At 61.7% G+C, this 230,686-nt stretch carries 211 protein-coding genes (2 of these 211 only partly in view); 110 read left to right on the plus strand and 101 right to left on the minus strand.

What is annotated here, in order from left to right:
• The 8 genes from ACYG97_RS13830 to ACYG97_RS13865 form a co-directional block, all read right to left on the minus strand.
• A protein-coding gene (locus ACYG97_RS13830) for an ABC transporter ATP-binding protein (protein WP_023733147.1) crosses the window boundary here: on the minus strand, window positions 1-930 show its 5' portion. The gene continues 138 nt to the left of window position 1, outside the view; the window shows 930 of its 1,068 coding nt (coding positions 1-930); the start codon lies at window positions 928-930; its stop codon lies off the left edge, out of view.
• Complete coding sequence (locus ACYG97_RS13835; protein ID WP_023733148.1) at window positions 930-1,718, minus strand: ABC transporter permease; 789 nt, start codon at window positions 1,716-1,718, stop codon at window positions 930-932. Before ACYG97_RS13835 ends, ACYG97_RS13830 begins: the two co-directional genes overlap by 1 nt.
• Window positions 1,718-2,587: an ABC transporter permease gene (locus tag ACYG97_RS13840; protein ID WP_023690767.1), complete on the minus strand. Its 870-nt coding sequence runs from the start codon at window positions 2,585-2,587 to the stop codon at window positions 1,718-1,720. Before ACYG97_RS13840 ends, ACYG97_RS13835 begins: the two co-directional genes overlap by 1 nt.
• A 65-nt stretch (window positions 2,588-2,652) precedes the next feature.
• Complete coding sequence (locus tag ACYG97_RS13845; protein ID WP_023733149.1) at window positions 2,653-3,714, minus strand: ABC transporter substrate-binding protein; 1,062 nt, start codon at window positions 3,712-3,714, stop codon at window positions 2,653-2,655.
• A gap of 33 nt (window positions 3,715-3,747) precedes the next feature.
• On the minus strand, window positions 3,748-4,722 hold the full coding sequence (locus tag ACYG97_RS13850) for a PfkB family carbohydrate kinase (RefSeq protein WP_023733150.1): 975 nt from the start codon (window positions 4,720-4,722) through the stop codon (window positions 3,748-3,750).
• The gene (locus tag ACYG97_RS13855) at window positions 4,719-5,753 is read right to left on the minus strand and encodes an ADP-ribosylglycohydrolase family protein (RefSeq protein WP_023733151.1); all 1,035 of its coding nucleotides are present in this window, start codon (window positions 5,751-5,753) and stop codon (window positions 4,719-4,721) included. The genes ACYG97_RS13850 and ACYG97_RS13855 overlap by 4 nt, the downstream gene beginning before the upstream one ends.
• A gap of 3 nt (window positions 5,754-5,756) precedes the next feature.
• Window positions 5,757-6,482: a GntR family transcriptional regulator gene (locus ACYG97_RS13860; protein WP_006202773.1), complete on the minus strand. Its 726-nt coding sequence runs from the start codon at window positions 6,480-6,482 to the stop codon at window positions 5,757-5,759.
• Between the two features lie 206 nt (window positions 6,483-6,688).
• Window positions 6,689-7,459 carry an IclR family transcriptional regulator domain-containing protein gene (locus ACYG97_RS13865; RefSeq protein ID WP_023733152.1) on the minus strand — a complete coding sequence of 257 codons (771 nt, stop codon included), beginning with the start codon at window positions 7,457-7,459 and terminating at the stop codon, window positions 6,689-6,691.
• 116 nt (window positions 7,460-7,575) lie between these two features.
• Between ACYG97_RS13865 and ACYG97_RS13870 the strand changes: the two genes are divergently transcribed.
• Genes ACYG97_RS13870 through pcaF form a run of 3 tightly spaced genes read left to right on the plus strand, consistent with a single transcriptional unit; the run spans window position 7,576 to window position 10,425 of the window.
• Window positions 7,576-8,433 carry a CoA transferase subunit A gene (locus ACYG97_RS13870; RefSeq protein WP_023733153.1) on the plus strand — a complete coding sequence of 286 codons (858 nt, stop codon included), beginning with the start codon at window positions 7,576-7,578 and terminating at the stop codon, window positions 8,431-8,433.
• On the plus strand, window positions 8,430-9,218 hold the full coding sequence (locus tag ACYG97_RS13875; protein WP_023733154.1) for a CoA-transferase subunit beta: 789 nt from the start codon (window positions 8,430-8,432) through the stop codon (window positions 9,216-9,218). The genes ACYG97_RS13870 and ACYG97_RS13875 overlap by 4 nt, the downstream gene beginning before the upstream one ends.
• Window position 9,219: 1 nt before the next feature.
• Window positions 9,220-10,425, plus strand: a complete 1,206-nt coding sequence (gene pcaF, locus ACYG97_RS13880; protein WP_023733155.1) for a 3-oxoadipyl-CoA thiolase — start codon at window positions 9,220-9,222, stop codon at window positions 10,423-10,425.
• 13 nt (window positions 10,426-10,438) lie between these two features.
• Here the strand turns inward: pcaF and pobA are convergent, their stop codons facing one another.
• The 6 genes from pobA to pcaD are packed head-to-tail and all read right to left on the minus strand — an operon-like array spanning window position 10,439 to window position 15,254.
• Complete coding sequence (pobA, locus tag ACYG97_RS13885) at window positions 10,439-11,611, minus strand: 4-hydroxybenzoate 3-monooxygenase (protein ID WP_023733156.1); 1,173 nt, start codon at window positions 11,609-11,611, stop codon at window positions 10,439-10,441.
• On the minus strand, window positions 11,611-12,663 hold the full coding sequence (locus ACYG97_RS13890; RefSeq protein WP_023733157.1) for a 3-carboxy-cis,cis-muconate cycloisomerase: 1,053 nt from the start codon (window positions 12,661-12,663) through the stop codon (window positions 11,611-11,613). The genes pobA and ACYG97_RS13890 overlap by 1 nt, the downstream gene beginning before the upstream one ends.
• 16 nt (window positions 12,664-12,679) lie before the next feature.
• Window positions 12,680-13,294 (minus strand): protocatechuate 3,4-dioxygenase subunit alpha, encoded by a 615-nt coding sequence (gene pcaG, locus ACYG97_RS13895; protein WP_023668155.1) that lies wholly within the window; start codon window positions 13,292-13,294, stop codon window positions 12,680-12,682.
• The gene (gene pcaH / locus ACYG97_RS13900) at window positions 13,294-14,049 is read right to left on the minus strand and encodes a protocatechuate 3,4-dioxygenase subunit beta (RefSeq protein ID WP_023733158.1); all 756 of its coding nucleotides are present in this window, start codon (window positions 14,047-14,049) and stop codon (window positions 13,294-13,296) included. The genes pcaG and pcaH overlap by 1 nt, the downstream gene beginning before the upstream one ends.
• Entirely contained in the window at window positions 14,039-14,452 is a 414-nt protein-coding gene (pcaC, locus tag ACYG97_RS13905; RefSeq protein WP_023733159.1) for a 4-carboxymuconolactone decarboxylase, read from the minus strand. Before pcaC ends, pcaH begins: the two co-directional genes overlap by 11 nt.
• The gene (gene pcaD / locus ACYG97_RS13910) at window positions 14,445-15,254 is read right to left on the minus strand and encodes a 3-oxoadipate enol-lactonase (protein ID WP_023733160.1); all 810 of its coding nucleotides are present in this window, start codon (window positions 15,252-15,254) and stop codon (window positions 14,445-14,447) included. The genes pcaC and pcaD overlap by 8 nt, the downstream gene beginning before the upstream one ends.
• A gap of 92 nt (window positions 15,255-15,346) precedes the next feature.
• Between pcaD and pcaQ the strand changes: the two genes are divergently transcribed.
• The 9 genes from pcaQ to ACYG97_RS13955 all read left to right on the plus strand — a co-directional run bounded on the left by pcaQ (window position 15,347) and on the right by ACYG97_RS13955 (window position 24,895).
• Window positions 15,347-16,264 carry a pca operon transcription factor PcaQ gene (gene pcaQ / locus ACYG97_RS13915; RefSeq protein ID WP_023685275.1) on the plus strand — a complete coding sequence of 306 codons (918 nt, stop codon included), beginning with the start codon at window positions 15,347-15,349 and terminating at the stop codon, window positions 16,262-16,264.
• A gap of 277 nt (window positions 16,265-16,541) precedes the next feature.
• The gene (locus tag ACYG97_RS13920) at window positions 16,542-17,840 is read left to right on the plus strand and encodes an ABC transporter substrate-binding protein (RefSeq protein WP_023733161.1); all 1,299 of its coding nucleotides are present in this window, start codon (window positions 16,542-16,544) and stop codon (window positions 17,838-17,840) included.
• An 88-nt stretch (window positions 17,841-17,928) separates the two neighbouring features.
• Complete coding sequence (locus ACYG97_RS13925; protein ID WP_460221627.1) at window positions 17,929-18,603, plus strand: ABC transporter ATP-binding protein; 675 nt, start codon at window positions 17,929-17,931, stop codon at window positions 18,601-18,603.
• A complete protein-coding gene (locus ACYG97_RS13930; protein WP_023733163.1) occupies window positions 18,600-19,328 on the plus strand; it encodes an ABC transporter ATP-binding protein in 729 nt (242 codons plus the stop codon). Before ACYG97_RS13925 ends, ACYG97_RS13930 begins: the two co-directional genes overlap by 4 nt.
• The gene (locus tag ACYG97_RS13935) at window positions 19,325-20,221 is read left to right on the plus strand and encodes a branched-chain amino acid ABC transporter permease (protein WP_023733164.1); all 897 of its coding nucleotides are present in this window, start codon (window positions 19,325-19,327) and stop codon (window positions 20,219-20,221) included. The genes ACYG97_RS13930 and ACYG97_RS13935 overlap by 4 nt, the downstream gene beginning before the upstream one ends.
• Window positions 20,218-21,282 carry a branched-chain amino acid ABC transporter permease gene (locus ACYG97_RS13940; protein WP_023733165.1) on the plus strand — a complete coding sequence of 355 codons (1,065 nt, stop codon included), beginning with the start codon at window positions 20,218-20,220 and terminating at the stop codon, window positions 21,280-21,282. Before ACYG97_RS13935 ends, ACYG97_RS13940 begins: the two co-directional genes overlap by 4 nt.
• Before the next feature lie 2 nt (window positions 21,283-21,284).
• Complete coding sequence (locus ACYG97_RS13945) at window positions 21,285-22,070, plus strand: coniferyl-alcohol dehydrogenase (protein WP_023714837.1); 786 nt, start codon at window positions 21,285-21,287, stop codon at window positions 22,068-22,070.
• A 94-nt stretch (window positions 22,071-22,164) separates the two neighbouring features.
• On the plus strand, window positions 22,165-23,610 hold the full coding sequence (locus ACYG97_RS13950) for an aldehyde dehydrogenase (protein WP_023704670.1): 1,446 nt from the start codon (window positions 22,165-22,167) through the stop codon (window positions 23,608-23,610).
• 253 nt (window positions 23,611-23,863) lie between these two features.
• Entirely contained in the window at window positions 23,864-24,895 is a 1,032-nt protein-coding gene (locus tag ACYG97_RS13955; protein ID WP_023733166.1) for a hydroxyacid dehydrogenase, read from the plus strand.
• Window positions 24,896-25,055: 160 nt separating this feature from the next.
• Here the strand turns inward: ACYG97_RS13955 and msuE are convergent, their stop codons facing one another.
• Together msuE and ACYG97_RS13965 are read right to left on the minus strand one after the other, a co-directional pair.
• Window positions 25,056-25,616: an FMN reductase gene (gene msuE, locus ACYG97_RS13960; protein ID WP_023704668.1), complete on the minus strand. Its 561-nt coding sequence runs from the start codon at window positions 25,614-25,616 to the stop codon at window positions 25,056-25,058.
• Between the two features lie 132 nt (window positions 25,617-25,748).
• Window positions 25,749-26,405: a glutathione S-transferase family protein gene (locus ACYG97_RS13965; RefSeq protein WP_023704667.1), complete on the minus strand. Its 657-nt coding sequence runs from the start codon at window positions 26,403-26,405 to the stop codon at window positions 25,749-25,751.
• 127 nt (window positions 26,406-26,532) lie between these two features.
• On the opposite strand from ACYG97_RS13965, the gene ACYG97_RS13970 reads away from it, so the two are divergent.
• Both ACYG97_RS13970 and ACYG97_RS13975 read left to right on the plus strand, forming a co-directional pair.
• On the plus strand, window positions 26,533-27,441 hold the full coding sequence (locus ACYG97_RS13970; protein ID WP_196813859.1) for an AraC family transcriptional regulator: 909 nt from the start codon (window positions 26,533-26,535) through the stop codon (window positions 27,439-27,441).
• 107 nt (window positions 27,442-27,548) lie between these two features.
• On the plus strand, window positions 27,549-29,195 hold the full coding sequence (locus ACYG97_RS13975) for an acetolactate synthase large subunit (RefSeq protein ID WP_023704665.1): 1,647 nt from the start codon (window positions 27,549-27,551) through the stop codon (window positions 29,193-29,195).
• Between the two features lie 29 nt (window positions 29,196-29,224).
• On the opposite strand, the gene melA (ACYG97_RS13980) is transcribed toward ACYG97_RS13975, so the two are convergent.
• The 6 genes from melA (ACYG97_RS13980) to melA (ACYG97_RS14005) form a co-directional block, all read right to left on the minus strand.
• Window positions 29,225-30,595, minus strand: coding sequence for an alpha-glucosidase/alpha-galactosidase (melA, locus tag ACYG97_RS13980; RefSeq protein ID WP_023704664.1), 1,371 nt, complete (start codon window positions 30,593-30,595; stop codon window positions 29,225-29,227).
• Between the two features lie 21 nt (window positions 30,596-30,616).
• A complete protein-coding gene (locus ACYG97_RS13985; protein WP_023704663.1) occupies window positions 30,617-32,284 on the minus strand; it encodes an ABC transporter ATP-binding protein in 1,668 nt (555 codons plus the stop codon).
• 10 nt (window positions 32,285-32,294) lie between these two features.
• Window positions 32,295-33,431 carry an ABC transporter permease gene (locus tag ACYG97_RS13990; protein ID WP_023687914.1) on the minus strand — a complete coding sequence of 379 codons (1,137 nt, stop codon included), beginning with the start codon at window positions 33,429-33,431 and terminating at the stop codon, window positions 32,295-32,297.
• Window positions 33,432-34,439 (minus strand): ABC transporter permease, encoded by a 1,008-nt coding sequence (locus tag ACYG97_RS13995; RefSeq protein ID WP_023668135.1) that lies wholly within the window; start codon window positions 34,437-34,439, stop codon window positions 33,432-33,434. It abuts the gene before it with no gap.
• Window positions 34,440-34,538: 99 nt separating this feature from the next.
• Window positions 34,539-36,674, minus strand: a complete 2,136-nt coding sequence (locus tag ACYG97_RS14000; RefSeq protein WP_050587669.1) for an ABC transporter substrate-binding protein — start codon at window positions 36,672-36,674, stop codon at window positions 34,539-34,541.
• A 97-nt stretch (window positions 36,675-36,771) separates the two neighbouring features.
• Window positions 36,772-38,238 (minus strand): alpha-glucosidase/alpha-galactosidase, encoded by a 1,467-nt coding sequence (gene melA / locus ACYG97_RS14005; RefSeq protein ID WP_023687911.1) that lies wholly within the window; start codon window positions 38,236-38,238, stop codon window positions 36,772-36,774.
• A gap of 247 nt (window positions 38,239-38,485) precedes the next feature.
• Here melA (ACYG97_RS14005) and ACYG97_RS14010 point away from each other — a divergent pair, with 247 nt between their 5' ends.
• Entirely contained in the window at window positions 38,486-39,328 is an 843-nt protein-coding gene (locus ACYG97_RS14010) for an AraC family ligand binding domain-containing protein (RefSeq protein WP_081725414.1), read from the plus strand.
• Window positions 39,329-39,330: 2 nt separating this feature from the next.
• Here the strand turns inward: ACYG97_RS14010 and ACYG97_RS14015 are convergent, their stop codons facing one another.
• The 7 genes from ACYG97_RS14015 to ACYG97_RS14045 all read right to left on the minus strand — a co-directional run bounded on the left by ACYG97_RS14015 (window position 39,331) and on the right by ACYG97_RS14045 (window position 46,500).
• Entirely contained in the window at window positions 39,331-40,398 is a 1,068-nt protein-coding gene (locus ACYG97_RS14015; protein ID WP_023733167.1) for an ABC transporter ATP-binding protein, read from the minus strand.
• 3 nt (window positions 40,399-40,401) lie between these two features.
• Window positions 40,402-41,250 carry a carbohydrate ABC transporter permease gene (locus tag ACYG97_RS14020; RefSeq protein WP_023691354.1) on the minus strand — a complete coding sequence of 283 codons (849 nt, stop codon included), beginning with the start codon at window positions 41,248-41,250 and terminating at the stop codon, window positions 40,402-40,404.
• Complete coding sequence (locus ACYG97_RS14025) at window positions 41,250-42,173, minus strand: carbohydrate ABC transporter permease (RefSeq protein ID WP_023685296.1); 924 nt, start codon at window positions 42,171-42,173, stop codon at window positions 41,250-41,252. Before ACYG97_RS14025 ends, ACYG97_RS14020 begins: the two co-directional genes overlap by 1 nt.
• 266 nt (window positions 42,174-42,439) lie before the next feature.
• Complete coding sequence (locus ACYG97_RS14030; protein WP_023733168.1) at window positions 42,440-43,717, minus strand: ABC transporter substrate-binding protein; 1,278 nt, start codon at window positions 43,715-43,717, stop codon at window positions 42,440-42,442.
• 26 nt (window positions 43,718-43,743) lie between these two features.
• Window positions 43,744-44,940 (minus strand): PLP-dependent transferase, encoded by a 1,197-nt coding sequence (locus tag ACYG97_RS14035; RefSeq protein ID WP_023733169.1) that lies wholly within the window; start codon window positions 44,938-44,940, stop codon window positions 43,744-43,746.
• Window positions 44,937-45,671 (minus strand): FadR/GntR family transcriptional regulator, encoded by a 735-nt coding sequence (locus ACYG97_RS14040; protein WP_023668124.1) that lies wholly within the window; start codon window positions 45,669-45,671, stop codon window positions 44,937-44,939. Before ACYG97_RS14040 ends, ACYG97_RS14035 begins: the two co-directional genes overlap by 4 nt.
• 121 nt (window positions 45,672-45,792) lie before the next feature.
• Window positions 45,793-46,500, minus strand: coding sequence for a DJ-1/PfpI family protein (locus ACYG97_RS14045; RefSeq protein ID WP_023733170.1), 708 nt, complete (start codon window positions 46,498-46,500; stop codon window positions 45,793-45,795).
• An 88-nt stretch (window positions 46,501-46,588) separates the two neighbouring features.
• Here ACYG97_RS14045 and ACYG97_RS14050 point away from each other — a divergent pair, with 88 nt between their 5' ends.
• A complete protein-coding gene (locus ACYG97_RS14050) occupies window positions 46,589-47,536 on the plus strand; it encodes a GlxA family transcriptional regulator (RefSeq protein ID WP_023687903.1) in 948 nt (315 codons plus the stop codon).
• Window positions 47,537-47,598: 62 nt separating this feature from the next.
• Here the strand turns inward: ACYG97_RS14050 and ACYG97_RS14055 are convergent, their stop codons facing one another.
• From ACYG97_RS14055 to ACYG97_RS14070, 4 genes are all read right to left on the minus strand, one after another.
• Window positions 47,599-48,378: an SDR family oxidoreductase gene (locus ACYG97_RS14055; RefSeq protein WP_023687902.1), complete on the minus strand. Its 780-nt coding sequence runs from the start codon at window positions 48,376-48,378 to the stop codon at window positions 47,599-47,601.
• Window positions 48,379-48,402: 24 nt separating this feature from the next.
• The gene (gene araH / locus ACYG97_RS14060; protein ID WP_023687901.1) at window positions 48,403-49,353 is read right to left on the minus strand and encodes an L-arabinose ABC transporter permease AraH; all 951 of its coding nucleotides are present in this window, start codon (window positions 49,351-49,353) and stop codon (window positions 48,403-48,405) included.
• 11 nt (window positions 49,354-49,364) lie between these two features.
• Window positions 49,365-50,876 (minus strand): L-arabinose ABC transporter ATP-binding protein AraG, encoded by a 1,512-nt coding sequence (gene araG / locus ACYG97_RS14065; RefSeq protein ID WP_023733171.1) that lies wholly within the window; start codon window positions 50,874-50,876, stop codon window positions 49,365-49,367.
• Between the two features lie 70 nt (window positions 50,877-50,946).
• Complete coding sequence (locus ACYG97_RS14070) at window positions 50,947-51,936, minus strand: arabinose ABC transporter substrate-binding protein (RefSeq protein ID WP_023668118.1); 990 nt, start codon at window positions 51,934-51,936, stop codon at window positions 50,947-50,949.
• A gap of 245 nt (window positions 51,937-52,181) precedes the next feature.
• Between ACYG97_RS14070 and ACYG97_RS14075 the strand changes: the two genes are divergently transcribed.
• Window positions 52,182-52,871 carry a FadR/GntR family transcriptional regulator gene (locus tag ACYG97_RS14075; protein ID WP_245259915.1) on the plus strand — a complete coding sequence of 230 codons (690 nt, stop codon included), beginning with the start codon at window positions 52,182-52,184 and terminating at the stop codon, window positions 52,869-52,871.
• Between the two features lie 7 nt (window positions 52,872-52,878).
• Window positions 52,879-54,027 (plus strand): galactonate dehydratase, encoded by a 1,149-nt coding sequence (gene dgoD / locus ACYG97_RS14080; protein ID WP_023714596.1) that lies wholly within the window; start codon window positions 52,879-52,881, stop codon window positions 54,025-54,027.
• Window positions 54,028-54,264: 237 nt separating this feature from the next.
• Here dgoD and ACYG97_RS14085 read toward each other — a convergent pair whose 3' ends face one another.
• From ACYG97_RS14085 to uxuA, 5 genes are all read right to left on the minus strand, one after another.
• Window positions 54,265-55,917: an FAD-binding dehydrogenase gene (locus ACYG97_RS14085; protein WP_023733172.1), complete on the minus strand. Its 1,653-nt coding sequence runs from the start codon at window positions 55,915-55,917 to the stop codon at window positions 54,265-54,267.
• A gap of 49 nt (window positions 55,918-55,966) precedes the next feature.
• Window positions 55,967-57,679, minus strand: coding sequence for an aldehyde dehydrogenase family protein (locus ACYG97_RS14090; protein ID WP_023733173.1), 1,713 nt, complete (start codon window positions 57,677-57,679; stop codon window positions 55,967-55,969).
• 79 nt (window positions 57,680-57,758) lie between these two features.
• Entirely contained in the window at window positions 57,759-58,931 is a 1,173-nt protein-coding gene (locus ACYG97_RS14095) for an alanine racemase (RefSeq protein WP_031262054.1), read from the minus strand.
• The gene (locus ACYG97_RS14100; RefSeq protein ID WP_023668112.1) at window positions 58,928-60,217 is read right to left on the minus strand and encodes a D-arabinono-1,4-lactone oxidase; all 1,290 of its coding nucleotides are present in this window, start codon (window positions 60,215-60,217) and stop codon (window positions 58,928-58,930) included. Before ACYG97_RS14100 ends, ACYG97_RS14095 begins: the two co-directional genes overlap by 4 nt.
• Window positions 60,218-60,417: 200 nt before the next feature.
• On the minus strand, window positions 60,418-61,602 hold the full coding sequence (gene uxuA / locus ACYG97_RS14105; protein ID WP_023668111.1) for a mannonate dehydratase: 1,185 nt from the start codon (window positions 61,600-61,602) through the stop codon (window positions 60,418-60,420).
• 83 nt (window positions 61,603-61,685) lie between these two features.
• On the opposite strand from uxuA, the gene ACYG97_RS14110 reads away from it, so the two are divergent.
• Entirely contained in the window at window positions 61,686-62,471 is a 786-nt protein-coding gene (locus ACYG97_RS14110) for an SDR family NAD(P)-dependent oxidoreductase (protein ID WP_023668110.1), read from the plus strand.
• Between the two features lie 49 nt (window positions 62,472-62,520).
• On the opposite strand, the gene ACYG97_RS14115 is transcribed toward ACYG97_RS14110, so the two are convergent.
• Together ACYG97_RS14115 and ACYG97_RS14120 are read right to left on the minus strand one after the other, a co-directional pair.
• On the minus strand, window positions 62,521-63,357 hold the full coding sequence (locus ACYG97_RS14115) for an amidohydrolase family protein (RefSeq protein ID WP_023668109.1): 837 nt from the start codon (window positions 63,355-63,357) through the stop codon (window positions 62,521-62,523).
• A 67-nt stretch (window positions 63,358-63,424) separates the two neighbouring features.
• Window positions 63,425-64,954 carry an MDR family MFS transporter gene (locus ACYG97_RS14120; protein ID WP_023668108.1) on the minus strand — a complete coding sequence of 510 codons (1,530 nt, stop codon included), beginning with the start codon at window positions 64,952-64,954 and terminating at the stop codon, window positions 63,425-63,427.
• A 117-nt stretch (window positions 64,955-65,071) separates the two neighbouring features.
• On the opposite strand from ACYG97_RS14120, the gene ACYG97_RS14125 reads away from it, so the two are divergent.
• The gene (locus ACYG97_RS14125) at window positions 65,072-65,710 is read left to right on the plus strand and encodes a MarR family winged helix-turn-helix transcriptional regulator (protein WP_023733176.1); all 639 of its coding nucleotides are present in this window, start codon (window positions 65,072-65,074) and stop codon (window positions 65,708-65,710) included.
• 74 nt (window positions 65,711-65,784) lie between these two features.
• On the opposite strand, the gene ACYG97_RS14130 is transcribed toward ACYG97_RS14125, so the two are convergent.
• Genes ACYG97_RS14130 through ACYG97_RS14150 form a run of 5 tightly spaced genes read right to left on the minus strand, consistent with a single transcriptional unit; the run spans window position 65,785 to window position 70,717 of the window.
• A complete protein-coding gene (locus ACYG97_RS14130) occupies window positions 65,785-66,987 on the minus strand; it encodes a mandelate racemase/muconate lactonizing enzyme family protein (protein WP_023681197.1) in 1,203 nt (400 codons plus the stop codon).
• Window positions 66,988-66,995: 8 nt separating this feature from the next.
• On the minus strand, window positions 66,996-67,322 hold the full coding sequence (locus ACYG97_RS14135; protein WP_023702115.1) for an NIPSNAP family protein: 327 nt from the start codon (window positions 67,320-67,322) through the stop codon (window positions 66,996-66,998).
• Window positions 67,323-67,367: 45 nt separating this feature from the next.
• Window positions 67,368-68,729, minus strand: a complete 1,362-nt coding sequence (locus tag ACYG97_RS14140) for a mandelate racemase/muconate lactonizing enzyme family protein (protein ID WP_352914021.1) — start codon at window positions 68,727-68,729, stop codon at window positions 67,368-67,370.
• Window positions 68,730-68,785: 56 nt separating this feature from the next.
• Complete coding sequence (locus ACYG97_RS14145) at window positions 68,786-69,952, minus strand: mandelate racemase/muconate lactonizing enzyme family protein (protein WP_023729476.1); 1,167 nt, start codon at window positions 69,950-69,952, stop codon at window positions 68,786-68,788.
• Window positions 69,953-70,006: 54 nt separating this feature from the next.
• Window positions 70,007-70,717 carry a GntR family transcriptional regulator gene (locus ACYG97_RS14150; protein ID WP_023681193.1) on the minus strand — a complete coding sequence of 237 codons (711 nt, stop codon included), beginning with the start codon at window positions 70,715-70,717 and terminating at the stop codon, window positions 70,007-70,009.
• Between the two features lie 204 nt (window positions 70,718-70,921).
• Here ACYG97_RS14150 and ACYG97_RS14155 point away from each other — a divergent pair, with 204 nt between their 5' ends.
• From ACYG97_RS14155 to ACYG97_RS14180, 6 genes are all read left to right on the plus strand, one after another.
• Window positions 70,922-72,400 carry an ABC transporter substrate-binding protein gene (locus tag ACYG97_RS14155; protein ID WP_023668101.1) on the plus strand — a complete coding sequence of 493 codons (1,479 nt, stop codon included), beginning with the start codon at window positions 70,922-70,924 and terminating at the stop codon, window positions 72,398-72,400.
• 81 nt (window positions 72,401-72,481) lie between these two features.
• Complete coding sequence (locus ACYG97_RS14160) at window positions 72,482-73,441, plus strand: carbohydrate ABC transporter permease (RefSeq protein WP_023733177.1); 960 nt, start codon at window positions 72,482-72,484, stop codon at window positions 73,439-73,441.
• Window positions 73,438-74,328 carry a carbohydrate ABC transporter permease gene (locus ACYG97_RS14165; protein ID WP_023714612.1) on the plus strand — a complete coding sequence of 297 codons (891 nt, stop codon included), beginning with the start codon at window positions 73,438-73,440 and terminating at the stop codon, window positions 74,326-74,328. The genes ACYG97_RS14160 and ACYG97_RS14165 overlap by 4 nt, the downstream gene beginning before the upstream one ends.
• Window positions 74,329-74,452: 124 nt before the next feature.
• Window positions 74,453-75,550, plus strand: a complete 1,098-nt coding sequence (locus ACYG97_RS14170; protein ID WP_023733178.1) for an ABC transporter ATP-binding protein — start codon at window positions 74,453-74,455, stop codon at window positions 75,548-75,550.
• Between the two features lie 31 nt (window positions 75,551-75,581).
• Window positions 75,582-76,745 carry a mandelate racemase/muconate lactonizing enzyme family protein gene (locus ACYG97_RS14175; protein WP_023687861.1) on the plus strand — a complete coding sequence of 388 codons (1,164 nt, stop codon included), beginning with the start codon at window positions 75,582-75,584 and terminating at the stop codon, window positions 76,743-76,745.
• A 23-nt stretch (window positions 76,746-76,768) separates the two neighbouring features.
• Complete coding sequence (locus tag ACYG97_RS14180; RefSeq protein WP_023733179.1) at window positions 76,769-77,512, plus strand: ribonuclease activity regulator RraA; 744 nt, start codon at window positions 76,769-76,771, stop codon at window positions 77,510-77,512.
• A gap of 73 nt (window positions 77,513-77,585) precedes the next feature.
• On the opposite strand, the gene ACYG97_RS14185 is transcribed toward ACYG97_RS14180, so the two are convergent.
• Entirely contained in the window at window positions 77,586-78,683 is a 1,098-nt protein-coding gene (locus ACYG97_RS14185) for a DUF930 domain-containing protein (RefSeq protein ID WP_023733180.1), read from the minus strand.
• A 141-nt stretch (window positions 78,684-78,824) separates the two neighbouring features.
• Window positions 78,825-78,980, minus strand: a complete 156-nt coding sequence (locus tag ACYG97_RS14190) for a DUF1127 domain-containing protein (protein WP_023681184.1) — start codon at window positions 78,978-78,980, stop codon at window positions 78,825-78,827.
• Window positions 78,981-79,215: 235 nt separating this feature from the next.
• Between ACYG97_RS14190 and ACYG97_RS14195 the strand changes: the two genes are divergently transcribed.
• The 7 genes from ACYG97_RS14195 to ACYG97_RS14225 all read left to right on the plus strand — a co-directional run bounded on the left by ACYG97_RS14195 (window position 79,216) and on the right by ACYG97_RS14225 (window position 84,847).
• Window positions 79,216-80,085 carry a LysR family transcriptional regulator gene (locus ACYG97_RS14195; RefSeq protein WP_023714617.1) on the plus strand — a complete coding sequence of 290 codons (870 nt, stop codon included), beginning with the start codon at window positions 79,216-79,218 and terminating at the stop codon, window positions 80,083-80,085.
• Between the two features lie 318 nt (window positions 80,086-80,403).
• A complete protein-coding gene (gene ftsZ / locus ACYG97_RS14200; protein WP_023696303.1) occupies window positions 80,404-81,384 on the plus strand; it encodes a cell division protein FtsZ in 981 nt (326 codons plus the stop codon).
• A 455-nt stretch (window positions 81,385-81,839) separates the two neighbouring features.
• On the plus strand, window positions 81,840-82,481 hold the full coding sequence (locus ACYG97_RS14205; protein WP_023691383.1) for a hypothetical protein: 642 nt from the start codon (window positions 81,840-81,842) through the stop codon (window positions 82,479-82,481).
• Window positions 82,482-82,664: 183 nt separating this feature from the next.
• A complete protein-coding gene (locus ACYG97_RS14210) occupies window positions 82,665-83,636 on the plus strand; it encodes an SDR family oxidoreductase (protein WP_023687856.1) in 972 nt (323 codons plus the stop codon).
• Window positions 83,637-83,905: 269 nt separating this feature from the next.
• On the plus strand, window positions 83,906-84,223 hold the full coding sequence (locus tag ACYG97_RS14215) for a hypothetical protein (RefSeq protein ID WP_023733181.1): 318 nt from the start codon (window positions 83,906-83,908) through the stop codon (window positions 84,221-84,223).
• Window positions 84,224-84,249: 26 nt separating this feature from the next.
• Window positions 84,250-84,426 (plus strand): PPC domain-containing DNA-binding protein, encoded by a 177-nt coding sequence (locus ACYG97_RS14220; protein ID WP_023704643.1) that lies wholly within the window; start codon window positions 84,250-84,252, stop codon window positions 84,424-84,426.
• Window positions 84,419-84,847, plus strand: coding sequence for a GFA family protein (locus ACYG97_RS14225; RefSeq protein WP_081839719.1), 429 nt, complete (start codon window positions 84,419-84,421; stop codon window positions 84,845-84,847). The genes ACYG97_RS14220 and ACYG97_RS14225 overlap by 8 nt, the downstream gene beginning before the upstream one ends.
• A gap of 84 nt (window positions 84,848-84,931) precedes the next feature.
• Here ACYG97_RS14225 and ACYG97_RS14230 read toward each other — a convergent pair whose 3' ends face one another.
• The 7 genes from ACYG97_RS14230 to ACYG97_RS14260 form a co-directional block, all read right to left on the minus strand.
• On the minus strand, window positions 84,932-86,968 hold the full coding sequence (locus ACYG97_RS14230) for a response regulator (RefSeq protein WP_245260761.1): 2,037 nt from the start codon (window positions 86,966-86,968) through the stop codon (window positions 84,932-84,934).
• Window positions 86,969-87,017: 49 nt separating this feature from the next.
• Window positions 87,018-92,729: a HAMP domain-containing protein gene (locus tag ACYG97_RS14235; protein ID WP_031246159.1), complete on the minus strand. Its 5,712-nt coding sequence runs from the start codon at window positions 92,727-92,729 to the stop codon at window positions 87,018-87,020.
• A 446-nt stretch (window positions 92,730-93,175) separates the two neighbouring features.
• Window positions 93,176-93,451 carry a hypothetical protein gene (locus ACYG97_RS14240; RefSeq protein ID WP_023725485.1) on the minus strand — a complete coding sequence of 92 codons (276 nt, stop codon included), beginning with the start codon at window positions 93,449-93,451 and terminating at the stop codon, window positions 93,176-93,178.
• A gap of 296 nt (window positions 93,452-93,747) precedes the next feature.
• Window positions 93,748-94,368: a cysteine hydrolase family protein gene (locus tag ACYG97_RS14245; RefSeq protein WP_023687850.1), complete on the minus strand. Its 621-nt coding sequence runs from the start codon at window positions 94,366-94,368 to the stop codon at window positions 93,748-93,750.
• Between the two features lie 23 nt (window positions 94,369-94,391).
• Window positions 94,392-94,934 (minus strand): DUF6894 family protein, encoded by a 543-nt coding sequence (locus ACYG97_RS14250; RefSeq protein ID WP_156937169.1) that lies wholly within the window; start codon window positions 94,932-94,934, stop codon window positions 94,392-94,394.
• Between the two features lie 44 nt (window positions 94,935-94,978).
• On the minus strand, window positions 94,979-95,587 hold the full coding sequence (locus ACYG97_RS14255; RefSeq protein ID WP_245260762.1) for a LysE family translocator: 609 nt from the start codon (window positions 95,585-95,587) through the stop codon (window positions 94,979-94,981).
• A 5-nt stretch (window positions 95,588-95,592) separates the two neighbouring features.
• Window positions 95,593-96,027 carry a DUF768 domain-containing protein gene (locus ACYG97_RS14260; protein WP_198029688.1) on the minus strand — a complete coding sequence of 145 codons (435 nt, stop codon included), beginning with the start codon at window positions 96,025-96,027 and terminating at the stop codon, window positions 95,593-95,595.
• A gap of 53 nt (window positions 96,028-96,080) precedes the next feature.
• Between ACYG97_RS14260 and ku the strand changes: the two genes are divergently transcribed.
• Window positions 96,081-97,046 carry a non-homologous end joining protein Ku gene (ku, locus tag ACYG97_RS14265; protein ID WP_460221590.1) on the plus strand — a complete coding sequence of 322 codons (966 nt, stop codon included), beginning with the start codon at window positions 96,081-96,083 and terminating at the stop codon, window positions 97,044-97,046.
• 653 nt (window positions 97,047-97,699) lie between these two features.
• On the opposite strand, the gene ACYG97_RS14270 is transcribed toward ku, so the two are convergent.
• The 5 genes from ACYG97_RS14270 to ACYG97_RS14290 all read right to left on the minus strand — a co-directional run bounded on the left by ACYG97_RS14270 (window position 97,700) and on the right by ACYG97_RS14290 (window position 101,538).
• Complete coding sequence (locus tag ACYG97_RS14270; RefSeq protein WP_050588795.1) at window positions 97,700-98,746, minus strand: ATP-dependent DNA ligase; 1,047 nt, start codon at window positions 98,744-98,746, stop codon at window positions 97,700-97,702.
• Window positions 98,747-98,874: 128 nt separating this feature from the next.
• Complete coding sequence (locus tag ACYG97_RS14275; RefSeq protein ID WP_023668075.1) at window positions 98,875-99,381, minus strand: YciE/YciF ferroxidase family protein; 507 nt, start codon at window positions 99,379-99,381, stop codon at window positions 98,875-98,877.
• Between the two features lie 330 nt (window positions 99,382-99,711).
• On the minus strand, window positions 99,712-100,131 hold the full coding sequence (locus ACYG97_RS14280) for an HD domain-containing protein (RefSeq protein WP_023733187.1): 420 nt from the start codon (window positions 100,129-100,131) through the stop codon (window positions 99,712-99,714).
• Window positions 100,132-100,171: 40 nt separating this feature from the next.
• The gene (locus ACYG97_RS14285) at window positions 100,172-100,582 is read right to left on the minus strand and encodes a DUF427 domain-containing protein (protein ID WP_023733188.1); all 411 of its coding nucleotides are present in this window, start codon (window positions 100,580-100,582) and stop codon (window positions 100,172-100,174) included.
• Window positions 100,583-101,217: 635 nt separating this feature from the next.
• On the minus strand, window positions 101,218-101,538 hold the full coding sequence (locus ACYG97_RS14290) for a hypothetical protein (protein WP_031195797.1): 321 nt from the start codon (window positions 101,536-101,538) through the stop codon (window positions 101,218-101,220).
• A 202-nt stretch (window positions 101,539-101,740) separates the two neighbouring features.
• Here ACYG97_RS14290 and ACYG97_RS14295 point away from each other — a divergent pair, with 202 nt between their 5' ends.
• Window positions 101,741-102,316 (plus strand): GNAT family N-acetyltransferase, encoded by a 576-nt coding sequence (locus ACYG97_RS14295; protein WP_023748078.1) that lies wholly within the window; start codon window positions 101,741-101,743, stop codon window positions 102,314-102,316.
• 79 nt (window positions 102,317-102,395) lie between these two features.
• Here ACYG97_RS14295 and ACYG97_RS14300 read toward each other — a convergent pair whose 3' ends face one another.
• The 4 genes from ACYG97_RS14300 to ACYG97_RS14315 are packed head-to-tail and all read right to left on the minus strand — an operon-like array spanning window position 102,396 to window position 104,768.
• Complete coding sequence (locus ACYG97_RS14300; RefSeq protein ID WP_023681169.1) at window positions 102,396-102,728, minus strand: hypothetical protein; 333 nt, start codon at window positions 102,726-102,728, stop codon at window positions 102,396-102,398.
• A 2-nt stretch (window positions 102,729-102,730) separates the two neighbouring features.
• On the minus strand, window positions 102,731-103,093 hold the full coding sequence (locus ACYG97_RS14305; RefSeq protein WP_245260609.1) for a hypothetical protein: 363 nt from the start codon (window positions 103,091-103,093) through the stop codon (window positions 102,731-102,733).
• Entirely contained in the window at window positions 103,090-104,310 is a 1,221-nt protein-coding gene (locus ACYG97_RS14310; protein ID WP_023681168.1) for an NRAMP family divalent metal transporter, read from the minus strand. Before ACYG97_RS14310 ends, ACYG97_RS14305 begins: the two co-directional genes overlap by 4 nt.
• Complete coding sequence (locus ACYG97_RS14315) at window positions 104,307-104,768, minus strand: hypothetical protein (protein ID WP_050586847.1); 462 nt, start codon at window positions 104,766-104,768, stop codon at window positions 104,307-104,309. Before ACYG97_RS14315 ends, ACYG97_RS14310 begins: the two co-directional genes overlap by 4 nt.
• Before the next feature lie 532 nt (window positions 104,769-105,300).
• Here ACYG97_RS14315 and ACYG97_RS14320 point away from each other — a divergent pair.
• The 3 genes from ACYG97_RS14320 (at window position 105,301) to ACYG97_RS14330 (ending at window position 107,437) form a co-directional block, all read left to right on the plus strand.
• A complete protein-coding gene (locus tag ACYG97_RS14320; protein ID WP_023704634.1) occupies window positions 105,301-106,089 on the plus strand; it encodes an SDR family NAD(P)-dependent oxidoreductase in 789 nt (262 codons plus the stop codon).
• Window positions 106,090-106,339: 250 nt separating this feature from the next.
• Window positions 106,340-107,023, plus strand: coding sequence for a hypothetical protein (locus ACYG97_RS14325; RefSeq protein ID WP_280804108.1), 684 nt, complete (start codon window positions 106,340-106,342; stop codon window positions 107,021-107,023).
• Window positions 107,024-107,191: 168 nt separating this feature from the next.
• Window positions 107,192-107,437 (plus strand): hypothetical protein, encoded by a 246-nt coding sequence (locus tag ACYG97_RS14330; RefSeq protein ID WP_023687844.1) that lies wholly within the window; start codon window positions 107,192-107,194, stop codon window positions 107,435-107,437.
• Window positions 107,438-107,617: 180 nt separating this feature from the next.
• On the opposite strand, the gene ACYG97_RS14335 is transcribed toward ACYG97_RS14330, so the two are convergent.
• Window positions 107,618-108,034, minus strand: a complete 417-nt coding sequence (locus ACYG97_RS14335) for a response regulator (protein WP_023668061.1) — start codon at window positions 108,032-108,034, stop codon at window positions 107,618-107,620.
• Entirely contained in the window at window positions 108,031-111,144 is a 3,114-nt protein-coding gene (locus ACYG97_RS14340; protein WP_023733189.1) for a CheR family methyltransferase, read from the minus strand. The genes ACYG97_RS14335 and ACYG97_RS14340 overlap by 4 nt, the downstream gene beginning before the upstream one ends.
• 158 nt (window positions 111,145-111,302) lie before the next feature.
• Between ACYG97_RS14340 and ACYG97_RS14345 the strand changes: the two genes are divergently transcribed.
• Both ACYG97_RS14345 and ACYG97_RS14350 read left to right on the plus strand, forming a co-directional pair.
• A complete protein-coding gene (locus ACYG97_RS14345; RefSeq protein ID WP_050588792.1) occupies window positions 111,303-111,857 on the plus strand; it encodes a response regulator in 555 nt (184 codons plus the stop codon).
• A gap of 2 nt (window positions 111,858-111,859) precedes the next feature.
• Window positions 111,860-112,150 carry a hypothetical protein gene (locus tag ACYG97_RS14350; protein ID WP_031262058.1) on the plus strand — a complete coding sequence of 97 codons (291 nt, stop codon included), beginning with the start codon at window positions 111,860-111,862 and terminating at the stop codon, window positions 112,148-112,150.
• A gap of 225 nt (window positions 112,151-112,375) precedes the next feature.
• On the opposite strand, the gene ACYG97_RS14355 is transcribed toward ACYG97_RS14350, so the two are convergent.
• The 3 genes from ACYG97_RS14355 to ACYG97_RS14365 form a co-directional block, all read right to left on the minus strand.
• Window positions 112,376-112,639: a hypothetical protein gene (locus ACYG97_RS14355; RefSeq protein WP_023681159.1), complete on the minus strand. Its 264-nt coding sequence runs from the start codon at window positions 112,637-112,639 to the stop codon at window positions 112,376-112,378.
• A gap of 751 nt (window positions 112,640-113,390) precedes the next feature.
• The gene (locus ACYG97_RS14360) at window positions 113,391-114,884 is read right to left on the minus strand and encodes an alpha,alpha-trehalose-phosphate synthase (UDP-forming) (protein ID WP_023729496.1); all 1,494 of its coding nucleotides are present in this window, start codon (window positions 114,882-114,884) and stop codon (window positions 113,391-113,393) included.
• Between the two features lie 284 nt (window positions 114,885-115,168).
• A complete protein-coding gene (locus ACYG97_RS14365; protein WP_023668054.1) occupies window positions 115,169-115,393 on the minus strand; it encodes a hypothetical protein in 225 nt (74 codons plus the stop codon).
• A 192-nt stretch (window positions 115,394-115,585) separates the two neighbouring features.
• On the opposite strand from ACYG97_RS14365, the gene ACYG97_RS14370 reads away from it, so the two are divergent.
• Both ACYG97_RS14370 and ACYG97_RS14375 read left to right on the plus strand, forming a co-directional pair.
• Entirely contained in the window at window positions 115,586-116,056 is a 471-nt protein-coding gene (locus ACYG97_RS14370) for a GFA family protein (protein ID WP_023729497.1), read from the plus strand.
• Between the two features lie 181 nt (window positions 116,057-116,237).
• Entirely contained in the window at window positions 116,238-117,122 is an 885-nt protein-coding gene (locus ACYG97_RS14375; RefSeq protein WP_023733190.1) for an alpha/beta fold hydrolase, read from the plus strand.
• Here ACYG97_RS14375 and ligD read toward each other — a convergent pair.
• Together ligD and ACYG97_RS14385 are read right to left on the minus strand one after the other, a co-directional pair.
• A complete protein-coding gene (ligD, locus tag ACYG97_RS14380; protein WP_023733191.1) occupies window positions 117,102-119,747 on the minus strand; it encodes a DNA ligase D in 2,646 nt (881 codons plus the stop codon). The two genes, ACYG97_RS14375 and ligD, sit on opposite strands and share 21 nt — an antisense overlap.
• Before the next feature lie 164 nt (window positions 119,748-119,911).
• On the minus strand, window positions 119,912-120,205 hold the full coding sequence (locus tag ACYG97_RS14385) for a hypothetical protein (RefSeq protein WP_023681153.1): 294 nt from the start codon (window positions 120,203-120,205) through the stop codon (window positions 119,912-119,914).
• 415 nt (window positions 120,206-120,620) lie between these two features.
• Here ACYG97_RS14385 and ACYG97_RS14390 point away from each other — a divergent pair, with 415 nt between their 5' ends.
• Complete coding sequence (locus tag ACYG97_RS14390) at window positions 120,621-121,613, plus strand: YihY/virulence factor BrkB family protein (protein ID WP_023681152.1); 993 nt, start codon at window positions 120,621-120,623, stop codon at window positions 121,611-121,613.
• 73 nt (window positions 121,614-121,686) lie between these two features.
• A complete protein-coding gene (locus tag ACYG97_RS14395; protein ID WP_023668045.1) occupies window positions 121,687-121,983 on the plus strand; it encodes a hypothetical protein in 297 nt (98 codons plus the stop codon).
• A 91-nt stretch (window positions 121,984-122,074) separates the two neighbouring features.
• On the opposite strand, the gene ACYG97_RS14400 is transcribed toward ACYG97_RS14395, so the two are convergent.
• Window positions 122,075-123,475 carry a phospholipase D family protein gene (locus ACYG97_RS14400; protein WP_023733192.1) on the minus strand — a complete coding sequence of 467 codons (1,401 nt, stop codon included), beginning with the start codon at window positions 123,473-123,475 and terminating at the stop codon, window positions 122,075-122,077.
• 422 nt (window positions 123,476-123,897) lie between these two features.
• Between ACYG97_RS14400 and ACYG97_RS14405 the strand changes: the two genes are divergently transcribed.
• The 5 genes from ACYG97_RS14405 (at window position 123,898) to ACYG97_RS14425 (ending at window position 126,692) form a co-directional block, all read left to right on the plus strand.
• A complete protein-coding gene (locus ACYG97_RS14405) occupies window positions 123,898-124,425 on the plus strand; it encodes a YciE/YciF ferroxidase family protein (protein ID WP_023681150.1) in 528 nt (175 codons plus the stop codon).
• A gap of 215 nt (window positions 124,426-124,640) precedes the next feature.
• Window positions 124,641-124,853 carry a hypothetical protein gene (locus ACYG97_RS14410; protein WP_245259911.1) on the plus strand — a complete coding sequence of 71 codons (213 nt, stop codon included), beginning with the start codon at window positions 124,641-124,643 and terminating at the stop codon, window positions 124,851-124,853.
• 68 nt (window positions 124,854-124,921) lie between these two features.
• The gene (gene xth, locus ACYG97_RS14415; RefSeq protein ID WP_023681148.1) at window positions 124,922-125,698 is read left to right on the plus strand and encodes an exodeoxyribonuclease III; all 777 of its coding nucleotides are present in this window, start codon (window positions 124,922-124,924) and stop codon (window positions 125,696-125,698) included.
• A gap of 116 nt (window positions 125,699-125,814) precedes the next feature.
• Window positions 125,815-126,381 carry a hypothetical protein gene (locus ACYG97_RS14420; RefSeq protein WP_023681147.1) on the plus strand — a complete coding sequence of 189 codons (567 nt, stop codon included), beginning with the start codon at window positions 125,815-125,817 and terminating at the stop codon, window positions 126,379-126,381.
• A gap of 14 nt (window positions 126,382-126,395) precedes the next feature.
• Window positions 126,396-126,692, plus strand: coding sequence for a SemiSWEET family sugar transporter (locus ACYG97_RS14425; RefSeq protein ID WP_023712197.1), 297 nt, complete (start codon window positions 126,396-126,398; stop codon window positions 126,690-126,692).
• A 1-nt stretch (window position 126,693) separates the two neighbouring features.
• On the opposite strand, the gene ACYG97_RS14430 is transcribed toward ACYG97_RS14425, so the two are convergent.
• Together ACYG97_RS14430 and ACYG97_RS14435 are read right to left on the minus strand one after the other, a co-directional pair.
• Window positions 126,694-127,293 (minus strand): cupin domain-containing protein, encoded by a 600-nt coding sequence (locus ACYG97_RS14430; RefSeq protein WP_023733193.1) that lies wholly within the window; start codon window positions 127,291-127,293, stop codon window positions 126,694-126,696.
• 40 nt (window positions 127,294-127,333) lie between these two features.
• Entirely contained in the window at window positions 127,334-127,840 is a 507-nt protein-coding gene (locus tag ACYG97_RS14435; RefSeq protein ID WP_023733194.1) for a pyridoxamine 5'-phosphate oxidase family protein, read from the minus strand.
• 140 nt (window positions 127,841-127,980) lie between these two features.
• On the opposite strand from ACYG97_RS14435, the gene ACYG97_RS14440 reads away from it, so the two are divergent.
• Window positions 127,981-128,157 carry a hypothetical protein gene (locus ACYG97_RS14440; RefSeq protein WP_155922451.1) on the plus strand — a complete coding sequence of 59 codons (177 nt, stop codon included), beginning with the start codon at window positions 127,981-127,983 and terminating at the stop codon, window positions 128,155-128,157.
• Between the two features lie 183 nt (window positions 128,158-128,340).
• Here the strand turns inward: ACYG97_RS14440 and ACYG97_RS14445 are convergent, their stop codons facing one another.
• Window positions 128,341-129,258, minus strand: coding sequence for a glycoside hydrolase family protein (locus ACYG97_RS14445; RefSeq protein WP_023700021.1), 918 nt, complete (start codon window positions 129,256-129,258; stop codon window positions 128,341-128,343).
• 353 nt (window positions 129,259-129,611) lie between these two features.
• On the opposite strand from ACYG97_RS14445, the gene ACYG97_RS14450 reads away from it, so the two are divergent.
• The 3 genes from ACYG97_RS14450 to ACYG97_RS14460 are packed head-to-tail and all read left to right on the plus strand — an operon-like array spanning window position 129,612 to window position 132,498.
• The gene (locus ACYG97_RS14450; protein ID WP_023729506.1) at window positions 129,612-130,784 is read left to right on the plus strand and encodes a glycosyltransferase family protein; all 1,173 of its coding nucleotides are present in this window, start codon (window positions 129,612-129,614) and stop codon (window positions 130,782-130,784) included.
• A 2-nt stretch (window positions 130,785-130,786) separates the two neighbouring features.
• On the plus strand, window positions 130,787-131,929 hold the full coding sequence (glf, locus tag ACYG97_RS14455; protein ID WP_023733195.1) for a UDP-galactopyranose mutase: 1,143 nt from the start codon (window positions 130,787-130,789) through the stop codon (window positions 131,927-131,929).
• Between the two features lie 47 nt (window positions 131,930-131,976).
• On the plus strand, window positions 131,977-132,498 hold the full coding sequence (locus ACYG97_RS14460) for a ferritin-like domain-containing protein (protein ID WP_023733196.1): 522 nt from the start codon (window positions 131,977-131,979) through the stop codon (window positions 132,496-132,498).
• A 69-nt stretch (window positions 132,499-132,567) separates the two neighbouring features.
• On the opposite strand, the gene ACYG97_RS14465 is transcribed toward ACYG97_RS14460, so the two are convergent.
• A complete protein-coding gene (locus tag ACYG97_RS14465) occupies window positions 132,568-133,725 on the minus strand; it encodes a hypothetical protein (RefSeq protein ID WP_023733197.1) in 1,158 nt (385 codons plus the stop codon).
• A gap of 300 nt (window positions 133,726-134,025) precedes the next feature.
• Between ACYG97_RS14465 and ACYG97_RS14470 the strand changes: the two genes are divergently transcribed.
• From ACYG97_RS14470 to cyoD, 5 genes are all read left to right on the plus strand, one after another.
• Window positions 134,026-134,916, plus strand: a complete 891-nt coding sequence (locus ACYG97_RS14470; protein WP_023733198.1) for an MBL fold metallo-hydrolase — start codon at window positions 134,026-134,028, stop codon at window positions 134,914-134,916.
• 197 nt (window positions 134,917-135,113) lie between these two features.
• Window positions 135,114-136,079 (plus strand): ubiquinol oxidase subunit II, encoded by a 966-nt coding sequence (gene cyoA, locus ACYG97_RS14475; protein ID WP_084023709.1) that lies wholly within the window; start codon window positions 135,114-135,116, stop codon window positions 136,077-136,079.
• Between the two features lie 2 nt (window positions 136,080-136,081).
• Entirely contained in the window at window positions 136,082-138,082 is a 2,001-nt protein-coding gene (gene cyoB, locus ACYG97_RS14480) for a cytochrome o ubiquinol oxidase subunit I (RefSeq protein WP_023733200.1), read from the plus strand.
• Window positions 138,079-138,756: a cytochrome (ubi)quinol oxidase subunit III gene (locus tag ACYG97_RS14485; RefSeq protein ID WP_023733201.1), complete on the plus strand. Its 678-nt coding sequence runs from the start codon at window positions 138,079-138,081 to the stop codon at window positions 138,754-138,756. The genes cyoB and ACYG97_RS14485 overlap by 4 nt, the downstream gene beginning before the upstream one ends.
• Window positions 138,753-139,163: a cytochrome o ubiquinol oxidase subunit IV gene (gene cyoD, locus ACYG97_RS14490; RefSeq protein WP_023681133.1), complete on the plus strand. Its 411-nt coding sequence runs from the start codon at window positions 138,753-138,755 to the stop codon at window positions 139,161-139,163. The genes ACYG97_RS14485 and cyoD overlap by 4 nt, the downstream gene beginning before the upstream one ends.
• A 70-nt stretch (window positions 139,164-139,233) precedes the next feature.
• Here cyoD and ACYG97_RS14495 read toward each other — a convergent pair whose 3' ends face one another.
• Complete coding sequence (locus ACYG97_RS14495) at window positions 139,234-142,563, minus strand: DEAD/DEAH box helicase (protein ID WP_023733202.1); 3,330 nt, start codon at window positions 142,561-142,563, stop codon at window positions 139,234-139,236.
• Between the two features lie 305 nt (window positions 142,564-142,868).
• Between ACYG97_RS14495 and ACYG97_RS14500 the strand changes: the two genes are divergently transcribed.
• The 3 genes from ACYG97_RS14500 (at window position 142,869) to ACYG97_RS14510 (ending at window position 144,332) form a co-directional block, all read left to right on the plus strand.
• Complete coding sequence (locus ACYG97_RS14500; RefSeq protein WP_245260764.1) at window positions 142,869-143,708, plus strand: Crp/Fnr family transcriptional regulator; 840 nt, start codon at window positions 142,869-142,871, stop codon at window positions 143,706-143,708.
• Window positions 143,709-143,727: 19 nt separating this feature from the next.
• Window positions 143,728-143,964 (plus strand): DUF6894 family protein, encoded by a 237-nt coding sequence (locus ACYG97_RS14505; protein ID WP_023668023.1) that lies wholly within the window; start codon window positions 143,728-143,730, stop codon window positions 143,962-143,964.
• A 191-nt stretch (window positions 143,965-144,155) separates the two neighbouring features.
• Window positions 144,156-144,332, plus strand: coding sequence for a hypothetical protein (locus ACYG97_RS14510; RefSeq protein WP_023733203.1), 177 nt, complete (start codon window positions 144,156-144,158; stop codon window positions 144,330-144,332).
• Window positions 144,333-144,518: 186 nt separating this feature from the next.
• Here ACYG97_RS14510 and ACYG97_RS14515 read toward each other — a convergent pair whose 3' ends face one another.
• The 4 genes from ACYG97_RS14515 to ACYG97_RS14530 form a co-directional block, all read right to left on the minus strand.
• Entirely contained in the window at window positions 144,519-144,911 is a 393-nt protein-coding gene (locus tag ACYG97_RS14515; protein WP_023687818.1) for a response regulator, read from the minus strand.
• Window positions 144,912-145,154: 243 nt separating this feature from the next.
• Window positions 145,155-145,685 (minus strand): DUF1003 domain-containing protein, encoded by a 531-nt coding sequence (locus tag ACYG97_RS14520; RefSeq protein WP_023687817.1) that lies wholly within the window; start codon window positions 145,683-145,685, stop codon window positions 145,155-145,157.
• Window positions 145,686-145,705: 20 nt separating this feature from the next.
• Window positions 145,706-146,764: an alpha/beta fold hydrolase gene (locus ACYG97_RS14525; protein ID WP_023733204.1), complete on the minus strand. Its 1,059-nt coding sequence runs from the start codon at window positions 146,762-146,764 to the stop codon at window positions 145,706-145,708.
• A 128-nt stretch (window positions 146,765-146,892) separates the two neighbouring features.
• Window positions 146,893-147,147, minus strand: a complete 255-nt coding sequence (locus ACYG97_RS14530; RefSeq protein WP_023668018.1) for a hypothetical protein — start codon at window positions 147,145-147,147, stop codon at window positions 146,893-146,895.
• A 220-nt stretch (window positions 147,148-147,367) separates the two neighbouring features.
• On the opposite strand from ACYG97_RS14530, the gene ACYG97_RS14535 reads away from it, so the two are divergent.
• From ACYG97_RS14535 to ACYG97_RS14595, 13 genes are all read left to right on the plus strand, one after another.
• On the plus strand, window positions 147,368-150,520 hold the full coding sequence (locus ACYG97_RS14535; RefSeq protein ID WP_023733205.1) for a GAF domain-containing protein: 3,153 nt from the start codon (window positions 147,368-147,370) through the stop codon (window positions 150,518-150,520).
• A 367-nt stretch (window positions 150,521-150,887) separates the two neighbouring features.
• Window positions 150,888-151,856 (plus strand): manganese catalase family protein, encoded by a 969-nt coding sequence (locus ACYG97_RS14540; RefSeq protein WP_023681124.1) that lies wholly within the window; start codon window positions 150,888-150,890, stop codon window positions 151,854-151,856.
• A gap of 141 nt (window positions 151,857-151,997) precedes the next feature.
• On the plus strand, window positions 151,998-153,047 hold the full coding sequence (locus ACYG97_RS14545; protein ID WP_023681123.1) for a chemotaxis protein CheB: 1,050 nt from the start codon (window positions 151,998-152,000) through the stop codon (window positions 153,045-153,047).
• A gap of 272 nt (window positions 153,048-153,319) precedes the next feature.
• A complete protein-coding gene (locus tag ACYG97_RS14550) occupies window positions 153,320-154,102 on the plus strand; it encodes a heme-binding protein (RefSeq protein ID WP_023712209.1) in 783 nt (260 codons plus the stop codon).
• A complete protein-coding gene (locus tag ACYG97_RS14555) occupies window positions 154,099-155,976 on the plus strand; it encodes a methanol/ethanol family PQQ-dependent dehydrogenase (RefSeq protein ID WP_023733206.1) in 1,878 nt (625 codons plus the stop codon). Before ACYG97_RS14550 ends, ACYG97_RS14555 begins: the two co-directional genes overlap by 4 nt.
• Entirely contained in the window at window positions 155,957-156,826 is an 870-nt protein-coding gene (locus tag ACYG97_RS14560) for a substrate-binding domain-containing protein (RefSeq protein WP_023733207.1), read from the plus strand. Before ACYG97_RS14555 ends, ACYG97_RS14560 begins: the two co-directional genes overlap by 20 nt.
• Window positions 156,823-157,356 (plus strand): c-type cytochrome, encoded by a 534-nt coding sequence (locus ACYG97_RS14565; protein WP_023668011.1) that lies wholly within the window; start codon window positions 156,823-156,825, stop codon window positions 157,354-157,356. The genes ACYG97_RS14560 and ACYG97_RS14565 overlap by 4 nt, the downstream gene beginning before the upstream one ends.
• Window positions 157,353-158,366, plus strand: a complete 1,014-nt coding sequence (gene coxB, locus ACYG97_RS14570) for a cytochrome c oxidase subunit II (protein WP_023729516.1) — start codon at window positions 157,353-157,355, stop codon at window positions 158,364-158,366. The genes ACYG97_RS14565 and coxB overlap by 4 nt, the downstream gene beginning before the upstream one ends.
• Window positions 158,363-160,339: a cytochrome c oxidase subunit I gene (gene ctaD, locus ACYG97_RS14575; RefSeq protein ID WP_023733208.1), complete on the plus strand. Its 1,977-nt coding sequence runs from the start codon at window positions 158,363-158,365 to the stop codon at window positions 160,337-160,339. Before coxB ends, ctaD begins: the two co-directional genes overlap by 4 nt.
• Complete coding sequence (locus tag ACYG97_RS14580; RefSeq protein ID WP_023733209.1) at window positions 160,336-160,941, plus strand: cytochrome c oxidase subunit 3; 606 nt, start codon at window positions 160,336-160,338, stop codon at window positions 160,939-160,941. The genes ctaD and ACYG97_RS14580 overlap by 4 nt, the downstream gene beginning before the upstream one ends.
• Entirely contained in the window at window positions 160,941-161,282 is a 342-nt protein-coding gene (locus ACYG97_RS14585) for a hypothetical protein (protein WP_023681115.1), read from the plus strand. Before ACYG97_RS14580 ends, ACYG97_RS14585 begins: the two co-directional genes overlap by 1 nt.
• A complete protein-coding gene (locus ACYG97_RS14590) occupies window positions 161,279-162,157 on the plus strand; it encodes a cytochrome c oxidase assembly protein (RefSeq protein WP_023733210.1) in 879 nt (292 codons plus the stop codon). The genes ACYG97_RS14585 and ACYG97_RS14590 overlap by 4 nt, the downstream gene beginning before the upstream one ends.
• The gene (locus tag ACYG97_RS14595) at window positions 162,138-162,554 is read left to right on the plus strand and encodes a c-type cytochrome (RefSeq protein WP_023681113.1); all 417 of its coding nucleotides are present in this window, start codon (window positions 162,138-162,140) and stop codon (window positions 162,552-162,554) included. The genes ACYG97_RS14590 and ACYG97_RS14595 overlap by 20 nt, the downstream gene beginning before the upstream one ends.
• Window position 162,555: 1 nt before the next feature.
• Here the strand turns inward: ACYG97_RS14595 and ACYG97_RS14600 are convergent, their stop codons facing one another.
• The 8 genes from ACYG97_RS14600 to ACYG97_RS14635 all read right to left on the minus strand — a co-directional run bounded on the left by ACYG97_RS14600 (window position 162,556) and on the right by ACYG97_RS14635 (window position 169,184).
• Window positions 162,556-163,362: an ABC transporter permease gene (locus tag ACYG97_RS14600; RefSeq protein ID WP_023713344.1), complete on the minus strand. Its 807-nt coding sequence runs from the start codon at window positions 163,360-163,362 to the stop codon at window positions 162,556-162,558.
• Window positions 163,359-164,084, minus strand: a complete 726-nt coding sequence (locus ACYG97_RS14605) for an ABC transporter ATP-binding protein (protein WP_023733211.1) — start codon at window positions 164,082-164,084, stop codon at window positions 163,359-163,361. The genes ACYG97_RS14600 and ACYG97_RS14605 overlap by 4 nt, the downstream gene beginning before the upstream one ends.
• Window positions 164,081-165,043 (minus strand): PQQ-dependent catabolism-associated beta-propeller protein, encoded by a 963-nt coding sequence (locus ACYG97_RS14610; RefSeq protein ID WP_023729523.1) that lies wholly within the window; start codon window positions 165,041-165,043, stop codon window positions 164,081-164,083. The genes ACYG97_RS14605 and ACYG97_RS14610 overlap by 4 nt, the downstream gene beginning before the upstream one ends.
• Window positions 165,031-166,206, minus strand: a complete 1,176-nt coding sequence (locus ACYG97_RS14615; protein ID WP_023704602.1) for a type 1 periplasmic-binding domain-containing protein — start codon at window positions 166,204-166,206, stop codon at window positions 165,031-165,033. The genes ACYG97_RS14610 and ACYG97_RS14615 overlap by 13 nt, the downstream gene beginning before the upstream one ends.
• Window positions 166,203-166,874 carry an ABC transporter ATP-binding protein gene (locus ACYG97_RS14620; RefSeq protein WP_050588790.1) on the minus strand — a complete coding sequence of 224 codons (672 nt, stop codon included), beginning with the start codon at window positions 166,872-166,874 and terminating at the stop codon, window positions 166,203-166,205. The genes ACYG97_RS14615 and ACYG97_RS14620 overlap by 4 nt, the downstream gene beginning before the upstream one ends.
• Window positions 166,874-167,641 carry an ABC transporter permease gene (locus tag ACYG97_RS14625; protein ID WP_023704600.1) on the minus strand — a complete coding sequence of 256 codons (768 nt, stop codon included), beginning with the start codon at window positions 167,639-167,641 and terminating at the stop codon, window positions 166,874-166,876. The genes ACYG97_RS14620 and ACYG97_RS14625 overlap by 1 nt, the downstream gene beginning before the upstream one ends.
• 10 nt (window positions 167,642-167,651) lie before the next feature.
• On the minus strand, window positions 167,652-168,686 hold the full coding sequence (locus ACYG97_RS14630; protein ID WP_031243152.1) for an ABC transporter substrate-binding protein: 1,035 nt from the start codon (window positions 168,684-168,686) through the stop codon (window positions 167,652-167,654).
• Between the two features lie 156 nt (window positions 168,687-168,842).
• Window positions 168,843-169,184 (minus strand): DUF768 domain-containing protein, encoded by a 342-nt coding sequence (locus tag ACYG97_RS14635; RefSeq protein WP_023667997.1) that lies wholly within the window; start codon window positions 169,182-169,184, stop codon window positions 168,843-168,845.
• Between the two features lie 187 nt (window positions 169,185-169,371).
• Here ACYG97_RS14635 and ACYG97_RS14640 point away from each other — a divergent pair, with 187 nt between their 5' ends.
• From ACYG97_RS14640 to ACYG97_RS14655, 4 genes are all read left to right on the plus strand, one after another.
• On the plus strand, window positions 169,372-170,328 hold the full coding sequence (locus tag ACYG97_RS14640) for an NAD(P)/FAD-dependent oxidoreductase (protein ID WP_031200197.1): 957 nt from the start codon (window positions 169,372-169,374) through the stop codon (window positions 170,326-170,328).
• 165 nt (window positions 170,329-170,493) lie between these two features.
• Window positions 170,494-171,780: an SDR family oxidoreductase gene (locus tag ACYG97_RS14645; RefSeq protein WP_023733214.1), complete on the plus strand. Its 1,287-nt coding sequence runs from the start codon at window positions 170,494-170,496 to the stop codon at window positions 171,778-171,780.
• On the plus strand, window positions 171,780-172,262 hold the full coding sequence (locus ACYG97_RS14650) for a DUF2269 family protein (protein WP_023733215.1): 483 nt from the start codon (window positions 171,780-171,782) through the stop codon (window positions 172,260-172,262). The genes ACYG97_RS14645 and ACYG97_RS14650 overlap by 1 nt, the downstream gene beginning before the upstream one ends.
• Before the next feature lie 110 nt (window positions 172,263-172,372).
• Complete coding sequence (locus tag ACYG97_RS14655; protein WP_023681103.1) at window positions 172,373-172,699, plus strand: low affinity iron permease family protein; 327 nt, start codon at window positions 172,373-172,375, stop codon at window positions 172,697-172,699.
• Window positions 172,700-172,914: 215 nt separating this feature from the next.
• Here the strand turns inward: ACYG97_RS14655 and ACYG97_RS14660 are convergent, their stop codons facing one another.
• Window positions 172,915-173,190, minus strand: a complete 276-nt coding sequence (locus ACYG97_RS14660) for a hypothetical protein (RefSeq protein ID WP_023667991.1) — start codon at window positions 173,188-173,190, stop codon at window positions 172,915-172,917.
• Between the two features lie 217 nt (window positions 173,191-173,407).
• Between ACYG97_RS14660 and ACYG97_RS14665 the strand changes: the two genes are divergently transcribed.
• The 9 genes from ACYG97_RS14665 (at window position 173,408) to ACYG97_RS14705 (ending at window position 182,626) form a co-directional block, all read left to right on the plus strand.
• Window positions 173,408-174,514, plus strand: coding sequence for an NAD-dependent epimerase/dehydratase family protein (locus ACYG97_RS14665; RefSeq protein WP_023733216.1), 1,107 nt, complete (start codon window positions 173,408-173,410; stop codon window positions 174,512-174,514).
• On the plus strand, window positions 174,511-175,584 hold the full coding sequence (locus ACYG97_RS14670) for a GDP-mannose 4,6-dehydratase (protein ID WP_023691444.1): 1,074 nt from the start codon (window positions 174,511-174,513) through the stop codon (window positions 175,582-175,584). Before ACYG97_RS14665 ends, ACYG97_RS14670 begins: the two co-directional genes overlap by 4 nt.
• Entirely contained in the window at window positions 175,581-176,873 is a 1,293-nt protein-coding gene (locus tag ACYG97_RS14675; protein ID WP_023712229.1) for a TIGR04295 family B12-binding domain-containing radical SAM protein, read from the plus strand. Before ACYG97_RS14670 ends, ACYG97_RS14675 begins: the two co-directional genes overlap by 4 nt.
• A complete protein-coding gene (locus tag ACYG97_RS14680; protein ID WP_023733217.1) occupies window positions 176,858-177,958 on the plus strand; it encodes a glycosyltransferase family 4 protein in 1,101 nt (366 codons plus the stop codon). The genes ACYG97_RS14675 and ACYG97_RS14680 overlap by 16 nt, the downstream gene beginning before the upstream one ends.
• Before the next feature lie 2 nt (window positions 177,959-177,960).
• Window positions 177,961-179,091 (plus strand): CgeB family protein, encoded by a 1,131-nt coding sequence (locus ACYG97_RS14685; protein WP_023733218.1) that lies wholly within the window; start codon window positions 177,961-177,963, stop codon window positions 179,089-179,091.
• A complete protein-coding gene (locus ACYG97_RS14690; protein WP_023667985.1) occupies window positions 179,088-180,182 on the plus strand; it encodes a CgeB family protein in 1,095 nt (364 codons plus the stop codon). The genes ACYG97_RS14685 and ACYG97_RS14690 overlap by 4 nt, the downstream gene beginning before the upstream one ends.
• Window positions 180,179-181,282: a CgeB family protein gene (locus ACYG97_RS14695; RefSeq protein ID WP_023733219.1), complete on the plus strand. Its 1,104-nt coding sequence runs from the start codon at window positions 180,179-180,181 to the stop codon at window positions 181,280-181,282. The genes ACYG97_RS14690 and ACYG97_RS14695 overlap by 4 nt, the downstream gene beginning before the upstream one ends.
• Window positions 181,283-181,305: 23 nt before the next feature.
• On the plus strand, window positions 181,306-182,346 hold the full coding sequence (locus tag ACYG97_RS14700) for a UDP-glucuronic acid decarboxylase family protein (protein WP_023681096.1): 1,041 nt from the start codon (window positions 181,306-181,308) through the stop codon (window positions 182,344-182,346).
• Between the two features lie 94 nt (window positions 182,347-182,440).
• The gene (locus ACYG97_RS14705) at window positions 182,441-182,626 is read left to right on the plus strand and encodes a hypothetical protein (protein ID WP_023667982.1); all 186 of its coding nucleotides are present in this window, start codon (window positions 182,441-182,443) and stop codon (window positions 182,624-182,626) included.
• 8 nt (window positions 182,627-182,634) lie between these two features.
• Here ACYG97_RS14705 and ACYG97_RS14710 read toward each other — a convergent pair whose 3' ends face one another.
• On the minus strand, window positions 182,635-184,464 hold the full coding sequence (locus ACYG97_RS14710) for a hypothetical protein (protein WP_460221591.1): 1,830 nt from the start codon (window positions 184,462-184,464) through the stop codon (window positions 182,635-182,637).
• Window positions 184,465-184,549: 85 nt separating this feature from the next.
• On the opposite strand from ACYG97_RS14710, the gene ACYG97_RS14715 reads away from it, so the two are divergent.
• The 11 genes from ACYG97_RS14715 to ACYG97_RS14765 all read left to right on the plus strand — a co-directional run bounded on the left by ACYG97_RS14715 (window position 184,550) and on the right by ACYG97_RS14765 (window position 193,521).
• Entirely contained in the window at window positions 184,550-185,653 is a 1,104-nt protein-coding gene (locus tag ACYG97_RS14715) for an inositol-3-phosphate synthase (RefSeq protein WP_023681094.1), read from the plus strand.
• Complete coding sequence (locus ACYG97_RS14720; protein ID WP_023667978.1) at window positions 185,650-186,246, plus strand: histidine phosphatase family protein; 597 nt, start codon at window positions 185,650-185,652, stop codon at window positions 186,244-186,246. The genes ACYG97_RS14715 and ACYG97_RS14720 overlap by 4 nt, the downstream gene beginning before the upstream one ends.
• 14 nt (window positions 186,247-186,260) lie before the next feature.
• Complete coding sequence (locus ACYG97_RS14725; RefSeq protein WP_023699986.1) at window positions 186,261-187,361, plus strand: CgeB family protein; 1,101 nt, start codon at window positions 186,261-186,263, stop codon at window positions 187,359-187,361.
• Window positions 187,361-188,164, plus strand: a complete 804-nt coding sequence (locus ACYG97_RS14730) for a sugar phosphate nucleotidyltransferase (protein WP_023667976.1) — start codon at window positions 187,361-187,363, stop codon at window positions 188,162-188,164. The genes ACYG97_RS14725 and ACYG97_RS14730 overlap by 1 nt, the downstream gene beginning before the upstream one ends.
• A gap of 3 nt (window positions 188,165-188,167) precedes the next feature.
• Window positions 188,168-188,929, plus strand: a complete 762-nt coding sequence (locus ACYG97_RS14735; RefSeq protein ID WP_023733222.1) for a TIGR04290 family methyltransferase — start codon at window positions 188,168-188,170, stop codon at window positions 188,927-188,929.
• Entirely contained in the window at window positions 188,922-189,854 is a 933-nt protein-coding gene (locus ACYG97_RS14740; RefSeq protein ID WP_023699985.1) for a glycoside hydrolase 5 family protein, read from the plus strand. Before ACYG97_RS14735 ends, ACYG97_RS14740 begins: the two co-directional genes overlap by 8 nt.
• Before the next feature lie 36 nt (window positions 189,855-189,890).
• Complete coding sequence (locus ACYG97_RS14745) at window positions 189,891-191,018, plus strand: glycosyltransferase family 4 protein (protein WP_245260767.1); 1,128 nt, start codon at window positions 189,891-189,893, stop codon at window positions 191,016-191,018.
• Between the two features lie 8 nt (window positions 191,019-191,026).
• Complete coding sequence (locus tag ACYG97_RS14750) at window positions 191,027-192,004, plus strand: GNAT family N-acetyltransferase (RefSeq protein ID WP_245260259.1); 978 nt, start codon at window positions 191,027-191,029, stop codon at window positions 192,002-192,004.
• The gene (locus ACYG97_RS14755) at window positions 191,904-192,911 is read left to right on the plus strand and encodes a class I SAM-dependent methyltransferase (RefSeq protein ID WP_460221592.1); all 1,008 of its coding nucleotides are present in this window, start codon (window positions 191,904-191,906) and stop codon (window positions 192,909-192,911) included. The genes ACYG97_RS14750 and ACYG97_RS14755 overlap by 101 nt, the downstream gene beginning before the upstream one ends.
• 73 nt (window positions 192,912-192,984) lie before the next feature.
• The gene (locus tag ACYG97_RS14760; protein WP_023691451.1) at window positions 192,985-193,203 is read left to right on the plus strand and encodes a hypothetical protein; all 219 of its coding nucleotides are present in this window, start codon (window positions 192,985-192,987) and stop codon (window positions 193,201-193,203) included.
• A 141-nt stretch (window positions 193,204-193,344) separates the two neighbouring features.
• A complete protein-coding gene (locus ACYG97_RS14765; protein WP_023667969.1) occupies window positions 193,345-193,521 on the plus strand; it encodes a hypothetical protein in 177 nt (58 codons plus the stop codon).
• Here ACYG97_RS14765 and ACYG97_RS14770 read toward each other — a convergent pair whose 3' ends face one another.
• The 5 genes from ACYG97_RS14770 to ACYG97_RS14790 form a co-directional block, all read right to left on the minus strand.
• On the minus strand, window positions 193,522-194,085 hold the full coding sequence (locus ACYG97_RS14770; RefSeq protein WP_023667968.1) for a sigma-70 family RNA polymerase sigma factor: 564 nt from the start codon (window positions 194,083-194,085) through the stop codon (window positions 193,522-193,524).
• A gap of 625 nt (window positions 194,086-194,710) precedes the next feature.
• Window positions 194,711-195,682, minus strand: a complete 972-nt coding sequence (locus ACYG97_RS14775; RefSeq protein ID WP_023687785.1) for an amino acid ABC transporter permease — start codon at window positions 195,680-195,682, stop codon at window positions 194,711-194,713.
• Between the two features lie 19 nt (window positions 195,683-195,701).
• Entirely contained in the window at window positions 195,702-196,982 is a 1,281-nt protein-coding gene (locus tag ACYG97_RS14780; RefSeq protein ID WP_023687784.1) for an NAD(P)/FAD-dependent oxidoreductase, read from the minus strand.
• 144 nt (window positions 196,983-197,126) lie between these two features.
• Window positions 197,127-197,954: a transporter substrate-binding domain-containing protein gene (locus tag ACYG97_RS14785; RefSeq protein WP_023691453.1), complete on the minus strand. Its 828-nt coding sequence runs from the start codon at window positions 197,952-197,954 to the stop codon at window positions 197,127-197,129.
• Window positions 197,955-198,252: 298 nt separating this feature from the next.
• Window positions 198,253-199,455, minus strand: a complete 1,203-nt coding sequence (locus ACYG97_RS14790; protein ID WP_023714681.1) for an MFS transporter — start codon at window positions 199,453-199,455, stop codon at window positions 198,253-198,255.
• A 176-nt stretch (window positions 199,456-199,631) separates the two neighbouring features.
• Here ACYG97_RS14790 and ACYG97_RS14795 point away from each other — a divergent pair, with 176 nt between their 5' ends.
• The 4 genes from ACYG97_RS14795 to ACYG97_RS14810 all read left to right on the plus strand — a co-directional run bounded on the left by ACYG97_RS14795 (window position 199,632) and on the right by ACYG97_RS14810 (window position 202,804).
• On the plus strand, window positions 199,632-200,543 hold the full coding sequence (locus tag ACYG97_RS14795) for a LysR family transcriptional regulator (RefSeq protein WP_023691455.1): 912 nt from the start codon (window positions 199,632-199,634) through the stop codon (window positions 200,541-200,543).
• Between the two features lie 290 nt (window positions 200,544-200,833).
• Complete coding sequence (locus ACYG97_RS14800) at window positions 200,834-201,037, plus strand: hypothetical protein (protein ID WP_023667962.1); 204 nt, start codon at window positions 200,834-200,836, stop codon at window positions 201,035-201,037.
• Between the two features lie 224 nt (window positions 201,038-201,261).
• Window positions 201,262-201,516 carry a hypothetical protein gene (locus ACYG97_RS14805; RefSeq protein WP_023699977.1) on the plus strand — a complete coding sequence of 85 codons (255 nt, stop codon included), beginning with the start codon at window positions 201,262-201,264 and terminating at the stop codon, window positions 201,514-201,516.
• 313 nt (window positions 201,517-201,829) lie between these two features.
• Window positions 201,830-202,804 (plus strand): L,D-transpeptidase family protein, encoded by a 975-nt coding sequence (locus ACYG97_RS14810; RefSeq protein ID WP_023681079.1) that lies wholly within the window; start codon window positions 201,830-201,832, stop codon window positions 202,802-202,804.
• Between the two features lie 88 nt (window positions 202,805-202,892).
• Here the strand turns inward: ACYG97_RS14810 and ACYG97_RS14815 are convergent, their stop codons facing one another.
• The 5 genes from ACYG97_RS14815 to ACYG97_RS14835 form a co-directional block, all read right to left on the minus strand.
• The gene (locus tag ACYG97_RS14815) at window positions 202,893-204,863 is read right to left on the minus strand and encodes a CHASE2 domain-containing protein (RefSeq protein ID WP_198029690.1); all 1,971 of its coding nucleotides are present in this window, start codon (window positions 204,861-204,863) and stop codon (window positions 202,893-202,895) included.
• 90 nt (window positions 204,864-204,953) lie between these two features.
• Window positions 204,954-205,778 (minus strand): FecR family protein, encoded by an 825-nt coding sequence (locus ACYG97_RS14820; RefSeq protein ID WP_023691460.1) that lies wholly within the window; start codon window positions 205,776-205,778, stop codon window positions 204,954-204,956.
• Entirely contained in the window at window positions 205,775-207,067 is a 1,293-nt protein-coding gene (locus ACYG97_RS14825; protein ID WP_156937170.1) for a tetratricopeptide repeat protein, read from the minus strand. The genes ACYG97_RS14820 and ACYG97_RS14825 overlap by 4 nt, the downstream gene beginning before the upstream one ends.
• A 462-nt stretch (window positions 207,068-207,529) precedes the next feature.
• Window positions 207,530-208,717 (minus strand): magnesium transporter, encoded by a 1,188-nt coding sequence (locus tag ACYG97_RS14830; RefSeq protein WP_023733226.1) that lies wholly within the window; start codon window positions 208,715-208,717, stop codon window positions 207,530-207,532.
• 499 nt (window positions 208,718-209,216) lie between these two features.
• Window positions 209,217-209,933, minus strand: a complete 717-nt coding sequence (locus ACYG97_RS14835; protein WP_023681073.1) for a pentapeptide repeat-containing protein — start codon at window positions 209,931-209,933, stop codon at window positions 209,217-209,219.
• A 1,083-nt stretch (window positions 209,934-211,016) separates the two neighbouring features.
• Between ACYG97_RS14835 and ACYG97_RS14840 the strand changes: the two genes are divergently transcribed.
• Genes ACYG97_RS14840 through ACYG97_RS14855 form a run of 4 tightly spaced genes read left to right on the plus strand, consistent with a single transcriptional unit; the run spans window position 211,017 to window position 216,599 of the window.
• Window positions 211,017-212,465: a TolC family protein gene (locus ACYG97_RS14840; protein WP_023681072.1), complete on the plus strand. Its 1,449-nt coding sequence runs from the start codon at window positions 211,017-211,019 to the stop codon at window positions 212,463-212,465.
• A gap of 37 nt (window positions 212,466-212,502) precedes the next feature.
• Window positions 212,503-214,635 carry a type I secretion system permease/ATPase gene (locus ACYG97_RS14845; RefSeq protein WP_023733227.1) on the plus strand — a complete coding sequence of 711 codons (2,133 nt, stop codon included), beginning with the start codon at window positions 212,503-212,505 and terminating at the stop codon, window positions 214,633-214,635.
• Window positions 214,636-214,678: 43 nt separating this feature from the next.
• Window positions 214,679-215,968 carry an HlyD family type I secretion periplasmic adaptor subunit gene (locus ACYG97_RS14850; RefSeq protein WP_023691466.1) on the plus strand — a complete coding sequence of 430 codons (1,290 nt, stop codon included), beginning with the start codon at window positions 214,679-214,681 and terminating at the stop codon, window positions 215,966-215,968.
• The gene (locus ACYG97_RS14855) at window positions 215,958-216,599 is read left to right on the plus strand and encodes a ribbon-helix-helix domain-containing protein (protein WP_023681069.1); all 642 of its coding nucleotides are present in this window, start codon (window positions 215,958-215,960) and stop codon (window positions 216,597-216,599) included. The genes ACYG97_RS14850 and ACYG97_RS14855 overlap by 11 nt, the downstream gene beginning before the upstream one ends.
• 84 nt (window positions 216,600-216,683) lie before the next feature.
• Here ACYG97_RS14855 and ACYG97_RS14860 read toward each other — a convergent pair whose 3' ends face one another.
• Entirely contained in the window at window positions 216,684-217,628 is a 945-nt protein-coding gene (locus ACYG97_RS14860) for a transglutaminase-like cysteine peptidase (protein WP_023733228.1), read from the minus strand.
• Window positions 217,629-217,950: 322 nt separating this feature from the next.
• On the opposite strand from ACYG97_RS14860, the gene ACYG97_RS14865 reads away from it, so the two are divergent.
• The 4 genes from ACYG97_RS14865 to ACYG97_RS14880 all read left to right on the plus strand — a co-directional run.
• A complete protein-coding gene (locus tag ACYG97_RS14865) occupies window positions 217,951-228,447 on the plus strand; it encodes an Ig-like domain-containing protein (RefSeq protein ID WP_460221593.1) in 10,497 nt (3,498 codons plus the stop codon).
• Between the two features lie 72 nt (window positions 228,448-228,519).
• Window positions 228,520-228,888, plus strand: a complete 369-nt coding sequence (locus tag ACYG97_RS14870) for a hypothetical protein (protein WP_023733230.1) — start codon at window positions 228,520-228,522, stop codon at window positions 228,886-228,888.
• 81 nt (window positions 228,889-228,969) lie between these two features.
• Window positions 228,970-229,680, plus strand: a complete 711-nt coding sequence (locus ACYG97_RS14875) for a lytic transglycosylase domain-containing protein (RefSeq protein WP_245260768.1) — start codon at window positions 228,970-228,972, stop codon at window positions 229,678-229,680.
• Window positions 229,681-229,777: 97 nt separating this feature from the next.
• A protein-coding gene (locus ACYG97_RS14880) for an ABC transporter substrate-binding protein (protein WP_023733232.1) crosses the window boundary here: on the plus strand, window positions 229,778-230,686 show its 5' portion. Its footprint extends 291 nt past the window's final position; the window shows 909 of its 1,200 coding nt (coding positions 1-909); the start codon lies at window positions 229,778-229,780; the stop codon falls past the right edge of the window.

The raw sequence follows: 230,686 nt of genomic DNA on the forward strand, positions 1-230,686 counted from the left end.
GTTGTTGCCGGCGAAGATGCGCTGGGAGACCTGGCCCTTCAGCGCGTTGGCATTGGCCGCATCCGCAACCCCGGCAGCGGTGGCGATACGAATGCGTTCGGGTCGCACCGCGCAGCTCGCCTTCGCGCCGGCGGCAAGCCTGTCGCCTACGCCGGCAACGATCGCCGTGCCGTCAGGCAGGCGGATACCGTCGCCGGTCGCATCGCCACGAAAAATGTTTGCGTCGCCAAGGAAGGTGGCGGCGAACTCGCTCTTCGGTCGGTCATAGATCTCCTCCGGCGGCCCCTCCTGCACGAGCCTGCCATCGCGCAGGATGCCGATGCGGTCGCTCATCGTCAGCGCCTCTTCCTGGTCGTGGGTGACGAAGATGGTGGTGATGCCGATCTCGCGCTGGATGCGCTTCAGCTCGATCTGCATGTCGACACGCAGCGCCTTGTCGAGCGCGCCGAGCGGCTCGTCGAGCAAAAGCACGCGCGGCTTGGTGACGATGGCGCGCGCCAGCGCCACGCGCTGGCGCTGGCCGCCCGAGAGCTGGTGCGGCCGGCGCTCGCCGAGCTTGCCGAGTTGCACAAGGTCGAGTGCGCGCTGCACTTCGGTGGCGATCGTCGCTTTCGCCTCACCGCGCACCGACAGGCCGAAGGCGACATTGTCGGCGACGCTCATATTGGGAAACAGCGCATAGTTCTGGAACACCATGCCGATGCGCCTTTTCTCGACCGGCACGCGCTCCACGCTTTCACCGCCGATGGTGATGCGCCCGCTATCCGGAAAATCGAAACCGGCGATTTGCCTCAGCAGCGTGGTCTTGCCGCTGCCCGATGGGCCGAGCAGTGCATAAAACCCGCCATCGGCGAAATCGATGGAGACATCGTCCAGCGCCTTGTGCGCGCCAAAGCTGCGCGAGGCGTTCGATACCTGCACGCCGGCCATTATTTCTCTCCGCCGAATTTGAAGAAGCGCGCCGTGAGCAGCATGAGCGCCATCGACACGACAATGATGATGGTCGAGACCGCGTTGATCTCTGGCGTGAAACCCTTGCGGATCGCGGCGTAGATTTCGACCGGCAGCGTCGTCTGTCCCGGCGTCGCCAGGAAGTAGGAGACGACGAACTGGTCGAACGACACGGCAAATGCGAACAAGCCGCCGGCAATGACGCCGGGCATGATCCACGGCAGCGTCACACGCCTCGTCACTTGCCACTGGTTGGCGCCGAGCGAGCGCGCCGCCTCTTCCAGCTCCGGTGCAAAAGTCTGCAGCCGGGCCGAGACGACGACGATGACATAGGGCAGCGCCAGCGCCACATGGCCGAGCAGGATGGCGAACAGGCCGCGGCCAATGCCGACGCCGAAGAAGAAGATCAGCATCGCCGTGCCGGTGATCAGCCACGGAATGGCGATTGGCGGAAACAGCAGCGCCTGCAGCACTTTCTTGCCGCGGAAATCATAGCGGAACAGCGCTAGCGAAGCGGCCGAGCCAAGCACCACTGAGATGAGCGTGGTGATGACCGCGATCTCGAGGCTGTTCCAGGTCGCCGCGATCAGCTGGTCATTCTGCCAGAGCGAGGCGTACCATTCCGTCGTCCATTCGAACGGCAATTGGTAGAACGGCGAGACGTTGAACGACATCAGCGCCATGATGATGATCGGCAGATAGAGGAAAGCGAGCAGCAGGAAGATGTAAAACCGGCCCAGCCCGTGGAGGATGCGGGTGGTCTTCATCAAGCAGCCCTCCGCAGCACCGGCGAGGCAACCGCCAGGATCACCAGCACCACCGCCAGCAGGATGAAGGAAAGCGCCGCGCCCAGCGGCCAGTTGAAGACGGCGACGAACTGGTCCTCGATCACCGTGCCGTAGAACGTGCCGGTGCGGCCGCCGAGAATGCGCGGCTCCATGAACGAGCCGACGACGGGCACGAAGATGAGCGCAGCCCCTGCCACCAGACCCGGCATCGACAGCGGGATGATCACTCGCTTCAACACCTGCAACCGCGAGGCGCCGAGCGAACGCCCGGCCTCGATCAGCGAGTCGTCGATCGCCTGCAGCGTGAGGTAGCAGGTCAGCACCATATAGGGCACGTAGGAGTGCACCAGGCCGATGATGACCGCGGGGTAGGAATACATCAGGTCGATGTTGATCTTGAACGGCAGCACGGCATTGAGCGCCGTGTCGAGGATGCCGCCCTCGCGCAGCACCATCGCCCAGGAGAAGATGCGCACCAGGCCGTTCGACCAGAACGGCAGAATGACCAGCAGGAAGATCGCCTCGCGGCTGCGGCCCTTCAGCACCTTGGCCAGCACATAGGCGGCGGGATAGCCGATGACGACGCACCACAGCGTCACTTCGAGGCCAAGCCGCAGCGAAGCGAGCAGCAGCGTCAGATAGAGGCTTTGCGAGAAGAAGGCGGCATAGTTGCCAAGCGTGAACGCCCACGGCTTTCCCGACAGCGGCAGGTCGGTCATGAAAGAGAAAAATACCATGGCCGAGAGCGGCAGGAAGATCGCCACCGTCAGCCAGAGATAGGCCGGCGCCAGCAGCGGCAGAGCCGATCTCAGCCCGCTGCGCGACGCAACCGCGCCCTGTACTGCCATGATACCCTCCTCCCCAGGATTGAAGGGCCAACCGGCGCGAACCGCCGGCTGGCCCGGACGCGAATCTACTTCACGTCGACCTTGAGCTGCTGCCACAGCGCCAGATAGGCCTCGCGCTGCGCGTCGGTGATCGGCGCCTGGAACTGGATGCGCTTGGCGACCTCGGGATCGCCCATCACCTTGCGGTTGAAAGAGTCTTCAGGCAGCGCTTCCACCGCCTTGGTGTTGGCCGACACCGGAGCGCCGACCTTGGTGACCCATTCGACGTAGAATTTCGGATCGATCATCCAGTTGATGAAAGCCTGTGCGCCTTCAACGTTCTTCGAGCCCACCGGGATCGAGAAGGCATCGAGCCAGGCGACGGCGCCTTCCTGCGGAACGACCAGCGAGACCGGCAGCTTGAAATGCGTCTTGGCGCGGTCGGCCGAGCCGCTCCAATAGGTGCCGATGTCGATCTGGTTGGAGGCGACCATCTGGTTCCAGTCGTTCTCCGAGCTCCAGAAGGTCTTGATCTGCGGCATCAGCGAGGTCAGCTTGGTCTTGACCGCGTCCATATCCTTGATGTCGTTGATGTTCTGGCCGGTGGCGATGGCGCCGAACTGCACCGCTTCGACAGCGTCGTCGCGAATGACGACCCGGCCCTTATGCGCTGGGTCCCACATTTCGGCGATCGAGGTCGGTGGCTTGTCGAAGGACTTTTCGTTGATAGCCAGCGCCGTCAGGCCCCACACCCACGGCACGCCATAGACCTTGCCGTCATGGTCGAGCATCGGCGATTGCGCCTTGTCCTTGCTGATGTCGGCATAGTTCGGCAGCTTGGAGGTATCGATCGGCTGGATCAGCTTTTCCGCCATCGCCTGATCGTTGAAGGCGGCGTTGATCATGACCACGTCATAGAGGCCCGGATTGGTGCGGATCTTGGTCAGCATTTCCTGTTCGGAATTGAAGAAGTCGTTGACGACCTTGTTGCCGGTCGCCTTTTCGAAGGCTTCGATCGCCCACGGCTCGTCGGCGCCGTAGCCCTTCCAGTTGAGCACATGCACTTCGGCGGCACTGGCGGCCAGCGTGAGCGCGGAGGTGATGACGGCGGTCGCCGTCAGCAGGGCAGTCAGTCTTGGCATGCGCATGTTCGTTCCTCTCTTGTTTGCCCGCTTGGCGGGTCAGGCTGTCTGATGGGCCTTCTGGTTCTGGCCCGGCTCGCCCGTGGCGGCCTGGCTCAGGAAAGTCTGGATCTCGCTGTCGGTCGGCGCCGATGAGCCGCCATGGCGGGTGACGGAAAGTGCTGCCGCCGCATTGGCATAGCGCGCCGCCTCGAAGGGATGCACGCCGCGCGAGAGTGCACTGACGAAACCGCCGATATGGGTGTCGCCGGCGCCATTGGTGTCGATGGCATCGACCTTGAAGCCGGCAATGGTCTGCGTCTCGCCATTGACCAACCTCACGAAACAGCCCTTGGCGCCGGCGCGGATAACGACGCCTTCGGCCTTTGGGCAGTGGTCGGCGAGCAGCCGGGCGGCGAGTGCCTCGACATCGCCTTGCCCAGCGATCTCGACCGCTTCCGTCATGTTGCAGCTCAGCCATGTCGTACGGGCAAGCACCCGCGACAGGATGGGACGTGGGATATCCGCGATGACCGGCGTTGGATCGAAAACGAAGGGAATGTTTTCTGGCAGCGCCTCGATCCAGTCGGTCAGCGCGTCGCGGCTGCCGGAATAGCTCAGCGTATAGCCCGACGTGAACACCCAATCATCAGGCGCGACCACCACGGGCCTCATCATCTCGAGGCTGAGAATGCTCTCCGCACCGGGCCACGACACGAAGGTGCGCTCGGCATCCCCGGAGATCATGGCGACGCAATTGCCGCTGTCCATGACCGGCGATGGCGACGTCAGCGTTATGATGCCTTCGGCCGCAAACGCGGCGCGCAAAAAATCGCCATTCGGTCCGCTGCCGAGCTGGCCGCCGAACACCACCGTCATGCCGGTGCGGCTGGCCGCGACCATCATGTTGAAGCCGCCGCCGGCGACCTGCGCAAAGCTCGACGCGGTCTTCTCGCAGCCCGGCGCCGGCAAGGCGTCGATGCGGTAGACATAGTCGACGACGGCGCTGCCGATATGGACCAGACGCCCACTCATGCCGCGGCATCCTTGCTGGCCTTTGCCGTGCGCGCCGCGACGAGGTCTTCGGCAAGCGAGCGCACCTCCCCCATATCTATGCCGACGAGCCCGGCAATGTGTTGTTGCGGCAGTTGCGAAAAGCCGACGCAGGCGCCGGCCATGCCTGAGGCAATCGCGCCGATCGTGTCGGTGTCGCCGCCGAGATTGGCGCTGATGATTGCCGCTTGCCAGGGATCGCCCTGCGCGACTTCAAGCACGGCGAAAGCTGCCGGCACGGACTCCTGGCTGGCCACACCGGTGCCGACGAGATCGGTGATGAGCCCGATCGCATCCCGCATGGTCTTGCCGCGCACGAGCTCCTGCGCCCAGGCGATACGCGCGGCGATATCGCCACCAGTCACCCAATGTCCGAGCCTGGCGCCTCGCCGCGCGGCTGCTACCGCGCTGTCGGAAGCGGCACGCCAGTCGCCGCCGGCGATGCCACGGCTGACGGCGGCGGCGACGGCGGCAGCCGAGGCAATGGCGATCGAGGTGTTGTGCGTCGCACGGCAGGTCTCCGCCACCTTGGCGATAAAAGCATCGAACGGTTCCAGCGGCATCATTATGCCGACCGGCGCGATGCGCATGGCCGCGCCATTGGTGTCGCCCCGGATTCCCGCCTCTTCCGCCGGCACGCCGTCATTGATGGCGTCGATGGCGCGCTTGGTCGATGGTCCCAGCAGGTCATAGCTGCCGCGCGCCTTGACCTCGCGCTCCCAGTCGAGCAGTGCGTTCACCCAGCGCGCATGATCGAAGCGGTCGCCGGACTGAACCAGGATGCGGCCGAGCAGCAACGCCTGTTCGGTATCGTCGGTGATGGTGCCGGCAACGAGCCCCTTCGACACCGGATGATCGGCAAGCGGCGCCACGAAATCCTCGACATGGCCGTATAGCTCGGCGATCCGCGCCGGCGACAGAAGCTGCGTCGGCATGCCGAGCGCATCACCGAGCGCCCCACCGACAAGCGCGCCCATGGCGCGATCGAGCGTGTCGTCGGTTCTGTCCGGCATCGCTCAAAACCTCATATGCAGCGCGAAATGCGCCGGGTTGAGCAGGCTGGTTACATATTCGATCGGCCGGTCGTCGGCCGCACGCGTCAGCCGGCGTCCGCGCAGGAACGGCGTGCCTTGCGGGCAGCCGAGAATGGCGGCGTCTTCGGCATTGAGCATCTCGATGCCGACCCATTCCTCGCCATGGTCTGGGATGAGGCCGGCGCCGCGCAGCGTCTGGTGCAGCGAGCCTTCGCGCAGGCCGCGCAGCGGCACGTCCTCCAGTTCGGGCGACAGCGGCAGGCGGCTGCGTTCGATGGAGATCGCATGGCCGTCGCTGGCATTGGTGCGCACCCGGTCGACGGCGATGAAGAACGGGCTTTCGATGCCAAGCAGCGCGGCAAGATCGGCATCCTCGATCACTTCAAGCCGCAGCGTCCGCGTCTCGGCATTGGCGCCGGCATTGGCCAGCGCCCGCGACCAGCCGATGGCGTCGTCGACCGGCTTGCCGTCGAAGGTGACGAAGGAGCCGATGCCGACTTTGGTGGTGATCAGCCCCCGGCTGGACAGCTCCTCGAGGCCCTTGCGGACCGTGTTGCGGCTGACGGAAAAGCGCTGGACGAGTTCGTTCTCGCTTTGCAGGCGGTCGCCGAAGCCAAGCACGCCGGAGCGGATCTCATGTTCGAGAACGGTGGCGATCTGCTCGGGCTTGCCCGTGCCGGGAGACAGTTGAACCGCGCGCCGCTTCATATGGGTACCTGTTCAATAAACCTGTATAGTCCTGTTCGATATTGGAGTTGAAGGGCGACGTCAACGATATATTTGGATTCACGCATATGCGTTGTGCTCAGGTGCCCCGGGCATCGTTTGTTCGCATGGCGACGCTAACCGCGCAGGGCGTCCCGTCTCCGAGACAGAGCGGGGGCAGCGCTTCCCTCAGGCGATTAGCCTTGCGCTCACACGAAGAAAAATTCCTCAATCCGTTGCTTGGCCGTCCGCAGCGCTGGCAGGATATCCCGCTCCATCGCATCGACGGAGAACCGCGCCGACTGCGTCGAGACGTTGATCGCCGCCACGGTCTTGCCGGCGCGGTCATAGATCGGCACCGCTATCGAGCGCAGGCCAAGTTCCAGCTCTTCATCGACGACGGCAAAGCCATCCGCCCTCGCCGCGTCGATGGCCTTGGCCAGCGCGGCGCGGCTGGTGATCGTCTTCGGCGTGCGCCGTTCGATCCTCGCCTCTGCAAGCAAGGCCTTCAGCTCATCCGCGCCCAGCCCCGCAAGCAGGACGCGCCCCATCGAGGTGCAATGCGCCGGCAGCCTGGTGCCGACATCGAGCGAAACGCTGAGGATGCGGCGGCCAGGAATGCGCGCGACATAGACGACTTCCTCGCCCGACAGCACCGCCGCGTTACAGGCCTCGTCGAATTGGCCCGCGACGTCGCGCATGATGGATGCCGCGAATGTCCACAGCGAGGCGCCGCCGAGCCAAGAGCGCACGATGGCGAGCAGGCGCGGCGAGAGCGAAAACTGCCGGCCGGATTGCGTGGCATAGCCGGTGGCGGTCAGCGTCAGCAGGAAGCGACGCGCGCCGGCGCGGGTCAGCCCCGCCTCCTCCGCCATTTCGGTCAGCGTCATCCCGGCCGGATGCCGGGCCAGTATCTCCATGACTGCAAGGCCGCGCTCCAGCGAGCCGACATGGTCGCGCGTCTTTGCCTTGTCCTCCATGCGGCCTCCGCAAGACAATGCGCCGCCTTGACTCGTCTCGGCGGCGCGATGTAAAAATATCTCATACAAAACAAATGTTCGCAATACGAACTTTTTGAACTTCGGAGTTCTTGGCGATGGTCAATTTCCTGCCGCTCAAACAGGCCGTGGCTGAGAACCTGCATGATGGCGATACGGTCGCCTTCGAAGGCTTCACGCATCTGATCCCGACGGCGGCGGCGCATGAGGCCATCCGCCAGGGCTTTCGCGACCTGACGCTCATCCGCATGACCCCCGACCTGATCTACGACCAGATGATCGGCATGGGCATGGCCAAGAAGATCATCTTCTCCTATGTCGGCAATCCCGGCGTCGGCCTGCTGCGCCGCGCCCGCGACGCCATCGAGAACGGCTTCCCCCGGTCGATCGAGATCGAGGAGCACAGCCATGCCGGCATGGCCAACGCCTACGAGGCGGGAGCTGCCGGCCTGCCTTGCGCGGTGTTCCGCGGCTATCGCGGCGCCGGGCTGGCGGCAGTCAATCCCAACATCCGCTCGGTCACCTGCCCGTTCACCGGCGAGGTGCTTGCCGCCGTTCCTTCCATCCGACCGGACGTGACCTTCATCCACGCTCAGAAGGCCGACAAAAAAGGCAATGTTCTGGTCGAAGGCATTATCGGCATCCAGAAGGAAGCGGTGCTCGCGGCCAAGCGCGCCGTGGTGACGGTAGAGGAAGTCGTCGACAATTTCGACGACCTGCATCCCAATCTCACCGTGCTGCCGCGCTGGACCATCGCTGCGATCTCGGTGGTATCAGGCGGTTCGCATCCCTCGTACACGCACGGCTATTATGCGCGCGACAATGCCGCCTATCTCGAATGGGACGACATCGCCGCTGACCGTGAAAAATTCAAGGCCTGGATGCAGGCCAATGTCCTCGAACGCACGGCGGACGATTTCGCTGGCCGCGTAAAGCATCTGAGGAGCGCGGGATGAGCGGCTTTGCTCCCAATGAGATGATGACGGTTGCCGCCAGCCGAGCCCTGAAAAACGACGATGTCTGCTTCGTCGGCATCGGTGCGCCGTCGGCCGCCTGCAATGTCGCGCGGCTGACGCATGCGCCCGACATCACGCTGATTTATGAAAGCGGCACCATCGGCACCGCGCCCGATGTTTTGCCGCTGTCGATCGGTGACGGCGAACTTTGCGACACCGCCGTCACGACCGTCTCGGTGCCGGAGATGTTCCGCTACTGGCTGCAGGGCGGGCGCATCTCCATCGGCTTTCTTGGCGCGGCGCAGCTCGACAAGTTCGGCAACATCAACACCACTATCATCGGCGACTATGCGCATCCCAAGACCCGCCTGCCCGGCGGCGGCGGCGCGCCGGAGATCGCCACCTCGTCGAAGGTGATCTACATCACCATGGCGCAGTCCAAGCGCGGCATGGTCGAGAAGATCGACTTCTTCACCTCCTTCGGCCATGGCGATGGCGGCGACCATCGCCAGCGCCTCGGCATCGAGACATCAGGGCCGACGCTGCTGATCACCGACCTTGCCATCTGGAAGCCAGATCCGGTGAGCAAGGAATTCACCGTGGTGTCGTTGCATCCCGGCGCAACGCGGCAGCAGGTGCAGGACAGCTGTGGCTGGATCGTAAAGTTCGCCGAGGCGCTTGACGAAACGCCGGCGCCGACGGAACTCGAGCTGACGACATTGCGCGACCTGCAGGCCCGCACCAAGGCGGCGCATGAGGGAAGCGGAAAAGAAAAGGCCGCATGACATGACCGAGGCATTCATCTGCGATTACATCCGCACCCCGATCGGCCGTTTCGGCGGCTCGCTGTCGTCGGTGCGGGCCGACGATCTTGGCGCCATCCCGCTGAAGGCGCTGGTCGAGCGCAATGCCGGCATCAACTGGCAGGCTGTCGACGACGTCGTCTATGGCTGCGCCAATCAGGCCGGCGAGGACAACCGCAATGTAGCCCGCATGTCGCTGCTCTTGGCCGGGTTGCCCAAGGAAGTTTCGGGCGCGACCGTCAATCGCCTCTGCGGTTCCGGCATGGATGCGCTCACCATTGCCGCCCGCGCCATCAAGGCGGGCGAAGCCGAGTTGATGATCGCCGGCGGCGTCGAATCGATGAGCCGCGCGCCCTTCGTCATGCCCAAGGCCGAGACCGCCTTTTCACGCCATGCCGAGATCCATGACACCACGATTGGCTGGCGCTTCATCAACCCGCTGATGAAGAAACAATATGGCGTCGATTCCATGCCGGAGACCGGCGAGAACGTCGCCGAGGACTTCCAGGTGTCGCGCGCCGACCAGGATGCGTTTGCCGTGCGCAGCCAGGACAAGGCCGTCGCGGCACAGGCCAATGGCCGGCTGGCGAAGGAGATCACCCCGGTGACGATCCCGCAGAAAAAGGGCGATGCGATTATCGTATCGAAGGATGAGCATCCCCGCGCCGGCACCACGGTCGAGTCGCTGGCCAAATTGCCGACGCCGTTCCGGCAAGGTGGCACGGTCACCGCCGGCAACGCATCGGGCGTCAACGATGGCGCGGCGGCGCTGATCATCGCCTCCGAAGCGGCTGTGCAAAAACACGGCCTGACGCCGATCGCCCGCATCCTCGGCGGCGCTGCCGCCGGCGTGGCGCCACGCATCATGGGCATCGGCCCTGCCCCGGCGACACAAAAGCTCTGCGCCCGCCTCGGCCTGACACCGCACCAATTCGATGTCATCGAACTCAACGAAGCCTTCGCCTCCCAAGGGATCGCCGTGCTCCGTCAACTCGGCATCTCCGAGAATGCGGAGCACGTCAATCCGAATGGCGGCGCCATCGCGCTTGGTCATCCCTTGGGCATGTCGGGCGCGCGTATCACTGGCACCGCGGCACTGGAACTGCGCGAGCGCAGCGCCCGCTATGCGCTGGCCACCATGTGCATCGGCGTCGGCCAGGGCATCGCGGTGGCGCTCGAACGGGTTTGAGTTTGCACCGCCCTTAATAGGGCAAACCGACATAGTTTTCAGCCAGCGCGGTCGACGCCGCTTGCGAATGCACGAGATAGTCGAGCTCGGCTTCCTGGATGCGTTGGCCGAACTCGCCCGTATCAGGAAAGCGGTGCAACATCGTCGTCATCCACCAGGAGAAGCGTACCGCCTTCCAGACCCGCGCCAGCGCCTTGGCCGAATAGGCGTCAAGCCCGGCCTGCGATTTGTCCACATAGAATTCGCGAAGTCCGGCAAAGAGATAGCGCACGTCGCTGGCAGCGAGGTTGAGCCCTTTGGCGCCGGTCGGGGGCACGATATGGGCGGCGTCGCCGACCAGGAACAGCCGGCCGAAGCGCATCGGCTCGGCAACGAAGGAGCGCAGCGGCGCGATCGACTTTTCGAAGGACGGCCCGGTAACAACGGCGGCGGCAGTCTGCTCGGGCAGGCGACGGCGCAACTCATCCCAGAAGCGGTCGTCGCTCCAGGCCTCGACGCTCTCATCAACCGGAACCTGCACATAGTAGCGGCTGCGATGCGTCGACCGCATCGAGCACAGCGCAAAGCCCCGCTCATGGTTGGCGTAGACCAGTTCGTGATCGGCCGGCGGCACTTCGGCCAGCACGCCGAGCCAGCCGAAGGGATAGGTTCGCTCGAAGGTTTTCAGCGCCCGCCCAGGCGCCGATTTGCGGCTAGCGCCGTGATAGCCGTCGCAGCCGGCGATGAAGTCGCAGTCGATGCAATGGCTGACGCCGTCCTTGTCGTAGGTGACGTAGGGCGCTTCGCCATCGAAACCATGCAGCGCGACGTTGGCCGCCTCATAGACGGTGGTCAGCCCGGCCGCCTCGCGCTTGTCCATCAGATCGTGCGTCACCTCGGTCTGACCATAGACGGTGACATGCTTGCCGCCGGTCAGTGCCGTGAGGTCGAGCCGGTGCAGGCCGCCGCCGAACGCAAGCGAGATGCCGGCATGCAGCAGGCCCTCGGCATGCAGCCTTACAGCTGCGCCCGCCTGTTCGAGCAACTCGACGGTGCCTTGTTCGAGCACCCCTGCCCGCACCCGGCCAAGCACATGCTGCCGGCTCGAACGTTCGAGGATCACCGTCTCGACGCCAATGGTGCCGAGAAGCTGGCCAAGCAGCAGCCCGGACGGTCCGGAGCCGACAATGACGATCTTTGTGCGCATCAGTGTCCCAGGCTTTCGATCTGTCCGGCGAGTTCGGCGGCGAGCCGTAGCGCAGCCGCGGTCGCTATCGCCATTTGCGGCAAGAGCAGCCATTCCAGCGTCCAGGCAGCACCGGAGCGCTCCTGCTCATGCACCAGCGCCTGGTGCATGCCGGAAAGCTGGATGGCGTTGAAGCGCGCCAGCGTCACCAGCACTTCCGCCTTCACCGGGTTCTGCTTGTGCGGCATGGCCGACGAGCCGCCGCCGCCGAACAGCTTGATGTCGGTTCCACCTTGCGCCATCAACGCAACGTCCTGGCCGAATTTGCCGAGGCTGCCGGTGACAAGCGATAGCAGCCCGGCGAATTCGGCCAGCGCATCGCGCTGGCTGTGCCATTGCGGCGCATCGCCAAGGCCGAGTTTTGCGGCAAGGGCTGCGCGCACCGCAGGCCCCTTGTCGCCGAGCTTCTCCAGCGTGCCCGCAGCGCCGCCGAACTGCACCACGAGCAGGCGCCCGGATTGTTCCGACAGCCTCTGCTGATGCCTTTGCAGCGGCGTGCGCCACACCGCCACGCGGTCCGACGCCTGAATTGGGATCGCCGGCTGCATGCGCGTAATCGCTGTCAATGCACGGCTGCCAAAACGTTCTTCCAGCCCCACCAGCCGCAAAATGTTTTCAGTCAGCAGCAGGTCGAGATGTTCAATGAGCCGGCGCAGCCGAAGAACCAGGCCAGTGTCGATGACGTCCTGGCTGGTTGCGCCGAAATGCACGCCGGCGTCGTGCGGCGCGCCGACCGCTGCCTTCAACTGGCGCACCAGTTCGGGCACGATCACGCCATCTTTGGCCACACCGGCCCGCAGCCGCACGGTATCCGGCTTGTATGACAACAGGACAGGTACAATCGCCGCGGCGGCATCCGTGCCGATGATCCCGCTTTCGGCTTCCGCTTGCGCCAGCGCGCGCTCGAAATCGAGCATGGCGGCGATTTCCGCATCCACCGAAAAATGCCGAGCCGCCTCCTCGTCGCCGAGCAGGCCGGAAAGCAGCGGATGGTCGAAGGGCGATACGGTCATGTGCTGGTTTCCTCCGTCAGCTGTCGAAGAAGACCGTTTCCTTCTCCCCCTGGAGATGGACGTCGAAAATATAGTCGTCGCCTTGCCGCTCGGCGATCAGCGTCGGCACGCGCACCTTGTGCTCGATGCGGGCCAGGATCGGATCCTCGGCATTGGCCTTGGCCTCGTCGGAGAAATAGAGCCGCGTGTGGAGGCCGATATTGATGCCGCGGGCGACGATCCACAGGCTGATATGCGGCGCCATCAGCCGGCCGTCGCCATACGGCACGCGTCCCGGCTTGATCGTCTGAAAACTGCACAGGCCGGTTTCCATGTCGGTCGGCTGACGGCCCCAGCCCTGAAAATCCGGATCGGCATCGCCGCGCAATTCGGCCGGCGAATTGTAGAAGCCATTGGCATCCGCTTGCCAGATCTCGATCAACGCATCCCTGAGCGGCGTGCCGGTGCCGTCGAGCACGCGAATGCGCAAACCGATGCGGTCGCCCTTGGCGTTGTCGTTGAGCATCGTCGCGCCGAGGTCTGTCGGGTAGACGCCGCCGATACCGCCGAAATTCGGCGTCAGCCCGATATGCACGTAGGGCCCGGCGGTCTGCGACGGGCTCTCCTTCAGCCGGGTCAGCGATTGCGCCATCAATTGCCATCCGGACGGTTTTCGAACAGCGAGGCGCGGCGTCCGCGCAACACGATGTCGAACTTGTAGGCGCGCGCGTCGAACGGGATCGTCGCCTGCATGTCGAGCGCGGCGACCAGCGTCTCGATCGCCGCCCTGTCGCGGATGCCGCGAACGATCGGGCATCGCCAGATCAGCGGGTCGCCCTCGAAATACATCTGCGTGATCAGCCGCTGTGCGAAGCCGTGGCCGAACACCGAGAAATGGATGTGCGATGGCCGCCAGTCATTGGGCCCGTTCGGCCAGGGATAGGGACCGGGCTTCACCGTGCGAAAGGCATAGCCGCCATCGGCATCGGTGATGGTGCGGCCGCAGCCGCCGAAATTCGGATCGAGCGGCGCGAGATAGCCGTCCTTCTTGTGGCGGTAACGGCCGCCTGAATTGGCCTGCCAGAATTCGAGCAGCGCGCCGGAGACGCCCTGGCCGCGCTCGTCGAGCACGCGGCCATAGACGATGATACGCTCGCCGATTGCGCTCTCGCCGGGCTTGGCGAAGTTGTGGATCAGGTCATTGTCGAGTTCGCCCAGCATGGCGTGGCCGAACACCGGACCGGTGATTTCCGACGCCGTGTTGTCGAAGGCCAGCAGCGCCTTTTGCGGCGAGCGCAGCACTGACGTTTTGTAGTCGGGCGTCAGCGCCGGCGGATGCCAGCCGCGGTCGCGCTGGAAGAAGGCGCCGCTCTCGGGCCTGCGGTTCGAGCCGGCATCAGCTGGCATGGCCAGCCCTGCTTCCGTCCATTTCCGAAAACACCTCCTTGGCGATCCTGAAGGCGCGGTTGGCCGCCGGCACGCCGGCATAGATCGCGACATGCAGGAACGCTTCGCAGATATCGTCGCGCGACGCACCGGTGTTGGCGGTGGCGCGCAGATGCATGGCGACCTCTTCATCATGGCCAAGGGCGGCCAGCAGTGCCAGCGTCACGATCGAGCGTTCGCGCCTGCTGAAGCCCGGACGCGCCCACACAGTGCCCCATGCTGCCTCGGTGATCAGCTCCTGGAACGGTCGGTCGAAATCGGTGACGGCATCCTCGCTGCGATCGACATGCGGGTCGCCGAGCACCGAGCGCCTGACGGTCAGCCCGGTTCGGTATCTGGTTTCGTTTTTGGGCAGTTCATCCATGGGTCTGCTTTCTCAGGGGAAGCGCCGCGACGAAATCGCGGATCAGGGTGGTCAGCGCCTCGGGCTGTTCGACGCAAGGGATGTGCCCGGCGTCGCGAATGATTTCGAAACGTGCGCCTGGGATCAGATCGGCCAGCCAGCGGACGAGATCCGGCGGCGTCGAGCCGTCCTGGTCGCCAACGACGCAAAGCGTGGGCACCGCGATCGCCTGCGCGGCCTCGGTGAAATCCGCGTCACGCACCGCGGCGCAGGTGCCGACATAACCGGCGACGGCTTGCCGGGTCATCATGTTCCAGTAGCCGTCGAGCTCGGCGACACGGTCCGCGTGGAAGGCAGGCGTAAACCACATTTTGAGCACGGCATCGGCGATGGCCTGGATGCCTTTGCTTTCGACCGTTTCGATGCGGGTGTTCCAGCTGTCGGCCGTGCCGATCTTGTGGGCGGTGTCGCACAGGATGAGGCCGTCGACGATTTCGGGGCGCCGGGCATAAAACCCTTGCGCAATCAGGCCGCCCACCGACAGACCACACAGCACCGCATTGTTCAATTCGAAATGATCGATCAGGCCCGACAGATCATCGACATGCTCGTCGATCGAGCTGACGCCACCAATGTCGGACAGGCCATGGCCGCGCTTGTCGTAGACCAACGCAGGCATTTCGCCACCCAGTTCGGACAACACCTCGTCCCAGATGCGGAAGTCGGTGCCCAGCGAATTGATGAACACGATCGGCCGCGCATTTCCCTTCGCCTTGATATGGCGATGGTGCAGCGTGATGCCGCCAATGTTGACGAATTGCACGATTTCGATCCTCCGTGTTCACATTGCACAAGGCATTTGGTTTGGTAAAATGATATTTTCCGCCGTTTCATTAACTGCTAGGTTATGAGAACATGTCCGAAAGCCGCATAAGGTTCCGTCACCTGCAGGCATTCCTTGAGGTAGCGCGGCAAGGCAGCGTGGCGAGGGCGGCCGACTTTCTCCATGTCAGCCCACCGGCCGTGACCAAGACGCTGCGCGAACTGGAGGAGGCGCTTGGCATCGCTGTCGTCGAACGCGACGGCCGCGGCATCAGGGTGACGCGGCTTGGCGAAATCTTTCTCGGCCATGCCGGCACGGCGATCACGGCACTGAAGCGCGGCGTCGATTCCGTCCGCCAGGACGGCGCCATCAACCGGCATCCGATCCGCATCGGGGCGCTCCCGACAGTGTCGGCCAAGGTGATGCCACGCGCCATAAGCCTGTTCCTGAGTGAAAATACCGGTGCTGCGATCAAGATCGTCACCGGCGAGAACGCGGTCCTGCTGGAACAGTTGCGCGTCGGTGCGCTCGATCTCGTCGTCGGCCGGCTTGCGGCGCCGGAAAACATGACCGGCTTCTTCTTCGAGCATCTCTATTCCGAACCGGTGCTGTTCGTGGTGAGGGCCGGCCATCCGCTGCTGCAGCCGGGCCAGGACATCTTCGCCCGGCTCGATGAATTTCCGGTGCTGATGCCGACGCGGGAATCGGTCATCCGCCCGTTCGTCGACCGCCTGTTCATCACCAACGGCATGACGGCGCCTGCGACCGAGATCGAGACCGTCTCGGATTCCTTCGGCCGTGCCTTCCTGCGCCAAAGCAACGCGGTCTGGATCATATCGACAGGCGTCGTCGCCAACGAACTCTCCAGCGGCGCCTTCGTCGCCTTGCCCGTCAACACCGAGGAAACCAAAGGGCCGGTCGGCCTGACGATGCGGACCGACACTGCGCCTTCGCCGGCCTTCACCATCCTGCTGCAGACCATTCGCGAGGCGGCCAGCCAGAACGCCTGAGCACCTTTCGCCAATCTGGCGCAGAGCGGGCCTTCAGCCGTATTTCCATAACCTGTTGGTTAACGAAACACCGCAAAATATCATTTTACCAAACCAAACACCTAGGGCACTGTGACGATGGGAGGATCGAAATCGTGCCGTTATCGGCATTGGCGGCGTTCCGCTGCCGCCTCAAGGCCTGCCGGGGCGATCTCCGATCTTAAAGAACGGGCGGCATCGATTTTGAGCAGGCCGGCGGTGACCTCCAGGTGCCGTCAGGAAAGGGAGGAATACCAGCATGACCTCAAGCAAATCCGGCGTCTCGCGGCGCCAGTTCATCGCCACATCGCTCGCCGGCGGCGCGGCACTTGCGCTCAGCCGCGGCCAGGCATTCGCGCAGGCCGCCGACACGCTGAAGGTCGGCTTTGTCAGCCCGCGCACCGGGCCGCTCGCCGGCTTCGGCCAGACCGACGGCTATGTGCTCGATCTCGCCCGCAAGGCGCTCGCCAACGGCCTCGACATCGGCGGCAAGAAATACAGTGTCGAGATCATCGACCAGGACACGCAATCCGACCCGTCGCGCGCCGGCCAGCTCGCCAAGGACCTCATCAACAACCAGGCCGTCGACCTGATGCTGGCGGTGTCGACGCCGGAGGTGATCAACCCGGTCGCCGACGCCTGCGAAGCGGCCGGCGTGCCTTGCCTCTCCACCGTCATGCCGTGGGAGGCCTGGTATTTCGGCCGCGGCGCCAAGCCCGGCGAACCCTCGCCGTTCAAATGGACCTATCATTTCGGCTTCGGCGTCGACGAGTTCTTCCGGACCTACATCTCGCAATGGAACCTGATCGAGACCAACAAGAAGGTCGGCGTCATGTATCCCAACGACGCAGACGGCAATGCCATCCGCACCCATCTGGCGCCGTTGCTGGCAAAGCAGGGTTTCACCATCGTCGATCCCGGCGCCTACGAGACCGGCACCACCGACTATTCCTCGCAGATCGCGCTGTTCAAGCAGGAAGGCGTCGAGATCTTCAACTCCTTCCCGATCCCGCCGGACTTCGCCGCCTTCTGGCGTCAGGCTGCACAGCAAGGCCTGATCAAGCAGATCAAGATCTGCCAGGTCGCCAAGACCGGATTGTTCCCGTCCGACATCGAGGCGCTCGGCGATCTCGGCAACAAGATTTCGAGCGCCGCTTACTGGCACAAGGCCTTTCCCTACAAGTCGCCGCTGACCGGCGTTTCGGGAATCGAACTGGCCGACGGTTATGAGGCCGCCAGCGGCAAGCAGTGGACGCAGCAGCTCGGCGCCTCGATGTCGCTGCTCGACGCCGGCTTCGAGGCGCTGAAGGCAAGCACCGACGCCAAGGACAAGGCGGCCGTCGCCAAGGCGCTGAGCACGCTCAACACCGAGACCATGATCGGCAAGGTCGACTTCACCAGCGGCCCGGTCGCCAATGTCTCTCCCGGCCCGATCATCGGCACCCAATGGGTGGCGGCCAAGGAAGGCGGCAAATTCCCGCTCGACTACGTCGTGACCGAGAACGCCACCGACCCGAAGGTTCCGGTCGAGGCCAAGCTCCAGCCGTATAACGGCTGACGGACGGCTACGGGGATCGATCGTGAACGGTTCAGCAAACGCCGCGATCCTCCGCGCTGCCGGCATCCAGAAACGCTTCGGCGCGCTGGTGGTGCTCGACGATATCGACTTCGCCATGAATGCCGATGAGGCTGTCGGCATCGTCGGCCCGAACGGCGCCGGCAAGACGACGCTGCTCAGCATCTTGTCAGGCGCCTTCCCGCCGAGCGCCGGCACGGTCGTCTTCAAGGGCGGCGATGTGACCGCGATGCCGGCTACAGCGCGCTGTCGTCTCGGCCTGGTGCGCACGCACCAGGTGCCCAAGCCGTTCAGCGGCATGACCACGTTCGAGAACGTTTTTGTTGCCGCGTCGCATGGCGCCGGCCTCGCCCGCGACGAGGCCTATGAAGAGGCGCTGGAGTCGCTGAAACTGTGCGGCATGATGGGCGTGGCCAACCGGCGCGCCGAAACGCTCGGCCTGCTCGACCGCAAGCGGCTGGAACTTGCCCGCGCGCTCGCGGCAAGGCCTACGCTGCTTCTGCTCGACGAGATCGGCGGCGGACTGACCGATGGCGAAGCGAGCGAACTTGTCGATACCATCAAGGAATTGCGCCGCCGCAAGATCGGCATCGTCTGGATCGAGCACATCGTCCACATCCTGCTGCAGGTGGCAGAGCGGCTGATCTGTATGGACGCCGGCAAGATCATCGCCGATGGCGAGCCGCAAGCGGTGATGGCCGACCCCGAAGTCGTGCGCGCCTATCTCGGCGGAGGCCCGAAATGAGCCTGCTCGCAATCGAGAATCTGATCGTCCGCCATGGCCTGTTGCAGGCGGTGCGCGGTGTGAGCTTTACGATCGAGCGCGGCGAAACGCTGGCGCTGGTCGGCGCCAACGGCGCCGGCAAGACGACGCTGCTGCGGGCGATCGCCGGCGCCCATGAGCCGACGGCCGGCCGCGTGCTGCTGAATGGCGCCGATATCACCGGCGTTCCCTCGCACAAGCGCGTCGGCATGGGCGTCGCGCTGGTGCCGGAAGGTCGAAAACTGTTCGTGCAGATGACGGTCGAGGAGAACCTCCTGCTTGGCAGAACCGCCGGCCGTCCCGGCGACTGGAGCGTGGAACGAGTGCTCGACACGTTCCCCAATCTGAAGCCGCGCCGCCACGCCAAGACCGGGCATCTCTCCGGTGGCGAGCAGCAGGCCACCGCCATCGGCCGCGCGTTGATGAGCAATCCGGAGCTGCTGCTGCTCGACGAGGTCTCGCTCGGCCTGTCGCCGCTGGTGGTCGATCGCGTATACGCTTCGCTGCAAGGCCTGATCAGCTCCGGCACGACGATCATCCTGGTCGAACAGGACCTCAATCGCGCGCTCTCGGTCTCGGACAAGGTCATCTGCATGCTCGAAGGACGCGTCGCGCTGGAAGGCCCGAGCAAGGGCATGTCCCGCGATGAAGTGACGAAAGCCTATTTCGGCCTGCACAGAAAAAGCGCCGGGAGCGTGCCGGCATGAGCAACCAGATCGTCCAGGGCATCCTGCTCGGCGGCTACTACGCGCTGATCGCCTGCGGCCTCTCCTTCATGTTTTCGGTGATGCGCATAATCAACCTCGCGCATGGCAGCCTGGCCGTGTTTTCCGCCTACGCGCTGTGGTGGCTCGCCTCGCAATTCCATATCTCGCCCTTCGTCGGCCTGCTCATCGTGCTGCCGCTGATGGCGGCCATCGGCTGGGCGCTGCAGCGCTTCCTGCTCGAGCGCAGCGCCCGCGGCGGCGCGCTCCTGCCGATCCTGACCACGTTCGGCCTCGCCATCGTCATCGACAATGCGCTGTTCGAGCAGTTCGGCGCCGACACACGTTCGCTGGCGCCCTATATCGGCAGCCTCTCCTACGATTCCTGGGAATGGCCGGGCAGCATCTATGTCGGCAAGCTTGCCGTGATCATGTTCGCCGCCGCCGTCATATTGCTTGGCGGACTGCAGCTGTTCCTCACCCGCACCAGGCTTGGCCGCTCGATCCGCGCCACGTCGGAAGATCCCGACACGGCCGGTCTCGTCGGCGTCGATGCGCGCCGCGCCAATGCCCTCGCCGCCGCCATCGCCATGGTCACCGTTGGGCTGGCCGGCGCCTTCCACGCCATGCGCGCCACCTTCGATCCCTATACCGGCGCACCTCAATTGCTGTTCGCTTTCGAGGCGGCGGTGATCGGCGGCGCCGGTTCGCTATGGGGCACGCTGGTCGGCGGCATCGTGCTGGCGCTCGCCCAGACGCTCGGCGCGCAGGTGCATCCGCAAGGCTTCCTCATCGGCGGCCATGTCGCCTTCCTGATCGTGTTGTTCATCCGGCTCTCCACGTCCGGCCTTGGCCTGTGGGGCCTGGTGCGCCTGCCCGCGAGGAAGACGACGTGAGCGCGGTTTCGGCCTCCCCCGTGATCGAGCGCGGCACAGCTGCTTCGCGTATCTCGGCGATTGCGGTCGTTGTCATCATCGCGCTGCTTGGCATCGCGCCGCACTTCCTGTCGGCCGGCGCCGTCGACCGCCTGACCGCCTTGTTCATTTATGTGATCCTGGCAGCGATGTGGAACGCGCTGGCCGGCTTCGGCGGGCTGGTTTCGGTTGGACAGCAAGTGTTCTTCGGCCTCGGCGCCTATTTCGCCATCCGTCTGGCCGATGCCGGCCTCAACCCGTTCGCCTCGCTGTTCGTCTCCGCGATCATCGTCGGCGCGATCTCCTGGCCAATGTCGCTGTTCATGCTGAAGCTGAAGAACGGCGAGTTCGCCATCGGCATGTGGGTGATCGCGGCGCTCACCCATCTGCTGGTCAATCTCGACCGGCTGGTGCAAGGCGAGACCGGGACGTCGCTGATCTCGCTCAACATCTATGACGCCGGTTCCAGGCGGGCGACGATCTACTGGCTGGCGTTGGCCGCGATGACGGCGCTCCTTGCCATCCTGTTTAGCCTGCTGCGTGGCAGCACGGGTGCGGCCATCCGCGCCATCAGGGACAATGAGGAGGCCGCGGCATCGGTCGGCGTGCGCGTCACCGGAACCAAGCGGCTGCTCTTCGTGCTCGCCGCCTTCGGCATCGGCATGGCCGGCGCGCTGTGGTTGGCCACGTCGATCACCTTCCAGCCGAAAACCTACTTCAACGTCCAGTGGACCGCCTACATGATCTTCATGGTGCTGGTCGGCGGCATCGGCACCTTCGAGGGCGCCATTCTGGGTGCGCTGCTGTTCTTCCTCATCGAGACCTGGTTCGGCGGCACCGGCGTCTGGTATCTGATCGGCCTCGGCGCCACGGCGGTGCTGTTCTCGCTGTTCCTGCCGCGCGGCGTGTGGGGAACGCTGGAGGAGCGCTTTGGCCTGCGCCTGCTACCGGTCGGCTACCGGGTCAGGCTGCCGGCAAACGCCGGCGATAGTGACGCGACGCCTTCGCCGCAACAGGCCGCAACGCATAGTGAAAAGGCGTGACCATGCTGTTCGGCAAGACCATCCTCATCACCGGTGTCGCCTCTGGTATCGGCGCTCGCACGGCCGAACTTGCCGGCCAACTGGGCGCTGACGTGATCGGCGTCGATATGCGTGAACCGGCAGCATCGGCCGGCAGTTTCGTCAAGGCTGACATCTCATCCAAGGCCGGCGTCGACGATCTCCTCGGGCGCCTGCCGCAGCGCATCGATGCGCTCTGCAATGTCGCCGGCCTCCCCGGCAACACCGGTGCGGTGTCGACACTGGCCGTCAACTTCTACGGCCTGCGCGCGCTCTCGGAAGGCCTGGCACCAAGACTTCGTGAAGGCGGCACCGTAGTCAACGTCGCCTCGATCGCCGGCTATGGCTGGCGCGCCAATCTCAACCGCGCGGCATCGATGGTCGGCATCGAAGGCTTTCCCGATGTGGCGAAGATGATCGCCGACCATCAGGTGAAGAACGAGGAAGGCTATCCCGTTTCCAAGGAGCTGCTGCTGTTGTGGACGCAGCGCGCCGCACATCAGGACCTGTTCAGGAGCCGCGGCATCCGCGTCAATGCAGTGAGCCCCGGCCCGGTCGAGACGCCGATCCTCAAACAGTTCCGCAATGTGCTGGGTGACGCCCGCGTGGACAGCGACATCGCCAGGGTCGGGCGCGCCGGAACCTCGGGCGACATCGCGCCTGTCGTGCTGTTCCTGTGCTCGGACGGCGCACGCTGGGTCAACGGCGCCAATGTGCCGGTTGACGGTGGGCTTGAAGCATCGATCAATGCCGAGGTGCTCGGCTTCTAGACCATGATCCCGAAAAGTGGGAGCCGGTGTTCGGATCAGATCGTGGTCGATAATAGATAGAAAAGACGCTCCACGGCGAGCGAGGGAGAGAACAATGGACATCGGACTTCTGATCGACGGCGATAAAAGGGATGCCTCCGGCTCAGCCTCTTACGAGCGCATGGACCCGTTCACCGGCAAGCTGGCGACCCGCGCTGCCGCAGCCAGCATCGCCGACGCCAATGCCGCGGTCGAAGCCGCTGCTGCCGCTTTCAAGACGTGGTCGAAGACCGGTCCGGGCGAGCGCCGCGCTTTGCTGTCCAAGGCGGCCGATGTCATGGACTCCAAGGTCGGCGAATTCACCAAATTGATGATGGAAGAAACCGGCGCGACCGGCCCCTGGGCCGGCTTCAACGTCATGCTCGCCGCCAAAATGCTGCGCGAGGCAGCCGCCATGACGACGCAGATTTCGGGCGAGGTCATTCCCTCCGACAAGCCCGGCACGCTGGCCATGGCGATCCGCCAGCCGGCCGGCGTCTGCCTCGGCATCGCGCCGTGGAATGCACCGGTCATCCTCGGAACCCGTGCCATCGCCATGCCGATCGCCTGCGGCAACACGGTTGTGCTGAAAGCCTCCGAAATGTGCCCAGGCACACACCGGCTGATCGGCCAGGTGCTGGTCGAGGCCGGCCTGCCCAAGGGCGTCATCAATGTCGTCACCAATGATCCCAAGGACGCAGCGACAATCGTCGAGGCACTGGTCGCGCACCCTGCAGTCAGGCGTGTCAACTTCACCGGCTCGACCAAGGTCGGCAGGATCATTGCCGAACTCGCCGGCCGTCACTTGAAGCCGGCGCTGCTCGAACTCGGCGGCAAGGCGCCGCTGGTCGTGCTCGACGATGCCGACATCGACGCCGCGGTCAATGCCGCGACCTTCGGCGCCTACATGCATCAGGGCCAGATCTGCATGTCGACCGAGCGTCTGGTCGTCGATGAAAAGGTCGCCGACGAATTCGTCGCCAAGCTCGCCGCCCGCGCCGCGCAGCTGCCTGCCGGCGACCCGCGCGGCCATGTCGTGCTCGGTTCGCTGATCAGCGACCAAGCCGCCGACAAGATGGAAGAACTGGTTGCCGACGCCGTCGCCAAGGGCGCCAGGCTTGTGGCCGGCGGCAAGCGCACCGGAACCGTGGTCGAGGCGACATTGCTCGACCACGTGACGCCGGCGATGCGCGTCTATTCGGAAGAATCCTTCGGCCCGGTCAAGCCGGTGATCCGCGTCAAGGGCGAGGACGAAGCGGTACGTGTCGCCAACGATACCGAATACGGCCTGTCTTCAGCCGTGTTCAGCCGCGACATCCGCCGTGCCATGGCGGTCGCCGCGCGCATCGAAGCCGGTATCTGCCACATCAACGGCCCGACCGTCGGCGATGAGGCGCAAATGCCGTTCGGCGGCGTCAAGGGTTCAGGCTACGGCCGCTTCGGCGGCAAGGCCTCGATCGCCGAGTTCACCGACCTGCGCTGGCTAACCATCGAGGATCCGGGGCAGCACTATCCGTTTTGACTGCACCTTCTCCCACAGGGGGAGAAGGAAAGGAGCCCTCAGGGCCGTTGCCTGGCGAGCCAACGGATTCCCGCATCAAAACCCGGCAAGGCTCGAGCCGCGCGATCGGCGGCCCCTCCCGGAGTTGTAAATCGTTTGATGGTGGGTATTTTACCCCTCAAGCACATGCCGCCGGAAAGCGGCAAGTGGTTTTGGGACTACCACAAGTGCAAAGCAAAATACGCGATGCGGATCGCGCCGGGGAGGAATCGTCATGCCAAACAAGGCCTTGCCGCTGGTCATCAGCGCGCCGGAACCACGCACGCTCGACCTGATCTTCACCCCACCGCAGCTGGCGCGCCTCAAGGCGCATTACCGCGTCGTCGAGACGACGGCCGAGGGCGTGGCGAACTTGCCCGCCGACGTGCTGGCCGAAGCCCGCTATATTATCGGCCAGCCGCCGATCTCGCCCGAGACTTTGGACCAGATGCAGGCGCTGCGTTGCGTCTTCAATGTCGAGACCAACCTCATCAACAACATGCCCTATGAGACGCTGTTTGCGCGCGGCATCCATGTCGTCACCACCGGCCTCGTCTTCGCCGAGCCGGTGGCCGAGCTTGGCCTCGCCATGGCGCTCAACCTTGCCCGAAATATTGTCGATGCCGACCTCGCTTTCCGCAAAGGCGAGGAGCTGTGGGGCGGCGATGGCAATTTGACGGCGCGGCTTCTGTCCGGCGCCGATGTCGGCATCATCGGCTTCGGCGATCTGGGCCGTGCGCTGAACCGGCTGCTGTCGGGCTTTCGTACCCGCACCAAGGTCTTCGATCCCTGGCTGCCGCCATCGATCCTGATCGACAATGGCGTCGAACCGGCCTCGCTCGACGAGGTGCTGTCGACCAGTGACTTCGTCTTCGTCGTCGCTTCGGTGACCTCGGAGAACCAGGGTTTTCTCGGCACCGATGCTTTTGCCAGCATGCGCAAGGGCGCCGCCTTCATCCTGCTCAGCCGCGCCGGCGTCGTCGATTTTCCGGCCTTGATGGCGGCGGTGAAGAGTGGTCACATCCTTGCCGCCAGCGATGTCTTCCCCGAAGAGCCGCTGGCGGCGGACCATCCGGTCCGTGCGATCCCCGGCTTCCTGCGCTCCGCCCACCGCGCCGGCGCGCTCGACATCGCCTTCAAGCGCATGGGCGACATGGTTCTGGAAGACATGGACCTGATCGACCGCGGCCTGCCGCCGCTGCGCTCCAAGCGCGCCGAGCGCGAGACCGTGTCAAGGATGCGTTCGAAGCCGGCGGACAGGAACTAGTTATCGCGATAAATCCGTCTGAAATGGATTTCGGAGTTGGCCAAGCCGCGTTGTCATCGTCGCTCAGGATGACCGCAAGCGCGGGAACCTTTGCACGGCGATACCCCGCCAGGCCTGGCCGGCGGGGTATTGATTTGCGGATGACGTAAAAATCTGCGTGCTATCCGGCCGCGACGCCGGCAGCTGCGCGATTGGCCAGCACCAGCCCGACCTCGCCGACAACCTGCTCGACGCGCTTCAGGATGGGTTCGGCCCGCAGCACGCCGTCGGAAAAGTCCTTGTCCGTGGCATAGACCCCTGTCGGCAGCGTCAGCGCCTCGAAGAAGCCGAACAACGGCCGCAGCTGGTGCTCGACGATCAACGCGTGGCGATCGTTGCCGCCGGTGGCAAGCAGCACCATCGGCTTGCCGCGCAAGGAAGCGGGATCGAACAGATCGAAGAAGTGCTTGAACAGGCCGGTGTAGCTGCCCTTGTAGGTCGGCGACCCCACCACCAGCACATCGGCATTGACGACGCTGTCGAAGATTGCCCGCGCCTGACCGTCGAGATCGCGCGCCCATTTGGCAGCGCCAAGTGAGGGGCCGAGGTCTTCGATGTCGTAGGTACTCGCCGACAATCCATGCTGGCGCGCAATGTCCCTGACGACCTGGTCGACGAAGCCGCGCGTCTTGGACGGCCGGGTGAAATTGCCGGAAAACCCGACGACGGTTGGATTGGGCATATTCTGGCACCTCTTGCGCGGCGGGCAGGCCCGCTTCATACCGCATGTTTACAGGCTTGCGCCTGCCGCAAGAAGCAAATGACTGACCTTGCAGCACCATAGTGAGGAATTTTTTTCCGTTGCCCGCTCGTCTCAGGCCGCGAGAAGCGGGCCATAGGATTCCAGGTAGAAGCCGGGCGACCTTGCGCAGGTCCGCACCGCCTCCCTGGCGGCAACCGTTTCCTGCCACCGCAGCAGGCGCTCGCATTCGGTCGGCATGACGAAGCCCAGATATTTCTCAAGCACGCACAGCTGTTCGAACCAGGGATAGAAGGCGATGTCGGCGGCGCTGAATTCCGAGCCCAGCAAAAACCGTTCGTCCGCCCCTCGCAGGGCGAAGGCATGCTGTTCCACAAAGCGCAGATCGTCGGCAAGCTGGGCCTTGATCCGCTCATGAACCATAGCGTCGGAACTGTGCATCATGGTTGCCGTCCTGGCGTAAAGCTGCGTGTCGGCGAAGCTGATCCAGATGCGCGCCTCAGCGCGGGCATGAGCATCCCTGGGGAAAATCGGCCGTTCGGGGAATGCATCATCGAGATATTCGCAGATGATCGCCGACTCCCTGACATATTGCCCCTGATGGCGCAGCAGCGGCACCTTTCCCGTCGGCGTGAGTTTCAGGAACCACGCCGGCTTGTTGCGCAGATCGATTTCGATTTCCGTCGCCTGCAGGCCTTTCTCGGCAAGGGCGAGCCTGACACGGTGCGCATAGGGACAAAGCTGCGCGACAAAAAGCTCGATTGGCGGCATGAATAACTCCTGAGTTTCGTTATCGCCGACAAGCGGCCTGTCGGGGCATAGCTAGGTCCAGTAAGGCCGGCGCGCTATTCGACAGCGTCTGGATTGATTTATCGATCGTCTGTTTCTGGAGCGAAGCGTGGATCTCCTGGCTACCCTCATGCGCGAATTGCACTTCGCAGCCGCCGGGTACCGGCGCCTCGAACTGGCCGCGCCCTGGGCGATCTCGTTCAGCCAGGCTGGACTTCGCGGCATTCACGTCGTCATCAAGGGGCGATGCGAGGCGGTGTTCGGTGAGGAAGATGTCGAGCCTCTCGATGCCGGCGACCTGATCATTGCACCGCGCGCCGATCCGCATGTGCTGCGGTCGCCCGGCGCGCTCAAAAGCGCGAACGTCCCCGCCGCCGAACTGGCGACCCAAACCGCAGCCGGGCGTATTCGCAGCGGCGGCGAAGGCGAAAAGACCGTCATCCTGTGCGGCGCCTTCGCCTTTCGCGACGCCGACCATCCGGCACTTGCCGGCCTGCCGCGCATCGTTCACATCCGGGGATCGAATGGCCGTCTGCCCAAATGGCTGCGTGGCTATGTCGAGGCCTTGCTGGTGGAAGCGACCGACGAAGGTCCCGGCAGCGACGTAGTAATGGCTCGCCTGTCTGGGGCCATCGTCACGCGCGCCTTGCGCTCCGGTCTGGAAAGCATGGACAATCCAGGTTGGCTGAGGGGATTGCAGGACCCCGCGATCGCCAGAGCGCTCGCGACCCTGCATGAAGCCTATGGCCACGGCTGGACGATCGAGACCCTGGCACGCGCGGTCGGGCTCTCCAGGGCAACCTTTGCCGCCCGCTTTCGCGATCTCGTCGGCGAAGCGCCCATGGCCTATCTCTTCGGCTGCCGCATGCGGCAGGCTAGCCGGCTGCTGCACGAGGGCAAGAGCCTGGGCCAAGTCGCCGAGGCGGTCGGCTACAGCTCGGAAGCCGCCTTCTCCACCGCCTTCAGGCGCCACGCCGGCGTCTCGCCCGGCCAATTCAGGAAACGGAAGGATCTGTAAGGCAGAGCGATATTGGCGGCGGCCGCGCCTCGCGCTAGGGCTTTGCCAGCACTATGTCTGATCATATCCCGACGCGGTTCGCCGCCGCTTTGCCCAGGAGATGCTTCGTGCCCAAAGGTTCTGACCTGCTTGTTGCCGCCCTCGAGAATGAGGGCGTCGATCGCATCTTCGGCATTCCCGGCGAAGAAAACCTGGACGTCGTCGAATCCATCCGCAAATCCTCGATCCAGCTCATCCTCACCCGTCATGAGCAGGCGGCGGCGTTCATGGCCGCCACCCATGGCAGGCTCACCGGCAAGCCAGGTGTGTGCATCACCACGCTGGGACCCGGCGCCCTGAACCTGACGACGGGTGCCGCCTATGCGCTGCTCGGCGCCATGCCGATGATCATGATCACCGGGCAGAAGGGCATCCGGTCGTCGCGCCAGGCCCGCTTCCAGATCGTCGACATCGTCGCCGCGATGAAGCCGCTGACCAAGCTGTCACGCCAGATCATCTCGGCGAAGACCATTCCCGCCGTGGTGCGCGAAGCGTTTCGGATTGCCGAGGAGGAGCGTCCGGGGCCGGTGCATCTGGAACTGCCCGAAGACATCGCGGCCGAGGAGTGCGACGATGTCGCGCTGATCCCGCCGCATCCGGTCGAGCTTCCGCTGGCCAGCCCGCTGGCGCTCGACCGTGCCGCTGAGATGATCATCAAGGCGAAACGTCCGCTGGCGATGCTGGGCGCCGCCGCATCGCGGCCGCGCTCGACCTCCGACCTCGCCCAGTTCGTGATCAGGACCGGCATCCCCTATTTCACCACGCAGATGGGCAAGGGCACGGTGCCCGGCGGCACCGAACTCTACATGGGCACCGCCGCGCTCTCCGAGCGCGACTATGTGCATGAGGCCATCGAACAGGCCGACCTCATCATCACTATCGGCCACGACACGATCGAGAAGCCGCCCTTCATTATGGGCGACAAGGGACCGAAGGTGATCCATGTCGGCTACCAGCCGGCCAATGTCGAGCAGGTCTATTTCCCGCAGACCGAAGTGGTCGGCGACATCGGCGCTTCGCTCAGGCTGCTTGCCGACCGGATCGAGGGCAAGATCCCCAACGCGCAGGCGCTACTGCCGCTGCGCGAAGGGATTTTGAGCCGCATTGCCGCCCGCGCCACCGAAGACCGTTTCACGCCGCAGCGTCTGGTGCATGACGTGCGCGCGGTGATGCCGGCCGACGGCATCCTGGCGCTCGACAACGGCATGTACAAGATCTGGTTCGCGCGCAATTACCGCACGCGCGTCGCCAACACTTTGCTGCTCGACAACGCCCTGGCCACGATGGGCGCCGGCCTGCCGTCGGCGATGACGGCCGCGATGCTCTATCCCGCACGCCGCGTCATGGCGATCTGCGGCGATGGCGGCTTCATGATGAACAGCCAGGAACTGGAAACCGCCGTCAGGCTGAAACTTAACCTCGTCGTGCTGATCATCGAGGACAATGCTTTCGGCATGATCCGCTGGAAGCAGGCGGTCGACCAGTTCCCCGATTTCGGCATGACCTTCGGCAATCCCGATTTCGTCAGATATGCCGAGGCCTATGGCGCCAAGGGAACCAGGGTCGGCGCCGTCTCAGAAATACAATCGACGCTTGAACAGGCTTTCGCCGGCGGTGGCGTCCATCTCGTCGTCGTTCCGATCGACTATTCGGAGAACGAGCGCGTGCTGGTCGAGGAACTGCGCCACCGGTTGCCGGCGCCACCGGAGGCCTGACGGTGGAGTAGATACCGCCGCAGCAGCGCTCAGGCGGCCCGGACCTTGGCGCTCCCACGCGCCCAGGCCGGCAGCCAGTCGCCATGTGTCGCCAGCAACTCATCGACCAGCGCCCAGATCTGGTCGAGATCGAGTTCGGCGGCCGTATGCGGATCCATCATCGCCGCGTGGTAGATGTGCTCGCGGTTTTCGGTCATCAGCGCCTGCACCGTCAATTCCTGCACATTGATGTTGGTGCGTATCAACGCGGTGAGTTGCGGCGGCAGCTCGCCAATATAGGTCGGCTGGATGCCGGAGCCGTCGACCAGGCACGGCACCTCGGCGGCGCAATTGTCCGGCAGCGAGGTGATGCAGCCATTGTTGCGGACATTGCCGTAGATCACCGAAGGCTCCCCGGTCCACACCGAGTTCATGATCGAGGACGCGTATTCCTTCGATTGCTCGACCTCGATGCGGTCGGCCGAGCGATAGGCCTCGGCCTGGCCCTTCCAGCGCTCGATCTGTTCGATGCAGCGCTTGGGATATTCGTCGAGCGGAATGCCGAACTTGTCGATCAGGTCGGGGCGGCCTTCCTTGATGAAATAGGGCGTGTATTCGGCGAAATGCTCGGAGCTTTCGGTGACGAAATAGCCGAGCCGCGTGAGCATCTCGTAGCGCACCTTGTTGGGGCAGCGCGGGTTCCAGCCCGGCTTCGGCGCCCTGCCTTCGCGATAGGCGCGGACCAGGTCCGGATAGAGGTTGCGGTAAGAGCCATCCGGCTGCCGGTGCTCGAACTTCAGGTAGAAGGCCATGTGGTTGATGCCGGCCGAGCGGTAGCGTATCTCGTCGTAGGGAATGTCGAGATCGTGCGCCAGTTCCATCGCCGTGCCCTGCACCGAGTGGCAGAGGCCTACCTGTTTGATCTCAGGGTATTTCTCTGAGATCGCCCAGGTGTTGATCGCCATCGGGTTGACGTATTGCAGCATGATCGCGTCGGGGCAGACGGCCAGCATGTCCTCGCAGATCTTCCACAGATGCGGCACGGTCCGGAGGCCGCGCATGATGCCGCCGACGCCGAGCGTGTCGGCAATGGTCTGGCGCAGGCCGTATTTCTTCGGCACCTCGAAATCGGTGACGGTGCAGGGCTCAAAGCCGCCGATCTGGAAGGCGACGACCACGAAGTCGGCACCGGCGAGCGCCTTGCGCTGGTCGGAATAGGTCTCGGCCTTCGCCTTCACGCCCAGCGTCGCGATCAGCTTGTTGACGACGATGGCGCTCTCTTCCAGCCGCTGCGGATTGATGTCCATCAGCGCGATCGTCGCGCCTGACAGCGATGGGCGCTGCAGCACGTCGCCGACAATGTTCTTCATGAACACGGTCGAACCCGCGCCAATGAAGGTGATCCTGGGATGTCTTGCCACTATTAAACCTCCGGCACTTTGCTACGCCACGTCGAAGGCGGCCCTGACGAGCCGTTCGGTGTAGGCGGTCTTGGGATGGGTGAGGACCTCGTCGACAGTCCCCTGTTCGACGATCTTGCCGTTCTGCATGACGATGACACGGTGGCAGAGCGCGCGCACGACCTTGAGGTCGTGCGAAATGAAGAGATAGCTAAGGCCGCGTTCGTCCTGCAGCTTGCGCAACAGGTCGATGATCTGCGCCTGCACCGAAAGGTCGAGCGCCGATGTCGGTTCGTCGAGCAGGATGAATTCGGGCTCCAGCGCGATGGCTCGGGCAATGGCGATGCGCTGCCGCTGGCCGCCGGAAAATTCGTGCGGGAACCGCGACAGGATATCGCCGGGCATGCCGGCGCTGACCAGGGCGTCGCGCACCCGACCGACCCTCTCGCGCCGTGTCGCGCCGATCCTGTTGACGACCAGCCCTTCCTCGATGATCTGGCCGATCGTCATACGCGGGTTAAGCGACGAGAACGGATCCTGAAAAACGACCTGCATGCGCGAGCGCAGCGGCCGCATCCCGGCGCGCGACAGGCCGTGGATCGGCTGGCCGTCGAAGCTGACCTCGCCGCGCTTGGCCTCGGTGAGCTTGAGCAAGGCGAGACCGAACGTGGTCTTGCCGGAGCCGGATTCGCCGACCAGCCCCAGTGTCTCGTGGCGGCAAAGCTTCAGGCCGAGATCGTCGACGGCGACCAGCTCGCGCCAGTCCGGCTTCAGGAAGCTGCCATGGCGCAGCATGAAGCAGACGCGCATATTGCGGGCCTCGAGGATGGTGCCGCTGTTTTCCGGCAGCGGCTGCGGCTTGCCGTGCGGCTCTGAAGCGAGCAGCCGCTTGGTATAGGCATGCTGCGGGTCGGCGAACAGCCGCTCGGTAACGTTGTGCTCGCACATCTCGCCATGCTGCATGACATAGACATAGTCCGAGAATTTCCGCACCACGGTGAGGTCGTGGGTGATCAGGATGACCGCCATCCTGAGTTCTTTTTGCAGATTGCGGATCAAATTGAGGATCTGCGCCTGGACCGTGACGTCGAGCGCTGTCGTCGGCTCGTCGGCGATCAGCACATCGGGGTCGTTGGCGAGCGCCATGGCGATCATCACGCGCTGGCGCTGCCCGCCCGACATCTGGTGCGGATACTGCTTGATGCGCGCTTCCGGCTCGGGGATCTGGACATGCCGCAAAAGCTCGAGCGCCCGCGCCCAGGCTTGCTTGCGGCTGACCTTTCGATGCACTCTGATCGCCTCGACGATCTGACTGCCGACCGTATAGATCGGGTTGAGCGAGCTCATCGGCTCCTGGAAGATCATCGAGATGCGATTGCCGCGCAACTTGCGCCGGGCGCTCTCGGGGAATTTCAGTATGTCCTGCCCGCAATAGTCGATGGTGGATTTCGGCGACACGGTGGCCCGCTTTGACAAGAGCCCCATGACGGCGCGCGCCGTCACCGACTTGCCGGAACCGGACTCGCCGACGATGGCGATCGTCTCCCCGCGATAGAGCTGGAACGAGACATCCTTCACCGCGTCGACGACGCCGTGCTCGACCTTGAAGGCGACCTCGATGTTGCGGGCATCGATGATGGGTTGGTCGTGGCGGCCGGCATGGTCGAGCCGGACGGCTGGTGCGAAGGTGGCTGCGAGCGCTACGGTCATCCCGGCCACCTCAATAGGGATCGACGGCATCGCGCAGGCCGTCGCCCAGCGCGTTGAAGGCAAAGACGGTGATCAGCACGAAGCCGACCGGCGACAGGATCCACGGATAGGTGCCGATGACCGAATAGGTAGCCGTGTCCTGCAGCATCAGCCCCCATGAGATCAGCGGCGGTTTCACGGCGAAGCCGAGGAAGCCGAGAAAGGCTTCGAGCAGTACCACCGTCGGGATCGCGATCGTCACGGCGACGATGACGTGGCTCATCACATTGGGGAAAATGTGCTGCATGATGATACGCATGTCGGTGGCGCCAACCGCCATGGCAGCTCGCACATAGTCGATCCGCGCCAGCGCCAGCGTCTTGCCGCGCACCTCGCGCGACATCTGCGCCCAGCCCAGCGCCGACATGACGATGATGACGAAGGCGAGGAAGACGTTGGTCGGCGCGGTCACCGGGATCAGCGTCGTCAGCGCAAGATAGAGCGGCAATTGCGGGAAGGCGAGCACCAGCTCGACAAAGCGCTGCATCCAGACGTCGAAGCGGCCGCCGAAATAGCCCGAGACCATGCCGACTGTGGTGCCGATGACGGTGATGATGAACACCACCGTCAGCGCGATCATCAGCGAGACGCGCGAGCCCTGGATGGCGCGCGACAACACATCGCGGCCGAATTTGTCGGTGCCGAGAAAATGCACCGGCTGGCCGTCGGCCGAAGCGAAGAAATGCCGGTTGGCGGGGATCAGGCCAAGCAGCCGGTAGTCGGCGCCCTTGACGAAGAAGCCGAGCAGGCGCGGATGCTCGTAATCCGGCCCGACGACCGGCTGGAAGGTGACCGGGTCGAGGTCTGCAGAATCCGCCAGCGCATAGACCCGCGGCTGGAGCACGAAATTCCCGTCTCTGTCGTGAAAACTCATCACTTGCGGCGGGGCGAAAGCGACATCGGTCACCTTGGGGTCCATCGGCGCGAAGAAATCGGCAAACAGCGCCATCAGCACCAGAAGCACGACAAGGATCAGCCCGGCCATGCCGGTCCAGGAGCGCCTCAGCCGGCGCCAGACCAGCGCCATATAGCTCTCATTGCCGCGTGGGGTCGCAATCGCGGTTGCTTCAGCCGGGGGCGGCGGCGGGGATGGGTCACGCGCCAGCATCTAGCTCTCCCTGAACTGGCGTACGCGCGGATCGAGCAGCGCGAGCAGCATGTCGGCGATGATGTTGCCGACGATCAGCGTTGCCGACAGCACCATCATGAAGGTCGCCGTGACATAAACGTCGCCGACCGCCATCGAGCCGACGATGGCGGGCCCGACCGTCGGCAGCGCAAAGATGATCGCCGTCTCGATCTCGCCGGTCAGCATGTAGGGCAGCACCACGCCCTGATACATGATGAGCGGGTGCAGTGCGTTGGGCACGGCATGGCGCATGACGACGGCGCTGCCGGTCAGGCCCTTGGCCTTGGCCGTCTCGACATATTGCGCGTTCAGCGTATCGAGCAGATTGCCGCGCATGACGCGCATATTGTAGGCGAGCCCGCCGAAGGTGGCGATCGCCACCACCGGCCAGACATGCTTGACGAGGTCGGCGAATTTCGCCCACGACCACGGCGCGCCGCCATATTGCGGCGAGAAGAAGCTGCCGATCTCCGACACGTTGAACTGGAAGACCAGGAGATAGACGATGATCAGCGCCATCAGGAAGCGCGGCACCGTCATGCCGAGGAAGGAGATGGCCGACAGCACCGAGTCGATCCATGTGTATTGCCTGGTCGCCGCCCAGATGCCGAAGGTGATGCCGAGCACCGACGCCAGCAGATGGCAGACCAATGCCAGCAGCAGCGTGCGCGGCAGCCGCTCGCCGACCACTGCGGCGACCGGCTTGTTGTAATAGAGGCTGTAGCCGAAATCGCCGCGGGTGATGATGCCGGCGACCCAGTTCAGGTACTGGACGGGCAGCGGTTTATCGAGGCCGTGCTCGACCCGATAGGCCTGCGCCTGCGCGTCGGCTTCGGCAAAAGACGCCCCGCCCTGGTTGATGAGCTGCGAACGGATATAGTCGGCATAGTCGCCCGGCGGCGCCTGGATGATGGCAAAGGTGACCAGGCTCAGGATGACCATGACCGGCACCGCCGATGCTATGCGCATGGCCAGGAATCGCAGCATCGGACCGTTTCTCCTCCTTGGATCTAATCTGTTGCCGCTGACCTTACTCCGTCCCGGCCGCGCGCGCAGCGCGGCCGGGCGTCAGCCAGGGGAGGAAACTCAGTTCGTCGGACCCTTGTCGCCGGGCTTGCCGGGAAGCTGGTCGGGAAAGAGTTCGTATTTCTGCTGCTTGTCGGCGGCGACGAAGACGCGTTCGCGCACGATCGAATCCTCGGCCCAGTTGAACATGAAGATCGGCGTTCCCTGCGGGATGTTGGAGAAGCGCTTGTTGATGATCAGGGCGCCGGGATATTCGGTCAGTCCAATATTGTAGACATGCTCCGTCGAGATCTTCTGGAACGTCTTCATCAGGCTGGCGCGCTCGTCATTGTCTGACGAGGAGACGAACTTGTTGACGATGTCGACAAGCTCCTTTTCGAACGGCATCAGGTCGACCACGCCGCTTTCGGGCGCGCGGTGATCCCAGCTGGTCTTGGGTCCGACGGGCGCGAGTTGCACGGTATTCTGCACGACGGAAGTCAGCTCCTGCTCGTTGCGCCTGATCAGCCAGTCGAAGCGGCCGGAATATTGCGAGGCATCACGCTGGGTGCCGTTGAGGCCGTTGAGCACGACCCTGATGCCAAGCTTTTCCATCTGGCCGACGACGCCTTCGGCGAGGCTCTTGTCGGTGCCGTAGTCATTGTTGACCAGCATCACGATCTCGACATTCTTGCCGCCGGCGGTCCCGGCCGGGAAGTTCACGAAGCCGTCGCCATCCGTATCCTTGAGACCAGCCTTGGCCAGTTCCGCCTTGGCGCCCTCGATGTCGAAGGGATAGTAGACGGTCGAGTTGCGGTCATAGAAGCTGGTGCCCGAGGAAAAGCCACCGGGGTAGATGGCGGTGAACGGCCCCTTGACCAGCGAGTCGCCGAGCGCCTTGCGGTCGAGCGCCATGGTGATGCCCTTGCGGAAGTCCTCATTGCGGTTGAGCTCGCGGATCGCCTGGCCGCGTTCGTCGGGATTGCCCCAGCCATTGGCGGAAAAGTTCATGCGCAGATTGTAGCCGATCAGGCGCGGGCCAAAGGCGAGCCGGGCCGGCGCGTCCTTGTCCGCCGCTCGCTTCAGCGAAGCGACGAAATTCTCCGGCTGCTCGAGGTTGGAGAAGTCGGCGGCCCCTGCCACCGCCTGCACGTCGCGGTCGGCCCAGGTCGACAGCTTGTAGTGCAGTTCGTTGAGATAGGGCAGCTGGTTGCCCTTCTCGTCGACCTTCCAGTAGTAGGGATTGCGACGCAAGACGATGATGTCGTCGGGCCTATATTCCACCGGCACCCAGGCGCCCATCACCGGAATGTTCATATATTCCGGCGGGAACGCGTTCTTGAACTGCTCGTAGGTATTCTTCGAGTACTTCGGATGCTGCGGCTTGAGGACATGCGCCGGGCCGGGGCAGAAGGTGCCATAGGCCATGGCGTAGAGATACTGTTTGGGGAAGGCGTCCTTGAAGGTCCACTCGACGGTGTAGTCGTCGACCTTCTTCAGCGTCGTGCCGACACCGAAGGTTTCCGCTGTGGCGCCGTTCAACGGCGAGACATTGGGGTCGACGACCTCATCGTCCCAGTAGAACATGACATCGTCGGCATTGAAGGCAACGCCGTCAGACCATTTGGCGCCTTCGACCAGGTGCATGGTCAGCGTGTGGCCATCCTTCGACCAGTCCCAGCTCCTGGCGAGGTTGGGCAGCGGCTCGGTGTCCTTGGCCTCGACCTGGAACAAAGGCGCGGTGCGCGTCAGGCATTCCGAAAGGCCGATGTCGATGCCGCCCCATCCTTGGGTCTGCCCGGCGCCATAATTCCAGCCTTCCGGCCGGCCGCCAATGACGTGGCGCATGGTGTCGCCATAAACGCCGATGCCGTCCGGCATGTTGCCGGTCTTGAACACCAGCGGCTCCTTCGGCAGGCGATCCTTGACCGGCGGCAGCTTGCCAGTCTTGACGTATTTCTCGGTGACCCACTCGGGCTCGTGATATTCGGGCAGCGCCTTGAACTCCAGGATGGAATCGCGGGCGACGTATTTGATCTTGCCCTCGGCGGGAAACGCCGCCGGCGCCGGCGGCGTGGTCGGCTCGGACGCGTATGCACTGCCAAGCGCCGATGCCGAGACGCTCAGCGCCAGCCCGGCGAGAATGCCAATTCTTCGCCCGGCGAGAATGCCAATTCTTCGACCGGCGAGAATGCCAATTCCACGAAAGTTCCTCATTGTGTTCCTCCCAGATGTTTCGACGTCTGCTGCTGCCGCATCTATTCATGACGGCTGATTGGCGAACCGGCCTCCCGCTGTCCGCCTGCCAGCATTCTCAGCCGGCCTGTTTCAGGGCCGTTTTTTCGGCGCGCAGTTCCTCGATCGAGCGCACTTTGCGCCGCGCCGCACCCGCCCAGTCGCGGGTTTTCACCATCGATTTCGAAAGCCGCTCCTTGGCGGCCGGCACGGCATCGGCGTATTGCGGCAGCCAACGCGCCTGGGCGACGACCATCTCGTCGACCATCTGCCAGACCTCTTCCGGCGTCGACACCGCACCCACCAGCGGATCGTGCAGCACCGCGAGCTTGAGCAGGTCAATGTCGCCCGTAACAGCCGCATGCACCGACATGCGCTGAACGTTGATCGAAGCCATGCAGGTGGCCGCGCAGGCTTCCGGCAGCGTGATGCCTGACGCCATGTTGATGCCGAAGCGATCGACGAAACCGGGCGATTCGATGATCGCGTCCTGCGGCAGATTGGTGATGATGCCGGTGTTCTTGACGTTGAAGTGGCCGCGATAGACGCGGTTCGTCTCCAGCGCTTCGAGAATATGGCTGGCATGCTCGTTCGAGCGCTTCGATACGTCGAGCGGCTTCGACGCCGCTTCGAGGAATTGCGGATATTCCGTCTCGAACCAGTTGCGGGTTTCCGTGGAGTAGCGAAGATAGCCGCCGGTCTCGCCATGGATCCAATCGGACATGTCGATCCAGCGGGTGATTTCGTCCGGCCGCTTGCGATACCAGGGCAGATATTCGGAGAGATGACCGTTGCTTTCGGTGGAGTAGACGCCGAAGCGCTTCAGCACGTCGATGCGCAGCTTTTCCTGCTGCGAATAGACCGGATGCGCCTCGAAGGCAGCCACCAGTTCGTCCTTGCCGATCTTGCGGCCGTTGAGCCGCAAATCGATGAACCAGGTCTGGTGGTTGATACCGGAGCAGACATAATCGAGTTCGCTGTGCGACTTGGCGCCGAGCACTTCGGCGATCTGTTCGGCGCCGTGCTGGACACCGTGGCAGAGGCCGACCGTATCGACCTTGCCATATTCGATCGCCGCCCAGGTGTTCATCGCCATCGGGTTGGCATAGTTGAGGAATTTGGCGCCTGGCTCGGCGACCTCCAATATATCCTTGCAGAAGTCGAGGATGACCGGGATGTTGCGCTGGCCGTAGAGGATGCCCCCGGCGCAAATCGTGTCACCGACGCACTGGTCGATGCCGTATTTCAAGGGAATGCGGATATCGTCGGCATAGGCTTCGAGCCCGCCCACCCGGACGCAGCTGATGACGTAGCGCGCGCCTTCCAGCGCCTTGCGGCGGTCGGTCGTCGCCGTCACCCTGGTCGGCAGCTTGTTGGCCTCGACGATGCGGTCGAGGATCGCCTTGATCATTTGCAGATTGTGTTCGCTGAGATCGGTCAGCGCGAATTCGATGTCGCTGAATTCCGGGACGCACAAAATATCGGTGAACAGCTTCTTGGTGAAGCCGACGCTGCCGGCGCCGATAATAGCGATTTTGAAACTCATCACCTCACCTCGATGCATTCGAAATGCCGGGTAAGGAGCAACAGGAAAGGGAATGGCGGCTCGCCTCGGCGCGCATGCCATTCGAGCCGGAATTCCGGCTCGTTCTCCTCCCCGCCCGCTCCTCGACCGCGGGTCTTTCGCGTTCTCAGGATTTGGATTATGCCGTTATTCCAGGGCGCGGCCAGAGAACGATTATGCTTTCGAGGGTAATTTTGTGCTGCATGATCTGATCGCCAACGGACAGTTGATGCGCACCATCTCGCTGCCGCGCGGCCGCCAGCGCCTGCATGCCATGCCAACCAGCACCGGCTATGAAGTACGCGAGGGCGTGACCTATGACTGGGATGGGCGCAAGCGCGGCCAGACACCGTTCACCGTGCTGCAGCACACGATCAGCGGCACCGGCCAGCTGCGCTACGAGAACCGCAACTACCGCCTGCAGGCCAACGACACGCTGCTGGTGCTGGTGCCACACAACCATCGCTACTGGCTGGAGAAGGGCGACCGCTGGGAATATTTCTGGATCTCGATGAATGGCGAGGAGGCGCTGCGCGTCCACAAATCCATACTCAGCGTCTCCGGCCCGGTGTTTCGGCTGCAGCCGGAGACGATCGATCATCTCGCCGATTGCAGCCTGCGCCTGATCAAGGGTGGCGCTTCGCCTGGCGCTGCTTCGGCAATCGCCTATGAGGCGGCGATGGCGCTTTACGACGATGTCTTCGGCTCGCACGCCTTCACTGAGAAACAGAGCGTCATGCAGCCGGTCATCGATCATATCAACGCCAATCTCGACAAGCCCTTGCCCGTGGCCGAGCTCGTCCAGATCAGCGGCCTCAGCCGCGCCCATTTCTCGCGCTGCTTCGCCGAGAGCGAAGGCGTTCCGCCGGCCGAGTTCGTGCTGCAGCAGCGGCTGCAGCGGGCGGCGAAGCTGCTAACCAAAGCCGATTTCCTGCCGGTCAAGGAGGTCGCCATCCTGTGCGGCTTCGAGGACGCCAACTATTTCTCGAAAGTCTTCCGCCGGCTCTACGGCATCAACCCGACGCAGTTCCGTACCACCGGCATGTATGCCAGCCTGGGCAGCCTTCGATAGGATTACCCGATGCGGTTGCCGCTTGCGGGATCGAATAGATGCAGCGCCGCCGGATCGGCAGACAGCCGCACCGTATCGCGCGGTCGGATAGTGCTGCGTCCCATGACGAAGACACAAACCAGCTGGTTGGCGAGCCGGACATAGAACTGCGTCGACAGGCCGAGCGGCTCGACCACCTCGACTTCTGCCTTGAGCGGACCATCGTCGGCAAGCTGGATGTGCTCCGGCCGTAGCCCGACGGTGAGCACATCGCCATCCTTCGATGGCAAGCCATCAGGCAATCTGAGCTTCTGGCCGTCGGCCAGCACCGCATCCACCTTGCCGCCCTTGGCGACTGTCGCTGGAAAGAAATTCATGCCGGGCGAGCCGATGAAGCCGGCCACAAAAGTGTTGATCGGCCGATCGTAGAGTTCGAGCGGATGGCCGACCTGCTGGACGTAACCGTCATGCATGACGACGATGCGGTCGGCCATAGTCATGGCTTCGACCTGGTCGTGGGTGACATAGACCGATGTGGTCTTGAGCTGCTGGTGCAGCGCCTTGATCTCGGCGCGCATATGGACGCGCAATTTGGCGTCGAGATTGCTGAGCGGTTCGTCGAACAGGAACACTTTGGGATCGCGCACGATGGCGCGGCCCATGGCGACGCGCTGGCGCTGGCCGCCGGACAGTTGCCTGGGCAGACGTCCGAGGAAACTGTCGAGGCCGAGGCGCTTGGCCGCCGCCCCTACCCTGCCGTCGATCGTCGTCTTCTCCGCCTTCTTTAAAAGCAGGCTGAAGCCCATGTTCGACGACACGTCCATGTGCGGATAGAGCGCGTAGGACTGGAACACCATGGCAATATCGCGGTCCTTCGGCGCGACATCGTTGACCAGCCGATCGCCGATATGGATCTCGCCGCCCGACACTTCCTCCAGCCCGGCAATCATGCGCAAAAGGGTCGACTTGCCGCAGCCGGACGGGCCGACCAGCACGACGAACTCGCCATCGGCGATTTCGAGGTCGACGCCGTGCAGGATGCGCAGCGAACCGTAGTCCTTCTCGACGTTTTGCAGCGTGACGGAAGCCATCGATTATCCTTTGACCGCGCCGGCGGTGAGGCCGGTGACGAGATAGCGTTGCAGGAAGGCGAAGAAGATGCAGACCGGGATCAGCGCCAGGATCGACGCCGCCATCATCTGCCCCCAGTCGACGGCGAACTTGCCGATATAGGTGAGCAGGCCGACGGCAAACGTCTTCTGGTCGTCGCTGGAAATGAGCATCAGCGCGAACAGCAATTCGCTCCAGGCGGCGGTGAAGACGAAGCCAAGCGTGGCGCCCATGCCGGGCAAGGTCAGCGGCACGATCACCTTGCGCATCGCCTGCGCCCGCGTGCAGCCGTCGATCATCGCCGCTTCCTCCAGATCCTTCGGAATGCCGTCGAAGAAGGACTGCATCAGGAAGGTGGCGAAGGCGGTGTTGAAGGCCGTGTAGATGATGATCAGACCGACCAGGCTGTTGGTCAGGCCAAGCTCGCCCATGACGCGGTAGATCGGCGGAATGACCATCACCAGCGGGAAGGTTTGCGTCAGCAAAAGCATGATCGCCAGTGTCGCCTTGCCGCGAAAGGTGAAGCGCGACATGGCGTAGCCGGCGAGGGTGGCGATGACCGTGACGAGCGCCGCGGTCGACACCGAGACGATGACGCTGTTGAGGAAATAGCGGGGGAAATCAGAGGCTTCCAGGACAGTGATGAAGTTGCGGAAGGTCGTCTGCGACGGCCACAGCGTGATGCCCTCGGAATAGAGCAGCCGCTCCGGCGTCACCGAAATCTTCAGCGTCCAGAAGATCGGGAACAGGGCGAAGATCATATAGGCGGCAATCGCCGCGTAGAGGCCGACGCCGCTGAAGATGCGCGAGGAGGTAGAGCGTCCGGCAATCATCAGACGTGCCTCACCAGCAACCGGCGGATGGCGATCAGCGCGATCGCATAGGCGATGAGCAGTACCAGTAGCAGCACCGCCACCGCGGAGGCATAGCCCTTGTCCAGCGACTTGAAGGCACTGACATAGATGTAGACCGGCACCGTGCTGGTCGAGCCTGCCGGCCCGCCCTCGGTCATGACAAAGATCAGATCGGCGAAGGTGGCGATCCAGATCGTACGCAGCATGACGGTGATGACGATGGTCGGCGCCAGGAACGGCAGCGTCACCTTGGTGAAGCGCTGCCAGGGCGAAGCGCCGTCGATTGCGGCCGCCTCATGCAGTTCCGACGGGATCGACTTCAGCGCCGCCAGCAGAGTGATGGCGAAGAACGGAATGCCGAACCAGATGTTGGCGATGATCGGCCCCCACATGGCGGTGGCCGGATCGGACAGCACATTGGTCGGCTCGGCCTTCAGCCCGAGCGTGAAGAGCCAATGCGGCAGTGGTCCGATGATCGGATTGAACAGCCACGCCCAGGTCAGGCCCGACAGGAAAGATGGCACCGCCCAGGGCAGGAACACCACCGCCTGCACGAACTTGCGCCCGACAAACGGTTTGTCGAGCAGCAACGCCAGACCCAGGCCGAGGAAGAACTGGAAGAACAGGCTGGCGACGGTCCACCACAGCGTGTTGACCAGCGCCTGCCCCAGCACCTGGTCGGTCAGCATCGCCTGATACTGGCCTAGACCGACATATTCGGATTTGAAGGCGGAGAACTTCCGGAACGAATAGCTGATGCCGATGATCAGCGGCACCAGCAGCACCACGACCAGCAGAACGATCGCCGGCGAAAGATAAAGCCAGGGCTCGATTGCTGCATGCGTCAGCCGCTTCTTTCGCGGCCGGCCGGCGGATCGTATTTCGGACACGGCGTAGGTCATTGGGTGCTAAATCGTCTCCTGGAGGAGCGCCGGGATTGGCGACAAGCGTCCTACCCGCTCACGAGAAAGATGCCGGTCCACCCTCTGCAGCGCAGCTGCTGCGGAGGACGGGCAGGCAGATGAGGGGCGGCGCCAGCCTTGGGGTGCTCGCGCTGCCCCTCATCCGGGCCTGTCTATGCATGTCGTTGTCCCAAAACCGCTACGCACTTTTGGGCGACATGCATTCGGGCCACCTTCTCCCCGTAAACGGGGAGAAGGTGGAAGAACTACTTCTTGTTCTTGGCCAGCCAGTCCTGCTGTTCCTTGGTCAGGAACGCGGCCCATTGATCGGCAACGTCCTTGGCCGACTTCTGGCCGAGCAGCACTTCCTGGAAATTCTTGATCGCCACCTGGTCGACGAAATTGCCGAGGTTCTCCAGATGTGTCGGCGGCGTCACCATTTCATATTTGGAAGTGTCGCTGAGTTCGGTGAACCAGCCTTTGAACTGCTCGGTCTTGAAGTGGGCATCCTGGTCGGCGCCATTGTGGATCGGCACGACGCCGACTTCCTTGGCCCATTCGAGATTGTCCTTGGGCGACAACAGCGTCGCCATCAGCTTCCAAGCATCGTCCTTGTGCTGCGAATTGGCGAACATCGCCCAGCCGGCATAGCCCAGCGTCGGATAGGATTTGCCGCTTGGCCCCACAGGCAGCGGCGCCACGGCAAAATCGTCGGCACTCATCTTGTCGGCAATGCCGATCAGCGCATCCGGATCCTGGTTGAGCATGGCGCAGGTGCCGGAATAGAAGCCGGTGACGGTCTCGTTAAAGCCCCAGCTCACCGCATCCTTGGGCGCCAGCCCGTCCTTGTACATGTCGGCCAGCATCTGCAGGCCCTTGACCGAGCCCTCCTCGTTGATGGTCGAGGTGCCGTCCTCGTTGAAGTAGCCGCCCTTGCCGGCGGCGATGTTCATGAACATGTGCATGCCGTTGAAGGCGCCCGGCCCACCGCGCAAGCAATAGCCGTACTTGCCTGGAATGGCCGAGATCTTCTTGGAGTCGGCGATGAAGTCGTCGAGCGTCGCCGGCGGACCGTCGAGACCGGCTTCCTTGAACAGCTTCTTGTTCCAGAACAGCGCATTCACATAGTAGCCGTACGGGATCATGAACTGGGTGTTGTTGACGGTCGAGCCGAACTGCTTGGCGCGGTCGCCGAGCGTTTTGGCATCATCCCATTTGGCCATGTAGGGACCGAGATCCTCGAGCTGGCCGTTGGTGGCGTAGAGGCCCATCCAGCGCTCCGGCATCTCGACGATGTCGGGCGTATCGCCGGCCTGCACCATGTTCAGGAATTTCTCGAACGCCTGGCCCCAGGGCAGCGAGACCACCTCGACCTTGACGCCGGCATTGGCGGCCTCGAACTCGGCGATCTGCTTCTTCAGGAATTCGGTGCGCTGCGGGCTGGTGATGACCTCGACCAGCTTGAGGGTGGTGTCGGCCAATGCGCCGCTGGCGGACATCGCCAGGCCGGCAGCGGTGGCAAGCATGATGCTCAGTCGTTTCATGTTCAGAACTCCCATTTTGAACCCAGTCATTTTTTTGCTTTGTCGAAGGCCTGGCCGATGTCGGCCCAGAGGTCTTCGACGCTTTCCAATCCGACATTGAAGCGGATGGTTCGGGGGCTGACGCCGAAGCGCGCCATCGAATTGAGACCCGGTGTCTGCTCGAGCGAGGCCTTTGCCGGCACGACGAGGCTTTCATGACCGCCCCAGCTGACGCCGATGCGGAAAAATTTCAGCGCATCGACGAAAGCGGGAATGTCGACATCCTCCGTCACCTCGAAGGAGAACAGCCCGGCATAGCCGGCAAGCGTCTTCTTGCCGGGATGGTTGGAATAGGCGGGATGATTGACCCGCTCGACCTTGTCATGCGCCTTCAAGCGCTCGGCGATGATGAGCCCGCTCTTCATGTGATGCGGCAGTCTCAGCGGCAGCGTGCGCAGGCCGCGCAACAGCAGCCAGCCCTCGAAGGGCGACAGCTTTGCGCCAAGCTGCGAGTAGGTCTGGTCGTTGATGTGCTTGATATGGGCGGCCGAGCCCGCCACCACACCGGCGACGGTATCGCTGTGGCCGCCGAGATATTTCGAGGCCGAGTGCAGCACCAGATCGACGCCGTGCAGGATCGGCTTCTGGAACACCGGCGTCGCCCAGGAATTGTCGATTGTGGTGACGATGCCCTGCTCTTTCGCCAGCCGCGTCAGATGTTCGAGATCCTGCAGCTCGAACATCATCGAGGTCGGGCTTTCCAGGTAGAGCAGTTTCGCACCGGGAAGTGCCGCGGCCACCGCATCCGGATCGGAGCCGTCGACATAGTCGACCTTGATATGCAGGCGCGGAAACAGCCGCTCGAACAGTCGGTAGGCGTCGCCATAGCAATTGCGCACCGCAAGGATGCGTTCGCCTGCGCCGACGAAAGCCAGCAACGTCGCGCTGATCGCAGCCATGCCGCTCGAAAAACCACGTGCGGCTTCAGCACCTTCAAGCGCTGCGACGCGCGACTCGAATTCCATCACCGTCGGATTGTCGCCGCGCGAATAGATCGGCTGTTTCCTGCGCCCGGCAAAGGTGTCGACCATGTCGGCATAGCTGGCGAAGGTGAACAGCGAGGTCTGGTAGATCGGCGGCACCACCGCATTGCCGGGGAACGGGTCGTCATGCGCCAGAAGCGTCGCCGCCTCGGCGAGATAGTCGCTGCCGGAAATGCCTGGGTCGAAGCTGTGCTCGTTCATGTGCGGACCGAAAGTTTGAGGTTGGCGGCGCCGCGCTTCAAATCGTCCTCGACCGTGGCGATCAGCTTCAGCGCTTCGGCCCGGGCGCCTTCCGGATCGTGCGCGGCGATGCAGTCGAACATGGTGCGGTGGTAGGGAAAGCTTGCGTGGCCGAAATCGCGCACGCCGAGCGGATGTTCCCAGAAGCGGTGGAACAGTTCGTGCATGGCGGCGATAATCTGCTCGAACAGCGGATTGCCGCAGGCGCGGTAGATCGCCTGATGGAATTCCCAGTCCTCTTCCGACGACATGCCGGCGCGGCTGAGAAACTCTTCCTCCATGATGTCGAGCTTGCGCTCGATCTCGGCGAGGTCGTCCTTGTCGGCACGAATGGCGCAAAGGGCGGCGGCTTCCGCTTCCAGCGCGCGGCGGATTTCCAGCGTGCGCATCAGGCCGGTGAAATCATTGCCGCCGGCAAGCGTCAGCGGCATGTGCAGCATGTCGAGCGAGACGGCGGCCTTGAGATAGGTGCCCGAGCCCTGCCGGCGCTCGACCAGGCCAAGCCCTTCCCAGCGCGTCAGCGCCTCGCGCACCGTGTTGCGGCTGACCTTCAGACGCTCAGCGAGGATGCGTTCGGTCGGCAGCCTCTCACCGGGTTCCAGCTTCTCGCGCATGACGAAGCCGGCCAACGCCTTCAGCACCGCGTCGTCGCGGGCCGTCGTCTGGATCGGCGGAAGGCTGAATTCGGTCACCGGGGCTATTACCGAAGTGGTTCAATGGTCCAACCAATTTCTGCACAGACGAAGGGACCTGTCAACAGTGGAAACGCAGCAAGGCCGAAGGGCCAGGGGATGCACCTTCGGCCTTGCTGCTTCAGCCGTGGATGCGCGCCGGCGCAGCGGCGGCGCGAGCCTCGCGCCAGCGAGCGAAGATTGCCTCGCGAACCCGCCTCGAACCAGAGAGGCGCTTTTTTGCCTGCGCCAGCACCGCAGGCGACGCCTCGGCGGGCGTGCCGGACCGAAAGGGAGGAGCCGGGGCGTATTCGAGCGAGAGCTGCACGATCTCGGCCTCCTCCTGTCCAAGCAGCCTCGCAACCAGCGCCAGGCCGAAGTCGATCCCCGAAGTGACGCCGCCGGCGGTGATGAGCTTGCCGTCTTCGACGATACGCTCGTCGACCGGGATCGCTCCGAACTCCTCAAGGAAATCATGCGCATACCAGTGCGTGGTCGCGCGCTTGCCCCTCAGCAGTCCGGCCGCCCCAAGCACCAGGGCACCGCTGCAAACGGAGGTGATGTAGCGCACCTGCCCCGCGCGCTCCCACACGAAATCGAGGACTGTCTGGTCCTCCAGCAGCGCGTTGACCCCGCCCCCGCCAGGAATGCACAGCGCGTCGAGGGGCCGGCAGTCGTCAAAGGTCGCGGTTGGCGTCAGCGAGAGGCGCGTCGATGACGTCACCGGGTTGCGATCCTTCCAGATCAGTTCCACCTCGGCATCCTTGGCCGATGCCAGGACTTCGTATGGGCCGGTGAGGTCGAGTTGTTGGACGTCGGGGAATACGAGGATGCCGAAACGAAGGGGCATGGAAATCTCCGTGGGTTGACTTCGGGCAATCTACGGCATCATGGTTTGGCACGATTGCCATTCACCCCTCGTTTCAGGCCAAAACCCGATGCGCCGTATCGAAGTGCTTGCCTATCCCGACATCCAGCTCCTCGACGTCAGCGGACCGCTCCAGGTCTTTGCCAGCGCCAACGACTTCAAGCGGCAGGCGGGCGAGCCGGCCCCCTACGAGGTCGTGGTCGTCGCCGCCTCGCCCCGGATAAGGACCTCGGCCGGTCTGGTGCTGGAGGCCACGGCGCTGCCAACCCACGGAGGTGAGATCGACACGCTGCTTGTCCCCGGCGGATGGGGCGTCAACGCGGCCTGCGACGATGCCCAGCTGGTCGAATGGATTGCCAGCCGCTCGCGCGATGCCACGCGAAGCGCTTCCGTCTGCAGCGGCGCCATGCTGCTGGCGACGGCTGGCCTGCTCGACGGCCGCCGCGCGGTGACCCATTGGGGACGCTGCGCGGAGTTCGCCCGGCGCTTTCCCGCGGTCCGCCTCGAACCCGATCCGATCTTCATCCGCGACGGCAATGTCTGGACATCCGCCGGCGTAACGGCGGGGATCGATCTCGCCCTCTCCCTTGTCGAGGCCGACCTTGGCCGGCACACGGCGCTTGCCGTGGCGCGCGAATTGGTGGTCTTCCTGAAACGTCCCGGTGGCCAGGCGCAGTTCAGCCAAACCCTCAAGCTGCAGCAAGGCGACGGGCGCTTCGACCGGCTGCATGGCTGGATCCTCGAAAATCTGGCCGGCGACCTGTCGCTCACGCAGTTGGCCGACCACGCCAATATGAGCCCGCGCAGCTTCTCGCGGCGCTATCGCGAGGCCACGGGCCGGACACCCGCCCGCGCGATCGAGGAGATCCGGATCGAGGCGGCGCGACGGATGCTGGAGCGGGGCCAGCCCGTCAACCAGACGGCCCGCCGCTGCGGTTTCGGCTCGGAAGAAACCATGCGGCGCGGTTTTTTGCGCGTGCTGGGCACCAATCCGCGCGCCTATCGCGAGCGTTTCTGATCGCGAGGGCTTGCGCCATTAAGCCGGCGGTCGACGCCGTAGAAATAGAGCCTCTCCAGCGTTCAGGCGGGATGCTGTAGCTGGCTGAGCCCGCCATCGACGACGAGGGTCGCCGCGTTCATGAACGGGCACTCCTCAGAAATCATGAACACAGCGGCCAGCGCGATCTCGCGCGCCGAGGCGATGCGGCCGCCGGGATGCAGCGCCAGCGTCCTGGCGCGCGCCGCAACCGAATCGGCAAAACTGTTCCAATAGTCGGTCGCCTTCTGCGTCTCGACATAACCGGGCGCCAGCGCGTTCACGCGCACGCCCTGCCCGGCATATTCCAGCGCCAGCGATTTGGTCAGCCCAAGCAGCGCGTGCTTGGCCACGGGATAAGGGAAGGTATGAGGGATGATGGTGAAGCTGTGCGTCGAGGCGATGTTGAGGATCGCGCCACCGCCATTTGCGATCATTCCTGGCAGCACCGCCTTGCTGCAATTCCAGGCGCCCTTGACGTTGACGTCGAAATTGCGATTCCACTCCTCCTCGGTCGCCTCGAGCGGCGTCGAGAACACATTCATCCCCGCATTGTTGATCAGCGCGTTGATCGGCCCGATCGCGTCGGTCGCCCGGCTGACGGCAGCGGCAATCGCGGCCCCGTCGCTGATGTCGGCTGCGGTATGTCCGACATGGCCCTGCGGTGCGGCAAGGCCGGCGACCGTTTTGTCCAGCAGCGCGCCGTCGCGATCGACCAGGAACAGTTTTGCCCCTTCGGCCAGGCAGGCCCCGGCGATGGCAAGCCCGATGCCTTGCGCGGCGCCGGTGAGGAAGATGCGTTTGCCGGACAGGCGCTCAGCCATGGCTGTCACTCCACTGCAAGATGGTCAGCGCCGGCCCAGTGCCGACGAACGCAGATTGTCGAGCAAAACGGCAAGCAGCAGGATCACGCCGCGCACAATGTACTGGTAGAAGGCTGGGATGTTGAGCAGGTTCATGGCGTTTTCGGCAATGCCCATGATCAGCACGCCGACGATGACGCCCGACATGGTGGCCCGGCCGCCGGCAAGCGAGACGCCGCCGAGCACGCAGGCCGAGATGACCGAGAGTTCAAGCCCGACCGCCGCATTGGGCTGGCCCGACGTGATGCGCGAGGCCAAAAGGATGCCGGCGATGCCACAGACCACGCCTTGCAGAGCAAAGATCCAGATGCGCGTCCAGTCGACATTGACGCCGGCCAGGCGCGAGGCCTCCGGGTTGCCGCCGATGGCCAGCGTGTTCTTGCCGAAGACGGTACGATTGAGGACAAAACCGAAGATGCAGAACAGCACGGCCAGGACCCAGACCGGCGTCGGAATGCCGAACAGCTTGGATAGCGCCAGCTGGTAGAAATCCGGGCTGTTGATGCCGACGGCGCGGCCATCGGATGCGATCAGCGCAAGGCCGCGCACGATCTGCATGGTGGCAAGCGTCGTGATCAGCGCGTTGATGCGGAATTTGGCGATGACGACGCCATTGATGAAGCCGACGAAGGCGCCGCAGGCGATTGCCGCGAGAAGCCCGAGCAGGATCGAACCGGTATAGTTCGACGCCATTACCGCGACCATGCCGGCAAAGGCGACGATGGAGCCGACCGAGAGGTCGAAGTCACGCGCGGCAAGGCAGAACATCATCGTGCAGGCGACAATGCCGACGGTGACCACCGACTGCAGCAGGCCGAGCATGTTGCGGTCGGTGAGGAAGTTCGGCACCAGCAGCGACACCAGCACGAAGGCGACGATGAAGATGACGACGAGGCCCTGTTCGCCGAGCAGGATCTTCTTCAACTGATCGGTCATGGTAAAGATCCTCAGGATGCGATCGCGTCGGGGGTTTTCTGATCGGGAAGAGCAGCGGCCAGGATCGCTTTTTCGGCGAACTGGTCGCGGGCGAGTTCGGCGCTGATGCGCCCGCCGCACATCACCAGGATGCGGTCGCAAATGCCCATCACTTCCGGCAGTTCGGACGAGACGACGACGATCGCCATGCCGTCTTCGGCAAGCTGGTAGAGCAACTCGTAGATTTCCGCTTTGGCGCCAACATCGATACCGCGTGTCGGCTCGTCGACGATAAGCACGCGCACGCCCTGCTCCGACAGCCAGCGGCCGAGAATGACCTTCTGCTGGTTGCCACCGGAGAGGTTGATGATGTCCTGCTTGCGCGACGGCGTGCGCACCTTGAGCTTCTTGATGAAGGTCTCGGCGGTGGCGATCTCGCTGGCGCGGTTCAGGATCCCGAAGCGCGTGTGATGACGCCGCGACGAGATGTTGATGTTCTCCTCGATCGAGCGGCCCTGGATGATGCCGTCATGCTTGCGGTCTTCCGAGCACAAAACGATGCCGGCGCGGATCGCGTCATGGGGATCGGTGGCATGAACGACCTTGCCGTCGACGCTGATGGTGCCGCCTGAGCGCCGGTCGGCGCCGAAGACCAGCCGCATCAGTTCCGAGCGCCCCGCGCCGATCAGGCCGAAGAAGCCGACGATCTCGCCCGCCCTCGCCTCGAAGCTGGCGGGCGTCGTCAGTTTTACTCCGCGAACAGCGTCGACCTTCAGCCGGACATCGCCGGCCGGGCGTGGGCGAAACCCCCAGATATCGGAGATTTCGCGGCCGACCATTTCGGCGACGACCTGGTCGCGTGTGACGTTTTTCAGCGACGCATGGTGCGCCGCGAGCTTGCCGTCGCGCAGCACGGTCAGGCTGTCGCAGAGGCGGAACACTTCGTCCAGCCGGTGCGAGACATAGATGATGACCTTGCCCTCGCCGCGCAGGCGGTCGATCAGGGCAAACAGGATTTCGCTTTCGCGCGACGACAATGACGAGGTCGGCTCGTCCAGAGCGATGACGCGCGCGTCGAGCATGATCGCCTTGGCGATCTCGACCATCTGGCGCTCGCCGATCGACAGCGTCTTGACCTTGCGGCTGATATCGATGTCGATGCCGGCTGATTTCAGCTTGGCGCCAACATCGTCCAGCATCCTGGCACGGGCGATGATGCCGGCGTTGGCGGGGAAGCGGCCGAGGCTGAGGTTTTCGGCAACAGTGAGCTCGGGAACCAGCTGCAGTTCCTGGTGGATGACGATGACGCCATTGTCGAAGGCATCTCGCGTCGTTGCATAGGCTTGCATCTTGCCGTCGATGAGGATCTCGCCGTCATCGGCATGCTGGTCGCCGGACAGGATCTTGATCAGCGTGGATTTGCCGGCGCCGTTCTCGCCCATCAGGCCGTGCACGGCGCCCTTGTCGACGCCGAACGAGACGTCCGACAGCGCCTTGACGCCCGGATAGGTCTTGGTGATTTCCGAGAAGTCGAGAAAGGACATGGGGCGCCTATCCTTTTGCCATGCCAAACAGGCGGCGACTGTGAGCCGCCGCCTGTTTGTACAGGGAGGATTATTCGATGCCGAGACCCTTGCGGACCGTCTGGTAGTCGTCGCGCTTGGCCAGCGCACCGGCGGTCAGGATGAGCTTCTCGGGTTCCTTGTTGTTGGCGACCCAGTCATACATGTTGAGCGCAGTCTCGTAGCCGTGACGCTTCGGCGAGATGATCACCGTGCCGACGAAGCCGGTGGCGGTCGGCTTCTTGAACTCGTTGATCGCCGAATCCGCGCCGCCAATGCCGACGCCGATCACGTTTTCGGCCGGGATGCCGACGCTTTCGGAAGCACGAACGGCTCCGAGCACGGCTTCGTCGTTGAGGCCGAAGGAGACCCACTTCTTGATGTCGGCATGGGCGTTGAGCACCACCGTCGCCGCATTCAGCGCAGCCTCGGTGTCGGTCTTGGCCTGAGGTGCGTCGAAGATGTTCTCGGCCTTGAAGCCGTTGGCCTTGAGCACCGAGATGGCGCCTTCGACCCGGTCGACGGCGGTCGGCAACTGATCATAGGAGACGCGGATGGCGCCAACCTCGTCGGCCTTCCAGCCGCGCGCCTTCATTTCGTCGACGATCGCCTGGCCGACGGCCTCGCCGATCTTGGTCGCCGAAATGCCCATATGCGGCACGTCTTCCAGGGCCTTGCCGTCTGCGCCGACCAGACGGTCGTCAACGGTCATCAGCTTGAGATTGTTGGCGGCGGCCTTGGCGACGATGCCGGGGCCGAGTTTCACATCAGGTGTGCAGACGATGAAGCCTTGCGCGCCCTGCGCGCCGAGATTGTCGATCGCCGACATCAGCTTCTCACCGTCCTCGGCGCCGATCTTGACCAGGGTAAAACCCTTCTCCTTGGCGGCCTGGTCGGCGAACTTCCATTCGTCCTGGAACCACGGCTCCTCGGGCTGTTTGACGATAAAACCTATCTTGGTGTCCTGAGCATATGCAGCGATGGTCGTGACGGACAGCACGGCAAGCGCGCCCGCGACGAGCGCGGTCTTCAGAAGTCGCATGATTACCTCCCAGCGATGGCCGGGCGCTCAGCCCGGATGCAGAGTCTCTAATTCTTTTTATCATACTCGTCAATTGATCTGGTATGATAATTGAGCTACATGCTCTGACCAGGGATCGCTGGCGCAAATCATCCGCATCCGGTAAGGCCGGGGACGCGAGATCAGTGGTTTCGCCGCCTTGGAGGAGGGCTGAGGTGACCGAAACTTCGAAGAAGGCATCAGGCGACACCCGCCGCCCGCGCGTCATGCCCGATGTGACCAAGGCGCTTGCCTCAGACATCTTTTCCGGACGCTATCCCGCCGGCTCGTCTCTGCCGACCGAAAACGAACTCGGCGTCGAATATGGCGTCAGCCGCACCGTCATCCGCGAGGCGCTGAAGGTGCTGGCCGCCAAGGGGCTGGTGCTGTCGCGGCCGCGCATCGGCACGGTTGTATGTGAACAGGACAACTGGAACATCATCGACCCGCAGGTGCTGGCCTGGCACGCGCCGCATGCGCTGGACGACAAATTGTTCGACGCCATCCTCGAAACGCGCCGCGCCATCGAACCTCTGGTAGCTGAACTGGCGGCGACTCGTGCGACGCTGCAGGAGATCGCCGATCTCGAAGCCGCCTGGCGCGGCATGGCCAATGCCGGCGAGGATCTCGCCGCCTTCTCGCGCTCGGACATCACCTTCCACCAGATCGTCTATGCCGCGAGCCACAACCCGATCTTCCGCCAGATCGGCAATCTGATCGACACCGGGCTGAAATTCTCGCTCGAAGCAACGGCGACCATTTCGCTCGCCCGGCGCATGGAAGCGGTGGCGGCGCACCGTGAGGTGGTCGAGGCGCTGCGCATGCGCGATGCCGCGGCGGCGCGTGCGGCGGCAGGCCGGATCCTCGACCTTGCGGCGCGCGACCTGGTCAGCGCCAAGAAACTCAAGAACAACTGAGACCAGCATGAAAATCATCTCGCTCACCACCTACATCGTCCCGCCGCGCTGGCTGTTCCTGAAGATCGAGACTGATGCCGGCGTTACCGGCTGGGGCGAGCCTGTGGTCGAAGGCCGTGCGCTGACGGTCGAGGCAGCGGTCAAGGAACTTGGCGATTATCTGATCGGCAAGGACCCGCGCCTGATCGAGGACCATTGGACGGTGATGCATCGCGGCGGCTTCTACCGCGGCGGGCCGATCCTGATGAGCGCCATTGCCGGCATCGACCAGGCGCTGTGGGACATCAAGGGCAAGGCGCTCGGCGTGCCTGTGCACGAACTGCTCGGCGGCAAGCTGCGCGACAGCATCAAGGTCTATTCCTGGATCGGCGGCGACCGGCCGGCGGAAGTGGCTGATGGCGCCAGGGAAGTGGTGGCGCGCGGTTTTCAGGCGCTGAAGATGAATGGCACCGAGGAACTGCAGATCGTCGACAGCCATGACAGAATAGATGCGGCTGTCGAACGAGTCGCCATGGTGCGCGAGGCCGTTGGGTCCAACATTGGCATCGCCGTCGATTTCCACGGCCGCGTCCACCGGCCGATGGCGCGCATGCTGGTCAAGGAGTTGGAACCCTACCGGCTGATGTTCATCGAGGAGCCGGTGCTGAGCGAAAATCGCGAGGCGCTGAAGGAGATCGCAGCGCTGGGCTCGACGCCGATCGCACTCGGCGAGAGGCTCTACAGCCGCTGGGATTTCAAATCGGTGTTCGAACAAGGCGCCGTCGACATCATCCAACCAGACCTGTCGCATGCCGGCGGCATCACCGAATGCCGCAAGATCGCAGCGATGGCCGAGGCCTATGACATTGCGGTGGCGCCCCACTGCCCGCTCGGCCCGATCGCGCTCGCCGCCTGCCTGCAGCTCGATGCCGTCAGCTACAACTGCTTCATCCAGGAACAGAGCCTCGGCATCCACTACAACGCCGCAAACGATTTGCTCGACTATGCCGCCAACAAGGACGTCTTCCGCTACGAGGATGGCTATGTCGCAATCCCCGATGGTCCCGGCCTCGGCGTCGAAATCGACGAGGACTACGTCAAGGAACGCGCCAAGGAAGGCCACCGCTGGCGCAACCCGGTCTGGCGTCACAAGGACGGCTCCTTCGCCGAGTGGTAGCCCGGCCGACCTTGCGGCCAGGCCTTCAGGACCTCGGGTTCGATTTCGCGGTGGCGCCAGCGTAACGCAGGCCTCTGATGGGCCGCAGCGCCGAGCACCAGCGCATGGGAACCGTCGGCGCCGGCAAGCCGCAACTGCTGACCGCCTGGGTTGCGGCAAGCGATCGAAAGCGGTCGCTATCCTGGGACATGGCTGATGTCCTGTTCTCATCGACCTTTTCTTGGCCCGCCAGCCGCGTCACCTGCCCGCGGCGTGCCGGCCTGCGTTCCTGCCGGAGAAGATGCAGCTGCCGAGAAATGTCCCTTCCAGCGCATTGTAGCCGTGATAGCCGCCGCCACCGCCGCCGGCCACCTCGCCTGCCGCATAGAGCCCGGCAATGGGCGCGCCATTGCCATCGAGAACCTGCGAATTGAGATTGGTGTGCAGGCCGCCAAGCGTTTTGCGCGTCAGGATTTTGAGGCGCACCGCGATCAGCGGCCCGTGCCTGGGATCGAGTATCTTGTGCGGCTTGGTCACCCGGAAGATCTTGTCGCCGATGTAGTTGCGGGCGCCGCGGATGGCTGTGACCTGCGCATCCTTGGTATAGGCATGGTCGACCTCTCGATCGCGCGCCACGATCTGGGCGTTGAGCCCGTCGTAGTCGAGCAGATTGTCGCCTGACAGCGCGTTCATCCCGGCGACCAAGTCGGCCAGGTTGTCGCGGACGACGAAGTCCTCGCCCTTTTCCAGGAACGCTGCCACCGATGGTGGCGCCTTGCCGCCGCGCCGGTTCTTCAGCACGGCCCGCCAATCCTTGGCCGTAAAGTCTAGGTTTTGCTCCGAACCCGACAGCACGAACTCCTTCGAAGCGATCGTCTTGCTCAGCACGAACCAGGAATAATCGTGTCCCGTCGACAGGATACGCTTCAAGGTGCCGAGCGAATCGAAGCTCGGGAAGAACGGCGCCTCCATGCGTTGTCCCAGAGCATCGAACCATAGCGGCGACGGCGCCGACAGGATGCGAATGCCGTGGTTCGGCCAGATCGGATCCCAGTTCTTGATCCCCTCGACATAGTGCCACATGCGGTCGGCGTTGATGACGGCCCCGCCGGCGTCCTGGGTGATCGCCACCATGCGGCCGTCGACATGGTGCGGCACGCCGGCAACCATACGCTTCGGCGCTGGCCCCAGCCGCCCGACCGGCCAAACCTTGCGAACCAACTCATGATTGCCGCCGATGCCGCCCGAGGTGACGATCACGACACCGGCCGAAAGCTCGAAATCGCCGACGGCCGTGCGGCTCGACTGCTTGCCGCGCTCGACATTGGACGCCTCCAGCATTTCACCCATGACGCCGGTGACCGCACCATTGGTTTTGACCAGCCGGTTGACCTGATGGCGGAATTTCAGCGTGATCAGCCCTTTGGCGACGTGCTCGCGCACGCGCCTTTCGAACGGCGCGACCACGCCCGGCCCAGTGCCCCATGTCAGGTGGAAGCGCGGCACTGAATTGCCGTGGCCATTGGCCAGCGCGCCGCCGCGCTCGGCCCAGCCGACCACCGGCCACCAGCGCATGCCCATGGCGTAGAGCCACGGCCGCATCTCGCCGGCGGCGAAATCGACATAGGCTTCCGCCACTTTCCTTGGCCAATGGTCCTCGGGCCGGTCGAACTGGGCAGAGCCCAGCCAATCCTGCCAGGCGAGGTCGCGGCTGTCCTTGATGCGCAGGCGGCGTTGCTCGGGCGTGTTGACCAAAAACAGGCCGCCGAGCGACCAGAATGCCTGGCCGCCGAGAAAACCGCCACCCTCTTGCTCGACGATGATCACGCGCTTGCCGGCATCGCCGAGTTCCGCGGCTGCGGCCAGGCCGGCCAGCCCGCCGCCAACGATGATTGCATCCGCGTCAGCCATTGTCGTAGCTCCTGTGCCGGCTTTTGTTTTTGAGATCGGATGCTCGTTGCTAGCTGCGCAGCGCGTTCCAGATGATGCGCGGCAGCTTCATGAGGCTCGGCCGGTAGTTGAACTCGGTGATCAGGCGGCCGACCATGTGTGCCCTTTTGTGGGTCAGGAACCAGGCCGGCTTCGGCATGATGCGGAACGGCGCTTCGAGCACGCTGCGCTCCGGTCTGTCGAACAAATAGGTGTTGTGGACGACGCCGATGCCGCTCTGCACATCGTCGAGCGTGTGGCCAGGGAAAGCACCCCAGGTCGGGCGCAGCAGCGCGAACAGAACGCCGCTCCAGGAATTGATGCCGATGCCGCCATAGCGCAGTTCGGCAATGATTTCCTCGAAGCGCTGCCGGCCGATCTCGGCGATCGTCCTGGGATGGATGAGGATGTTGGCGGCAAGCGTGCCGTGCAGCTTTTCATTGGCGTAGGCGACAGCGGCGCGCAGATAGGATTCCGCATTGCCCGCCGGCAGCCGCATGACGCTGAGCGCCGGCGCGAACACCTCGGCATTTTCGAGATAGGTATCCGTGCCCGGCCGGAACGGCACCACCACGCAGGCCGGCCCGCCGGGCCGCTCGAATTTCTGTACGCTGTCGGCATGCGCCTCGAAGGCGGCGAGGCGCTCGGTCGCGCCGGGATAATAGGCCGGGCGCGACGGGGCTTTCTGCATCACCTTTTCGAGGGCCGCCAGAAGCGCGTCGGATTTGTCCCAGCCTTCGGGCAACACGAGCATTTGGCAGGCGATACAGTTGAAACCGGAATTGTTGAGCTTCTGTGTGGCGATCAGTTCGGCATGGTAGGCGATGTCGGCATTCGACCATGGGCCGGGCACCACGATGGTCGGCGCCACGCCACCAAGCTCAGAGGTGATACGCCGGCTGTTGCGCGGCGTGCCCGCCGCCTTGTTCTTGCGGCCCTCCTCGCCGGGACCCCAGACGATCGCGTCATGCGAGGCGGCGGCACCGGTGATGTGGATGTCGTCAACGAGATCGTGGTTGCACAGATACGCACCGACATCGGTGCCGCCGCGCACGATGCGCAGCGCGCCGAATTCGATCAGCGGCCGCAGCGCCGGCCGCAGGAAATCAACGAGGTAATCATTGACCGGGTTCATCTTGAGCAGGACGACCTGATGTTCGACGAGCAGCTTGTGCAGGCAGTCGAGCGGCGCGATCGAGGCGACGTTGCCGGCGCCGAGCACGAGGCCGATCTTGCCCTTGCGGCTGGTGCGCGGCGCGTCATAGGCCGAGGCGGTGTTTGCGGCGAGGTTCGCCTTGGTCACGCCGGGCTGCATCCAGATCTCGGCCTTCAGCCCGGTGAACAGCACCTTGTCCCAGAGCGAATTCGGAACCACCGTCACAGCCACCTGTCCGTTGGGCAAGGTGCGAACCGGCAGATTGTCAAGGAACTTCTTGCCCTCCATCAGGCTCAGCGTGTGGATGAACTGGTTGCAGCCATCCATCAGCGCCGCCGGGCCAGCCAGCCATTCCTCACCTTCCAGCGGCGAGCCGGTCGGGATGCCCTTCTTGCGCGTCGCGGTTTTGACCCACGCCTCGGCGACCTCGCGGATGTGATCCTTGACCTGCCGCAGCAAGGCGATCCGCTCGCCATTCGAGGTCTGCGCCCAGTCGTCCTTCCTGGCGTCGAGATCGGTGAGCGCGAGGTCGAGTTCGGCTGCCCATTCAGGCTGCACGGGCTGGGTTTTGACTGCCTTGGCAACCATCCTATCCTCCTCCACTTCGATCTCTTTGTTTGACGCAATTCCTGTGGGAAAACCGCTTCACACTTTTCCTGGAATTGCTCTACGAAAACGGCAGTGCGGCCCATTGCTCGACGAATTTCCCGCCGGAATAGACCTGGATCGAACCGAACTGCTGTAGCACGAATTCGCTCTGCGTCGGACGCAGGAAGGCGTAGTCGTCAGGCCCGACATTGACGTTGTCGGGCAGCGCCATGAATTGCTGATTGGTCGAAAAGCCGAACGTCTTGTCGGTCTTCATCCCCACGGGATGGACGGGCTTCGCCATCCATTTTCCGCCATAGAGAAAACAGCCGCGCCGCGGCAACAGCCCGAGCTTCTGCAGCAGCCAGGAGCGCTGGTCGAGGCCCGGCGCCTGGACATCGACCACTTTCAGGATCGGCGTCGCGATGAATGCGGCAGGCCGCAATTGGCTGAGGCTCGGCACATCGAAATCGGTCGGCAGCATAAAAGCCGATCCGATGGACAATTCATTGGCGCCGACCCAGCTGTCATAGAGCAATGCGGTGCTGCTGCCGCCAAGATTGAGGATCTTGCGCTGGTCGGCGGCAAGGCAAGCGACATACTGGCGAAACAGGCTGATCGCCTTGACGCGCGCCTTGGCCGGTCCTCCCAGTAGTTTGGGGATATGGCCGATATGCGCCTCGTAGGCCATGACGCCTTCGCATTTCAGCCGCGGGTAATTCGCCAACGCGAAAACTGCCCGGGCCAGTGAGTCGGGATCGCTGATACCGCCGCGATGAAGGCCGACATCGACCTCGAAGCAGACGCGCAGCTCGCGGTCGAGCTCGGCGGCAAGCGAGCCATAGGCGGCCAGCCGCTCCTCGGTATCGATCAGCCAGACGATGCGCGACGTAGCTTCGCCGAGCCCGGCGAGAACGCCCTTCGTCAGCGCGTGCCTGGCGCCGGCAACCGGCATCGGCTTGCCCAACAGGAGATCGACTTGGGGAAACACTTTCAGCATCTCGGCGCTGATCGGCAGATGAAAGGTCATCAGCCTGTCGGTCGCAAACGCCGCGCGGATATAGTCGATCAGCGGCAGGCATGGCAGCGACTTGTCGACGAGGCGCAGATCGAGGCCCGTGGCGAACTTCGCCTTGATCGCAGCGATGTTGTGATCGAGCCGGTCGAGATCGAGCACCAGGCAAGGCTGAAAGATCCCGGCTGCCCTGAGCGCGCCCGACATTTCCGCGAAATAGGTGTCGGTCAGGCTCATGCCGCGACGCCGAGCAGCCTGGCAATATAGGGCGACACGAAGCGGTTGTCCGGGTCCATCTCGCGGCGGACCGCCATCGCATCGTTCCAGCGCGGATAGAGCGCGCTCAATTCCCTTGATGTCAGGCTGTGCATCTTGCCCCAATGCGGGCGGCCGCCGCGCTTCCTGAAGATCGGCTCGGCGGCGTTGAAGAACGCCATCGGATCGCGCTCGATGCCGTGATGGATGGCGATGGAACAGGTCGGGCGCTTGTAGAAGGGGCTGAGCCAGACATTGTCGGGCGCGACGACGCGCACCTCCATCGGAAAATAGACCTCTGGAAACCGCGTCTCGAGCAGCGCAATGATTTCGCTGAGTGCGGCCGCCCCTTCCTCGAACGGCAGGTGGTATTCCATTTCGTTGAACTTGACGTTGCGCTCGGAGGTGAAGACCTTCAGCCACTCCTCGATATAATCCTCGGCCGGCACCTTGGCGAAGGCCGAGCCGATGAGACGGCGGCGCAGCCAAGGGAGCCAGCTGAGATAGTCGCGCAGTTTTCTCAGCGTCGTCACCGCATCGTCGTCTTCCGTCGGCGGACGCACAGTCGCCGGCGCCTCGGTGATGTCGCTGGCAATCAGCAGCGCCTGGCCCGAAAACGGCACGTAGTAGAACTCGGCCGAACGATGCGCCGTCATGGTGCTTTCGAATTGCGCAAGCACATCGGCGATCGGCGCCGTCCAGCGGCGGTGCCGCATCCGGTAGCTCGCCACGTTGCGGATCGTCACTTCGGTGACGGCGCCGAAAGCGCCGAGCGAAGCGCCCATGGCTTCGATCATGTCGGGGCTCTTGGCACGGTCGAACTCTTTCAGCGCGCCACGCCCGTCGACGATCTGCATCGCCTCGAGCTGGGTGTGGTACGCGCCAAGTGTGATGCCCGAGCCGTGCGTGGCGGTGCCGAGCGCCCCGCCGAACGCCTGCTTGTCGATGTCGCCCATGTTCGGCAGCGCCTGGCCGACGCCGTGCAACAGCTTTGCCAGCGCGCCGATCTTCGTGCCGGCGCCGACCCGCGCCGTCAGTTTTTCGGGATCGTGCGACCTCAGGCCCTCGAAGCGGTCGAGCGACAGGATGGTGCCGTCATTCTTGACCAGCGGCGTAAAGGAATGGCCCGTGCCGACAAATCGAACTGGTCCCGGCGAGTTGCGAATGGCACCACTCAGCTCATCGAGACTCTGCGGTTCGGCAAAAGCCTGCGGCGTGGCCGTGACATAGCCCGACCAATTGCTCCACTGGCTGATAGCCTCTCCCACGATCCCTCCCTGGGGCGCCGGCTTTGCCGGTCTTTCTCCTAGCGCTAGATAATATGATACATAGTCAGCTTTTCCGGATATGATACATTGTCAGCTTTCTGTCAACCTGGCAATCGGAGGTGTCTTGCGTCCGCCGGCCGCATTATCTACAGCGACGCACGCTGAGCCGGCGTCGGCATTGAACGCAGTTCGTTGCCCCTTCAAGCCAGCCCAAACGTTTCCACGGCCCGCATGATGCCGCGCAATTCGGCCAAGCCCTTCAGGCGGCCGATCAGCGAGTAGCCGGGATTGATCCTTGTCTTGCCGATATCGTCGGCGAGCAGGTGGCCATGGTCCGGCCGCATCGGGATTTGCCAGTCGGCGCGGCCCTCCTTGCGGCGGCGCGCCTCCTCCTGCATCAGCGCCAGGATGACATGCGCCATGTCGGTGCCGCCTTCGAGATGCTCGGCCTCGTAGAACGAGCCGTCATCCTCGATGGTGATGTTGCGCAGATGGGCGAAGTGGATGCGGTCGGCGAATTCCTTGACCATGGCGACGATGTCGTTGTCGGCGCGCGTGCCGTAGGACCCGGTGCAGAACGTCAGCCCATTGGCCTGGCTGTCGACGGCATTGAGAATGAAACGCGCATCCTCGGCGGTCGAAACGACGCGCGGCAGGCCGTAGAGCGAAAACGGCGGATCGTCGGGGTGGATACACATGCGCACCCCCTCCTCTTCCGCCACCGGAATGATCTCGCGCAGGAACCACGCGAGGTTGTCGCGCAACTCCTTCGGCCCGATTCCGTCATAGTCCGCAAGCGCCTCGCGAAAACTGTCGCGGTCATACTTGCGCTCTGTAGCCGGCAGGCCGGCGATCAGATTGCGCTCGATCTGGTCGATCTTCTCGGGCGGCAATTCCTTCAGCCGCGCTTCCGCCTGCGCAATACGCGCCGGCGTGTAGCTGTCAGCTCCGTTCTTGCGCTTCAGCACGAACAGATCGTAGGCGGCGAAATCAACGGCATCAAAACGCAGGGCGTAGCCTGTCGTCGGCAGCCGGTAGGCAAGATCGGTGCGGGTCCAGTCCACCACCGGCATGAAATTGTAGCAGATCGTGGCGATGCCGGCCTTGGCCAGCGCGCGGATCGAATCGCGGTAATAGCCGGCATAGCGCTCGCGTTCCTGCGCGCCGATCTTGATGGAATTGTGGACCGGAATGCTCTCGACGACCGACCAGGTCAGTCCTGCTTCCTGGATAATGCGCTTGCGCTCCAGCACTTCGGCCTCAGGCCACGCCCGGCCGTCATAGATATGGTGGAGCGCCGAGACCACGCCGGTGGCGCCCGCCTGCTTGACATGATCGAGCGTCACCGGATCATCGGGCCCATACCAGCGCCAGCATTGTTCCATTTTCGGCTTTCCTTCTGCGAGAGGTTGGCAACTTATTGTTGGACCCCGATGGGAGTCGATAGAAAATGGAGGAGTTTTTAGAAATGATGGATTTCGACGGCAAGGTCGCCCTGGTGACCGGGACGACCGGAATCGGCCTGGCAACCGCCACACGCCTTGCGGCCGGTGGCGCCGCAATCATCGCCTGCGGCATCGACCGCGCCGCCAACGCGTCATTGAAAGCGCAACTGGAAAGCACTGGAGCAGCAGCGCTGGTCATCGACACCGACGTCGCCGTTTCCGATCAGGTGCGCGACGCGGTCGCGGCTGGCGTCGCGAAGTTCGGCGGCCTGGATGTCATCGTCAATTCAGCCGCCGTCCATCCCTATGGCACGGCGACGACCACCGACTGGGAAACCTGGAACCGAACGATGACGGTCAATGTCGGCTCGATCTACCTGACCGCGCATTTCGGCATTCCGGAAATGATCAAGCGCGGAGGCGGCGCCATCGTCAACGTCGCCTCGGTGCAGGGCTTTGCCTGCCAGCAGAACGTCGCCGCCTATGCCACGACCAAGGGCGCCATCCACACGCTGACGCGCTCGCTGGCGCTCGACTACGCGGCATCAGGCATCCGCGTCAATTCGGTCAGCCCGGGCTCGATCCGCACGCCGATCCTGGAGAAGGCTGCGCGCGGTGACGGCGGCAGCGATGCCGATGTCGAAGAGGCCTACAAGCGGTTCGGCGCGGCGCATCCGCTCGGCCGTATCGGCGAACCGGAGGAAGTGGCGGAACTCATCGCCTTCCTGTGCTCGTCGAAGGCCGGTTTCTGCACCGGCGCGGACTACAGGATCGATGGCGGCCTGACGGCAGGTATTGGCGTGAAGTAGCGCTATGATGGCGTTCTGCGCGCTTGCAGGCAATCGGTGTCCGACCGCGCTACAGCTTCCACATCCGCTTGGCATTGCCCGACAGCAATTTCGTCCTCTCCTCAGGGCTGGCGCCCGCGATCAGCGCGTGTGTCGCCGCCACCCAGGTGGCAAGGCCACCGCCAAGCGTGCACACCGGCCAGTCGCTGCCCCACACGACGCGGTCCCAGCCGAAAATGCCGATCGTGTGCTCGACATAGGGGCGCAAGGTCTCGACGGTCCATGAGCCGGCATCGGCATAGGCGACGACGCCGGAGATCTTGCCGATGACATTGGGACGCCGCGCGATCTCGGTCAAATGCTCGCGCCACGGATGTTCCGCACTGGCCTTGATGTCGGGCACGCCGCAATGGTCGAGCACGAACTGCACATCCGGCGCCAGATCAGCGAGCGCAACCGCCCTTGGAATTTGATGCGGCAGGACGACGAGGTCGAAGGTCAGGCCTGTGCCGGCAAGCCGCTTGATGTTTTCGCGAAACAGCGCGCTGTCCGAAAGCTCGTCCGGCATGACGTGCAGCACGCGGCGGAACCCCTTGACGAAGGGATCGGCCTGCTGGCGCTCGAGATAGGCGGCGAAACCGGCCTCCTCCGGGCGGCAGGAGGCGATCGCCCCGCGCAACAGACTGCCCTTCTCCAGCGACTGCGCCTTCACATGGCTGGTCTCGGCCTGGATGTCGGCTTGATCGACATCGACCTCCATGTGCAACGCGGCCTCGATGCCGGCGCGGCGGGCCTGGATCGCGTATTCCGCATGCGGGAAATCGCGGTTGAGCGCCGGCACGCCGCCAAGCCAGGGATAGCGCAGCGCCGACAGGTCGATCAGGTGTAGATGGGTGTCGATGATCATGGCTGTCCTCCTCGGTGATTTCAGATCATCGCCAAATGCCTAAGCCCAGCGCATGACATACTTTGGCTCAGGCCCGCTTCGGGATCTCTTTGTCCTCGAGCAGCAGCGTCAGCCCCATGGCGACGAAATAGAGCGCCGCCACCCAGATGAACATCACGTTGAAGCCACTGGAGTAGTGGTCGAGCACCACCTCACGGATCGCGTCCGGCAGGCTCGATGCGAGGTGCGGGGTCAATCCATTCAGGCCCTGTGGCAACAATACGGCGGCCTCAGTGGGAAGCTCGGCTGTCTGCCGGTTCAGCGCCCAGATCATCACCGCGCCGTTCAGCGCCAGTCCGAGCGATGCTCCGAGCGTCCGCGCCTGGGTGATCAGCGACGTCACCGCGCCGATATCCTGCAGGGGTGCCGCCGCCTGGATCGCCACAATCAGCACCTGGAACTGAAGACCCATGCTGATCCCGAACACAGCCATCATCGTCGCCAGCACCCAGATCGGCGTGTGCTGGCTGGTGAGGACGAAGCCCAGCATCAGGAGCCCGCCAATGCCCATCGCCACAACCGGCATCCATTTGTAGCGTCCGGTGGCGGCAATCACCCGCCCGGCGACGATCGAGATGACCATCGATGTCAGTGACGCCGGCAGGAACAGGAAGCCGACTTCGGCCGGGCTGAGGCCCGTCAGCGTCTGCATGTAGAGGGCGAAATAGAAGAACATACCCAGCGTCACCGTTCCGGCGACCAGCGACACGCCCGAGACGATGCTGACCGTCGAATTGCCGAACAGCCGCAACGGCACGATCGGCTCTTCGGCCCGGCGCTCCACCATGATGAACAAGGTGATGGCGACTAGTGCCAGCAGCGGCAGCGCGAAGGTGATGAGGTCCGGTCCGCTGGGGTCGAGCACGTGGTAGCCCCAATAAACGATCGCCGTCGTGCCGGCGGCGAGCAGCACGCCGCCGAGATAGTCGATGCGGTGCCGCTTTTCGTTGAACCGGCTGCGCATGGCGAAGGCCAGCACCGCCAGCACGATGATCCCTATCGGCAAATTGACCAGGAACACCCAGCGCCAGCCGAACAGGCTGGTGATGTAGCCGCCGGCCAGTGGGCCGAGCACTGATGACAGCGCGAACACCGCCGAACTGTAGCCCTGATATTTCGCGCGGTCGCGCGGCGAAAACAGTTCGCCGATCATGGCGAAGGCCGAGACCATCAGGCCGCCGCCGCCGATGCCTTGCAGCACGCGCGCGGCGATGAGGCTCTCCATCGACCATGCCATGCCGCAGACCAGCGAGCCCAGCAGGAACAGGCCGATCGCCGTCAGCACGACATTCTTGCGGCCATACATGTCGCCGAGCTTGCCGTAGAATGGCGAGACCGCGGCGGTCGAGAGCAGGTAGGCGGCACCGACCCAGCCGAACAAATGCAGATTGCCGAGTTCGCCGGCAATGGTGGGCAAGGCGGTGACGACGATCTGCATGTCGATGGTTGCCATGAACATGGCGATCAGCGCGCCGAAATAGACGATCAAGGTCGTAAGGTCGGGCCTGACTTGGGCCTCCACGGGCGCTGTGTCCGGCAGCGTCTGCTCGACAGTCATCGGTGTCTCCGTAGCTTGGGGCGCGATTTATGTCCCCACAACCAAGAGGTGTCAATCAGATATGTGCGCGTAGCATATAATTGACATCAGCATATATTCTTGCTAACGCGCTATGGGATGAGCAGCAACGCATCCGGCAGTCCGGACCGATTTCCAGCCCTGTTCCAGACGCGCGGCGACCGGGATCTCGCCGATCTGGCGCGCGGCAGCGGCCTGTCCGAACCGGCGGCCGAGGCCGTGGCCGCCATCGATGCGGTAATGAGCAAGGTGCGCCGCTCGATCCAGCGCCGCGACTTCGGCCGCATGATCCTGGCGCGCGTAGACCCTTCGCTGGAAGTGAGCCATCTCGATGCGATCAGCGCCATCGCGAACAATCCGTTTTTCAGCGCTACCCAGCAGGATGAGGTGACGGTTGGCGTCATCGCCGAGCGCCTCGAGATCGATCCGTCGCGCGCCAGCCGCATCGCGGCCGACCTCGTCGAACGCGGCTATGCCTGCCGTGTCGCATCGCAACGCGATGCCCGCCGCATCTGCCTCAAACTCACCGCCAAGGGTGAGCGCCTCGTGGCGGCGGTGCGCCAGACCAAATGGCGGATTTTCGCCAGATCGCTGGCACAGTGGGATGAGCAGGACCTAGTAAGGTTCGCCACCTTGCTGGAACGCTTCGCCGGTTGGGCCATGGACGAAGCCGGGATGAAAAGATCCGCCAAGGCCGTCAAGCAGTTGATGGACGAGATGCTGCCCGAAACGAAATAGGCGGCACGGCGTGGACGCTCACCCATGTGTGCGAGCCGTTCGATAGCCCTTGACGCTCAGGTCGCCTCGGATCGTTATCGGCCGAAGAAACCGGCGTCCTCTTCCGCCAGGTATTTCTTAGCCGCTTTGGCATCGATGTCGAGGCCGAGTCCCGGAGCTTCGAGCAGGTCGACCATACTATCCCTGACGATCTGCCCCTTGGGCAGGCCGATGACGATGTCCTCCCACCACGGGTCGGAGGCGCTGGGATATTCGAAGGCGATGTAGTTGGCCGGCAGCGTGGCGCAGACATTGATCAGCGCGCCGAGGCCGAGCAGACCGTTCGCCGTGCCGTGCGGCGCCATCATGATCGAGTGCATATAGGCGTGCTCGGCCACCCATTTGAGCTCGGCGATGCCGCCGATATCGGCGGGGTCCGGACCGATGACACGGACCGCCTGGGTCTCGATCAGTTCCTTGAAGTTATGCCGCAGGTAGATCTGCTCGCCGGTGTGGATGGGGGTGGACGTCGATGTCGTGAGTTCGCGATAGGCTTGCGGGTTGACCCATGGCACGTAGTCGCCGGTCAGCATGTCCTCCAGCCACATCAGATTGTATTTTTCGACGGCCCGCGCGAAGCGGATGGCGTCGGGCAGGAACCAGCCGGGGCCGCAATCCAGCGCCAGCGAAACCTTGTCGCCGAGCACCTCCTTCATGGCGATGACGCATTCGATCATATGCGCCATGCCGCGCTCGCTGATCTGCCCCTGGTCCATCGCGCCGTGATAGGTCGGCGGCTGGCGCACGCCATAGTGGAAGTCGGGAACGCTGGTCTTCATGTTGGAGTGGAAGCTGATGCCTTGCTTGACCATGAAGAAACCTTCCGGCCGCTCCATCATCCATTTGACGTCGGCCGCGTAATCCTCGGGCTTGTCGCCGGAGCGCTTCTTGCGGATGGAACCGTTATAGACCCGCACCTTGTCGCGCACCTTGCCGCCGAGCAGCTTGTAGACCGGAACGCCTGCCGCCTTGCCGGCGATGTCCCAGAGAGCATGCTCGATAGCGCTGACGGCGGCGCCGTAGGGCTTGAACGAGCCGCGCTGGCGGATTTTCAACATCACGCGTTCGACATCGGTCGGGTCCTCGCCGATCAGCGCGTCGCGGAAATGCAGCACCCAGGGTTTCAGATAAGGCTTGGTGTACTCGACCTCGCCGAGGCCATGGAGGCCTTCGTCGGTGACGATGCGCACGATGGGGTGCCTGCCGATGACGGCGCACCTGAGATCGGTGATCTTCATGATGTCCTCTATTTCACCGACGAGAAGGCGGTTGGCGCGAGAAACTGGCTGGAAATATTGGCCAGGATCGGGCCATCGCGCTCAGACTCGTCGCGGGCCTCGAGCCATGCCCGATCGGTGGTGAAGGCCTTCCATTTCACTTCGCGCTCGGCAAGGGATTCCCAGGCGATGAAATAGGTCAGTCGATTGCTGCTTTCGCCGACCACCGTGGTGAAGAACCCGGCTTGGCGGATGCCGTGCTTGTCCCACAGCGCCAAGGTATGGTCGTTGAAACGCTTGAGCAGCGCCGGCAGCTGGCCCGGCACGCAGTCGTAAATGCGAAGTTCGTAGATCATGGTTGATCCTTCTGTTTACTTCTCCCTTCGGGGAGAGGTGTAGCGTCAGCTCCAGGTGCGGTCCCAGGAGTATTCGTCGTCCCAGTGATCGGTCGGCCGCCAGATGCCGGTGACGCCGGGCTGCAGGTGCTGGCTGATCACTTCGTCGACGATGTCGTCGATGCCCAGACCGGGCTTGTCGGGTACGGTGATGAAGCCGTCCTTGACCAGCGGCTTGGGCAGGCCGGTGACGATATCGTCCCACCAGTCGACTTCGACGCTGTGATATTCGAGCGCCATGAAGTTTTCCGTCGCCACCGCGACATGCGCGGCGGCCATTGCCGCGATCGGGCTTTCCGCCATGTGAATGGCCATGGCAACGCCATGCTCCTGCGCCGCGTCGCCGATCTTCTTGGTCTCGAGAATGCCGCCGGTGGTCAGCAGATCCGGATGGATGACCGAGATGCCGGCGTTGAGCAGCGGCTCGAAGCCTTCCTTGAGGTAGATGTCCTCACCCGTGCAGATCGGCACCGACGTCGCCTGCTGCAACTGCCGATACTGCTCGGTGTATTGCCAGGGGATCACGTCTTCGAGCCAGGCCGGTGCGTATTTCTCGATCCGCCGGGCGAGACGGATGCCGTCCTGCAGCGAGATGTGGCCGACATGGTCGATGGCGAGCGGAACCTCGTAGCCGATCACCTCGCGGACCTCGTGGATATATTGGTCGAGCAGGTCGATGCCCTTTTCGGTGAAGTGGAGGCCGGTGAAGGGATGCGGCACGTTTTGCGCGTCATAGGCGGCATAATTACGCGCCCGGCGCTCGTCCAGCGTGCGTGCCGGACCGCGCGCGGCATGGCTGCGGAAACCGTCGAGCACGCCGGCCGGCGCCACCACTGCGCCCGATATGTGCGAAATCTGCGCCAGGCCGAGATCCATCTTGAGGAAGGTGAAACCGAGATCCATCCGCGCCTTGAGCCGCTTTCCGGTCTCGGTGCCGATGGGCTTGTCCGCGTCGGTGTCGCAATAGACACGCACCTTGTCGCGAAACCGTCCTCCCAGCATCTGGTAGATCGGCACGCCGTACGCCTTGCCGGCGAGGTCCCAAAGCGCGATCTCGATCGCCGAGACACCGCCACCTTGCCGCCCATGGCCGCCAAATTGTTTGATGCGGCGGAACAGCCGGTCGACGTCGCAGGGGTTCTCGCCCAGCAGCCGGCTCTTCAGCATCAGCGCATAGGTCGCGCTGGCGCCGTCGCGCACTTCGCCGAGACCAACAATGCCCTGGTTGGTGTAGATCTTGACCAGCGCGGAGGTGAACGGCGCGCCGACGATCTCGGCGACGCGCAGGTCGGTGATGCGCAGGTCGCTCGGCCTGGAGTTCGTATTTACCCGATTGAGCGCCTCGCCGGCGCTACCCGTCTTTGCCATGGCTTATCCTCGTTCTGATTGGTGGCGCCCCGCACCCCCGGCCTGCATAAGCGTTGCTAGCCAAGCTCTATCTCGTGGGCCTGCAGGTAGTCTCGGTTCATCTCGACACCGAGACCCGGCTTCGACGCCAGCTTGAGGCTGCCGTTCGAGACATCGAGTGGCTCGTCGATGAGGTGATTATATTTGTCCAGGTTCCACTCCGACGTTTCGAGCTTGTAGAAGTTGGGAACCGTCATCATCACCTGCGCTCCCGCAACCACATTGATCGGTCCCGCGGCGTCATGGGGCGAGACCGGGATGTAGTAGGCTTCGCACAGGGCGGAAATCTTCTTCAGTTCGGTAATGCCGCCGGTCCAGGTAACGTCCGGCATGATGTAGTCCGCAAGCCTGTTCTCGAGCACCGGCACGAAATCCCACTTGGTGTGGCCGCGCTCGCCCCACGAGATGGCGGCACTGACCTTCTCACGCACTTGCTTGAGAGCATTGAGGCTTTCTGGCGGGCATGGCTCCTCGAACCAGTCGATCTGGCCGGCTTCCTCGAGGCTCCGGCAGAGGCGAATGGCGGTGGGCACATCGAAGCGGCCATGCGCATCGATCAGAATGTCGACATCGGGCCCCGCCGTTTCGCGGATCAGGGCCGTGAGTTCGGCGGCCTCGCGCTCGTCCTTGCGGGTCATGCTGCCATCGAGGTAGCCGTCCCGCTGTTCGCGCGCCAAGCCATCGGCTGTGCGACCCTGATGGGGGAAAGGATCGAACTTCAGCCCGGTGTGTCCGGATTCGACGATGTCTCGAATTTCGCGAACCACAGCCTCCTTGCTGGTAAACTTGGCCTGGTTGGGGTGGGTATAGAGCGCGATTTCGTCGCGCACCGGTCCGCCCAGCAGCTCGTAGATCGGCTTGCCGAGAACTTTGCCGCGAATGTCCCAGAGCGCTATGTCGATAGCGCTCACGCATTCGACCGCGGCGCCGCGGCTGCCCATATAGGTGAAGCTGCGGAAAATCTTGTGCCAGAGATGCTCGATGCGCGCCGGATCCTCGCCTGTCACGGCGACACCGATCTGCCGCAAGATCGTGCACAGGGCACGGTTGGCGAGCCTTGTGGTGGTGGTGATTTCCCCCCAGCCGCTCACCCCTTCGTCGGTCGTCACCTCGACGAACAGGAACTCTCCCCAATAGGAAGCATCGGACTTGATCAGCCACGGCCGAACGCTCGTGATTTTCATCTCTCAACTACCTCTGTCTGATGGCCGGACCAATGATTTTCTGGGCTGGAAATTCTATCCGGCCCGAGCGGCGTTGCGCGCACGCATCTGTTCGAGAACGTGCCGGCCGGAACCCTCGACATGGCGGGCAATGAGTTCGGCCGCCTCGTCGGCATTTCCGGCTTTGATATGCGCGATGAGCTCGCGGTGTTCACGCATGATGGCGGCCCGCCGCGCGAGCGTGAAATTGAAACGCCGGCTCACGGCTCGCAGCACTTCGCGATGCTTCCACCAAAGCTCGGCGGCATGGCGGTTGTAGTGGCGCTGGTACATTACAGTGTGGAAGGCGGTATCCAGTTCACTGTGCCGCAATGTGTCGGTGAAGTTGTTCTCTTCGATCAGAGCCTGGATGCGTTCGAGTTCGGCGATGTCCTCGCCGGTCGCCATGTTCACGAACCATCGCGTCAGGGCCGGCTCGATCAGGACTCCGATCTCGTAGATATCCCGGACAAAATCCTGGTCTATGGGCCGGACGCGCGCGCCACGGTTGGCGACAAAGGTGACGAAGCCCTCCCCTCGCAACAGCTGCAGCGCCTCGCGTACGGGGTTGGTCGAGGTGCCGTGACGCCGGGCGAGATCGGTGACCACAAGCCGTTCGTTGGCGGCGAGCCGTCCCTCGATGATGTCTTCCCGGATCAGCTCATAAAGCGAGGCGCCCTCGCTGGACGCCCCGATGGGATCAATCCCCACGGGTGGCTCTGCTTTGAAATCACTTGTTTCGGCCAAAGCCGCCCCCCCCGATTAGTACATCACATGCTCGATATCATACACGGGTTTTGCAAACAATGTACGATCGGGTGCGTTGACAGGCAATCCACGATCTGAAAACGTACCAGATGATCGAAGGGATACATTGAGCTGAGGACGCATCCCGCACGGTCGAACGAGCCCCTTGGCGCACGGCGGCATGGGAGAATCTGGGAGGATACTATGACGAGGATTACACTCGGCGGTGCCGTCCTGCGCGGCACTGTAGCCACTGCTTTGATGGCGTCGCTGATGTCGGGATCGGCATTGGGTTCGCCGCCGGTCGATTTGAGCAAGTGGTCGCCGGAATATGTGCGCTCCATCGCCGGAACACAGGATTTCGACACGGCCGCCGATTGCGGTAAGGTCACTCCGCTCGACTACAAGGGGCGACTGACGTTCTGGTATCAGGGTGTGTTCGAGGGCGACCCCGATCTCCTGCGCCAGTACTACAAGGATTTCTTCGAGACCTTCCGCAAGACCTATCCGAACATCCAGCTCGAGGATCAGGCCCTCACCTACAACGACCTTCTCGACAAGTTCCGCACGGCGCTGCTCGGCAATGCCGCGCCGATGGCGGTCCGCCTGCAAATCCTGGGCGGAACCGAGTTCGCCTCGAAGGGTTATCTGCAGCCGCTCAAGCCGGAAGATGTGGGCTATCCCACGGAGGATTTCTGGCCCGGCGCCATGAAGGCGGTAACCTGGGATGGCGTGACCTACGGCATTCCCACCAACAATGAGACGATGGCGTTCATCTGGAACGCCGACATCTTCAAGCGTGCGGGCCTCGATCCGGACAAGGCTCCGGCGACCTGGGACGACGTCGTCAAATATTCCAAGCAGATCCATGACAAGCTCGGCATAGCCGGCTACGGCCTCGTGGCGCGCAAGAACGCCGGCAACACGCCGTACCGCTTCATGCCGCAACTATGGGCCTATGGCGGCGGTGTCTTCGACGAAGCCTCCGCGAACCCGACCTATAAGGAGGTCGAGCTCAATAGCCCGCAGAGCAAGGCGGCGTTGCAAGCCTCCTACGACATGTATGTTCGCGACAAGTCGGTTCCGGTCTCGGCCCTCACCAACCAGCAGGCCGATAACCAGCCCCTGTTCGTCGCCGGCCAACTCGGCATGATGGTCTCGCACCCGTCCGACTATAACGTCATGCTCGACCTGCAGAAGAAGGCAACGGGCGCCGACAAGGACAAGGCGCAGACCGTCATCGACAACATGCGCTATGGCCTGATTCCGACCGGCCCCGACGGCAAGCGCGCCGTCGTGTTTGGCGGCTCGAACATTCACATCCTGAAGCCCGAATATGTCGAGGGCGGCAAGGTGGACGAGCCGGCTGCAAAGGCCATCATCTGTATGTGGACGAGCCCTGAATGGTCGTTGAAGATGGCGTATGCCGGCTCGAACCCGGGCAACCTCAACGGCTTCAAGACCAAATGGATGAAGGAACGTCTGGACAACATCAAGTTCCTCGATGTCACGACCTCGATGTTGCCATACGGCATTCCGTTCCCGGCGCTGCCGCAATCCCCCGAGATCATGAATATCATCGTCCCGGACATGCTGCAGAACGCCCTGACCGGAGCGATGACCGTCGACCAGGCAGCGGACGACGCGGCCGAGAAGGTGAAGAACCTGATGGACGGACTCTAGTCCGGGCCTGACCTGCGATCCGACCGGCTGTGCCGACAGTGCGTGCAGCCGGTTTGCTCCTAACAACAAGGGCACGCCATCGTGACGATCGTGACCGGCAAGGCCGAGGCTCGCCGAAGATTGCAACCCGGTAGCTCCGGCATGCTGCGGAATATCTGGGAGCATCGCGCCGACTACGCATACGTGCTTCCAGCGATCGCCGTGATGCTCATCGTCATCGCCTATCCGATCTACTACACGGTCGAGCTGTCGTTCTTTAAGACGCCGCCTGGCCTGCAGCTCCGCGACAAGACCTTCATCGGATTGGACAACTACACGGCCATCCTCACCAGTCAGGTGTTCTGGAAAGTCACCTTGAACACCCTGATCTGGACGATCGCATCTACCTTCGTTGCCTTTGCCTTGGGATTTGCCGCCGCGCTGGCCCTCCACCGCGAGTTTATCGGCCGGGGTGTCCTGCGCGCTATCCTGATCATTCCCTGGGTCATCAGCGCGGTTGCCGCCTCCTATATCTGGAAGTGGATCTACCATTCGGACTTCGGCATCATCGGCGCGGTGCTGGTCGGCCTCGGATTGGCTGACCGGCCGCCGAACTTCATCGACAACGTCAGCACGGTGCTGCCCTCCTTGATTGTCGTCAATATCTGGCGCGAGTTTCCGTTTGCCATGATCATGATGATGGCCGGTTTGCAGACGGTCCCCGACCAGTTGTTGCGCGCCGCGGAAGTCGACGGGGCCAATGCATGGCAGCGTTTCTGGCACGTCACCTTCCCGCATCTGCGCAACGTCTCGACGGTGACGATCCTGCTGCTCGCAGTGGCCAATTTCAATTCCTTCATCATCCCGTGGATCATGACCGGTGGCGGGCCGTCGAACGCTTCGCACATCTGGATCACCCACATTTATGAGCTCGCCTTCGGCCGGCAGCGATGGGGCGTCGCATCGGCCTATTCGGTACTCCTGTTCCTCATGCTGATGGTGCTGGGCTACTTCTACGTCCGTGCGCTGGCCGGCAACGAGCGCAACGAGGGGAGCGCATGAGCACGATCGTCGAGACAGTCCCTCGACGTCCGGCCCGGCGCCGCATGCGCATCGACGGATGGCGTTGGGCCGGGCGCATCTTCCTCGTGTTCATGCTGCTTTACACCGCGTTGCCGATGATCTGGATGCTGATCACCTCGATCAAGTCCGGCTTCGCGGCGATGCAGTTCCCACCGCAATGGTGGCCGGAAGAGCCTACCCTGGCCAGCTACCAAAAGCTGCTCGATCCGCAAAACAGCGTCGGCCAGGACTTCCTGCGTTTTTTCTGGAACAGCCTCTACGTGTCGACCGTCACCACAATCCTTTCGGTGATCGTGGCCGTTCCTGCGGCCTACGCCTTTTCGCGCTTTCGTTTCCCCGGTCGAAACTTCCTGTTCTTCACCGTGCTTTTGCGCAACATGTTCCCGGCGGTGATCTTTCTCGTGCCGCTCTTCATCCTGATGCGCGCGATCGGGCTGGTGAACACGCATGGCTCGCTCATTCTCACCTATCTCACCTTCGGCCTGCCGCTGGCGATCTGGCTGCTCAAGGGCTTTTACGACAACATTCCGGTGCAGCTCGAGCAGGCGGCGCGGATCGATGGGGCGACCCGGTTCCAGGCCTTCATCCTGATCGTGATGCCTCTCTCGACGCCCGGTATCATCGCCACAGCTATCTATTCCTTCATTGGCGCCTGGAACGAGTACATCTATGCCTACACCTTCCTTTCCAAGAACGAGCAGTTGACCCTGCCGGTCGGCATACAGCGTTTCTTCTCGGAGAATACGACGGACTTTCCGGGCCTGATGGCGGCCAGCTTCATGATGAGCGTGCCCGTCGTGGTGCTGTTCCTCCTCCTGCAACGATACTTCGTACGCGCCCTTACAGAAGGCGCGGTCAAACACTAGAGCCGGATGATTTCAGGTCTGTTCGACCTCAAATCTGAATCCGCCTCTAAATCAAAGAGATAGAGCATGATGTCGTCCGAAAACCGCTTCACACTTTTCGGCATCATGCCGTAGGGAGTTGCCGATGGCCCACGTGGTCCTGAGAGATCTCGTCAAGACCTATGGCGGCTTCAAAGCTGTCAACGACGTTTCGCTGACGGTCAATGACGGCGAGTTCGTTGCGCTCGTCGGCCCTTCGGGCTGCGGCAAGACAACCACGCTCAATCTTGTCGCGGGATTGATCCCGGTCACATCGGGTGACATCGTCATCGGCGACCGCGTGGTCAACGACCTCGACCCCAAGGACCGGGACATCGCGATGGTGTTCCAGAACTACGCGCTCTACCCGCAGAAATCGGTCTACAAGAACCTGGCGTTCCCGCTGCAGATGCGCAAGCTGCCCAGGGACGAGATCGACAGGAAGGTCAAGGAAGCGGCGCGCGTGCTCGACATGACGCACCTGCTCGAGCGCAAGCCGCGCGAACTTTCAGGCGGGCAGCAGCAACGTGTCGCCTTGGGGCGCGCCCTCGTCCGCGACCCTGCCGTTTTCCTCATGGACGAGCCGCTCTCCAACCTCGACGCCAAACTGCGCGTCCAGATGCGCTCGGAGATCAAGCGCTTCCACCAGGACCTCAAGGCGACCATCATCTATGTCACGCACGACCAGCTCGAAGCCGTGACCATGGCCGACAAGATGGCGGTGATGAACGGCGGCTACCTGTTGCAATACGATTCTCCGGCGCAGGTCTTTGCCCATCCGGTGAACATGTTCGTCGCCAGCTTCATCGGCAGCCCGGCGATGAGCCTTGTTCCACTGGAGGCATCGACAGCAAACGGCAACACTGCGTTGACCGGCGCGGAGGGCTGGAGCCTTGAGCTCTCGCCGCTCAACGCCCGGAAGGTTGCGAAGGCAACGTCGAGGAAAGTCGTGCTCGGCGCACGTCACTCGACCATCAGGCTCCACAAGAGCGCGGTGCCAGGCAGCGTCCCGGCCAGGGCCTATACAGTGGAGCCGACCGGAGATGTCACCTTCGTGCAGGCGTTGCTGTCAGGCGCCATCGTCAACATCAGCGTGTCCCCCAACATCGTCGTCGCACCTGACGAGCAGATCTGGCTCGAGTTCGACCAGGAGCGGCTGCATCTGTTCGATGGCGAAACTGAACTGGCCCTCAAGGCCGGCTGAGACAAGACGGGGTTCATTGGGAACGTTGGGGATGACTGAAAAGCTTAAGATCACCGCGATCAAACCCTATCCTGTATGGGTTGGAACGCGTAATCAGATGCTCGTCAAGATCGAGACCGACCAGGGCGTCTTCGGCTGGGGCGAGAGCGGCTTGAGCGGGCGCGAAAAGGCCGTTGCCGGCGCGGTCGAGCATTATCGCGAGTTTCTCATCGGCCGCGACCCGATGCAGATCGGGCGGATCTGGCAGGAGGCATATCGCAGCCAGTACTTCGAGGGCGGGCGCGTTCTGCAGGCGGCGATTTCCGCCATCGACATCGCCCTGCACGACATCAAGGGCAAGGCGCTGGGGGTGCCTGTCTACGAACTGCTGGGCGGCAAGCAGCGCGACTGCATCCCCACCTTCGCCTCGACCGGAGACGAGGCCGAGGGCGACGTCGCCATCGAACGAGCCCGGGAGCTGCGCGCACGGGGGTGGCAGGCGATCCGCTTCTTCCCCGCAGGGCAAAGCAGCAGGGACATCTTCGAACCCCGCGAGTCGATCGGCGCTACCGCGAGCATGCTGAACAAGGCGCGCGAGGCGCTTGGCGACGACGTCGTTCTCGGCATCGACTATCATCATCGGCTGTCGGTGGCAGAGGCGGCGAGCTTCTGCAACAAGCTCGGCCGCGGCGTGCTTGATTTTCTCGAGGAGCCGATCCGCGACGAGACACCTGAAGCCTACGAATCCCTGCGCAGGATGACCGACATTCCCTTTGCCATCGGCGAGGAATTTGCCAGCAAGTGGCAGTTCCTGCCCTACATCGAGCGCGGCATCCATCAGTTCAACCGTCTCGATGTCTGCAACGTCGGCGGGCTCACCGAGGCGATGAAAGTCGCCGGCTGGAGCGAGGCGCACTATGTCGACCTGATGCCGCACAATCCGCTTGGTCCGGTGTGCACGGCCGCGACCCTGCATCTCGCCGCCGCGGTACCCAACTTCGCGTGGCTCGAGACCAGGGAACCCGAGACGAAGCTGGGCTTCGACAATTCCGACTTCTTCCCCGTGCAGCCACGGCTCGACGGTCCCGACTATCCGGTAAGCGACCTGCCGGGGCTCGGCGTCGAGGTCAACGAAGCGGCGGTCCGGGCGGAGGCTTTTCGTTTCTGGGAAGCGCCTCACCTCAGGCGCCGGGACGGGTCTGTTACGAACTGGTAGTTCCATCTCAACCGGAGTCCACAATGACGCATATCCCTGACATCACGCGACCGCCCAAAGACCTCATTGACGCCCTGAGGGAAATCGGCGCCGCGACGGTTGCCGGCACGCTGGGCCACATGGGTTTCCGCAATCCGCACATGGTCGGTCCGGTGGCGCAGAACCATGGGAAGTCGATCGTCGGGCCGGCGCTGACGCTGCAGTTCCTGCCGCAGCGGCCGGACCTCTTCAGCGAGGGAGAATACGCCGACCCGGAAACGCAACTGCACCGGCACGTGCTCTATCACGCGCAGGAAGGCGATGTGGTCGTCGTCGACGCGCGCGGTGACATGAGCTCGGGCGTCTTCGGCGATATGATGTCGACCTATTTCAAGGGCAGAGGCGGCGCGGGCATCGTAATCGACGGCTGCATGCGCGACCGGCCCAATGTCGAGGAGCTCGATCTGCCCCTATGGCTGCGCGGCTGGACGCCCAACTACCATGTGCAAACCAGCATCTATCCGAACGCCGTCAACGTTCCGATCGCCTGCGGCGGTGTCACGGTGATCCCCGGCGACATCATAGTGGCGGACGACGACGGGGCGGTTGTGCTTCCCGTCGCAATGGCCGCAAAGGTGATCGAGGAATCCCAGAAGCATCACGATTGGGAAGAGTTCTCGCGAGAGAAGCTGATGCAGGGCGCACCGCTGCAGCGCTACTATCCGCTGCATGACGATGCCCGCGGCGAATATGAGGAGTGGCGCAAAGCCAGTCGTCCGGCGGATTGACGCAGGCATTCAAGACGATCCATATGTGCGGTGAAATTCGATGTGCCCCCCGGCAGACTACTAGGGGGCCGTCTCAGCCGGGACCGCGCCGCCGACGAACGTCCCGATCAAGAAAGGCGCTTTCGTCTGGCGAGGCGGCGGCTCCGACACGGAAGGCGAACGACGTGACCCGCGTCGCATTGATGTCGATACCGCACCGAAAGCTCAGATGGTACCATGTCGTTGCCGTGCGGAAAGCGGTGTCTGGGGCGTCAAGAACATTGCCGGCCTTGAGCGGAATGCTTGGGATCAGTTGGGGAGAATAAGAGGCGTCGTTCAACTCTTGCTCAAGAACGCTGGCGCAAAGTCTGGCGGCCCGTTGATCGCGAGGCACGTCGGCCATCGAGTTCGTTGCGAACACATCACCGGTAGCGCCTTGCGAAAAGAGTTTGCGAACGCCCGGAAGGCCCGAATATGGCCGCGGTGTAGCCGAGGCCACGTCGATGGAGTTTGGCTCTTCGGTGATTCCGCGTCCTGACTTCGTAGCCTTTGCGGGGCGGCGTTTCGGCACGTTTTCGGGTCTGGTCCGAGGCGCCTGAGCCGACGCGGGAAGCTCGATCTCACCGTCGTCCCCATGGGCAGCCAAAGGCATTGCGGCCGCGGATGCCTCTTTGTCAGCGGGTGGGGTCGCAGCCTCCTGTTTGTCCGCTTCCGGCTTCTCATTAATCTTGGCTGACTCTGCCGGCTCTCCGGCGTCTGGCGCTGAGGCGGGTTTACTCTCCGCATTCTTTGGCGCGACAGCCGACTGTGGCTCGTTATCCTTGGGCGGCGATGGCGCATTGTCTTGAGCGCTGCCTCCATCCAAGGATTTTTTGGGGCCAGTGTCTTTGTCGCCGAACTGAAAAACAGGCCTCAGGACCTCGATTGGCGGCAGCTTTTCCGGTGCCTGCTTTTCAACCTTCTGCTCCGAAGGATTTCCGGGTGGCGGTGGCGGCGGCGCGGGAGCGGATTTCGGTTTTGGCTGTTCGGGCGGCGGCACGAGCGCGACGTTCACCGCTTGCTCCTCCTGCGGCTGCTGGGCAGGAACGGGCAGGCCATAGACCAGGAACGCGGTGATGAGCGCATGCAGGACCAGCGATGCGGGCAAGGCCCACAGCAAAGTCCGCCGCCGCTCGGATGTCTCGGTCTTCATCCCTCACGATGTGGAGCGAAACTGCGGCGGCATCAAGCGTGGCAACCGTATTGGCGCATTCAGCCGCAGCTCAGCAGTGAGGAGACGACGCCTGATTGCTTCTCGCCGCCGGCTCCATTCTCTGCATGCCCGCCTCCAATCTCAGCGACGCAGGCTGGCGTCGCGGGCTCGCTCGCGGAGCTCTTCGCGAGAAAGGCCCGCATCCGCCAATATGCTGTCTGGAAGCCGCCTCAAGCTCGCAAGCGTCTGGCGATAGGCAAGCCAGCGGGCGAAACGGTGTCGAAGTTCATGCAACATGATCGTCTCCTTGGCGAGCGGGATACCCACGCTCTTGGATTGGTCGAAAACGCAAAGCAATCGCGCAAAGCGTATGCACGATCGAACGGATTGCGCTGACTGCCTGGCCAACCGAGGTGCCTGTCATTTTCCCGCCAGGGCAGAATTATCAAGCGCTTCCAATGCCTATATACTTGCGCGTGATGGCCGCTTCGCGCTACAGCCACGGTCGCAAGGAGTTTTTCATTTCTGCAAAATGGATATTGGCTGGGACGATCTGAGGTTGTTTCTCGACGTTGCGCGGCTGGGTGGCCTGAGCGCGGCTACGGCAACCACGCGCCTCAGCGCAGCCACACTCGGACGACGCGTCACCGCGCTCGAAAAGCAGATCGGCGAAGCGCTGTTCGTACGGCAGCAGACCGGCTACCGGCTAACCCCGGTCGGTGAAGAACTGCTGCGGCGCGCCGAAGACGTCGAAGCAGCAATGCAGTCGCTGACCCGCTGGCGCGAGGGAAACCTGCCCGACCGCATTGTCCGCGTCTCGGCCGGGCCTTGGACCTCGGCCTTCGTTTCGGCCCATATCGGCGAAATCTGGACGGTCGATGACGGCATCAGGGTGGAACTCGTCACCACCACCGACCGGGTCGACATCGGTCGCCGCGCCGCCGATATCGGCATCCGCAGCGAGCGTCCAACCGAACAGTGGCTGGCCGGCCGCCAGAGCGGCAAGGTCGCGTATGCCATTTATTCCGGATGCCACCTGATCAACGGCATCGCTGCCGGCTTGTTCGTCGGCGTCACCGGCGAAGGAGCAAACGTCGCCTCGGCGCGCTGGCTGCAAGCCCATCACGGCGACCGCATCGCCGTGCGAGGCAACAACACCCATTCGGTGCGAGAACTTGTGGCCGCGGGCGCCGGCCTTTCCGTGTTTCCGTGTTTCGTCGGCGACAGCGATCCGCGGCTGGTTCGCGTCGCTCAGCCTATCCCCGAACTCGAAACCGACCAGTGGATCGTCACCCATCATGAGGAACGCCACTCCCCGCCAGTACGAAAGATTGCCGACCGGATTGCCGCTCTGATGCGGGCCCATCAGCCGTTGTTTCGCGGCAAGATGCCGATCCGCTAAGCGTCAGGCGTCGATCGGCCGCCAGATTCTCAAGGTTCTCGCGCGTGAGGCGGGCGCGTGAAGCTTGAAGGGGTTGGATCCCGGATTGTGGATTTTCGCTGGCCAGAAGCCGAGCGAATTCCGGAACATTGGACTAGACCCATTCAAAAGGTCGGCTCATTCAGGCGTATATGATACAAGTCCCACATCTTGTCTTGCCGCAAAGTTCACCCTCTGATTCCCTGTGCCAAGGCGATAGAACCTGATTCTTGCACCTGGCGTGTTCAAGCGGCGCGTTCCGGGAACTTTTTTATCGATCAATTCCAAGGAGACAAGACGATGAGCACCGCGGCAAGGCCCGTCATCTCGGAAATGCGGCCGAAGATAACCGTCATCGGTGTCGGCGGTGGCGGCGGCAACGCGGTCAACAACATGATTGCCGAAAATCTGCAGGGTGCGGAGTTCATCGTCGCCAACACCGATGCCCAGGCACTGACCATGTCGAAAGCATCGCGGCTGATCCAACTGGGTGCCCATGTCACGGAAGGCCTGGGCGCCGGGTCCCTGCCGGCGATCGGCCGCGCGGCAGCCGAGGAATCGATCGACGAGATCAGGGACCACCTTGCGGGAACCCATATGTGCTTCGTGACCGCCGGCATGGGAGGCGGAACTGGAACCGGTGCCGCGCCCGTCATAGCGAACGCTGCACGGGCAGCCGGCATCCTGACGGTGGCGGTCGTCACCAAGCCGTTCACCTTCGAAGGGAAGCGCCGTATGCAAGCCGCCGAAGAGGGCATCGAGCAGCTTCGCGAATGCGCCGATACCGTGATCGTTATTCCGAACCAGAACCTCTTCAGGATCGCTGACGCAAAGACGACTTTCGCGGACGCCTTCGCCATGGCTGATCGCGTCCTTTATTCCGGCGTCGGCTGCATAACCGATCTCATCGTCAAGGAGGGGCTGATCAATCTCGACTTCGCTGACGTGAAGTCGGTGATGCGCGACATGGGCCGCGCAATGATGGGTACCGGGGAAGCCACGGGCGAGGACCGCGCCAGGAAGGCCGCCGAAGCGGCGATAGCCAACCCGCTTCTCGACGAAGCCTCGATGATCGGCGCCAAGGGCGTCCTGGTCTCGATCTCGGGCGGCATGGACATGACGCTGTTCGAAGTCGATGAGGCCGCCACCCGCATCCGCGAGGAGGTCGACGCCGACGCCGACATCATCGTCGGCGCCATATTCGACCGGGCACTCGCCGGAAAATTCAGGGTCTCAGTCGTCGCGACAGGATTGCGGCAGGGCCTGGAGATACCGCAGTAGGCAGGATCCGGGCTGCTGATTTATGAGTCTGGTGGACCGTGGTCATGGGCTTCGCCACCGAAAAGTCGGCCCGCAAGCCCGCACCATTGAACTTGCCGGTGAATTTGCGTTGCCGGCCTAGGGACCGAATTCGTTTCGAGGCCGCTGCCACGAATGCGCGAACTCGCATCAGCGCCGCCGCGGAACCGCTCCCAACTGCAACCGCGCCGCGAATGCGCTTCGACCCGGATCCCCAACAGGAGGCCATACAGATTGACCACGGCAGACATTTCGCCTGCGATATGGCCAGCATCTGCTGACCACATGATCGGCCCTTTCTGATCGGTGATGCGGGCTCGCTGGATATGGCACAATAAAACCGGCATGGGTCAGACGTCGGGAGCATCCAGTGGCGGCCAGCCTCGCAAGCGCTATATCGAAGAAAAACTCAGGTCGACCCGACAGGGGCATACTCCATGGCTGACACGCCGACACCCGATGCTTCGTTTCTCGCGGCCCTGACGACAGAGCATTTCGTGCAGCAGACAGCGATCAGCACGTCCATAAGTGAAATGGCGTCGCGGACGACCATCTACATTATGGCTCTGTCGAGCGCTCTGGTGGCAACGGGCTTTGTTACGCAGTCCTCCGAGTTCTTCCTGCCGTTTGTCGCGGTTGTGCTGCCATCGGTCTTTTTACTGGGTGCCTTTACCGTCTTGAGGTTGGTCGACATCGCCGCTGAGAACATGCAGGCCCATATCGGCATTGCCCGGATCAGAGCCTACTATCGAACTTTGGGCGACGAGGCTGCCTTCCAGTTTTCCAAGGAATTCGGTCGCTGGCCCGAAAATGACGCCGAACCTTCTCTTCGTACTGGGCCTCTCCTGGCGTACCTGACCACTGCAGCGACTATGATCGCATTCATAAATGCCATCGTCGCTGCGGCCGGCGTTACTCTGCTTGCGTTTCGTGTCGGTGCAGAACTATTGCTCGCGCTGTGTCTTGGTGCTGGAACAGCAATCGGCTTGATGACGATTTTCTATTTATACCAGCGCCTTCGGACGAAAGGCATGGTCCGCATTGCCAAACCCTATGGTTCTGAAAAGAGCGTGCTTTGAGCGGGTAACGAATGTGGTGTTTGTCTGAACGCCACCGGCATGGCAATTCCGGTCTCATTGACGACCAATGCTCCACGCTCCTCGCAGGCTGTTCGCAATGGCGAGCCCTTTCGGGATCGAGATATTTGCGCAAACTTTTTTGCCCGGCATGCGTTGTTCGTTCTCCGAGCACAGGAGAAAGCCATGCAGACTAAGTCGCAGACTTCAGCTGAAGCCGCCAAGCAACGGCATATCCAGCGTGGTATCGACGCCAAAGACGAGACGAAGAGCAATGGCAAAATGCAACAAGCGATGCAAGCCGGCGCCCGCAAATATCCCGAGCCGCCTTTTCCCGAGCAGCATCAACCCAAACCGGGGCATGAATGGGCGATCGAGCCCGCTCCGCTCTACGATGCGCCTTACTACCTCGGATCGAAAAAACTCGACGACAAGGTAGCGCTTATCACGGGTGGTGATTCCGGCATCGGCCGTTCGGTGGCAGTCTTGTTCGCCCGCGAGGGCGCCGACATTGCGATCGTATACTTGAGTGAAGACAGGGACGCCGAAGCGACCAAAAACGCCGTCGAAAAGGAAGGCCGGCGTTGCATACTGATAAAAGCCGATGTCAGTGAACGCGAGCATTGCCGCAACGCCGTGGCGCTGACGGTCGAAAAATTCGGCAGGATCGACGTGCTGGTCAACAACGCCGCTTTCCAAATCCATTCCAGTGACTTCAACGACCTGACCGAGGAACATTTCGACACGACGCTGAAGACCAATCTTTACGGCTATTTTCATATGGCGCAGGAGAGCGTGCCGCACATGGAGCCGGGCTCCGCGATCATCAATACCGGTTCGGTGACCGGCATCGACGGTTCCAAGCAACTGGTTGACTATTCGATGACCAAGGGCGGCATTCATGCCTTCACGCGAGCGCTTTCGGGCAATCTGATAGGCAAGGGCATCCGGGTAAACGCGGTCGCGCCAGGTCCGGTGTGGACGCCGCTCAACCCTTCGGACAAGGAAGCCGACGACGTCTCGAAATTCGGCGCGGATACGCCGATGAAACGGCCAGCGCAACCGGAAGAACTTGCCCCGGCTTACGTGTTCCTCGCCTCGTCGCATTGCTCGAGTTACATCACGGGAGAGATCCTGCCGGTGGTCGGTGGCTACTGAGGTCGCGGAACGTATTTCGTTGCATTGGGCTACCGAGTAGACGGCACGCGACGACGTCGTCTCCAGGGAGACGCTTGCCGCGCTCGATCGCTTCAAGAAACGCGTGATCGGTGCCGTGCGCCGCCGCTACACGGCACCCGCCACGGCTCCGGAGCAATAGCGCTCCGTGTTGGTCGAAATCCTCGCTCGCGTTTTCAATTTTCTGAATTTCCGCTTGGAACTCTCCCGCCGGCATACCGTTCAAACATCATTGAGCCAGGAGAACCACCATGTCACGAGGCGACAAATCGAAATACAGCGACAAACAGGAACGCAAAGCCGACCACATTGCCGCAGGCTATGAGAAGCGCGGTGTTTCCGAGAAGGAATCCGAGCGCCGGGCATGGGCGACCGTCAACAAGGACGATGGCGGCGGCAAGAAAGAAGGCGGCTCGGGTCGTGGTAAACACACCGGACACCCCGCGGCCCACAAGGGTGGGAAAAGCGGCGGCAAGGCATCGGCTTCACGGTCAGCCGAAAGCCGATCGGAATCGGCAAAGAAGGCAGCGGCAACCCGCAAGCTGAATGCCGAGCACCATGCCCATTAACTGCCCCGCAACAGGTTCGGAACGCCATGAAACCCAAGCTCGTCAATCAGGTCAGCGGGCAAAGGACTTTCGTCGTCGTGCTCGACCTCGGCGACGAAGGCTTCGGTGCGCTGACAGCCTTCGCAACCGACCAAAACCTCGGCAGTGCCTCTTTGACTGCGATCGGAGCGTTCGGCGCCGCCTTGATCGATCTTAATGCGTGAGGTTGGCAAGCGCCTACCCGGCTCCTTGGCCATCAAGGGCGGATGTCTCTGTGGCAGGATCCGATTCAGCGCCGGGATCGAACCGAGGGTTCACTACTGCCACTGCGATATGTGCAGACGAGCGACCGGCAGCGCGTTTGCAGTTCTTGCCTGGATGCCCTGCCAAAGCCTGACCTGGAATTCCGGAACGCCAACATATCGAAGGTCTTCGCCGATCGCGCAAAGAGGCTTCTGCCCAGAATGCGGGTCGCCGCTCAGCCTTTGCTATGACGCGTCGCCAACCGAGATCGCGCTGCACGTCGGTACCTTCGATGATCCGGCTCACCTGGAGCCTCGGTACAACTATGGTTCAGCGCAGCGCCTTGGTTGGGTGTGCTGCGGAATAGACCTACCGGACCGCGACACCGAGGAACGCTGGTAGCGCCGCCTGTTGCGAATGACCAAGATTGCCGATCAGGAATGCGGCCCTTTGCGACGTGGCCAGACCGTTGACAACCCCTAAGCGCTAGCCGGTTTTGATCCTTTGGGGGGCCGCATTCTCTATCGCGAGGAAAATCGCTTCGAACAGATCCTCGTCGCGGAAGGGCTTGCCGAGCAAGGGCACGTCGGCTGGCCGATCGGCAATCTCCCGGGCATCGGCATAGCCCGTGATCATGACCGCTGGCCAGTCCGAGCGCAAATTGCGCGCGAAGCGGATCACGTCGACGCCGGATACGAGTGGCATGGCGAAGTCGGTGATAATGACGTCGAACTGGTTGGGAGTGCGCTCCATCATGGCCAGCGCCTCCGCCCCTCCTCCCGCGCAGGTCACCTCGAAACCACGTTGGCGAAGGGACTCGGCGGTCAATTGCCGCAAAACATGGCTGTCGTCGATCAGGAGGATTGATGGGTGCTCCATCCCGGCATCGGCGAACGCTCGTTCAATGTCGGGTTCCACCACAGGATCGACCGGCTGTTCGGTCGATCGTGGCAGCCAGAGTTGCATGGTAGTTCCGCGGTTGACGACGCTTTCTATGCGAAGTGTCCCACCTGACTGCTTCATGAAGCCGTAGACCGTGCTGAGGCCGAGGCCCGTTCCCTTACCGACCGGCTTGGTGGTGAAGAACGGTTCGACGACCTTGGCGACAAGATCGGGAGGTATGCCGGATCCGGTGTCCTTGACGGCGATCATGACATAGTCGCCCGGCGGAATATCCTCTGTTGGCGTCCCGATCGATCGATTCTGCGCATGCACGGTTATTGTCCCGCCAGAGGGCATGGCGTCACGCGCGTTGAAAACCAGATTCATCAAGGCCAATTCAAGTTGGCCTGCATCGACATGCACCGGCCAGATCGTGTCATCGATCTGCCAGTCGAAACGGATCAACCCCCCCAGCACGGGCGCCACCAATCCGTTCATCGTGTCGCCCAGCGCAGCAAGGCGCACCGCTTCCGGCTTCAGGGTCTGGCGCCGCGAGAATGCCAGCATTCGCGCGACAAGGTCAGCGCCTTGTCTTGCAGAACGCCGCGTCAGGTCGAGTACCTGTTGCGCCTGATCATCCAACGTAGCCCGGCGTTCAAGCAGCCCTAACCCACTGAGAATTGCGGCGAGCAGGTTGTTGAAATCATGCGCCAGGCCGCCGGTTAGCTTGCCGATAGCGTCGATGCGCTGGGATTGAAGCAGCTGATCCTCAAGACCGCGCCGCTCGGTGATGTCAAGCAATGTGCCGATGATTTCCGGTTCACGGCCATCTGAGCCGTCCGACATCACGCCCTGGTCGAGAAAGATGCGATACTCGCCATTGGCGCAATGCCAGCGGAACTCGCACGTATAGGAGCCGGTGGTTTTGGCCGCCAGCAGCGCTTGCTTCAATCGCGGCAGGTCGTCGGGATGAACGCGGCTGAGACCGAACTCCGGATCCGATGTCAGGTATTCAGGCGCAAAGCCGGTCAAGCGCTCGACGCCCTCGGTAACAAAGCGCGCCGCGAAGGGCGGCTCGGCTGCCCGAGCATGAAAGCAGACCGGCAACGAATTCAGGATGGCATCCTGCCGTTGCTCGGCGCTGCGCAGCGCGCGTTCGGCCTGAAGCTTGTCCTTGTGCGCCTGCAACGCCTGCGCCAATAGTCCCTGCTCGACCTCCGCCTTGCGCTGGATCTCGAGCGTCTTCTCGTGGAGTTCGACGAAAACCGCGACTTTCGAACGCAGCATGATCGGATCAAATGGCTTGAACACATAGTCGACCGCGCCGGCATCATAGCCGCGCAGCATATGCGCATCCTCCTTGTTGATGGCGGTCAAGAAGATGATTGGGGTGCGCTTGGATTGCTCGCGCTGGCGGATAAGTGCGGCCGTTTCATACCCGTCCAACCCTGGCATGAGGACATCCAGGAGAATGACGGCGAACTCCTCTTTCAGCAGAAAGCGCAGAGCCTCTTCGCCCGATTGGGCGCAGATGACCTCTCCGATAGTCGCGAGCACTTCGCTGATCGCCAGCAGATTGCGCTCATCGTCGTCCACCGCCAGGATGCGGGCTCTTGCCGGCCCTTCGGCAAGAGCTGCCACCTCAAGTTTCCTTACCCTGTTTCTTGCCAGCTTTTGCATCGAACGGCCGTCAGTTCGCTGCCAGGAGAAGTTTTTCCGGGCTCTCGACACGGGATCGGGCACGCCCGATCCAGACACGAAGCAGCGCCAGCAGGAGATCCAGGTCGACGGGTTTGGCGATGTAGTCGGAAGCCCCGGCATCCAGACATTTTTGCCGATCCCCCTTCATCGCCTTTGCGGTGACGGAAATCAGCGGGATATGAGCAATCGCCGGCGTGCCGCGAATCCGCCGCATCGTCTCGTAGCCGTCCATCTCCGGCATCATGATATCGATCAATGCCACGTCGACATCGGGCGCCTGTTCAAGAAGCGCGATGCCATCACGGCCCCGCTCGGCATGCAGAACCTGTATGTCATAGGTCTCCAGAACACTGGTGAGCGAATAGATATTGCGAATGTCGTCGTCGACGATGAGAACTTTCGCCCCGGCGAGATCGGACTTGCCGTTATGTTCAGTTCCTGCCCAGGCCTCTTGGCGACCTTCTCCCGGCAGCGTTGCCGAAATATGCAGCGCCAATTGAGCGAAGTTCTCCGCCCGCGGTGCTTCCGCCAAGGCCGGGTTCAACGCCAGTACCTGTTCAAGCGCGTCCGGGTGAGGCGTAAAGAACAGCAGCTGCGGCAAGGCTTCGCCGAAGTGGCCGGTGATCTCGTCCAGCGCCTTTGCGTTGTCCTTGGCGGAGCGTCCAAAGCCGAGCACGACGGCATCATAGGAGGCGAGGCCAACGTCTTCTGCATTTGCCGCAACTCGACCGATCGCGGTGACCGACGTTACGCCGTCGCGGATTGCCTCGACCAGCGCCAGACGCCGCTCCGGGTCAGGGTCCACGACCAGAACGCGGCGCTGAACGCGGAGCTTCTTCGAGTGGATATCCTGAAACACCTTCATCAGCTCGTCCGAGGAAACGGGCTTGGTGGAAATGCTGGACGCCCCCTTGCGTGCGAGACTGTCGATGTCTTCGGCACCCGAGATGACATGGATGGGAATTCCCCTCGTCTTCTGGTCATGCCGCAGCAGATCGAAAAGCACCCAGCCATCGATATCCGAAAGCCCGAGATCAAGCGTGATTGCGTCGGGAACGAGCTTGCGGGCCAATGCCAGCGTGCCGGAACCTGCATTCGACAGAACGCCTTTCAGCCCGGCCGACCGGGCGAGGCCGAGCAGCAACCCGCCAAAGGTCGGGTCGTCCTCGACGATCAACACGATCCGATCGGTGGGTAGGATTGAATCGCGGTCGTCGATCAGCTCTGCCGAGGCCGGACTGCTGAGCAGAGCTGTCGCAGCAACCGCCTCCGCCGCCGGAGCCAGGGTCGACTGTACTGTCGTCACGCGGGGGCCGTCGAACGGGATGATGAGGGTAAATGTCGACCCCTTGCCCGGCGTGCTTTCGACCCGCAATTCGCCGCCAAGCAAGCGAGCGATCTCGCGGCTGATCGAGAGCCCAAGGCCGGTGCCGCCATACTTGCGGCTGGTGGTGCCGTCGGCCTGCTGGAAGGCCTCGAAAATCAGCTTCTGTTTGTCTTCTGGAATGCCAATGCCGGTGTCGGTGACGGCGATCGCGAGAGCCTTCACCGGCTGCGTCGCGCCATTGCGGCGGCCGGCCTTTTCAACCCGGAAGTTCAGGCTGACCTCGCCTTCCGAGGTGAATTTGAATGCGTTGGAAAGCAGGTTGAGGACAATCTGCTGCAAGCGTTTCTCATCTGTGCGGACCGTGTCGGGAAGCGCCGGATCGACCTTGATGGTGAAGCCAAGTCCCTTGTCGGCTGCCAGCTGACGAAAAGTTCGTTCCATATGCTGGCGAAGATGCGTCACCGGCATATCGTTGATGTCGATGGAAACAGTGCCCGACTCGATCTTCGACAGATCGAGGATATCGTTGATGAGGCTGAGAAGATCGGTTCCTGCCGAATTGATGGTGCGGGCGAACTCTACCTGTTTTTCGTTGAGGTTGCCGTGCTGATTGGTCGCCAGCAGGTTTGACAAAATGAGCAGCGAATTGAGCGGCGTGCGCAGTTCGTGGCTCATATTGGCCAGGAATTCGGATTTGTATTTCGACGTGAGCGCCAGTTGCTCGGCTTTTTCCTCCAGCGCGCGTCGCGCCATCTCGATTTCGAGATTCTTGTTTTCGACCTGCTTCTTTTCGTTCTCGAGCAGCTGCGCCTTTTCCTGCAGCTCCTCGTTCGTCGCATGCAGCTCTTCCTGCTTTTTTGTCAGCTCGGTTTGACGCGCTTGCAATTCCGACGTCAGCAGTTGCGACTGCTTGAGCAGGCCCTCCGTGCGCATCGTCGCAGCGATTGTGTTGAGAACGATGCCGACGGATTCCATGAGCTGGTTGAGGAACGACTGGTGTGTGTCACGAAACTCGCCGAACGAGGCGAGCTCGATGACGGCTTTGACTTCATCCTCGAACAGAGCAGGCAGGATGATGACATTGGCTGGCGAGGCGCTGCCAAGACCAGATGTGACCCGAAGGAATTCTGGCGGCACATTGTCCAGCATGATGGCGCGCTTGTCGGCGGCACTTTGCCCAACCAGGCCCTCTCGCAGATCAAGCCGCTGCTTGATGGCAGCCTTGCTCTCGGCGCCATAGGAAGCCGCCAGCTCAAGATAGGATTCCTCCTCGTCGCGATTGGTGACGTAGAACACCCCATACTGGGCGTTCACCAGAGGAGCGAGTTCGGACATGATGAGCCGCGAGACGGTGGCAAGGTCGCGCTCGCCTTGCAGCATGCGCGAAAACCGGGCGAGATTGGTCTTCAACCAGTCCTGCTCGGCATTCTTCAGCGTCTGATCCTTCAGATTGCGGATCATCTCGTTGATGTTGTCTTTCAGCGCGGCGACCTCGCCGGAGGCTTCGACGCTGATCGAACGGGTAAGATCGCCCTTGGTCACCGCCGTCGAAACCTCGGCGATGGCACGCACCTGGGTGGTCAGATTGGCAGCGAGTTGATTGACATTGTCGGTGAGGTCGCGCCAGAGGCCGGCGGCACCTGGCACACGCGCCTGACCGCCGAGCTTGCCCTCGATGCCCACCTCACGGGCGACGTTGGTCACCTGGTCGGCAAAGGTGGCAAGCGTCTCGATCATTCCGTTGATGGTGTCGGCCAGCAGGGCGATCTCTCCCTTCGCGTCGACCGTCAGTTTGCGCCTGAGATTGCCTTGCGCGACCGCCGTCACGACATCGGCGATGCCGCGCACCTGATTGGTCAAGTTCGTCGCCATCAGGTTGACGTTGTCGGTCAGGTCCTTCCAGGTACCGGCAACACCTTCGACGCGCGCCTGGCCACCAAGCTTGCCCTCGGTGCCAACCTCACGCGCGACTCGGGTGACCTCGCCGGCGAAGGAGTTCAACTGGTCCACCATGGTGTTGATGGTCGACTTGAGCTCCAGGATTTCGCCCTTCACATCGACGGTGATCTTCTTCGACAGGTCGCCGCGCGCCACGGCGGTCGTGACTTCGGCGATGTTGCGCACCTGGCCGGTCAGATTCTCGGCCATCGAGTTCACATTGTCTGTGAGATCCTTCCACGTGCCGGCAACGCCGCGCACCTGCGCCTGGCCTCCCAACTTGCCTTCCGTGCCGACCTCGCGTGCCACGCGCGTGACTTCCGAAGCGAAGGAATTAAGCTGGTCCACCATTGTGTTGATGGTGTCCTTCAGCTCCAGGATCTCGCCGCGGACATCGACGGTGATCTTCTTCGAAAGGTCCCCGAGCGCCACGGCGGTGGTTACCTCGGCGATGTTGCGCACCTGGCCGGTCAGGTTGGCCGCCATGGCGTTGACGTTTTCGGTCAGATCCTTCCACGTGCCGCCGATGCCGCGCACCTGGGCCTGGCCGCCGAGCTTGCCATCGGAGCCGACCTCGCGCGCCACACGTGTCACTTCCGAAGCGAAGGAATTGAGCTGGTCGACCATCGTGTTGATGACGTCCTTGATCTGCAAGATCTCGCCCAGCGCGTCGACGGTGATCTTCTGGGTCAAGTCGCCGGTCGCGATGGCCGTTGCCACCTTGGACACGTCGCGCAATTGCACCGTCAAATTGCCGGCCATGGCGTTGACGTTGTCGGTCAGATCCTTCCAGGTGCCACCGACGCCTTCGACATGCGCCTGGCCACCAAGCTTGCCTTCCGATCCCACTTCGCGGGCCACACGCGTGACCTCAGAGGCAAAGGAGTTCAGTTGGTCGACCATCGTGTTGACGGTGTCCTTGAGCTCCAGGATCTCGCCTTTGACGTCGACGGTGATCTTCTTCGACAGGTCGCCGCGCGCCACGGCGGTGGTGACTTCTGCGATGTTTCGAACCTGGCCAGTCAGGTTGGCGGCCATGAGATTGACGTTGTCGGTCAAATCCTTCCATGTGCCGCCGACGCCCCTCACCTCTGCCTGGCCGCCCAGCTTGCCTTCGGTGCCGACCTCGCGTGCCACGCGCGTCACTTCCGAGGCAAAGGAGTTCAGTTGGTCGACCATCGTGTTGATGGTGTCCTTGAGTTCCAGGATTTCGCCTTGCACGGCGACCGTGATCTTCTTGGACAGATCGCCCGACGCGACCGCCGTCGTCACCTCGGCGATATTGCGCACCTGACCGGTCAGGTTCTCGGCCATCGAGTTGACGTTGTCGGTGAGGTCCTTCCAGGTGCCGGCGACGCCGCGCACCTGCGCCTGACCGCCAAGCTTGCCTTCGGTGCCAACCTCGCGTGCCACGCGCGTGACCTCGCCCGCGAATGAATTCAGCTGGTCCACCATTGTGTTTATCGTGGATTTCAGCTCGAGAATCTCGCCCTTCACGTCGACCGTAATCTTCTTCGACAGGTCGCCCAAAGCCACTGCGGTCGTCACTTCGGCGATGTTGCGCACCTGGCCAGTCAGGTTCTCGGCCATGGAATTCACATTGTCGGTCAGATCCTTCCACGTACCACCAACACCCTCAACGCGCGCCTGGCCGCCAAGCTTGCCTTCAGTGCCGACCTCGCGCGCCACGCGCGTCACTTCCGAAGCGAAGGAATTAAGCTGGTCCACCATCGTGTTGATGGTGTTCTTCAGTTCTAGGATTTCGCCCTTGACATCGACTGTGATCTTCTTCGACAGGTCGCCCGACGCGACCGCGGTCGTAACCTCCGCGATGTTGCGCACTTGCCCGGTCAGGTTCGTGGCCATCGCGTTGACGTTGTCGGTCAGATCTTTCCACGTGCCGGCGACGCCCTTGACCCGGGCTTGGCCGCCGAGCTTGCCTTCCGTACCGACCTCGCGCGCCACGCGCGTCACCTCGGAGGCGAAGGAGGCCAACTGGCCGACCATGGTGTTGACGATCTTGCCGATGCGCAGGAATTCGCCACGCAGCGGTCGGCCATCAATTTCGACCATCATGGTCTGCGACAGGTCGCCCTTGGCGACGGCGCCGATAACGCGCGCAACCTCAGCCGTTGGCTGAACCATGTCTTCTATGAGATCATTGACTGAACGGACACTGGATTCCCAACTGCCGGTGGCATTGCGAACCCGGCCGCGCTCGCCTATCCGCCCTTCCTTGCCGACGACCCGGCTCAAGCGCTCGAACTCGCGCGTCACTTGGTCGTTGAGGTCAGCGATCTCATTGAAAGTCTCAGCTATCTCGGAATCGAGGCCTTCATAAACATTGTCGATGCGGACGGAGAAATCGCCGCGCCGGAAGGCTTTCAGAGAATTCAGGATGCTTCGACGGTCCAATTGCTTCTTGGATGCCTGCACGGTCACAGCGCCACTCCCAGCCCTATGGATTTATACGGATAAAGTTGCCCCCGCGGCCAATGGTGGATCGCGCCGCAAGACCCCAAACGCGGCATCTTCAATTTTGTTCCATCGTGCCGTGAATTCCAGGCCGACGGTTGCGCCTTGGTTTGAACGCCGGATTTTCATGATGCGGTTGTGGATTTATCGTGCTTCAGCCGACCACGACACGTCATAGCCGTTTGCCATTGCCAGAGAGGCGGAATTGCGTTGCGCAACTCGGAAGGCGAGGCAGGCTTTGCGACCCATGTCCCTTGAAGGAAAATCGGATCGTGAAAACCCGAATTGGCGTAGCTTGCCGAATGGACGACAAAGGGGATGTTTCGGGCGTCAAGCAACGTAGCTATTCGTTCGAGCGCGATAAACGCCTCGTCTTCCAAAATCGCAACGGACCTATGGTGGTCCAATTATCGCAGTCCTTTGCTCTCCGAAGCGATCGGCAGCGCAGCACGCCGCCTGACCGGTTCCACCCGGTGGTCGAAGCTCACGGCAATTTTCTTGCCGGACATGGCATGGACCATAAGCCCGACCAATTCCTCGTCGTCGCAGCGACACTCAGGAAACCTTGCGCGGATTTCATCGACCGCAAACGCCGTCGAGATAATGTCGTCAGCGCGATAGCCAGAGATCACCGCGTAGACTGCGCTATAGGTTTCAAGGTCAATGACTTCTGTTTTCAGCACATCATCCTCCCTGCGGAAGGCCGACGGCAGAGGCGCCGGATGTCTCGCAAAGATTGCTAGATGCCGGCATCGAGTCTTCGGCGCTGTATCCTGTTCATTCTATGACGGTTGGCCGCGCTGTCGATAGCTCTGCAAGGCTTTGTACGCTTCCAGACACTGATTCACGCGAGCGACCAGATCAGGCAATCGTGCCGTTCATATACGTTTTCCGGTTCACTGTAGTGCCGTCCGCCAACTGAAACAGTCCGCCCGACCAGAATGACGATTGTCGGCCCTTTCACTTGAAGCCCACCAGATCAGCGAGTGAGTTGTGGCCAACACTCCAACACCTCCGCCATGCTGGCCGCCTCAATCTGCTCACTGAAGCGGGAATGGTAGACTTCCATCAGTGCGTCATGGGTCTGGTCGGCAGAGCTGCAGATGGCATCGGTGACGAGAATGACGCGAAAGCCACGATCGATGGCGCCAAGCACGGTCGCGAGAACGCAAACGTCGGTTTCGCCACCGGTGATCACGAGCGCACGCACGCCGGAGCCACTCAGCAGCGCGTCGAGCCGCCCCTCGGTCCAGGGCGAATAGACGTGTTTGTCGACCACCGTCGCCGGCGGTACAAATCGTGCGAGTTGAGGCATCAGCTCGATCAGGCGCGGATCGATGTTGGAAAGGGTTACCTCCGCCCACCGACGATAGTAGTTTGCCCACATTCCCGGCGCCTCGCCCGGGCGGGCGGCAGGAATGAAGCGCGTGAACAGGGTACGGCTGGCATGTCTGGCGACCAGTTCTTCGATCGCCGGGACCACCTTTTCAGCCCACGGCACGGGCCAAGGTCCACCCGGCGCAAACAGGCGCTGCATGTCGACGCACAGATGCAGGCCATCGTCGCCTATTGGTCCGTGAATCAATCCTTGGGCGGCCACTGGTGGATTCCGTCGGGTTTGGGTTACTGGCCTGCCTGCCGCGCTGCATCGGCCTCAGCCACATCAACAGTGTAAAGCAATTCACCGTTTTCGTTGGATACCCTCACAAGCCAGCCGGACAGAGCGTCCGTGCCAGGCTGCAGGTCGGCGAGAAGATCGATTGCGCAGCGGATAGCTTCGGACCGGGCCGCCTCAAGGCTCGCCATCCTCGACGGCGGTATGCGTCGGCTGGTTTCGCCATCGCGATACTCAAAGACATATACGTCGCCGGCGCCGTCGCTTGCAGAGGTTATCTCGACCTGGTCGAAATTGCCGTTGCTGCTCGCGTCATATTCATTGGCTGCGAGATCAAAGGTCGCTGTCTGGACCAGGATTGCCTTTGCGCGGGCAAGCACGTCATCTTCAGCTTGTATCCCGACGTTTGCCATGTCCACCGTAACGCAGTCGCCGCCCTCGCCGCAAAATATCACCCGGCGAACCGACTGCCCGTCTGGCGCCCTGGCATTCACCACTTCGGTCCGAACGACTTGCACGACACTCTCCTGCCTGTGTCTGACAATGTTCATGGTGCGCTTTCGGTTCCTGCGGATGCAGGCGCCGGCCCGGCAACTTAACGGCTTGCCCCGCCGCCAAAGGCCATTCGGAACCCAAGGCCAACAATGAAGAGGCCGGCGATCCGCTGCTGCCAAAGCCGCACACGAGGGCGCTTCAGGATCCAGGCGCCTATGCTGCCGGAGGCCACGGCATAGGTCCCCAACACCAACACGCCCGTCATTTTCTGAGTTGCTCCCAGCAGCAACAGTTGAAGCGTCACGGAACTCCCATGCGGATCAACGAACTGAGGCAGGAACGCTACCATAAACGTGATGGGCCACGGATTGAACAGATTGGCAATCATGCCTTCCCGCGCCGCGGCAACGGCCTTGATCGGGGACGTATCCGGCCGAGCCTGTGTTTCCGGCTTCGTGAAGACCAGCCCTAGCCCGAGCCATACGAGATACGCCGCCCCAAGCCATTGCAGTGCTCCAAAAGCTAGTGGGGAGGTTCGCACGAGAGACGAAACACCGAACGCTATGAGAGGAAGCTGAACCATGCCGGCGCCGGCCGTCATCCCCAATACCGTGAACAGCGCAACCCTGCGTCCCTGCCCTATGCCGCGCGCCGTCACCAGCATGCTATCCGGCCCGGGCGGCATCTGCAGCAGGACGACCGTTCCCACGAATGCTATCCAGTGGGCGGGATCGATGACTTGTTCCTCTCAACAATGATGCTCTTGTTGGACTTGGAGCGGCGATATAGCCGGTCAACGCGAAGCTGCGGCGCCGAGGCCGTTGCGCAGAAGTAGCTCATGTCTGGTTCAGAATTAACTGCAGAGCCGCGACCGCCTTGCTCCACGATCATCTCGGCAATGTACTCCTTGAGGTCCCCGACTTCGTCCTGAATGTCCTCGGGGGCGATGCCTTCCTCGTCTGCATCCGCGATGCATTCGCTTGCGAGTTCCTCTGCGGCATCGACGCCCTTCCGCATGAGAGCAGCCTTTTCGATCACATGCTCCTCAATCCATACTCCGACGAAATGGACTGTACGATTTACGATGAGGTCAGCGTCTTCCGAAAGCTGCGCCTCGGTTTTCAAATCGTCCCTCGTCGACACTTTCATGGAACTCACCTCGGCAAATGGGCTCACTTCCAACGCCGACAGGTTGCCAAAAGATGCACCGTGCCGATGAAAATCGCTGTCGAGACCGACAGGATTCCCCCCACCGGACATTCACGGTGCACCGAGCCCCCGCCGCAGGAACAATTCGAGCGGCAACGCGTTGCCCTAGCTGGAAACGGGATAAGCGCAAAATGGCCGCGCCACGTGCTGCCTGGAAGGGCTTCTTGAAGGTTGGTTCGGTTACTTGCGGCGTGAAGATTGTCGGCGCAACCAGCGAAGCATCCAAGATCCATTTCAAGATTTTGAACCGCAAGGACGGTCTGCCGGTCAGGAGCGTCTACGCCGACGAGGAGACCGGAAAGCTGGTGGATGCAGCGGATCAGGTGAAGGGTTTCGAGATCGAAAAGGACGAATTTCTCCAGATCGAACCTGACGACATAAAGGCGTTGAAGCTGACGTCGAAGCACACGCTCGAAGTCGGCGAATTCGTATCGATTGACGATATCGATACGCGCTATCTCGAGAAGCCCTACTATCTGATCCCGGCCGACGGCGCCGCAATCGAAGCATACGGAGTGATCCGCGATGCCATGAAGAACAAGGGCGTGGCCGCTCGATCCTGCGTGGTGCTCTACCAGCGCGGCCGCGAAGTGCTGATTCAGCCCTATGGCAAGGGGATGGTGATGACCGAGCTTCGCAACCACAACGAAATGGTTTCGGAAAGCACTGTGTTCGATGGATTGGCCAAGCAGAAATACGACCCCGATCTGCTCGAAATCGCCGGCATGCTTATTGATAAAAAAGTGACGACCTTCGATCCCTCGAAATTTGAAGACACCTATGAAGACGCACTGATCGCCATGATCGATGCAAAGCGCAAAGGCAAGAAGCTGCCGAAGCCCGCACCAAGGCCACAGGAGAATGTCATCAACCTCGCTGAGGTGCTGAAGAAGAGCCTCAAACAGGAAGGGCTGGCGAGATCCACAAAGAGAGCCTCACCGAAACGCAAGACAGCATAGTTGATAACTGCCCAGCCAGAAGGTCCGCACAGCAGCTCCAGCCGCCCTTAATCGCTCGGAACAATTCTCGCGGTTGCCCGTTGGCCACCAAGGACGATGCCTTATGGCCGAGATCAAGAACGTCGACGGGGCAGTCCTCAAAGAGCCAGAGGCAGCGGATACCAACATTGCGCTCAAGGAGCCGGAACGCAGGACTCTGATCGGGCGCCGACAAGCCCCAGGACCGCTGGCCATCGGTAAAAATACATGGGGTGTGAAAAGACCCTTTCGCCTCCAGACGCGGCGACGCGCGACCGGTGGCGGGCCGAACCCCACGCCCAAGCGAAACCCGGAGAATAGATGTGCCCCCCAAACCAGAGCCAACCGAAGAGCCGCCAGTGGATGCGCCGACGTGGACGCCGGACATACGCGAGCCTGAGCCGGATCTTCTTCCCGACGAAGTGCCAGTTCCTAATCCGGACGAGAACCGTGATCCGCCAAAGCGAGGCGTGGTGACAGACTGAACAACGAGTTTGGTCCGCCATCCTCCTGCAAAGGCGTTTATCTCGCCGCCGGGTTCAAGATCGCCAGTGAAATGCGACTGGATTTGGCTGCGCCGAATGCTTGACGGATTTGGTCTCGATGGTGTGGACCTATCGACGCCTCGCCAAGCCTCATTTTCCAAGTATCTGTTCGAACGTGCATTGCTTCGGGCTTTTGTCAGGACGCCATCGCAGAAATTTGGTGCCATGACGGAAACGATCGCCGGTGACATGATCGAACCGCACCTCCGCCACCAGTTCGGGCCGCAATGGCTCCCATTGTCCGCTTCTTTCCGTGCTCCACCGACTGGGGCCGCCCGGCGCTTTTCCCGTGAAGCCAGGAGCCGATCGCAAAGCTTCAAGTTGTCGCGTAAGCTTGGCCCTGTCCTCCCGGGCGATCGTCGAAGTGAACCCGACGTGGTCGAGTTGCCCCTGGTCATTGTACAGGCCGAGCAACAGGGAGCCGACTTCACGCGAATTCGCCAGGTAGCGGAACCCTCCGACGACACAATCGGCCGTGCGCAGGCGCTTGACTTTGATCATGGCGCGCTCGCCGGGTCGATATTCGTCATCGAGAAGCTTGGCAACGACCCCGTCGGTCGAACCTTGTCCGGATTGGCCTAGCCATCTGCCTGCCGCCGCCAAATCAAGCGTTGCCCGAGACAGTTCGAGATCCTTTCGCCCGGCCGACTTTACGAACAGTTCGAGTGCAGCGCGCCGAACCGAGAGCGGCTGCTGCATCAAGACGCCCTCGGAGGTCGCCAACATGTCAAAGAGGATCAGCTTTGCCGGCGTCGCGACCGACAGTTTCCGGATCCTGCTTTCCGCCGGATGCAGCCGCATCTGCAAGGCGTCGAAAGAAAGAGAGCCTGCAATTTCGATGACGATCTCACCATCGACCACGAACTCTTTTGTTTTCAGTTCATGCAACATCGCGACGACTTCCGGGAAATACCGCCCTAACGGCTTGCCGGATTTTGCACGCAACTCCACGGCCGCGCCGGATTTAAAGGCCAGGCAGCGGAACCCGTCCCATTTGGGTTCGTATTGCCATCGGCCAGCATCGGCCGGCAACGTGTCGGCAGCCTTTGCTTCCATCGGCGCCGTGCTCAACGCCACGCCGAAAGACGATTTTACACTCGTCGGCAGATCGCGAGAGATGGCAGATTCGCCCGTCATGAAAGTTCCGTGGACAACGATGGAGATCGACTCAACGCAGCACTGGTGCCGGCTTTGGAAAAAATCATGCTCCAACAGGGTTAGGTCATGATGAGATTTCAACCAATCTCATCATGACCTGGGACGGTCTACTCGGCAGCCTGCATGTTGATCTTGCTTTCCGCCATTTCGGTGAGCTTGCGATCGGTCGCCTGCTCTTCTTTCAGGTTCTTGGCCAATACGTTGGCGCAGTCACTGCGGCCAAGCTGCTTGGCCCAGGCGATGAGCGTGCCATATCTGGTCATCTCATAGTGTTCGACCGCCTGCGCCGACGCTATCAGCGCCGCGTCTAGAACCTCCTTGTCGTCGACGTCGCCGCTCACATCGTCGGCTTCCTCCAGAATGCCGTCTATCGCCGGGCAGTTGACCTCCTTGGCCTTGACGCCATGCAATTCGAACACCTGTTCGACGCGCTCGATATGGCCTTTGGTCTGCTCGAGGTGTTTTTCGAATCCGGCCTTCAATTGCGGATCGGTTGCCTTGCCGATCATCTTCGGCAGAGCTTTCTCGATCTGCTTTTCGGCGTAATAGATGTCGCGCAGCGTGTGCACGAAGAGATCGTCGAGTGTCTTGATGTCCTTCGAAAAGAAGCCCATGGCCTTACCTTTCATTGTGCAGAAGTTCGGGTTCGGCGGCGGCTTGCCCGCCACCCGCGGAGGCCGGGAACTCGTCCCGGCTTGCTGGTCAACGCACCGGTGCTGGAGGAGTTCCTGATTCCGAGCCGGCCGTTACTCCTTTTGGAGACGCTGCGGTCCATCTCCGGAGGAGCTTTGACCCGATCACACGTTCCATGGTCCAGCGAGGACCCTCAGGCGCACGCCGGCGCGGAAAAACTGACGGCCAGGAGAGCCGAAACGTGCTGTGCGCCGCAAGCTCTCGCAGGCGATGGCTGCCTCGGCAGATGCAATGCCAGCGTCGGGCGCGCACTATTGTCGGGAGAACTCTTGGTCAAGCATGCGAAGGCCCTCTTCATATTTGGCCGCCGACGCTCCGACCTGCCTCGACTGCCAGATGTTGTCCTCCAGATCGGCGCGTTTTACGGGGAGCGCCACTGGGTTCGACGCAGCCCGCCGGACAAAGGCGAAATACTCCTCATCCGGCCTGCGCGACATGGCATCGACCGCCGCGGCAATTGTCGGTCCGAAGCCTGCTTCTTCGAGCTTGGCGCGGGTCCAGCCTTCGCCTTTCTCCAGAACGTCATGAAGGTAGGCAACAGTCTTCTGATCGATTGTCTCGACGGCGTCGACGATACGGCGGCAATGCTCGATGTAGGGCCGCCCGGTCTTATCACGCTGAGACGCGTGAACCTCCTCCGCAATCTTTGCCGCCTGGTAGAAAATGCTCATCGCGCCTGTCGTTACCGTGATTGTCTCTGCCTGATGAAACCTATTCGACGATATGTGGCGTGTGTCGCTTGTCCTCGGCAGGATCGACATCGATACGGGCCTTTTCCGGATCGAAAGCGCCGTGACCTGCAATAGCCAGAGCAGCCGCATCGGGCGTTTCGTAGGCCCACATGAAATCATCGGAAGAACTGCCGACGGCGTGGACACGCCAGTAGCTTGCGGTGCCTTTGAGCGGGCACCGGGTGGTGGTGTCGGTCTTTTCGAAAAGATCGAAATAGATGTCCTCGAACGGGATATAGAAAACGGGCTCGTGCCCGTCTTCACGCAGGACCTTCGCCCGCTCCGTAGCTGCGACGATGGCGTCGGAAAACCGCACCGTCACCGTGCCGGAAAACGGTTCTATGGCCAATCGGCCAAGGTTTTGCTTTGAAGTTGCGCCTGAAGTTTGCATCTGAATTTCTCCCTGGCGATTACCGCAAGATCGGTCATGCCTGGAGACGAAATGCGCGGCGGCGCTTCAGGTTCCGGCATGTCCGATGAAGCTGAATGGCAGCCGGCCTTAAAGCGCCTACCGCCTGCCGTATCCAGCAGTACTCGTCAGTAAGGCGCGGTAAAATGCACGTCCAACCCATTCGAAGATTTTGGAAGGACGACACGGTCGTCGCTTCCGTGGAGCGTCAGGGCTGGCACCGAAATGATCTTCGCCGCCACTTGCCGGCGGGCGAGTTCGTGGCTGGAGATGCTCCAGCTGTTTGGCCGTCGTCAGCTGCCGCCTCATGTACGGGCTCCGGGGCGGCCTCAGTTGCTGCCAAGTGGGCCGCAAGGTCCCTATAGACCTTGTCCCTGCCGCCATCGTGTTTAGCGATCAGGCCAAGTAGGTCATGACGGCTTAGCTTTGCAATCTTCATTAGGAATTCGAATTCGTGCTTCGGAATCGAGGCGGCTAAGCGATCGAGTTTGGCCCGCCGGGTCTCTTTGGACACATGTGCTCCTATGTATCCAGGCAGCACGCGAGGCACGTATTCGGAGGCCCGCCATTGTCTTGATGGCGGGCCTTCGGGCGGCCGAAGCCGCTAGGTCCATCGGCTACTTGTTGCAATTTTGCACGGTCGAGGTCGTTGCGCCACTTGCAGTGTTGTTATCGATGTCATTGCCTGCGGCGTCCTTGCAACGGTCGGTCATACCGTTCGATTTTGTAGTCGAGTTTGTGGAATTCGGATCGGTTGGCACGGCCGCATTCCCGCTGCCAGTGCCATTGCCAGCGGCGCCGCCGCTGCCAACAGTTCCAGTACCAGTTCCATTACCCGTGCCAGCCGTGCCGCCAGCACCCGTTCCATTTGTCTGCGCCAGGGCGGAACCGGCCAAGGCAATAGTTAGCACCGACGCGGCTAGAATTTTCTTCAACATTGGAGTCTCCGTGTTTGAATCGCCGAATTGCGATCGCTTTCCCAACGACAGGTTTTTCTCATTGTTCCCGGCGTAATGGATTGTGATCCGCAGCAGCCTTCGTCGAGGTGGACACTCTTGACGGCGCACGAATTGTGATGAGACCTGACAAGGGCAGGATGGGCTTTGTTCAACACCAAAGCGATATGTTGGGCGCGGCTGCATGCATCCGTCGCGGATCGCGATGCGGAATGTGGGCAAGACGGGTTACAACAGAAGCGGCGATCAGAGCTGCGAGCGAACCGGCCGCCTTGATGTTAATCTGACGGTTGAATCTCAAGACCATTCCGACGCAGGAGCAGAACGCATGCCGGCTCGATCCGAAGGATTTACAATCGCTCTGGCTCACAACGGGGATGCACGAACGCAGGCGGCCGCTGCGCTCTATCGACACAACATCGAACAAACCGGAATCGATGACCGGGCAGTGATCGGCGCGGAGCTTACCGACCCCTCGGGAAAGATCTGGGGTGGAATTTGGGGCAGAACGGAACTGGGGCTCCTGTTTCTCGACATGTTCTTCTTGCCTGAAAAATTGCGTGGCCGATCCTATGGATCACAGCTTCTTATGGCGATTGAGGAGGAAGCCGTTAGGCGTGGATGCAAGAGAGCCGTCGTCGAGACGAGCAGTTTCCAGGCGCCTCAATTTTACCGGCATCATGGGTTTGAGGAATTCGGCAAGGTCGAATTCGTTATTCCAGGACACGCCCGCATCTTCCTTCGCAAGAACCTGCAGTAATCTTTGCGGAGGCGCCATCTGCACGAACGGCTGTTCGCCGGCAAAACGCCGGCGCCTTAGCCCTCCCAGCCGTAGCCATCTACTCCCGAAGGTCCTTTTGCCCTTTCCATCCGGGAAGCTCGGTCATCGGGCATAGCAGCCGCGGTCGCGCCGGATCGGAGATATCGAGTTTATCCCAGGGAATGCGGTACAGGCCGTCGCGGCGGCGCAGCCGAAACAGGTCGAGCATCGCGATGCCGATGGTCGAGGCCGACAGACGCTCGAACGCGGCGTAGATGCCAACGTGGAATTCAGTAACGACGAGCTCGTCGCCACGCTGTTCGGCGAGAATCTCTTCGATGTGACCGATGCTCTTTCCGCGCTGCGAGAGCACGCGTCGCCCGGCAAGATGTTCGAGGTTGACTGTCCTCATCATCACGCTCCTGGGATGCGCCCGATGACATGATCGCGCAACCAGTCCTGCCAGGCGAAAATCGACGTCTCGCCCACCTCGATGTCACATTCGATGTCGAGCCCGTTGTCCTGCACCTTTTTCCACGCAATCCTGTGTGGCACGGCGTGGCGTTTGCCACCCACCCTCGTCGCCAGTTGCGCCATCCATTCCCCGGGCCGCGCGCCAAGGCGGCGCGCCAAAGTGATGGAGCCGAGTTCTATCGCGACAATCCTTGGTGGTTTGCCCCGCCGCAACTCGGCCACCACTCCGTCGACCTTGCCGATCTTGACCCGCCGGCGGTCGAACACCTGCTTGTCCAGGAGATCACGCATCAATTCCATCATGTGCCTCCGAATATCTGCAGCGGAATCGTCACCACGGCGAGCACGAAGGCAAGCGCGATAATGAAGACAACGGCGGCATTCGAAATGATGCCGTTGCGATGTTCGCCGACATAGCGTTCGTCATTCAGCAGGAAGAGAAATGGAACTACCGTCAGCGGAAGGCTCGCCGCCGTTACCGCCATGGAAAAGATGGTCAGCCTCAGTGGGTCGAGGCCAAGCATGATCGGAATGGCGGCCAAAAACAATGATGCCGTATAGACGGCACTGAAGCCCGGATCATCGCGCGGCTTGCGATCCTCGCCCCAGGTCCAGCCAAAGCCCTGTGCCACCAGATATGCCTGTTGCAACCCTACTTCGAGTGCGGCGCCGAAACAGGCAATGGCGAGCGAGGCAACGAATAGAACGAACCCCCAGAAGCCGAATATAGGGATCAGCATCAACGGCAGTTGGTGATAGTCGTCCACCTGGTCGATGCCGCGCGTCGCGAGAACGAGAGCAGCGACGATCAACACGCCGATCGAAATGGTCCCACCGAAGGTCATGCCCAGCCCGGCGATGGCACGATTGGCTCCCAGGTGGCTTTCATCCCATTTGTCCTCGATAGCTCCCGAGGAATAGAACATGAAAAGATAAGGCGATATCGACGCGCCGAGAATGCTGGCCGCCATGAACCAGTAATTGATGGCATCGTGAGCCGGCAGCGAAGGCACGGCGCTGCCAGCGACCGCTGTCCAGTCGGGCTTTAACAACACCGCACCAACCACGAAGCACAGCGTCACGAGGCCGAGGACCGAAACGCCTTTCTCGATAAAGCCAAACGTGCCTTTCCACAGCAGCAGCCATGCCAGCAACGCCACCGGCAGTGCCCACCACTGGAAGCCTATGCCGGTGGCAAGTTCGAGTGCGATGGCCACACCGCCGATCTCAGCGGACAGCACCATGAAATTGACGAGAAGGACGACGAGCAACGGCCATAGGAAGACGTTGAACCCAAATCTTTCACGAATGCCCTCTGAGATCGTGTGATGGCTCATCGCGGCGAACCGACCGGCCATTTCAACCAAAAAGATGATGCATATGGTGCCGAGAACTATGGCCCAGATTAGCTGGAAACCGAAGGCGGCACCCGCCTGCGCCGCCGTAGCCATCGACCCGACTTCGAGGAAACCTCCGACACTGGTGACGACGCCAAGCGATATTTCCAGAAGCTTCTTCACGGCTTTGGTCCGAAAGCGCTGGTGTAAGCGGCGGCGAGCGAGCGCATGGCCGCCCGAAGATCCTGTTGTGCGCTTTCCACCTCAGTGCGATTGTTCACCCGCAATCCCGCCTCGGCATGCGCCACCGCCACCGACAAACTGTTGACTGCTGCCGTCAGTCCTGCTCGCCCGGCTGGTTCAGCGGTCTCGGCCGATCGAATTTGCGCCTCGACATCGGCCAGCGTTTTTCCGACCGAGTGCAGTGCGGCCGTGGCATAGGCGGACGGTGCCGCTCCCTCCACCCAGGCATCCAGCACCATCGATACGGTCTGTGCCGCGGAGGCCGCTGTTCGTGATTGCTGCGCCACCTGATTGGAAGACGAGCATCCGGCCAACCCGGCTAGAATCAGAAGCAAGCACAGGCAGCCAACCGGAAAATGACGGTCGTTATGGGGTACAGCGCGCGTTGGATGCGCCACGCGGATTTCCTCCCCGGCCCGAACCAACTGCGTCCGGCATCAATGATCTAGAGCGCTCGGGGAGCTCGTCAACGAAACCGACGACGAGCCTGTGAGGTCGGCTAGTCAACGTAACAAAACGCTCATCCCGGACAGCCGTGAAAGAGGGAGGCCCGCGCTTCTCTTTGGCGTGGAGAAGCGCGGGAGATCGGGCTGAGGGGATGACCCGATCGCGCAGCATCAACATGGGATGGCAACAACGCTGCATGGTTCGAACTTCCAACCGGGCCACTTGTTCCAACTTCAACTGATTAGGCTCATTGCCGTTCTGAGTACTCAATCCATGCGTTCGGGGGGCCTTTTTTGAAGGTAGGCCATCGCGAGTTCTCATGGCGTAGAACGGTTTTTGTCGCAACGGCCCATCCATGAATGCGCGCGAGGACCGCGACGACGACCTTCGCCTGACCGTCATGACAGCGCACTATCAATCCAGCCCAAACGCCGCGGAACAATTGTGCCCACTCGTGGTTCCGATGGCACGAAGATGGAGGATATGATGACGGACGCCAAACTCGCTGTGGTGACCGGCGCCTCGAGTGGCATCGGAAGGGAACTCGCAAAGCTGTGCGCTAAAGACGGTTACGACCTGATCATCGCCGCCGACGAGCCGGCTATCCGGCAGGCGGCAGAGGCACTTGAGACCCACAATGTAACGGTCGAAGCCATTGAGGCCGATCTGGCGACCGTCGAGGGCGCCGATCGGTTGATCTCCCAGATCGGCGATCGCGATATCGACCTGTTGTTTCTCAATGCGGGACGCGGGCTCGGCAACGGCTTCGTCGACCAGGACTGGCGAAAAGTCCGCCGGATCATCGACACCAATGTCACTGGAACGGTCTATCTGGCGCATGAGCTCGGAGCCAAGATGGCCCGGCGAGGTCGCGGGCGCATCCTGTTCACCGGATCGATCGCCGGCTTCATGCCCGGCACATTCCAGGCCGTCTACAACGGCACGAAGGCGTTCATCGATTCCTTCTCGATCGCGCTCCGCCATGAGCTGAAAGATAGCGGGGTGACGGTCACCGTGCTGATGCCTGGCCCTACGCAGACGCGATTCTTCGAGCGCGCTGAAATGATGGATACCAAGATCGGCACCGATGAAAAGGACAATCCGGCCGATGTCGCCAAAACGGGTTACGAGGCGATGATGGCCGGTGATGAACAGGTCGTCAGCGGTTGGAAAAACAAGCTGCAGGTTGCCGCCGCGCATGTCACGCCGGCAGGCACTTTGGCCGAACAGCACCGTAGGATGGCCGAGCCGGGGCCGGCGTCCAGCGACTGAGCCAATATTTCGCGCCATCAAACGGGCTGGCATTCGCAGAGACCGCATGTGCTGCGCGACGTAATCAATCGCTGCCGCAAGGACGGCACCATCTCGGTCCCCACGGCGTCTGTGTTGGCCTGATCGATCACATCCCGTCTGGCGCGGCGATGAATAAGAGACCGGCTTTCCGGATGGGCCAGACGCATACGCAACGCTGCCTCGAACCTCTTTTGGCCATGGTCCAGAGCGGCGCAATCGATCCCTCCTTGTGATTACCCACCGGGCCGATCTGAAAGCAGGGCCGGATCTCTACAAGACGTTCCGCGACAAGCAGGATGGCTGCATCAAAGTCGTGACGCGGCCTCACAGCAAAGACGGGCAAGGCGACCGACACTCACTGCAATCACAAGGGAACATTCGCGTCGACGGCCGGTTAGGTGCCACTTCCGTAACGGTCACCTGCCGTCAAAGCGAGCCCATGATGAACCACGACCAGCATGACAATGTACCAGACGCAGCGCGTAGACTTGTCGTCGGAAGCATGGCGGGAGGAATTCTCGCCGCTTATGCTTCCACGGCGTCAGCCGATACGGGAACAGTGCCTGCTAAAGCAGGCCCTGCGAGCCCGATGCTCAAACAGAATCCGGTGACGCAATATCACCAGCCGCCGTTCAAGCCACAGGAACAGAAGTGGCCGGGTTTGGCCAGCAAGATGGTGCCGCGCCCGGACCACGGCGAAACGACCTACAAAGGATCAGGCAGGCTTGCCGGCCGCAAAGCGCTGATAACCGGCGGCGATTCCGGTATTGGTCGTGCTGCGGCGATTGCATTCGCGCGCGAGCGTGCGGACGTTGCTTTCGGCTACCTCCCCGAAGAACAGGAAGACGCCGACGAACTGGTGGACCTAATAAAAGCGGCAGGTCAAAAGGCTTGCCGGCGATATCCGCAATGAGGCCTTTGCAGAAAGCTGGCCGATGAAGCAGCAACGCCCCTCGGCAGTCTCGACATCCTGGTCAGCAACGCTGCCCGCCTCACTAGAGTCCACGGTCCTCAAAAAGGGGCGCCAAGGCCACCGCTCCTTAGGCGTGGTGGGCTTTCAGACTGTCTACAGGAGGAACCAATGGCTGGCGATGAAATAGAAAGAAGGCGACTGCAGATGTTGATCGAACAATATCTGGAGACCCGTAAGCGACGGCACGATTTCGTGTCGATTGCGAATGCCGAACTCGCGATCAAGGCGGTCATGCCGCATTGCCCGGTGTCGAGCGCAGCGTTGGCAGAGATGATTGCCGCTGGCGCCGTCACTTACGGCCTTGGCGTCCTATTCGACGCGAGGCAAACCGAGGGCGAACTGCCCGTTGTTTGATAGGCTCATCGCCTGACCAATCGTCGCGCCGTGGCGAAGTTTCGCCCAGCGCTGGAGTACGCCAGACCGGGAGCATGCCAATCGTGCCGGCCGGATCGCAGGCACTTGCCGGCGACGCCGTCTCGGGCCTGGACCCGAATGTCGTCGCATATCTGATGAAAAACCAGTGTCTTTGTGCAGTTACCGGGCTTCTCGTTGGGTTGGCACCGTTCCGCTGTCCTGGTGTCTTGCCAAAGCTGTCGGTTGAACACCGAGCATATTTCGCACGGCCTCGACCAGCGCGGCAGCCCACACGGGTTTTGACAGCATCTTGTGATGACGCAAATCCTGCGGAATGTCGGATGTTGTGTACCCACTGACGAAAACAAACGGAATTCCGCGTTGCGCTAGAAGAGGGACAAGGGCAGCGCTGGTCTCGCCGCCGAGACCAATGTCCAGGACCGCGGCAGATATGACTTCACTCTCGATCAGCTTTTTCGCGCGAGCAACGGACGGCACTGGCCCGGCGATGGCGAAGCCGGCCTCTTCCAGAATTGCGCGGTGCTCCTCCGCGACCAGCCATTCATCTTCGACGATAAGGATACGAGATGCAGTCACGTTTCGCTCTCCCGATGATCAAACGGAAACTCAATCCGCAAGCTCAAACCATCGGAACCGAAAGATGTTTCAAAATTTCCGCCAAGCCGATACTCAATTTCGCCTTTCACCAGCGAAAGACCAAATCCCGTCTTCTCAGGCGGAATGACAGCGGGACCGCCGCTTTCTAACCATTCGAGCTGAAAACCGTGATCCGACGCCGACCAAGTCACGGACACCACGCCGTTTGGCACGGACAAGGCGCCATATTTTCCAGCATTCGTGGCAAGTTCATGGATCACCATGCCAAGCGACAGGCCCTGCTGAGGCTTGAGCCGAATGTCCTCGCCTGTGGTGTTGATGCGTTCCAGCCCGAACGGCTCGACTTCCTGCCGCACGATTTCCTCTACCGAGACCTCTTTCCAGCTTTCACGCGAGAGCACTCCGTAGGCCCGGGCCATGGCGCGCAGGCGACCGATGAGCGCTTCGGCGAAAGCCTCCGAAGAGGGAGCATTTTTCAGGGTCTGACTGGCAATGCTGACCGTAACAGCCAGCATGTTCTTGACCCGATGGTTGAGTTCCGAGATCAATACCCGCTGGTGGGCTTCGGCTTCAGCCATGGTCGTCACATCGACAAAGGTCACCACCACGCCCTGGATTTTCCGCGCGCTGTCGCGGTAGGGGATCAGCCGCACGAGATAGTGGATGCCGTTGCTATCGCGCGGCAGCTGGTGCTCGATCATCTCGCCGGCCCTGAAAACCTGGGCAATATGGTCGCGCAGGTGCGGATAATCGAGCCGGCTGGCAAGATCGGTCAGCGGTCTTCCGATGTCGGTCGGCAGCAAGTTGAAGAACGAAGACGCCGCCGGCGTGAAGCTGCGGATAACCAGCTTGGTATCGAGAAAAACAGTCGCGATCTGTGTGCTCTCGAACAGGTTCTTCAGATCGCTGTTGGCACGATCGAGATCCTCGATCTTGGAAACCAGTTCGGCATTGATGGTGTTCAATTCCTCATTGAGGGACTGCATTTCTTCCTTGGAGGCCTCGAGCTCCTCATTGGAGGACTGGGCTTCTTCGTTGACCGAGACGAGTTCCTCATTGGAAGATTTCAACTCCTCCAACGCGGTCTCATATTCTTCGATCGTCGATTGCAGGCGCTCGCGCGTATCGCGGAGCTCGCGTTCGAAATCAGCAATCCCAGATGCCACCGGCTGTCGAACCTTTAGAGCCTCCAGCCGCGGCTGCGGCTGGCCCACCGGCTCGAACAGGACGAGAAACAGCGGCTCGCCGCTGCCGCGATCAGTCAAGGGCTCGATCGTCAATGTGACGAATTGGACACGATCTTCATCTTCTTCAATGGCTATCGCTTCGCGCACAACCGTGCGCCGGCCCTCGGCGGCTTCCCGCAAAGCGCCGCGCAATTCCAGACGCAGGCCGCTGCGTGCCATTGTGAGCAATTGTCTGCTCGGCACCCCTTGCGGCGGCTCGAGATATTTGCCGGTTCGGACCGAGTAATAGACGACATCTCCATCACCATTGACGACGACGTGAGCCGGAGCGAAGCGTTCGAGAACCTGCGCTTCAACGGTTTGCCTTAGGGAATAAGACAAGCCGCGGCGGGCATGAGTGTCATTGGCGCTGGAAAAATTGCTTGCAGGCGCAGCATTCAACAAGATCGGCAGCCGCGGCGGCGCCGTATGTTCTCGTGCCTTGAATATCCGTTGTTTCTTGTCGACCGGTGCAAACAGATCGGCATGCTGGCTTATGCTCTCGGAGGTGCCAAGGAACAGATAGCCGCCGGGCTTCAGCGAATAGTGGAAGGTCGGAATAACCTGCTTTTGCACATCGGGGCCGAAATAGATCAGCAGGTTCCGGCACGACACCATGTCCATGCGCGAGAAGGGTGGATCACGGATGACGCTGTGCGCCGAGAAGATGCAGAGATCACGTACGCTCTTGCTCAAGATGAAACTTGTGCCGTCATTGCTGAAGAAGCGTTCGCGACGTTCAGGCGAAACGCCCGCAAGCAATGACTCCGGATAGCGCGCCGAACGTGCGATGCCCAACGCCGCGTCATCGATGTCCGTGGCGAAAATCTGGATGCGCGGCACAGCCGAAAGTGTATCCATATGCTCGCGCATCAGCATTCCGATCGAGAAGACTTCCTCGCCGGTTGCGCAGCCGGGCACCCAGACGCGGATCGTATCGTTGGCGTCCTTGCCTTCGAAAAGTTTGGGGATGACGGTTTCTTCCAGGGTCTTGAAAGCGTCCGTATCGCGGAAGAAATTTGTCACGTTGATCAGCAGGTCGCGAAACAGCGACCGCACTTCCTCCGCATTTGAACGAAGCAACTCTATATAGGCATCGATCGCGGTGTTCTGCGTTATTTGCATGCGTCGCCTGACGCGACGCAAGAACGTCTTGGCCTTGTAGCCCGAGAAATCATGTCCCGAATGGCTGCGCAGGATCGCGTAGATTTCCTCCTGGCCCTTGCGGAGTTTCAAAGCACTGGCCTTGCCATCGTCAGCTTCAAGCTCGTCGAGCAGTTCAAAGCTGTGGGCAAATTCCATGAGTTTCGCACCCATCTCATCGGCTGGGATGGCGATATCGATCAGACCGGAACTGATCGCGCTGCGCGGCATGTCGGGATTGCTCGGACCCGACTCGTCGGAGAGTTGCGCCAGCGTCAGGCCGCCATTCTCCTTGATTGCCTTGATGCCCAACGTACCGTCGGAATCGCCGCCCGACAGGACGACGCCGACGGCGTATTCGCCCTGATCCTCGGCCAGCGCGCTGAAAAAGATATCGATGGGCTTGCGCTCCCTGGACACGGAATTCGGTTGGCGCAGCTTTAGGCTGGAATTTTCGATGGTGAGGATCGCGTTGTGCGGCATCACGTAGACGGTGTCAGGATGGATACCCATTCCATCTTCAGCGACACGAACCGGAATTCCGGTGTAAAGCGCAATCACTTCGTGCAGCAGACTTTCCCGTTCGGGGCTAAGATGCGTGACGATCACGAACGCCATCCCGCTCGAAGACGGCATCCCGCGAAAAAATCCCTCCATGGCGGCAATGCCGCCCGCAGAGGCGCCAATACCGACTATGGGGAACCTCGGCAGCTTTTGCATCAATTGTCCTGCTTCAGTGAAATGCAACGCGGCAGCGCTGATTTCGATCCAATGTGTAAACCGTTCCTGGTCGAATTCCCATCCCGCACCGCCGATCGCGACGGAACCGATGGACGCGACCGCCGTTTAAAGCCCGGAGGGCTGCTATGTTATTAGGCATGCGAATTCTGCTCGTCGAGGACGAATTCTTGCTGGCAAGCGAACTTGCCTCTTATTTCAGCGATTGTGGGGCGACCGTTTTGGGGCCGGTGTCGTCAGTCAGCCGGGCTCGACGATATATCGATTCAGCGGATGGGGCGGTGCTGGACATCGACCTCAACGGTGAGACTGTTTTTCCCCTCGCCGACGAGCTGACGGACAGAGGCATCCCGTTCGTATTCTTCTCCGGAAACGATCAGATCACCCTGCCGGAGCGGTTCCGATACACCCAAAACCTCTCCAAGCCGGCCGGGTTCAGGACGGTTGCCGGGATCCTCGCCGCGCAATCAACAGCGCTTGGTGAAGACAATGTTTTCCGCGCTCTTCCAAAACTGAGGCTGTCCGCGCGGCTGCTGCTGGGCGACCCACAGGCGGCCGATCGCCTCGTCGAACGGACATTGAAGGCGGCGCTGGAGGAGCGGTTGTCGACGCGGCATGACCTTCCCTTGAGCGAATGGCTCAACACGCTCATGGAGGAGGTGCTCCGCAACGACAGGTCTGGCATCATGAATTAAGATTGTCCGATAGTTTGCCGCAGGCCGCCCTGTCGACCGCCCCCGCTACGGTACCCGTCCCCAAGAGCGCTTCGCTTCGTCTTGCAAATACGGCCGCATTCCTGCTAGAAATCCTCGTGGCCAAACCTCCGCAAACCAAACCTGACTCATTCCGCGATCCTGTTGAGGGCGACGCACTCGCAGCGCTGCTCGACGAAATCGCGGAAGAGGAAACACCTGAACGGCTGTTGAAGCTCGCCCTTGAGCTGCAGCAGCAACTGCTGTTGTCAAAGCAGCTGAAAAATCCCAACTGAACGGCCTGCAGCTAGGCATCTTGATGTGCCTCGAGTTCCACGATGGCGTCATCGCCTCGTTCGCCAGACCGATGCTGCTGCGGTAATCTTTCTGCGCTCGATGTGGGCGAAACCCCAGTCTCAATAGCTCAGCGGTTCCTGCGCCCAGAAGGCCCTGATCCCATCATGACGCCGATGAGACGATCAGGAAGATCAGGGCCAACTTGGGTCGCAGCCCAAGGTCGATCACTGCTGCCCTGGCATCTCGGTATTTTCTTGCGGGTTCTTTTTAACGCCGGGCGCGGGTGATGTCTCGGCGGGGGCATTGCCGCCTTGGTTCTGTTCCGGGGTGCGCTTTACTGGCGATGTCTGCCACGATCCGCCTGAAAGGGGTATGAACACAAAGAAGGCTAGCAGGGCGACGAAGATCACAGCCGCAATGACGACGCCCCACCCGAGTACATTTCGGGTGCCACGCTGTTCTTCCTTCCGGGACACATGCTCCGTCATCACTGGACTCCTTTGTGTCGTTCGATGAGGTACAAATTTATCGTGCAGATCGACCGCACGGTCTGCCCTTCCCCGACGCGTGCCGCCGGCACAGCCGAAGAAGCTGAAGCTAATCTTCTCCACCTTTTCGGCTGCCTGGTTTGGCGGCCCGCTTTGGCGCATTCGGCACTGCCGGTTTCCGCTCGGGTGCAGGCGGATTGATCTCCTCGCGCGCCAAACGGGCTTTGCGCAATCGCGCCGTTTTCTCTTCCCGCGCTTTACGCTCGGCTTCCATTACGCCTTGTGCGTAGAGAGTGGCTCGTGCGTCTCTGTCGTTTGCGGATCCACTGGCCGCCATAGTCAGCCCTCCGCCTTGTAATTTCTTGCTTCCTTCTTGGCGCCGTCTTTGCCGTGCTCGGCTGCAAGCTCTTTGGCCTGCCCGGGTGACACGTCGGTGGCTTCGGCCAACTTGATTGCCTCTTGTTCAGAGAGATCACTGTCCTTTCGCGTGGGGTTCCTTGTCATCGCAGATCTCCTATCAGAGCCCAAACGACCGGACCGGCGGTGTGTTCCCTGGAGCCTTCGATAGTCCACCGATTGAGGCGGGCTATCGCGCTTCCGTCAATGAGCGAAAAGTTTCTGATGCGGGCTGACAAGGTACATGATCAGCTTCAAGGCCTTTCGAACTGCTCCGGCCAGCCGGGTTATGGCCGGGCTATGACCGTGTGGGAACGCGTGACACACGGACGGATTCAGGCATCGATGCCAGGCGCTAGTTCTCGCCCGCGAGCGTGGCGAGAAATGACCGCCGCCATTCTGCTGCGTCATTGCGCGTGATGCGCTTGAGCAGTGCACTATGCCTTGCAATTCTTTCGTCAAGCGGCATCGCGAGCGCTTTTGCGATCGCATCGGCAACCTCGTCGACCGCATACGGGTTCACGATCAAGGATTCGGCAAGTTCTTCGGCCGCACCTGCAAAGCGCGACAATACCAGCACTCCGGGATCGGCTTCGTCCTGCGCGGCTATGTATTCCTTGGCGACGAGGTTCATTCCGTCACGCAGGGGCGTGACCAATCCGACCTGGCTAGCGCGCAACAGGCCAGCAAGCCGAGAGCGTGATACGGCACGGTGGATGTAGCGGATCGGGGTCCAAGCCAAATCCGCGTATCTTCCGTTGACCGCGCCGGCGGTTGCCTCAAGCTGGGCCCGGATGTCGGCATAGGCGCTGACCTCCTCCCGCGTCGGCGACGCAATCTGCAAATAGGTTGCCGCTCGCTCGTGTTCCGGATGCCTTTCCAAAAGACGAGCGAAAGCCTGCATGCGGCCGGGGAGACCCTTGGAGTAGTCCAGCCGATCGACGCCGATGATTTGCTTGAGGCCCAGAATCTGGCGGCGCATGGAATCGATCTGCACATCCTCCGCCGCCTCATTGGCCATGCGTGCGATTGAATCGACGTCGATGCCTATCGGAAAACACCTCGATAACACCGTGCGGCCGTTCATCTCAGCCGAACCATTGATATCAAAAGTAATGGAGTTGGCCGCCTGCACTGAGCGCCGGAAATTCCCCACGTCCGTTTCGGTCTGGAACCCCACGACGTCATATTGAAGCAGGTCATCGATGAGTTCTTCATGGTCGGGCGTGGCTACAAACAGGTCGGGCGGCGGGAACGGTATGTGAAGAAAGAAACCGATCCGATTCCGGACTCCCAGCCGCCGCAACTGGGCGGCCAAGGGGATAAGGTGGTAGTCGTGAACCCACACCAGGTCGTCGTTGCCCGACAGCAGTCCTGCGAGCGCCTTCGCGAACCGCGCATTGATCTGCCGGTAGGCGTGTAGAAACTCTGCCCGGTGGTTCACCAGGTCGAGTCGGTAATGAAAAAGCGGCCACAGCGTGCTGTTGGCATAGCCATTGTAATAGAGCGAATACTCCTCATAGGGCAGGGTAAGCGCAGCCGTCTCGATCTTTCCCACGCGTTCCAAGCGGATCAGCGGTTCGTCGCTCGCGGCGTAGTCCTGATACTCGGCGCTTGCTCCTAGCCACAGGCCTCCACGCTCGGCCAACGCATCCCCGATGCCTACAGCAAGTCCGCCGGCTTGCGACAGATCGCGAATGTTCCCCAGCCTGTTCGAGACGACAACCAGACGACGCGGGATGGCGCGATCGCCAGTTAGCTCAGCCTCCCCACCTAAGGCGTCGCGCTCAAGGGGATCACCAACCGTTTGCGAGGCCTCGTTGAAAATTTCATCCGGTCGCTGCAACAAGAGCAAATCCTGAGCGTGAAGATCGCTTGGGGAACGGTCCGCGCGTGCGATTGTTCCCGACGTAAGTGTCCAGCCGGACTCGCTGGATCACATTCTCGGCCCGCTCGGCGCCTTTTTCAGCGGCTCTCGCAGGATCGTCGTCGGACGCACCGGTGATGAGACCCCGATCCAGCACGCCGAGCAGCCGCTTTGGCGACGGCCGGACTTACCGCTTTGGTATTCATGCTGCCGGATCCCCTCATATCAACTCCCCACCTTGGCAAAAGCCCCAACTGACCAAACCGTCAGTCCACCTCGATTACCTTGCGCGTCGGCTTTCGTTGGCGGGGCGGCTGCTTTGCGGCTACGGGCGCGGGCGGGGTCTGCGCTATCGATGCCTCCAACAACTGTCGCTGTTCTCTAAGCCGCGCCGTCTTGGCTTCCCTGGCATGCCGCTCCGCTTCCAACAGCAACTTGGCTTCTCGATCCGCCCTCTCGATCTTTTCCCTGTCGATGCGTCGTGTTTTCAAGGTCGCCTCCTTTGGTCAGACGGCGAACAAAGTGCGGACCTGAAAAAATGTTCCCAACAAATTAAGGCCTGATCTGCCTCAAATGATATTGACGAGCAGCCCGCCGGTTGCGCGCATCTGCGGCTCTGTGACGTCCAAAGGAACTGCTTGCCGTCTGCGGCGTTACGCCACCATGCTGGCCGGAAGATTACCATGGACGACAAACCCCGAACGACGATCAGAAAACCGGCCCGGATTGATCGAGGGCATTGCTTTTGCGGAGCCATCACAGCTGAATTCAGTGGCGATCCCTTTTGGATTTGTTTCGACCACGACGATGACTGCCGACGAGCGATCGGCAGCCCACTGACGATCTGGATTGGCTATCGTCCAGATCAGGTCCATTGGCTCGGCCCAAAACCAAAAACATTCTCGAAAACCAGGGGCGTCGTGCGCTCCTTCTGTTCGGAATGTGGCACCTCGATTGGGTACACCGATGAAGGCTTGCCAAACGAGTTCTACATCTCGATCGGATTCATGGACGCGCCCGAGAAGTTCCATCCCCAAGCCCAGGCCTATTGGGAAATGCGACTGCCGTTCATCAGGATGGATGACGGTTTGCCTCGCGTCGAGGGCTACACCCGAGCGCGCGACCCCGCCCTGGGCAATCCCAGAGACCGGTGAGGCAGGAGGCTGGATCTCGGGCGTCGTACCTGCAAGCCAGCGCCAGGGCTGGCGGAACGCGGCCGAACCATTGGAATGAGAGAGATCTCCAAACGGACAAATGCCCGAAACCAATTTCACCGGCGTGGGTTGAAGATGGACATGGGGGACTTGTTTTCACAGTCTGACGACAAAGAAGCGGATGTTTGAAGGATTCAAGCTAGAGACTGTGGATCTGCCCGAGTCCTCACTGCGAGTCAGGTATGGAGGTTCAGGCCCGCCGCTTCTTTTGCTGCATGGCCATCCTCGGACGCACGTTACCTGGCACCGGGTAGCCCCACTTCTCGCCGCCGACCACACAGTTGTCTGCCCCGATCTGAGGGGCTTTGGCCAGTCCTCGGTACCGGCGGACGCCGTGGACCATGCTGGATCCTCCAAGCGTGCCAAGGCCAGGGACTGCATTGCTCTCATGGGACATCTCGGCTTTCGCCGGTTTGCCATCGCAGGCCATGACCGCGGCAGCTACACAGCGTTCCGAACAGCCATGGATCACCCGCCGGCGATCAGCCATCTGATCGTCATGGACAGCGTCCCTATCCTGGAAGCCCTCGAACGCTGCGACGCCCGCTTTGCGAAGCTCTGGTGGCATTGGTTCTTTTTCGCACAGCCGGACAAGCCCGAACGCGCAATCATGGCCGATCCTGACGCATGGTATGGCGGCTCAGCCGAGTCCATGGGGGCTGAGGCCTATGTCGACTACAAGGACGCAATCCACGATCCGAATGTTGTTCACGGCATGCTTGAAGACTATCGGGCAGGTCTGGCCATCGACCAATTGCACGATGCCGACGACAGGAAAGCTGGTCGCCGGGTCGCGTGCCCGACCTTGGCGCTCTGGTCCGCCCGCGATGACCTTGAGGCACTCTACGGCAACGTGCTCGATGTTTGGCGACCCTGGACCACCGAACTGAAGGGCCAACCGATCGAAAGCGGACATCATATGGCCGAAGAAGCAGCCGACGCGGTAGCCGCAGCTGTCATGGCGTTCTTGCGCGAACCGACGTCGTCATGCGGCGAGCTTTGCTGAACCAATCCGTTTGATGGCACTGCTGATCGACCGTTCGCCATCATCGTAGTCAGCCCAGGCGACGGTCTTTTTCAGGTGGCCCGGGACCGTGCGAACGGTGTATTTTTTCGGATCGAGATCCGCCTTCACCTGACTCCAAGTCAGCGGCATGGATACAGTCGCGCCTTCCCTGGCGCGAGGGGAGAGAGGGGCGACGGCTGTCGCCATGCGATCATTCCTGAGATAGTCGAGAAAAATCCGGGATGTCCGCAGCTTCTTGGCCATGTTGACGAGGTAGAGATCCGGGCTATCTGCCGCCATCTGGATGCAGACGGCCTTTGCGAAGGCCTTGGCCTCGGCCCATGTCGTCTTGCTGCGTTCGGCCGCCAATGGCGTCACGACATGCAAGCCTTTGCCGCCCGTGGTTTTGCAGAAGCTCACCAAGCCCAGATCTTCGAGACGATCGCGCATTTCCTTGGCTGCCGCGACCACCTTCGCAAAAGGGACTTCCGGACCGGGGTCAAGGTCGAAGACAAGTCGGCCAGGTATTTCGGGATGACCCGGCTGGCAGTTCCAGGGGTGAAGCTCAAGGCCGCCTATCTGGGCGATCGCGGCCAGACCCTCGACGCGGTCGATTTGCAGATACGGTTTGTGGTCGCCGAAGACTTTCACCAGTTCCAGCAGATTGGATGTGCCTGGCATTGCGTGGCGCTGGAAAAACTGCTCGCCGGCGTAGCCATCCGGCGCGCGCACGAGTGAACAGGGACGACCTTTGATATGTCTGATCATCCAGGGGCCAACGGTCTCGAAATATTCTGCAAGATCGAGCTTGTCGACGGGCTGACCGTCGCCGGCATTCGGCCAAAGCGGCTTGTCCGGCTTGGAAATGATGACGCCCATGACAACCGGGCTTTTTCCTGTCTTGCCAGTCACCTTGGCAGGGTCGGCAATCGGCGTCTCTTGAGGATCGGCTGGACGCTCGGCCTCGACGTCTTTTGCGGGCTTGTCTTCACGCAGGCCTTTGAAGGCGGCCTGCCTGATATTGCCACCCCCGGTCCAGCCGGCGAACTCGATTTCCGCGACCAATTCCGGCTTCGTCCAGAAGACGGTTGAATTCCTTTTCGGTGCGCCATCGCCGGTAAACGGCGACGTCGCGGCTTTCATCTCCTGCAGCCTCGGCATCAGCTGCTTGACCTTTGCCTCGCTGAATCCGGTCCCCACACGGCCGATATAGGCGAAATGTTCACCGCGATTGACGCCGACGAGCAATGACCGGAATTTGCCGTTGGTCGTCGACCAGCCGCCGATGACCACCTCATGCCCGGCGCGGCATTTCGATTTTGCCCAGGTGTCCGTCCTCCCCGAAACATAGGTTGCATCGGCCTTTTTGGAGACAATCCCCTCAAGCGAAAGGCGACAGGCAGAACGCAGCACCGCGTCGCCGCCATTGCTGAAGTGCTCGACATAGCGGATGAGATTTTGCGCGCCGCGATCGACTTCGCCGAGCATCTCGCTCAGACGTTCCTTCCGTTGTGAGAGAGGCATCTTTCGCAGATCGACGCCATTTGCGAAGAGCAGGTCAAAAGCAAAGTAGATCAGGTCTTTCGTCCGGCGCTCCGACAGCGCCGCCTGCAGTGCGGCAAAATCGGGCGCGCCGTTCTCGTCAAGCGCTACGATTTCGCCGTCGATGATGACGTTGGGGAGGCTGGCGGCCTCCTTTGCGATGGCGCCAAATTTCTCCGTCCAGTCAAGACCCTTGCGGGTCTTAAGGGCGATGTCCTTGTCTTCCACGCGCAACTGGACGCGATAACCGTCAAACTTGATTTCGTGAACCCAGTTCGTCCCGGCCGGCGGCCGGGAAAGCGTTGCACAAAGCTGTGGTGGGATGAAGTCGGGCATCTTCGCCGCTGAGGCAGGACCGGCTCGCTTCGGCCGCGGAGCAGGCTTTGCCGACCTAGCGGCGCGCTTGTCGGCCGCATGGCCGCGCTTGCTGTCCCAAACGGCATCCGCATCGGCCAACGATGAACCTTTCATCATGAACGGCTTCGGACCTGCCCCCTTCCCCGCTGCAATCCTCTCCATGCTCCGACCCGAGGCGACGGATCGATCCTGAGCCAGCACCGCATCGCCATTGCCCTCTGTCGCGTATTTGTCGCGGTGTTTGATCAGCAGCCAGTTGGTCCGCTTCCCGCCATTGCGGTCATGCTTCATGCGCACGAGGACGAAACTTCCATGCAGGCGCTTGCCCTGCAGCGTGAATTTCAGGTCGCCTTTTTCCAACGCCTTTTCGGGAGACATGGCGCCTTCCGGTTCCCAATATCCGCGATCCCACAACTGCACCGTGCCGCCACCATATTGTCCTTGGGGAATCGTGCCTTCGAAGTCGCCGTACTCCAGCGGGTGATCCTCAACCTCCACGGCAAGTCGTTTGTCGTGAGGATCCAGTGATGGACCTTTGGTCACAGCCCATGATTTGAAGACCCCGCCAAGCTCGAGGCGAAGATCATAGTGCAGCCGCGTGGCCGCGTGTTTTTGGATGACGAACCGGAGTCGGTTCGAACCCGCAATCGAGCTTTCGCCGCTGGGCTCTTTCGTCTTCGCGAAATCCCTTTTGGCCCGGTAGGTGGAAAGCTCGCCCGTTTTCATGGAAGTGCCCCGACTAATGACGCAACGCCGAACTCAACGCAGTGGGTGAGATTTGGTTCGGTTCATAGCCGAGACGGCGCCGATGCTGCTTTTCCGCTTCAGAGTGGCATCGCCGTCAATGTAGGCATTCACGGAGATTACACGTGATGTCGTCACCGCTGACGTTAAGGTTCCTTGGTTTGCCCAACCATTTTTGCAAGCTCTGGAAATGGTGGGATGTCCAGTTCGCCTTGCGCGTTGTTTGCGATCTGCAGAAGCCGGATCGGGAAGCAGATCGCGTCACGGTTGGCCGGTGACATATCTTCGTAGGTCCGCTCGTCACTTGTCATGGACGCCTCTGCCTTTCGCAGGGCGGTATCGATCTCGTCAATTGACAGCAGACCTTTGTGAACGAGCAGATTGTTGATTGACGCGACCGCCATCATCAACCCTTCAAGCTGAAGATTGGCAACGTTCATGGCTTGACCGTGTTTCCGCCGCCCGGCCTCGCCGGGGCGTTCTGGCCATCGGATTGGTGCGTCTTGTCATCCACCTCATTGACTGGCCGCGTCAGACCGACCCCACTCTTGGGTTTCTTGTTGCCGGCCGCATCCTGAGAGAACGCATCCGAAGGATCAGGACCTGTTCTAGCCGGGTACTTCGTTGCGCCGGTCTCGCGATGGTTTTCATTATCAGGCATTTTTTGATCACTCCAATCGGATGACCGATAACCATTACGAGCCCGGCGAGTTCCGGCGCCGCATGGAACATTTCTGGCCGTTGGTGCAGAGACAAGCGGGCGTGTCTCGGCAATCGCGCCTCGCGCACTGGCGGCAGGTCTCGCTTTCGTTGCCGACAGCACTAGGTTGCTCGTTGAGGTAAAAGGAATTCCCCATGCGGGTGGCACGCGAAGCCTGGGTTCTTGGCAAGGAGAGCATCCTCGGATTCATCAACGACAATGCCCTCAGCCACGGTGCGGCGATGGCGTTCTATGCCGTTACGTCCCTGGCCCCGATCTTGTTGATCGTTGTTGCGATTGCTGGACTTGTCTTTGGGCATGAAGCAGCTCAACTCGCTCTGTCGGCCGAAATCGCAGGCGTGATGGGATCGCAAACCGGCGACCTTCTGCGCAGCACCATCGAAAGCGCTTCTCACAGAACCGCCGGCACTCTTGCCACCTTGGTGGGCATCGTCACCCTCTTCGTGACAGCCTCCGGGGTGTTTGGCGAAATGCAGCTTTCGCTCAACACAATCTGGAAGATTGACCCACCACCCATGTCTGTGTCGCGATTGGTGCGGGCGCGGGCGGCCAGCCTGGGTCTGGTTGCAGCGTTGGGATTTCTACTGCTTGTGTCGTTGGCGGCGAGTGCCGCCATTTCCGCGCTTGGCGCTGTCATCAACGCCCATCTGCCGTTCGGCACGATCATTCTCGCGTCGATAAACGGCATTGTATCATTCGTGCTGATTTCCGCTCTGTTTGCCGCGATCTTCAAGATCCTGCCGGACCGGTCGCTCGCTTGGCGCGATGTCGCAATTGGCGCGGCAGTGACCGCTTTGCTCTTCACCATCGGCAAGTCGCTGATTGGCTGGTATATCGGAACCAGCGCGATCGCATCCTCCTATGGCGCGGCGGGTGCACTGCTGGTCGTGCTGCTTTGGGTTTACTATTCGTCTGAGATATTCCTGCTCGGCGCCGAGTTCACGCGGGCCTATTCCGTCCGTCTCGGCAGTCGGTCCGACCTTCAACCGATAGTGGAGGCAGAGAGCCCGTCGCGACAGACATCGAACCCTGGGCCAACCATCCAGCGCGAGGTGCAGGCCTGGATTGTGATCACGGGTTTGCTGACCTTCGTGGCGACACGGGTCTGGCCATCGCGGCGATCTTAGCTGCTTCCCACCAATTCTGTTTCTTTGGAACGCAACCCGGACACCGGAATTGCATAGGAACAGGAGGTTGCCCATGCCAAAATTCCGCTTTGAGACGACAGTATCCGGCCAGACTACCGCTCTCGAGGAAGAGCTAGCGAGTGCGGAGATGGCCAGTCCGAGAGCAATAGAGATGGCGCGCGTAGCGGTGGCGGCGGATCCTGGGTCAGGAACCAAGCAATCGGGATCGACTATCAAGGTCTACGATGAAGCCGGATACCTGGTCGCCACAGTCAATTTTTCCGACGTGTTGCCGAGTGATCCGGACGCCGGACAGCATGGGATTGGCGACGCGGTTGTCGAAGAACCGGGTGTGATGCGGTCTGGCTGACCCGTGGTAGATCAGGGTTTCACGTTTCGCTCACGCGATCCCCGGCAGGGCAATTCGCTGAGATCGCGAGGTCCTCGGCCATCATCAGATGCTAGAGCTGAGATTCGATCGGGAGGTGACGGACGAAGACCGCCAGGATACGGCGAAAAAATCCGGCTTCTGGTTCATGCGTATAGTCCTGAATCTTGCCTTCGCCGCATCCGTGCCAATGCAGAACATTGTGCTTCAGTTCGAGCCGATAGCTTGTTTCCGGAGATATTTCCGATTGGAATCGATGCCGCAGCTCGGCGACCAATTTCGGATCCTCAAACAGCACGCCCATTTCCGAGTTCAAGGACACTGACCGTGGATCGAAATTGAAGGAACCAACAAAGCCGATATTGTCGTCGACGGTGAAAGCTTTCGTATGCAGACTGGCGCCCTTCGAGCCAAACACCGAGATTGCCGAGCGCCGGTTGAACGGCTGAAGCTCGAAAATTTTGACGCCATTCCTCAGCAGCCGCTTGCGATAGTTTGCGTAAGCGCCATGGACTGCGGCCACGTCGGTAGCGGCCAGGGAGTTGGTCAGAACCGAAACGTCAACACCGGCGCCGACAAGGTCCAGCAAGATCGCTGTGCCCCTTTTGCCGGGGATGAAATAGGGCGACACAATTTCCAGACACCCGCGGGTGGATTGGATGATCGGACGCAGCTCTTTCATAAGCCAGCTGCGACGTCTCCAACCACGAACCTTCTCCGGCGGATCGGAAATGACCCGCACGCCATCCACCCAATGAACGTCGTTGCTGGCCGCAATAAACTCCGTGATCGAGCCCCGGTTGCCGATGCCGTTCAGGAATTTGGGATCGGGGCCGGTATCGCTTCCTTCAAGCCATTTGGCATGCTCATGCTCAGCCACTGATCCCAAGGTTTTGATTGGCTTGGCTTCATTGCAAGCCCAGAAGGCATCGAATATCGCCGCGGTTTGCCAAACCGCAGGCCCCAGGAGCAGCAGATCGAGATCCCGGAAATTGGTTTCTGCCGCATCGAAATAGGCATCGCCAACATTCCGACCGCCGACAATGGCAAATTTGTCGTCAACGATCCAAGCCTTGTTGTGCATCCGTCGCGTCAATGCAAAGAGCCGCAACAGCACTTCCACACCACGCATGATCCGGCCGCGCCTGATACCGCTCGGATTGAACAACTTCAGTTCGATGTTTGGATGGTGGTTCAGCGCCAGATATGCCGCATCATTTTTGCGCGGATTGACGTCGTCAAGGAGCATGCGCACCCGAACACCGCGCTCAGCAGCTCGAAAAACCTCGCGAAGCAGCAAGCGGCCGGTGTGGTCATCATGCCAAAGGTAATACATCAGGTCGAGGCTGCGCTCCGCGCTCCTTGCCGCCAGCACGCGCACGGCGAAAGCGTCATAATTGTCCGAGACAAGCAGCAAGCCGCTCTTGCCGGCCTTGATGTTGTCGTCTGCGGTTCGCGAAAGTGATACGTCCATAAAAATTGCCACCTTTGGACGGCGCTCGCTGCCATCCCGCTCAAATCATAGCTAGAACCATTCTGAGGTATTCTGGTTGCATACGCAGCGTCCAATCACCCAATTGCTGGATGCAAGCAGGGCCAGCAATCAAGCGGCTGCAGAGCGGTCAGGAGGCTTGAGAGGCGTTGCCCCGACTGCTCTGCTGCCGCCGCGGAACTTGCTTCTCCTGTAGTCCCAGCCCCTCAGACCGTGAACTGTTGGCGGGAGCCCGATGGCGTGCACCCCGCCGCGGCTCTTCGACGAGAATGACGTGGTCGTTGTTCTCACTGAAGCGCAGGACCCTTTAAATTTAGATATCTCCATTATGCCGGAACCGGGTTCGGGTTTCCGAGTTAAGAAAATGCTCGCGACGGGCAATTTTCAACAGAGGAGACGGCACAATGCCCACTGCCAAGAAAGCCAATGGCAACAACAAGGACCTGGAGGACCTTTTCCTCGATGGCCTCAAAGACATCTACTATGCCGAGAAGAAAATTCTGAAAGCCTTGCCGAAGATGGCCAAAGGCGCATCCGAAGAGCAAGTTTCGGCAGCATTCGAGAAGCACCTCGCTGAAACCGAGGGGCAGGTCGAACGTCTGGAGGAGGTCTTCGAGATTCTCGGCGCGGCCGCGCGCGGCAAAACCTGCCCGGCGATCGACGGCATCCTGGAGGAAGGATCTGAAATCCTTCAGGAGTACAAGGGTTCGACTTCGCTCGATGCAGGGCTCGTCGGTGCCGCGCAAGCCGTGGAGCACTACGAGATCGCCAGGTATGGAACCCTGATTGCCTGGGCTACGACGCTCGGCAAGGATGACGTGGTTGCGCTCCTCAATGCGACACTTGAAGAGGAGAAGGCCACCGACGAGGCGTTGACTGCCCTCGGTGAAGCCGGCGTCAACGAACGAGCGGCAGAACGGAAAGCGGCTTGATTGATCGCCTACCCAACCGCCTCGGCGACCCATGTGCCGAGGCGGTCCCGGGAGATGAAGGACATGATCACGCATATCTACAAAGGACTGGAATGTTTCCTGCTTGAGTGTTCGGCCGCGCTGGTCAGGCGCCGCGCGCTTGGCGGTTCGCGCAGCGATCCTCGGCAGCTGCGAGAACAGCGCAGAGATGAGTTCAGGGCCCGCAAAGTCGCCGAATGAGCGCCAAGATGGAGAGTCGGATGGGCTTCTTTGGAAAATATTTCTCAGGACTGTTGAGCAAGAAATCGACTGACGGCAAGGGGAGCGGCGATATGCGGAAAGCTACCGGCGCGGGTCCGGCAATTGCCGCGCATTCCAAAGATGCAAAGACATCCGCTGCTTCCGGTCAAAGCACCAATGCTTCGAGCAAAAATGCAGATGGACGATGACAAAAGGCAAGATTTGGCTACCGACTCTATGTCGCATCGAAGCGGCGCAAAGACGTTAAATCGTCGAGATGACCCGCATCGCAACCTTCAACGTCAATGGCGTCAACGGCCGACTGCCAGTGCTTCTCAAGTGGCTTGGCGAAACCGGCTATGACATCGTCTGCCTTCAAGAACTGAAGACCTCTGACGAAAAATTTCCCGTCGACGCGATTAGAAACGCCGGCTATGGCGCAATCTGGCACGGACAGAAGTCCTACAATGGCGTGGCAATCCTCGCTCGCGGGATTGAGCCGCTGGAACGTCGTCGAGGTCTGCCGGGCGATCCCGACGATTCGCACAGCCGCTACATCGAGGCAGATGTGAATGGGCTTGTTGTCGGCTGCCTGTATTTGCCCAATGGCAATCCAGCGCCGGGGCCGAAGTTCGACTACAAACTTCGCTGGTTCCGACGCTTGATCACCTATGGCCAGGTGCTGCTCGGCGACAGCTCACCGACAATCCTGTGCGGCGACTATAACGTCGTTCCAGGCCCGATCGACGCGGCGGTGCCGGGGCGCTGGGTTGGCGATGCCGTTTACTACCCCGAGAGCCGGAGCGCATACGCCGAAATGCTTGCTCAGGGCTGGTTCGATGCGGTTCGTCGCATTCATCCAGAAAAAGGAATTTACACCTATTGGAACTTCTCCTACCGCGGCGGGTACGATCGGAGTTCCGGGCTCCGGATGGACCATCTCTTGCTGAGTTCATCCCTATTGGATCGCCTGAAGAATGCCGGAGTAGATGCCGAAACGCGTGCATGGGACAAGCCGAGCGATCATGCGCCAGCCTGGATAGAACTTGATTGAGCTTCCTCGGCAAGGAGCCTGAAGAACCTGGTGGCGCTCCTTCGTGATTACATTTGGCCGCGCATGTCTATCGTCAACAATGAGGACTGCCGGCGCCAAGCGATTCAAAGGACGCAATGATGACAAACACTCAAAAGGAAGCTGAACTGATTGCGCGCCTTGCACGCCAGCAAGGCGTCACTGATGGCGCTGTCATGGCTGTCCTTGAGGCGTTGCGGCGTGGTGGTGGAACCATGGCCCAGTTCAGCCACGTCGACTTCGGAGGAATGTCACAATGGTCCTCCGGCATGACGATGGTCGGCGACATGTTTGATGACAGCCTCAAGGCGAAGCTCAACACTATCGCGGCGGAGCTCTCGGCCTACCTGCGCGATCATCCCGCCAAGCCACAACGCGACGACACGAGCTATCGTTCTGCAGCTATGGCCCACGCCGGCTCATGGTGGCCTGAGGAGTTTGGGAGCCCGTCTGCCGCTGGTTCTCAAAACAATATGCGCTACGCAGCGTTTCCTGAGCGAAGCCGGCTGGTCATCGACGATCATGGAAAGATGGAGATTTATGACACAGGCGACCATCGCATATCCGGTGTTTCGCAGAGCCAGAGCACGGACTCCACCCTGACCTTTGTCAGCCAGCACGGCGTGGTCCGCGTATCTGATCTCAAGCGCGTATCTGCGACGTAGGGCAGGCCGCTTCCATGCAGACAGTCACGCTCATCGGCTATCTCGCGACCGTCTGCTCGATGAGCAGTTTCACGCCGCAAGCCTGGAAAATCATCAGGACACGAGAGACAAGCGGCATCTCCGCACCGACGTATGCCATCACTGTGTTGGGGTTCGCCTTGTGGCTGGCCTTCGGCATCATGAAGGCAGAGTGGCCGATCATAATCACGAATGGCGTTTGTCTCCTGCTGTCAGCGTTCATTCTCACAATGACAGTCCTGCCGCAGGCTGAGAAAGAGGCGGTCGCCAAGGCTTTCGACCCCGACGACTAAATTAACGCTTCCAACTTTTCAGAAGCGGACCTTGGCTACCATATGCAGGATCCTTGCGCGGACGCCCCACCTTGGGGATGGTTGCGAGCGCATCGCTATGCTGATCCTTGCTCCTACATTCGTCATAAGTCCCAAATGGAGGATACGCGCCGACAACCAAAAAGTCATCGGATGACGAGAGACATTGGTGCCCGGTGCCTGCCGGGAGGACCGCGACGTCGCCAGCCTTCAGCGACAGCGTTCGTCCTTTCTTGCCCCCAAACCGGACTTCAGCATTTCCGCGGGCAATGCCCAGAACCTCGTGTATTTGCGAATGATAGTGAACGTAATCATAGATGCCGTTTCGCCAGCTATCGCCCCATCCGTTTGCATCGAAAAGCACCTCCATGACGGCTGCTGGATCAAGTCCTTCGGGCAATTCGACGGCGCCTCGATAAACGACGAGCGGCCATGCTGGATGATTGGGTACAAGTCCATCATCCTTGAACCAGAACTCATTCGACTTTCGCTGCCTCACAAATCCGGCGACAGCTTGCTTGCGCGGTCTTGCGAAACCGGTGACGTTCTCGATCACTTTCTTGCTGGTTTCCAAAATGCTCATCGACGCTGCCTCTAAAGCAGAGGTTAGTTTAGCCGCTCGCTCAGAGCTCGACCTTTGCGTTGTCGCCCACATTCGGCTTGGCGCCGGTAACGGCCGCAAACACCATCGTTGCGGTAGCCATCATTAGCCCCGGGCTGTCCCACAATTCGCCTTCGTCGGGTTTGACCGTTATCAGACGAATCTCGGGATCATCGGCATTATCCCACCAGGCTGAGTCAGTTTTCTCCCAGAGCTCGGCGATCTTTTCCCTGTCATTTGTCACTGTGGCCGGGCCTGACATCGTGACGTATTTGTAGTGGCTGTTGTCACTCCAGGCCAATGTGACCTTTGGATAGGTCGACAGTTGCTTGCTCTTGGCGCTGTCGTCATTGACGAGGAAGTATATGGCGTTTTCCTCACGGACCACACGCGCAGATAGCGGACGGGCTCGATTGTACTCGCCGTCCCAGGTCACAAACATGCAGACGTCGATGTCCTCGGCGAGTTCCCAGATGCGGTCTGTTGCCTCGGCGGGCGTGAGGTCCGTCTGCTCTCGGCGGTTAGCCATAAGCGTCCTCCTGCGGGTGAATATCCTCGCTTACAACTCACGTCCCGCCACGACGTTCCAACTCACTGGGTTCTTCGGCTTGCTAAAGCGGTGGAACTTTCGAAATTGCCGGAAGTTTGGATGGCAAACGCGAGGCCATGATGGCGGACAAGACGCTTCGAACATCAAGACGGACACCCGAGCAGGACGCTAAGGGTCAGTCGGAAAAGGACCACAAGGGCGGCGGAAACGATGGCGTCGCCAGCGCCGATCCGCGGGTGATCTCCGGCAAAAAAGACGGCGACGCGACATTCCCTGTCAAGGGACCGAAGAAATAGCTATGAGCCCATTAGTCGGGCATCTGGCGGTGTCATCGATGCGCGGAGACAATTGACGAACGGGCTGAAATCATTTCGCGATGACACTTTGCTACCGTCACCGACGCGGATCACCTTCAACCCTCCGGAGTTCCATGGCCGCATGACGCGCATCCGCCTCAAGGCGCTAATGGCAGCCCGGAATCACGCGACCTTTGAAAAGAGAGCGACGTCGCATCTGGCCAAACCATAGCGCCATCGGTGATCGGTTGTGGCAACCCGGCTCTGGTAGAACAGTGAAAGCTGACTGCCATCGATCATCACTGTCGAGTGGCCGTTCTCGCCCGGTTGACCTGGCTCCAACACCGGGCCGATCGAAACGTAAGGCCCGCTGACCTCGTCGGCGATGGCAAAAAACACCCGTTGCCGGTTTCCCCGAAGGCCATTCGGAAGAAAGCAAGTGGCGTTGAGAAGCACCCGGCCGTCCGGCAGCTCGATCAGTTGCGCGCCCTCAATGCCCCATTCGTAGTCGGGATCATCTCTGGTGTTATGGTGGGGAACATCGTTGTGGTCGAGGATTTTGCCGATCCGCTTCCACGGACCGAACCACGAGTCGGACTGGCTACGTGCCAGATAGATGTCGGGCTGAGGCACCCTGGTGAATTTTGGCATAGCCGAATAAACGAGGTAGCGCCCACCGCCAATGACTGCTGGATGCGGATCGTAAATGCCGTCCTCTTCCGTGTCCGGGATGGCCAGAATGGCCGGACTGAGGACTACCCAATGGAACCCGTCGTTGGAAACCGCATGCTCGCAACGGCCACCCGACTTCATGAATTCTGTCTGGATGAACATGTGGAAGACGCCGCACTCGTGGGTCACACCGGGAGCCGCAACACCAGTACCGTTGATTGGAAGTTCGATCGGCTCATGCTCGGCCCACGGCCCATAAAGATCGGGCGCCGTGGCATGCAAGATTCTCCACGTCTCGGTGGTGACCGTGCCGCTTGACCCGAAGACGTGCCAGACACGGCCATCGAAGACAGGACACGGGTCCTTGAGATCATCCACGCTTTGCGGATGAAACAGTGGAAAAACGTTGGTTTCAAAGTTGATGTTCATGTCAGCCCCGGAATTCGCCTCGGCAGTCGGAGACGCGCAGAGATACAGGCGAATCATTGATGTTAGGCACATTCTATAGCCAACGAGTTCAACGCAAATACGGCAATGCCGCTGTCCACCAGCATTCCTCGTTCAACCACGCTTTCAGTGGCGGCCGGGTTCCGACAGCCGCCCTCGCCTCCGCACCCAGATCCCGCTTCGTGCGTGGACCAAGCGGGCGACCGGGCCTTCTTCATTTCAGTTGGAACAACTCACCTGATCGAAAGTTAGGAGCTGGAACTAAGTAGTTCTCTCCATTCGCGATTAACAAATGTTAATCGTAACATAAATAGTGTCACAGAGGGAGTATGTCAATGGAAGCGGCCTTTGGCGGGGTAACCGGCAGTCAATATGTTCGTCGCGAAAATATACTGGTTTGCTTCTCCCACTTACGATGGAATTTTGTTCACCAGCGTCCGCAGCATCTCCTCACCCTCGCATCCGCTCAGCAGCGAGTGGTCTATTTTGAAGAACCCGTTTTCGAAGAATTGCCGCAGCCGCTGATGCGGACGAGCGTGGCATCGGAAAACATTCTGATTGTCACACCAGTGCTGCCGCTTGGCACGTCGGCCGCGAAAGCAGATGCCGTCCAGCGGAGATTTGTGCAGCAGACCATCGCTTCTATGCCGCATAGCCGGCTGATCGCCTGGTACTACACCCCAATGGCTCTTCGCTTTACGGAATTCCTCGACCCAGACATATGCGTCTATGACTGCATGGACGAACTCTCTGCGTTCAGGAATGCGCCCCCCGAGCTGGGCCAGATGGAAAAGGCGCTTCTTCGCCGCGCGGATCTCGTTTTCACCGGTGGTCTAAGCTTGTTCGAGACCAAGCGTCACCTCCATCCCGCCATCTTTCCATTTCCGAGCAGCATCGATGTGAGGCACTTTCACACCGCAAGACAGCCAGGAAGGGACCCAGCCGACCAGGCGGGCATTCCTTCCCCGAGGGTTGGATATTTCGGCGTCATCGACGAGCGGCTGGACGTCGATCTCGTGGCGCTAGCGGCAAAGACAATGCCGGACGTGCATTTCGTCATGCTCGGTCCGGTTGTCAAGATCGACCCTGCAAGCCTGCCGCAAGCCGAAAACCTTCATTGGCTTGGGCCGAAAGCCTACTGCGATCTGCCCGACTATTTGCGCCATTGGGACGCCGGATGGATGCCGTTTGCCCTCAACGAGGCGACGCGTTTCATCAGCCCGACCAAGACGCCGGAATTTCTCGCGGCGGGTCTGCCGGTGATCTCGACGGCAATCGTCGACGTGGTTCGCAGTTACGGTGCTGCCGGGCTGGTGGAAATCGCCGACTGTGACGATCTGGAAATCAAGCTGCGCTCCGTCCTTTCGCGACCGCGTCAGATGCTCCTGCAGCAAGTCGATGCCTATCTTGCGGACATGTCCTGGGAACGGACATGGAATGCCATGGCAGCTCACATTGAGCGCGCCTATCAACGCAAGAAGGTCGTGCCCCTTCGCAGGAGTGCATAGCCATGTTCGATTGGCTGATCGTCGGCGCGGGTTTCGCCGGCAGCGTGCTTGCCGAAAGGATAGCGTCGCAGCGTCAGGAAAGCGTTTTGCTGATCGATCGCCGCAGCCATGTCGGAGGCAACGCCTATGACTGCTACAATGAAGCCGGCATCCTCATCCATCGCTACGGCCCGCACATCTTCCACACCAACAGCCAAGCCATAGTGGACTACCTTTCGCAGTTCACGCAATGGCGGCCGTACGAGCACAGGGTGTTGGCGGCCGTAGACGGGCAACTGGTTCCCATCCCGATCAATCTCGACACCATCAACCGGCTTTACGGGCTGGACCTGACCTCGGCACAGCTGGAGGATTTCTTCGCGTCGCGACGCGAAACGGTGGAGGACGTCCGAACGGCTGAGGACGTCGTCGTCAGCACCGTGGGGCGCGAGCTCTATGAAAAATTCTTCCGCGGCTACACTAGAAAGCAATGGGGCGTCGATCCCAGTCAGCTGAGCAAATCCGTCACGGCACGAGTGCCGACCAGGACCAACCGTGACGACCGCTATTTCAGCGACAGCTTCCAGAAAATGCCGGCCGGCGGGTACACGCGGATGTTCGAACGCATGCTCGATCATCCAAACATCAAGATCATGCTGCAGACCGACTTCCGTGAAATTCGTGAGAAGATACCGTTCAGGCGCATGGTTTATACCGGCCCGATCGATGAATATTTCGGCTGGCAGCTCGGGCACCTTCCGTACCGTTCGCTTCGTTTCGAGCACGTTACACTGGATTGCGAGCAATTTCAGCCGGTTGCCGTGGTCAATTATCCCCAGACGGAAGATTACACGCGCATTACCGAGTACAAACATCTGACCGGCCAGCAGAGTTCGCGGACCAGCCTGACCTATGAATACCCCACGGACATCGGGGACCCGTACTATCCCGTGCCCCGGCCCGAAAACGAAGTGCTCTATAAGCGCTATGAAGCGCTCGCGGCAAGCTGCCCAGACGTGTGGTTTGTCGGTCGGCTTGCAACTTACCGCTATTACAACATGGACCAGGTAGTCGGACAGGCTCTGGCCACTTTCGCGCGCATCCAAAAAAGCCTCCCGGCCTGGGCACGCACGGAGGAGCCGTTGTTGGCCGAGCCGAGAAGATAGTTTCTTCCAAGACGGAAGATCGGGCGGGTATCAGAAGGAGAAACTCGATGGATACAAACTTCAACTCGGAAAGCCGTGAGATATTTATCGTCGGCTTGCGCAACGCGCACGCCATGGAAAATCAAGCGCTGTCGATCATGAAGCCTCAGGTCGAGCGTATAGAGAACTATCCGGAGGTGGCCGATCGCTTGCGCCGGCACATTCAGGAAACCGAAGGCCAGATCACGAGACTCGAGTCCGTCCTGGAGGGCCTTGGTGAGGAGCACTCCACCCTCAAGGACACTGCCTTGTCGATGGTTGGCAGCGTGGCCGCCATTGGACATTCGATGGCCGGCGACGAGATCATCAAGAACAGCCTGGCGAATTTCGCATTCGAGAACTACGAGATCGCTGCCTACAATTCGCTGCTGGTACTGGCCGACGCCGGGGGCTTCCAGAATGCTGAAAGGGCCCTCAAGCAGAACCTGAACGAAGAGGAAGCCATGGCCAACTGGCTCAAGGAAAATCTGAGCGACGTTACCATGCGATATGCCAGGCTGCGCGAGGCTGGGGCGACTGCAAAAAGCTGATGCACCGCACCGGCGCGGGCGGCGTTTCGAAACAGACGCCCGCCCGCCCCTCCCCCGTTTGTAGGCCCTTCAAGGCGTCGTGTCCGCCAGGAGAAGAGCTTGCTGACGGGCCAGTTCATCTGCTGTGGGTTTGCGCAGGTGTCGCCTGCCATCAGCCTGGATGACGGAAAACAAACCGACCTCGGCATGTCGCGAATTGTCCCAGCCCGGGTAGGCCGTTATCGGGTACAGGCAAATACCCTCGATCGGCGCTCCGAGACTGATTGCGGAACGCACCTCGTCGCAGACATAGTGGAGCCAAGCCGGCCCGCCGGATCCCTCGGAACCGGTCTCCGCAATGAACATCGGCTTGCCGTACCGGTGAGCAACTTCTAGCAACATTTCCGACAGGGCGCGGTACTCGTGGTGTCCCATCGGAATCGTCGGCCCGTTTACGTACCATTGATTGTGCGGATAAAAATTCAAGCCCACGACATCGACAACATCTTCGCTCCCGCCCAACTCAGGTTCGACGCGGCCCAGCAACATGTCGTAAGCTTCGAACTGCCCCTGTCGGGCGTTTTCGGCCCGGCGCCGTTCGCTGCGGGTCCGGTCACGAGGGGCGATATGGATAAGCGGCTCGGCCCAGACAAATCTGCAGGCGGGATCGATCTCCCGCATTGCACGAACACCCGCGATGGCGGCCTTCACGAGGTGCCGCTTGAACCATCCACGTTTGTTCGGCCCCACGCGCGGGAAATAGCCGACCTCAACAGCCCATGCGAAAAAGGAGATTTCGTTGATGGGACACAACAGAGGCGATGTTCCGGTGATCGAACGGTGTACCTTGACGGCTTCTGCCGCGAACGAGGCATAGGCGTCGATGAAATGCAGCGAGCCCTGATCGACATGGTCCGGAGATCCGTAGTGAAAGATGTCCCAGATTACCTGAACACCTGCCGATCGGGCTGCCTCCACCATTGGCGCCCAACTTGACCAGTCATAGGTTCCGGGAGCGGTTTCGATCAAATGCCAACGCAGGCCGTCGCGGATGGTGCGAAGGCCGAGTTCGGCGCAGCCGCGGTAGTCGCCCAGGGCATGCAAATTATGCGAGGTCGCACGAATAAGATCGAGGCGAACGCCGTCCTTGCGCCGGTGCGAGGAGCATTCAAAGCCTGCCATGAAAAAACTGGCGAAGCGCGAAGCTTCCGGAACCGAGGCCTCCGTCTGGCGTCCCACTTCGCTCATTTTTCGAAGTCTCCTTTGGGCAATCGGCTTCGAACTCGGCCGCCTTGTCCGGACCGGGAACCGCGTTGGCGAAATACCGAATTCAGTCGGGCGCGCCCCATGTTCGTTGCTCAGTCCAGCTCGTCCTTGCGTGGCCGGGTAGTGCCGAACCCATTGGTAGAGCCTTTGTTCCGGTGGTGAACTGTCCGGGAGCCGCGTGGCAAATGAGGAACAAGGAGGCCCGTCCCAAGTTCGGGTCGATGTACCGCCGCCATCATCCACTCGAGCGGCTGCTCAGCAACAACAGAGGCATGGGATCACATGACCGTTCAGATTCGACTTTCCGAGATCGACCACGCCAGGCGCGAGGATCGTGGCGACGGCGCTTGGAGCATCGCACCGGACCTGGGTTACTTGCGGCTAGCAATCGTGAATGTCGTGTTCTTCGGCGCACCGGGCAGCGGAGATCGGAACTGGGTGCTGATCGATACCGGGTTGCCGACGTCTCGCAGCAGCATTCTAGCGGTCGCGGAAAAGCGGTTCGGCGACAACGCACGGCCGGCTGCAATCATCCTGACCCATGGCCATTTCGACCATGTGGGAACCGTTCTAGAACTCGCGAATGGCTGGGACGTGCCTGTCTTCGCCCATCCGCTCGAGCACCCCTATTTGGACGGAACCGCATCCTATCCGCCACCGGATCCCTGGGTTGGGGGTGGACTGATGGCGCTGCTGTCACCGCTCTTCCCACGCGGGCCAATCGATCTTGGCACCCGTTTGGAACCCTTGCCCGCCGACGGATCGATCCCCGGAATGCCCGGATGGCAATGGCTGCACACACCCGGACATGCCCCTGGGCATATCTCGCTCTGGCGCGAGCAAGACCGCTCGCTCATCGTAGGAGACGCTTTCATCACCACCGGTCAGGAGTCGGTCTATGAAGTCGCCATTCAGGATCTCGAGATGCACGGTCCGCCGCGCTATTTCACGCCAGACTGGGATGCAGCGGAAAGGTCCGTGAAGCATCTGGCTGCCTTGGGCCCCCAGATGGTCATCAGTGGACACGGTGCGGCTGCTGCGGGAGTGGGCATGCGGCAGGCTCTCGATAACCTGGCTGAGCGATTCAGGGTATTGGCCGTCCCGCCGAAATTGAAATTCGTGCGCGAGCCAGCGTCGCCGATAGCTAGGCCAATCGAGCCGCCATCGTTCTGAAATTATGGTCGGATTGGCCAACGCGGGACCATCGGACAGAGTAACTCGGTCCAGCGGAACAAACCCGGCCGGCGACAGTTGGGGCACTCGCTCAGGGGGCGACACCCCGCGAAGTGCCGTGAGGTTCCGCGCCATGGGGAGGCTCAGATGGAAACCCGATGAACGCATGCCTCTAACGCGCGTTCCCGCAAAGAGAGATTGCAGAACCGGTGTTGTTGCCATCCAGCCCTAAGTTGACACGCCAACTGCTCTGGATCCTCGGAGGCGCATTCTTGCACGGTTGCGCGGGGGGAGTGCTCGATCCCCAAGGACCAATTGGCGTCGGCAATCGCACGATCCTTTTGAACTCGCTGGCGGTGATGCTGGTGATCGTTGTTCCCACGCTTGTTGCACTTCTGGCATTCGCCTGGAAGTTCCGCGCCTCGAACAGCAACGCCCGCTATAACCCGGAGTTCACCTATTCGGGACGCGTGGAGTTGATCGTCTGGTCGATCCCGACGCTCACCATCCTGTTCATTGGCGGGCTGATCTACTACGGATCGTATCAGCTCGATCCGCGCAAACCGATCCCTTCTAGCCAGCCGCCGCTCGACATTCAGGTGGTGGCGCTCGACTGGAAATGGCTGTTCCTCTATCCCGAGCAGGGCGTGGGTGCTGTCAATCAACTGGTTATCCCCGCCGGTGTTCCAGTGCGTTTCAAATTGACCTCGGCCAGCGTGATGAACACGTTCTTCGTGCCCCAGCTTGGCAGCATGGTCTACGTCATGAACGGCATGCAGACCGAATTGCATCTGCAGGCCGACCGCGAGGGCAGCTTTTTCGGCCAGTCGGCGCACTTCAGCGGCGACGGCTTCTCGGATATGAATTTCAGTGTGAGCGCGGTTTCAGCCGATGCCTTCACCCGCTGGGCGTCATCGCTGCGTGGCGGGGGCGGCGTGCTGAATGCCAATGCCTATCGCGAACTCGCCCGGCAAAGTACAAATGTGGCGCCGGCTTCCTTCGGTCATGTCCAGCCTGGGCTGTTCGAAGCGGTCGTTCAGCAGACGCTCCCACCGGGTCCGGGGCCTGCTGAGAGCGCAGCCAGCGGCGAGCCACAGGTGAGCCCAAGGGCATTCCCCGCGGCGGCGGCAACGATGACCCATCATCCACAAGGGGCAGAATGACGATGCTGGGCAAGCTCGACTGGTCGGCCGTTCCTTTCGATCAACCCATCCCCCTCGGCGCAGCCCTTGGCGTCTTTCTGGCAGCAGCCGCCGTGCTTGGCTGGATAACGGTGAAGGGCTACTGGCCATATCTGTGGAGCGAGTGGATAAGCTCGGTCGACCACAAGCGCATCGGCGTGATGTACATTGTGCTGGCGATGCTCATGCTTCTTCGTGGTTTTATCGATGCTATCATGATGCGCACACAACAGGTGCTGGCGATTCACGGGCCGGGCTACCTCCCGCCGGAGCATTACGACCAGATCTTTTCCGCGCACGGCACGATCATGATCTTCTTCGCCGCGATGCCGTTCATGATCGGCCTGATGAATTTCGTCGTGCCGCTGCAGCTTGGCGTACGCGATGTCGCTTTTCCGACGCTCAATTCCGTCAGCTTCTGGCTGACGGCTTCCGGAGCCCTGCTGGTCAACATCTCGCTTGTGGTCGGCGAGTTCGCGCGCACCGGCTGGCTGCCCTATGCCCCTTTGTCGGAAACCACCTACTCGCCGGGCGTCGGTGTCGATTATTATCTGTGGGCGATCCAGATCTCCGGCGTCGGCACGCTGCTCACCGGTGTCAACCTGGTGACGACTATCCTCAAGATGCGGGCGCCGGGAATGGGCTATCTGCGAATGCCGATGTTCTGCTGGACCTCGCTCGCGTCCAACCTGCTCATTGTCGCAGCCTTCCCGATCCTTACTGCCACGCTCGCAATGCTGACGCTGGACCGGTACCTCGGCTTCCACTTCTTCACCAACGAAGCCGGTGGAAATCAGATGATGTTCGTCAACCTGATCTGGGCGTGGGGCCATCCCGAAGTATACATCCTGGTGCTTCCCGCCTTCGGAATCTTTTCCGAGATTTTCTCGACTTTTTCATCGAAGCCGCTGTTCGGATACCGTTCGATGGTCGCGGCCACGATGTTCATCTGCATCGTCTCGTTCATGGTCTGGCTGCATCACTTCTTCACCATGGGTGCCGGAGCGGACGTTAATGCCGCCTTCGGCATCGCCACGTCGGTCATTGCCGTGGGAACCGGTGTGAAAATCTACAACTGGCTCTTCACCATGTATGGCGGGCGCGTTCGTTTCGACACGCCGATGCTTTGGGCACTGGCTTTCGTGACCACCTTCACCGTCGGCGGCATGACTGGCGTCCTGCTTGCCGTCCCGCCGGCCGACTTCGTGCTACACAATTCCCTTTTCCTCGTCGCGCATTTCCATAACGTCATCATCTCGGGCGTGTTGTTTGGAGCATTCGCCGGCTTCACCTACTGGTTCCCCAAGGCGTTCGGCTTCCGTTTGCACGAAGGCTGGGGAAAAGCGGCATTTTGGGTCACCTTGGCCGGCTACATGCTGGTCTTCGTACCGCTCTATATTGTCGGTCTGCTCGGCATGACGCGGCGCCTGCAACATATCGATATGGACCTTTGGGCACCGTGGCTGGTGGTGGCCGCTTTCGGCGTGGTGGTGATGATCGCCGGCGCGGCGCTGCAGATCACACAGCTTTTCGTTTCGATCCGGCATCGCGATAAGTTTCGCGACGAAACCGGCGACCCGTGGGACGGGCGTTCGCTGGAGTGGTCGACATCTTCCCCTCCTCCTGTCTTCAATTATGCACGGCTGCCTCACGTGGAAGACGAAGAACCCTACTGGAGCATCAAGCAACGAGGGATCGAACAGAGCGCGGACGAGGAAAAGGCATATGAGCCGATCGAGATGCCTCGCAACAGCCCGACTGGCTTCGTCACCGCCTTCTTCAGCACACTGATCGGCTTCGCGCTGATCTGGCATATATGGTGGCTGGCGATCGTCGGTTTCATCGGCGCATACGCAACCTTCGTCGTATTTGCCTGGCGCGATCATGGAGACTACGAGATCCCTGTCGACGAGGTCGCCCGCATCGACCATGACCACAAGGCAGCCCAGTTTGCCCGGCTGCGCGGGTGGGAGCGCCCGGCATGAGCGATCATGCATTCTCCAGCGTCGGCACCCAGGCACGGGACCCGTATCGGCTCAATCACACGGGTCGGCACGCGGTGCGCTCTGCGACCGGCCACGGAGAAGGCGGCCCGGCCTCAAAGTTCGTCACAGTCACTTACGGCTTCTGGATCTTTCTCCTGTCCGACATCATCATGTTCTCGGCATTTTTCGCCGCCTACGCCGTGCTCGCCAAGGCAACCGCCGGCGGACCGACAGGCAAGGATCTGTTCGAACCGACGCGCGTTGCGGTCCAGACGGGCCTTCTGCTCACTTCGAGCTTCACCGGCGGCGTGGCAACACTCGCCACCCTTCGCAGATCAATGGCTGCCACGCAGTTCTGGCTTCTCGTCACGGGGTTGCTCGGGGCAGCGTTCCTGTTCCTGGAACTGCAGGAGTTCGCGGCAATGATCGGCGGGCAGGCAGGCCCCTCGCGCAGCGCATTTCTTTCTGCCTTCTTTGCGCTCGTTGGCTGCCACGGTGCCCATGTCGGTCTCGGCCTGCTCTGGCTGGGAACGATGATGGCGCAGCTGTGGGTCAAGGGCTTTCGGCCCGACATTTTGCGGCGGCTCCACTGCTTCGGGCTCTTCTGGCACGCCCTCGACATCATCTGGGTTGCCATCTTCACCCTGGTCTATCTGCTGGGAGCATCGTCATGACCGAGATCGAGAGCAAGACCGGCGAGTTGCAGGACCGCCGCGATTCAGCGCCGGGCGAGGAACACATAAGCGAGCACGAAACGGCTGGGGGCCTCTCGGGCTATGTGCTCGGCTTCGGCCTGGCCATCCTGCTCACAATCGCGACATTCCTGGCGGCGCGAACCGATCTGATTTACCAGCCCGCGGTCATCTCGGCCCTGGTGGTGCTCGCCGTTGCGCAGATGGGGGTGCATCTTGTCTTCTTTCTCCACCTGACCACCGGGCCGGACAACACCAACAACATCCTGGCGCTGGCCTTCGGCGTGCTGATCGTCGCGCTGGTGGTTCTGGGCTCTATCTGGATCATGGCCCATCTGAATGAAAACATGGCTGCCATGACACCCCATCAAGCCGGAACCATGCCTTGAACGCTCCCCTGCGAACGCACGGCCGCCCGCAGCGCCATTCGCACCGATGGCCCAGGAGACAAAAGGGTCGTTAGATCTCGTGCTTTGGCTGGGCTGCACGTAGGGCATCAAGCGCTAAGCGAACTGCATCGATGCCTGAGACGCTGGGCTGGATCGGCCTGAAAATCAGGCGGCCGTTCCGGCAGTCCAGGCCCAACGCCTTGCTGTTCCGCCGTTGGGACGCCGACCGCTTGTTCCGAGGGGTGATCGCGATAGCCTCGGGACCCACATCGACTTTGCCGACGCCCAATTCCCACGCTGCTATTCGCAACCTGGTAAATTCCAGCAAAAGGGCTACTTCGCCAGGCATGTCTCCAAAGCGGTCCTCGAGCTCTTCGCTGAATGTATCGAGGTCCGGCTCCGAACGGATGCGGGAGAGCCGCGCATAGAGGCCAACGCGCACCGTAGGCTCGTCGACATAGCTCTCGGGAAAAGCCCCCTTTCCCGAGCCATTGATCTCGGCAAGTTGCTTGCCGAAGTCGGCCCCTCCGCCAGCCGCCGAGACCGCCCGCTCCAGCAAGTGCTCGTACAAGCCCACTCCGATCAGCTTCATATGCCCGGCCTGGTCTTCGCCGAAAAGATCTCCGGCGCCACGCAGGTCGAGGTCTCTTTGACTGATTGCCAGGCCGGAGCCGAGCCGATCGAGCGCAAGCATCGTCGAAAGCCGGGCCTTGGTGCCTTCGGCCAGTTCAACGCCAGGTTGGGTCAGAAGAAACGCTACGGCCTGCACCGCCCCCCTTCCGACCCGGCCCCGCAGCTGGTGCAACTGCGCCAGACCGAACCGGTCGGGGCGCCAAACGATGATGGTGTTGGCCCGCGGCACATCGAGGCCGCTCTCGATGATGTCGGTGCTCAACAAAATGTCGCCATCACCGTCGGCGAATCCGACCATGACTTCGTCCAGCTGTCTCCCCTTCATTTCACCATGCGCCGTCTTGACCCCGAGTTCCGGCACCAGTCTGTTCAGTTGGTCACAGGCCTGGGCAATATCCTCGATCCGCGGGACCACGAAAAAGCTCTGTCCACCCCGGTGAAATTCACGCAGGAGGGCCGCGCGCACCGATGCTGGATCGAACGCTGCCAAGATCGTGCGAACGGGACGTCTTTTGGCGGGCGGAGAGTTTAGAACGCTGACGTCCTGGATGCCTGACAACGCCGATTGCAACGTCCGGGGTATCGGTGTGGCGGTCATGCTCAGCGTATGGAGGCGAGGCGCCATGGTCCGCAGCGCGCGCTTCAACTTGACCCCGAACCGGTGCTCCTCGTCGATCACCAGCAGTCCAAGATTGGCGAAGGTGACGCTCTTGGACGCCAGGGCCTGAGTACCCACAAGGACCGTAACCTGGCCGCTTCGCAGACCCTCTTTTGCCGCTCTCGCGTCCGCTGCCCCGACCATCCTTGAAAGGTGGGCGACCTGCAGGCCAGTTCCTGCGAAGCGGCGGCTGAACGTCTCATAGTGCTGCCGTGCCAACACCGTTGTCGGCGCTATGATAGCAACCTGTTTCCCGCAGAGAGCGGCGGCGGCGCAAGCACGCAGGGCGACCTCTGTCTTGCCGAAGCCGACATCGCCGCAGACGAGCCGGTTCATTGTTCTTCGCGACGAAAGGTCATCGAGCACAGCGCGGATGGCGGCCGCTTGGTCGGGCGTCTCCGTATAGGGAAATTTCGCCGCAAAACGAGCCAAGTCCGTGCGGGAGGGCTTCATGATCTCGGCAGGCTGGCTGGACCTGATTTTGGCAAGACTCAAGAGGCGCTTGGCCAGCCTGTCGATCTCGCGCAACGCAGCTTCGCGTCGCTTCGGCCAGCCCTCGCCGTTGAGGCGATCAAGCGACACTGCCTCCGGTTCCGAGCCGTAGCGCCATATTCGTCCAAAGTCGTCGACCGGAACCAGCAAGGAAGCCCCGCCATGATATTCCAGTCTGACGACATCCTGTTGCTGGCCAGCCAACTCGACCTGTTCGACCGCGGCGAGCACGCCCAGGCCATGGTCTTCATGGACGACGACATCGCCAATGCGCAACTCGGGTTCGAGTATGCCCGTGGTCGCGCTCCCGTTCGCCTTCAACGCGGGACCAAACAGGTCGGATGCGGCCACCACGGCGATATTGGATTGCGCGTCGACAAACCCTTCGTCGAGGACGAATTCAGCCTTGAGAAGAGAGCCCCTTGCGGCCGAAAGGATTTGCGGCAAGTCGGCCGCTTCCTCTGCCCGCCGGCCTAGTCTCCTATCGAGCAGGCGATCTGCTCGCTGCAATTCAGAGGCATCGCCGGTGAACACTACTCTGACTCCGGCGCTCGTCTGCCTTGTGACGAATTCCGCGAAATCATGCCCGGGTCGGGCCTGGCGGAAGAATTTGGGAACTCCGACGGCAGAAACGGCAAGTCTCACGCAGCAGCGGTTAAGCAGAGCAGCGTCCCACTCTTCACGGGATAGGTAAAATCGTCCCGGCAAAGGTTTTTTCGTTCCGGCTGCCTCCTGCCTGGCACGACGTGCATCCTCGACCAGATCCAGAACTCTGCCGAGCGGCTGCCCGTCGGTCCCTTCAAGGAAGGAGATCGAGGCGCTGGAAGCCGCATCGAAGACGGACGGCATAGCGCCATACGATGCGACCAGGCGCTCTTCCATCGACGTCGCGCGCATCGCTGTCAGCTCAGGATGCTCACCAGCTTTAAAGATCAGCTCGGATGCCGGTCCGACCGTAACCGAGTCTCGAACCTGATCGCTGAGCTGACTGAGCGGGTCGTAGGTCTTGAGCTGGCGGATGCAGGCATCGGGACCAACGATGACGCGAACGGGGCCATCCGCGCCAGCAGGGAAAATATCGATGAGATCGCCCCGAAAGGCTATCTCACCCGGTTCGTCGACCCTCTCGTCGACGACATAGCCAATGGCTTCGGACCTGGTTCTGAAATCGTCACGGTCGAGCTTTTGTCCCACCTCCAGAATTGTGAAACCGCCAGCGATGACCGGAGCAGGCGGCACCCGCTGCAGAATGGCTTCGAGCGACATCACAGCGATGCGCGGGCGATCCGGCTTCGTTGCGATCTCACGCAACGCACGAAGCCTTCGCCCCATATTGGCGCGTGTGGGCCACACCCTGTCGTAGGGCAGGCAATCCCAGGACGGCAGCAAGATGATATCCGCGTCAGGCAGGAACTGACGCAAGGCGCCGGCGATCTCCTCGGCACTGCGTTCCGAGGGAGCTATATGGATGATGTGCTTGTCCCGACTGGTCTCCAGGCCACGGGCCAGCGCTACCGCGATTGCTGAGGATGGCGGTCCGCCGTGCCCTATCGCAGACCCGCTGTCATCCGTGTGATCGATTTGTTCGACATCCGTCCGCGAAATATGCCTGTTCACTGAATTCTCACCTTGCCACTGAGACAACGTCAGCGGAGCCACCCCGTTCCTGGTGGCGCATCAAAGAGTTCCAGGACGGGCTGCGGGTGCAGCCCTCGAAAGGGCGGAGCGAAGGGTCAAAGCTGCGCCGTGATCGGCGAACTCCTGGGGCTGGCTGCCCAGCGGGACAATTTCTAACCGAGCCTATGTCATAGGTTAATGCATTGCTGCCTGCTCACCTATGGCTGTCCTAAAAAACTGTGCTTCGATCATTCCGGGATCTTCAACCACCCTCGACGCTGGCAGAACGCTCCAGGCATGGGACCATGCCGCACGGCGGCGCCTTCTGCCGCCGCGCATATGTCCCCATGCCCGTCGGAACTTTTGGCGCGGATAATAGTTCGATCACCAACATCAGCCAGGTAGTCAATTTGTTCCCCACCTCATCCTCGGATGTACTCATTCGCAAGCTTCAGACCATCTCGGATCTTCGAGAGGCCGACATCGGCGTTCTGAAAGGCATTCCGATCCAGGAGAAGGAATATTCGGCCAACCACGATCTGGTGCGTGAGGGCGACCGTCCTGTTTACTCGTTTATCGTTCTTGATGGCTTGGTCGGTTCCACCAAACATACGGGCGAAGGAAAGCGACAAATCACATCATTCTTCGTCGCCGGCGACATTCCTGATCTGCATGGGCTGCATCTGTCCGTCATGGATTGTAACTTCTCGACCCTTACGCCGGCCCGAGTAGGTTTCATGCGGCATGACACTCTGCGTGCCGTTTGCGACCAGCACCCTCGCATCGCCACCGCTTTTTGGCGGTCGACGTTGATAGATGCCGCGATTTACAGGGAGTGGGTCATCAATGTGGGAAGGCGCGAGGCATACACCCGCATGGCTCACATCCTGTGCGAACTGATTTTTCGCTTGCGCTCCATGGGGCGCATTGAGGATCACGTGGCGGATATTCCCATTACACAGGCGGCCCTTGGCGATGCACTGGGTTTGTCCACGGTCCACGTCAACCGGATGCTCCAGGAACTACGACGCAGAGGCCTCATTGCCACCTCGGGATCAAAAGTTCACGCACTGGACTGGGCTGGCCTCACTCACGCAGGAGATTTCGACACGACCTACCTGCACCAAAGGAACCCCGCAGATTAGCAGTGACGGAAGCTCTCCGATGGCACGATTTTTCTTCGACAGCGGCGATGGCGATCTCATCTTCGAGGACGAAATAGGTGTCGAATGCGCTGGCCTCGAGGAGGTCCGCCGCGCGGGATTCGAGGGCCTTGTCGACCTCACGAGAGAGTCACTGAAAAGCGTCGACGGGCAGCAATTGTTTATCGAAGTGCGTGATGAAAACGGCGCCAAGATTTTGCGGCTGAGCCTCTCGCTTCGGGTAAAATCGAACGTATAAATTTGCACTCTACGCGCAGCGTTAGGCGAGCGGACTGGGACTGCAAACATCCACTGGCATGTCGTGTCTCAAAACCAGGCCACTTTTGAGCGACATGCGTTAACCCATAGATTGTGCCTCGATTTGTGTACAGGACAGGGAACCATCAAAGAGCCGCCGAGTTCGTCCAACGGACAAGCCCGGAATCTAACATGGAAGAAATCGGCAAGGCACAACAAAAGGCCATAGCCCGCCTCATACGGGAGTGGATTTCATCGGACGCCAATCGTCGCCAGCTTCGCCAGTTGCTGGATCTGCCGACAGACCCGGACATGCCTAGCGAGCATCGGTCATTGCTTGACGAACTCGACCGAAAGCTCAACCAATGAGCGCCCCTGCTTTCGGGAGGGCTCCCGAGTGAATGCGAGCCGGTGGCGAGGGGAAAGGAGCTGAGGTCGACATCTGGTTGAGGCCGCCGACATTTGACCCAAGCAGACGCGAACGCTTTACGCGGGACGGCGCCGATTGGCCGAAGAAGAATGTTCGGTGGTGTTCGCGGAGCCGCGGTCCGATTCCTAGAGGTGAGTTTCTGCACCTTGCTGCGCGTTTAAAAGTTGAGAAACGGCAGTTATGATCTGCGGCAGAAAAAAGGGCTTGGTGATCATTATGCTGTTGGGCACGCCTTCCGCTCCCCAGTGTACCGCGCTGTCGCCACTGATATAGACAACCGGGATGGTCGAGTTGGACCTTCGCAAGTGCCGAGCGACCTCCCACCCCGACTGTCCTGCTCCCAGACGGATGTCCGTGAGCACGGCCTTGAACTTGGTCGGATCGGGGTCGAAAGCCGCCAGCGCCTCGGCGGCACTCCGAGTGCCGACGACCTGGAAGCCGGCCTCCTCCAAAGCTGACTCGAGGTCGAGCAGGATCATTGTCTCATCTTCGACGATCAGAACAGCACCTTCGCTCATCCGGAATCTCCCCAAGCCGCCACCGCTAATACGAGTTCGGCGTCAACTTGGTTCCATCTGACGCGCAGCAGCCTGTTGGTTATCGAAGCTCTACGCTGCCTCGATTGCGCGGCGGACTTGTGACGTCGGGAAGCCACCCTGGAAAAGGCCGACACCGGCTTAGCTGCTTCGACAGCCTTGGACAATGAGGCTGAATTACAGGTTGTAGCCGACGCTTAACCGTTGCCGACGAGGTCGCTTTGATCAAGCGTTCTCCTGATCTCCAGAAGCTTGCTGGATCTGCGTCATCACCTTTTGGGGATCCACATTCTCGGCGAGTTCCGGCAGCTCTTTGTCGGCCGGGGTCGAGATATTCAGACGCGCCGTCAAGGCAGCCACCATCTCGATCAGCCGCGTGGTTTCATGTTCGTTTAGAAGGCTGATCTGCAAATCCAGTTCGGCTCGGCGCTCGCTGTGGGCGGCCATTCTGTTCTGATTGATCAGCACAAAGGTAGACAGGAAGATTGCCTCAACCGAGGCGACCATTGCCAGGATCACGAAAGTGGGGTCCCAGGCTGGGACGGCTGGTATCTCGCCAAGGTTTGCGAGGACCCAGACGACAAGAATTGCAAGGTGCAGATAGACGAAAGTCATGCTTCCCGCGAAGCGCGAAACAGCGCCGGCGACCCACGCTTGAACGCCTTGGTGCTCTTCTTGCTGCCGCCTGTGCTCGACCAGCGCCTGTATGTTCTGGTGGAGCACCGACTGCATGTCGGCTGGACGTTGGTCGCTCATTTGAAAGCCCCGTTTGGAGATCATTCCGTGCAAGCGGCGTCGCTTATCGCCGGTGGCTCCCGCGAGGCCGGATCTGCCTTGAACTCGTCGGCACGCGACTTGGGTCGCTGCCGACGGCCCGCTTGGAACAAGGCGTGCCGCCCTGCAATAGTGTGCACCATGCCGACCACTGCTTGCGGGGCGCTCTGATGAACCATATGGCCGGCGCCCGGAACCACCTCGAGGAGAGACCCACCGACTTCCGCGTGCAAGCGTCGTGCATCGCGTTGCGCGTCGAACAAACGATCCCCGGATCCCGCCATGATGCCGGTGGGCACGGCAATGTCCCTATAGTTGGCATTTCCCAACAGGGACGCGGCCAGCATCGATGCTGTCTCCAGAGAAACCGCCCGCAGTTGGGAAGGGCGGCTGGCGACATCTTTGGCAAGTGCGGCGAACTCGCCAGCGACGACGGCGGGTTTAAAGATCTTCTCCATTGCCCAATGCCAAGCAAGCCTTACAAGCGGCGGCAGCAAGGTGTGACGAAACGCGGTGCCGATCACAGGCAGTGCAGGGAGTGCGGCCAGTGCAAGATCCAGCCGCGGTGGCGGATAGTAATAGCCCGAGACCAGCACGATGCCCACGACCGATTGAGAATGCCTGCGCGCCAATTCGAGGGCGATCCAAGCTCCCCAGGAATGTCCAAGCACGAGGTATTTCTCTATACCCAGCCCGCAGGCCGCGGCATGTATAAGGTCGGCTTGGTCGCGAGCGGACCAACGCCGGCCGCGCGGCCGTGAGCTTCGCCCAAAACCGGGACGATCAAATGCAAGCACCCGGTAGGTCTTTGCCGCCTCATCGAAGATGCCGCTCGACTTGAAATCCTCCGCCATGGATCCATTGCCATGCAGGAGAAGCAGCGGCATGCCGGTTCCGGCTTCGATAAAATGCAGGCGCACACCATAGATCTCCATCACACGTCCGCACGCCCGGCCGGCAATCGCACGTTTGGCGCGGATGGCGTTGTATGCCGCCAGCGCCGCCAACGAGGCCGCGAGCAACCCGGTCGCGAGTTTCGGTCCATCTCTGTCGAACGCCATGCACGTGCCTGTTGGAAACCATCTGCCGACCCCAACTCTCGGGGCGAAAGCTTGTTCCGCCAGACAAGACAACGCTGTACAACCGGCTCAAGCGGCTAAAGTAGGCCTTCTCCATTGAGTTGGGACCGTTAAGCCTGGGCAGCGCTGCTGCCTCCCATTTTCCAATCACCCTGCCAACGTGCGCGCACGGCAATCATCAGCATGGCCGCTTCCGTCATCCCGGTCTGGAAAAGTCTGACCAGCTCTCTCGCGATGGATTCTGCCGCGGTAGTGTCCGACGAAATCTCAAATTCCTGACACAGCGCGTCGAAGACCGACCGAAGCGTTTTCAGGTCGTCTGGATAGAGAGCGTCCGTATTCGTAAGAATGGGTCGGTCAAGCATCAAACGTCTCCAAACGAGTGAAGTGCGGTTCGGGCACCCAGCCAGCGGGAGCTCGTCAAGTGCCCGCTGGTTTCCCCTTTATCCGCCACAGCGCGCCAAGCTGTCATTAACCTATGACCGGTGCGGCGTGTTCGGCTGACCGGCCCGCCAAAGAAACTGCCGTCCTGCGGGGAACTCTTGGCCGCAGACTGCATTTAAGTCCGGGCAAAACGGGGGCGAAATGGGGGCCACTTCAAGCAATCCGCGATCTGAACTGCAGCGCTTCGAGCTTTTGGCAGCGCTGGGCGACCGTATTCGCGAGATTACGGATCCCGCAGAACTGGCCTACGCAGCCGCGGAACTGCTGGGGAACCATTTTGGCATCAGCCGAGCCGGATACGGCACGATCGATCTAGAGAAAGAAACGATCACCATTGAAAGGGACTGGAACGCGCCAGGCATCAAAAGCCTGGCTGGGACGCTGAATTTCAGGAACTACGGCTCGTATATCGAGGATTTGAAGCGAGGCGAAACCGTTGTCTTTGAAAACGCCGAGACAGATCCGCGAACCAGCAGCCATGCGGAGGCACTCAAAGCCATCAGCGCCCAATCCGTCATCAACATGCCCGTTACCGAGCATGGCGGGCTGGTGGCGCTGTTATACCTGAACCACTCCGCGCCCAGACGCTGGGCGACGGAGGAAGTAGCCCTCATTTCGGCAGTCGCGGACCGGACGCGTACGGCGATAGAACGCCTTCGCGCCGAACTGGCCCTGCGTGAGAACGCCGAACGCCTTGCTTTTCTCGACCGCCTCGGCAGGGAGATAGCCCTCGCGGCCGACGCCGATGCTGTCATGCAGATCACCACTCGGCTCCTCGGCGAACATCTTGGCGTCTCGATTTGCGCCTATGCCGACATGGAGCAGGACCAAGACCATTTCACCATCCGCGGCGATTGGAGCGCACCTGGCTCGCCCAGCATCAGGGGATATTACAGTCTTGCCGATTTCGGTCGCCTGGCTGTCACCAACCTCAGCGCCAACAAGCCGCTTATCATCAACAACAACCTTGAGGAAATTGCTCCCGAGGAAGCGAAGACCTTTCAGGATATCGGGATAACGGCAACCATCTGTATGCCTTTGGTCAAACAAGGCCGACTGACTGCCCTGATGGCCATCCACGACAAGCAGCGCCGCGTCTGGTCGCAACGCGAACTGTCCTTGCTGACCGAGGTGACGGAGCGGTCCTGGGCTCACATCGAGCGCGTTCGCTCGGAACAGGCGGCACGGGCCAGCGAGGAGAGGCTGAGGCTTGCCACCGACGCGGCCGCTATTGGCACCTGGGATTACGATCCCATCAGCGGAGTGCTGCGTTGGGACGACCGGTGCAAAGCCCTTTTTGGTTTGCCGCCGGACGCGGAGGTGACATATGAAAGCGCGTTCCTGGCGGGCCTCCATCCGGAAGATCGCGCACGGGCCGACGAGGCCGTACGCCAGTCGCTTGCGCCGGGCCCCCCCTCCCGCTACGACATCGAATACCGGACGATCGGCCTTCGGGATGGCAAGGAGCGCTGGATTGCCGCAACGGGGGAAGCGCTTTTCCAGTCCGGCCGTGCGATCCGCTTCATCGGCACCGTGGTCGATGTCACCGCGCGAAAGCGGGTGGAGCATCAGCTTCAGTTGATGAACGCCACTGCGGCAGCCGTGGCGGCCGAGCTTGACGTGGAGCGAATTGTCCAGACGGTAACCGATGCCGGCGTGGTGCTGTCGGGCGCACAATTCGGAGCTTTCTTCTACAATGTGATCGACGACAAGGGCGACAGCTATGTGCTCTACGCCCTGTCGGGGGCACCTCGTTCTGCTTTCGAAAACTTTCCGATGCCGCGCAACACCGCGGTGTTCGAGCCCACTTTCCGCGGAACAAGCGTGGTGCGTTCCGATGATATCCTCACGGATCCCCGTTACGGAAAGAACTGGCCCCGCAAGGGAATGCCGGAGGGCCATCTGCCGGTGCGTTCCTATCTCGCCGTGCCGGTCGTCTCGCGTTCGGGCGAGGTCCTGGGCGGCCTCTTCCTTGGTCATTCAGAGACCGGCGTGTTCGCCGAACAGCAAGAAGCGGCCTTGCTGGGGCTTGCCGGCCATGCCGCGACGGCCATCGACAACTCCCGGCTGTTCAAGGCGCTGCAGACACTCAACGGCACGCTCGAACAACGTGTCAAAGATGAAGTTGCGGAACGCGCCAGAGCAGAAGAGCACCTGCGCCAAGCCCAGAAGATGGAAGCTGTCGGACAGCTCACCGGTGGCATCGCGCACGACTTCAACAATATGCTGGCCGTCATCATCGGCGGCCTGAACCTTGTGCAGCGCAAGCTCAGAAACGGCGATACCAACGTCCACCAATTCGTAACCGGCGCGATCGATGGAGCACAACGTGCCGCAGAACTTACCAGACGACTGCTCGCCTTTTCCCGCCAGCAACCACTGGCGCCGAAGCGGCTGAATCCAAATCGCCTCGTCTCCGGTATGAGCGAATTGCTGAACCGGACGCTTGGCGAGACCATCCAGATCGAGACCGTGCTCGCTGCGGGCCTATGGCATGTCGAGGCCGACGCAGGGCAATTGGAAAGCGCGCTGCTCAACCTTTGCGTCAACGCAAGGGATGCCATGCCTGCTGGCGGCAAGCTGACGATCGAGACATCAAACGCCCACGTCGACGATCGCTATGCCAGGGAGAACGCGATCCCCTCCGGCCAGTATGTGATGATAGCGGTCACCGATACAGGAACGGGCATGACTGCTGATGTTGTCGCAAGAGCCTTCGATCCGTTCTTCACCACCAAGGGGGTCGGCAAAGGCACCGGGCTGGGACTCAGCCAAGTCTATGGGTTTGTTCGCCAGTCCGGCGGCAGTGTGAAGATCTATTCCGAGCAGGGCATCGGAACCACCTTGAAAATATATTTGCCGCGCTCGCACCATGGCGTGCTCGACAGCCAAATCGACGTCGTGGCAGGCGAGCACCCCGGCTGTGCAGACGAGATCATCATGGTTGTCGAGGATGAAGATCGCGTCCGGCTGATGGCCGCGGAAGCGCTGCGGGAACTGGGCTACTCCGTGCTGGAAATGCAAGGTCCACGCGAAGCGCTGGTGGCCGTCGAAAGCGGGCAAGTGCCGTCGCTTCTGTTCACCGACGTGGTGATGCCGGAGATGTCGGGCCGGGAGCTGGTGGATCAGGTCAAGACAATGCACCCGTCGCTAAAAGTGCTCTACACCACCGGCTACACACGAAATGCGATTGTCCACAACGGCACGCTCGATTTCGGAACCGAACTTTTGACCAAGCCCTACACGATCGACGAATTGGCAGAGAAAGTCCGGAAGGTGCTGGATCGAAAGTGAACGGGCAACAGCCCGCGACGCTCGCCGTGTGACCGAACCCGGCGTTTGCCGCGTAAGGTGTGCGGCGAAACGGGCCGAAGGTGTCGACACCGACATCGTATTAATATGGCCCGGCTTCACTTTTCCGAGCCAGTATCCCTCCAGATTTTGTCTACCTCTTGCCCATCCGCGGCCTTGCTCATTGCTGTGATGGCGCAGCACGATCGAAATCTCGTTGCCGCCGGTCACCGGTCGGAGAAATAAATGCCGCCTCTGGCTCGCTGCGATGCTCAACACTGAAGTTACCGTAAAAATGCTCGCTGGCCGATGGCCGGATGGAACAATCAACTTGCCGGGATGTTCGGATGATCCAACCGGAGAGATGTCCATGTTCATGCACAACAAGCGCCTGCAATACACCGTTCGCGTCTCGGAGCCGAATCCTCGCCTGGCCTGCATGATCATGGAACAGTTCGGCGGCGCCGATGGCGAGCTTGCAGCGGCCATGCGCTATTTCACGCAAGGGCTTGGCGAGGACGATCTTGGCCGTCGTGACATGTTGCTCGATATTGCGACCGAAGAACTCAGCCATCTCGAAGTGGTGGGATCAATCGTCACCATGCTCAACAAGGGGCTCAAGGCACAGCTGGCCGAGGGCCAAATGAAGGAAGCGGACCTTTACCTGATGATCGGCGCCAGCGGCACAACAGCCAAGGAATCAATTCTGTTCGGCGGCGCTCCCGCGCTGTGCGACTCAGCCGGCGTTCCCTGGACCGCGGCCTATGTCGATTCGCGCGGTGAACCTACGGTGGATTTGCGATCGAATATCGCGGCCGAAGCTCGCGCCAAGATCGTTTACGAACGCCTTATCAACATCACCGACGACCCGGGAATCAAGGACGCGCTCGGCTTCCTGATGACGCGCGAGATCGCGCACCAGAAGTCGTTTGAGAAAGCACTCTACGCGATCGAAAACAATTTCCCTTCCGGCAAGCTCCCAGGCGTAGAGAAGTACGCCAGCATGTATGTCAACACCTCTCAAGGCGACGGCGATGTCGCTGGCCCATGGAATTCCGGCGAAGAGTGGGATCGGATCGATGACCTTGAAGAGGTGATGCCCGTCGACGGCGGAGACGGCCTGGCAACTGTGAAGCTGGGGGCCAAAGACATGAAGGTGGTGGCCAGGATGGCCGACCGTACGCTTTCCGATCCGGCTTCCGATCCGACAACAGGCGCTGATCTAGGAGCGGGCCCGGGAGCTGGCCGTACCAAGAACGCCGATTTCGGCGGCGCGGCAAGCATTCAGGAGGCCCCGGCCGTGGCAGAGGCTGCTGTCAAACGCGCACGTAGGCGTTAGTACAGAGCCGACATCATTGCGGGCATCTATGTTCCGCGATGCGGCCGGAAGCTAACACCGACGAAGGCAGGGCGCCCGACCAGCAACGGACTGGCCGGAGCGCTCGCATCGACATCTGTGCTGAATGTGGGTGAAGCAACCATGGCCACCGCCGCACCACGATCAGATTCGGAGCGTGCGGGCCAGCCGGACAAGGTCCGTCCCGACGGTTGCGAGAACCGGTGCATCGTGACAATCGGAGCATCGGCCGGCGGCGTCGACGCGCTGAAGAGACTTGTCCGCGATCTTTCGCCGGACATCCCGGCGGCTCTCCTCGTCGTACAGCACGTTGGTCCCACGAGTTACCTCGGCGACATTCTCGGTCGCGCTGCCAACATGCCCGTTGCAAATGCCTCCAACGGCATGAAGGTTAAAAACGGGCACATCTTCGTTGCACCGCCCGGAGCTCACCTTCTGTTACATGACGATCATATGCTGCTGCGGCGCGGGCCGCGCGAGAACCTGGCGCGCCCCGCCATCGACCCCCTGTTTCGATCGGCGGCCTGCAGCTTTGGCGGCAGCGTGATCGGCGTCGTGCTCACAGGCAGCCTCTCCGACGGCACCGCCGGCCTGCACGCAATCAAGATGTGCGGAGGCGTCAGCGTAGTCCAGGACCCCGGCGACGCCGCAGTACCCGATATGCCGCTGAGCGCCTTGCAGAATGTGGAAATCGACCATTGCGTCCCTCTGTCCGAAATGGCTGGCCTGTTGCACAGGCTTGCTTCCGAAATCGCAGGGCCGACACCAGAAATCCCGTCCGGCATCCGCCTTGAGGCAGCGATTGCAGCTCAGGAGCACAGCACAATGGAATTGACCGAAGGCCAGCTTGGCGCCCCCTCGACATTTGTCTGCCCCGAATGTCATGGCCCCCTATGGGAGATCGAAGACGGGCCGATTACCCGTTACCGCTGCCACACCGGACATGCGTTCGGAGCGGACGTTTTAATGCAGGCCCAGGCTGACGATGCGGAACAGGCTCTTTGGAGCCTTTTAAGAGCGCACCAGCAGCGGGCTGAGTTGGCGAAACGTACGGCAAAACGCGAAGCCGCGCGGGAAAGACACAGCCTGGCCAGCCAAATGGCTGCGCGGGCCGCGGAGTACGAAGCCGACGCGAAACTTATTGAAGAGATCATCCATCGTCGAACGCCGTGACAAGGCAACAGCGTTTGTCAGGGCGGGTGCGTCTGCGCCATCCCGATCGCATTTTCCTGGATCAGCCGCGTTGCCTCACCGCTTGGCCTGTGGCCACGGGTATCCAGGTCCCATGCTTTGATTGAACACCTGCACCCAAATCCAACTGCACGAATTTTATGCAAAGCAGGAACATAGAAGCATTACGCGAGTTAGGCACTGACCCATTGGACGTATCCTCGCATTCTGCGGTCTGCCTGGGTGGTCTTGTTTTGTAAACGAATGCCAGGACAATGTATCGCTCGCAGCTTTTCGTACCTCTTTTTGGCCTGCTGTTGCTGATGGGTGGCCTGTTCCACGGGCACGAGGCCATGGCGCAGGAACCCTGTCCAGCCGATCACGATAAGCTGCTTGCAGCCCTCAAAGCCAACGTGAAGGCAAGCGGCGGACCAGCCAATGGCGGCTTTGAAACCAACGAATGGGCAGCCATCGTTGCCCGTGACGGCACTGTCTGCGCGATTGCGTTCAGCGGCCCCACCCCCGACTCGCAATGGCCGGGAAGTCGGCTCATAGCAGCGGAGAAAGCCAACACGGCCAACGGTCTCAGCCTGGCTCAGATGGCCCTCTCGACGGCCAATCTCTATGCGGGGGTGCAGCCCGGCGGACCGCTATTTGGCCTGCAGGAGACCAATCCCGTCAACCAGGCCGCGGCCTATACGGGCGATCCCAAAACGTTCGGAAGCGCCGGCGACCCGCTCGTCGGCAAGCCGATCGGAGGCGTCGTGGTGTTTGGCGGCGGACTTGCCCTCTACGACGGCAAGAGCATTGTCGGCGGCCTCGGCGTTTCAGGCGATTCCTCATGCGCCGATCACAATGTCGCCTGGCGTATCCGCGCGGCGCTCGGCTTCGACAAAGTCCCGGCAGGCGTCAATCCAAATCGCAAGGATGCCATTGTCTACGATCTGGACCCCGGCGGCAAAAGCGCTTCGGGCTGGGGCCATCCGCTTTGTGCCGGAACGGAGGCCGACATCGCGGCCGAACTCGGCGCCGGCGTGGGAGGCTCGATCAATAAATGAAAGCTATGCCCCAGTTGGCATTGACGCGCGTTGACGTAGAACGCCATACCCGCAAATTGGCTGCCGGGAATTCCTTTGGCGCTATCCTTCTGGTGACGCTGCTCGCCTGCCTGCCGCTTTTGGGCGCTGCGTCCGAGCCACCTAAAACACCAGCGATCGTACCACCAGCCGCAGCCTCGCCACCCGATGACGGCCAATGGACGATGCCGGCCAAGAACTACGCGTCGACGCGCTTCAGCGAACTCTCCGAGATCAACGAAGGCAACGTCAAGAACCTGCAGGTCGCGTTCACGTTCTCGACAAGCGTGAACAAGGGCCAGGAAGCAGCGCCGCTGGTCGTCGGCAACACCATGTATATCGTGACGCCCTTTCCCAACTTCGTCTATGCGCTCGATCTCTCCAAGCCCGGCGCCCCGATGAAGTGGAAGTACGAACCCAATCCCGAGCCGGCGGCACAGGGGGTGGCCTGCTGCGACGTCGTCAACCGAGGGGTGGCATTCGCCGACGGGCGCATCTTTTTCAATACGCTGGACGGCCACACGATTGCCCTTGATGCGAACACGGGCAAGCCGATCTGGAACACTCATGTCGGCAACATCAACATCGGCGAGACCATCACCATGGCGCCGCTTGTGGTGAAGGGCAAAGTGCTGGTCGGCAATTCCGGCGGCGAGATGGGCGTTCGCGGCTGGGTAAAGGCGCTCGACGCCGGCGACGGTCATGTCGTCTGGATCGCCTATAGCACCGGGCCGGACAAGGACGTGCTGATCGGATCGGACTTCAAGCCGCACTACGACATGGACAAAGGCAAGGATCTTGGCGTCACGACGTGGCCGCCGGAAGCCTGGAAGATCGGCGGCGGCAACATGTGGGGCTGGATTTCCTATGATCCCGATCTGAACCTGATCTTCCACGGCACCGGCAATCCCGGACCATGGAATCCGGATTTGCGGCCGGGCGACAACAAGTGGACGTCTGGCATTTTCGCGCGCGATCCCGACACCGGCGCGGCGAAATGGTTCTATCAGTGGAGCCCGCACGACCTCCACGATTATGACGGCATCAACGAGCAGATCCTGCTCGACATGACCTGGCAGGGCAAGCCGCGCAAGGTGCTGATCCGGCCGGAGCGCAACGGCTATCTCTACATCCTCGACCGGACAACCGGCGAGGTGCTGTCGGCAAAACCGTTTGGTCCGGTCAACTCCAGCAAAGGTGTGGATCTGAAAACCGGTCGGCTGATCGTAAACCCGGACAAGAAGACCGGCACCGGCAAGGTCGTTCGCGATATCTGTCCGACGGCGTCGGGCCTCAAGGACTGGCAGCCTTCCGCGTTCTCGCCGAAGACCGGCCTGCTCTACATCCCGCACAACAATCTGTGCATGGATGAAGAAGGCGTCGAGGTGAACTACATCGCCGGCACGCCCTATGTGGGCATGAACGTCCGCATGATACCAGGGCCTGGCGGTAATCGCGGCGCCTTCACCGCCTGGGACATCGCCGCGGAGAAACCCGCCTGGAGCCTCAAGGAGAATTTCCCGGTGTGGAGCGGCGCGGTAGTGACCGCCGGCGACGTTGTGTTCTATGGCACGATGGAAGGCTGGTTCAAGGCGGTCAGCGCCAAGACCGGAGACCTGCTTTGGCAGTTCAAGACCTCGTCCGGGATCATCGGCCAGCCCATCACCTATCGCGGTCCCGACGGGCACCAATATGTCGCCATCCTCTCAGGCGTCGGCGGCTGGGCCGGCGCCATTGTATCGGGCGATCTTGACCCGCGTGACGCCACCGCCGCGCTCGGTTTCGTCAATGCCATGAAGGATCTGAAGAACGCGACAACCTCGGGAGGCACGCTTTATGTGTTCCGGCTGCCTTGATGGATTGTACTTGACCGTAGGTCCGGCGCGAAAGGGGTGTCAACGGCTGGCGATCGGCATGGCCGCGATCGCCTTCGTGTTCTTGACGGCCACAGCCGACGCACGTGAGCTGAGGGTCTGCGCCGATCCGAACAACCTGCCGTTCTCCAACGCGGCAGGTCAGGGCTTCGAGAACAGGATCGCCGAAATCGTTGCGTCCGATCTCGGCGCCAAGCTGACCTATACCTGGTGGGCGCAGCGTCGCGGCTTCATCCGCAACACGCTGAAGGCGGGCCTGTGCGATCTCGTGCCGGGCACGCCGAGCAACCTCGAAATGCTGCGCACCACCACGCCCTACTACCGATCGTCCTATGTCTTCGTCACCCGCAGGGACGGCCCCGACGTAGCATCGTTCAATGATCCGCGGCTGCGCGACATGCGGATCGGTGTTCAGCTCATCGGCGACGATGGCGCCAATTCGCCTCCGGTCCAGGCGCTTGGCCGCCGCGGTATCGTCGGGCACCTCGTCGGCTATCCCGTGTATGGCGATTATTCCGCCCCCAACCCGCCGGCGCGCATCGTCGAAGCGGTGGGGAGTGGCGAGATCGACCTTGCGGTGGTCTGGGGCCCCCTCGCCGGCTACTTCGCCGCCAGGCAGAAGGTGCCGCTCCGCATCACGCCGGTTGCGCCCCGCATCGACGGACCGCAACTGCCGATGATCTACGACATCTCGATGGGCGTCCGCCGCGAAGACGATGCGCTGCGCGGCGATGTCAATGGCGCCCTGTCCAGGCACAAGGTCGAGATAGATGCCTTGCTGTCACAGTATGGCGTGCCGCGCCTCGATGCCTCGGGGAGCCCGGTGCGATGAGAGCCGTTGTGGCCATGCTCCTGTTTCCAGTCCTGGCGCTCGCTGCCTGCCAGCGCGAGGAACGTGACACGCGCCCGCAATCGGCGCTCGGATCGGGCGAGCAGCCGACGCCTGTGACCACGCTGGAGCCCGGCGGACAGCGCCCCCCCGCCAGCGATAACAAGGCGGCGAGCTTCGAGGCCAACGCCTTCCACATGAGCGAAGGGAAACGGCTTTTCGGCTGGTTCAACTGTTCGGGATGCCACGCCAATGGCGGCGGCGGCATGGGGCCGGCCCTGATGGACCAGAAGTGGCTCTATGGCAGCTCGATCGAAAGCATCCATGCCACGATCCGCGACGGTCGGCCAAACGGCATGCCGAGCTTCCGCGACAAAATTCCCGACGACCAGATCTGGGAGCTTGCGGCTTTCGTGCGCTCGCTGAGCGGCAACGCGCCGTCTTCCGCCGCGCCGCAACGCAATGACGACATGATGGCGCATCCTTCGGAAAACCGCATGCCCGACGCGGCCACGCTGGGGAAGTCGCCGTGAAACGTCTCGTCTCGATGGCGTTCGCCACCGCCGGGGCTCTGTTGCTCCAGGGATGCGCGGGCTGGCAATCCGCCCTCGACCCGAAAGGTCCCGCGGCGAGCGAACTGGCGTGGCTGATCTGGTTCTTCACCGCGCTCTGCGCCGTGGTGTGGGTGCTGGTGATGATCGCCCTCGTCGTGCCCTTGATGATGCGGTCGCGCGCGCAGGCGGAGCCGCTCGCGATCGAGGCCGGCGCCGACGACCGGAAGCTGCGCGCGGTGATGACCGCCGTCGGGTTGACCGCCATTGTCCTGATCGGACTGACCTTGCTGAGCTTCTTCGCCAACAGGACGCTCGCCGCGATCGGCTCGGATGCCGCACTGACCATTCGGGTCACCGGCCATCAATGGTGGTGGGAGGTGCGCTATGAGGATGCCACGCCAAGCCGCATCCTGACCACGGCGAACGAGATCCATATCCCAGCCGGGGAGCCGGTGCGGCTTCTTCTGACCTCGACCGACGTCATCCATTCCTTCTGGATCCCGAGCCTTTCGGGCAAGCTCGACCTCATTCCCGGCCACATGAACGTGCTCGACCTCAAGGCAGACAAGCCTGGTGTGTACCGAGGTCAATGCGCCGAGTTCTGCGGGGCGCAGCACGCAAACATGGGCACCTTCATCATCGCCGAGCCGCGTGCGAAGTTCGACGCCTGGTGGAACGACCAGTTGCAGCCGGCCGCTACTCCGACGGGGGACGAGGCCAAGGCCGGCCAGGATCTGTTTCTGAAGCGCCCTTGCGTGATGTGTCACAGAATAGGCGGCACGCCTGCCGGAGGAACGGTCGCCCCCGACCTCACCCATATAGCCAGCCGGCAGACGCTTGCCGCCGGGACATTGACAATGAGCCGCGGCAATCTCGCCGCCTGGATAGCCGACCCACAGGGCATCAAGCCCGGATCCCACATGCCGGTGGTGGAGCTCAGCGGCGACGAACTCAACGCCATGGTCGCCTACCTCGAGGCGCTTAAATGAGCAGCGCAGACCTCACAAGCGAACGCGACCTGCCGCCGGTGCGTGAAACCTCTACCGCGGGAGACGTCGCACCCGAGCATGACGGACCGCGCGACACCGGCATGGACGATGCCAGCCTGGATCGCTGGCTGGCGCGGACATGGCGCACGCCCCCCGGCATCATCGGCGCGCTGTCGAGCGTCGACCACAAGGTCGTCGCACGGCGCTATCTGATCACCGCCTTCGTGTTTCTGTGCCTGGGCGGGCTCAACGCTGTCGCCATGCGCATCCAGCTCTCAGGGCCGCAGCGCGGTCTGATCGGCCCGGACCTCTACAACCAGCTGTTCACGATGCATGGTGTGACCATGATGTTCCTGTTCGCCGTGCCCATCGTGCAGGCGACAGGCATCTATCTCGTCCCGCTGATGGTCGGCAGCCGCAACATCGCCTTTCCCCGCCTGAACGCGTTCAGCTACTGGATCTATGTTTCGGGCGGCATATTCGCCTGGGTGTCTTTCGCGCTCAACATGGCGCCCGACGTCGGCTGGTTTGCCTATGTGCCGCTGTCAGGCCCCGAATTCGCGCCGGGCAAGCGGGCCGACGTGTGGGCCCAGATGATCACTTATACAGAAGTTTCCTCACTGGCCGTCGCGGTGGCAACCATCGTCACCGTGTTCAAGCAGCGAGCCCCCGGCATGTCGCTGGACAGGATTCCGCTCTACGTCTGGGCAATGCTGGTTACCTCCTTCGTCGTCGTCTTCGCCATGCCCGCGGTGATGATCACCTCGACCTTCCTGATCCTCGACCGGCTGGTCGGCACACATATCTTCAACCCCGCCGAGGGCGGCGACGCACTGCTCTTCCAGCATCTGTTCTGGTTCTTTGGCCATCCCGAGGTCTACATCATCTTCCTGCCGGCGACGGGCATGGTCTCCGCGATCATCCCGGTCTTCGCCCGGCGTCCCGTGTTCGGGCATCTCGGGCTGGTCTTGTCGCTGATCGCCGTCGGTTTCCTTTCGTTCGGCCTCTGGGTCCATCACATGTTCGCGACGGGGCTACCCAAGCTCGGCGCCAGCTTCTTCACCGCGTCGAGCATGCTGATCGCCATCCCCAATGGCGTTCAGATCTTCTGCTGGCTGGCGACCTTGTGGGACGGCAGGCCGGTGATCCGCACGCCGCTGCTGTTCGTGTTCGGCTTCTTTTTCATCTTCGTCATCGGCGGCCTCACCGGCGTCATGCTCGCTTCGGTGCCGCTGGACCTCCAGGTGCACGACACCTATTTCGTCGTCGCCCATTTCCATTACGTGCTGATCGGCGGTTCGGTCTTCCCGCTGCTGGGCGCTGCCTATTTCTGGTTCCCCAAGATCAGCGGCCGCATGATGAGCGAGCGTCTCGGGCGCTGGCATTTCTGGCTGGCTTTCATCGGCTTCAACGCGGCTTTTTTCCCAATGCATCTCGTCGGGCTCTGGGGCATGCCACGAAGGGTCTACACCTATCCGGCCGAGCTTGGCTGGGGCAACATCAACCTGTTCATCAGCGCCGGCGCGGTGCTCTTTTTCCTCAGCTTCGTACTGTTCACGTTCAATCTTGTACACGGCGCGTTGAAGGGCGCACTGGCCGGAAACAATCCCTGGGATGCCGGTACGCTCGAATGGGCGACGTCTTCGCCGCCGCCAAGCTATAATTTCGCGCGGATACCGATTGTCACACACGTCGAGCCGCTCTGGGCCGAACGGGAGGCGCCGCCTGTGGCGACCGGACTCCGCGTCGATGTCCGTGAGCTGTTGATCTCAACCGTGGCGGAAGCCCACCCCGACATTCGCGAGAAATCGGCGACACCGTCGATCTGGCCGCTGCTGGCGGCAATCGCTGTCGGCGGTACGTTTGTCTATTCGATCTTCACGCCCTGGGCGATCGTCTGGGGCGCCGCGCCGATCGCCATCACCTTGATCGGCTGGTTCTGGCCCAAGGACGACCCGGAGGATGAGGGATGAGTGAGCGTCCCAGCTTGGATCTTTCGGACCTCCCGACCTTTGGACATGGTCCGCGCAGCCCGACCTGGTGGGGAACGCTCGGCTTCATGGCACTGGAGGGGATGGGCTTCGCGCTGGCCGCGGGCGCTTATCTCTATCTCGCGACCTTGTGGCCCAATTGGCGTCTAAGCGCCCCGGAACCCAACCATTGGCCCGGAACGATCGTCACCATCCTGTTTATCATCAGCGTGGTGCCGAACCACATGCTCCACGGCTACGCCAAGCAATGCGCGATCGTGCCGGTGCGGATCGGGCTGGTGGTGATGTCGCTGCTCGGTCTGGCCCCGCTTGTCGTGCGCTGGTTCGAATTCCCGGCGCTGAACATCTACTGGGACACGAACGCCTATGGTTCGATGCTCTGGGTGCTGCTCGGGCTGCATACCACACACCTGATCACCGATGTCGGCGACACCATCGTTTTGACGGTGCTGATGTTCACACGCCATGGCTATAGCGGCCGGCGCTTCGGCGATGTCGGCGACAATGTCTTCTATTGGGATTTCGTGGTGCTGACCTGGATCCCGATCTATCTGCTCATCTACTGGATGCCGAGGCTAGGCTGATGCGTGCGTTGAAAATGGGAACGTCCTGGGGTGGTCTTCTGTCGGGGCCGATGGCTTGGGCAATCTCGACGCAGCTGAACTACGCACTCGTGCCATGGCAGTGCAACCGCCAGGTGCCGGTGGTGCTTCCCGTGGCACTGGTGCTCGCCGTGCTTTCGCTGCTCGGCGGTGCCTTGTCATGGCGGGCGAAGCGGCAGGGCGGCGCCGCCTTCAAGCCTGAGCGCACGCGCAGCACCGAGCAGTTCGTCGCCGATCTCGGCATGCTTGCGGCATTGCTGTTTGCCCTCGTCATCATCATGCAAGGCAGCGCGGCTCTCATTCTCGACGAGTGCCTGCGATGAGCTTCGACGCGTTCTTCTCGACCTCGATCTGCTACGGCGCCGGCGCGCCCGAGGCCGGATGGACGCTCGCATTTCCCATCACGTTTCCGCTGGCCGCGATTGCCTTCCTTTATGCCATCGGAGCGACTCGGTTGTGGCGCCGCAGCAGCCGAGGCCGTCCCGAGCGGATGCGGCAGGCGTTGTTGTTCGCCGCCGGTTGGGGCGTGCTGACGGCAGCACTGGTCAGCCCCATCCATGCGCTCGGCGAGCGGGTGTTTGCCGCCCATATGATCGAGCATGAACTGCTGATGGCGGTGGCGGCGCCTCTCCTTGTCGCCGCGCGCCCAGGCGCAGTCCTGCTCTGGTCCTTGCCGGCCTCACTTCGCCGCGGGACGGGCAAGTTCACGCGCGCAAAGACGCTGCAATCGGTTTGGGCCCTGGTGATCCGCCCCCTCAACGCGACGATCATTCACGGCGTCGCCATCTGGATCTGGCACATTCCGGCGTTGTTCCAGGCAGCGCTCCAGCAGGGCTTTCTCCATTATGCCCAGCATGCGAGCTTCCTCGGCACAGCCTTGCTGTTCTGGTGGGCGCTCCTACCGCGCCCCGGTCGACAGCAAACCTATGGCAACTCCGTCATGCATCTTTTCTTCACCTCGCTTCATACCGGCCTGCTCGGTGTCCTGCTGCTGATGTCGCCCAAACTCTGGTATCCGGAGAATGGCGCCGGCGCGGCATTGTGGGGAATGACCGCGATCGAGGACCAGCAGCTCGCCGGATTGGTAATGTGGGTTCCGGCAGGCTTGACCTATGGCGGCGCCGCCTTGCTGCTCGCCGGCCTCTGGATAAGCAGCAGCGCAACCAGGGAGGCAACACATGCGCTCCGATCTGGGTAGGCTGATCGGGGGCGCCCTTGCCGCAATCCTGCTGCTGGCTGCGGCTGTCGCAGCGGCGACTTTGTGGTCCGACAGGCGCGAGCGCGTCCGGCACGAGTCGGATGCGGCGACCGGCGGCGTAGGCGCCCGCGCCATTCCAATCATGACGGCGAATGGCTGCTCCGGCTGCCATACGATACCCGGCGTGCCGGGTGCGCAAGGCCAGGTCGGACCCCGCCTGGACGGTGGCCTTGCCGACAGGGTCTTTATCGGTGGCCTGCTGGCAAACAATCCGGAGAACATGATCCGCTGGATACGCTCGGCGAGGGAAGTCAATCCGCACACGGCCATGCCGTCGACGAGGATCACCGAGCAACAGGCGCGGGACATCGCCGCTTATCTCTATGCTTTGAGGTAAATCAGCCCTCGCCGCCGCGCCGGGACCACAAGCCGCGGCCGGGGTCATAGCCGATGACCGCCGCGAGGAAGAAGGCGATGAGGCAGCCAAGGACCACAACCGCCGCGACAGGATCGAACCGCAGATAGAGCGCGAAGCGTATCAGCTCGACCGCCGAGCTGAACGGGTTCCAGGCGGCGATTGTTGCCAGCACCGGTCCCGCCTCGGCAAGCCGCCACAGCGGATAGAGCGCCGTCGAGGCAAAGAACACCGGAAAGATGACGAAATTCATGACACCGGCAAAGTTCTCCATCTGTGTCGAAACCGAGGAGACAAGCAGGCCGAACGCGCCAAGCATCAGGCCCGCCAGCACGAGCGCCGGAAATACCGCGACGTAGCCGAGAACGGGCGGCCGCACATCCCAGAAACGCGCGATCAACAGAAACAAGTAGACCAGCGGCACGCCGACGATCACGCTGGCCAGCAGGCGCGCCGCAAGCAGGTACCAGCGCGGCAATGGTGCGGTCAACAACAGGCGCATGCTGCCCATCTCGCGATCGTAGACCATGGCCAGCGAACTCGCCATGGCATGGAAGAGCAGCATCATGGCCGCTAGCCCAGGCACCACATATACGTCATAGAGAACATAGGTCTGGTAGGGTGGCGTTATCGACAGACCGAGAACGGAGCGGAAGCCAGCGGCAAAGATTGCCAGCCAGACCAGCGGCCGCACCATCGCCGAGAGCAGCCGGCCGCGTTGCCGCAACGTGCGCAGCATCTCCCTGCGCAGGATGCCGTTGAGCGCGCGCACTGCGTGAGACGTTTTCATTCGGACTCCGTCAGCGACGCGAAGGCCTCGCCCGTGCTCGCCACACCGAGATCGGCAGCCAGCCGATCGGCGCGGCCGGCCCACCGGATTGTGCCTCGATGCAGCACCACCACATCGTCATCCGCCGTTAGTTCTTCCAGAAAATGTGTTGCCCACAGAACGGCAATGCCGCGCTGGCGGCAAAGCTCCCGCACGTGCCGCTCGAGCGCGCGGCGGCCCGGCACGTCGAGCCCGGTGGTCGGCTCATCCAGCAGCAAAAGGCGTGGGCTATGCATCAGAGCACGTGCGATCTCGACACGGCGACGCTGCCCCCCGGAAAGCGCTCGGGCAGGATCGTCGATCCTGTCCAGCACGTCCAGCCGGCCGAGTTCGTGGATGGAGCGCTCCTTGCTCAAGGCCTGGCTAAGCCCATGCAAGGCCGCGTGGTAACGCAGGTTCTCGCCGGCCGTCAGATCGAGGTCGAGGGTCGGCAACTGGAAGACGACGCCCATCTGCGCCAACGCGGCGGACGGGTTGACATCCATCGCCTGGTCGAAGACATGCACCGAGCCGGAGCGGGCGTGATAAAGACCGGTGATCAGCGAGAACAACGTCGTCTTGCCGGCGCCGTTGCGGCCTAGCAAGATGCACATCCTGCCTTGGGCCACAGAGAAAGAGACGCCGTCGAGAACCCGCCGGTTTCCGAAACTATGGCCCAGATTCTCGACCGACAAGGCGTTCATGGCCCGATCACGACGCCCCACGGCCCCCGCCCTACCGGCAGCGATTTCACCACCTCCTGGTTTTCCAGATCGATAAACGAAATATCGCCGGAATTCCCGTTTGCGCTGACCAGGCGCTTCTCGTCGCCGGAGAGCGCAACGTGCCAGGGTCGTTGACCAACAAGGTAGAGCCGACGGACCGCCAGCGTTTTCACATCGACTTCCGCAATCCTGTTGGCGGGGCCGAGCGCCACATAGACGGTCGTGCCATCGCGAGACGTCGCCATGCCGACCGCCTGCACACCCTCGCGTCGTATACCCGGCACCTCGAACTCGACTTTGCCGGTCTGTGCGCGCGTTGCCGTGTCGAAGACGGTGACAGTGCCCCGGATCTCCGAGGACACCCAGAATTGCTTCCCGTCCGGCGAGAATAAAGCCGCGCGCGGCCGGGTATCGACCAGCAGATTGTCGACGAGTTCAAGCGTGCCTGCGTCGATCAGATGCACCATGCTGGTGGTCTCCGAAGTGCAGGCGACATAGCGGCCGTCGGCGCTGGCCGCCATTCCTTCCGGTTCGACGCCGACATCCACGGTGCCGATGACCTTGGCCGCGGCGATGTCCACCACCGACACCAGATTGTCATTCTCGTTGGCGACGAACAGCCGCTTGCCATCGGGATGGACTGCGAAGAATTCCGGATCGGCTCCCGAAGGCAATTCCCCGACGACCCGCCGCTTCGCGACGTCGACCACGTCGATGCGGTTGTCGTCGCCTTCCGCGACGAACAGCATCTTGTTGTCGATCGACAGTGCCAGCCCGCGCGGACGGCGGCCGACATCGATCGTCGCCAGCAAAGTCATTGTCACGCCGTCGACGACCGCGACGGTATTATCCTGCTCATTGGAAACGTAGATGGTCTCGGCGGCGGCGGGAGCAGCAAGAGCGAACGCCGCCAACAACAGCGTCATCAGAACTTGCATGTGCTCTCCTCCAGGTCTATGCCCAGCGTGTCGAGCGGCGTGCGCTGATGCAGGAAGCCCGGTTGCGGTGAGCTGGAAATCAAGAGGCGAGGCCCGGCGATCAAAATGGGCTGGCGCATCTGTCCGTCCCAGGGACGGAAACTAAGCCCCTGCCCCTTGAAGCCAGCGAGAAGAAACGCGTCGCCGCGTATATATCTGCCGATTGCCGCGGGATCGAGACTGTGCAGGCGCGTCGCCGCTTCGCCGATACTGCGCACAGCGAGCCAGGCCGCGTAGTCGCTGGGCAACATCCAGCGCCCTGCCTGCCTGTGGAAACGGTCCTGCAGTTGCGTGGCGCCCCATTCCTCGCTGACAGCGCTCCAGCCTGTGGCGACCAGCCCTTGCGTGCCGGCGACGATTCTCGGCAGCGCGGTGCGGCCCTCCAGATAGGCGCCGAATTCATCCGCCACGTCGGCGACCACGAGCACATCATAGTCGCTGACCTGCGTGACCGCGGGTATTTCGGTCTGCAGCGTGACATGCCCTGTATCGGCACGTCCGTTGGCGGGCCTGAATGTCCACGGCTGGTCGATCGTGATCTCGGCTCCGAAGCGAGCCGCCGCCCGTCGAAAGGCCGCAGCCATCGCCTGATCCTGCGAATGCGGCCCCACAAGCAGGAACCAACGCTGCCAGCGCTTCCAGGCGAGATATTGCGCCAGCCCGTCGGCGAGCATGGCGCGGCTCGGGATCGTGTGCAGCACGTTCCCACGGCAGTCCTGCTGGCGAAGCACGTCGTCCGGCGCCCGGCTGTTGAGCAACGTCATCTGCTCGGCACCGGGCGCGGCACTGGCCTGTAGAAGCTGACTGGCGTCGAGATCGGCGACGACAAAGGCGATGCCGGCATCGGCGAATTGTCTTACCGCGTCGTCCGGCGTTTCGGTTGGTTTCAATATTCTTTCCTCCAGCCGAAATTTCTGCCCAAGAAACCGGCCGGTGCTTTCGTCGTCGGCAATGCCGAGCCTTGCGCCTTGCAGGCCGTCATCGGTGACGGCTTCATCAAGGGGTCCAAGGGGCAGAGCCGGTTTGCGCTCCTGGCCGATATACCCGATCACCATCGTCTGTTGCTCGGTGGCGCCAGGGCCGGTGATCAGCAAAAGAAAGAGAAGGCCCAGCAACAGTCTCATTGTGTCGCCCCCAGCCCAAACCGCGACGATCCCGCTTCATCGCCACCAGAGATTGCGACATCGCGCACGATGCGCGCCGGCGATCCCTCCAGGACAATAACCCGATCACCCAGCGACGAGGCATATGCGAGATCATGCGTAACCAGCAGCGTGGTAGTCCGCCGACTGGCGAAACAATCCTGCAGCAGGCAGCGCATGGCTTGCGCGGTCGCCTCGTCGAGTGAAGCGAATGGCTCGTCGAGGAGGAGTAGCGCAGGCTCCATGGCGAGCGCCCGGGCAAGCGCTACGCGCCGCGCCATACCGCCCGAGAGTCGCTGCGGATAGCTCTTCTCATTGCCTTTCAGACCGACAGCGGCAAGCCACCGGGCCGCATCGGGCGCGCGATCCGGGATGGCCAGCTCTACATTGCGCAAGGCGGTGAGCCAGGGCAGCAGCCTCGGTGTCTGGAACAGCATGCCTATCGGAAGCGGTCGTCCGCTCACGCTGCCGCGAAATTCGCGGTCGACGCCCGAAACGATCGACAGCAGCGTCGACTTGCCGACACCGGAAGGGCCGGTCAGGACGCAGACCTGTCCGTCGGCTATATCAAGCGACAGCGCGCGAAAGATCGTCCGGCGCTGGCCGTCGTCACCGGGGAAAGTCTTGTACTCGATCCTGATCCTCAGCATCAGCGTCGCCAGGCGAACAGACGACGTTCCAACGGCACAAGCAGTCCATACTCTATGGCAAGCATCACAACGCCGAAGCTGATCGCATAGGCAAGGATGTGGGTGACATCGAAGTTCTGAAAATAGACCTGTAGCTGGAACCCGACGCCGTTGGAGCGGCCGAGCAGTTCGGCGAGCAACACGATCTTCCACGTCAATGCCAGCCCGCTGCGCAGGGTGACGAGAAAGAACGGCGCCAATTGCGGCAGCACGACATGCCGCAGCTTTGCAGCACGCCCGAAGCGATAGAGCTCAGCCATTTCGGCAAAGTCCTTGTCCAGCCGGCTGGCGCCTTCACGAATAGTCACCACGACATTGGGGATCTTGTTGAGCGCGACCGCAAGGACAAGCGCAGTCTCGGCAAGACCAAGCCAGATATAAATTACAATGACCGTGATCAGCGCCGGCATGTTGAGGAGTAACACGATCCAAGGCCTCATCCATATGTCGGCTCTGTGCGAGCGGCCTGCCGCGTAGCCAAGGGCCGCGCCGATGACGATTGCCGACCCGAGGCTTGCCACGACGCGCGCAAGCGAGATGCCCAAATGGTATGGCAGCTCGCCCCGAACCACTTCGTGCAGGAGAACCGAAACAACCTGGACCGGACCAGGAAACAGGCGATCGGCGGCGATCGATGATGCAATCTGCCAGACGAGCACCATGGTCAGCAATGCCGCAGTCGATTGCCAACGCTGCATTGTGATGGGGAACGCTGGGACATCGGTCATTGGCGCGAGCTCAAGCCGGTATGGCCCGGAAGACACCAGGATCGAGGCTCGTCGCCTTGCCGACCAGATCCTCGCCGCCCAATTCGGCCAGGATTGCAAACAACCGGGCCGCGCCATCACGTTCGTCTTTGCCGAACCGACGAGGGATTCCGGCACGATAGGCGGCGCGTAGCGCCGCCTGGAGGTGAGGATCGTCCGTGCCCAATTGAGGCGCGAGCACCCGCCATTCGTCGTCCGAAGACTCGAGCAGCGACTTCGCTGCCGCAGTGGCGCTCGTGAATCGCTCGAGGGCGATCGGGTTGGCCCGCGCCCAGCTTTCATGGAAGACGTAGCCGAGCATCGGCAAGTCCACGGAAACGCCAAGCCCCTGCAGGATTTGAGCGACACTGAGCAGAGGCCTTGCCCCCTCTGACTCGAGACGGGCGGCGAAATTCCAGAACGTCAGCAGTGCATCCAGTCGCCCCGCCAGAAATTCCTGCTCCAACAAGGGCGGCGCGCCGAACACTGGCTCCACCTCTTCAGCAAGATCGCGCTTCACCTGACGGAGGCCGAGCGCGCGCAACAGGATCCAGCTTTTGTCCAGCGGACCACCTGCGATCCCCAGCCTTTTGCCCTTGAGGTCCGCAAGAGTTCGAATGGGCGAGCCTTGCGGCAGTTCCAGCGCGCCGACGGCACGAGAATAGGGATAGAAGACCAGATCGGCGCCTTCGCTGCGCTGGCGCATGACCCAAACCCAATCCGAAACGATGACGTCGACGCTGCCCGCCAGCAATGCGGTCTTACCGGCTTCGGTACCGGCAAGCCGCTGAGCCTCGATTGATACGCCGTGCACAGTGTCCAACGCATGTCGCCGCATGACGTCAACTTCCCAGGCGGCGGTGCCAAATCCCAGCACGCCAAATCGCACGAGCGGCGATGGCTGTGGCGCGGCTTCTGCGGAAGCACCCAATAGCCAGCAACAAATACCCGCAAGAGCGGCCCGCCGCGAGATGTGACCCTGATCATGCCGGGTCAGCCATTCGCCTGGAAGGGTAGCAGTCAGCACGGGCGCACCGGGTGTGAAGGAACTTTCCTAACGCCGTGGCGGCAGGAATGTTCCTCAATGGTGCATGGAACTAACGGGAAGCACCTAAGGTCCGTTTTTCAGCTCGTATAGCAGCCCGGGGGGCTTGTTCAGGCGAACAGAAGAAGGTGTCAGGGGCTACGGTCCGCTCTTGGCATCATCGACCTCCAACGCGTCCATTACAGGTGCCGGATCGCTCTTTTCGGAGCTCGGGCTCTGCACCCCGGACCCGGCGTTCTCGATCGCTTGCACGATAGCATCTTCGATGTTTCCGAGTTCGTCCTCCCTTACTTCACGCCCATAACCAGCCACCTCGGCATCTTGCTCGAATTGCTGAGCGAGCACCGCGACGCTGACTTCCTCTCGACCAGGAAGTGTGCCGACATTCTCCTGTAGCCAGTTTTGAAAAAACTCTCTGGTCGCGCTCATCTCAGACCACCCTTTCGCCAAACTAAGCGCGACGATGAGCCGAAGTTCCATGATGCATTCACTTTCCCAGTGGCGCTGTACTCACAGCGTTGGGAGCCACGAGGTTTTTGCAGCTTGATGAGGCAGTGGCCTTTCTCTTCACGACTCGATTGGAGTTCACTCTTATCGCGCAGTGTGCATCCTGATTGCGTCCATTTCGACCCTGTGGAACAAGCTTGTTGAGTTGAAGTTAGGCCCTATGCCAAGCTTTTCGGGCGAACCAAGTTTTTCGGGCGAACAAGTTTTTGACGTTGCCATCGTCGGCGGCGGCCCCGCGGGGCTCGCTGCAGCCATGTATTTAGCCAGGTTTCTGCGTTCGGTGATCTCGCTCGATGCGGGGCATGCGCGTGCCAAGCTCATCCCAAAATCCCGCAACTGTCCCGGCTTCCCCGACGGCATCAGCGGGGAAGAACTGCTCGGCCGCCTACGAGCCCAGGCACAGCTGTACGGCGCGAGCCTTGTCCATGGTTGCGTAGGCCACGCCGAAAAACGCGAGGGTTTTTTTGTCCTGACGACCACCTGCGGGATTGTCCAAGCAAGGCGCGTGATTCTGGCAACGGGCATTGTGGACAAGGCACCTCCCATTGAAAGACTGGAGGAGGCGATCGCAACCGGCATTGTCAGACTGTGCCCGGTTTGCGATGCATATGAGGCCCGGGGTAGCCGCATCGGCGTTGTTGGTCCGGAGCATCTCGCCGTCAGGGAGGCTCTGTTCCTGAAGGGATATGGCAGTCAGGTCGCCTTGCTCGCCAATAACCAGGATGATGTTTCCGAAGCTGCCCGCGGCGCCGCCTTGGCAGGCGGAGTTGAAATCTGGGACGCTGTCGATGACCTGATCCCTCGACGAACCGGGTTCGATGTCGTCATGGCCGAGGGCGCCCCGATGCGCAACATCGATGTGGTGTACCCTTCGATGGGCAGCGACGTACGCTCCGAACTCGCGGTTGCTCTGGGGGCTAACTGTGACGCAGAAGGCTATGTCCTGGTCAACCGACACCTTGAGACTTCAACGCCAGGACTCTATGCCATTGGCGACGTGGCCGAGGGGCTCAATCAAATTGCTGTTGCGTTCGGAGACGCCGCCAAGGCTGCAACTCACATTCATAACGACCTCCGCGATTGCGCCGAGCCGGCGACGAAATTCCGGCGAAGTTGACCTACAGATGCGAACGCACCCTACCGGCTCATCTTTGGCTGCGTTGATGCCCGGAACCTGTTCCACCCGGCGTGAGACTACCGGCTTCGGCTTTGCTAGAGTTGTCCCAGGCGCAGCCGCTGGGTTGATGGACGGGCACGCGCTGGCGAACGGCTGGAGGAAGGAATGAAAATTCTCGTCACCGGCGCGTCAGGTCTGATTGGAGCCGCGCTTTGCGCGCGCCTGGCCGGCGAGAGTCATGAAGTGGTTCGCGTGCTTCACCACCCAGACACTGGCGTCCACCCGGAGATCCAAACCGTTTCCCTGGATATCGCGCGGGCCTTGCGACCTCAGGACTGGATCCCCTATCTCGCCGGTGTGGACGCCGTCGTAAACTGTGCCGGCGTCCTGCAGGATAGTGCCCGGGAAAACACCCGGCATGTCCATTCTACCGGCGCCTCGGCTCTCTTCACCGCGTGTGAGCAAGCAGGTGTGAACAAGGTGATTCACTTTTCTGCCATCGGGGTCGATCGCCAGCAGCCGTCCGCCTTTTCCGCCAGCAAGCTTGCTGGCGATGAAGCACTGATGGCACGTAGCCTTGACTGGGTCATCCTGCGCCCCTCCGTAGTGCTGGGAAGGCCGGCCTTCGGCGCAAGTGCACTGTTTCGCGGCCTCGCGGCTTTGCCGCTCTTGCCGTTGATGCCCGGCACGGGCCGTCTCCAAGTCGTCCAGCTCGATGACGTCATCTCCACCGTCCTGTTCTTCCTCAAACCCGGCAGCCCATCGCACCTCACGCTGGACCTGGCTGGGCCCGAGGCACTTTCGATGAGCGAGGTCGTGGGTCGCTATCGCCGCTGGTTCGGATGGAGCAGTGCTCGGGAGTTCATCTTGCCGAATTGGGCCGCAGCTATCTTGTACAGGTTCGGGGATGCCGCGGCTCAGCTGGGCTGGCGCCCGCCCATGCGCAGCAATGCAGCAAAAGAGATTGCCCGTGGCGCTGTCGGCGATCCCCAACCCTGGATGACGGCGACCGGCATTCAACCATCAAGTCTTACATCTGCACTGCGTTTAAACCCTGCGACGGTGCAGGAGCGATGGTTCGCCGGTCTTTACTTCGTCAAGCCGGCGCTCTTTGTCATCTTGCCGCTCTTCTGGATCATGACGGGCATCATTTCCCTCACTGCCGGCTGGCGCAGCGGAGTTGACTTGCTGATTGGCACTGCTGCCGGCCCCTTGGCCGAACCGGCGGTAGTCGCCGGCGCGCTGGCTGACATCGCCGTCGGGGCGCTTATCGCCTGGCGCCCAACCAGCCGGCTTGGTCTTTTCGGCGCAATCGCGGTATCGCTTTTCTATGCGATCGCTGGGAGCATTCTGCGGCCGGATCTTTGGCTTGAGCCACTCGGGCCGTTGATCAAAATCCTCCCGATCCTCGTTCTGCATTTTGCAGCGCTGGCCATTCTGGAGGAACGCTGATGACGTACTTCGTGCTTAAATACCTGCACGTGATCGGCGCTGCTGTGCTGCTCGGAACTGGTGCCGGCATTGCTTTTTTCATGCTTTTGGCACACCGGACCGGGAATGCCGCGACGATCGCAGCTGTCGCCCGAATTGTCGTGCTGGCTGATTTCCTGTTCACGGCTACGGCCGTTGTCGCACAACCTCTGACCGGACTGGGCCTCGCTAGGGTTGCGGGGTATTCGCTGTCCGAAGGATGGATCGTTCTCTCGATCCTGCTCTACATCTTAACGGGCCTGTTCTGGCTGCCTGTCGTGTGGATACAGATCGAGATGCGAAATCTAGCCACACAGGCCGCACTCTCCAACCAACCTCCTCCCGAGCGCTACCATCAGCTGTTCAGACGCTGGTTTGTCTTCGGCTTCCCAGCTTTCGGCGCCGTGCTCGCCATCTTCTGGCTGATGATTGCGCGCCCGGCAATCGTGTGGTCATCGTTGTAGCTGCGATCGGCAAGCACTGCGCCGTGAATTCATCCGTCGCGCCTAGCTGGCTCGTGCCGGCGCGATGCACTGCGGTCGGGAACCACGGTCACTGCCGCGAGTTCTTTCGCATGGCCAATCATCCCGTCACCGGCGTGCTTACCTCAATCGGCACATTAACCTCCCGCCCCGCGGCATTCCTGATCCTGTTGGTCTACGCAATCCTTTGGATGATCTTCGAGCGACAGACCCTGGACTGGCATGGAGCGGCTACCTTGTTTACGTGGGCCATGACGCTGTTCATCCAGCGTGCCGAGCACCGCGACACTCAGGCCATTCACGCCAAACTGGATGAGATCCTGCGATCAGACCACAATGCCTCGAACATCACGCGGATCGACGATGAAGAGCCCGAGGAAATCGAAAAACACCGCCACCGCAGGCAGCAGGACGACTGATGAGCGGCGTTTTGGTTTCACGGCAGGACGAGTAGCGGGTTTCCAGCTTTTGACGCCTATCCAGCCCCGCCGCCTCCTGAGCTCAGGGCCAAGGCCTTCGATCCTTGCTGCGGCTGTGGTTCAGCGACGGAAGGATCGGAGCCCCTATTGTTCCACCGCATCCAGAAAAATTGGCCCGAGAACCAGGTCGGGCAAATCGGCCGGCTCGAAATGCGTCATTCGCCTTTCTGGTTGCGCTCAACGAACTTGTTGAAACGGCTGGTTTGTCCGTCACCAGTCTTGGACTGGTAAAGAAAGGCCAGATCGTTCTCGTCGAATATGCGGAAGAACTCGTCCCATTCGACCGGCTCGAATGCTTCCTCGGGTTTGCCGAAGTCGATCCGCAGGATGCCGCCCGCGCCTTTGGTGCGAACCACTGCCGGCCGTCCATCCCGCTCCTCGGCCCATTTGCGGATTTCGTCGTGATTGGTGGTCGTTTGCGACTGGGACATTGAAATCTCCTTTGATCATCGGCGTTGCCAAAATCGGGCATCGTCGGGGCTGCCGGCGTCCTAACAGCACAAGGGCGGCAATGTTCCGGCACGGCGCGGCGAGCGCGATGTGGCTGCTTCCGAACGAAGCCGGCCAAAGGAACTTTGTTGAAGCCAAGGGAACAAACCTTTTGCCGAAAAGTTCGGGTCGCCAAGATTACCTGTCTGAGGAGTGGTCGTGAAACGGATATTGGTTACAGGGGGCTGCGGCTTCATCGGCCGGCATGTCGCCCAGGAACTGATCGAGCAGGATTATTCGGTTCGCATTTTGGATGTGCTGCTGGAGCAGGTGCACGCAGGCGAAACAGTCGCCCTTCCCGCCGGGGCCGAGCTGATCAAGGGCGACATTCGGGACCGGGAGGCGGTCGCCAAGGCGCTGGAAGGCGTTGACGCGGTCATTCATCTGGCCGCGGAAGTCGGCGTCGGACAGTCGATGTACGAGATCGCGCGCTATGTCGGCACCAACGATCTCGGCACCGCGACGCTGCTCGAGGCGCTGATCAAACATCCGGTCGAGCGCATTGTCGTCGCCTCATCGATGAGTGTCTATGGCGAGGGCCTCTATGCTACATCGGACGGCCGGCGCATCGACAATGCCCGGCGCAAGGCGAGCGACATCAAAAACGGGCAGTGGAATCCGCTGTCGCCGGAAGGCGAGCCCCTCTCCCCCCTGCCGACGGACGAGGAAAAGCCGGTCGATCTCGCCTCTATCTATGCACTGACGAAATACGCCCAGGAACGCGCCGTGCTGATCTTCGGCGAAGCCTATGGCATCGATACGGTCGCGCTGCGCCTGTTCAACGTCTTCGGCGCCGGCCAGGCGTTATCGAACCCCTATACCGGCGTGTTGGCCAATTTTGCTTCGCGTCTCGCCAACGGCCAACGTCCAATGATCTTCGAGGATGGCGAACAGAAACGCGATTTCGTCCATGTGGATGACGTCGCCCGCGCCTTTCGTCTTGCGCTGCAGCAACGCCAGGCAAGGGGTCACGTCATCAACATCGGCAGCGGCCGAGCCTATGCTATCAGCGACGTCGCGCGGGTACTTGCCGAGGCCATGGGAACGCCGGACCGCTCGCCAGAGTTGCTCGGCAAGGCGCGCTCCGGGGATATCCGCAACTGCTTCGCCGATATTTCCAAGGCCCGTGAGCTGCTCGGTTTCGAGCCGAGGCAACAACTGGAGAATTCGCTCGCCGATTTCGTTTCCTGGGTGCGCAACTCGTCCGCCATCGACCGCGGCGCCGACATGAAACGCGAGCTTGAAGAACGTGGGCTGGTGTCATGAATACGCGCAATCGACGCGACGCGCCCGTCGCCATTGTCGGCGGCAGCGGCTTCATAGGATCGAACCTGGCCGACAGCCTGTTGTCGGATGGCGAGCCGGTGCTGGTGATCGACAATCTCAGCCGCCCCGGCGTCGAACAGAACCTTGAATGGCTGGCGCAGAAACACGGAAGCCGCCTCATGGTCGAAACGATTGACGTGCGCGACGCCAACGCGCTTGCGCCCGTTCTGAAGAGTTCCAAGGCGATCTTCCACCTGGCCGCGCAAACCGCCGTCACAACGAGCCTGGTCCAACCGGACGAGGATTTCGACATCAACCTTCGAGGAACGTTCAATGTCCTCGAGGCGGCGCGGCTGAGCAGTGAGTTTGTTCCGGTGGTCTTCGCCAGCACCAACAAGGTCTATGGCAGCCTGCCAGACGTCGCGGTTCGCGAGGACGGCGATCGTTACCTGCCTTGCGACGGCATCATCCAAGCGAATGGCATCGACGAGACCCACGGCCTGGATTTCTGCACGCCCTATGGCTGCTCCAAAGGCGCGGCGGACCAATATGTGCTCGACTATGCCAAATCCTACGGCATGCCGACGGCGGTGCTGCGGATGAGCTGCATTTACGGGCCGCGCCAGTTCGGAACCGAGGATCAAGGCTGGGTCGCGCACTTCCTGCTGAGTGCGCTGACGGGACGTCCAATCACCATTTACGGCGACGGCAGACAAGTGCGCGACATACTGCATGTTTCCGATGCGGTCGCCGCCTACAGGGCCACGCTCGATCGTATCGAGACGACCAAAGGCCAGGCATTCAATCTTGGCGGCGGCCCCGATAATGCGATCAGCCTGCGCATGCTGTTGAGCGAGATCCGTAGCTTGACCGGCCGTGAGCTTTCGATCCGCCATGATGGCGAACGCACCGGCGATCAGCCCTTCTTCGTCGCCGACACCCGCAAGATCAAAGCGATGCTTGGCTGGAAAGCTCGTGTTTCATGGCGCGAAGGCATTCGCGATCTCGCAGACTGGCTGCAACAACACCGGCTCCAGCCTCGCCCCGAAGTCGTGAGGTACGTCGCATGAAAATCGCCCTGGTAAACCCGTTCTGGACCTACGACGACAGCATTTATTTCGGCTGCCGCCAACCACATCTCCCGCTGGAACTCGGCTATTCGAAATCCCTGCTCGAAACAGCCGGCCATGAGGTGTTGATGCTGGATGGGCAATTGCAGAAGCTCGACAACTCGGACCTCTCCGAGCGTGTGGCTGATTTCGCGCCTGCAATGACGGTCGTCAGTACCGCCCCGACTTATCTGTTCTGGCGCTGCGCACCACCCGAGTTGCGCGTGCCGGCCGATTTCCTCAACCGTCTCGCCGGGCGCGGTGGACGCACAGTCGCGGTCGGGCCGCATGGCTCGGCTACGCCCGCGCCAACCTTGCGCAAGCTTGGCGTCGACATTGTTGTGCGCGGCGAATGCGAGGAAATCGTCGCGGAACTTGCCCGGCGCGACGACTGGAGCGCGGTCCCCTCGACCGCTTACCTGCGCGACGCCAAGGTGGTTTTGAACGGCGGCGTCCACGCCAGCTCGTTTGTCGATCATCCGCCACTCCAATGGCCATCAGACTGGATCGCAGCCCATTCGCATCACCATCACAGGTTCGATGACAAGCAGGTTGGGTTCGGCGCGGAGGTCGAAGCATCGCGCGGCTGCCCCTACAATTGCAGCTTCTGCGCCAAGATCGATTTCCGCGATGCCTATCGCCGCCGCAACCACGAGGCGGTCATAGCGGAAATCGATCGGCTGATTGCCCAGGGCGTCGGCTACATTTATTTCATCGATGAAATCTTCCTGCCGCAAAAAGCGCTGTTGGAAGCGTTGATCCATCGCGACGTGAAGTTCGGTGTGCAGACCCGCATCGACCTTTGGAAGCCCGAGCTGCTGGAATTGCTTGGTGCGGCCGGCTGCGTCTCCATCGAGGCCGGTCTCGAAAGCCTGACCGTGGAAGGTCGTGCGATGCTCGCGAAGCGCTGCCGGCTGGGTACCGAGGAACTCGCCGCGCTGCTCGTCAATGCCAGGCGTCACGTTCCATTCGTACAGGCCAATCTGATCGGCGTCGTCGAGGATGACCCTGCCCTCGTCGATTACTGGCGAACGCACCTCATCGACAACGGCGTGTGGGCCAATGAACCCGTACCGCTTTATCCATATCCGAGTTCGCCAAGCTATCGCGAGCTTTGGGGCGAACCCGACGACCTCGCCTGGGAGCGCGCCCATGATCACTATCTCGCATCATTCCAGAAGTTCAGCGATATCCAGGAAAGGCGCCCGCGTCCGCTGGCGGAACTGGAGGCGACATGTTGCGGACACTGACGCCGCGATCGCGGCGCATCCTGATGACGGTCGATGCCGTGGGCGGCGTGTGGCGCTATGCGCTCGACCTGGCCAGGGAACTTGTCAACGGCGGCGATAGCGTAGTGCTTGCCGGTCTCGGTCCGCCACCGTCCAGGCAGCAGGCCGACGAGGCGGAGGCTTTCGCGAAGCTGATCTGGCTGAACACGCCGCCGGATTGGATGACCCGCAACGGCGGTGATCTCGACGCGCTGACGCGAGAGTTGCATGCGCCCATGCGCGACCACGCCATCGACCTTGTCCATTTCAACGCGCCTTCGCAGGCGGCGGGATTCGACGCGCCATGCCCGGTCGTGGTGGTCTCCCATTCCTGCGTGACGACTTGGTTCCATGCGGTCAGAGGACAGGCGGCGGATGGCGCATGGGCCTGGCAGAAGGAGCGCAACAGACGCGGCATGGATCGGGCCGACGCGGTCATCGCGCCGAGCCGCAGCCATGCCGACATGCTAGAGACCTGCTACGGCCCGATCGCGCGCTTGAGTGTGGTCAGAAATGGTGCCCGTCCTCTGCCGAAGGCCGAAAAGCATCAACCGCTCGTCTTCGCCGCTGCCCGCTGGTGGGACGAGGGCAAAAATGCGGCGGTGGTCGATCAGGCGGCGTCCCTGACGCGATGGCCTCTGTTTGCCGCCGGGTCGACGAACGGTCCAAACGGCGAGCATGTCAGCTTCAGCCATGCTGTTCCTCTGCGAGCAGTGCCGTCCGATGAGGTGCGTTCGTTGATGGCTCGCGCGGGTATTTTCGTATCGCCATCGCTCTACGAGCCATTCGGCCTGGCCGCGCTGGAAGCCGCCATGTCGGCTACGCCCCTGGTGCTTTCCGATATCGCCACCTATCGCGAACTATGGGACGGGGCCGCGATATTCTTTGACGCGCGCGATCCGCACGATCTCGCTGCCTGCCTCAACCGTCTCTCCAGCGATGCCGAGCTCCGGCGAGAGCTTGGCCAGGCAGCCATCCGACGCAGCCGCAGGTTTAGGCTGACAAAGCAGACAGCGGCTATGCGCGGCGTCTACGACAAAGCGGCCTTAGCGATGGCGGAGCGCTGATCATGCGCTTTGTGTTCTACACCCACTCGGTCGTTTCCGACTGGAACCATGGCAATGCCCATTTCCTGCGCGGCGTCATGCGAGAGCTGGTCCAGCGCCGGCATCAGGCGATTGCGCTGGAGCCGGCGAATGGCTGGAGCCGGTCGAATCTGCTGGCTGAGAAGGGGTCGTTCGCCATCGAACGCTTCCGCAAGGATTTTCCCGAACTGATGCCGGTGACCTACGATGCCGGATTTGATCACGAAGCCTGGATTGCCGAGGCCGACGTTGTGATCGTTCATGAGTGGACGGATCCGGAGCTTGTCGCACGTATTGGCCGTGCCCGGGCCGCCGGCGGCAACTTCATCCTTCTTTTTCACGACACCCACCACCGGGCCGTGTCTGCGACCGAGGCACTCTCGGCGCTCCGGCTGGAGCACTATGACGGCGTTCTCGCCTTTGGCGAAACCTTGCGCGAGAGCTATCTGCGCGCCGGCTGGGGCAAGCGCGTCTTCACTTGGCATGAAGCGGCGGACGATCGCCTGTTCAAGCCGCACCCGGAGATCCACCCCACCTCCGATCTGGTCTGGATCGGCAACTGGGGCGATGATGAGCGGACCGCCGAACTCAAGGAGTTTCTGATCGAGCCGGTGCACGATCTCGGCCTTGATGCCGCTGTTCACGGCGTACGCTACCCCAAGACCGCACTTGCGGATCTGGCCACCGCAGGACTGCGCTATGAGGGGTGGATCGCCAATGCCGACGTGCCGAAGGCCTTCGCCGCGCATCGTGTCACACTTCACATCCCACGGCGCCCCTATCGCGAGAGGTTGCCCGGAATCCCGACGATCCGCATGTTCGAGGCACTCGCCTGCGGCATTCCGCTGATTTCAGCGCCATGGTCCGATGTCGAGCAGCTTTTCAGGCCCGGTGTCGACTTCCTGTTTGCCGAGAATGGCTCGCAAATGCGGCAACAGCTTCGGACGGTGTTGTCCGACGAGGACTTTGCGGCCTCCCTGGTGACCTCGGGTCTCGAGACCATCCGCTCGCGGCACACCTGCCGCCACCGCGTCGACGAGTTGCTCGGCGTGCTCACGCAATGCGCGAGCCGACACACCGCCGTCCCGACAGCCGCAAAGGAAGCCGTCGCATGAAGATCGCATTCTATGGATCGAGCCTTTTGTCGTCCTACTGGAACGGTGCCGCGACGTACTATCGCGGTTTGCTCAAGGCACTTTCGCAATTGGGTTACGAGATCACGTTCTACGAACCCGATGTCTACGACCGGCAGAAGAACCGCGACATCGAAGCTCCCGACTGGTGCACTGTCGTCGTTTATGAGGCGACCCAGCATGCGCTGATGCAGGTCGCGGCACGTGCCGCCGGCGCCGACATCGTCGTCAAGGCGAGTGGCGTCGGTTTCGAAGACGAGGCGCTGCTTCGCGCCGTTCTCGACCACGCCCGCAGCGACGCGCTTGTCGTATTCTGGGACGTGGATGCGCCAGCCACGCTTGCCCAGTTGCGCGACGAGCCGGACCACCCGCTCCATCGTGCACTGCAGGAGATCGACCTCGTGCTGACCTATGGTGGCGGCGATCCCGTTGTCTGGGCCTATCGTGCCATGGGCGCCAAGGAGTGCGTGCCCATCTACAATGCGCTCGATCCCGAAACGCACCATCCGGTCGCCAGCAAAGCGCGTTTTGCCTGCGACCTGGCGTTCCTCGGAAACCGGCTGCCGGACCGTGAAGCGCGTGTCGAATCGTTTTTCCTCGATCCCGCCAGCCAGCTGCCGAAACAGCGTTTCCTGCTCGGAGGCTCGGGTTGGGGCGACAAGCCGCTCCCCACCAATGTAGGCTGGCTCGGCCATGTCGGCACCCGCGATCACAACGCCTTCAATGTCACCCCAAAAGCCGTGTTGAACATCAGCCGCGACAGCATGGCCGCCAACGGTTTTTCACCGGCCACGCGAGTGTTCGAGGCGGCCGGCGCGGGCGCCTGTCTCATCACGGATGCATGGCTGGGCGTGGAACTGTTCCTGAAACCAGGCGAGGAGATCCTGGTCGCGCGTGACGGCGGCGATGTCGCCGAAATAATGCGCTCGCTGACCCCCGGGCGGGCCAAGGCAATCGGCCAAGCCGCACTTCACCGCGTGCTGGCGGACCATACCTACGCGCTTCGGGCGGATGTGGCGGATGCCGTCTTCAAACGTCATTTCGAGCACGGGGCCGTGGAGGCAGCGGAATGACCAAGAAACTGGACATCGTCTTTCTCGGCCTGTCGCTGTCCTCATCCTGGGGAAACGGCCACGCCACGACTTTCCGGGGTCTTTTGAAAGGCTTGCACGGACTCGGTCACCACGTGACTTTTCTGGAGCGCAACGTGCCGTGGTACGCCAATCACCGCGATCTGCGCGATCCGGAGTTCTGCGCCTTGCGCTACTACGAAACCACTGCGGAGCTGCAACGCGACTACGCACAGTGCCTGGAGCAGGCCGACATCATCGTCATCGGATCCTTTGTTCCAGAAGGACGCCAGGTCATCGACATCGTCGCCTCGCTTTGCAAGGGGCAGCTCTGCTTTTACGACATCGACACCCCGGTGACCCTGGCCAAGCTTTCAGCCGACGATTGCGATTATCTGAGTTCGCGGCAAATTCCGTATTTCGATGTCTATTTCTCCTTCACTGGCGGACCAACGCTCAACCATCTGGCGCAAGACTTCGGCGCGCGCCATGCCGAACCTCTCTATTGTTCGGTCGATCCAGAACGGCATCACCCGACAGGAGATCCGATCCGCTGGGATCTCGGCTATCTCGGCACCTACAGCATGGACCGGCAGACAACGCTGAACGCTCTGCTGCTCGAGCCCGCACGGCATATGCCGAACCTCCGTTTCGTCGTGGCCGGCTCCCAATATCCATCCGACATCATCTGGCCGGACAATGTCGAACGCATCGAACATTTGCCGCCAGCCGATCACGCCGCGTTCTATAGCCGTCAGCGCTACACGCTGAATGTCACACGCAGTTCCATGATCACCGCAGGATGGTCGCCCAGCGTGCGCCTGTTCGAAGCGGCGGCTTGCGGCACGCCCATCGTCAGCGACCGCTGGCCAGGGCTCGACAGCTTCTTTCCCGCGTCGGCGATCCACACCGCCGCGGAGACGGACGATGTCATCGATATCCTCGTTGGCGAGTCCGAGCGCGCACGCCTGGCCATGGCCGGCCGGGCTCGCAAACTCGTCCTCGCTTCCCACACCGGCGCGGCCAGGGCTCGCGAATTCGTGGCGGCGCTGACCCAACCAAGGGCGACGGCCCTCGATCTCGACATTGGAAGTGCAGCATGAACGGCAGACAGGAGAAAACAGCGATGCGACAGACAAGAAAGGCGCACAGGGCAAAGACGGTGCTTGTTGCCGGCGGCGCGGGTTTCCTCGGTTCGCATCTTTGCGAAGTATTGCTCCGCAACGGCTGGCGCGTGATCTGCGTCGACAATTTTCTGACCGGGCGCATGGAAAACATCATCTCGATCATGGACCGGCCGGGTTTCCGGTTGATCGAGCAGGACATCTGCCGGCCACTGGATCTCGGCGAGCCCGTGGATCACATCTTCAACCTGGCCTGCGCCGCCTCACCGCCGCGTTATCAGGCCGACCCGATACACACCACGCGTACCTGCGTGATCGGAACCCTCAACCTGCTCGAACTCGCTGTCCGCAATGACGCGCGACTGCTGCAGGCCTCGACGAGCGAAGTGTATGGCGATCCGGAACAACACCCGCAAAGGGAGGACTACGTCGGTCATGTGAACTGCACCGGCCCACGCGCCTGCTACGACGAGGGCAAGCGCACCGCCGAAACGCTTTGCTTCGACTATCTAAGGGCCGGCAAGGCCGACGTCCGCGTCGCGCGCATCTTCAACACCTACGGTCCGAGAATGGATCCGGCCGACGGTCGCATCGTCTCGAATTTGATCATGCAGGCGCTCGAGAAGCGTCCGCTGACGATATTCGGCGACGGCCAGCAAACGCGATCCTTCTGCTATGTCTCCGACTTGATTGATGGATTGATGCGCCTGATGAACATCGACCCCAATCCGGGCAAGCCGGTCAATCTGGGCAATCCCGGAGAATTCACCATCGTGCGACTGGCGGCATTGGTGAAGGCGATGACCGGCACCAAGTCGGATCTGAAATTTCTGCCCCTGCCGCAAGACGATCCTCGGCGCAGGCAGCCTGATATTTCGCGTGCGAAAACGCTGCTCGGCTGGTCGCCGAGAGTGCCGCTCAACGAAGGGCTCAAGCTGACGATCGATTATTTCGCGGCGCTCGAAGGCACCGGCATCGGCGATCAGATGACAGGCCTTGCCAAAAGGAGACCCGCAGGCGGGCTGCAGAACCTTCCTGCATGACGTGGGCCGCGGCCGGACCTGCCCGGAGATCGTGCGGAACATCCATCCAACCTTGTAGTTTGGCGGGAGGGACCCGATACGGAGGATCATCCTCATGCAACCCAAGCGACCCGCGAAGGATGTCGACAAGATTGCCGAACGCGAGGCGGCTGCCTATTTGCGGCGCTCCTCGATCACCTATCTCGAGTGCTGCGTCAGCTTGATGATGACGCATCTGCAGCGCGAGGAAGTGGCCGCTATTCTTGAGCAGGAAGCAGACATGCTGCGAAGGCTGGATTGATCGAAACGTTACACCTGAGATTCGTCCAGGAATCGTATCAGCCCCGCCCTGTATCGGTCTGCCGTCGCGGCCAGCCTTGCTTTTTCCTGGCCATTTTCGGATTGCGCAGCCGTGCTCCAGAGCCCGATTTGGAACGCCAAATAGCAGGGTTCGAAAAAATCGATGTGGCCATTGTCAATATCGAGCCCCATCCCCTCGACCAATGTCGTCACATCGCTGTCGGACAGTCCATATTCGACACAGGCGCCGGCAATGTCCCACTCTATCGGCTGGCAGCCAATCAAATCGTGTGCCCGGCAATGGTCGACGGCATCTGTCTTGACCACCGTGCCATCGGCACAAACGAGAAACTCCCACGCGTGAAGCTTTCCGTCGATTTCCACCCGCTGCAGAACATGCGCAGGGGTTTTTTTCGAGAGCCAATGGCGCAACGTCGCCGCTCGGTTCTCGCCCAGGGCTTCAGATGTATTGGAAACAGCCATTTCCGCGAGTGCGAGCAATGATGCACCCGGTTCGCAGGTTCGGAGATTGAGCGCCCGCCAGGCTAGATAGCGCGTCAACTCCGCGACCAGCCTTCCTCTGGGCAGCGGCGCCTGGTCCATCGTGGTGCCGTCAATCCACCGTTCGACCAGAAAGCCGTGGCAAAGCCCGACCACTTGCGATCCGAACCCGGCTTTCCCCAACATTTCCGCGGCTCGTCTCTTACGCCGTCCGGTTTCGCCGAGGCCGGCGAATTTGACGAGCCAGCGACCACACCCCGCGGACGCCAGGAATTTGCGCCGCTCGATGCCGCGCGGGCTCGGCGGCCAATGCTTTTCGTCGACGTAGTGGACGCTCCTCCATTCGCCACCAGACAGTTCGGTCAGGCGTAATTCGGGGCTGCCGACCGCCTCGGCCACCCAATCGCTAAGCGTGGGAATGTTCGAGCTTTCGGGGAAGGTGCATTCGAGCGCCGTCGCCACATGTTTCGGACAGCGCGACCATGTCTCCCTGGCCTCCCGTGACGCTTCGATGCCCGGGTCGCCAGGATGGCTGGGAAACAGGTGAATGCGGTCCATACCAATACCCAGTTCCCGCAGCCACGCGACGACGGCGTGCATCGAACTGCCGGACAGACCGGGACCCTCGTCTACAACGGCGAAGCGTGCCGATGGACTATTCTTCCAGGTGGCGATCGAGCGCGGATCGGCATTGATGTGCCTGCGGAAAGGATGGCCGACCGGGCGAACGCTGAATGGCGCCGGCGCGCCAATCGCGGCAGCCACTATGGCTGCAAGCCCCAGGCCGATGCTGCGGATGCCGATCACGCATGTGTTCGCATCGAGACCTGACTCCTGCGCCGCTCCCAAATAGCTTTCGGGATAAAGCGCGTAATGCGCGTAACCCTCGGCCGAACCGGTCAGAACCTCAGCCTCGCAATCCAACCCGTCCAGCAGTTGGAGAAGTCCCGGGTCGATGCCACCGCCCACGGCGAAACCGCTTCGCCACGACTTCGCGACCTCTGCCGCAAGACCAACCAGCAATCTCGCGCCTTGCTGTTGCCGCGGCGAAAAGATGTCGATGCCGCTGGTCTCGAAATCGACATCGGCAAGCGCCCGAACCAGTTCCGATACGCTGATGAATAGTCCGACCAACGCGGCATGGCGTCGGAGGCCACGAGCCATGCGGTCCAGACTTTGAGCAATTTCGCTGGCAGCTTCGCGAAGCCGTTCTGCGCTCTGCCTCCGCTTCTGGTCGCCGTAAACGATCATCGATCGGTTTTCCAATGCTTTGCCTTGCGGCAACGCAGCGAGCGCTGCTTCGATCCATGCTGTCTTGGATCCTGCTGTCTTGCGCAATTTTTCGGCAGGCCAAGGAACATTCCGGCACGCTGGTGGTTCGGCGGCAGGAACTTACCTTTGAACAGCATAGGGCGGCAGTTTCGTGGGATCGAAAAAGGTTCGTGTCGGTATCGTCGGGGTCGGCAATTGCGCATCCTCCCTGGTGCAGGGCCTCTCCTATTATCGTCACGCAAAGAGCAACGAACCAATCCCAGGGCTGATGCATGCGGACCTCGGCGGCTACCATGTCGACGACATCGAGATTGTCTGCGCATTCGACGTCGCCAGGAGCAAGGTTGGCCTCGACGTCGCTGAAGCGATCTACGCCGCCCCGAACAACACGTTCCGCTTTGCCGATGCGGCGGCAAACGGCGTTCGCGTCGAGCGCGGACCGACACTTGACGGCATCGGAAAATATTTGCGCGACGAAATCGAGGAGGCGCCGGAGCCGGTTGCCGACGTCAGCGAGATCCTGCGCAACAGCGGCGCCGACGTGCTGGTCTCTTACCTGCCAGTGGGTTCCGAGGAGGCGACGCGCTTCTACGCCGAATGCGCGCTTGAGGCCGGCTGCGCCTTCGTCAACTGCATACCCGTTTTCATCGCCTCACGTCCGGAATGGCGCCGGCGCTTCGAGCAGCGAGGGCTGCCGCTGGTCGGCGATGATATCAAGAGCCAGGTCGGGGCGACCATCGTTCACCGCCTGCTGGCCAATCTCTTCCGCGAGCGCGGCGTGCGCATCGATCGCACTTATCAGCTGAATTTCGGGGGCAACACCGACTTCCTCAACATGCTGGAACGCGAGCGGCTGGAATCAAAGAAGATTTCCAAGACCCAGTCCGTGGCCAGCCAGTTCGATGTTCCCCTGGAGCCGGGCAATATTCATGTCGGACCCAGCGACCACGTACCGTGGCTGACCGATCGCAAATGGGCCTATATCCGGGTGGAAGGGACGACCTTCGGCGGCGTGCCGCTCAACGCCGAGCTCAAGCTGGAAGTCTGGGATTCTCCAAATTCAGCCGGCGTGGTGATCGATGCGATACGCTGCGCCAAGCTTGCGCTCGATCGCGGCATAGCGGGAGCACTGACCGGCCCCTGCAGCTATTTCATGAAGTCGCCTCCCGAACAGTTCACCGACGCCGAAGCGCGGCAGCGCACGCTCGCCTTCATCGCCGGCAAGGACGAGCCTTTGCTGGATGCCGCGGAATGACGACAACGTTCTTTTTGATCCGTCATGCAGCGCACGACAATGTCGGCTCCTATCTTGCAGGACGGATGGACGGCGTTTGCCTTGGCGAGGCTGGGAAGGCGCAGGCCGCGCATCTTGGTGGCCGCATGGCCCGGGAGCCGATTGAAGCCATCTTGTGCAGCCCGCGTGAGCGTACGCAAGAGACGGCCGTGCCGATCGCGCTTGCCTGCGGCGTCGGTGAAATTGCGATCTGCGCCGAACTCGACGAGATCGATTTCGGCGATTGGTCGGGAAAGACCTTCGACGAGTTGAACGGCGACGCCGGCTGGCGGGCGTGGAACGACCAGCGGCAGGAGGCCAGGACACCGAGCGGCGAGACCATGCTGGATGTCCAGGAGCGGATCGTCGCACTGATGAACGCAGTGCGCGAGCGGCATCCGAACCAGTGTGTCGCCCTGGTCAGCCACGCCGACGTCATCAAGGCCGCCGTCTGCAAGGTGCTTGGCTTGCCGGTCGGCGACTGCTTCCGCTTCGACATCGATCCAGCCTCGATCACGACGATCGTGTCGGGTGACTGGGGCTCCAAGCTCCTGCGAATGAACGAAGCTGCCTGACGAGGACTTTCCGGATGCAGATGGTCATTTTCGGTCTCACCGTTACATCATCATGGGGCAACGGCCATGCCACGCTCTGGCGCGGTCTGATCCGCGCCCTGGGTCGGCTGGGATGGTCCATCACCTTCTTCGAACGCGATACCCCCTACTATGCCGGGACGCGTGATCTCGATCGGCTCGATGGCGGCAACGTCGTCATTTATCCGGACTGGGAGGACATCCGTCGCGTTGCGGAGCGGGCAATGAAGCAAGCGGATGTCGTCGTCGTCACCTCCTACTGTGCCGACGCCGTGGAGGCCTCGCGGCTGGCGCAGCAGACAGGTCGCGGATTGCGTGTCTTCTACGATCTCGACACTCCGGTCACGCTTGCCCGCATCGAGCAAGGCGAGCGTCCGCCCTATTTCGGACCTGAGGGTCTCGCCGATTTCGACCTCGTTTTGAGTTACACCGGCGGCTCTGCGATCGAGGCGCTTAAGTCGGTTTTAGGCGCGCGTCACGTGGTGCCTCTCTATGGGCATGTCGATCCCGACCAACACCGGCCGGCAGAGAAGCGGGCCGAATTCGCCGGTGATCTGTCCTATCTCGGAACTTACGCGGCGGATCGCCAGGCCGGCGTCGAAAAGCTGCTGGTCCGCCCGGCCGCGCGCCTGCCCGACCACCGTTTCATCATTGGCGGCGCGCAATATCCGCAGGAATTCCCATGGAGCGACAACATCTTCTTTGTCAGGCATCTTCCGCCAGCCGACCATCCGGCTTTCTTCTCATCATCTCGCCTGACACTGAACGTCACCCGGGAGGCGATGGCGCAAAAGGGCTGGTGCCCGTCGGGACGGCTCTTCGAAGCGGCCGCGTGTGGGGCTGCCATCGTCACCGATGCATGGCCGGGCCTGGCCGAATTTTTCGAACCCGGCCGCGAAATCTTGTTGGCGCATGACACCGATGATGTGGTCGCCGCATTGCGATTGCCGGAGCGCGAGCTCGACGGCATTCGAAGGCGTGCCCGCGACCGGGTCTTGGGCGAACACACTTCCGCACGGCGCGCGGCGGAACTGGATCGCATCCTGAACGAGGCCTTTCAAAGATCTCCCGGCGAACCGATGAGGGAAGCGGTCTGATGTTGGGCATCGTACCCGCTGCCGGGCGCGGCAGCCGCATTCAGCCGCTCGGCTTCTCGAAAGAGCTGCTGCCGGTCGGTAGCCGGATCGATGGACAGACCGAGCGTCCATGCGCCGTGAGCGAGTATCTGGTACGGCGCATGGTGCAGGCCGGCGTCGACAAGATTTGCTTCATCATCGGATCGGGCAAATCCGACATCCTTGAATACTACGCCGCCGGCTACGGTGACGCGGCGGCTCTCTTCGTGGTGCAGCCGAACCCCGTCGGTCTGTGCGATGCGATCTTCCGGGCGGCGCCCCTCGTCGCGCCCGACGAGGTCGTCCTGGTCGGCCTTCCCGATACGATCTGGTTTCCCGAGGACGGTTTCCGCCATTTGCCCGACGATCAGCTCTCATTTCTGCTTTTCCCGGTGGATCAGCCGGAATTCTTCGACGCCGTCGTCACCGACGTCCACGAGCGCGTGATCGAAATCCAGGTCAAGCGACAGGATGCCGCCACGAACTGGGTTTGGGGTGCGTTCAAGATGCCGGGCCATATCCTGCATCAGCTTGCGGCACTCTGGCGTGAGCGCGAGCGCAGTGACGAATATATCGGCACTTTGGTCAACGCCTATATTGCGGCCGGCGGTACAGCTTTTGGTGTCAGGGCTGGGTCGGACTATGTCGATGTCGGCACTTTCAACGGCTATCGAACAGCTCTGCGGTTGCTTGAAAACGACGCCTCATCCGCGCAGCGCCGGCCCACCATGATCATGCCCGGCGCGCAGTCGCATGTACCCGTCGTTCCTGGCGAAGGAGCCTGAGCCATGCTGCATTCCCATGCCGAAATCCGCCGCCGCATCGATGCGCTCGGCCCATGGTTCCACAACATGGAACTTGCCGGCGTCGAAACCGCTCCCAACCATTTTCTGGGCAACTACCCGCTGATCAAATGGCGCAAATTTGCCAATGCCATTCCCGCTGATCTGAGGGGCAAGGCCGTACTCGATATCGGCTGCAATGCAGGATTTTACTCCATCGAGATGAAACGGCGAGGTGCTGACCGTGTCCTCGGCATCGATTTCGATGACGCCTACCTGGCGCAGGCTCGCTTTGCCGCCGAGGTTGCCGATTGCGAGATCGAATTCCAGAAGCTTTCGGTCTACGACGTCGGCTCGCTGCGCGAGACGTTCGATGTCGTGCTGTTCATGGGGGTGCTTTACCATTTGCGCCACCCCTTGCTCGCGCTCGACCTGATCCGCGAACATGTCGCCCGTGACCTGATGATCTTCCAGTCCATGCAGCGCGGCAGCGCGGATCTGCCCGAGTTGGAAGAAAACTATCATTTCTGGACGCATGACCTGTTCGACCAGCCGCAGTTTCCCAAGCTGCATTTTATCGAGCACCGCTATGCCGACGATCCCACCAACTGGTGGATTCCAAACCGCGCCTGCACCGAAGCGATGCTGCGCAGCGCCGGTTTCGAGATCGTTCTGCACCCCGAGCAGGAGGTCTATTTCTGCCGCGCAGCCGGGGACCCGGCCGGCGGCGGCGCCATCTACCCCTCGAAAGGACAGCTCCATGATTGAAGCCGCCATGATCTGGAACGAGCCCAACAACAAATCGCATTGGGACCCAGAGCTCGATCCCGATTGGAGCCGCTTTGCCAGGATGGCGATCTTGTCGGCTGACGCAATCGCGTCGGAGAACCCGTCTTTGACGAAAGTACTCGGTGGCATCTCGCCGATAGATCCGGGCTTTATCACCCGCATGAAGGAATTCGGCGTGCTGGACCATGTCGATGCCGTCGCCGTGCACGGCTTTCCGCTCGACTGGAACCTGTGGCAGATCCACGAATGGCCACAGAAGATCGGCGAGATCGCGACCGTCACCAACCTTCCCATCTGGGTCAGCGAAGTCGGCGTATCGACCTTCGGCGCGGAAGAAATCCAGGTTTGGGGGCTCAAGCGCACCGCTGAGTTGCTGATTGGCAACGCACCACGCATCCAGTGGTACAGCCTCTACGATCTTCCGCGCGAATGGGAAGCAACGACGCGGCATCGCGAGGCGGAGGGCTCTTCTTACTATCGACATTTCCACATGGGGCTGCTGCGCCAGGACGGTACGCCAAAACCTGCGCTGGAGGAGTTCCTGCGCTACACGCCCGCAATGGGGCTGGTGCAGTGGTTTCATTTCGAGGACCCCCGGCTGGACGATGCCGTCGCCTGGATGAAGCGGCTGGGCGTCACCAATATGCGCACGGGGCTTTCCTGGGCAGACAGCTTCCGGCCGAACGCGCTGGACTGGTTCGACCGGCAGATGGAGGCACTCGCCGATTTCGACGTGACGGTCACCTTTTGCTTTACACCGCAGCATCGGGGAATGATGCCCCACCACACCAGCCCGCCACTGGCGCCGGAGGAGTTCGCGGAATTCTGCGCAACCATGATCCGCCGCTATGCGCCCGGCATGACGTCCGCTTCGCTCCCGACGCGGCGGGCCTCGGCAGCGTGAAAGTGTCATGCTGCCATGCATCAGACGCCTGACACATTGGACGAATTAGCGGCATCATCGACAGGTGGTGCGGCATACGGGACCGAGGCGCAACCAGCCGCGGCGCTCACTGTCCTCAATGTCGCCTACCCTCTCGCGCCCGTCGGACCCGATGCTGTCGGCGGTGCCGAACAGGTTCTGTCGATGCTCGATCGGGCACTGGTTCGCGCCGGCCACCGCTCTATCGTCATTGGCTGCCACGGCTCCAGCGCGAGCGGTACCCTTGTGGAAATACCGGCTGAAGACGGCGTGCTCGACGAGGCGGCGAAGAGCCGCGCGCAGCAGGCTCATCGCAAAGCGATCGCCGCTGCCCGCGCCCGATGGCCGGTCGATGTGGTCCATCTGCACGGCATCGATTTCGATGCCTATCTGCCCGACGATGGCCCGACCCTGGTGAGCCTCCACCTGCCCTTGGACTGGTATCCGGCCGAGGCTCTGCGACCGACGCGCGACGACCTGTGGCTCCATGCGGTCTCGTCCACCCAGCAGCAAACGGCGCCACCAGGGGCCAGACTGGTGGCGCCGATTCCCAACGGCGTTGACATCGAATCATTGAACCTGGTGCAGCCGAAGCGAGACTTTGCCCTGGTTCTCAGCCGGGTCTGCCCGGAAAAGGGCATTCACCTGGCCCTGGACGCGGCCAAACAGGCGGGCGTGCCCCTGGTCATCGGCGGCAAGGTCTATCCCTACGAAACACATACGCGCTACTTTCGCGACGAGGTCCAATCCCGTCTTGATGCTCGCCGCCGCTTCCTGGGCCCGCTCGGTTTTAACGCCAAGAGGCGCTTTCTCAACGCAGCCCGCTGTCTGGTCATTCCAAGCCTCGCCGCCGAGACAAGCTCGCTTGTCGCCATGGAGGCCCTCGCCTGCGGTACCCCGGTGGTCGCATTCCCGAATGGTGCGCTTGCGGATGTCATCGAGCACGGCAGGACGGGCTTTCTCGTCAACACAGTCGACGAGATGGCCCAAGCCATTCTTGCGGCGCCCAGCCTGGACGCCGAGGCGTGCCGGGTTGAAGCGCGGCGGCGGTTTTCGCTGGAACGGATGATCTCGTCGTATATGGCTGCCTATCAGGCCCTGGCACAACTTGGCACCGATCGCAGGCGCTTCGCTGCGGCACCGTGAGAAAAGCAGTGTTGCGCAGCGAAATCATCGATGACCCCGTAAAATTCGATGCCTTGACACCGCACTGGTGGAAACTGTGGGAGCAGAGTTCCTCTGCGACGCCGTTCCAATCCCCCGCTTGGCTGGTGCCATGGTGGCGCGCATTCGCACCCGGTGAACTGGCGACAGTCGCGGTCTGGCGTGGCGGCGATCTGGTCGGGCTGGCGCCACTCTATCTCGAGCATGGAACGGCCGGTTCGAAGCTGCTTCCGGTCGGCATTTCGCTCAGTGATTATCTGGACATCCTGGCTGTCCAGGATATCGAGGCGGCGGTTGTCGCCACCATTGCCGAAACGATCTGCTCGGTCGGGTGGTCACAATGGATCTTGTCTGATCTGCCGCAAAACAGTGCCGGTCTTACGATCGCGCATCCCGGTTTAACGGTCGAGAGGCCGGCAATTCATGCAGCCTGCCCCGTGCTTGCTGTTGCCGGCGACGAAACGTTGGCCGGCTGCGTTCCCGCTCGGCGCAGGCGCCAGTTGCGCCGGGCGCGTCAAGCGGCGTCCAGACGCGGCCGGCTCGCGTTGGCGTCAGCCCGGGGCGATCAGAACTTCCTGAACCAATTGATCCGCCTGCACCATGCACGCTGGGTTGGACATGGAGGTGGTGTATTGGCCGACCCCGCCGTGCAGCACTTCCATGGGCTTTCACTTCCCTTGCTCGATGCTCACGGTCTGGTCCGATGCTGGTTGCTCGCGATCGATGGCACGACTGTCGCCGCCTATTACGGATTTCACCACCGCGGCCGCGCCTATGCCTATCTCGGCGGCCTAGATCCTGCTTATGCCGAGGAGAGCCCAGGTGCGATCCTGATCGGCCACGCGATCGCGGAGTCGATCCGCGAAGATGCGCGCGAGTTCGACTTCCTGCGCGGCCAGGAGGCCTACAAATATGGCTGGGGCGCCGTCGACAGGTGGACGATGCGGAGGATCTGGACGCGGAGTTGATGTCATGAGTGTGCACGCGCAGCGCCGGACATCGGTCAGACGGGCGGTCGAAGATTGCATGGCCGATGGTGCCTGCGCCGAAGCTGTTCTCGTCAGGCTGGCGCTTCACCTGCCGCCCACAATTGAAGCGGCGGAATTGGCGGAGTTCGTGCTGAAAGTCCGTCCGGCGGATACCGGCGATGCTGAAAGACTGCGAAAGGTCGCCGGACTGCTGCGCCACAGACCGGGCGTCCTTGCCACTTTGCGAGCGACAGGCGGCGCCGTTCGGCATGAACGCGGTAACGGCGAGACGGATATTGCCGTCGTCACGCGGCTGGCCTCGAGTTTTGATGCCGCGGCAGCAATTTCGACAGCCGCAAGTGTCCAGTTAGGATCCCTTGGCGATGACGAGCGGCTGACAGCCATGACCGACGAAATCGTTGAATGGCTCGAGGCGCGAGAATTCACCGGAATTGAACGAGACATTCTCGACATCGGTTGCGGCATCGGACGTTTCGAGCGCGCGCTGTCCAATTCCTTCAAGCGGATGGTCGGCATCGACATATCATCGCGGATGATCTCTATCGCCTCCGAGCAATGCGCAGCGCTCGGCAATGTCGAACTGCGCCAAACCTCCGGTCTCGATCTGGCCGACTTCGACGACGACAGTTTCGATTGCGTGTTGGCGGTCGACAGCTTTCCCTACCTGGTCCTGGCCGGCATGGCTGAGCGGCTTTTCGATGAAATTGCGCGCGTTCTCAAACGGCCGGGCCGGCTCGCATTGCTCAACTATTCTTATCGCGGATCGCTTTCTTTGGACCGGGCCGACATCGGCCGTCTTGCGCAAGCTCACCAATTGCGGGTCGTCATCGACGGCGAGAAGCCGTTTGGGTCATGGGATGGCGACGCCTTCCTGCTTGCTGGGTGAGACGGAACATTACAGCGCGATGCCGGTTCGGGCGTCGGCACCGATCGGTGTCCTGGATTCGAAGGAGGAGATCATGGCATCCGGCGGCAAAAAGCATTTCGGCCAAGGCAGCCAAGGCAAAGGTGCCGGCGCCGGCGCAATGACCACCTTGGACAAGGACAAGATCGAAGAAAACGCGGTTTTGTCCAACCGCGACAGGAAGCAACATAGCCGAGAGCGCGGGCTGGACGGCAATCGAATCAAGTCCGATCAATTTCAGGATCACGCCGCAAACCGGTTGCTGAAGGACTGACGCCACCGCGCCGCGTCTTGCCGCGGCACGGAGGAAAACTGTGCAAGGGCCGCCGGTGAGCCTCTCGGCGGTCGACAACGCCTTGTAGTGCCGAGCGCTCATCATCAGACTTGGATCTAGGGATGCTATCAAGAGAACGTGATGTCTCATTCGAGCGACGATACCACGGATCTGCTTGTCGAGATGGCAGTGGATCAGGAGATTGCTTCCCTGCTGGCCGCCATAGAGCAGGAAAAGATACCAGACCGCCTATCCAAGCTGGCGATCCAATTGCAAAATGCTCTCGTCGAGAAGCGTCGGCGAGACGTGAAGAGCTGATTATCTGCGGCTGTCGACCTCTATATCGAGCTGACCATCCGACAGCTGATTTCGCCTTTCTATCAATGTCTGCAACGAGCTCTCCCCGAGTAGCTCAAGGATGTTGGCGCGGGCACGGTTCAGCCGGCTCTTGACCGTCCCTACCGCGCAGCCGCAGATTTCGGCGGTTTCCTCGTAGCCCACTCCTAAAACGCCGATCAGCATCAGCACCTCGCGCTGATGTTCGGGCAGCTTTTGGATGGCGCCGTGAACTTCCTTGCTCTGAACGGTCCATTCCTGGGTAGCTTCCGAAATCGGTCTCGAAGACGCGCAGTCGAGAAGGCCTGGCGCTTCCCGTGCAGCGATCTTGATCCGGGTGTAGTAGGTGTTGCGCATGATGGTGAAGAGCCACGACTTCATGCGTGTACCAGGTTCGAACTTGTCGATGTTGGCGAGCCCTTTGGTCAACGTTTCCTGCACCAGATCGTCGGCATCGTCTGGAACGCGGCAGAAGGTGCGCGCGAAAGCCCGCAGGGCAGGTATCAGATCAACGATGGAAACGTCATTGGTTTGTTGGTCGGCCAAGAGATAGCCTCCGGATGACAATGGTCCAGCTCCCAGAAGAAAGAGTGAATGAACGAAGCCAGAGCTAAATGCATGGAAGTTTGGTTCGTTCCCGCCGTTGGAAACAACTCTTCGAAAATTCCACCGGGCGCGAACACGCCGACTACGGTCTTCCCCCAACCACGCCCACTTCAAAGGAACGAAACACCATGCCGAGCTTCATTCCCGGGAAGTCTCGCCGGTGCGTTTGGCTGTGCAGGGCATGGACCGAGTCGTGCGGCTGGTAACGCGCAAACCACTGCCTGACAAACCTATTGGCGAACCACGTGGCGAACTCGGCTACCATCGATACATAGCGATAATGGTTGGCCCGGAGACATGTTAGAGTCATTAATTTTGTTAACTTATTGGCGCGGGTGAAATCCAGCAATCGGTCGTAGTTGCCGGGCGGTCGGCCAACGAACATGCTCGTCCAGCACTTGCTCTATTCTGCCCTCCGATCGGGCTAAGCCGATGAAATACCGGGTTGATTCACCCCTCACGACGTCGCCGAACGGCATGCTGTCGCGTACAATCTGCAGCTGCTCTCCGAAGCTGGCTGTTGCGGTGCTGTGCAACTCGCTTTGGCGAAGATCACGGATGACGATCAGCGCTTGAGTGAGCGCCCGAACCGGTCCTCGATCCGCGACTGAAGGAACTCGAGCCCCATCGAGAGCAGCCAATAGATCATCGAGGCGGTGATGAGCATCTCGATGTGGCGGAACTCGGTCTGGCCCTGCGTGCGTGCGAGATACATGATCTCCCAGACCCCGACCACCGAGACCAGCGAAGAATCCTTCAGCATCGCAATGAACTGGTTGCCGGTCGGCGGCACGATGACGCGCATCGCCTGCGGCAGGATGACCAGGAACATCGTCTGGTTAGCGCTAAGGCCGAGTGCCGTAGCACCCTCGGTCTGGCCGCGCGAGATGCTTTCGATGCCGGCCCGGAAGATCTCGGTCATGTACGCGCCGTAGCAGAGCGACAGCGCCATGATGCCAGCCGGCACGGCGCCGATCACGTAGCCAATCTGCGGCAGGCCGAGATAGATGATGTAGATCTGCATCAGCAACGGCAAGCCACGAAACAGAGAGGTATAGAAGGTCGCCAAGCCATAGACCACGCCGTTGCGGGAAAGTTTGGCGATGGCGCCAACGAAGGCGATGAGGGTGGCGATGGCGATCGAAATGGCCGAAATGTAGAGGGTCGTCACCACACCCTTCGAGACGAGGAAGCCGATCTTCTTGGCGATGAACGCGAAGGACAGGTCGAAGGAATAGAAAAACAACATTAGCAACACGAACAGCTCTATCCAAACTGCCACAATCTGCTGTTTGCGGCTGAGATACCGCAGCGCGTTCCAGTTCGCCACCAAGATCAATGCGATCAGCACCGCCGAGACCGCCCGCCCGACGTCCGGGTTGGCGGCGAGCCACTCGACCGACCCCGGAACGAGCTTGCCGAGCCAACTGGCTTTGATGCCGAGCCCATACAGGCCGGCGGCGATGGCGGCGAGCACGAAGAACACGCCAACGCGGCGCGCCGCGTCCGGGTGGTTGAGCAATAGTCGGCCGATCACGTCTTCGATCTCCCTGCGGTCAGCGGGCCCGCTCGCGCCACCAATCCTGCGCCTGCAGCTTCCAGTAGGTGAGTTGCGCAACCGCAAGTCCAGCCGGGCCGCCCGCCCAGGCAAGGCCGAATGGTGCAAACAGCCGGTAACGGTCCGATTGTCCCAGTATGGCTTCGGCGATCAACTTGCCGGCGATCGCCGTGGTGTTGATGCCATGGCCACCAAAAGCCGTGAGGTACCAGACGCCCGGCTGCAACGGGCCTATCTGGGGCATCATGTGCCGGGCATAAGACATGAGCCCGGACCAGGCGAGTTCGGTCTTGAGGTGTTCGAGCTGCGGATAAGTGGTGACCATCTCACGGCGCAATTGCCTCGCCAACACGCCCGATGAGGCTGCCCGGGTGGTGATGCGCCCTCCCCAGAGCAGCCGCCTGCCGCCTTCGACAACACGGTAATAATCGCCTGCGCGACGGTTATCGCCGACGGCGTCGGTCGTCGTAATCGCCTTGGCGATGAGGTCAGGCGCCTCCTCGCTCACCATAACGTAAGTGGCGATAGGCAGGAATGCCCGCTGCAGCCGGCCGACCAGTGGGCCCGTATATCCGCCGGTGGCAACTACGGCCTGGCGGGCGCGCACTTCGCCGCTGTCGGTACGCAAGATCTTTTCGGCGCCGTCAAGGTTGGCTTCAACGGCAGCCGTTCTCTCGTATATCCTGCCGCCCAGCCGCTCGATCTCGCCAGCAACGGCGCGCAGATAGTTAAGCGGATGCATGTGGAAGGCGCTGGGATCGCGCAGGCCTTGGTGGTAGCGATCCGAATGCAGCACCGCTCGCACCTGGTCGCGATCGAGATAGTCGAGCCGGTAGTCGAAATCCCGCGCCAGTTGCTCGGCATATGCCTTGAGCACGGCGCCGCCATCGTGGCGAAGCACGCTCAATATACCGGAGCGCGGCTCTGCCGCCTTGACGTCGAGATCGCGGATCGTCTGCCGCACGAAGTCGACGCCTTCGATGGACAGGCGGTGCAGTTTTTGTGCCGCGTCGACGCCGGCCATCGCGGCGATGTTGTCGGTGCCGGTGGCGAAACCGGGATTAACGAAGCCGCCATTGCGACCGGAAGCGCCGAATCCTATCCGCTGCGCCTCAAGCACGACGACCTGCTGGCCGGCGCGAGCCAGCTGCAACGCCGTCGTCAGGCCGGCCAGTCCGCCGCCGACAACGACTGTCTCGCACTCGGAAACGCCGCTCAGCGGCGGTCTGATGGTGTTGTCGGCAAGCGTGCGTCGGTAATATGTGTCAGGACATGTCATGATCAATATGATGAGGTGGCGGCACTAGAGCATTTTGCAGGCAGGCGGAGCCGCCCGGTGTCGTGGAAATGCGGCTGAAACAAAACAGATGGAGCGGGATGTTCAATTGAATGCACCCCGCTCAAGCTTTATCCACGATGCCTCTCAGTCAGAGCTGTAATCCTTGCCGTACCACTTGGTGGTCAGTTTCGCGAGGGTACCGTCCTTCTTCATCTCGTCGAGAATGCCGCCGATCTTGGCATTCCACTCGGCATCACCTTTTTCCGCGATCACCACCAGTGGCTCACGGAAGGCATAGCCGCCTTCCAGGACACGCAACGGGTAGCCGTTCTTTATCGCGTTCTGAGCCGTCTGTTCTGGTGCGATGACCGCGTTGAGGCGCACGCCGTCGCCGAGCCTCAAATCGTCGAACGGCAGCATTGAGTCAGCGAAAGTCCTGATCTCACCGGGCTCCAGCTTGTATTCGATGGGCGGCAGGCCGGGAGCATCGATCTCGAGTTGTCTACGGATGAAATCCTCCGACGTGGTGGCGGTCTCGACGCCGATGATCTTGCCGTTCAGGTCGGCGACCGATTTGGCCGGGCTGTCCTTGTGAACCACGTAAACGTAGGGGCTATAATAATAGATGCCTTCGAAATCGATCACCTTGGCGCGCGCTTTGGTCGGCGTCACCGAGCCGACACCCAGATCGTAACGTCCCTGCCAATGGCCGCCCGTCATCGTCGCCCAGTCCGGCGTATCGAAACTGACCTCGACACCGAGGCGCCTTGCGATCTCTTTCGAGACATCTATGTCGAAGCCGACCAACTGATTGCTGTCGTCGAGGAAACTCTGCGGCGGCCAACCGCTGTTTGTGGCGACCACCATTGCCTTCTTCGAGGTAACCCGGTTGATGGTTTCACCCGCCGAGGCCGCAGACGCGAACGCGAGCGTGGTAGTGGCCAAGGCCAGCCACGCGATCAATTTCCTCACTTGAACCTCCCTCTTCATCGTCATTAGACATATGCTTCCCAGAGCGCGCTCCCGTAGAGAAACAGCAATTGAGAGCGCGGCATGAGATCGATCTCATATCAGCACACATATCGACGAGGGGATCAAGTCCTTTTTCAAGTAGCCAGTTGTCCTCCGGGGGCGCAAAGCATCGGCACCCGCACGGTGCGGCGGAACCCGCGTTTGATGTGATGCGCGTGACTTTCAAGACAGAGGAAACGAAGATCTACTTCAACCTATCACATCATTGCCAGATGGGCGGCACAGGATGGCTTGCTGTCTACGAGTTTCCGATGTTCCGGTTAAGCATGGGTGCGCGGCACACCGGCAGCAGCACCAGCAGGATGATGGCGGAGTCGACCCAGAGGACCCTGTTCACGCCCATCGTGTCGACGATCTGACTGGTCGCTAGGGTACCCACGGAGATGGCAAGATTGAAAGTGAAGCAGTAGATGGCCGTCGCGGTCTCCGCGCTTTCTGGTGCTGCACTCAGCACCCACGTCTGCAGCGTGATGGGCGCCGCGCCATACGCGAAGCCCCACACCAGCAGCAGGATGGTTCCTGTAAGCGGCGTGACCCCGAGCAACGGGAAGAGAGCCAGCGTGGCGCCGAGCCCAATGACGATGCAGGCCAATGTGCGACCGACGGATTTGGCGGCCCAGACGCCTGCGACGGCGTTGCCAATCATTCCGAGAATGCCATACCCCAACAGTAACCAACCTATGCTCCCTGCAGTGACGCCCGAGACCTCCAGCAACACCGGGCTCACGAAAGTGTAGGCACCGTAGTGGGCAGCCACCAGCAGTGCGGTCGCAACCACGCCCGACAGGAGGGCGGGATTGCGCAATTGCGCACGCAGGGCTTTCACCTCCACAGGCTGCGCCGCCTCCAGCTTCGGAAGCACAAGCAGGGCGGCGAGCAGTATGGCAAAGCTCAGGCCGGCGAGAGACCAGAACGCGCCGCGCCAGCCGACTAGATCACCGATGATCGTGCCGGCCGGCACGCCCAGCACCGCAGCGGCACTTACACCGCCGAAGACAATAGTCATGGCGCGCGGCACGGACGGTCCAGGAACAAGGCGTACTGCGATGCTTCCGGCTATCGCCCAAAAGCCACCGATGGTGATCCCGACGAGCAGCCTGGACGCGAGCAGAACGGGAAAGTTCGTTGCGAGCGCTGAAATCACGCTCGCCGCAGCCATTACCGCGAGCAGGCCCGCCATCAGAATACGCCGGTCGAGCCTCCCCACTGCCAACGGCAAACCGATAGAAGCGAACGCCGCAATTACGCCGGGTATCGTCACCGTGAGACCGCCACTCCCAATAGAGACATTCAACTCGGAAGAAATTGCCGGAATCAGCCCCACAGGGAGTTGCTCCGCAGTGATCATCGAAAAAATACCCAGCGATACAGTGAGCACGGAGAGCCACATGCGAAAAGTGGCTCCCTGTTTCTCCCGAAGGGCTGCTTTGGTCAGAGACATGATCACCTCCAGCCCGCGAGAAGGCACTCGACGCCAACGTTTCGGGCAAACGTTAGAGAGACGGATCGGGCAATTGATCCCGGCCTGGTTTCAGATAATCTGTCCACTGCGGATTGATAATCGAGGGAGATATGGATGGTGAATTCACGAAACGTGAATGAAAGAGGTGATTGCAGTTGGACCGGCTGACCAGCATGACCGTGTTTGCCAACGTCGTCGGTGAAGGCAGCTTCGCTGGAGCGGCCAAGCGGATGCGACTATCGCCAGCGGCCGTGAGCAAACATGTCCAGATGCTGGAAGAGTGGCTTGGCGCACGCCTTCTCAACCGGACGACCCGGCGCATAAGCCTGACAGAGCTCGGCGCCTCCGTCTACGAGCGCAGTCTGCGCATAATCGAGGATGTCGAGGAAGTTCGTACGAGCGCGGCCGAGAGCAAGACACGTCCCACCGGCTCACTGCGTGTCAGCGCGCCGATCTCCTTCGGCGCGATGCACCTTGGGAGAGTCGTTGCAGAATATCTCGCGGTCTACCCGGAGGTGTCGGTTGAGTTGGTGTTGGACGACCGTGTGGTTGACATCGTGGAAGAGGGCCTGGATGTCGCGGTACGCATCGCTCCACTCACGGTTTCCAATCTGGTTGCTCGCCGAATCGCGCCTTCACGCGAGGTGGTCTGCGCTTCGCGCGATTATCTGGACAGACGCGGGCGTCCCACAAAGCCGTCGGATCTCCACGACCATGATTGTCTGGACTACGCGTTGCGCGCCAGCCGCGGAAAATGGCGGTTCGACGGACCAAAGGGGGAAGTGGCGGTAAAAATCACTGCACGGATGACGGCAACGAACGGGCAGCTCCTGCGCGATGCGGCGCTGGGTGGAGCAGGCATAGTACTTTGCCCCACTTTCCTTGTTGGAGAAGCCATTCGTTCGGGCCAACTGGAGACAGTGATGCCCCAGTTCAAGCCGGTAAGCCGGTCGATCTACGCGATGTACCCGTCAAGAAGGCATCTTTCCGCCAAAGTTCAAAGCTTCGTGACGCTTCTCGCCGCCCACTTTGGTGAGAACCCACCTTGGGACAACTTTGGACCATGACGACTGGAATGTTGAGCCCAGAGGCCGCGCGCACTTGCACGGCCTTACTGTGCATGGGACCAGCACCCAGGGCCAAGGGGCGGTGCATATCGAGCCGTCCAGCACCTTTTCGAGACTGAAGCATCCGCTATTTGCCGACGGTCATTCGCTGAGGCTCAATCCACCGCCCATGCTAAGCGCCGCCACAGCGCAAGTTGTAGCATCTGCGGTGTCTCTGGTTCTCTGCGGCCACCGGCGGAACGGGTTGTAAGCAGGCGCGTTCCTCCAGCGTCAAGCTTGGAGAACATACCATGGATGACGAGCTGCGCCTGAAGTTACAAGAGCTGAGCCAAAGCATGCAAACGCGAGCGGCCGAACTTTCGACGCTCGGCGGCAGCGCAGACATAAGTACGGTGATGTCGGGGATCGCCGTCGCTCTGGAGGCGCTACTGGTGATTGCCGAAGAGATGAAAACGCCACGTTCCGGCCCTTCGGTCCTGCCCGACGCTACATGAACATCTCCGATCGTTTGGGAGAGGCTCCAGAGCGAGAGCGCCTACCGCTCACCAGCAAATCGCTCGCCGAGGAACTGGCTTTAATCCACATTCTGGGTTGGAGAGTGGAGAGCGCAATCTACTCGGTGGAGTACTCCAGGTGGGGTGAGCGTCGGCAGAAATGGATTTTGCACTCGACGATGCCTTTTGGGTAATCGGGGACGGCCTTAGGACGGAGGACCACGATGGCTTGGATGGCCGCAATTTGCCCGATTACAGATGAGCAGGCGCTCGTTAATTCGGAGACAGTTGGTGACATCCGGGAGTTTCGCTGTCCGAGTTGCGGCGACTTCAAAATCACGAACTCGGCCACCGCGATGTTCAAAGGCCTATCGGCAGAACAGAAGTTGGAGCGCTTCGAATACGCTAGAGCAATCGCGGGCGACAACGCGATCACAGTGACGACGGAACATGGATCTATCGATACCGAAGATCAATAGAATACCCGCCCGATAAGCCGGTTCCCAGCGCATCTCCTCACTTGCTGCCCTGAGACCATTTGACTGCCGGTCCAGGTAGTGGGCAGTTTGAAAGTAGAAGCTCACGTCAACATGGCCAGACCATTTTTACACTGCCGATCTGCGCGGCCAGCAACGCCTCTCGTGAGGGGCAAGGCATGGGCATCAAACGTCTCGGACCGGTCGGCAGCGTAAGGCTGGTTGCCTATGATCCCCTACCGGCGAATGGAACCAGATCTGCCACAGCGCGTCATAGAAGCAGATCAGGTGCGATTTAACGTAAGGAGTGAAATCGATGATCAGGCTCCTTCTCCTCCTCGCCATTGCACTCGCCTTCGCATGCGGCGGGACGGAGGCGGCCAAGCTGGACCTAGCCGCGGTAAATCAGGCGCAATTCTCCGCCGGCGATCCGAAAGGGCTCGATCCTGCCGTGCTGAAGGCGCAAATTTTTTTGGATCGTGCGCGCTTCTCACCGGGGCTCATCGACGGCCGCCTTGGAGAGAACTTCGCCAAGGCGGTCAAGGCCTTCCAGGCGTCGAACGGACTGGCGCCAGATGGCAAGCTCACCCAAGCGACTTGGGACAAGCTGATGGCAACCTCCACCAGCCCAGCTCTGGTCACCTATGAACTGACCCGCAAAGATGTACGCGGCCCCTTCACCAAACGCATTCCGGGGCGCATGGAGAGGATGGCTCGCCTGAGAAGGCTTGGCTATCACGACTCGATCGAGAAGCTGGCGGAGCGCTTCCATGTGAGCGAACCATTGCTCAGGAGGCTAAACCCAGGCACCGGATTCAGGAAAGCTGGAACCACGCTGCTGGTACCAGATGTTGGCCGGGGTGAACCTCCCGCCACCATTGCCGGCGTGGAAGTCGACAAAGGCGCTCATCAGGTGCGCGTGCTCGACCCCTCCAATAAAGCGCTTGCCGTCTACCCTGCCTCGATCGGGAGCGACGAGAAGCCGGCACCAAGTGGGCAGGCAGAGATCCAAAGGGTGGTGCACAACCCGACCTATCACTACGATCCCGATTTTGCATTCAAGGGAGTCAAAACCAAGCGGCCCTTCACCATTGCTGCCGGCCCTAACAATCCCGTGGGATCAGTCTGGATCGACCTCTCCATCGAAAGCTACGGCATTCACGGCACGCCCGAACCCGGCAAGATCGGGAAGACCTTCTCTCACGGCTGCATCAGGCTCACGAACTGGGATGCCGAGGACCTCGCCTCGATGGTCCAAAAACATATGAAGGTGACTTTCAAGGACGAGTGACGCAAGCCGTCGCATCCCTCGATGGTCGCCGAAACAAGATGTCCGTCTGTGCCCGTGACAATTGCATCTTGCGATCCGCTGGATCCGATCAGCGGATGCTCCGGGTTCGGGGTGTCAGGTCAAGCGGCGCCATTTGCACGGATGGCGGCGAACCAACCACCATGGCGGGGGCGCCAGATTGCTCACCACGTTGGCTCTCTACTTCGCGGCTCATACCTTGTTGAGCAGCTTGCATCTCCGGAACGGTGAAAACCGGCACCTCGCCCTTGAAACCCTGGAGCTCAAAGGCGCCCGCCTGGACGACCGGCATCGATGCTGCTGCCGCAAAGCCGGGTCCAAGCACCAGGGGGATGCCCAGCTTCTTGGTCGTCGATTCGAGCCGTGCCGCGCGGTTCACGGGGGAGCCGATCGCGGTGTAATCGAAGCGCCGTTCGGAGCCGAAATTGCCTACCGAGCAGATGCCGGTCTCGATGGCGACGCCGATTTCGATGGATCGATGGCCATCCGCGGTGAAGGCGGCGTCTTCGCGCCTCACCCGCTCGATAAGGGCAAGGCCCGCGTCCAGCGCACGCTCACGATGATCGGGTTGATCTAGCGGTGCGTTCCAGAAGGCCAGTACCGCATCGCCCATGAACTTGTCGATGGTGCCGTCGCGCTTGAGGATCTCATCGGTCGCAATGCCGAGGAAATGGTTGACCACCTTGGCGATCTCTTGGGTGTCGAGCTGTTCGCTCATGGTCGTGAAGCCACGTATGTCGCTGATCAAAATGGTGATCTCGCGCTTCTCGCCGGACAGGATTGCCTCGGTGTCCGAGCTTGCGAGGCGCTGCACCACGGAGGGCGACAGATATTGGGAGAACTGTCGCGTCAGGGTGGACCGGCGCTGCTCGCTGCGCCTGTAGAGGACATAGCCTTCGAAGCCCGCAACCATGATGGTTGCAAGCGCCGGCTGCAGCGGGTCATAGAGTGCACCCTGCAGGCTGTACTCGAGAGCGCCGAACACGAACGGCGTGACGGCCAGCAGCGCCAGGGAGAGGGCGCCAAGCACGACACGCCCGGCGAGCACTCCGGAAACCCCGATGAAAACGACGGCACTGAGGAGAAACCAGAGCCGCTCGAGCATACGCGCGTGCGCTGGCTCTGCCAGGAAGCGCCCGGCAAGCATCTGGCCGATCGCATCGGCGTGGATCTCCGCTCCTGGTCGCGCTGGACTCGTCGGCGTGGGCAGGTACTGCGTCAGGCCCACAGCCGACAGGTCGACAATGGCGATGGCGTCCCGCAGCCGCGGATCGCCATGGCCCGAAAGGATAGTGCTGGCAGACAGGCGAGGCGTGTCCGTGGCGGTTTCCCAGAGGCGGATGCTCCCCTCCGGCTCGAGCGGCACAATGGCGCCTGCCATCCTGAGTGCGTCGAACCCGGCTGCATTCATCCGGGCTGTGTAACCGTCCTGTCCAGCGTAAAGGCGCAGGAGCTCGAGTGCGAAAGACGGCCACAGCTGCGCGCGTTGAGGGGTATTGCGAAGCCAGAGCAGCGGCACATGGCGCAGTACGCCGTCGGGATCGGGCAAGGTGCGAATCACGCCGAGGCCTGCGGCGGCGTTCGAGAATTCGGCAAGCGAGCCGGTAAGACCGGTGAAGCCGGGAAGTGTATCGGGCACTTGCCCGACGATCGACCAGCCGGCTTTGGGTTCTGCTTCTGATACCGTCGCTTCATTGCCCAGGCTGACGGCAAGCGCCGTTCGACTTTTGGACAGCGCCGCTGCCAGGCGCTTGTCTCCGGCGATGCCCTCAGGCGAGGTGTCAGCCTCGGGGAGTACCAGCGCAAGCCCGACCACCGCCGCACCGGATTGCGTGATGCCATCGACCAGATCGGCCAAGAGGCCACGGTTCCAGGGCCATCGCCCATGTGCCTTGAGGCTGGCGTCGTCTATCGAGACGATCACGACAGGATTGCTCGTCGCCTGACGTGGGGCGAGAAACTGATAGAAGTCGTACGTCCGCTCACGCAGGCGCGACAACGGCCCGTCAAAAGCCAAATGGCAAGCGAGCAGCAGGAGCACGACCAAAAGGCCGGATATTTTGCGCCTGCCGGCTTGCCGCCAATCAGCCCAGCGCCTACCGACCGAGTGGCTCATCTCGTGCAGCCAGGCCTAATCGCAGTTGTAGTAGTAGCAGCAACCCTCACCCTCACACTCGCCCCGCCGGCCCCCGCTGCCCGCAGGTGGCGTTGGGCTGTCAGGGAATTCCATGACCACTCCTGGCAGTGCGCCGTCCCTGGACCCGCAGACTTTGAGCGAGGAGCCTAGAGCCGACGCACAAATTGCGCTTACGTCCAACCCAGGACCCGGTGCGCCCGGCAGGCCGGTTCCCGCTATCCGGTCGATACTGTCCAAGATCGGGAAGGCGTCGATGCCGCCGTAGCCGGCCAGAAGCTTGCCATCGTCCGACGTGCAGGCGTAGCCCGGGTTCGTGATGACCAGCCGTTTGCCATTGATCGTGCAGGTCATGCGGCCGGCGCGCAATATGCCGACGGTCTGGCCGGCTGCCACCAGCACTTCGATGATGCCGCCTCTCGCTCCGAGCACCATGTGCGGCGTCGCAACCTGCATGACGCCCCCTTTCGAAACCTGGCCGCCATAAAAACGGGCCAGGCCGCTGTTCATCCCGATGTCGATCTTTCCCGACCCGGAGCCCGGATTGTAGACGAACTCATCGATCGTCAGGCTGGTGTTTGGACCAATTTTGGCGCTCGATTCATCCCGGAACACCAGCATTCCGAGACCGGTGGGATTGCTGCGCAACTGGTCGCCGAGTTCGACGCCGGCGCCAACGTTCATCGTCCCGCCGTTATTGCGGACGATGATGGTCTGATAGGCCGTCATCGACCCGACCGTCTCAGCAGCGGATGGTGCCGCGAAGGCGAGGCAGGCGACAAAAATGACGATCTGAAGATACCTCATCGCGGCCTCTTTCAATTGAGCGTCAACGTATAGCTCATGAGCATTTCGAACGATTTTCGGTCGCGGTTGGCGAGGGCGAAGTTGGTTTTGCGGTAGGCGAGATCGACGCTGATCTTCTGCGCTTCCGTCAGCTGAAAATCGCTTTCCGAGGCAATGCGCCAGAAGTCGCTCTTGATATTTGTGCCGATGCCGACGGACAGATCGGGAGTGTCGCTGTGGCCGGCCGATAAGGCGATCTGGTGCGACCATGCGAAAAGATCCGGTACCTTCATCAACAGGCCGCCATAGCGGACCTCGCCCGTATAGCTGCGGCTGATTTCGCCCGATCCGGAAGCGAAGTCATTCGAGCCGACAAAGCGCAAGCCGAGCGCCTGGCCATTGCGGAAGCGGTAGCTGCCGCCTGCCTCATAGAAGACCCTGCTATCGGCGAAAATGCCTTGCGAGGCGCTTAGATCGATGTAGCCGCCACCGGCGAAGAGCGTCGTCTCGACCGTCGGGCGAACGACGAAACGTCCACTGAGGCCGATACCGGTTTCGTAAATATCGCTGTCGAAACGATCCGTAACGGTGAACGCGGAAAGCAGCAGGCGCAGCGAATCGATCCCGCTGTTGGGCAGTCCCTTGTCCCAGGTAATTGCTGCGTTGCCGTGAATAAAAGTCTTCTCGCCACCCGGAACCGACAGGTCTTCCGTGAAGAGACGCTCTGTCGCGGTCAACGACCCCGAAAGAACGAGCGCGTCGGCACTTGGCGTGCCGAGGTCCCACCGCACAAAACCTTCCGCCTGCCCGTAAGGCGAGACGAAGCTGTCGTCGTCCTGCGCCCCGCCTGGCTCAAAATCGGTGAATGCGCTGAATACCCCGCCGGTCAGGGCGAGTTCCCAGGTGACGCCACGCAACGCGCGCTCGATGTGGGCGAGCAGGCGAACAGCTTCCTGTTGCTCACTTGCGGTCAGACCTCCGACTTCGATGCCGTACTGCACCTGCCGCCGGGCCAATTCATAGGACCCTACATGATAATACAACCGGCTGGCCGCAAGCCGGGCGCGCGCATCGCGCGGGTATTGGATCAGATACTGCTCGATCGAGGAGATCGCCTGATCGTATTGCCCAGCATTGACCGCAACCGTGACGAATTGGGCGAGCGTTCCATTGTCGGCCGGACTGGCGATGCGGGCCGCAAACGCATCGTCATAGGCCCCAAAAAGACCTTGTGCGCCGGCCGGCAACACGCCGGCACAAAGCAGCGCTGCGGCGACGCCGAAGATCGTTCGAAACGAAGATTGCATGCCGAGAACCCACCCCAAACCCGACTAGTGCGAGAGATTTAGCACGACCGCAAGAAAAAGGCGACTGAACGGTCGCCGGACTTATGCGAGTCCTCAGCAGCTGTTGCAGCTGCGCAACAAGATATCGGGTTTATTCCTATTTCGGCTGCGCTGATTGTCAAAAACTCTTCTCGACATTGCTGCACGTGATTGAAGTATTTGGCCCAAGGCTTAACAAACTCAAATCTCATCAGTAGTGGATCGCCCAGCCGAGAAGATTAATATTGGGTGGGCGATTCTGCGTATCTGGTCACCATGCTTCAAGGTGACCCACGGCTTCTCCAAAGGCCTTCCGTCGCGTTTCGCAAGGGGCCGGAGAGCTGCCGAAAGGTGTTCTCACGACGCGTGTGCGATTCGGCCTGGGTCTTGCAATTTCTTTAAACGCGACGAGGTCAGCTTGTTGCCTCCGACTCCAGGGGACGGGTCAGCGGACGCAGCTTGCTAGAGCACGAGCATGGTTGCCAGCCCCAGCATCAGGCCCATGCCTACAATATCGGTCACGGTGGTGAGGAAGATCGCCGAGGCGACCGCCGGATCGGCGCCTACCCGGCGCAGGCTCAACGGGATCAGCACGCCGGAGATGCCGGACATGAGGCACGATCCGGACATGGCAAGCAGGATCACAAGTGCCAGCATCGGCGCCTGCGCCGCCGACGCCGGTTGCATCGAGGCATAGAACCACATCGCCGCAGCCGCAACAACGCCGACGAGCGCGCCGTTGGCGGCCGCGAGCGCGCCCTCTCTCATCACCAAGTGCAGCTTCGGTCGTTTGTCCACATCCCCCAGGGCAAGGCCACGCAGCGTCATAGCCAGTGCCTGGCAGCCGGTGTTTCCGCTCTGCCCGGCCAAGACTGGGAGAAACGCCGCCAGAGCGACGATCTTCTCGATCGTGCCTGTGAACGAACTGACCACGAATGCGGCCATGAAGGCCGTCAGGAGATTCAACTGCAGCCACGGATGACGCTTCAGGAAGGCTGAAAACAGCGGCGTAAAAGAGCGCTCCTCCTTCTGGAGGCCTACCATCTGTCCAGACTGGGCGGAAATCTCGATGATTTGCTGCTCGAACAATCGCCAGCCGCGAACCTGCCCGAGCAGCCGGTTCTCCGCATCCACCACCGGATAGACAGGATAGTGACGCCGTACCGCCGCCTTGCATGCGTTACTCAAAGAGAGACCGACATCAAGAGCGAACGGCCTGGGCAGCATGATGTGATCGACAATCGCGTCGGGTTCGCTCAGCATCAGATCGCGCAGGACCGCCAGGCCAACCAGTTTATTGCCCTTGTCCGTGACGTAGAGATAAGTGAGCTCGGTCGGCACCAGGGCGCCTCTGACAGCTTCCACCGCGGCAGCAACCGTCGTCCCGACAGGAACGCTGGCGGGGATCGGGTCCATCACCTCGACGAGCGACTCGGGGATCGCGAAACCCATGTCACCATCATGAGAGCTGATGGGCCGCATATGCAGTGGCAAATGCTCGGCCACCTTACGGGCGTGCCCGTCAGGCAACAGCTTTAGTGTGTCGCGGATGAACTCGGGAGACTCTCTAGCGAGCAATTCAGCTGCGTCATCAGGTGCTCGAGCACGCAGCGTGCGCACCAACTTCTGAACGCCGGTCTCTTCGTTCATATGATATGGCCCCCCAATTGAAAGTGAAAAAGTTGTGAAGTGTCGGATCGCACCGGGGCGGAAATACGACAGTTCTTCCGGCCCAGCAGTCCGCCTTGTGGTTCTCGCAAGCGCCGCCTGCACGCTCCTAGCTTGAGAAGGCAAAGCAGACGTCTACATTTTGGGCGTGCCCTCGTCAGGTCAGCATGCGAGTGTCCGCGCTATTTCCCTCGCTTTTCAACCTTTAGATTTGGGAGGTCGGGTCGCTTGGATACCACACCGGCCTCCTTCAAGGCGGTGTATCCAACCTTTTTGAGGAGCTTCTCTGTTTTGGCGCGCTCCTTGTCCAGAGCGGTATCACCTTTGACCTTGGGCATCCGTCCTCTATTTGGCCGTTGTCGTCCGCCGGTAAATGAGATTGCCGGAAATGTCCCGCAGTGTCGTGCTTTGACCCGCGGCCGAGGACTGATTGAGGCGCTTTGCCGCCCGGCAGCCTTTGGGCGGGAAGCGGACGGGCGGGCTATTCCTGCTGGAATTGACAGGGCCAATTTTCTGGCCTCGTCATGCCAGAAGGCAACTCGGTCCGGGCGTCCCCGCAAGCCATGTTGAGCTGCCACTGGGACAGACCCGCCGAATTGGATAGATCGAGGCCCTCGATACGGGTCAGAAAGAAAAAAGCGCCCTCAAAGTCTATCGGTGCGGTGAACTTCGCTCCTCGGAAGTCCGCCCGCGCGAGATTGGCAAACGAAAAGTGGCTGCCGCTGATATCGGCGTCATGGAACTGCGCACGCCCCAATTCCGCCTTTGTGAAATCAACATTGACCAGATTGGCGTTCTGGAAATTCGAGCGCTGCACTTCCGCGCCCGTAAACACAGCGCCCTGCGCGTCCATCTGGCTGAAGTCGGTCCTGTACGCCTCGATTTTGTCGAACCGGGCGCCTTTGGCGGTCGAGCCGGCCAGGGAAGCGCGCACAAGCGTTGCCTTCTCAAAATTTGCCGCAAGGAGATTGCTGTTCCTGAGGTCGGTCGAAGTGAAATCAACACCGAACAGGTTTGCCCCGCTCAGGTCCTGTCCTTCCAGGATGAGAAGCTTTTTGTCACACTCCTGCCAATTGACGCCAGGCGTCGCGGCTGCGTAGCAATCTTGAGCGGCGGTGGCGTTTTGCCAAGCCAATACAGTGCAAACCGCCAGACCCAAGCCGGATCCGCCGTAAGCTCTGGTTCGTCTCAAAGTCATTGTTGCTGGACCCCTCTGCTACTCGTCGACAATCAGCCTTACCACATCTGCTGACACTCGAGCCACGGTAACGACCACCGTCACAGTTGCGCATCAACGATCCGCCGATAGCCAGCAGCAGCTTGCGAAATTATCGAGAGGTGGGGAAAGGCTTTGACGGTAGAGTGAGTCGAGGCGCCGGACCAGGACGGGCTCACTTGCCTCGAAGTTCAGCCTGTTGGAATGGCGCGGAGGAACGAGTAGTGGTATCTAGCGAGCCGGCGGCCTTGATGTTTGACCGCTCGTCCTGCAACTCTCGTATGTCGTCCCGCAAAGTGGTGGCGCAACCGACCACTTCGTTCCGCATTGTTTAAACAGCGTATGACTCAATTACAGTCAAATTTTTTTCTGAGCTGCGAAAAGGCGGACACTAACCGTCAAAAAAAAGTTGCGCTTTTGATTTTAACGGGAAATCGCCGCAAGAAATATTTTGAGGTTTCACCAGCTATGGGATCAATCGAGCGATTTTTGGACCTTGCGGCATTCGATGGCCTACCGAACCGCCTCAAAAAGTACCGTCACCTCTTCGGTTGACCCAGTCGTTGATCGGCCGTCATACGAGCCCTATGCTGGCACGCTGGCCAGTGAAGCAGTCGTCGGCGTTTATTCGCCGGCTCAGGGATTTATGCCCACGCTTCAGGTCGAAGAAAGGCAGGGGTGTCCGTTCCAGGCTTCTTGGCAAGCGGGCTAAGATTATCCTGCCGATTGTAGCTGCCAACCAAGATGTTGTCGGTCACCTCGCTGAAAAGTACACCCAGAAATAGTCAAGCCATCAGGAGCAAATAGGTCATAAGGTGGCCTTGCGGTCCTCCTTCCCGGAGCGGTTTCGCTCGCCTGTTCAAACTCGGACGGCTGTTACCCAAAAACCGCAGTGGGTATTTTATGTGCCATTTTTGCGACATTCTATAGAATTTTGCTTGAATTCAGCGTTTTAGCGGTCACTAAATCAATAAGTGCTCCCATATTTTGCAAATTTGTGAACAATCACGGTTGAGTTGTAACGCCTGGCAATAATGGCGCAGGGGAACGTTGGGGTGGGGTGAAATGAATACGACATCTATGTCGGCGATAGGCAAGCGCCTCGGCCTGCTGACGACGGTCGCCATATTGAGTTGTGGGAATGCTCACGCGCTCACTCTCCAGGAGGCGATGGCAGTTGCGGTGGAGTCCAATCCCGAAATTGGCCAAGCGATCGAAAACCGCGAAGCAATCGAATTCGAGCTACGCCAAGCGAAGGGACTTTATCTTCCCAGCGTCGATGTCGAGGCGTCGGCGGGGGTTCGTCGTCTCGACAATTCCTCCCGGCGTTCGCTGTCCATAGAGGATGACGCGCTCTATCCGGCGGAAGCCGATGTCGTTGTCACGCAGACGCTTTATGACAGCGGCGCAAGGCGGGCGGAACTGAACCGTCAGGCGTCGCGGGTCGACGGCGCATCGTTCCGGGTGCTGGAACGGTCTGAATTCATTGGACTGTCTGTCGTCCAGGACTATCTCGAATACATGCTGCAGGCTTCGATCGTTTCAGAAGCGAAGAAGAATCTTGGCTTTCACCAGGCAATCCTCGGCGACATCCGGCAAGGTATTGCAGGCGGGGCGTTGAACGAGGCTGATCGCCAGCAGGCCGAGGAGCGGCTGTTCGCTGCCAAGGCACGTATGCAGGAGGCGACCGAAGAACTGGAGGCTTCCAAGATACGGTTCTTCAAGACGGTCGGTAAGCCGCTGACCAACGCGTCAAGGCCAGGCGATGTCTCGAGCGCGCTGCCAAGGTCGCTCGACGACGCGCTAGGGCTGGCGCGACAGAACAATCCGCGCGTCCACATGGCCAACAGCGATATCGACGCCGCCGCCTCCCTGGTGGATGCGGCGCGGGCGAAATTCGGGCCCTCCGTCATCGCCGAAGGCCGCGCCCGCGGCGGCTATGACATCGACGGCGACGATGGCGACGCTAGCGACCTGCAGGCGCGGCTGGTGCTGCGCTGGAACCTCTATCGCGGCGGCATCGACAAAGCCAACGAGCAAGAGCAGGTCCGCCGCACCAGCGAGCAGCGCCTTGTGCTGCACCAGGTTCTGCGCGAGATCGAGGAAGCCGTCCGTACGTCATGGGATCGCCGCTTCCGGCAGGCCGATCTGGCAAAGACATTGAAGCTTCAGGCTGCCGCCAACGAAAGGCTGGTGGCGTCCTATCGCGAGCAGTTCAAGGTCGGACAGCGCTCGCTGCTCGACGTGCTCGACGCGCAGAACACGCGGTTCAACACAGCTACGCTTGCCGACACCGCATCCTACGCGTCGCTTTTCGCGCAGTACCGGCTGCTGGCGGCAACCGGGCAGTTGCTGAAGACCATGAATCTTCAGCCGGCAAAACAGGCCACCGCCTATGCCAAGGCCGAGTTCAATGCGCCTGAAACGGCCGACACCGAAACGTATGCGCGCACGCCGTCGGAGCAGACGAACGATCTGCCTTTCGACATCCTCGCACCGGTAAGAAAGAAGTAGGAAGGTCAAGGACGAACGATAGTCCTGCGGGCCGATCGTGAACCCACAACCCAAAATCCTCTCCCCAAAAGAGGCGTTCAAGGCCTGCTTCTCCGCTGTTGCCGGGTACCTCGGCAGGCCGAGTTCCGAGACCGTGCTGTTTGCCGGCGTGCCGCTGTCAGACACCCGCATCGATATCGACGCCATCCGGCATCTTGCCGAACGCATCGGTCTTGAAATCACGGAATTCAGCCATCGCGACTTTCTTCGCGGACGCATCGACCTTCCCGCCATTCTGTTTCGCGTCAGCCAGTTGCCGGTTGCGCTGCTTGCCCAGACCGAGGACGGTGGATTTACGACCGCTCCCCAGGAAGACGGGCGCACGACAATTAGCAAATCCGAGTTTTCCGGAAGTTATATTAGTGGCGGCGTTTCCTTCTCGATAACCTATGCCAACGCAGTAGAGGCGATGAGCGTCGGTTCGGCGGCCAAGATCGAGCGGCGACATTGGCTGACCGGCACGATGGGGCCGTTCTGGCGCACCTATTCGAAGGTCATCCTGTCGGCGGTATTCATCAATCTGCTGGCTCTTGCCTCACCGATCTTCACGATGAACGTCTACGACAGGATCTTGCCGAACAAGGCGATATCGACTCTCTGGGTGCTGTCGATCGGGATCGGCGCGGTCATTCTGTTCGACCTGCTCTTGAAGACCGCCAGAGCGTCACTGATCGACTATGCCGGGCGCAAGGCCGATCTTCGCATCTCCTATATGCTTTTCGAGAAGGTGCTGAACTCGTCCTTGTCGGCAAGGCCCGGCTCAACCGGCGAATATGCAAATCGGGTGACCCAGTACGAGTTCGTGCGCGAGTTTTTCACGTCGAACACCATCAGCGTCTTCATCGACACAGCCTTCGTCTTCGTCTTTCTTCTTGTCATCTATGCGATAGGCGGTTGGCTGGTCGTCATACCGGCCATTGCCTTTGTCGCCTCGGTGATCGTCGGGCTGATCACGCAACGGCGCATCGGCAAACGCGTTGCCGCTTCCATGAACGAGGCTTCGCAGCGCCAGGCCCTGCTGGTGGAATCCATCTCCACGCTGGAAACGATCAAATCGCTGCGGGCAGAGGCGTACCTTCTGCGAAAATGGGCGGAGCATTCCAAGAACGCATCCAACACGTCCGAGAAGATCAAACAGCTTTCGGCTGCCGCCGGCAACATAACCCAAGCCATCCAGCAGATGGTCACCGTCGCTTTGATCGTGGCCGGCGCCTATGCCTTTTCGGAAGGGCATGTCTCGACCGGCGCCATCATCGGCACCGTCATGCTGGCGGGCCGGGCGGTGGCCCCGCTTGGGCAGATTGCGATCACCTTGTCCAGACTTCGCCAGGCGATGCTGTCCCTGCGAATGGTGAATTCGATCATGGCGCAGCCTGAGGATCGGCCGGACACGGTTGGTTTCGTCAACCGCCCCATTCGCAACGGTGCAATGGCATTCAGGAATGTCGGCTTTGTCTACCCGGGTTCCGAAAACGAAGTGCTGACCGGCCTGAATTTCTCGGTGAAGCCCGGTGAGCGGATTGGCATCATCGGCCGCATAGGCTCGGGAAAGACGACCATGGGGAGGCTGATCGGCAGGCTTTTCCTGCCGACCTCCGGCGAGCTGCTGCTGGACGGGATCGACATCCGCCAATACCACCCATCTGAGGTTCGCGCCGCGGTCGGGATCGTCGCGCAAGCCACCGATCTATTTTCCGGCACCATCAAGGAAAATCTCCTGATGGCGTGCCCGGAGGCGACCGATGAGCAGATCGTCGACGCGGCCAAGGCTGCCGGCGTCGACGACTTCGTCTCCCGCCATCCGCGAGGTTACGACATGAATGTCGGCGAGCGCGGCACCAATCTCTCGGGCGGTCAGAGGCAGACAATGGCAATTGCCCGCCTGTTGCTGACCAAACCGAAAATCGTGTTCCTGGACGAGCCGTCCGGCTCGATGGATCTGGCTTCCGAGCGCCAGCTGATCAAGCAGCTCAAAGTGGCTTTCGATCGCAACACGACCCTGATCGTTTCGACGCACCGCTTCAGCATGCTCGAGCTGGCCGACCGCCTCATTGTCATCGAGCAGGGCAAGATCGTTGCCGATGGACCGAAAGACCAAGTGATACAGGCGCTGCAGAAAACAAGCGCCTGACGAACAGACTTATGCGTGAATACAACACGTTGGGGCGTTGGAAATGCTAGCCAGGGAAGACCGTCCGCCGCTTTTTGCGTCGGCTTCGATATTCATTATCGGAGCGCTTTTTGCGAGTTCGGTAGCCTGGGCATCCTTCGCCGAGGTCGATGAAATCGCACGCGGCGACGGCAAGATCATACCGGCGTCGAAGACCCAGATCATCCAGGCCAGCGAGCCGGGCGTGGTTCAGGAAATCGCCGTGACGATCGGTCAGGTCGTCAAGAAGAATGACCTCATCATTCGTCTCGACAACACCTTCAACACTTCCAGCCTTGGCGAGCAGCAGGCCAAAGCTCGGGCGCTGCAGACGCGCATTGCACGGCTCCAATTCGAACAGACCGGCAGTCTCGAGGGCGCGTTTCCCTGCCCACCCGAGATCCAGAAGGTGGCGCCGGAAATCTGCGACAACGAGCAGAAGCTGCTGATCGCGCGGCGCGACAACTTCGAAGTCAAACTGTCGGTTCTCAAGTCGCGCCTCGATCAGCGTGAGAAGGAACTCGACGAAGCCAACGCCAATGCCGATCGCCTCACCAAGAACCTGGCCGTCAGCGACCAGGAGGCGAAGCTGGTCGAAGCGATGGTCAAGAAAGGCCTGATGGCGCGAACCGAGCAGCTCCGCGTCGAGCGCGAGCAGACCGAGCTCAATGGTCAGCTGACGCTTGCCGGAGAGACCATCAAGAAAGCCAGGTCTGCCATCACGGAAGCCAAGCTTCAGGTCGACGAACTTGGCCTCCAGCTGCAACAGGAAGCGCTCAGCGATCTGACGCAGGCGCTGGCCGATCTCTCGGTGGTGGACGAGACGATACGCGGTGCCACCGACAAGGTGGCGCGTACCGATATCCGTTCGCCTGTCGATGGTATCGTCAACACGCTTGACATCAACACGGTCGGCGCCTTCGTCCAGCCCGGCGCGGTCGTCGCGGGTATCGTGCCGACGTCCGAGACCCTGCTGGTCGAAGCCCGGGTCTCACCGCGGGACGTCGCCTTCATCCGGCCGGGCCAGGATGCCCTGATCAAGGTGACCGCCTATGACTTCTCGATTTTCGGCGGCATCGAAGGCAAGGTCTCGAACATCACTGCCGACAGCCTGGTCGACCAGAAGACCGGCGAACCCTATTATCAGGTCCGTGTCGCCACCGACAAATCGACGCTGACACGCGACGGCAAGACCTATTCGATCATCCCCGGCATGATCTGTTCGGTCGACATCAAGACCGGACGCAAAACGATTCTCACCTACCTTATGAAGCCGATCAACAAGGCGCGAGAGGAGGCAATGAGTGAGCGATAGCGCGGTCTCCCTTCCTGCCGATCGCGACCGGCTGCTGCCACCGCTGGCGGCAGAGGATTTCGGACTGGAGTTCCGGGTTGTGGCGCGTGGCGGCATGCGCCGCGGCATTCGTCTGGAACGGGCGTTCTGGACATCGCTGAAGCAGATGGCGGAAAGCCGCAAATGCACGATCGGCACACTGATCGAGGAAATTGCAGAGAGCCACGCCAACGCCGGAAACCTGACATCGGCAATTCGCGTAGCCTGCATGCGTGGATTGGCCGACCAAAACCTCACCTTGCAGAGGCTCGCGTCGATCAAGACCATCAGCGCCATTCTCGTGGCCTGTCCCTCGCCGGCCTTTGCCCTGGCATCGTCGAAGAAGATCCTGACCTTCAATGCGCCGTTCCAGCAACTGGTGCGGCGGCAATTGCCGGTGGCGCCGAACGAGGACGCGCGCCAGGATCTCAAGCTGGCGCTGGACCTCAATGTCGCCGACATATTCGCTAGGCTCGACGCCAATGGCGAGACGCCGGTCGCGACCGGTTTCGTCATAGGCGCCGGCGACCGCCGCTACCGCGGTCAACTGAGCGCGGTGCGGGCGCCGGTGGTCGAGCCGGAACTGCTGATGGCGTTCGTCTTCGGCGGCTAGAGCAATTCCGGGAAAGTGTGAGCGGTTTTCGTGGAAAATTGCGTCAAACAAGAGATAGAGCGCTCAAGACTCTCTGATGGGAGCTTACGGCTGCACACCTTCACCAGGCGCGACCGTCGAAAGGCCGCCCTTGATATCGGCTATTTGAGCAGAACCGGTCTTCGCGCCATGGATCCACGCGCGATCGGTGCTGAACGAATACAGCGGCACGTAGGTCGGCAGGTCTGTGTCGCGGGAAACTACATTGCTCAAACTGTCGAGAATGAAGACGCCGCTGCCGGTGCTGACCGACAGCACGGCGTGAAAGAAACCGCGCTTGCGGTCCTGCAAGACAACCAGCGACATGCTCTGAGCCGGGATGCCTGCATGCAGCAGCGCGGCCATCTTGAGGATGGCGAAATCCTCGCAATCGCCGGCCCGCCGCTCGAGGATTTCCGAGGGCTTGGCCCAGTAGTCGAGCTTGCCGTAAACCACGCTGTCCTTCTTGTAGGCGATGGCGCGATTTATACTTGAGTTGACGAAGGACAGCTTGTCGATGAAGCGCTTGTCCCGGGCCGCCTCGACGATCCCGGCAAAGGTGCTGTTCTTGCGCTCGCATGCACTGCCCGCGGTGCAGTCGACAATTGCCTTGTAGACAGGCGCCCAGCGCGCCGACACCGGGAAATTGCGCATCGACAGGGCAACCGAGCCGAACACGCCGGGAATGATCGCCGCCGTCTGGATCGGGTCGATCCCGGTGTCGTCCTGCGCGATCGAAGGGCCGCGCTTTTCATAAACGGCAACAGGACCATAGCTGCCGAAAATCATACCGATCCTGTAGGCCGAAACGGGCTGCCAGGGTTGCGGTCGAGCCAGCGAAACGCCGCCGAGACTTGGCGGGGTTTCGACCCTCGCCAGCATTGCTGCGACAGCGCGGTTATCCTCGGCAACGGCGCTTGCGGAGGATGGCTGCGGCAGGCTTGCAATGCCCATTGCCAGCAGGAGCAGCTTGAGCCCGGTTATCCCCGGGGCAGATTTTTCTTTTTTCATAACGCCCACCTTTGACTGCGGACGCTACCAATCTTGTCTCAAATTACTGGAAAGGAAGGTGGATAAGTTTCTCGCAAACAGTAACATCTATTTTGCGTAAAATTTTATTCAAATTTATACTTCTGCGTACCATCCCATCCCGATTGGAGGATATCAAACGGACAATGGGCCGGCCTATGTATATCAGGTTATATGTTCTGGATTTACCACGTGTAAAAAATGCCGAGACTGGCATATCAGAATATATGAAAGCGGTTGCAGGACAGTTGCAAAGCAGAGGCCGTCACTGTCTCTTTCCGGGAAATACCGGAGGGGTTTGGTTATGACGAACAGTAACGAATTGGACACCGTCTCGAATTCTTGGGACCAGCATTCTCCCGATGAACATGGCGGCTCGCCGTCGCAGGCAGTGACGCAGGTAGCGCAGGCCGCTCAAGCAGCGCCTGCCGAGCCCGTACCGGTCGATGTCGGCAGCGGCGCGCCCGTCAAGCAAGATGCACCCGCCGAGGCAAAGGCCCCGGCGGCAGCTGCGCCCCACGAATACGTGGCCGACGCCAGCAACGTGGTAAAGCTTCCGGCCAACGTCTCGATCGACAACATCAAGGTCGATGGCCACAACCTCGTGCTGGAACAGGCTGATGGCTCGGTGATCGTGATCAAGGATGGCGCGCTCAACGTGCCGACCTTCATCATCGGTGACGTCGAGGTGCCGCGCGTTGCCTTGCTGGCAGCGCTTGAAGCAAGCCATGTCGATGTCGCCTTCGGTGCCGATGGCTCGATATCGGCCGGCCCGGGCGGTTCGAACTCAAGTGCAGGTGGAGACTTCTCGGTTCCCCCCGGTGGCATCGGCGACGGGTTTGACCTGTCGGCATTGTTGCCGCCCACGGCTCTGCAATTTGGGCTTCTGGATCGGCGCGAACTCTTCCCGTCTGTCGTCGACAGGCCGGTTTCAGTGGTGGCCACATCATTGCTCACCCCGGACCAGGCGGCTAGCGAAACCGGTATCGACGGCGGTCCGTCACAATCACCCGGCAGCGACGCGCCGAGTAGCGCGGAAACCTCTGGCATCGGAACGATCACCATCGACGCGCCGGATGGTATCGGGTCGATCGTCATCAACGGCGTCACCGTTACCGGCGTCGGCCAGCAGATCCTGGGGGATTTTGGCTACCTGACGATCGTCTCCTACAATCCGAGCACGGGTGCTATCGAATACAATTACACGGTGACCGAATCGGTCACTCATCCCATTCAGGGGGACGGATTCAATCCCAACGACACGGTTCCGGACAATTTCAGCATCACCGTCACGGATGTCGACGGCGATACGGCCAGCACCACCTTTGCCGTCGCCATTGTCGACGACGTGCCGACGGCGGTTGCCGACACGGACAGCATCGCCGCCGCCCAGTTTGGCCCCGCGACGGGCAATGTGCTTGTCGGCGGTACGGACGCGGCCGACGCGAACACCACGGACGGCGTTGCCGACACCAAGGGCGCCGATGGCGCGGCGGTGGTTGGCGTTGCGGCCGGCAACACCAATGCCGCTGTCGACGACGCGGCCACGCTTGGCACGCAGATCCAGGGCGCCTACGGCAAGCTGACGCTCGCTGCCGACGGCACCTACAGCTATGTTCGCGATGCCGGCACGCCCGGTGGCGTGAACGACGTCTTCACCTACACCATCAAGGACGGCGACGGCGACACCTCGCACACCACGCTGACGATTTCGATCGGCGATGGAACGCCGACCGTATCGATCCCGGTAGCGGGCGGCGCCGACACGACGGTCTATGAGGCTGGCCTGCCGGCGCGCGCTGGCGAGCCTTCGGGCTCGAACGAGCCTGCGACCTCGGAAACGACCTCGGGTACGATCGGCTTCACGTCGCCGGACGGCCTGACGACGGTGTCGCTGGGCGGCCATGTACTGACCGGTATCCCGACGGCGTTCGCCGACGGGACGACAGGCACGCTGACGGCAAGCTATGTCTACAATCCGGCGACCGGCCTCGGCACGATCAGCTACTCCTACACGCTCATCGACAACACGCTGACCGATCCGTCGAGCACCAGCTTCGCGGTGGTGGTGACCGACGCCGACGGCGATCCGGCGCCGGCCGGCAATCTGGTCATCAACATCGTCGACGACGTGCCAACAGCGGTTGCCGATACAAATGGGATCATCGAGGGTGGTTTGCTGACGGTGTCGGCAGTGGCCGGCGTGCTGGCCAACGACGTTGCCGGCGCGGACGACTTCTCAGCCGGTGGTGGCGTTGTGGGTGCGCGCGCTGCCGGCGGCGATACCACGACAGCAGTGATGACGGGTGTTGGTACCAGCATAGCTGGTCTGCACGGCACGCTCACGCTAGAGGCGGATGGCAGCTATACTTACCAGTCGACGGCCAACGCCATCACGTCGAACACAACGGACACCTTCGTCTACACCATCATGGATGGCGACGGCGACCTGTCGACGACGACCCTGACCATCAACCTGTCGGACAGCGGCCTGGCCGCTTCCAACGACGACCTGACGGTCAACGAGGCGGCGCTGCCGATCGGCAGCAACCCGTCGAGCACCGCTGAGACCATTGCCGGCACCGTCGTCGACAATGTGTCGGGCGGCACCGGACCCTACACCTACGCACTGCTGAGCAGCGCCACCGGCGTGCACGGCACGCTGACCTTCAATGCCAACGGCACCTACAGCTACACGCTGACCTCGCCGGTCGACGGCCTCGACGCCAACAACGGCGCCAACACCGTCAACAACGTCGAGACCTTCACCTACCAGGCCACCGACGCCAACGGCAACACGATCACCAACACCATCACCATCGACGTCATCGACGACGTGCCGTCGGCGAACTCAAACACCAACAGCGGTGTCGAGGGCGCCATCGTGACCGGCAACGTGCTGACGGATGCCACGGACGACGTGTTCGGCGCCGACGGTGCGGCGGCCGGCGGCGGCGTTGTCGGCGTTCGCGTTGCGGGCGGCGACACCACGACGGCGGTGACGACGGGTATCAACACGGCGATCAACGGCAGCTTCGGCACGCTGACGCTGCAGGCCAACGGCACCTACAGCTATGACGGCCTGCCCAACGTGGTCCCGCCGGCAGGCGCGACGGAGACCTTCGTCTACACCATCATGGATGGCGACGGCGACCTGTCGACGACGACCCTGACCATCAACCTGTCGGACAGCGGCCTGGCCGCTTCCAACGACGACCTGACGGTCAACGAGGCGGCGCTGCCGATCGGCAGCAACCCGTCGAGCACCGCTGAGACCATTGCCGGCACCGTCGTCGACAATGTGTCGGGCGGCACCGGACCCTACACCTACGCACTGCTGAGCAGCGCCACCGGCGTGCACGGCACGCTGACCTTCAATGCCAACGGCACCTACAGCTACACGCTGACCTCGCCGGTCGACGGCCTCGACGCCAACAACGGCGCCAACACCGTCAACAACGTCGAGACCTTCACCTACCAGGCCACCGACGCCAACGGCAACACGATCACCAACACCATCACCATCGACGTCATCGACGACGTGCCGTCGGCGAACTCAAACACCAACAGCGGTGTCGAGGGCGCCATCGTGACCGGCAACGTGCTGACGGATGCCACGGACGACGTGTTCGGCGCCGACGGTGCGGCGGCCGGCGGCGGCGTTGTCGGCGTTCGCGTTGCGGGCGGCGACACCACGACGGCGGTGACGACGGGTATCAACACGGCGATCAACGGCAGCTTCGGCACGCTGACGCTGCAGGCCAACGGCACCTACAGCTATGACGGCCTGCCCAACGTGGTCCCGCCGGCAGGCGCGACGGAGACCTTCGTCTACACCATCATGGATGGCGACGGCGACCTGTCGACGACGACCCTGACCATCAACCTGTCGGACAGCGGCCTGGCCGCTTCCAACGACGACCTGACGGTCAACGAGGCGGCGCTGCCGATCGGCAGCAACCCGTCGAGCACCGCTGAGACCATTGCCGGCACCGTCGTCGACAATGTGTCGGGCGGCACCGGACCCTACACCTACGCACTGCTGAGCAGCGCCACCGGCGTGCACGGCACGCTGACCTTCAATGCCAACGGCACCTACAGCTACACGCTGACCTCGCCGGTCGACGGCCTCGACGCCAACAACGGCGCCAACACCGTCAACAACGTCGAGACCTTCACCTACCAGGCCACCGACGCCAACGGCAACACGATCACCAACACCATCACCATCGACGTCATCGACGACGTGCCGTCGGCGAACTCAAACACCAACAGCGGTGTCGAGGGCGCCATCGTGACCGGCAACGTGCTGACGGATGCCACGGACGACGTGTTCGGCGCCGACGGTGCGGCGGCCGGCGGCGTTGTCGGCGTTCGCGTTGCGGGCGGCGACACCACGACGGCGGTGACGACGGGTATCAACACGGCGATCAACGGCAGCTTCGGCACGCTGACGCTGCAGGCCAACGGCACCTACAGCTATGACGGCCTGCCCAACGTGGTCCCGCCGGCAGGCGCGACGGAGACCTTCGTCTACACCATCATGGATGGCGACGGCGACCTGTCGACGACGACCCTGACCATCAACCTGTCGGACAGCGGCCTGGCCGCTTCCAACGACGACCTGACGGTCAACGAGGCGGCGCTGCCGATCGGCAGCAACCCGTCGAGCACCGCTGAGACCATTGCCGGCACCGTCGTCGACAATGTGTCGGGCGGCACCGGACCCTACACCTACGCACTGCTGAGCAGCGCCACCGGCGTGCACGGCACGCTGACCTTCAATGCCAACGGCACCTACAGCTACACGCTGACCTCGCCGGTCGACGGCCTCGACGCCAACAACGGCGCCAACACCGTCAACAACGTCGAGACCTTCACCTACCAGGCCACCGACGCCAACGGCAACACGATCACCAACACCATCACCATCGACGTCATCGACGACGTGCCGTCGGCGAACTCAAACACCAACAGCGGTGTCGAGGGCGCCATCGTGACCGGCAACGTGCTGACGGATGCCACGGACGACGTGTTCGGCGCCGACGGTGCGGCGGCCGGCGGCGTTGTCGGCGTTCGCGTTGCGGGCGGCGACACCACGACGGCGGTGACGACGGGTATCAACACGGCGATCAACGGCAGCTTCGGCACGCTGACGCTGCAGGCCAACGGCACCTACAGCTATGACGGCCTGCCCAACGTGGTCCCGCCGGCAGGCGCGACGGAGACCTTCGTCTACACCATCATGGATGGCGACGGCGACCTGTCGACGACGACCCTGACCATCAACCTGTCGGACAGCGGCCTGGCCGCTTCCAACGACGACCTGACGGTCAACGAGGCGGCGCTGCCGATCGGCAGCAACCCGTCGAGCACCGCTGAGACCATTGCCGGCACCGTCGTCGACAATGTGTCGGGCGGCACCGGACCCTACACCTACGCACTGCTGAGCAGCGCCACCGGCGTGCACGGCACGCTGACCTTCAATGCCAACGGCACCTACAGCTACACGCTGACCTCGCCGGTCGACGGCCTCGACGCCAACAACGGCGCCAACACCGTCAACAACGTCGAGACCTTCACCTACCAGGCCACCGACGCCAACGGCAACACGATCACCAACACCATCACCATCGACGTCATCGACGACGTGCCGTCGGCGAACTCAAACACCAACAGCGGTGTCGAGGGCGCCATCGTGACCGGCAACGTGCTGACGGATGCCACGGACGACGTGTTCGGCGCCGACGGTGCGGCGGCCGGCGGCGTTGTCGGCGTTCGCGTTGCGGGCGGCGACACCACGACGGCGGTGACGACGGGTATCAACACGGCGATGAACGGCAGCTTCGGCACGCTGACGCTGCAGGCCAACGGCACCTACAGCTATGACGGCCTGCCCAACGTGGTCCCGCCGGCAGGCGCGACGGAGACCTTCGTCTACACCATCATGGATGGCGACGGCGACCTGTCGACGACGACCCTGACCATCAACCTGTCGGACAGCGGCCTGGCCGCTTCCAACGACGACCTGACGGTCAACGAGGCGGCGCTGCCGATCGGCAGCAACCCGTCGAGCACCGCTGAGACCATTGCCGGCACCGTCGTCGACAATGTGTCGGGCGGCACCGGACCCTACACCTACGCACTGCTGAGCAGCGCCACCGGCGTGCACGGCACGCTGACCTTCAATGCCAACGGCACCTACAGCTACACGCTGACCTCGCCGGTCGACGGCCTCGACGCCAACAACGGCGCCAACACCGTCAACAACGTCGAGACCTTCACCTACCAGGCCACCGACGCCAACGGCAACACGATCACCAACACCATCACCATCGACGTCATCGACGACGTGCCGTCGGCGAACTCAAACACCAACAGCGGTGTCGAGGGCGCCATCGTGACCGGCAACGTGCTGACGGATGCCACGGACGACGTGTTCGGCGCCGACGGTGCGGCGGCCGGCGGCGTTGTCGGCGTTCGCGTTGCGGGCGGCGACACCACGACGGCGGTGACGACGGGTATCAACACGGCGATCAACGGCAGCTTCGGCACGCTGACGCTGCAGGCCAACGGCACCTACAGCTATGACGGCCTGCCCAACGTGGTCCCGCCGGCAGGCGCGACGGAGACCTTCGTCTACACCATCATGGATGGCGACGGCGACCTGTCGACGACGACCCTGACCATCAACCTGTCGGACAGCGGCCTGGCCGCTTCCAACGACGACCTGACGGTCAACGAGGCGGCGCTGCCGATCGGCAGCAACCCGTCGAGCACCGCTGAGACCATTGCCGGCACCGTCGTCGACAATGTGTCGGGCGGCACCGGACCCTACACCTACGCACTGCTGAGCAGCGCCACCGGCGTGCACGGCACGCTGACCTTCAATGCCAACGGCACCTACAGCTACACGCTGACCTCGCCGGTCGACGGCCTCGACGCCAACAACGGCGCCAACACCGTCAACAACGTCGAGACCTTCACCTACCAGGCCACCGACGCCAACGGCAACACGATCACCAACACCATCACCATCGACGTCATCGACGACGTGCCGTCGGCGAACTCAAACACCAACAGCGGTGTCGAGGGCGCCATCGTGACCGGCAACGTGCTGACGGATGCCACGGACGACGTGTTCGGCGCCGACGGTGCGGCGGCCGGCGGCGGCGTTGTCGGCGTTCGCGTTGCGGGCGGCGACACCACGACGGCGGTGACGACGGGTATCAACACGGCGATCAACGGCAGCTTCGGCACGCTGACGCTGCAGGCCAACGGCACCTACAGCTATGACGGCCTGCCCAACGTGGTCCCGCCGGCAGGCGCGACGGAGACCTTCGTCTACACCATCATGGATGGCGACGGCGACCTGTCGACGACGACCCTGACCATCAACCTGTCGGACAGCGGCCTGGCCGCTTCCAACGACGACCTGACGGTCAACGAGGCGGCGCTGCCGATCGGCAGCAACCCGTCGAGCACCGCTGAGACCATTGCCGGCACCGTCGTCGACAATGTGTCGGGCGGCACCGGACCCTACACCTACGCACTGCTGAGCAGCGCCACCGGCGTGCACGGCACGCTGACCTTCAATGCCAACGGCACCTACAGCTACACGCTGACCTCGCCGGTCGACGGCCTCGACGCCAACAACGGCGCCAACACCGTCAACAACGTCGAGACCTTCACCTACCAGGCCACCGACGCCAACGGCAACACGATCACCAACACCATCACCATCGACGTCATCGACGACGTGCCGTCGGCGAACTCAAACACCAACAGCGGTGTCGAGGGCGCCATCGTGACCGGCAACGTGCTGACGGATGCCACGGACGACGTGTTCGGCGCCGACGGTGCGGCGGCCGGCGGCGTTGTCGGCGTTCGCGTTGCGGGCGGCGACACCACGACGGCGGTGACGACGGGTATCAACACGGCGATCAACGGCAGCTTCGGCACGCTGACGCTGCAGGCCAACGGCACCTACAGCTATGACGGCCTGCCCAACGTGGTCCCGCCGGCAGGCGCGACGGAGACCTTCGTCTACACCATCATGGATGGCGACGGCGACCTGTCGACGACGACCCTGACCATCAACCTGTCGGACAGCGGCCTGGCCGCTTCCAACGACGACCTGACGGTCAACGAGGCGGCGCTGCCGATCGGCAGCAACCCGTCGAGCACCGCTGAGACCATTGCCGGCACCGTCGTCGACAATGTGTCGGGCGGCACCGGACCCTACACCTACGCACTGCTGAGCAGCGCCACCGGCGTGCACGGCACGCTGACCTTCAATGCCAACGGCACCTACAGCTACACGCTGACCTCGCCGGTCGACGGCCTCGACGCCAACAACGGCGCCAACACCGTCAACAACGTCGAGACCTTCACCTACCAGGCCACCGACGCCAACGGCAACACGATCACCAACACCATCACCATCGACGTCATCGACGACGTGCCGTCGGCGAACTCAAACACCAACAGCGGTGTCGAGGGCGCCATCGTGACCGGCAACGTGCTGACGGATGCCACGGACGACGTGTTCGGCGCCGACGGTGCGGCGGCCGGCGGCGTTGTCGGCGTTCGCGTTGCGGGCGGCGACACCACGACGGCGGTGACGACGGGTATCAACACGGCGATCAACGGCAGCTTCGGCACGCTGACGCTGCAGGCCAACGGCACCTACAGCTATGACGGCCTGCCCAACGTGGTCCCGCCGGCAGGCGCGACGGAGACCTTCGTCTACACCATCATGGATGGCGACGGCGACCTGTCGACGACGACCCTGACCATCAACCTGTCGGACAGCGGCCTGGCCGCTTCCAACGACGACCTGACGGTCAACGAGGCGGCGCTGCCGATCGGCAGCAACCCGTCGAGCACCGCTGAGACCATTGCCGGCACCGTCGTCGACAATGTGTCGGGCGGCACCGGACCCTACACCTACGCACTGCTGAGCAGCGCCACCGGCGTGCACGGCACGCTGACCTTCAATGCCAACGGCACCTACAGCTACACGCTGACCTCGCCGGTCGACGGCCTCGACGCCAACAACGGCGCCAACACCGTCAACAACGTCGAGACCTTCACCTACCAGGCCACCGACGCCAACGGCAACACGATCACCAACACCATCACCATCGACGTCATCGACGACGTGCCGTCGGCGATAATCCCGGCCTCCGCAGTTGTGGCAAACGGGGCAGGAGCGGCCGTCTCGTTCGACCTCGATATCGACGGGATACTTACCAACAACTACGGCGCCGACGGCGGAACCGTTATCTTCCCGTCGTCGCTCGACGGCACGGCAAGCGGACTGACCTCCAACGGCATTTCGATCGTGTATGACGTCTCCCCGGACGGCCACACGCTTACCGGCTTGGCCGGGGCCATTTCTGTGTTCGTCGTAACGCTCGACCCGGCGACCGCTTCCTACTCCGTTGACATGAACGGAACCGTGGACAGCGTAACCCAAGTCGACTTCAGCTCGGGGGGATACAACTTCGTCGGCGGAAACGGTGCCTGGGCCGGATTCATTCCGAGCACAGAAACCGTAGGCTCACCGATCAACAACGATAGCTCCGACCTGCTCATAACTCCCGAGGTCAGTGGGTCACCCGCCAGCACGGTCAATTCCAGCGCGATTTCGGGCGGTGTCGGCTCGGGTGCTTCGGTCGGTTCGACCGAAAGCATGAGGGTGGATTTCGTAACCGACCTGCGCGGCGATCCGGCAGGGTCGGGCAGCTATAGCGACGCCACCAACCGCGATCACGTGTTCGATGGCCACTATACGGTCAACGGTTCGACCGCGACATTCACGGCCACTAGCGGGTCAACGATCAAGATCACGGCATCCGACGATACGGACGGCAATAACGTCGTCGGTGACGGCATCAAGGACCACATCAATTCGGTCGTCATCGGCTACGATGGCGTTTTCCAGACCATAACAGCTACCGCTGTCCTCGAGAGCTACACCATCAACGGCCATACCTATACGGTACAGCTGAACGCGGATGGCAGCGTCAATGTCGGCGGCGTCTTTGGCACCTCCGGCGCCGGTGCGATCGGCACTGAGATCGCGGTCTTCACCAACGACGGCTACAACAGCCTCGAATACAGCTATGTTTCAGGCGATACTTTCAAGGTCGGAGATTTCGGCGCAGCAGTCGCGACACATACGCCGGTGAGCTTCGATATTCCGGTCAGCGTCGTTGACGGCGATGGCGACATCGCCGGTGGCACGATCGGCATCACGCTGAGCCCGACGGGAGAAAACATCCAGAATCACTCATCAGATCTGGCCGGTGACTCTCACTTGTATACTTCGACGCTGGCGGCGCCTCATATCATCGGGTCGGACTTCAACGACACGCTGAACGGCGACAGCGCCAACAACGTGCTCTATGGCGGCGCCGGCAACGATACGATCAACGGCAACGCCGGCAACGACCTTCTGATCGGCGGCGCCGGCCAGGACACCATGACCGGCGGCACGGGCGCCGACACATTCAAGCTCGACGGGTTGGACATCAAGGACCTGATCGCCGACTACAGTGGTGCACAAGGCGACAAGATCGACCTGTCATCCCTGTTTGAAACAGGACCAGGGGCCAACATCGCCGACTTCGTGAAATACGATTCGGCCTCACACACGCTCAGCGTCGATACCAATGGTACAACCGGCGGCGCCAATTTCGTCGACGTCGCCGTCTTGCAGAACGCACCTGTCGCCGGCACCATCAATCTGATTTACGACGACACGGCCCACGTACAGCACACGGCCACGATTTAGCACTTATGCGTGGCCGTGCTCGCATGCTATATATTAGCGAAACATAAAACCGCAGTTTGGAGAGGGACTTAAATGAAGCGTTGTGCAAGATTGCTGGCTTCGGCAGCGGCGCTGCTGTTGGCTGGGTCGACGGGCTTCGCCGCCGACATCATCGAAGGGCCGGTGGCCGACTATTGCCGGACCGTCGGCACATCGAACCTGGTGTTGAACGACAACATCGTCGATCTCAAGGTCCAGGTGGTCAAGCTGATGGACGAGTCGGTGGCCGTCGCCAACAGCTCGGAATGGATCAATTCATCCCGCCCCGCCTTCGTCTGGGCGTCGGAAGCCAAGGTCGCCTGCGGCATGGCCTATGGCTACCTCAAGACGAACTACAAGGACGAGGACACGCTCAACAAGTGCGAGTGCTTCCACGACCGCATGGTCGAGTACATGAACTGACCGAAAGGGATCCGGCAGTGCCGGTTGGCTGACCCGATGGTCGGCGGACGATTGACGAGGGCGATCGCCGGAGCGATCGCATTGACCGGTTTTGGCCAGCTTGCCACTCAAGCCTGCGCCAACTGGCTGGAACGACCTAGCCTGGAGAGACCAGCACCGTTCGGCTTAAGGCGGCCGGTTCGCTGCGACGCCGCCTCCGAATGGACGCGCGCGACATTCAAGGCGTTTGCGACATGCCAGGCATCGCTCTACGGCTTGGAGCCGGTGCTGGCGCACGCGGTGATGGAGATCGAAAGCGGATTCGATCCCGATGTGCACGGCGCCGATGGTGAGGTCGGGTTGATGCAGGTAATGCCCGCGACGGCCCGAATGCTGGGCTTTCGTGGCTCGCTCGACGAGCTTGGCGCGCCGGCGACCAACATCGCGCTCGGCGTCAGATATCTGGCGCAGGCAAACAGCCTTGCCGCAGGCGATCTCTGCACCACCGTCATGAAGTATCGTGCCGGGCACGGTGAAACCCGGTTCTCCGAACTTTCGGTCCGCTACTGCCGGCGTGCGCGTGCAATCCTGGCGAGAGAAGGTTTTGCGGTGGCCGGGCCATTGCCGGTGGCGACGTTCGGATTCTCCGCATTCCCGACAGCAGGAGACGATGGTGCCCCTGCCCCGGCGAGGCGGATTTGTGTGCGCCGGCTGTTCGTGCCGGGCCCGCGATACATGAAATGCACGGACTATCGAAGCGCCGGGCAAGCCAGAATGATCAAGGCGCTCCGGGCAAGACTTTTCGACGGCTGAGCCATAATCCAGCAATTGCAAAGACGGCGAGGCAAGTCTGCCGTAAGATGAACGGATGAGACCGGATAAATACCCGGCGGGATATCAGGGAGGCATCATGGATTCTGGCCGGCAGCGACACGGTTCGTGGACGTGGGCGATCGTCTTTGCGTTCGCGGGCATAGTGTCGGGCTGCCAGTCGAAGGGCAGCGTCTCGGACGCGCTCGACCCGGCGGCGATAGCCGCACCCGGAGCGCCGGCCGCCGGCGCTGTTGCCGGTCCCGCCCAGGCGACGCAATCGCTCGGCACGGGATCGACGAAGGTCACGATGCTGCTGCCTTTGTCGGCCCCGGGCAACGCCGGCGAAAACGGCAGGAAGATGCTCGATGCGACCAAGCTGGCGATGGCCGACCTTGGAAATGTCCTGCTCACGGTCACGGTCGAGGACACCAAGGGCGACAGCGAGCACGCCAGCGAATTGGCTGTGAAGGCGATCACCACTGGAACTAAGATCGTTATCGGCCCGGTCGAACTCGCGGCCGCGCAGCACATAGCCAAGCTGTCGGGATCGAAGCGGCCGCCGGTGCTGGCGCTGGCCGACAATTTCGCCGGCGGCCCGGGCGTCTATGCGGTGCGCCTCAACGAGGCCGACAGCGCGGCCGCGGGCGCAGCCGGCCTGGCGGCCAAAGGCAGCAAGAAGTTCGTGTTGCTCGTCGCGGCAGGAGCGAATGCCGGCGCGGTTGAAAAGCGGGTCGCCAACAGCCTCAGCATCTATGGCGCGACGCTCGCCGTCACCATTCCGTATCCGGCCGGCGATGGCGGCACCAAAGTGGTCAATGATATGGGCTCGCTGGTCGAGGCTCCCGATGCCATCATCATCGCCAGCGGCGACGACAATCCGGCGCAGATCCTTGCGGCGCTGAAAACGAAAGGCATTCCTGGAAAAGCAATTGCCGTCGTTGGAACCAACCGCTGGCTGGAACATCCGATGGAGCCGCTGTTTGAAGGCTCCTACATCGCCACGCTC

The sequence above is a fragment of the Mesorhizobium sp. W067 genome, assembly GCF_054719525.1.

Excerpts from the sequence above, each read along its gene's own strand:
- ACYG97_RS13835 (WP_023733148.1), bottom strand. The coding sequence starts at position 1,718 with ATGAAGACCACCCGCATCCTCCACGGGCTGGGCCGGTTTTACATCTTC.
- ACYG97_RS13840 (WP_023690767.1), bottom strand. The coding sequence starts at position 2,587 with ATGGCAGTACAGGGCGCGGTTGCGTCGCGCAGCGGGCTGAGATCGGCT.
- ACYG97_RS13845 (WP_023733149.1), bottom strand. The coding sequence starts at position 3,714 with ATGCGCATGCCAAGACTGACTGCCCTGCTGACGGCGACCGCCGTCATC.
- ACYG97_RS13850 (WP_023733150.1), bottom strand. The coding sequence starts at position 4,722 with ATGAGTGGGCGTCTGGTCCATATCGGCAGCGCCGTCGTCGACTATGTC.
- ACYG97_RS13855 (WP_023733151.1), bottom strand. The coding sequence starts at position 5,753 with ATGCCGGACAGAACCGACGACACGCTCGATCGCGCCATGGGCGCGCTT.
- ACYG97_RS13860 (WP_006202773.1), bottom strand. The coding sequence starts at position 6,482 with ATGAAGCGGCGCGCGGTTCAACTGTCTCCCGGCACGGGCAAGCCCGAG.
- ACYG97_RS13865 (WP_023733152.1), bottom strand. The coding sequence starts at position 7,459 with ATGGAGGACAAGGCAAAGACGCGCGACCATGTCGGCTCGCTGGAGCGC.
- ACYG97_RS13870 (WP_023733153.1), top strand. The coding sequence starts at position 7,576 with ATGGTCAATTTCCTGCCGCTCAAACAGGCCGTGGCTGAGAACCTGCAT.
- ACYG97_RS13875 (WP_023733154.1), top strand. The coding sequence starts at position 8,430 with ATGAGCGGCTTTGCTCCCAATGAGATGATGACGGTTGCCGCCAGCCGA.
- pcaF (WP_023733155.1), top strand. The coding sequence starts at position 9,220 with ATGACCGAGGCATTCATCTGCGATTACATCCGCACCCCGATCGGCCGT.
- pobA (WP_023733156.1), bottom strand. The coding sequence starts at position 11,611 with ATGCGCACAAAGATCGTCATTGTCGGCTCCGGACCGTCCGGGCTGCTG.
- ACYG97_RS13890 (WP_023733157.1), bottom strand. The coding sequence starts at position 12,663 with ATGACCGTATCGCCCTTCGACCATCCGCTGCTTTCCGGCCTGCTCGGC.
- pcaG (WP_023668155.1), bottom strand. The coding sequence starts at position 13,294 with ATGGCGCAATCGCTGACCCGGCTGAAGGAGAGCCCGTCGCAGACCGCC.
- pcaH (WP_023733158.1), bottom strand. The coding sequence starts at position 14,049 with ATGCCAGCTGATGCCGGCTCGAACCGCAGGCCCGAGAGCGGCGCCTTC.
- pcaC (WP_023733159.1), bottom strand. The coding sequence starts at position 14,452 with ATGGATGAACTGCCCAAAAACGAAACCAGATACCGAACCGGGCTGACC.
- pcaQ (WP_023685275.1), top strand. The coding sequence starts at position 15,347 with ATGTCCGAAAGCCGCATAAGGTTCCGTCACCTGCAGGCATTCCTTGAG.
- ACYG97_RS13920 (WP_023733161.1), top strand. The coding sequence starts at position 16,542 with ATGACCTCAAGCAAATCCGGCGTCTCGCGGCGCCAGTTCATCGCCACA.
- ACYG97_RS13930 (WP_023733163.1), top strand. The coding sequence starts at position 18,600 with ATGAGCCTGCTCGCAATCGAGAATCTGATCGTCCGCCATGGCCTGTTG.
- ACYG97_RS13935 (WP_023733164.1), top strand. The coding sequence starts at position 19,325 with ATGAGCAACCAGATCGTCCAGGGCATCCTGCTCGGCGGCTACTACGCG.
- ACYG97_RS13945 (WP_023714837.1), top strand. The coding sequence starts at position 21,285 with ATGCTGTTCGGCAAGACCATCCTCATCACCGGTGTCGCCTCTGGTATC.
- ACYG97_RS13950 (WP_023704670.1), top strand. The coding sequence starts at position 22,165 with ATGGACATCGGACTTCTGATCGACGGCGATAAAAGGGATGCCTCCGGC.
- ACYG97_RS13955 (WP_023733166.1), top strand. The coding sequence starts at position 23,864 with ATGCCAAACAAGGCCTTGCCGCTGGTCATCAGCGCGCCGGAACCACGC.
- msuE (WP_023704668.1), bottom strand. The coding sequence starts at position 25,616 with ATGCCCAATCCAACCGTCGTCGGGTTTTCCGGCAATTTCACCCGGCCG.
- ACYG97_RS13965 (WP_023704667.1), bottom strand. The coding sequence starts at position 26,405 with ATGCCGCCAATCGAGCTTTTTGTCGCGCAGCTTTGTCCCTATGCGCAC.
- ACYG97_RS13985 (WP_023704663.1), bottom strand. The coding sequence starts at position 32,284 with ATGACCGTAGCGCTCGCAGCCACCTTCGCACCAGCCGTCCGGCTCGAC.
- ACYG97_RS13990 (WP_023687914.1), bottom strand. The coding sequence starts at position 33,431 with ATGCTGGCGCGTGACCCATCCCCGCCGCCGCCCCCGGCTGAAGCAACC.
- ACYG97_RS13995 (WP_023668135.1), bottom strand. The coding sequence starts at position 34,439 with ATGCTGCGATTCCTGGCCATGCGCATAGCATCGGCGGTGCCGGTCATG.
- ACYG97_RS14000 (WP_050587669.1), bottom strand. The coding sequence starts at position 36,674 with ATGAGGAACTTTCGTGGAATTGGCATTCTCGCCGGTCGAAGAATTGGC.
- melA (WP_023687911.1), bottom strand. The coding sequence starts at position 38,238 with ATGAGTTTCAAAATCGCTATTATCGGCGCCGGCAGCGTCGGCTTCACC.
- ACYG97_RS14010 (WP_081725414.1), top strand. The coding sequence starts at position 38,486 with ATGCGCACCATCTCGCTGCCGCGCGGCCGCCAGCGCCTGCATGCCATG.
- ACYG97_RS14015 (WP_023733167.1), bottom strand. The coding sequence starts at position 40,398 with ATGGCTTCCGTCACGCTGCAAAACGTCGAGAAGGACTACGGTTCGCTG.
- ACYG97_RS14020 (WP_023691354.1), bottom strand. The coding sequence starts at position 41,250 with ATGATTGCCGGACGCTCTACCTCCTCGCGCATCTTCAGCGGCGTCGGC.
- ACYG97_RS14025 (WP_023685296.1), bottom strand. The coding sequence starts at position 42,173 with ATGACCTACGCCGTGTCCGAAATACGATCCGCCGGCCGGCCGCGAAAG.
- ACYG97_RS14030 (WP_023733168.1), bottom strand. The coding sequence starts at position 43,717 with ATGAAACGACTGAGCATCATGCTTGCCACCGCTGCCGGCCTGGCGATG.
- ACYG97_RS14035 (WP_023733169.1), bottom strand. The coding sequence starts at position 44,940 with ATGAACGAGCACAGCTTCGACCCAGGCATTTCCGGCAGCGACTATCTC.
- ACYG97_RS14045 (WP_023733170.1), bottom strand. The coding sequence starts at position 46,500 with ATGCCCCTTCGTTTCGGCATCCTCGTATTCCCCGACGTCCAACAACTC.
- ACYG97_RS14050 (WP_023687903.1), top strand. The coding sequence starts at position 46,589 with ATGCGCCGTATCGAAGTGCTTGCCTATCCCGACATCCAGCTCCTCGAC.
- ACYG97_RS14055 (WP_023687902.1), bottom strand. The coding sequence starts at position 48,378 with ATGGCTGAGCGCCTGTCCGGCAAACGCATCTTCCTCACCGGCGCCGCG.
- araH (WP_023687901.1), bottom strand. The coding sequence starts at position 49,353 with ATGACCGATCAGTTGAAGAAGATCCTGCTCGGCGAACAGGGCCTCGTC.
- araG (WP_023733171.1), bottom strand. The coding sequence starts at position 50,876 with ATGTCCTTTCTCGACTTCTCGGAAATCACCAAGACCTATCCGGGCGTC.
- ACYG97_RS14070 (WP_023668118.1), bottom strand. The coding sequence starts at position 51,936 with ATGCGACTTCTGAAGACCGCGCTCGTCGCGGGCGCGCTTGCCGTGCTG.
- ACYG97_RS14075 (WP_245259915.1), top strand. The coding sequence starts at position 52,182 with ATGCCCGATGTGACCAAGGCGCTTGCCTCAGACATCTTTTCCGGACGC.
- dgoD (WP_023714596.1), top strand. The coding sequence starts at position 52,879 with ATGAAAATCATCTCGCTCACCACCTACATCGTCCCGCCGCGCTGGCTG.
- ACYG97_RS14085 (WP_023733172.1), bottom strand. The coding sequence starts at position 55,917 with ATGGCTGACGCGGATGCAATCATCGTTGGCGGCGGGCTGGCCGGCCTG.
- ACYG97_RS14090 (WP_023733173.1), bottom strand. The coding sequence starts at position 57,679 with ATGGTTGCCAAGGCAGTCAAAACCCAGCCCGTGCAGCCTGAATGGGCA.
- ACYG97_RS14095 (WP_031262054.1), bottom strand. The coding sequence starts at position 58,931 with ATGAGCCTGACCGACACCTATTTCGCGGAAATGTCGGGCGCGCTCAGG.
- uxuA (WP_023668111.1), bottom strand. The coding sequence starts at position 61,602 with ATGGAACAATGCTGGCGCTGGTATGGGCCCGATGATCCGGTGACGCTC.
- ACYG97_RS14110 (WP_023668110.1), top strand. The coding sequence starts at position 61,686 with ATGATGGATTTCGACGGCAAGGTCGCCCTGGTGACCGGGACGACCGGA.
- ACYG97_RS14115 (WP_023668109.1), bottom strand. The coding sequence starts at position 63,357 with ATGATCATCGACACCCATCTACACCTGATCGACCTGTCGGCGCTGCGC.
- ACYG97_RS14120 (WP_023668108.1), bottom strand. The coding sequence starts at position 64,954 with ATGACTGTCGAGCAGACGCTGCCGGACACAGCGCCCGTGGAGGCCCAA.
- ACYG97_RS14125 (WP_023733176.1), top strand. The coding sequence starts at position 65,072 with ATGAGCAGCAACGCATCCGGCAGTCCGGACCGATTTCCAGCCCTGTTC.
- ACYG97_RS14130 (WP_023681197.1), bottom strand. The coding sequence starts at position 66,987 with ATGAAGATCACCGATCTCAGGTGCGCCGTCATCGGCAGGCACCCCATC.
- ACYG97_RS14135 (WP_023702115.1), bottom strand. The coding sequence starts at position 67,322 with ATGATCTACGAACTTCGCATTTACGACTGCGTGCCGGGCCAGCTGCCG.
- ACYG97_RS14140 (WP_352914021.1), bottom strand. The coding sequence starts at position 68,729 with ATGGCAAAGACGGGTAGCGCCGGCGAGGCGCTCAATCGGGTAAATACG.
- ACYG97_RS14145 (WP_023729476.1), bottom strand. The coding sequence starts at position 69,952 with ATGAAAATCACGAGCGTTCGGCCGTGGCTGATCAAGTCCGATGCTTCC.
- ACYG97_RS14155 (WP_023668101.1), top strand. The coding sequence starts at position 70,922 with ATGACGAGGATTACACTCGGCGGTGCCGTCCTGCGCGGCACTGTAGCC.
- ACYG97_RS14165 (WP_023714612.1), top strand. The coding sequence starts at position 73,438 with ATGAGCACGATCGTCGAGACAGTCCCTCGACGTCCGGCCCGGCGCCGC.
- ACYG97_RS14170 (WP_023733178.1), top strand. The coding sequence starts at position 74,453 with ATGGCCCACGTGGTCCTGAGAGATCTCGTCAAGACCTATGGCGGCTTC.
- ACYG97_RS14175 (WP_023687861.1), top strand. The coding sequence starts at position 75,582 with ATGACTGAAAAGCTTAAGATCACCGCGATCAAACCCTATCCTGTATGG.
- ACYG97_RS14180 (WP_023733179.1), top strand. The coding sequence starts at position 76,769 with ATGACGCATATCCCTGACATCACGCGACCGCCCAAAGACCTCATTGAC.
- ACYG97_RS14185 (WP_023733180.1), bottom strand. The coding sequence starts at position 78,683 with ATGAAGACCGAGACATCCGAGCGGCGGCGGACTTTGCTGTGGGCCTTG.
- ACYG97_RS14190 (WP_023681184.1), bottom strand. The coding sequence starts at position 78,980 with ATGTTGCATGAACTTCGACACCGTTTCGCCCGCTGGCTTGCCTATCGC.
- ACYG97_RS14195 (WP_023714617.1), top strand. The coding sequence starts at position 79,216 with ATGGATATTGGCTGGGACGATCTGAGGTTGTTTCTCGACGTTGCGCGG.
- ftsZ (WP_023696303.1), top strand. The coding sequence starts at position 80,404 with ATGAGCACCGCGGCAAGGCCCGTCATCTCGGAAATGCGGCCGAAGATA.
- ACYG97_RS14205 (WP_023691383.1), top strand. The coding sequence starts at position 81,840 with ATGGCTGACACGCCGACACCCGATGCTTCGTTTCTCGCGGCCCTGACG.
- ACYG97_RS14210 (WP_023687856.1), top strand. The coding sequence starts at position 82,665 with ATGCAGACTAAGTCGCAGACTTCAGCTGAAGCCGCCAAGCAACGGCAT.
- ACYG97_RS14215 (WP_023733181.1), top strand. The coding sequence starts at position 83,906 with ATGTCACGAGGCGACAAATCGAAATACAGCGACAAACAGGAACGCAAA.
- ACYG97_RS14220 (WP_023704643.1), top strand. The coding sequence starts at position 84,250 with ATGAAACCCAAGCTCGTCAATCAGGTCAGCGGGCAAAGGACTTTCGTC.
- ACYG97_RS14225 (WP_081839719.1), top strand. The coding sequence starts at position 84,419 with ATGCGTGAGGTTGGCAAGCGCCTACCCGGCTCCTTGGCCATCAAGGGC.
- ACYG97_RS14250 (WP_156937169.1), bottom strand. The coding sequence starts at position 94,934 with ATGAACATTGTCAGACACAGGCAGGAGAGTGTCGTGCAAGTCGTTCGG.
- ACYG97_RS14260 (WP_198029688.1), bottom strand. The coding sequence starts at position 96,027 with ATGAAAGTGTCGACGAGGGACGATTTGAAAACCGAGGCGCAGCTTTCG.
- ku (WP_460221590.1), top strand. The coding sequence starts at position 96,081 with ATGCACCGTGCCGATGAAAATCGCTGTCGAGACCGACAGGATTCCCCC.
- ACYG97_RS14270 (WP_050588795.1), bottom strand. The coding sequence starts at position 98,746 with ATGACGGGCGAATCTGCCATCTCTCGCGATCTGCCGACGAGTGTAAAA.
- ACYG97_RS14275 (WP_023668075.1), bottom strand. The coding sequence starts at position 99,381 with ATGGGCTTCTTTTCGAAGGACATCAAGACACTCGACGATCTCTTCGTG.
- ACYG97_RS14280 (WP_023733187.1), bottom strand. The coding sequence starts at position 100,131 with ATGAGCATTTTCTACCAGGCGGCAAAGATTGCGGAGGAGGTTCACGCG.
- ACYG97_RS14285 (WP_023733188.1), bottom strand. The coding sequence starts at position 100,582 with ATGCAAACTTCAGGCGCAACTTCAAAGCAAAACCTTGGCCGATTGGCC.
- ACYG97_RS14290 (WP_031195797.1), bottom strand. The coding sequence starts at position 101,538 with ATGTTGAAGAAAATTCTAGCCGCGTCGGTGCTAACTATTGCCTTGGCC.
- ACYG97_RS14295 (WP_023748078.1), top strand. The coding sequence starts at position 101,741 with ATGCATCCGTCGCGGATCGCGATGCGGAATGTGGGCAAGACGGGTTAC.
- ACYG97_RS14300 (WP_023681169.1), bottom strand. The coding sequence starts at position 102,728 with ATGAGGACAGTCAACCTCGAACATCTTGCCGGGCGACGCGTGCTCTCG.
- ACYG97_RS14305 (WP_245260609.1), bottom strand. The coding sequence starts at position 103,093 with ATGATGGAATTGATGCGTGATCTCCTGGACAAGCAGGTGTTCGACCGC.
- ACYG97_RS14320 (WP_023704634.1), top strand. The coding sequence starts at position 105,301 with ATGATGACGGACGCCAAACTCGCTGTGGTGACCGGCGCCTCGAGTGGC.
- ACYG97_RS14330 (WP_023687844.1), top strand. The coding sequence starts at position 107,192 with ATGGCTGGCGATGAAATAGAAAGAAGGCGACTGCAGATGTTGATCGAA.
- ACYG97_RS14340 (WP_023733189.1), bottom strand. The coding sequence starts at position 111,144 with ATGCAAAAGCTGCCGAGGTTCCCCATAGTCGGTATTGGCGCCTCTGCG.
- ACYG97_RS14345 (WP_050588792.1), top strand. The coding sequence starts at position 111,303 with ATGCGAATTCTGCTCGTCGAGGACGAATTCTTGCTGGCAAGCGAACTT.
- ACYG97_RS14355 (WP_023681159.1), bottom strand. The coding sequence starts at position 112,639 with ATGACGGAGCATGTGTCCCGGAAGGAAGAACAGCGTGGCACCCGAAAT.
- ACYG97_RS14370 (WP_023729497.1), top strand. The coding sequence starts at position 115,586 with ATGGACGACAAACCCCGAACGACGATCAGAAAACCGGCCCGGATTGAT.
- ACYG97_RS14375 (WP_023733190.1), top strand. The coding sequence starts at position 116,238 with ATGTTTGAAGGATTCAAGCTAGAGACTGTGGATCTGCCCGAGTCCTCA.
- ligD (WP_023733191.1), bottom strand. The coding sequence starts at position 119,747 with ATGAAAACGGGCGAGCTTTCCACCTACCGGGCCAAAAGGGATTTCGCG.
- ACYG97_RS14385 (WP_023681153.1), bottom strand. The coding sequence starts at position 120,205 with ATGAACGTTGCCAATCTTCAGCTTGAAGGGTTGATGATGGCGGTCGCG.
- ACYG97_RS14390 (WP_023681152.1), top strand. The coding sequence starts at position 120,621 with ATGCGGGTGGCACGCGAAGCCTGGGTTCTTGGCAAGGAGAGCATCCTC.
- ACYG97_RS14395 (WP_023668045.1), top strand. The coding sequence starts at position 121,687 with ATGCCAAAATTCCGCTTTGAGACGACAGTATCCGGCCAGACTACCGCT.
- ACYG97_RS14400 (WP_023733192.1), bottom strand. The coding sequence starts at position 123,475 with ATGGACGTATCACTTTCGCGAACCGCAGACGACAACATCAAGGCCGGC.
- ACYG97_RS14405 (WP_023681150.1), top strand. The coding sequence starts at position 123,898 with ATGCCCACTGCCAAGAAAGCCAATGGCAACAACAAGGACCTGGAGGAC.
- ACYG97_RS14410 (WP_245259911.1), top strand. The coding sequence starts at position 124,641 with ATGAGCGCCAAGATGGAGAGTCGGATGGGCTTCTTTGGAAAATATTTC.
- xth (WP_023681148.1), top strand. The coding sequence starts at position 124,922 with ATGACCCGCATCGCAACCTTCAACGTCAATGGCGTCAACGGCCGACTG.
- ACYG97_RS14420 (WP_023681147.1), top strand. The coding sequence starts at position 125,815 with ATGATGACAAACACTCAAAAGGAAGCTGAACTGATTGCGCGCCTTGCA.
- ACYG97_RS14425 (WP_023712197.1), top strand. The coding sequence starts at position 126,396 with ATGCAGACAGTCACGCTCATCGGCTATCTCGCGACCGTCTGCTCGATG.
- ACYG97_RS14430 (WP_023733193.1), bottom strand. The coding sequence starts at position 127,293 with ATGAGCATTTTGGAAACCAGCAAGAAAGTGATCGAGAACGTCACCGGT.
- ACYG97_RS14435 (WP_023733194.1), bottom strand. The coding sequence starts at position 127,840 with ATGGCTAACCGCCGAGAGCAGACGGACCTCACGCCCGCCGAGGCAACA.
- ACYG97_RS14440 (WP_155922451.1), top strand. The coding sequence starts at position 127,981 with ATGGCGGACAAGACGCTTCGAACATCAAGACGGACACCCGAGCAGGAC.
- ACYG97_RS14445 (WP_023700021.1), bottom strand. The coding sequence starts at position 129,258 with ATGAACATCAACTTTGAAACCAACGTTTTTCCACTGTTTCATCCGCAA.
- ACYG97_RS14450 (WP_023729506.1), top strand. The coding sequence starts at position 129,612 with ATGGAAGCGGCCTTTGGCGGGGTAACCGGCAGTCAATATGTTCGTCGC.
- glf (WP_023733195.1), top strand. The coding sequence starts at position 130,787 with ATGTTCGATTGGCTGATCGTCGGCGCGGGTTTCGCCGGCAGCGTGCTT.
- ACYG97_RS14460 (WP_023733196.1), top strand. The coding sequence starts at position 131,977 with ATGGATACAAACTTCAACTCGGAAAGCCGTGAGATATTTATCGTCGGC.
- ACYG97_RS14465 (WP_023733197.1), bottom strand. The coding sequence starts at position 133,725 with ATGAGCGAAGTGGGACGCCAGACGGAGGCCTCGGTTCCGGAAGCTTCG.
- ACYG97_RS14470 (WP_023733198.1), top strand. The coding sequence starts at position 134,026 with ATGACCGTTCAGATTCGACTTTCCGAGATCGACCACGCCAGGCGCGAG.
- cyoB (WP_023733200.1), top strand. The coding sequence starts at position 136,082 with ATGCTGGGCAAGCTCGACTGGTCGGCCGTTCCTTTCGATCAACCCATC.
- ACYG97_RS14485 (WP_023733201.1), top strand. The coding sequence starts at position 138,079 with ATGAGCGATCATGCATTCTCCAGCGTCGGCACCCAGGCACGGGACCCG.
- cyoD (WP_023681133.1), top strand. The coding sequence starts at position 138,753 with ATGACCGAGATCGAGAGCAAGACCGGCGAGTTGCAGGACCGCCGCGAT.
- ACYG97_RS14500 (WP_245260764.1), top strand. The coding sequence starts at position 142,869 with ATGCCGCACGGCGGCGCCTTCTGCCGCCGCGCATATGTCCCCATGCCC.
- ACYG97_RS14505 (WP_023668023.1), top strand. The coding sequence starts at position 143,728 with ATGGCACGATTTTTCTTCGACAGCGGCGATGGCGATCTCATCTTCGAG.
- ACYG97_RS14510 (WP_023733203.1), top strand. The coding sequence starts at position 144,156 with ATGGAAGAAATCGGCAAGGCACAACAAAAGGCCATAGCCCGCCTCATA.
- ACYG97_RS14515 (WP_023687818.1), bottom strand. The coding sequence starts at position 144,911 with ATGAGCGAAGGTGCTGTTCTGATCGTCGAAGATGAGACAATGATCCTG.
- ACYG97_RS14520 (WP_023687817.1), bottom strand. The coding sequence starts at position 145,685 with ATGAGCGACCAACGTCCAGCCGACATGCAGTCGGTGCTCCACCAGAAC.
- ACYG97_RS14525 (WP_023733204.1), bottom strand. The coding sequence starts at position 146,764 with ATGGCGTTCGACAGAGATGGACCGAAACTCGCGACCGGGTTGCTCGCG.
- ACYG97_RS14530 (WP_023668018.1), bottom strand. The coding sequence starts at position 147,147 with ATGCTTGACCGACCCATTCTTACGAATACGGACGCTCTCTATCCAGAC.
- ACYG97_RS14535 (WP_023733205.1), top strand. The coding sequence starts at position 147,368 with ATGGGGGCCACTTCAAGCAATCCGCGATCTGAACTGCAGCGCTTCGAG.
- ACYG97_RS14540 (WP_023681124.1), top strand. The coding sequence starts at position 150,888 with ATGTTCATGCACAACAAGCGCCTGCAATACACCGTTCGCGTCTCGGAG.
- ACYG97_RS14545 (WP_023681123.1), top strand. The coding sequence starts at position 151,998 with ATGGCCACCGCCGCACCACGATCAGATTCGGAGCGTGCGGGCCAGCCG.
- ACYG97_RS14550 (WP_023712209.1), top strand. The coding sequence starts at position 153,320 with ATGTATCGCTCGCAGCTTTTCGTACCTCTTTTTGGCCTGCTGTTGCTG.
- ACYG97_RS14555 (WP_023733206.1), top strand. The coding sequence starts at position 154,099 with ATGAAAGCTATGCCCCAGTTGGCATTGACGCGCGTTGACGTAGAACGC.
- ACYG97_RS14560 (WP_023733207.1), top strand. The coding sequence starts at position 155,957 with ATGTGTTCCGGCTGCCTTGATGGATTGTACTTGACCGTAGGTCCGGCG.
- ACYG97_RS14565 (WP_023668011.1), top strand. The coding sequence starts at position 156,823 with ATGAGAGCCGTTGTGGCCATGCTCCTGTTTCCAGTCCTGGCGCTCGCT.
- ctaD (WP_023733208.1), top strand. The coding sequence starts at position 158,363 with ATGAGCAGCGCAGACCTCACAAGCGAACGCGACCTGCCGCCGGTGCGT.
- ACYG97_RS14580 (WP_023733209.1), top strand. The coding sequence starts at position 160,336 with ATGAGTGAGCGTCCCAGCTTGGATCTTTCGGACCTCCCGACCTTTGGA.
- ACYG97_RS14585 (WP_023681115.1), top strand. The coding sequence starts at position 160,941 with ATGCGTGCGTTGAAAATGGGAACGTCCTGGGGTGGTCTTCTGTCGGGG.
- ACYG97_RS14590 (WP_023733210.1), top strand. The coding sequence starts at position 161,279 with ATGAGCTTCGACGCGTTCTTCTCGACCTCGATCTGCTACGGCGCCGGC.
- ACYG97_RS14595 (WP_023681113.1), top strand. The coding sequence starts at position 162,138 with ATGCGCTCCGATCTGGGTAGGCTGATCGGGGGCGCCCTTGCCGCAATC.
- ACYG97_RS14600 (WP_023713344.1), bottom strand. The coding sequence starts at position 163,362 with ATGAAAACGTCTCACGCAGTGCGCGCGCTCAACGGCATCCTGCGCAGG.
- ACYG97_RS14605 (WP_023733211.1), bottom strand. The coding sequence starts at position 164,084 with ATGAACGCCTTGTCGGTCGAGAATCTGGGCCATAGTTTCGGAAACCGG.
- ACYG97_RS14610 (WP_023729523.1), bottom strand. The coding sequence starts at position 165,043 with ATGCAAGTTCTGATGACGCTGTTGTTGGCGGCGTTCGCTCTTGCTGCT.
- ACYG97_RS14615 (WP_023704602.1), bottom strand. The coding sequence starts at position 166,206 with ATGAGACTGTTGCTGGGCCTTCTCTTTCTTTTGCTGATCACCGGCCCT.
- ACYG97_RS14620 (WP_050588790.1), bottom strand. The coding sequence starts at position 166,874 with ATGCTGAGGATCAGGATCGAGTACAAGACTTTCCCCGGTGACGACGGC.
- ACYG97_RS14625 (WP_023704600.1), bottom strand. The coding sequence starts at position 167,641 with ATGACCGATGTCCCAGCGTTCCCCATCACAATGCAGCGTTGGCAATCG.
- ACYG97_RS14635 (WP_023667997.1), bottom strand. The coding sequence starts at position 169,184 with ATGGAACTTCGGCTCATCGTCGCGCTTAGTTTGGCGAAAGGGTGGTCT.
- ACYG97_RS14640 (WP_031200197.1), top strand. The coding sequence starts at position 169,372 with ATGCCAAGCTTTTCGGGCGAACCAAGTTTTTCGGGCGAACAAGTTTTT.
- ACYG97_RS14645 (WP_023733214.1), top strand. The coding sequence starts at position 170,494 with ATGAAAATTCTCGTCACCGGCGCGTCAGGTCTGATTGGAGCCGCGCTT.
- ACYG97_RS14650 (WP_023733215.1), top strand. The coding sequence starts at position 171,780 with ATGACGTACTTCGTGCTTAAATACCTGCACGTGATCGGCGCTGCTGTG.
- ACYG97_RS14655 (WP_023681103.1), top strand. The coding sequence starts at position 172,373 with ATGGCCAATCATCCCGTCACCGGCGTGCTTACCTCAATCGGCACATTA.
- ACYG97_RS14660 (WP_023667991.1), bottom strand. The coding sequence starts at position 173,190 with ATGTCCCAGTCGCAAACGACCACCAATCACGACGAAATCCGCAAATGG.
- ACYG97_RS14670 (WP_023691444.1), top strand. The coding sequence starts at position 174,511 with ATGAATACGCGCAATCGACGCGACGCGCCCGTCGCCATTGTCGGCGGC.
- ACYG97_RS14675 (WP_023712229.1), top strand. The coding sequence starts at position 175,581 with ATGAAAATCGCCCTGGTAAACCCGTTCTGGACCTACGACGACAGCATT.
- ACYG97_RS14680 (WP_023733217.1), top strand. The coding sequence starts at position 176,858 with ATGTTGCGGACACTGACGCCGCGATCGCGGCGCATCCTGATGACGGTC.
- ACYG97_RS14685 (WP_023733218.1), top strand. The coding sequence starts at position 177,961 with ATGCGCTTTGTGTTCTACACCCACTCGGTCGTTTCCGACTGGAACCAT.
- ACYG97_RS14690 (WP_023667985.1), top strand. The coding sequence starts at position 179,088 with ATGAAGATCGCATTCTATGGATCGAGCCTTTTGTCGTCCTACTGGAAC.
- ACYG97_RS14695 (WP_023733219.1), top strand. The coding sequence starts at position 180,179 with ATGACCAAGAAACTGGACATCGTCTTTCTCGGCCTGTCGCTGTCCTCA.
- ACYG97_RS14700 (WP_023681096.1), top strand. The coding sequence starts at position 181,306 with ATGCGACAGACAAGAAAGGCGCACAGGGCAAAGACGGTGCTTGTTGCC.
- ACYG97_RS14705 (WP_023667982.1), top strand. The coding sequence starts at position 182,441 with ATGCAACCCAAGCGACCCGCGAAGGATGTCGACAAGATTGCCGAACGC.
- ACYG97_RS14720 (WP_023667978.1), top strand. The coding sequence starts at position 185,650 with ATGACGACAACGTTCTTTTTGATCCGTCATGCAGCGCACGACAATGTC.
- ACYG97_RS14725 (WP_023699986.1), top strand. The coding sequence starts at position 186,261 with ATGCAGATGGTCATTTTCGGTCTCACCGTTACATCATCATGGGGCAAC.
- ACYG97_RS14730 (WP_023667976.1), top strand. The coding sequence starts at position 187,361 with ATGTTGGGCATCGTACCCGCTGCCGGGCGCGGCAGCCGCATTCAGCCG.
- ACYG97_RS14735 (WP_023733222.1), top strand. The coding sequence starts at position 188,168 with ATGCTGCATTCCCATGCCGAAATCCGCCGCCGCATCGATGCGCTCGGC.
- ACYG97_RS14740 (WP_023699985.1), top strand. The coding sequence starts at position 188,922 with ATGATTGAAGCCGCCATGATCTGGAACGAGCCCAACAACAAATCGCAT.
- ACYG97_RS14755 (WP_460221592.1), top strand. The coding sequence starts at position 191,904 with ATGCGCGCGAGTTCGACTTCCTGCGCGGCCAGGAGGCCTACAAATATG.
- ACYG97_RS14760 (WP_023691451.1), top strand. The coding sequence starts at position 192,985 with ATGGCATCCGGCGGCAAAAAGCATTTCGGCCAAGGCAGCCAAGGCAAA.
- ACYG97_RS14765 (WP_023667969.1), top strand. The coding sequence starts at position 193,345 with ATGTCTCATTCGAGCGACGATACCACGGATCTGCTTGTCGAGATGGCA.
- ACYG97_RS14780 (WP_023687784.1), bottom strand. The coding sequence starts at position 196,982 with ATGACATGTCCTGACACATATTACCGACGCACGCTTGCCGACAACACC.
- ACYG97_RS14790 (WP_023714681.1), bottom strand. The coding sequence starts at position 199,455 with ATGTCTCTGACCAAAGCAGCCCTTCGGGAGAAACAGGGAGCCACTTTT.
- ACYG97_RS14800 (WP_023667962.1), top strand. The coding sequence starts at position 200,834 with ATGGATGACGAGCTGCGCCTGAAGTTACAAGAGCTGAGCCAAAGCATG.
- ACYG97_RS14805 (WP_023699977.1), top strand. The coding sequence starts at position 201,262 with ATGGCTTGGATGGCCGCAATTTGCCCGATTACAGATGAGCAGGCGCTC.
- ACYG97_RS14810 (WP_023681079.1), top strand. The coding sequence starts at position 201,830 with ATGATCAGGCTCCTTCTCCTCCTCGCCATTGCACTCGCCTTCGCATGC.
- ACYG97_RS14830 (WP_023733226.1), bottom strand. The coding sequence starts at position 208,717 with ATGAACGAAGAGACCGGCGTTCAGAAGTTGGTGCGCACGCTGCGTGCT.
- ACYG97_RS14835 (WP_023681073.1), bottom strand. The coding sequence starts at position 209,933 with ATGACTTTGAGACGAACCAGAGCTTACGGCGGATCCGGCTTGGGTCTG.
- ACYG97_RS14840 (WP_023681072.1), top strand. The coding sequence starts at position 211,017 with ATGAATACGACATCTATGTCGGCGATAGGCAAGCGCCTCGGCCTGCTG.
- ACYG97_RS14850 (WP_023691466.1), top strand. The coding sequence starts at position 214,679 with ATGCTAGCCAGGGAAGACCGTCCGCCGCTTTTTGCGTCGGCTTCGATA.
- ACYG97_RS14860 (WP_023733228.1), bottom strand. The coding sequence starts at position 217,628 with ATGAAAAAAGAAAAATCTGCCCCGGGGATAACCGGGCTCAAGCTGCTC.
- ACYG97_RS14865 (WP_460221593.1), top strand. The coding sequence starts at position 217,951 with ATGACGAACAGTAACGAATTGGACACCGTCTCGAATTCTTGGGACCAG.
- ACYG97_RS14870 (WP_023733230.1), top strand. The coding sequence starts at position 228,520 with ATGAAGCGTTGTGCAAGATTGCTGGCTTCGGCAGCGGCGCTGCTGTTG.